Origin of the sequence: Natrialba magadii ATCC 43099 (genome assembly GCF_000025625.1) — an archaeon.
In the GTDB taxonomy this organism is placed as follows: Archaea; Halobacteriota; Halobacteria; order Halobacteriales; family Natrialbaceae; genus Natrialba; species Natrialba magadii.
The window spans coordinates 115344-340600 of the sequence record NC_013922.1; the positions used below are offsets into that span (position 1 = coordinate 115344).

A 225257-nucleotide genomic window follows, 5' to 3' on the forward strand; every position below is an offset into this window, starting at 1 on the left:
CGTAATCTCCGCATCGCGGTCGACCTCGTGAGCCTCCGCCCTCCAGCCGAACCACTCGAGTTCGGGCGGGTTTTCCGAGAGCCACTCGTCCTGGTCGACGACGTCCTGGATCGTCTCTTCAATCTCCGTGCGCACCTCTTCGCGCGACTCACCGGGTGGCCATCCGAGCCGACACTCCATCGTCGCTTCGGAGGGAACCGTCGACGGCCAATCGCCGGAATCGAAGATGCCGACGTTTAGGTTGGTCACGCTGCCCTCCGCCGCTGGTCGCTCGTTGACCGCGGGCTGGAAGGAAATGCGCTGTTTGCGCTCGGACTCGAGTTCTCTGAGCGCTTCGAAGATTCGGGTCGCCTTCCAGGCGGCGTTGACCCCGTTGAACGCGTGTGCGGCGTGAGCCGCTCTGCCCGGAACGGTTACTCTGAAATAGAGCACGCCCGCGCTGGCGACGCCGATGTTGGGGACCCCGTATGGTTCGGTGATGATCGCCGCGTCGGGCTGGTAGCCGCGCTCGAGCGCGGAGAGCGCCCCGCCGGTCCCGCCGGCTTCCTCGTCGATCGTCGATTCGAGGATCAGATCGCCGGCGAGTTCGACGCCGAGTTCGTCGAGCACTTTCGCGGCGTGAATCCCGGCTGCGAGCCCACCTTTCATGTCACAGGTGCCCCGTCCGTAGATGCGTCCGTTCTCGACCGTCGCGGCCCACGGCTCGTAGCTCCACCGTTCCTCATCGACGGGGACGACGTCGATGTGGCCGCTGAACCCGAGTGAGCGTCCGTCCCCTGCCCCATCAATGGTGGCAGCGACGTTTGGTCGCCCGTCGTAGCCATACTCCTCGTAGGTTTTCGTGTCAAAGTAGCCGGGGTGGTCTTCCAGTTCTGAAACGTCGGGTTCCCAGACGTCCGGCTCGAGTCCAATTCCTTCCAGTTCGTCGATGACGACTTCCTGGGCCGCCGCCTCGTTCCCTTCGTGTGTCGGCTGTTCGACGAGTGATTCGACGAGCCCTACCAGCTCGTCGCGCGTCTCTTCGATTCGCTTGACGACCGCACGCTGTTGTGCGTCGGACATGACTATGACATCAGTTGACATTGACCTAAAGATACCGGTGGCTGTCGGCGGCGGACGACAATCACTCGCTCATGCACTCAAATTACTCACCGCAGCTGTGTTTGAGACAACTTCTGATTAGCAGGTGGGATAAAATATAAATCAGGTGCTGTGATTGGTGGTAGCATGAAGTCTGAAGTATGTGAACAAATCGAAGCAAAACAGGGCCGAATGCTATCGCTGCTCGAAGAACTCGTCGCCGCCCAGTCTATCTCAGGGCAGGAACAGCCGGGACAAGAGATCATCCACGAACGGCTACAGGAGCACGACCTGGAGATAGACACATGGGAACCGTCGGTGGAGAACCTCGAGGACCATCCCGGCTTCTTCGAGACAGTTACGTACGACGAGTTCGGCTACGATGGACGACAGAATATTGTCGCAAAACGGGCTGGATCCGGGGACGGTCCGAGTCTCGCGTTCAGCGGCCACATCGACGTCGTAACACCCGAGCCAGTGGCAGATTGGGCGTACGATCCGTGGGAGCCGACGATCGAGGACGGCAAAATGTACGGCCGCGGGACGATGGACATGAAGGGCGGCATCGCTGCGTTCATTCACGCGTACGAGGTGCTCGAAGAGCTGGGTATCGATCTCCAGGGAGATCTGTTGCTCCAGACGACGATCGAGGAGGAGGCCGGCGGCGTCGGCGGCGTGCTCTCGGCGCTCGAGCGCGGCTACCAGCCCGACGCGGCGGTTATCCCGGAACCGTTCGGTATCCCTAACATCGGTATCTCGGGGGCAGGTGTTTCCTACTTCCGAGTAACTGTCTCGGGGAAGGCAGCCCACACTGCCCGCAAGTACCGCGGTGTGAACGCGATCGGGAACGCGATGGACGTCTATCACGCACTCACCGAACTCGACCGGGAACGACGAGAACGCATCTCGTACGAACCCGCCGTCGCACAGGACCCCGAGGCCGAAGGGAGTGAGACGAACCTGAGTGTCAGCGTTGCCGAGGCGGGCGACTGGGTATCGAAAGTACCCGGCGAGGCGGTGTTGACCGGACGCGTCGGCTGGCCGCCAGGCGAGCAGAGCGAGGAGGTTCGACAGGAGGTAACCGACGCGATTATGGGTGCCGCCGAGGAGAACTCCTGGCTGGCGGAACATAAGCCACAGATCGAGTGGTTCGGCTGGGACGCCGATCCACACGAAGTCGACACTGACGAGCAGATCGTCCAACTCGCAACGGAGCACGCCGAACAGATTACCGGCGGCAACACCTCATACGTTGGCGGACTCGGCGGTGTCGATGAACGATTCTACCAGCTATACTACGACATTCCAGCCATCTCCGTGGGGCCACGTGGGCACGGTGGCCACGGTGCAGACGAGTACGTCGAGATCGACTCGCTGGTCGAGACCGCCCAGACGCTCGCGCTGACGGCGATCGACTGGTGTGGAACCACGGAGTGAGTTGCAGATCGCTCCGGTCTCCGCCTCGGTCTTCGTGTCGCGGTTGACTGGATCGGTTCACTTGCCGTTGGCGCTTCGTTGCGGACATCTACATCGTCAGCGACCATCTCTTCAATACAAAGAAAAGGAACAGTACTATCCGGCGGTGACTTCGGTCCAGATCTCGTCGTACCGTTCGATGACGTCGTCCGAGCGGGGCCAGTTGTGGTGCATCCGGTCGAACTCTTCGTCGGTGATAACCAGGTCGTCGATGAAATCTTCCGCCTCGCCGTGTTTGTCCCACTCATCGTCCCACTTTTCGCGAATGGCGTCGCCGAGTTCCCCGTCGGTGAACTCTTCGTTTTCGAACGGCGGTCGGTACACCGTCGTTTCGACAAACTTCTCCCAGCCAGTATCCGTGAACAGGTGGTCGATGTACATCGTCGCCGTTACCGGGTTCGGAGCGTTTTGTGGCAGCAGGATCACGTCTGTCCCCCAGGTCGCGCCTTCTTCCGGGATGAACCAGTCGACGTCGCCGCCCTGGTTGTACATCGCCCTGAACGCTCGCCCGTCTGTGTGCGTTCCAAGGGCAGCGTCACCGCTCATCACGAGTTGCATCTGTGTCTCGTGTTCGTCGGCGTAGTTGAAGACGAGGTCGCGCTGTTGCTCGAGTACCTCCTGGATCTCTTCGAAGTCGTCCGGATCGTTCGGATCCTGGCCGGTGTACAGCGCTCCGACATCGCAGAGGAACCCGCCGTGGTGTGCCATCATCGAAATCTCATCCGCGTACTCCTCATCCCAGAGGATGTCGAGCGACTCGGGCGGGTCCTCGACCTCCTCGGTGTTGTACATCACGATCGGGCTGATCACAACTGAGTGGGGTAGTCCGTAGACGCCACCGACGCCGTCGTCGCTCCAGAACAGTTCACGGTGTGGATCGAGGTACTGATCAGCGACCTCGACGTTGGGTAACTCGTCGATCGGTATCGGTTCGATCATCTCTTCCTCACGGGCGCGGTGAACCCACTCCGTGAAGGCACCGATGTGATCGATCCCGTGATTCTCTGGGCTGGCTTGTAGATTGCTGAACCAGTCGGTTGGCGTCGAGTACGCCTCTGTGGAGTAGCTGTCGAGGTCGTACTCCTCGGCGAAATCCTCGGCTCCCCACTCGTTCCACTCGACGTACCAGTTCCAGGCGTTAAGATTGCCGCCGTACTCCTCTGGCGGCCAGTCGTCGAAATCGATCTCGACCGGTCTGATGTCCCTGCCGCCGTTGTCTCCACCGAGACACCCGGCCAGACCCGCTATGCTAGCTGCTCCCGCACCTTTGATGATGTCGCGTCGATTAACCATCGTGTAACCACACCCCAACCCATTACGCTTCCTTATTTAAATGTTTGGTCAGTGCTAACACAGGTATTGCCGGTCCCCGTGCCGATACGCACCCGAACTGAGTCGAGGCGTGGTCGCCGTCCTCGAGTGGCAGCCACTATGCTCTGACACTCACGTCGATACCCGACGTAGGCGCGGTGCGCACCCATCGAAGGGGAGTCTCTCACACTCATCCAAGGGGATGAACCGCATGGAACGTGTGTCTTGACAATGCAACTTTTCGACTGATAGTGGCTGACCGTGCTGGTGTCGAATCGGCCACGTACTACTGTGTGGATTGCCAGCAAATAGCACCTATTGGAGAACGTATAAATGGACGTTTCTCGTTTTCGGGGACTGATGTCAGCCACGAAAACAGAAGTCTGTGAGTACATCGAGTCGAATCGCGACGAGTTGGTCGCCTTTCTTTCGGAACTGGTTGCCGCCCGCTCCCTGCCTGGCGAGGAGCAACCGGCACAGCGAGTAATGCGTGAGAAGTTCGACGAACTGGACCTCGAGATCGACGCCTGGGAGCCGGATATCGAATCCTTGCGGGAGCACCCGGCATTCTTCGAGACGAATACATACACCGAGTACGGATACGAGGGACGGGAGAACATCGCGGCGACCGACTTCAGTGATGGAGATGGGCCATCGCTTACGTTTAGCGGCCACGTAGACGTCGTCTCGCCGGAACCAATCTCCGATTGGTCGTACGACCCCTGGACAGGCACTGTCGAGGACGGCCGGATATACGGCCGTGGCACGTACGACATGAAAGGTGGTGTCGCCGCAATGACAATGGCGTACCAGGCTCTTGCGGACCTCGGCGTCGAACTCGACGGTGATTTGACGCTCCAGACGACGATCGAGGAGGAGGCCGGCGGCGTCGGCGGTGTCCTCTCCGCACTCGAACGCGGTCACCAGCCCGACGCGGCGATCATCACCGAACCGTCCGGTGTTCCAACGCTCGGCGTCGCGAGCGCTGGCGTTCGGTACTTCCGGGTGACGGTTCCTGGGAAGGCTGCTCACACGGCGTTCCAATTCCGTGGTGTCGACGCCGTTGGAGAAGCGTTCAAGATCTACCAGCGGCTGATGGATCTCTACGACGAGCGAAACGAACGCATCGAAGACTACGGCCCAGCCATCAACCAGTACCCGGAGGCCGAAGGCAGAACGACGAACCTCAGCCTGACGAACATCGAGGTCCCCGGATCGTGGACATCAACCGTCCCAGGCGAGGCGATAATGGAGTACCGGATCGGCTGGCCACCCAGCGCGGAACAGACACACGAGGACATCGAAGAAGAGGTTGCGGCGGCGATTGCCGAGGTGGTCGACGAGGACGAGTGGCTCTCGGAGAACCCACCCGAACTCGAGTGGTTCGGCTGGAAGACGAACCCACACGAGGTGGACTTCGAGAGTGAGTTCTTCGAACTCGTCTGCGAGAAGACCGAAGAAACGACTGGTGGCGAGGTTGACTACCGCGGGGGCCTCGCTGGCAACGACGAACGATTCTACAACCGATACTATGACATTCCGTGCCCGAGCGTCGGTCCTCGCGGTGAGAACGCCCATGGTGCGGACGAGTTCGCCGAAATTGACTCGCTCGTCGAGACGGCCCAGATACTCGCGCTAACGGCGATGGATTGGTGTGGCGTTCGTGAGGAGTGAGTAACCGGCTGCGAGAGCTTCGTTTTACCACTAACCGACAGAGAGTACACTGGTTGGGACGGGCGGTCACCCACCAATCCACGTACCAGTATTCAACCGTGGGACTCACTACTCACTCCGAGTCGCCGTTCGGTATACGTCGGTTTTGCGAACACTGTTTGCTACCCCAAACACTTATGCAGGATTTTGTCCATGGTATGATGTAACGCACCCGACAGCGTTACAGGAGAGATGATGGCAGATTACGACAGTATCATTCGAAACGCGTACAGTACCGAACACGACCAGATACTCGACATCGGAATTACGGACGGAACGATCACCGCGCTCGACGAGGAAATCGATGCGGCTGCCGACACCGAAATCGATGCCGAGGAGAATCTCGTTGGACCGGGATTCGTCGACAGCCACATGCACATCGACAAGTCGTTTGCCGCGTGTGGCGAACGAAGACCGAAGGGGAACGAATCTGCGTTCGACTTCAGTGACATCAAGACTCGCGAAGAGGAGTATTTCGCAGATGCGTCCGTCGAAGACATTACACAGCGTGCGTTGCAGAACATCGAGATGGCTGTCGCTGCAGGAACAACCTATATTCGTAGCCACGTCGCCGTCAATCACGAGACGTTCGGACTCCAGAATATGGAGGCCGTGACTGCGGCACGAGCGGAGGCACGACAGCTTGCGGACCTTCAGCTGGTCCCCGCAGCGAGACACGTCCCTGATGCGGCGGGGAAGGAACTCCTCAGCGACGCGATCGAACTCGGGAAACGCGACGAATCTACCGGTGAAGCGGTCCTCGTCGGCGGGAGTGATCCGGCGGGCAGTAACAAGGATATCGAGAGAACCATGGAAGCGTGGTTCGACGTCGCGAGCGAACACGACGTCGGGCTGGACGTACACATCCAGGACGGCGGCACGCTTGGCGGCTATACGCTCGAACGCCTTCTCGAGTACACGAGAGAGAACGGGTATGACGGCAGGGTGACTGCGAGCCACTGTTTCTGTCTCTCCCACATTTCAGACTGGCAACTGGATGAGTTGATCGATGCGTTTACTGCGATGGATGCAAACATCGTTACCTGTTATCAGAGCACCAGGCCGTCGATGCCGGTTCGCAAACTGCTGGAAGAAGGTGTCACCCTCGCCCACGGAACCGACAATGATCGAGATTTCGTCTTCCCCCACGGCAACGCAGACTCATTGGAGGGTGCACTCGTCGAATCGACCAAGCTCCACGGCGACCGGACGTTCGCCGATGACTACCGGTGGTTCGATACGAACGAGGGGCTCGGCTGGCTCTGGCGCATGATTACTGAGCAGGGGGCAGCTGCCCTGGGGATCAGCGACCAGTACGGACTCCAGGAGGGAACGCCCGCGGATCTTGTGGTTTTCGACGAGCCATCGCCACAGTGGGCTATTATTTCACAGGCAACCAGACGATACGTCATCAAAGACGGCGTGGTCGTTGCCCGGGATGGTGAACTCGTCCCGGAGTACAAAGTAACCGAGTAGTAGCAGTCTCCGAACAGCCGTGGCGCGATATCTATACGTATTTCATCAGCAGTTGAAGCGGATTCCCGCCCTCTCGGACGGAGTTGGTGACACTACTGATCAGGCATCCGTCCGTCCGAAACTATCACTGGTTTTTCGAATATGTGGGAATGTTGTGTGGGAACAAACAACAAATGTATCGTAGCTGTCGGTCGTTTGACGAGGGCCATTTACAGGTGTACGCCAGTAATTTTATCGGTGATTTTTACTGTTGTACATGCGTAAACATCGATCGTATCGCACCGATGACTTAAAAAGATGTTACTTGGGTTATTGTACAAGATATGTCCCATTATTTGGAATCCATTTTTTCTAAGTACCGAAAATTCAGCTCCAGTTCATTGCTAATCCCGAGCAGGAGATCCGGAAGCTCGCCGGTGAACCAGTCGCCTTTCATACGGTGTGTCGGTCCCGAGACGCTCAGTGCTCCGAGCGTGTTCTCGCCAGCACCGGTAATTGGGACGGAGACGGCCTTCAACCCCTCGACGTTCTCCTGGTTGTTGACGCTGTACCCCTGTGCTCGCACCTGGTCCAATTCGTCGAAGAGTTCTGCTTCAGTTGTAATCGATTGAGACGTCAGTTTCGCAAGCCCGTACGTATCGATGAACTCGCTCACTTCGTCCCTGGACCACGTAGAGAGGATTGCTTTTCCAGCGGCGGTCGTATGGACCGGATCGGATTTTCCGATCTTGGTGTTGATTTGAACGCCGTTTTCACCGGTTGCTTGCAGGACGTAGATTGCCTGTCCGTGTTCTGCGATGATGAACTGGACGAGTTCGCCGGTTTCTTGGGCAAGTTGCTCCACCTTCTCTTCGATCAGGCCGTATCTGGGATCCCGAGTGCGCACGTGCGACGCAAAGCGAAGGAACCGGTGAGACAATTTATACTGATTTCCGTCCTGGTATAGGTATCCCATCGCCTCGAGTGTCTTCAGGTAGCGGTGTGTGGTGCTTCGTGCCAGATTGACTTCGGCTGCGGCATCTGTTAACCGGAGTCCGTTATGCTCTTCTATCGTTTCGAGTATGTGGAAGGCCCGCTCAACGCCTTTCACTGGGTTCTTGGCCTGTGTTTGTTCCGCCATCACACACCACACATATACATTCGCCCATATTATTGTTTCGAATACTCGAATTATTGACGTGGCATGAACGAGAGCGGCTCTGGGCATCTCTTTCCGGGTCTCCCTGGGGTGTGTACCTTCTGAATAGAACGAAAACCCAGTTTCACCGGTGTCGTAATCGGGGCGAGATATCGCCGTATGATTCCTCAGCAAACGTTTAAATAGCCCGACATGGATGGGGGTGTTGAATGTCACTATGACAAATAGACGCGCGATTCTCAAAACCGCAGGTGTGCTCGGGACAGGGTGTCTCGCAGGCTGTCTCGGTGGGGACAGCGACGGGGAGTCGATTCGCCCCGTTGCTATCGAGGAGTGGCCGCCAGAATCATACAACAACGAACTCAATACCTGGAACTGGTACGCCGAGTGGAACGAATGGGGGACCGAAGCGTTTGCCGAGGAGTACGATCTCGATAGCTACTCCACTGAGACATACGCGTCACCCGGTGATTGGTTTACCAATCTCCAGTCGAATCCGGAGAATCACGGAATCGATCAAATCGGTGCCTTCTCCGAATGGCAGTATCGGGCCGTTGAAGAGGACCTGTTAGAACCGATTCCTATCGATATGATGCCGAACGTAGAGATTCCCGACCAGTACCTCGACGTCCACCGGGAGCAGTTCTGGAGCGACGACGGTGCAGGTGGACTCTACGGTATCCCTCACTCAATCGTGATCAGCCCGATCGTCATGTACAACACGGAGGAATTGCAGGACCCAGGCGAATCGATCGACATCCTCTGGGACGAGGAGTTTGCCGACGAAATCTCCATGATCGCTCACCAACCAGCGATCCTCTGTGAGGCTGGTGCACTTTACACCGGTCAGGATCCGACCGATCCGGACGATTTCGAAGAGATTCAGGAGGTACTCGAACAACAGCGCGACCTCGTGTTCACCTACGCCGATGACCACCAGACACAGATGCAACTCGTGATGAGCGGTGATGCAACGCTCGGTTCACACATGGACGGCCGAGCGTTCAGGGCGATATACAACCATGGCGGTGACGTCGACTGGTTTATTCCGGAGGAGGGTGCGACCTGGGGGACGGATACGCTCGTTATCCCGAAAAACGCGCCAAACCCGGTTACGAGCACGATGTATCTGGACTACCTCTTCAGCGACGAAGGGATGGAGCAGCTGATCGACACGTCCCTGTATCGTCCACCGGTTGCCAACGACGAATTCACTGACGGTGAACTCGGAGAGATAATTCGCGAAAACTGGACCGACGAGTGGGAGAAAGAAGGCGATGCCGAGGACTTCATCGACGACCTCGTGTTGACAGAAGAAACAATGGACAATCTGTACCACAACTGGCCCCGTTCAGACGAAGTCATCGAGCGATACGACGAGATCTGGACGGCAGTTACCGCGGGATAAACATTAATGCCCCACGACAACAAATAGCAAAGAGAGCCATGTCAATTGTATCAATTCAAGACCTACGGAAGGAATTTGGCGACGTTATCGCCGTCGAGGGTGCCAACTTCGACATCGAAGAGGGTGAGTTCGTCTCTGTCCTGGGACCGAGCGGTTCAGGCAAGTCGACGATTCTTCGAATGATCGCCGGATTCGAGTCGCCGACGAGTGGTTCGATCGAGATTCTCGGAGATGATGTCGTCGGGATGGCACCGTTCGAACGTGAAGTGAACATGGTGTTCCAGGATCTGGCGCTGTTTCCCCACCTGACAGTTTCTGAGAACATCAGATACGGGCTGCAACAGCGAGGTGTCCCAAAGGACGAACAGCAGCGTCGAACCACGGAGATGCTCGAAATCGTCGACCTCGTGGGCTACGACGATCGAAATATCGACCAGTTGAGCGGCGGGGAGCAACAACGTGTTGCGCTCGCGAGGGCACTGGTCAACGAACCGAGTGTCGTGTTGTTCGACGAGCCGCTTGCCTCGCTCGACCGCAAACTCCGCCAGCGGATGCAGTTCGAACTCCAGCAGATCCAGGAGGAGACCGGCATTACGTTCCTGTACGTGACCCACGACCAGGAAGTGGCGATGTCGGTCTCCGACCGCATGGTCGTCCTGAACGAAGGACAAATCGAGCAGATCGGAACGCCCGAAGAGATCTACCGCGATCCAGAATCGCAGTTCGTTGCGCAGTTCATCGGCGACCTGAACTCGGTGTACTCAGAAGTTGTCGCAATGGACGACGATGCGGTCGAAGTGCAACTAAACGGGCGACCGATTCAGGTGCCAGTAACTGAAACGGAGGACGTCGCACCCGACGTCGAGACGGTCGACATCGGCGTTCGACCGCAGAACGTCCAGCTGCAGCAAGCCTCCTCGACTGGAGACGGAACCGCGTTCGAGGTGGGCGGGACAGTGAGAAATCGGATGTACCGTGGAGACAACATCGCATATATCGTCGACACGGAGGACGAAGAGTTCCTCGTGATTGAACAACAGGAACACGAGACAGGATCCGAGTTCAGTATCGGGGAGGATGTCTACGTGCAGTGGAAGACCGACGACTGTCTCATATTCCCTGGAAAGGAGGCTGTGTAGGATGGCAACAAAAACCGAACAGTCGACGATAAACGAATACTCGCAGTCGGTCCTCAAGTACATCCGTGACCGACCACGGCTGCGAGTGTTGTTACTGGTGGGACCGACGGTCGGGCTCCTGGTGGCGTTCGTCATCGTCCCAGTGCTAATCATGCTCTGGTATGCGTTCCTCACTGGGCTGCCGCCGGCCGACTACACACTGGAGAACTTCGCCCGGATCTTCGATCCGCTCTACCTCGGGATCATCTGGGATACGTTCCTGATCGCCACGGGGACGACAATTTTCACCGTGGCGCTCGGCTACACGCTTGCGTACAGTATGGTCCGATTCTCCACAAAGACGACGGTACTGCTGTTGCTCGTCATTCTTCCGTTCTGGACCAACTACATCGTTCGCATGTATGCCTGGATCAACATCCTGCAAGCGGATGGTGTTCTCAACTGGGCGTTGAATAGCGTCGGCATCGTCGAGGGTTCCCAGCGATTCATGTTCTCGCATGAGGCTGTGCTCGTCGGACTGATATACGTCTGGCTGCCACTGGCGGTCCTGCCGTTCTACGCGTCGATAAAGACGATGGACGAGGACCTCATCGAAGCAGCGAAAGACCTCGGTGCCGGGCCGCTAAAGGCGTTCTTCACCGTCACGCTGCCGATGACAAAGAACGGTATCTACGCTGGCCTGATTCTGGTCGCTGTGCCGGCGTTCGGTGCGTTCGTTACCCCGGCACTGCTGGGTGGAACGGGATCGGTGATGATCGGTATGGTGATCGATAACCAGTTCAACCAGGCTTTCAACTGGAACTTCGGTGCGGCACTCGGTGTGTTCCTCACGCTCGTCGTGCTCGCATCACTGCTGCTCGCCGTACTCGCTGGTGTTGAAGACAAGATCCTGAAACGCCCCGAAACTGAAGGTGAGACATAATGAATATTAACACTGTGATCGGTCCAGTCGAACGGTTCCTCGAAGACCACGGGAAGCGGGTCGGATTCCTCATCTTGCTCCCGCTGTTCCTGTTCCTGTGGCTCCCGATCATCGTCGTTGCGTTCATGTCGTTTGCAGATAGTGTGTTGGTCTTCCCACCGGAGAATTTCACGCTCGAGTTCTACCATATCTTCCTCGATAACAGCCAGGCGTGGTCGGCGATCTTCACCTCGCTACAGGTGAGTCTCGTTGCGACGCCGATCGCCGTCGCGTTGGCGATCATGTACTCGTACGCGTTCTCCAAGTACGACTTCCCGGGGAAGGGCGTGATCACAGTCCTCATCGCCTTCCCACTGGTCGTTCCGCTGATCGTCGTCGGTATCGCACTGACACTGTTGTTCGGTATGTTCGGCGGCACCGGCTCGTACTGGGAGGTCGTTATCGCACACGTCGTTCGTATCCTGCCGTTCGCGGCGCTCATTATCCTCCCGTCGTTCCTCTCGTTCGATACGACACTGGAGGAAGCATCGAAGGATCTCGGAGCGAACTCGATTACGACGTTCCGTCGGGTGACACTGCCCAATATTCTGCCGGGGGTCATCGCCGGCGGCTTGCTCGCGTTTACGATGTCGTTCAACGAGTTCGTCTACACGTACTTCGTCCGCGGTACCGGTATGGAGACGCTTCCGGTGTACCTCTGGGGTCGAATCGAACACACCATGTCACCAGAAATCAACGTCATCAGTATTGTGTTCCTGGCGGTCGCATTGCTCATGGTTGCAGTGGCAGTCCTGATTACCGACGTCGAACGGATTGCGATCCGCTAGCAGCGGTCTCCTCTTTTTTCGGCTCGACGATCCTCTTTCATCACTCCTGGTATGTACTTACGGAGTGAGTGTCATTCTCACCCGAATGCTTAACTGATGATGGGAGAAACGTAGTCATGGTTACAGCATGGTACACCGACGGAACGTACTGAAAGGAGCTGGGGCGATCAGTGTCGCGGGTATGGCCGGTTGTCTCGGGGGAGACGATGGAGAGTATACGAGACCGGTGGAGATCGATTTCGACGACTGGCCACCGGAGGAGTACGGCGACAGCCTTCACGCCTGGAACTGGTACGGTGAGTGGAACGAGTGGGGGGCAGAGAATTTCGCCGAGGAGTACGATCTCAGCAGTTACGAGACAGAGGTGTACGCAACGCCATCGGACTGGTTTACGAATATCCAGGCAAATCCTGACAATCACGGGATTGATCACGTCGGACTCAGCACCGAGTGGATTCACCGCGTGAATCAAGAAGATGCCCTCGAGCCGATCCCGGTCGACGAGTTACCGAACGTCGACGTGGCCGACCAGTATATGGATCTCCACCGGGAACACTTCGGGAGCGACGACGGCGTCGGCGGCGTGTATGCCGTCCCGCATGCCATCGTGCTCGGTCCGGTCGTGGTGTACAATACGAACGAAATCCAGGACCCGCCGGAGTCGATCGACATCCTCTGGGACGAGGAGTACGCTGATGAAATTTCGATGATGGCACACCTCAGCGGCTTCCTCTGTGAAGCCGGAGCCCTCTATACCGGCCAGGATCCGAACGATCCGGACGACTTCGAAGAGATCCGGGAGGTACTCGAGCAACAGCGCGATCTCGTCTTCAACTACGCCGACGAACACGAAACACAGATGCAGTTGCTCATGAGCGGCGACGCGTCTCTCGGCACGCATACCGATGGCCGGGCGTTCAGGGCAATGTACAACCACGGCGCCGACGTCGACTGGTTTATCCCCGAGGAAGGGACCGTTGTCGGTCCAAACGAAGTCGCGATTCCGACAGGTGGTCCGAATCCAATCACGAGCACGATGTACACGGACTACCTGTTCACAGACGAGGGCATGGAGAAACTCGTCGAGACGACCGTCTATCGGCCGCCGATGGAGAACGAAGCGTTCACCGACGGCGAGTTCGGCGATACCATTCGCGACAAGTGGGACGACGAGTGGGAGAAAGAAGGCGATGCCGAGGACTTTATCGACGACCTCGTCATCACTGAAGACGAACTCGAGCGCTCCTATGATGCCTGGCCACGGTCGGACGACGTCATCGAACGGTACGATGAAATCTGGACGGAGATCACGACGGGCTAATGAAATCCCGGGCTGGAACCACGATAAAACACCACCGCCTCACAGCAGCCACGACCGGAGAGTGTTCTCCCACCCAACGGAGCCTTCCCACTACTCCGCCAGGGGCCGACGGAATCGAACACGTGACGCTGCGTTTTCGAGCGAGTTGGTCAGACATGTCGGTTACAGCTCTTCGTGCGGTCCCTCGGGAATCGTTCGGAGGCGCTCCTCTCAGCAGTCCGTCTCGAGTGCCACCCATAGTTGACCGGCAGTAGAGTGAACTTCTGAATGGTATTCAAGCTGAATGCTTCGCTGACAACTCACAAAGTAGATGTATCGGTAGCGCGGTTCGTTCCCCCGTCTGTGTCTCGAAGTCGGATCCCGTGAATAGAGCGGGCAGCTTCGAACGATAGTGTAGCATCAGTGAAAAACACGGTCGCATCGGCGTTGGGTTTCTCTTGCAGTCCCGTACAGAGCGCCGTGAGATGTGCAGTTATTCGCGCCAAATGATGCTGATTATTCGCATTTGGATCGGTTCCAGCGTCCAACAGTAACGCCAATTGTCGAATTGGATCACGGCTTCGTCGACCACGCTGTGACTCGATCGTTTGTTCGTCATCAGTTGTGGCTCCGTTTCGCATCCAGCACTGAGTGATCGAATACGCCACTCGATGCCGAGCTTTCTATGAGAAAAACAGTATGTGGATCTGGTAGTTTGTTGGACGGAGCTGGATGACCGTCTCGGTTTGATCGACGTTGGTTCTCACTCTCCACACTTTCTTGTGCCTCTCTCCTCCCCTCCGAAAGGCGGGTACATTCGGGTATGGAAACCGTGATACTACCGCCTCGTTCCTTCAGGGTCCAGCCGAACGGCGAGGGATGAACGGCAGGTCGTCGTTTACTGGCAGATGTCAATCTATCCACGTAGTGCGGCTCCAGATGTGGGGAATTATATGGTTATTGTTACTCATACGCCACTTTAGACTGCAGTCCTATTCCCGCCGGATACGTGGTTATGACTGTCTGCTGTCGACTCGACGACGCAAGAAAGCTATTGGTTATAGCCTTCAGTGTCAGACATCCGACTATGACTGTATTCGTATTCTGTATACGACACCTTGACTTCACCCATGTACTATGGTAACATTCACCTCAATTCTAAATAGATGCACCGAAAACCACCGATGTGGATACCCATGGTACATCGACGCAACATACTCAAAGGTGCAGCAGGGGTTGGGTTAGCTAGCCTTGCCGGTTGCCTCGGCGGGGACAACGGCGGTGTAGACACTCGCCCGATCGAAATCGACTTCGACGACTGGCCGCCGGAGGAGTACGGCGACAGCCTTCACGCCTGGAACTGGTACGCCGAGTGGAACGAGTGGGGTGCCGAGGCGTTCGCCGAGGAGTACGACCTGAACAACTTCGAAACAGAGGCGTACTCGACGCCAGCGGACTGGTTCACGAACATCGAAGCGAACCCGGAGGGCCACGACATCGACAACGTCGGCCTCAGCACGAACTGGATCCACGAGGCGAACGAGCAGGATATGCTGGAACCGATTCCGGTCGACGAGATGCCGAACGTCGACGTCATCGACGACTATTTCGACCTCCACCGGGAGGAGTTCTGGAGCGACGAAGGAGTCGGCGGCGTGTACGGCGTTCCCCACTCGATCGTGCTCGGGCCGGTCGTGGTGTACAACACCAACGAAATCGAGGACCCCACGGAATCGATCGAGATCCTCTGGGATGAGGAGTATGCCGACGAGATGTCGATCTTCGCCCACCAAGCGGGGTTCTTCTGTGAACTCGGTGCCCTCTACACCGGCCAGGACCCGAACGACCCCGACGACTTCGAGGAGATACAGGAGGTACTCGAGCAACAGCGTGATCTCGTGTTCAACTACGGCGACGAACACGAAACGCAGATGCAGTTGCTCATGAGCGGCGATGCAGCCATCGGGACGCACACGGACGGTCGAGCGTTCAGGGCGATGTACGACCACGACGGCGACGTCGACTGGTTCATTCCCGAGGAGGGATCGGTTATCTCGCCGAACGAACTCGCGATTCCGAAACATGCCCCACACCCCGTCGTCAGCACCATGTTCACCGACTTCATGTTCCGAGATGAAAGTCTGGAGAAGATGGTCGAGACGACGGTGTACCGCCCACCGCTGGAAAACGAGGAGTTTACCGACGGCGAACTCGGCCAGGCGATTCGCGAGAACTGGGACGACTGGGGCAAAACCGGCGACCCGGAGGACTTCATCGATGATCTCGTGATCACCGATGACGAGATGGATCGCCTCCACCCCAACTGGCCCCGTTCGGACGAGGTTATCGAACGGTACGACGAGATCTGGACCGCGGTTACCGCGGGGTGACCCGTCACAGGGTACGCCACTTGGTTGGCCCAGGATAGGCGGTCGTGGAATAACTGTGGCTCGAACTGAACGAGCGAACACGACCGTCTCGAGTGACTGCTGCACGCGAGTACGCAGGCGCTCGAACAGACTCGCCCCACTCGGCCATCGCGCAGCGAACGATTGAGGACCGCGGGACGCCGGTCAACGGCGACGATGTGTGTCTGTGACATCACTACACTTATACGCATCTCGACGAACGTGGCGGACGAGTAATGCGCTGGCAGTATCGAACGACAGTTCTCGTTCTCTGCCTGCTCGCGTTCTTCGTGACCTATTTCGCGCGCATGGCGATCAGCCCGGTCATCCCGTTTATCGTCGAGGACTTCGACGTCTCAAACACACAGATCGGATTCGCCCTGTCCGGCATGTGGCTCGCCTACGGCCTCTCGCAGTTCCCGAGCGGCGTCCTCGGCGACCGGTACGGGGAGAAACCGGTGATCCTCCTCGCCGTTGGCGGCACGGCGATCGCGAGCCTGTTGCTGGCGTTCGCACCGGTGTTTCCCGTGTTCGTGCTCTTCGCTGTCCTCCTCGGGTTGGTCGCTGGGCTTCACTACGCCGTCGCGACGACGCTCCTGTCGCGAACGTACGACGAACTCGGACGCGCGGTGGGAATCCACTCGATCGGCGGTCCGCTCGCCGGCCTGGTCGCGCCCGTCGCGGCGGCCTGGGTCGGCGTCCGATTTGGCTGGCGGCCAGCAGTCGCGCTCGCGCTCGCCGTCGGCCTCCCTGTCTTCGCAGTGTTCGCCTGGCGGGTGCGCCAGACCGAGCCACGACGGCCCGACCAGCCGATGCGCGAGCGGTTTGAACCCGGTGCGCTTCTCGAACTCGTCTCGCGACCGGCGGTCGCCTTTACGCTCGTGATCGCCATGCTCGGCACGTTCATCGTCCAGGGTCTGCTCACGTTCCTCCCGACGTTTCTGATCGAGTACCACCGCTACTCGGCGACAGTCGCCAGCGCGGCCTTTTCGGCGTTCTTCGTCGTGCGCGCCGTCGGCCAGTTCCTGCTTGGCGAACTCTCCGATCGATACGGTCGAGACCTTGCAATCGGGACGGCGATGCTCGCGGGAACCGTCGGCCTTTTCGGACTGGTAGCCGGCTCGGAACGAGTGGCGATCGGCGTCGGACTCCTGCTGATCGGTCTCGGCTCGAGCTTTTTTGCGGCGCTCGATCCGCGATTCCTCGATCAGTTCGATGCCACCGAACAGGGCGCCGGCTTCGGGCTCGTTCGAACGTTCTACACCGTCATCGGCTCCGCCGGCTCTGTCGGCGTCGGCCTGTTAGCCGACCTGTTCGGCTGGGGACCGTCGTTTCTCGTCCTCGCCGGACTCTTCTCGATCACGTTTCTCGCGCTCGTCACGAACTGGGCGTTCGATCTCGGGTACTGATTTGTGGCACGACGTACTCGCCGAATCCCAGCATGATCTCCGACGGGTGTGAGTCTGCAGGTGCAGGCACTCGCCCGTCGTCGATGCTCTGCTCTCTCCGTCACGATGCGTTCGCCGACACCAACAAATGTTAACTATCATCATGACATGTGTTATCATAGGTGGTGGAACGTATGACTCCGTTCGAGTACGTGTTGCTAGGGCTTGCAATCACCCTCCTCATCGGGTACCTGATGGCGATCGTAACCAGCCGACTCGATCGACGGCGTGCCCACTGAGCACCGCTGGATCCAGGGCAACCGAACAGGCTCTGCTAGAATCGGTTTCGGTTGCCATCACTGACGACCGTCTCGACAGCCGCTGGTACGAATGCTCGAGCGACGATCACGAGTTCGGACGCCGCCCGGGTTGATTTCGACGCGAGTTTCACTCCGATTTGACGATGCTCTTGAGTCGCGCGAGTAGTCCACCGTCTTCCTCGGTGGACGTGGGCTGTTCCGACTCGGTAATCGCCTGCTGTTTCTTCATGGGCGCGTGTTCTCACTCCACATGGAAAAGGGTGTAGCCTCTGTGCTGCGGTGTGGGTCGGATGCGGTTGTGGGGGTTACAGAAGGTACAGGCGAAAGCCCACGGCGTTAGCTGTGCGGATGAAACCGTCACGAGCGGGTTCGGCGATCCGTGACGAACGCGGTGTGCAAATAGAGGTCGAGGACGTTGAGGACGACGATCGCGAGCGGGATCGCGAACTCGTGGAACGCGAGCGCTTCGTGTCGGAGCGAGGTGACGACGAGCGGCTCTGCGAGTCCGCCCTCGAGTAGCGCGCCGCCGCTGAGAAAGACGAGGGCAGTGGCACAGAGCAGGGCCCAGCTACAGCCCCGCGCCCACTGGCGGCGGACGCAGTGGCCAGCACCCGGCCAGCAGATGGCGAGGAGGTAGGCCGGCCACCGTTTTGCGCGCGTCCCGAGCGTCGGCAGTCGACGGGTCCTGGAGCGTGTTGCGCCCATGGATTAGCAGCTCTCGGCCGCTGGCAGTTGGGACACGGTTCCGACCGATCCGACTGTCGCGTCTCTGTGCATACCAGCGACCTCCACACAGTCCTTCAAAAAGCTCAGTCAGACGCTCGTGTGACGGGGTGTCGCGGCCGTGCGTGAACTCACAGGAATGCACGGAGGACGCCCACGACTCCAGTCGTAGGAGGAATCAGCAGCTACCTGTGTCGTCCCTCAGTGTCTGAATAGCCGTTTGAAGCTTGGTGACGCCGTCGGTGCACCCGGACGGAAGCGAACCGACGTTCATCAGTCCCGTTCTTTTCTCTCACCCAGAGTATGTCTTTTAGAGTACAGTATACGTTCCAGAAACAAACGATCACGAATAAATGTCAAATACATCATCACAATGGGAGTGGCGACAAGTGGTGTATGGTGACAGGATGGCGGTATCGGATCGTGAGCCTCTGTGGTGTCGTTCTCCTGACGATGCTCGCAGTGCTGGTGGCGAACCACGAACTCCCACAGTCGCTGTTTACGACGCACGTCCCCGTGTTCAACCGCCTCGACGTAACCGTTCTCTCGGGCAGTTCGCTCTACTGGGCGATGGGGTTGAGTGTCGCTGCCGTCGCTGGTGCGCTCATTCCGTTGTACAAACCGCAACCCCGGCGCGTGCTCGATACGATCTTTCTCGCTCAAAAGCGTATCATCGTCGGTGGCCTCGCGCTCTCGACGCTCGGGTATTTCAACTGGTCGTACCGCCTTCCGCGAGCGACACTCGTTATGACGATTGGCCTGCTACTGGTCATGATCCCGGTGTGGTTGATCTGGATCCGACACCGACCGGACGAGTCGGCCAAACGGGCGCTGATCGTGGGCGATGACCCCGGACAGATCGACCGGATCGCACCGGCCGTCACCTCGCCCATCTTTGGCTATCTCTGTCCGACCGGCGACATCGACGAATTTCGCGGGGGGTCATCGTCCACTACCGCCGCAGACGGCGGGGTCACCGACTCGTCACCTGCCACTGGCACTGATATCACGATGCTCAACCGCCTCGGCGGCCTCTCCCGCCTCGAAGACATCCTCGTCGAGTTCGATATCGACACCGTCGTGCTCGCATTTCGCCAGCCCGACCGCGCCGAGTTCTTCGGGACACTCGACGTGTGCCACGAACACGGCGTCGACGCGAAGACACATCGGGAGTACGCCGATAGCGTCCTCGTCTCCGAACGCGCCGTCGGCGATATCGTCACCGTCGACATCGAGCCGTGGGATCCGCTCGATCATCTGTTCAAACGCGGCTTCGACCTGCTGTTCGCGACTATCGGTCTCGTCCTGTTTGCACCACTAATGCTCGTCATCGCGCTGGCGATCACACTCGACAGCCCCGGGCCAGTCCTGTACAGTCAGGATCGCACCGCCGGTTTCGGCGAGACGTTTCCCGTCTACAAGTTCCGGACCATGGTCCCCGAGGGGGAATCTGCCGTTCCGTCATCCGATACGGAGAACGACCGGATTACGCGCGTGGGGCGTTTCTTGCGAAAAACACATCTCGACGAGTTGCCCCAACTGTGGTCGATTCTCTGCGGCGACATGAGCGTCGTCGGGCCACGGGCCGCCTGGACCGAAGAGGAGGTCTTGCTGGAAGAGGACGCACCCGCCTGGCGCAAGCGCTGGTTCGTCAAGCCGGGGCTGACCGGACTGGCACAGGTCAACGGCGCGAAAAGCACTGCTCCGCAGATGAAACTCCGATACGACCTCGAGTACATCCGCCGCCAGTCGTTCTGGCTGGATCTGAAGCTCGTGATCCGCCAGTGCTGGGGCGTGGTCAGGGATCTGTGGCTGGCGGTGTGGCGGTGAGTCGGTAGTCGACGAGGAAGACTGTTAGTGCGATCGGTAGTCGACAAGGAAGACTGTTATTGCGAGAAGTCCGGTAACGAGGAGGACGCTCTGGTCGGCAGAGACGTACAGATTCGGCGTCGGATGGCGATACCACGTGAACGGATAGAGCCAGGCACCGGCCTCGGCGTCCGCGTAGGCTTTGAGGCCGTCCGTGAGGAGATGGGTGAGTGCGCCTGCGAGGAGGACGCCGAAGGCGCGTCTGTGGGCTTCCGTGAGGACCAGTGCGCCGATGCCAGAGAGGAGGATAACACCGCCGAGCGTGTGGAGGGCGTCGATCCCGAAGGGAACGCCCAGGGCCGTCTCGATGGTCGCGTCGTCGACGAACATCCCGATCCGGTTGAGGTCCGGGAGGAGCGCACCGATCATCCCGATTGCAACCCAGCGTTTCGTGAGCCACTCGAGTCGCCAGCTCGCGATGGTGAATAATGCGTAGGCGATGAGGACGTGTGAGAGGAGTTCAGCCATCGTGTGTTTCCTCTTTGTTTGGTCGTGGTTCGAAGCCGAATTTGTCGAGGGAGGGGTTCCAATGGCGGAAGAAGTAGGCGATTGCGAGGAGGACGCCGGCGACGGAGGTGAGGAGCTTGTACTGCTCGGCTGTGTTGTCCTCGTTAACGACAACCAGTTCGTCGGCCGTCATTGTGCGGTCGGACTCGAGTACACCGTAGACCTGGACCAGCCCGTCGGGGTCGACCTGGTCGGTGGCGTCGTGGTCGTGGATTTCTAGTTCGGCCGCGACCTCGTCAGCCGAGTCGGTGACGTGAATCGTCATTGTGTCCTCGGAGATGGACTGCACCTCGCCGAAGACGAGCTGGTGGTCGCCGGTGAACTCGTCGTAGTCGTCCTGTAGCTGGTCGCCGGTGGAGTGGGGCCAGTTCTCGTCGTAGGTGGCTCCGTAGTGGATGCCGAGGCCGAAGAGGGCGACGACTAGGACGAGGGAGATACCGAGTCGAACTGCGAAGCGCATTCGTTTTTGTGAAATCAGATATTACTACTTGGAGATTGTGTTCGAGCCTCCGCGAGCACTGCCGTCTCGACCGCGATGAACGTCTCAACGGAGATTGAACTCCTATTCCAGCGGATTAACGGTACCTATCTCGACCCCGAGAAGAACACACGTTCATCTGAGCTGATGGGTGACAACTATCGACAGCTTTCGTGGGTGACGCCAGGAATCGACTCGAAGTGACCGTCGCCAGCACGGACTGGCTCGTCACGCTCCAGCGCAGTTGCTGCGATCGCTGCGTCGCCTTTCTCGATACCAGGTCCCACACCACACTCACCGCTGCAGCGGTGGATGAACAGACACATCGAACATTTCGAGGTCCGAGTCGAATGACATGATGTGTTCGAATCCGCGACATTCCATCTGTACGCCAATCGTGAAATCCGTAAACGAGGCAGAATTGTCGTCCCAATTCAGGAACCGCTCCCGGACACGCTCAAACGTTTCCGCATCGATGGACACGATATCGAAGAACTCGCTCGTTTCGACTGCCGAAAGAAACGACGTCACGCACGTCATATCAGCTCGTTTCTTGAGCCGAGTTGCAGCCTCATCGATACTGTGTTCGTTGACGACAAACCGACGATACGGGAGTTGTTCTTCGCGGACGAAGGTCAAAAAGGCGTACGAAACATCGTGGAACGCTTCATCGGGGTTGTACAGCGCGTACAAAAACTTCGGCCCAAGAACACACGTTCGCGGGACTGTTCCATCGACACTATCGAAATGGCTGGGTGTGACTGTCCCAATCGCTGTTTCGACCCCTGTCATTTATCAGGGTCCAGAAGCGTCACACTCTCAGCATCGCCCTCCCACTCTTCGACGAGATCAGTTTCGTCACGGAGGGTCGTCTGATTCCGACCTGCTGCCCGTTCTCGGGTCTTTTCAACAGACCGGAACAGTTCATCAGTCTCATCTACTGTTTCCTGTTGGTCGATCCACGTTGCTGTGGCTTCCCGAAGCGCCTCTCGGATCGAGAGATCTCGTTGCTCTGCAATTTGGCGAAGTCGTTCGTACTCCTCATCCGGAACCTCGGTCTGGATATAGGTCATCCGCTCTCATGAGTTCCTTCGAGGTCATGGATGAAAACTCTTTCATCACTTCTGGATTGGACATGACGTTTTCGGTCCGGTGCTGGTTCATCACACGATCGGTGACTTGTGGGTCCCGGTTCTCACGGTGGCCGATCGCTTGTTCAGTGTCCTCGACGTTAGTCATTCACGTCGAGGCGATCCCGAACGTCGTCGGCTAACACAACGCCACACAGTATGGCGATTCACCAAACTCGGCCATTGGCAAAGCCGTCAAGACCTACGCTGGTCTATAGGCGGAACAGGCCGAGAACCCCGACCCTGCGGTTGGGGTTATTGACGGTCTCATACACACTCGAGGCGACAGATGAAACTGCGCTACTACGCCGAGGCGGACGTCGAGGTCGATCACCGACGAACACTCGAGTTACTCGAGTCGATCCACGAAGAGCACGCGATTCCTGTGGAGGTCATACAAGTCGATCCACAGCGAGCACCACCAACAGATTTCGTCGGCCATGCGGAAACGCGGTCACTCGCGAACGCCTGGGACGACTTTACGTACAACAAACTACTGCAGGAAGGACTCGGCGGTGCGCCGTCCAAGCGGTATCGCGACCGGGAAGATATCGTCGGGAACGTCGGTATCGTCGTCGACGGCGATCTCGTCTGGGCAACGGAGTTCTGGGGGACCCACCACGGCTGGGGAGCTGTTGACCCGGCGGACACTGCCATCGGATTTCTCGAGGAAGTCCACCGAAGAGGGACGGCTGCAGTGGCTGACCGTGTGCCACTTGCGGACTGGTCGTGGTCGCCTCCGTCGCCCGATACTGATTCCGAATCTGAATCCGAATCCGATTTTGAGTCTGTGTCTGTGTCTGCGTCTGAGACTCACGCCACCACAAGCACCGACAGTCCGGTCGAGGAACTTCGGAAACCAACCCGCGACGCGATTCGTGAGCGCTGTACCGCACAGTCGTTCCAGCGCGGCGTCTCCTATTTCGAGGAGGGGCGTCTCCGAGCGTTGCGCCTCGAGGGCAGGACGGTGACTGCGACAGTACAGGGCAGTCGAGAGTACCGGACAACCGTCGACCTCTCGGCTGCGGACTTCGATAGCTGGTGTTCCTGTCCGTACGACTACGCCGGCGACTGCAAACACATCGTCGCGGTGTTGTTGGCCGTGCGAGACCGATACGACGAACTACTCGATACCGCTCACCCGGATTTGTCCTCGGACGAGTCGTCAAGTACGTCGAGTTCTGGGGGCCTGGAACCGTCCGCAGCGGATGACGACCTCGAGTCAGCACTCGAGACGACAGACGCCGGAACACTTCGGGAGTTTCTGCGTGATGTCCTCGCCGCCAACAACAGCCTTCGAGAGCGGTTTCTCGCCACGGCCGGCCACCCGGTCGAGAAACACGTGGCCGACTACAAGCGCGATCTCAACCGCCAGTTCGAGACGGCGACTGGCCGCCACGGAATCGTCGAGTACGATACTCGCCTCGAGTTCGACGAGTACGAGGAACTTGCAGCGACCTACCGGGAGAGTGGCGCACACGAGCGCGCACTCGATATCTATCGGGCTCTCTCGGAGGCGATTCACAAAAATCTGGAACGGATCGACGACAGCAGTGGTCACTACGGGCGGCAACTCGAGGCTACCATTGATGCCTACGCCGCCTGTGTTCGCGAGGCGGGCTTCGATCGTGAAATGGCGTGTGAACACATCGAGTACCTGTACGAACAGTTTCTGCGTGCGGAGTTTCGCTTCGTCAGGAACGCCTACGACGACGCCCTCCGCGAGGTCTGTTCGACGGCCGACGAACTCGAGTACCTGCTCTCGCTCGTGCAATCGGATCTCCCGGCGTTGGAGGGCATCGGCACTGACGAGACAATGTCGCAGACGGGAACTGAGAGCAGCGCAGCGGCCGAACCATCACAGGGAGGCGATGAGGCTGTCGAGACGGACGCAGGGCTCCCGGATCCGACCCAGTGGCGACTCGACGTCGAACTGTTCACCGGCGGCGAACTGGATATCGACCATCTGAGTGTCGGCCCGCTCGACGTGACCGACTTCATCGGCGACCAGCTCACAACGATCCTCGAGGAGACCGAATCACGGCCGGACGGGAACGCGGCGGCCAACGCTCGGGATCGCACTGTACGACAGTCGACGCTCTCTATGGACGCACAACAGCGTCTTTCGATGTATCTGTGGGTCCTCTCAGAACTCGAGGATCGCGAGCAGCGACAGGCCGTCCTCGAGGAGGTATACACCGAGCGAAGCGAGTTCTACTGCCAGTACGTCGACGTGTTGCGAGCCGACGGACAAGATCAGCGAGCACAGGCAGTTCTCGAAGCTGGGCTCGAGGAGTTTCCACACTCCGTTGCTGTCTACCAGCAGGCAGCCGAGTTCTATCACGGCCGCGACGACGAGCGCTACCGTGACGTGCTGCGGACCCTGTTCGTTCGGTTCGAGGACTGGGATGCCTACGACGACTTACGGTCGGTCTGTTCGGCCGAGGAGTGGGAGTCGATTTCGCATGGACTGCGGACGCAACTCGGGCGACTCGATCCTGATCGGCTACTCGAGTTATACGTCCGTGAGGATGCGCTGGAGAAGGGCCTCAAGAAGATCCTGGAGAGCGACGATCTCGAGACGTTTCGGGAGTATCGCGAGCCTGTCGCCGCAGTCGATCCGGAGGCGTACTTCGAGGCGTATCGAGAGTCGCTGGACGCGCAGTTAGCTGCCGATACTGGCCGTGACCACTACCGGACCATCATCGAACACCTCGAGGAACTAGACCGGCTCGAGTGTGACGAGGAGGTTGCGGTATTCGTTGAGCACCTTCGAGAAAAACACTCGAACCGGCCGGCGTTTCTGGACGAACTCGAGCGTGCTGGCTATCGGTGACATCCTCCCTGTCGTGAACAGTAGACACCGAACCTAATTTGTGGCGTTGTTGGGAGGGTAGCTATACTAGCCACTGCACGTCACTGCACACCAGATCGCACGACAGCAGCGCGGTTCGGAGCGAGCGTGGCGAGCGAGAACCGCGGAAGTGCGATCAGCGTGTCACTAGTTGCAGGTGTTACTATCTTGTCGACGATCAGTCGAACCGCTCCGCAACCTCCCTGACTTCGTCACGGTCTGCTTGCTCAGCGGCCTCGATTGCGTCTCGCATCTCGTCCACCTGGTTGTCATCGAAGACATCGCGGAGCGACCGTCCGCCGATGAGCCTGTCCACGGCGTCACTGAACGACTCGTCATCACGCTTGGTCGCTTTGAGGCGTTCGTAGACATCGTCCTCGAGACGGATCTGGTGTGACATCCCTGACAACGTTGCCGCTCTACGAGAATTACGGTTGGGGTGCGGTGGCTATCGAGATGGCTATTATGACCGTCTCGGTTGCTGTTTTGATCTCTGTCATTCGTCAGGTTCCAGACGCGTCACACTCTCAGCATCGGCCTCCCACTTTTCCCGCGGGGGCGCAGGCTCACCCACCTCAGTTTTGGAAATTACGATTTTGGAAATCGTAATTTCTGTCTACACCCCAAGAACTGTCTCACACGATGTGACTGAGTATGGTGTTCCGAGAACCGATGTGCTTACATCAGTTACATAGTGACACTGGTGGCAAGAGTACAGTTATGACTCAAAATATCTTAGTGACACGTATGCCGATCGATATCGAGACGTTCAACGAACACTCTGACACTGAACTCAGAGGAGAGACGAACGCAGAGCGGGTTATCACGTATCTGGCCCGAAACGATGACAAGGCGTTCACACCCTCCGAAATAGCTGCTGGAACAGGAGTGAAGAAGGGCTCAGTCAGTACTGTCCTGAGTCGTCTGGAGGATGCAAACCTGGTTCGGCATAAGGGGGAATACTGGGCGATTGGGGATATGGATCGCGTCCGTGATGCGTATGACTTCCACAAGACCGTTCAACGACTAAACGAGCAATATGGTGCCGAAGATCCCGAAGAATGGAAGGAGTACGCGGTTACAGGCGAATAGATGGACTACAATCGAGGCGATGTCGTCATCGGCTACGATACGTTCAGCGCAAGCTTCCATGGTCACCATTTGTGGAGAACTACGACCGGATGAAACGATTGATGGGGGCGTACGTTCCATACAGTGCCTAGATATAATACATTGGATCCCTAGCATTCACCTATGTCGATCGACATCAACCAATTCAACGAACGCTCTCCGGAGGAACTCGAGGAACTCAGCAATCCGGAGTTAGTCCTTCGATTCCTCTGGGAGAACCGAGACCGTGCCTGGAAGGCCAAAGAAATCAGCCGTCGAACAGAGATCAATGAGAACTCGATTCATCCGGTACTGTCCCGCCTCGAGGACCGCGGCCTCGTCCGGCACAAGGGGGCCTATTGGGCACTCACAGACGATCTTGAACGCCTTCGGCAGGCGTACGACGTCCACCGAGCCAATCAGCTCTTTAACGACCTCTACGGAGCGGAGAATCGTGACGAGTGGATCGAAGCGAGTGAGAACGGAACCGAATGACGCTCTCACGAGGAACAATCGTGTATGGAGACGATCCGTTTAAGGGTGACGACGCAGCCCGACCCTGGGTTGTGATTAGCACGACGGAGATGCCGTTTCATGGCGATCAATACATCGCTCTCACGCTCACAACACAGACATGGTACGACGACCGCATTCCGATCAACGAGACTGACCTGATCGACGGGGGCCTCCCAAAACAGAGTTCGATTCTTCCCTGGGCTGTCGCGTCTCTCAGTCCCGATCATATCGACCGCGAACTCGGAACACTCGATGCCTCCGCCGTCGACGACGCAGTACGTGAATTGGTATCGTATCTTGGTGTCTCTCTCTTGGAGTAGTTACAGTAGGCAGGCGAACACCCACAGTTTTGGCCGTACAGGTGAAATCGTCACGGCAAGGGTTCTCCGATCACTTCATTATGCACAGGATCATATTATCGCGTGTATACCGATCGACCGCGACGAAAAATTGCAGTAAATGCACGTCGTGTATGGCCGGGATTGTGTAGGGAACACGACGTTGGTGACTGCGGTTCTGGGTCAGGTTTGTCGCCCCAAATAGGGAAGCAGTAGAGCAGGGACGAACAGCGGCAGTTCGAGACTCGTTTCCCGATGTGCTCCCGGACCATTTACGCAGCGAGGGAACCTCGACCTTTAGATTGACCAGCGAGATCCCTCAGAGGACATATCCTTCTCATTCCCAAAACGACTGAATTCGCTCATCTAACTCGGATAACACATGTGAAATTAGTTCCCGCCAATCACCGGCAAATGTCGCATCTTCTCCAGGCGTTGGTGCATCTGGTGGCGGATGAAAATGTTCCCGGTCGTTGTGATCGTTTGGATGCCTGTCCCACCGACATTCCCATGTCTCCCCGTCACGATACTGCTCTGAATAATGGACATTGAAATCATCCGTCTCGAACCAGCGAATACGAAGATACGCACGCTCCACATCTGCCGGAAAATATCCCATATCGAAATCAGCTACCACAGCGTTCGGTGCATAAGATGGGCGAAACTCAACACTTGAGAACCGGGCGCTGCTGCGTACCCGTCGACCAATTCGTTCCAAGACATCACTATCGATGCCGCCAATGTCATCCGATTCGCCCTCAGGCATCGACTTCCCCAGCGCGTCCACCCGACAGAGTATCACGGCGTGCCGCATCTAGCAACGCTGCTCGTTTCTCGAGTGTCTTCCACGTCGATACCGCCTCCCAGATGTCCTCAATAGCATCGTCACGGCTCGCATCAACCAACGATACCTCACTCGGAGACGTCGTATCGAAGCGTTGCTGGTACTCCTCAGTTGCGTTAAGCGTGTCTTTGAGTTGCTCGACGATCTCCGCTTCCGAATACTGTTTGCGGATCTGCTCGACTCGACGCCACTTCAGATACGACTCATTTCGCTCGTACCGCACAGGTCGACCAGACAGTTCACGAACGATTCCCATCTCCGTAAACCACTCCAGATAGTCACGCGCGGTCTCCGTATCACACTCCGCACGCTCAGCAATCTTCGACACCTTCGTCGGCTCTCGCAACTGCATGACGACATCAAGCAGCCGCTCTCTCGTCGGCTTCCCCGTTAGCAACTCCTCAGGAGACTCCCAGGCATCGAAATCAGGCGGCTCTTCGTCCTCACCGGGTATCCCGTCAGGCGTATCAGTCATTTCCATATACCTACTAACGAGTTATTCTGTCATATATCTACTGCCCGCAGAATTATTTCAGCATCCGCTTCGTTCTTAACTCGGCTTGCGAGTTCACGGTTCTCCTCGCGATCGTCCAGGTGGACGGAGTAGGCACCAGTATCGACGAACAGCGGCAGTTCGAGACTCGCTTCCCGATGCACTCCCAGACCGTACGAGTCAGACGTTCGAAGACGTGTGTCGCAGGCAGTCCAGCAGGCGTCGTTTCCGGTTGACTGCTCGCGTGTCGGTCGGTGGTGGTACAAGGAAGCAGAAATCGACATCGTCGGACTCGATCCACAAACGGAGACGCTACTGCTCGGCGAGTGCAAGTGGACTACGACGCCTGTCGGACCCAGTTTGCTCGCTGCTCTCGAGGCACTCGAGGAAGACGTTCGGTGGAAGGGGGCTGATCGCACTGTTGTGTATGCGCTGTTTTCGCACTCTGGGTTCAGCGCCGAACTGAGACAGCTTGCGGACGACCGGTCGGATCTCTCTCTGTATACTCCTCCGGACCTCGCTACGATCTTTGCGTTTGCGTGATCCACACGTCGTTGGTCAGTTCGAGGCACCCACTCGAGACGCAGACTTCCTGGCTGCAGACGCAAACGTGGCTGTAGACAGTTCGGCTTACACGCTCGGCGACTTATCGGTATGGCCGATCGCTTGTTCAGTGTACTCGACGTCAGTCATTCAAGCCGAGGCGATCACGAACGTCATCAACTGATTGCGTTTCACCCTGCCCTCGCTGCTCACGGCTCTTTACAAGTTCCTCGAGCGTTTCATCGGAAAGTCTCGTTGGTGGATCAATCCAGTCGCGGAGTGCGTCGCGGACCGCCTCCGACCGCGAGGTGTCCCCCCGACGCTCGTACTCCTCGTCGATCTTCTCGAGGAGCCTGCTTGGAACCCGGACATCGATTTTGGTAGTCCCGTTGCCGTTACCGTCACCACTGGTGTCAGTGCTCATTACTGTGTGAGACGTCTGTCTCACGAATAACTGTTTTTCCTACTGTGAAGGTGCGGATATGCGCTCGCACGTATGCATCACTGCTGTCTGGGTGACCACACTCGCCGTCGGAGACTGCCTTGAGCGCTGTCCTCGCCGCGTCGCGTCTCGAGGCACCCAGTTCCTGCTCCGCATCGAGAAGGCTGGTACCGATACAGATCGTTATCCGTAGAGCACGTCGTCGATGTCGCTCTCGTCCGTTTCGACGCCTGATCGGAACCGATCACGACGCATCGCTTCTTTCTCGTCTTCCGAGAGAGGAACTGATAGCTCCCGGAACGAATCGATCACGTCACTGCGTGATTCGTACGCCTTGTCGATGAGGTGAGCCACCAGTACCTGTTGCGTGACGTTCCGTCCCGTCTGGAGTCGGATCTCCGCCTGGAGTTCCTCGAGCCGCGATTTCGCGTCCTCGGGTATCATTATTTCCGTGGTCATACGCTATCGTTTCATCTGTAACTGGATACCCGTTTCTACGCACTCTTCGCTGGTGGATATTGTTTCATACGCTCTGCACAAGCGGTCTCGAGTGCTATTCTCGTTATTTGTAGGGAATCAACATCACTCACAACGCGGCGTTTCAACCCTGCCAACCGTGGGGCGGGGAATCCGCCTCGCTACCTAGTTTGAAACCACGTTGCAACCTCCTGCTGAAACCGGTCGAACCACTCGAGATCCTCCTGCAACACATCGTACACGAGGTCGTGGTCGATATCCCCGTACCGATGGGCGAGGTGATTTCGAAAACCGACAGCTTCCGCGAGCTTCGACCCAGTTTCGGCCGCAATAATATCGGCCTCAACGAGCGCTTCGATTTCCTCACGTGAGGTTTCGGCGGTCCCGAGGTTCTCGGAAGCCCGGATATGACTCGCCAGATCGATACAGGATTGGATCGCGTTCATCAATGACCGTTCGACAGCACGCTGAAGAACGACATCTTCGAGATACTCCGTTCTGGAACCATCGCTCATCTCCTTGCATTCGTTCGTGTATTGATTGATCAACGCAAGCCGGTCTCCAACTACTTCCTCGTCGACCATTAGACATCTCCCGCAGCGAGTCGGTCGATGAACTCGCGTCGCTGTCGCGTGCGCTGTTCGTGGGAGTCCTCGACGCGCTGTGTAAGGCGTCGTTCGTCTGCCACTTTCGTTTCCTCGTCGCCGTACACCAGCCACCCATCTCGAAGCGCGTTCAGCGCGACGGTATCGGGTACCGCCTGTCTATCACTGACATCGACGAACATCTCGGCGTACGACTGGAGCTGGCTATCGATTTGATTGCGCCGCCGAAATCGTTCGTGCCGAGTACAGTCGTCTGGAAACCGAACGCAAACGTCGAGGTCCGACGCCGGTGACGCTGTTCCGCTCACGTGCGATCCGAACAGCACAGCATACTGTACGTCGGCATCAGCGAACACCGATTGAAAGCCCTCGATATCGACGCCAGTGAGGCTACCATCTGACTCCGGAGCGTCGCCTCGCATACGTTGGGGTACGTGTTGGACCGCCTTATACTGTCTGCCAAGAGAGTACTGTGTCGTCCATTCGTGATGCATTGGTCAGCACACACCCACACTCGCGGCACCTGTCGCCCGATCTGTACGTTTCGCCCGGTTGCACTCGAGTACACCCTCTCTGACTCGTTGTATTTAGAGACTCGACGTCAGTCGTTCACGCAGCGGCGGTCGCGAACGTCAGCAGCTGCTTGCGTTTTCCCTGCGTTCACTGCTCTCTACAAGTTCCTCGAGCGTTTCGTCGGACAGTCTCACTGGTGGCTCAATCCAGTCGCGGACCGCCCCCGACCGCCAGGTGCCCCCCCGACGCTCGTCCTCCTCGTCGATCTTCTCGAGGAGCCTGTGTGGAACCCGGACCTCGATTCTGGTGGTCGCGTCGCCGGTATCACTGGCTGTACTCATTACTGTGAGGGGTATCTACTCCACGACTAACCGTTTTCCTCTCTCCTGTGAGTGGGTCTGCACGCGGACGGATGCATCACTGCTGTCTGGGTGACCGTACTCGAGTACCCCGTCGATCTGGGCAACGCCATCGAGTTGCTCTCGTCGGTGGCGTGGCGGTTGCACTCGAGTTCGGCTGCGACCTTGTCTGCCGAACTGGTGACGTGATTATCGTGTCCTCGGCGATTAACTACACCTCGTTTTCGGCGAGCTGGTCGCCGGTTGCATACGTCCAGCCTCGAACTTCCAGCTTCTCGAGTGTCCCTTCAGACGCAATCTGTTGTGGGCCCGTGAACGCCCGATAATTCGTTTCGAGCGCTCGTCTCTCCCTGTAGGACTCCGTTTGTCCTCGTTTCGAACCGAATAACATAACAGGCAACTCGAGTATGCGAGTACCAATGCGGATTCTACGGGTCGCACAGAAGATCTATCCCGATGCGAAAGGCGGTGGACCGTATCACGTCCACGCGATGAGTCGAGACCAGGCCGCGATGGGACACGACGTGACGGTCGTCACGGTTCGAATGGATCCCGACCTGCCCCACATCGAGGAACGAGACGGGTATACAGTGGTTCGGTACGATCCCACGGTAAACTTGCTGGGGAACGATATCAGCCACGGGATTGCACAGTATCTCTCCCAGGCAGAGGCGTTCGATGTGATGCACGCGCACTCGCATCTGTACTTCTCGACGAACCTGGCTGCGATGAAGCGGTTTCTGGGCGATATTCCGCTTGCGATTACGAATCACGGACTGTACTCGCAGAACGCACCAGAGTGGGCCTTCGACCTGTATCTCCGGACACTCGGTCGGTGGACGTTCAATCAGGCGGACGTGGTGTTCTGTTACACGGAGACCGATAAGGAGCGGGTTCGCGAATTTGGTGTCTCGAGTCGGATTGATGTGGTTTCGAACGGGATCGATACCGAGCGGTTCACGCCCGATGGTCCGGAGAGCGAGTTGATTGATGCAGAGGGGCCCGTGGTGTTGTTTGTCGGGCGGTTGGTGGAAGGGAAGCGTCCAGAGAGGGTTCTCGACGCTGTCAACCGACTTTCGGACGACTACGATATCAACCTCTACTTCTGTGGGGACGGACCGCTTCGATCGAAGCTTGAGGCAAACGGCGGATCAGAAGCCGAATTCCTGGGTTCGGTTCCGTACGACGAGATGCCCGAGATATACCGAGCCGCAGATCTGCTCACCCTCACGAGTCGGGCAGAGGGTGTTCCGCGAACGATCATGGAAGCGCTCGCAGCGGAAGTCCCAGTAGTGAGTTCAGATCTGCCGCAGGTGCGGGCTGCCTTCGGCGATGACGTTGCATACGCTCCGCAGGAGGATGCGAATGCGTTCAGTGAACAGGTTCGTGCGATCCTGGAGTCAAAGACGAACCCACAGCTTCACGAGCAATTCAGTTGGGAACGTACTGTTACAGAGACAACAGCAGCATTGAACCAACTGGTCGAAGAGACAGACTAGGACTGTTTCTGTTTATTGAGTAATTTTCCAACTCCCTGGAACCATCATTGAGGCTGTAGTTAACTATCTATGCGTTGAATCTCGTCTGCAACGAGAGTTGTGTTCTGCTGAAGCGCTTCTCTAGTTTTGTTTTTGAGAACAATTGATCGAGGGCCATCTCTACCCGTTTGTACATGTGCTTTGAGTCGTTCGTAACCAGCGCGTCCTCGATCAAAGGTTTCTGTCCCTGGCTCGAAACGTGTGTCGCCATCGCTACGCTTGCGGAGTCGGTCAGCGATCGTTGCTTCATCAACTTCAAGGAATACAATGAGGTCGGGACTTAGCCGTTGAAGTATATTGTCGAATCGATCGAGAATCTTTGCCCACTTGTGATGTGAGCGAAATCCAGCGGACCAGATCCCCTGATAGACTCCTTGATCGAGAAGGCATGCACCACCGGCTGATCTGCGTTTGGTTATGGTCCCGGTGATATACAGCAGATTGAACAGTACGCGGATGTAGTCGGTGAGCGATTGCTGATCGGTATTGAATACAGCTCGTGATGCCGAAAGTCCAGCCGAAGGATAGCGTCCAAATCCGACCGCTGCGGTTCGTGATTTCAACGCAACCCGACGAACTGTTGAGCGCGTTTCCAGTTCATACGTCGGTTCGGTAACGTGAACTCCTCGAGTCGTGAGTTTCTTAGCGACTCCCCGAGAGAGCGTTGTCTTACCGGTTCCTGGCAGTCCGACAAATTCGACGACCGTCGTCATTATTCGACTGGCTGCAAAAGATAGACACGTTCTTGGGATAAGACCGGAAGCACCCTTTTCGACGAGATGATCTCAAACCCATCAGAGAAAATTTCTTGAGTTGTTTCTGGCGACTCATAGCAATGATCTCGTTCGTCGCCGCCGAGGACGGACTGTCTTACGTCACGGCGGAAGGAGTGGAACTGGGTTTCAATGGCGGTTGATGCGATCACGTAATCGGCAACCCTCCCGAGTTCGGTTAGGATGTTTCGCTTCACCTCTGTCGGAACTCGGTGCAGCAGTCGTAATGAGACCGCAACATCGAACGATTCGTCTATCGTTTCGGTGATCTCCTCTGCATCACAGACTTGAAAACGGGCATCCGATATTCCAGCCCGTTCGTATTCTGTCTCGGCTATTTGAAGCATATTCTCGGAGATATCGCAGGCTAGTACGTCAGAACCAGCGTCCGCAAATACAGGCGCGAGTTTTCCAGTCCCTGTCGGAATATCTAGTACGGTCTCGTGTGGGACCTTTCTGAGTAGCGTTTCAATCGCATTTCGTTCACGCTTCGCTATCAACTTGTGTCGCCAACTTCCATCGTCAGAAAACGCTTCGTGGTATTTCGTGGCCACATTGTCTGACTTATAATACTCTTTCATTTCTGAAGAATATTCAAAGCCGTTTTCGTCTTCCATTACGCGGTTAGACAGGCTATGGTCACATACTACTTGTGGTTGGTACTAATGACGATGACACTACTAAATCAATAAAATAGGAATGTCAATGGTATGCGTAAATGAGACACCACACTATTTTAGACAAGATGTTTATATAACAATCATCTATTAGTTATGTGTGGTGGAATATAATTAATAACAATATGGATTACTCATTTTTATTCTCCCTTATCACTTGATTATATATGTCTTCTACCAGGTCTGATAGTACTCCAAAGTTCCTATTATTTCTAATGTAATCTCTTCCTCTCTTCCCCATTCTATTTCTTCTCTCTTCGCTGGACAACAGTTCATCAATTGCATCAACAAATGATTTTACTTTGTAGTCAACGGCAAGTCCCGCCCTCGATGTTTTTAATACATCTTGTTGATCTGGGGTAGTTGACGCCACAACGGGTGTTCCAAGGCTCATATATTCAAGTGTCTTTATTGGTGCATTAGTGCTAAGAACACTATCTGTGGGTAGTGGTGAAAGGCCCACATCAGCTGTTGCGATCGCGCTCTGGATCTGAACCCGGTCCGAAACCCAACCTGTGAATTTGACAATATCAGAGACACCTTTTTTGTTTGCTGCCTGCTTCAGGCGTTCTCGATTCGATTTTAATCTTCCCCCGACCATTACAAGATTAACATCATAGTCTATTTCAAGCACATTTAACACATCAAACAGAAACTCTAATTTTCGAGACGGGGACATAGATCCCATATATAACAATACGTATTCCTCATCGATTCCATATTTCTCTCGTAAAATATTCTCAGTAGGTATATCTCCCACAACTTCAGCCCCAGTCGGGAGAGTTTGCATTGGGGTGGTGTAACTATTATTTTGCAAATATCGTTTCATGGCGTCGCTAATTGGTAGAACCATATCTGAGGAGTTAGCTACGTACCGGCGTAATTTTTTACCTAGATGCCCCTTAATCCAAGAAGTGCGGCCATTAAACCCTTGCTTCGCCTCTTCAATAAGTGAGTTTGCTTTCAAATGAGAAATCTGGTGGACATACGGTAACTCAAACTCATTAGCTAGATAACATGCGGCTAACCCCATTGAGAGGTCGTTTCGAACATGGACAAGATCAAACTTAGTAAAATCGATATCGGTCTTGAATAGTGGATTAGATTGAATTCGACCAGTGAAGAATCGTGCAGCATCTCGGCCAGGATTATAGGCTGAAGAGGGTAGTATGTATACCTCAGAATCGTTCCAATTCTTATACTCTATTGTTTGGTGGTTGGGGTCCTGCGGTCGCATGACCCAAGTCAGCTCGTGCCCCTTATCAATAAAATTCTTAGCATAGACTTCAGTGAGAAATTGGTGATCACAGGGATACGACCAGTCGACTAAGAGAAGCAACTTCATGCTCTACTCAAATTAATTGGTCCATCAATAAAAAACCTCATCACAACACCGAACAATTGGCAAAACATCAGTTTTGACACCCATCTATATGGATTTGCCAGAAGTATACTCAATTAATAGACCTTCCGTAACCTCTGAAAAGCGAATGTCTGATTCATAGGTTGTCTTATTTCGCAAGAATGGCTCAGCAGTATAGACATCCAAATCATAAAATGCACTTATTGTTAATAGTGCTGTACTGTTATATCCAATAACTGCATGAGCATCATATTTCGCAATTTGTCTTTCTATCGGTTCTCCTTTTTCGTTTCCAAGAATTTCCACGTCATTCCGTCCAATTAGATTTTTATACTTATTAGCATGTTCGCGTGGATGTGGCTTCAATAGGATCTGATACCCAAGGTCACCCAATTCACTAATTAGGTCTGAGACTATTCTGTACTCTTCTTCTTGTGTTATTTGTCCTGTTTCCGAGAAGGGTTGTGTTAACATAACTATAGTGTCTGGGTCATACGATATGTCAGTTGACAGATATTCTTGATGGGTCTTTGCTACGTCTTCGTCTATTAAAATATTCCCACTCTCCCATTTATATAGGTCTTTCTTAGTTATTCTTAGACTCGGAGATAGATAATGCTCTACTTTTGTCTTTGAGGTTCTGGATCTGTCATCATATTTTAAAATGGTATTCAAGGATATAAATTGTGGAGAGTATTTTTTGTTTTTGGATATGAAAAACAATGGCATGAATGCTTTGTACCAATCCCCGGTCGATATTATGTCAATTGGATATCGGTCCTGGTCTCTCCGTAGTGCACAACCAGCGGCCGCTATTGGCTTAGCTATTTGTGTAATAGATGGCCACTTGAACCCAAATTTGCTTTGGTCTTTGTTCCCACCGCCATTTTGCGTATATTTAACCATCTCAACATTACAGTCTTTTGTTGCTTGAAAATCATCTTCTCCAATCAAGAATTCTCCACCTTTGTCCCTTAGGACAATTATTCCATTGTTGTATTCTCTGCGGGAACTCAATTCGGCATCAATTGATAGGGCATTCAACGGCATTCTGCCGCTAGCAATAAAATCAATATCTCTAGTGGCGATAAGTTTATCACAGTGACTTAACAAGCCCTTTAGGGACGAGAATTCTGCGTGCATTCTCAGCTAGGATAAGCAATCATTTGTGAGTTGGCTATTTATTAGTACCGCTACAATCAGGAATGATGGTACTGTTCAGTTCAGCGACCTCTCAGCTGGCGTTCGTCCTTTCAATGCCTGATTCGGTTGCTTATGGTTGTAGTGTTGTCTGAAACATTTGAGCCAGCGGCGTGCGTTGGCTGGGTTGCTCCGCCAACAGTAGTGAAAGTGCGGACTTATATCGGGATAGTCTGGGACAATTTTTGATGGCGTTTCGTGCGTTACAGTCAAGACAATCGATCAACTCGTGGAGGTCTTTTCATAGAGATTGGCGACTATCTAACTGCCCAAGCTTTGCCTCGTCGATACCGTGTTTCCTAGGGAGTCAGTGCACACCGTTGGGGAGTCGATCACGTGGTGGCTGAAGATATCAACTTCAAGCAGCAACTTCGATTTCAATCTGTTTCTCAAGCACTGCGATGCCCTCTCAAACTGCTAATCCTATTGAATAAAGTTGGCACCCGGCACTGTTTAGTAGCCTAGTCTGAGAAGCGAGCATGGGTCGTAGAGCTAATTTGGCTATGTCACTTGTAGACCTGCTCAGCGAGTCCTACGCGGCGGAATTTGATGAAGCTTGGGAGAGTGAACGGACGGCGACGCCCATTGGGTGTTCGCTTTGAGAGATACAAGTAATTCTTCGCTTGGTCGGCGGTCGAACGCTCTCATCAAGCAATCTGTCACTGGGTACATTGGTTGGCTGATAGCGTTCCGGACCCACCGATGGCAAAGCCATCGCGGGTCGCAGTTGATGAGACCCTCAGCAGACAAACACCAACCGAGGTTCTAAACTAGACAGTGCCTCCCTGAGAAAGTTGACGAGTTGATGGGAACTCCTCACCACCGCGTTCTTATCCCTCAACACTCATTCAGACAGTTTTCTAAGCTTGGAAGATTAAGATCATGAGAGCACAAATTCGTGTATGCTGATATGCAGCACGTCGTTAATTCGATGATTTTCTTGCAGTTCCACTGCCATAGTATCCGTCTGAAGATTGACCTTTAAACCACCCCGGCCATTATTTCAACTTGTATGGGGTAATTAAATGGCACCAACGCTCTACTGGAAACAATTCTTTTATTGATTGGTCTGTTAAAAGGCAGGTATGGAAGATCGTTTGCCTGATGTTCATATTTCTAACCATAATGATTGGACCCAAAAAAATGGGGTCTCATTCAGTGGAACAATAGTTTATAACGGTGATATCATATCTGGGGTAGATGCGTGTGAGTTATTTGGGGGTGTGCAGACATCAGATGACCTCAAAAAGATAGTGGGGAATTCAACTGGCTTTTTTGCGACTATTATAGAGTCAAGTAACGAGTTGATGTTAACCGTTGATCAAGCCGGGAGCCGGCAAATTTTTTACACAAATTTTGGAAATAGGCTACATATTTCTGATGAGTATAAGAAATTACAACATAACTTGGAGAATGAAGAACCTCCATCAGGAGTTAAAAAGGAGTTGTTAAAATCGGGTTATATTTCCCAGAATGACACCCTGCACCCAAAGATCAAGAAAACCCAAGCAGGGGAAATACATGCCTTCAATCAGATAGGTAATACGACCGAGGTTAAAATATCAAGCCATTATAAATACGAAGTGGGGGGTGAAATCAAAAACAACGAAAATGCGTTAGAAGAATTAGAGAATAAGCTGGATATTATCACAAAACGCCTAATATCATTTGCTGATGAATCCCCAATTATACTTTTTCTAAGTGGTGGATACGACTCCAGGTTATTGGCTTATATGTTACATAAGCATGAGGCTGACAATGTGTATGCAGTTACGGGGGATCAGCAGAACGACGAATTCAACCATGCGGGAAGAATTTCAAAAGAACTGGGGTTCAATTGGACAAAATTGAGGGTATCTCATGATGATCTGACCCGAATTTACCAATCTAATCACTGGGAACCAGTGGAAAAGCATGTCGAAGGCCATCGAGCACCAATGCCAGAATTAAACACCATTGCTTATTTGCAAAAAATAAAAAACGATAAGACGTTACCAGACAGCGGCGTCATCGTTAAGGGTCATACAATTGCTGAAGCAGGAAAACGTATCCCTACCAATTTTTTAAATAAGGCTGAAATAAACTCTGAAGAAGTGGTCTTCGACATTCTTTCACGTCATTATACAGGAACGGATCGCTATTCAAATCAAATTCCGAATGGTGAACTCCATGATAGAGTTTCATCTTGGCTGGAAGAAGATAATAAAATTTCTCAAACAACTGCCATCCAAAAGTGTGAAAGTTGGTACTGGAGTCACCGCATTCCGCATTATCTAATGTGTGACTCGTCAGTTTACAACAACTTTGGATACGATTATTGGCACCCTTTCCTTGATAGGGAATATTTGGAATTTTACACCCATCTACCGGTTGAACACCGCTATAAACGGAAATTACTAGAATCATACACAGATAGGCTAGACGAAAGGAGAGGTGTTTCAGTAGAAGATTCCGACAAGATACAATCAGTCTTAAAGGATATCCTTTCTGGTGGTGAAATTGAATCGTTAGCACTCAAAATAAAAGACACAGTAGAACAGTCAATCGAGAGTCCGATCAATGTATATGAAGGTGATAAAAGGTATGGGTATATGGGGAAAGAGGAATTTCTTAATCGATACTCCGGTTCAGAACGCTATAATTACTTTTTAGCCGAAGACACTCTCCAGAACGCTATTACCCATAATGAATAACAATTGGATTCCAATACATTAGTTTTTGCCAACTCCTATAATTCCATTTTCGCTCTTCTGTAGGAGATTGTTGATACTGCTCAGCTGTCGCTGTGGAATCGAAGAGAGCAAGGACACCGCGTCAGCGGTGTCCGTTAGGCATGATTCCGCTAGATGTGTTTGGGTCGGAATCGGTCGCAGCGGACCTGTTAAAGCAGGTTCGCTGGCGTAACGGTGTTACTTGCCCTCGCTGCCGTTCTGACCTGACGGTCAAGAACGGCAGCTATGGCCACTTTCAGCACTATCTCTGTAAGAATTGCGACCGCACGTTCAACGACAAGACCGGCACGATCTTCGCCCATTCGAAAGTCGCGCTCAGGAAGTGGCTGTTCTCGATTTACGCGTTTCTCCGGTTTAACACGAGTCTTCACCAACTTCAGCTAGAGATTGACCAGTACAAAACGATCTACCAGCACATCGAACGTTTCACGAAGGCGCTCAACGCGCCTTCGCTCAACCTCGTTGGTCCCGTCGAAATCGACGAAGTCTACGTTTCTGCAGAGTTGAAAGGCCGCGAGCGCGACCAAGAGTCGCGCTCGCGTGGCCTGTCCACGCGTGGGCGAGGATCATACGACCAGGATAAACCGCCGGTGTTCACGATCGTCGATCGCGGCACCGGCGAGCGATACGTGATTGCCGCGAAATCAGCCGACGAAGACGTTCACGTCAATACCTGCGAGAGCCACGGATCGCTGCTGCGACCGTGGCTCTCGCCTCATCGAGGCATCTCAAAAGATAAACTCACACAGTATCTCCGAACGTTCCAACTTCGAGGAAAGTTACTGCGAAAACCAGGGAGAAAAGCGCTCAAACACGCTGTCAAAGCTACGCTGTGAAATCAACAAAGTGCTATACAAGGGCGTCTTCAATTGTCCCTCTAATATTCCATGAAAACCCATAGCTACTTCCTCAATTAGGTCTATCTGCCTTATATGCGCACCATTGAAATAATTGGACCGTCTGGGGCTGGGAAAACAACATATGCAATGAAAACATCAGAAAGGGAGAATTTCCATCGGAACTTAATGGATTTATTAGATTCAAAGACGCCAATTAGGTCTCCTTTCAGACGAATTCCAAAAAGAGATGAAATTAACCACATATTTTTTTCTATTATGGGGCATTATTATGGTAAAAAATTCACTACTCAATATCCTGGTGTTCTTGAGACGACTGCAGAAATCATACGTAATTACAACGACAAACATAATGTATTAGATTTTGTATTCCGCGAAGCAGCTCAGTTCGAGTTCTTTTCATGTAAACTGGGCCACGATGATATCTATCTATGTGATGATGGACTGTATCAATTCCATCTTCGGTTATTAGTTCTTGATAAATGGGGTGCGAAAGATATTATGGACAGACTCCCGATTCCTGACAAACTGATTTTTGTGGATGCCCCCCCAATTCAATGTCTTGAACGTCAAGAAACTCGGCCGAGGGGACGGACTTCTCGATTAGAAAATGTGGATGAATCAACAGCAATAACTGAACTTGATAAAATGCGTTCTGCTTCTCTAGACTTTATTTCTGAAGCTAAAAGAAGAAATGTCAATGTGGAAATTATTGATAATGGGGAGGGAAGCTTCATTTGACCTTCACTATAAGATTAAAGACATAAGGACACCACATCAGCGGTATCCGTAGGCATAACACCTTCCGTGCGATTGGTGTGTAAACAGTTTTAGTTGTTACTATAGTTCAGTACCTCCTCAGTTGGCGTTCGGCCATTGAGCGCTTGATTCGGTCGATCGTGGTTATATTGGTGACTGAACCGTTTAAGCCAGCGTCTTGTGCTGGCCAGACTGCCCTGACAGAACGAGTGAAACGGTCGATTCGCATTGAGACAGTCTGAAACCACTCTTCGACGTGGTTTCGCCCGCTGTAGTCGAGCTGACCGCTTAATTCATGGTGCGTGAGGGCAGTCAGATAGCCGCTAGCATCGACGAGAAACTCTGTCTCGTCGGTTTCGTGTTTCTCGGAGAGTCGGTGCAGGAACGCCGCCGCGGGACCAGTCCCGCGACGGCTGAACACGTCGATCCCGGGCAGTAGCTTCGATTCTGTGTCGATTGCAGCGTACAACCATTTTTATCGCCGTTGACCTCGATCTGTTTCTCGTCGACCGCGACCCGCGACGGCTGCGCCGTCGGAGGGTCGCTCTGAGCCTCTGATAATTTGTGCGCCCAGTTCCAAATTACGCTGTGAGAACAGTCAATATCGAATAATTCGAGGGCTGCAACGACCTCCCGAACTGACAATCCCATCGAATGCAGTCGTACCCCGAACACCCTGACGGGTGTTTGGGTGCGCTCGTTCTCCCAACCTCATCACAATCCACGTCTAAGGTCTCTCTGAGCAGATTAGCGAGTTGCATTGGACACTTCTCGCCACCACCTGTTCTTTCCTCAAGCTCTCATCTAGCCAGTGCCGTGATTAGTGATATATTTAATTGCAAGACCGATATGATCTTCGATCATTCGAAAGTCTCACTCAGAAAGTGGCTGTTCTCAATCTACACGTTCTCCAATCACGAGTTTTGTCAATCTAAGTGTGAATTCGTGTCTACGTCCCATTCGATGGGGACGTCGCATTTGACCGCGAATACGTCGCCCACATCGACGGGGAATTCGCTGACGAAGACGTTCACGTGCACACTTGTAAGAGCGTGCGAGTCGCTGTTGCGACCGTGGCTCTCGCCCCATCGAGGCACTTCAATTGATATGCTCACTTAGTATCTCCAAGGGTGGACCTGGTGGCGGTTAGTCAGTAGTTTTCTGCTTGATGATTATTCTATTACTAATTTCACTCTCCTTAATCAAGTACCCAAAACACATAGATAAGATTATTGTACTGAAGCCGGTTCCAATGATCATAACATCTTCTACAAAAGATTCGGTTAGGATTGAGATGGAAACAGACATCATTAGGACGTTTGACTCATCTCTAGCAATGGACAGAAGTAAAACCTGGTATATAATGGAGAGGTATGAAATGAGTCCAATTATACCAGAATACAGTAAAATTGATAAATACCCATTATGTGGATTCACCCCCATTATTTCTGGTGTATAAAGATATGGGGCTATCAATTCGCTCCGGGGTACTAATCCGTTTCCTAAAATGATATTATTTGAAGAGGCGTTCAGGGTAGCATCCCATATCTCAAATCTATGACTGAAATCAATGCTTTTGATTGTATTTGGCCAAGGTATTAGTCCAAAAAAGAAAAGAAGTGCTGACGAGTATCCAAAGAGAACTATTGCATACACTTTCTTATAAATCTCCTTATTGTAAAAATAGTATATTAAGTAAATAGAGAAACCTATAGAAAAGGCAGCAAGACTTCCTCTGCTACCAGTCAAATATAACCCAAATATGTTTATAGCTACTACTCCCCCCCAAAGTGTATTGCTTGTGTTATGATACTCTGAGAAGGCGAATATTGAACCAATCATTAAAAACCTGCCTAGTGAATTTTGACTACCTTCGAAGATTGATCTCAACCGGGTTACAGAACTATATTCAACTGCCTGGACTTGAAACCAAAATAAATCATATGTTCCGATTATGAGTGCTGGCAACCCAATGATTACGACCACTGACGAAAACACTGCGATAGCCTTTGATATCACTCTGTAATTTATGTAATTGGGGAAGATAAACATGAATATAACTGGGTAAAGAACGCCATAGATTGGATAAAATGCATTGTGCGCGAGGTTGTAACGCCCATTATGTATGTGATACAGCAACACAAGAAATATTATGAAAAAAGCAATTCCGATGGACTTAACATACTCAACAGCCACTCCACCATATATTGAATATATTATTATTAGGAACAAAAAGGTTAGAATTATAGATGATGCGTTCCCTATTGTTGTATTAACAACTACCGTACTAGGTAATAATATAATAATCAATAGAAATACAAACAAGATATTTACTATATATCCTTTCCAGTCATTTTGATCCATGATTTTGGATGGCCCTCTTAGGGTGCTACGGAAAGTAATAAGTTAAATAGTCTGGATCAAGCCAGACACGGTATAAATGACTATTGTCGGTTTACGTGTCCGACTGATCTAACACAAGCCTTCTCCAACTTTAGTGATGAATCGGCACTCAGTACAAAAGGTGTCGTCTATAGTATGGATTAGAAAAATAATACTCTTCGAATCAAACGAAAAAGCGATAACCATCTTGGGTAATCACACCCAAGAGACACATCCAGTCACGTTGACCAGATAATTTGACAGACGACCCCATCCTGCGGGAAAACCACGCGGCACGCGACTCGGCTTGGACGGATTTCTTGGTTTGGTCAATACAGACTACTGTGGCGTCCATTTCCTTCTATTTTAACCTTTGCGGAACGTTTCTTGCTCGTCGGCATCGGATTCGGCAGCTGTACGGCGTGGTTTTTGATAGCTCAATCCCACTTTTTGAGTAACCGCTGGCAACTTGGGATTGAATATTTGACATCGTACGTCTCGCCAAGATACTGCTGGACGAGGGCTGGCGTCCATGCCGGCGCGTCAAGCCCAACCTTCTCAGGTGGTTCGTGGACAGTTGCTTCGAACTGTTCTTGTTCTTTTCTCTAAATTTTCTGAGTTTTCCCAGATCGATAAGATCAGAAACAGCCTGCTCAAGCGACACATTAGTATCAAGTCGCTTGAGCCAACTATAGATCGTCCGTCGCTCTACGCTGAACCACTTGGCTAGTTCTGTCTTCTAAACACCGCTTTGTGAGAGATTGCGGCTCAGAGCCGTTGTGTCGGCTTCTTTCTACCGACCTTGTCAAGAGCATTTTGTAACTCTCCCATCGAAAACCCGTTGAGGTAGTCACTGTCTCTTGCAACACCCTACGAGCAAATAATTATGACAATCGATACAGATGGTAGAATAAAACATATGTGGGATTTTGGATTTATTATATGGGTTCTTCAAATTCCAACCCGGAGATACTCATCTATATCCCAATCACTATTATAGTGCTCAATCTAATAACGATATGACCTTAGAAGCTAATCCAATTCCGTTGTTTAAAATTGACTGGGATCAGTCTGACATATCAAATGCAATTGAGTCGATAACTCGCGGTAGCTATTGGGCAAAGGGTCCGTTTGTCTCTGAATTCGAATCTAATCTTGAGAACGTTCTTAACGTGAAGCACGCGCTTGTCGTCAACTCTGGAACAACAGCACTCGTAGCTGCCCTCAAGGCGCTCGAGATTGGTCGTGGCGACGAAGTGATTGTGCCATCGTTCACATTCATCGCAACGGCAAATGCCGTCAGGCTTGTTGGAGCTGAACCGGTGTTTGCAGATATTGAAGCAGACACCTATGGCTTGGACCCGGATCATGTCCGGTCACAAATTACCGACAAAACTGCAGCGATTCTTCCGGTCCACTGTTACGGAACTAGCTGTCGGATAGACAAGCTCTGCGAAATCGCCGACAAACATAACCTCTACCTGTTAGAGGACGCTGCTGAAGCACTCGGTGCAGAATACCGTGGGCAGAAACTGGGGACATTTGGTGATATAGGAGTTCTGAGCTTCTGCCAAAACAAGATTGTCGCGACCGGCGAAGGAGGTGCGGTGATTACTGATGACGATGATATCGCTCAACGTATCCGTCTATACCGGTCTCATGGTCGTGTCTCCGAGAACTACTTTGAGAGTGCATCATCAGGTCAGTATGCCGATGTAGGAACGAATATTCGAATGGGTGATTTGCCTGCGGCAATTGGATGTTCACAACTGGATCGCCTTCCTGACCTGATCACTGGCCGTCAACGGGTTGCATCTCAGTACACTGAGAAATTCGAAAATCTTGAGGGGGTGCATCCCCACACACCAATGAGAGAAGCAACACATGTTCATCAACTATATACAATTGAACTTGGAAATACAGTCAATAGATCAAACGTAATAGAGACCCTCGCTGACCGTAATATTTCCTCTAAGGTTTATTGGGATCCTGCCGTTCATGGGACTTCGTATTACAAAGAATCGAAAGAGACGATCCCCAACCTACCAGTCACCGAAGAAACATCTCAACAGGTACTCAGCTTACCAATGCATCCAAATTTATCATCTTGTGAAATTACCAGAGTCGTTAATGCAGTTAAGGACGCAATCCAGTAGCTTGTAGAACGATACTCCGAAAACTGTTTTACTCCTTTAGTATAGCTAGATATCAATGACCTCTCTCACTGGAAAGCGGGTTCTTGTTACTGGCGGGTGTGGATCCATCGGATCTCATCTTGTGCATGAAGTACTCTCTGAGGATCCCGAAATAATCCGGGTACTTGACACAGACGAAGAGGGACTATTCAAACTTCAGAAATCTCTTGGAGATGATGCCCCAGTACGATACCTACTAGGGGATATCCGTGATAAAAATCGGCTGGAGTTAGCGATGGAAAATATTGATGTAGTCTTTCATGCTGCCGCATTGAAACACGTCACATTAAATGAGTATAACCCCTTCGAGACGGTACAGACGAACGTTGAGGGTACCCAGAACGTTATTCAGGTTGCTCTTGATGAAGAGGTTGAATCGTTTGTCGCCGTAAGTACCGATAAAGCATCAAACCCGACATCGGTTATGGGAGCTACAAAGTTATTGTCGGAACGGCTCGTTATCGCTGCAAACACCTATAAAGGTGATCGCGAAACCCGATTCGGGTGTGTTCGATTCGGAAATGTGCTAGCTTCCAGTGGGTCAGTAGTCCCACTGTTTATGGAACAGATACGATCTGGCGGTCCGGTAACAGTGACTGATCCAGAGATGACGCGGTTCATTATGCCGATCAGCGAAGCAGCGGAACTGGTTCTTGATGCTCATGAGCGGATGACGAGCGGGGAGGTATTTGTTTTGAAGATGCCAGCACTCCAGATTGGAACACTCGCTGAAACAATGGTTGAGGAGTACGCGCCTACATACGGTCATAGCGTCTCAAGTATTGAAATTGACATAATCGGTGCCCGGCCGGGCGAACGTGTCCATGAGAAGCTAATCTCTGCCGACGAGTGTTCGGCAGCTCGAGAACTGGAGGACATGTTCGTACTCCTTCCTCAGATAGACGCACCTGGATACGAGGCTGTTAATTACACCAACGCTGAGCATGTAAATGGAGAATATACCTCGGTGGACGCACATTTACTCTCTGAGAACGAAATTATCGAACTTATTGGATCGATAGATGGGCTCCCTAAATAGCGATTCAGATGACTTGTGAAACACTCGCCATAATTCCTGCTCGCGGTGGATCGAAACGAGTCCCACGTAAAAACGTTCGTGAAGTGGCAGGAAAGCCACTCATTGCCCACACGATAGAACATGCTACGTCCGCAAATCGAATTGACCGTACTATTGTTTCGACTGATGACAAGGAGATAGCGGAAGTGGCCAAGGAGTACGGTGCTGACGTTCCGTTCATGCGACCTGAAAAGCTTGCAACTGACACGGCGGCATTACCAGATACAGTCACTCATGCAGTCAGTAACTTACAGAGTGAAGAAACCAACTACGATTATATCTGCATACTGCAAGCAACCTCTCCTCTCCGTACTTCGGCAGACATCGATGGAGCACTCGCTAAGCTTGATGACACAGAGGCTGATTCGTGTCTTACTGTTTCCAAGTACGTTACTCCTCCACAATGGGCTGTGACAAGAGATGAGAACGGGTCCTTGTACGAGTTCTTCGACTTCGAAACACTTTGGACTGACGAACCAGACCGAAGCCAAGATATACCAGAACTCTACCATCCGAATGGTGCTGTGTTCGTAACCTCTATCGAGGCTTGGCGTAAGCACGAGTCATTCTACACACCACATACGGTTGGTTATGAGATGCCGCCAGAGCGATCCTTTGATGTCGACGAACCCTGGGAACTCAAACTCGTCCGCAGTCTTCTCGAGTAGCAAACCAACTCCTAAGTAACGGCATTAATGTCGATGTGCACTGTTCCTTCTGTATGAGCAGTACTCGACGGAAAATTCTCGTCCTGACAGGAACCAGAGCCGAATATGGCCTTTTGAGGTCTTCAATGGAAGCAATACAGAATCATGACGACCTCACCCTTTCCATCGTTGCGACAGGGATGCATCTTTCCCCTCAACACGGTATGACTGTAGAGAAAATCCGCGAAGACGGATTTTCGATCGATCGCGAGGTACTGATGCAACTCTCTGGGGATTCTGAAACTGCTATGGCAAAATCCCTAGGAATCGGTACTGCAAGCCTTGCAGATGCCTTTGAAAGCCTCGATCCAGATGTTGTGCTCCTGCTAGGTGACCGTGACGAAGCGCTTGCAGGGGCACTTGCTGCATCACATATGAACATTCCAGTCGCCCACGTTCATGGTGGCGATTCAGCTCACGGCGCGATGATTGATGAAAGCATTCGGCACGCAATCACAAAATTCTCCCATATTCACTTTCCAGCATCCGAGCGTAGCGCAGAACGGATCAAAAAGTTGGGCGAAGAATCGTGGCGAATAACGATCGCTGGTGCACCTGGTCTCGATGACATTCTGGCTGGGGAGTACGAAGATCCAGAATCGGTACTACAGAAGTACGACCTGGACCCGGATCGCCGATTGCTCATGGTCCTCCAGCATCCGGTGACGACGCAACCGGACGCGGCAGGCGAACAGATGGCAGCCACATTGGATGCTGTCGAGTCAACTGAAGCACAGGCCGTTATTATCTATCCTAATTCGGACGCAGGGAGCAATCAGATGATCGATGAGATCGAGTCGCGGTCATTCGGAGCTGATGTCCGAACGTTCAGGAACATGCCCCGAAAAGAATATCTCGGTCTAATGGCAGCAACAGACGTGATGGTCGGAAATTCCTCGAGCGGAATTATCGAGGCACCTTCGTTCGATTTGCCAGTAGTCGACATCGGTCCGCGCCAGCGAGGTCGAGAGCGGACACAAAATACATTTTCTGCTGAACACGAGTCCGAACAGATACGTGAGAAGATATACCAATGTCTCAACGAAGGGGTATTGGACGAAAATCAAGACAACCCGTACGATTATGGAGGTGCTGGATCCCGTATTTGTGAACGAATACGGACTATAAACATCGATGAGAACATCCTTCGAAAGAAGTTAACATTCGGAAGGTGGTTCTAAACGCTGAGTAGCATGGACTCGCTGGCTATTAGGGGATGCAATTAAAAGGGGCCTCAAGGAATAAAGACCGATATGACCGAAGATCCGCGTGATCGATTTGACGAATGGGAACAACCGGAGATCCGGGACGGCGAACTGACCGAGTATAATTGGGTTGTTCACAAGCCTGAGGGCTTGGAATTAGCTAAATACGTTGATATCGGTGCTTTCACTGTTATCAACGCACACGCAGGCATCCTCATCGAATCGGGGGTGCAAATAGGGCCTCACTGCGATATACACAGCAATTCTACAATCGATGGTGAGGAGGGCCCCATTGTAATTCGTGACGGAGCACGAATCGGATCTCATACCACTATTTTGCCTAATGTTGAAATTGGCGAGAACGCCTTAGTCGGATCGCACAGTCTTGTCTGCGAAGATGTACCACCAGGTGAGTTTGTAACAGGTGTTCCAGCGACTTTAAAAGAGTGAAACCGAACAAACTACCTATCTTGTATGGAATCACTCATCAAAGGAAATTGACGACTCCTGTATTGGACTCCCTTGCTCTATATCAATGAGGGTTTTGGCACCAATGACTGATTCAAATTTCCTAGGAGAGATTCCATCTGATGGCCGAATTACCTTTAGATCCGATTCCGACAAAGTTGTGCCAGCGTTAACATCTACGGCAGCATGAATACTTTTCCTTGCTGTTGAGCGATTTTCCATTTCGGCGGCAAGTGGCCGCTTCTCACCATCTCCAAGAGCAGTGGTTGCGACATCGACTTTGTCAATAGCCTCCTCTAACTCATCCGGCTCAAGGGATGTCTCATGGTCAGGGCCTGGTAGGGTGGAGTCAAGTGTGAAGTGCTTTTCAAGGATACAGGCACCAGCAGCTGTCGCTAATGCAGGTAGTTCAGTCAGCGTTGTGTGATCCGAATAGCCAACAGACACTTCCAATTCGTCTGACATTGATTGCATCGCACGAAGGTTCACGTCGCTTACTTCTGTGGGATATGATGAAGTGCAGTGAAGAAATACAATGTCTGCGCTCGGATTTTCGGCCTGAATTACAGTCTTAGCTGCCTTAATCTCCTCGAGCGTACCCATTCCAGTGCTTACGATCATTGGCAAACCGTGTCCCGCAACATGAGTAAGCAGCGGGTGATTATCTAGGTCACCAGAACCGATTTTGAACGCACTGACGCCGAGATCAGCCAGCATATCTGCACTCTGAATATCAAACGGTGTTGAAAGAAACGTGATGTTCTTTTTTGAACAGTAGTCGAGTAGCGTTCTATGTTCGTCCCTATTCAGCTCGTATCGGGTCAACATTTCATATTGATCTGTTTCACCGGTGGCTGATTCCTGATACGCTGCAGTTGACGTATCTTGAGCCACCAGCCGATCTGTGCTGAACGTCTGGAACTTCACCGCATCTGCACCAGCATCGGCCGCGACATCGATCAATTTCTTGGCTCTATCTAACGAGCCATTATGATTGACCCCCGCTTCAGCTATGAAAAACGGACTACGATTGGGACCGATAACAGTTCCATCAATTTCCATAGCTTATCTGAATTCCGAAGGTGCTTAGAGTTGACTCCCAGTTATTCCCTACAGGAAAGAACCAGTAACTTACTCTACTTGTGACTGGATTGTGTACAGTTCGGCGTATTCCCCGTCATTAGCAATAAGCTCTTCATGTTTGCCTGACTCAATGATCTCGCCTGCCTCTACTGTGTATATCCGATCTGCGTTTTTCACTGTTGATAGACGATGTGCGATACCTACCATTGCGTACTCTCGATCCATGTTCTCGATTGCTTCCTGTACTTGCTGTTCTAGATTCGAGTCGAGATCACTCGTTGCTTCATCTAATACGAGCAGATCGGCGTCTTTGAGCAACGCCCGTGCCAGTGCCACTCGCTGTTTTTGTCCACCGGACAATCGTACGCCATCGTCACCGAGTTGCGTTTCGTAGCCGTCTGGCATTTCGCCGAGGTATTCGTCAACCTTTGCGGTCTCACAGACTCGGTCCAGCTCCGCATCGGTCACGTCACGGTTTCCGATCGTCAGGTTGTACCGTAGCGTGTCATTGAAGATAAACGGATTCTGCCGCACGACTGCGATTTTTGAGCGCCACTTGTCGACATCCATCTCGTGTATCGACCGACCGTTCGCCCGGATTTCCCCCGAGTCGGGTTCGTACATCCGCGCAAGCAGCGAAATGATCGTTGATTTTCCCGCCCCAGATTGGCCGACGAAGCCGATAAACTCGCCTTTCTCGAGCTCAAACGAAATGCCCGAGAGAGCCTCGTCGTCTTGACCCTGGTACGAGAAGTGAAGATCGTCGACCTCGACGTGATCAATTTCGTCCGGCACAGGTTCGCTCGCCGTCTGGGGCTCTCGACTCGCCTCGAGTTCATCAATGAACCGCTGCGTCCGAACTAGATGCGGAAGGTTGTTCTCAACCTTATAGAGCAACTTGTTTACTTGGCTGGCCTTCGGTCCGAGGCGGAACATCGCAAAGAGGAACACACCAAGTGCGCTGAGTGACATGTCTGCAAACGCGATTGCGAGATAGATCAACAAGAAGACCGATACTGCAGTCAAGAGGTTGTAGAAGCTGTTGATTCCCTGTTCATTGCGTCGAAGCCTAATGCTTGACTGGGCGAAGTTGTTCACCGAAGTATAGAAATCATTATATAACTCTGATTTCAATCCAAAGAGTTTGGTATCTCGGATTCCTTGCGTTCCAGCCTGGGCGGCTTCTTGCAGATGTTCGTTTGCCTCTGCAACTTGATCCCCGAGTTCGTATCCGGGCTCAAGGACGTACCGAAAGAGGACCGAAAAACCACCGAGGAATACGCCCGCAAACAGCGTGAGAAATGGGGCAAGAACGAGTGCAACGATCAAGTACATTAGAGCCAAGAGCGCTTGTTCAAGCAATTGCACGACGTACGTAATCGTTCGCCCGGCGTACTCTGCTTGCGTTACAATCGCGTTCAGAATATCATCGGATCCTTCGCGATCAAAGTACTCAATCCGTGCGTCGAGCGCGTTATCGAAGGCCTGCTTCTGGATCTCGCGCGTATAGTCGATCACTAGCGCCTCTCGCATCCAGCGAACGAAAAACGTCATTGTCCAACGGATGGCTAACACAACGCTCACACCGGTGACCACGAGACCGAGAGTGAATGGAATCCCGAGGAAGTTGTAGGCCATCACGAACAGCTCCATCACTCCATCGGCCTCCGCGGCTGGATCACCGGGAGACTGGACGATCTCCACGATGGGCATGATGAAGCCCAGTCCGACACCTTCTAACAACGCAGCAAAGACGCCACCAAAAATAATTGCAATTACGAGCTTGGGGCGGTATTGCGCGACACGAACGAGTGCACGCAACTGCTCACGTCGACTTATCGTCTCCCCGTCAGTCATCGTATATGTGGTTCACGTAGCTGGTGTTATATCCGTTGGTCTCCAGGTATTGAGCAGAGCAGCCACTGGTGGATTGTGATCGTGTGCTGTTTTTGACGTCGAGGCGTATTTAAAATTCCACTTGTTGCTAACTGTCTGGCTCTTCAAGAGTACCAGTTTCCAACTCACCCTCGAGATACGAGCTACCGATCTCTGAAAGTGTGTAGAGGCCAGTTCCAACTGTTTTGAGAAGACCAGCGTTGGCAAGAGCTGAACACCGTTTCCCGACGTATTGTCGATCGTAGTCAATGTTCGCGGCAATCACTTTTGGGGTGGCCTGGATGGGATGATCCTCAAAGAAGAGCATAATTTCGTAGTCGACAGGAGCCATCCATGAGACCCGTTCAACCATCTGTTCACGATATCCTGTGAAGAGAGGAGAAAAAGACGCAGTATCCGGGCACAACTAAACACCATTTGAAGTTGTATAAAAACACCATTTGTAGTCAAGACTTATGTCAATGGAGTATATGATTTCTAGTACGGAAGCTACACGCAACTCTCTAGTGCTTTGGGTTGCAAAATTGCGGACCGGTGTTTGCCCCACCAGTCCGCGAACAGCCTCCGTAACCTCCCTACGGAAGCCATGTCAAACGACGAGACACGGGGTAATCAAAGCCCCGACAGACAGGACGCACCGATCGACCCGAACCAGCCCCTCCAGACGCACCTCGAGTACATCGACTCGATCACGCGCGCACTGCTCGCCAGGACGACCCCGCCGAACGCGAGCGCGGTCGACCACCTAGAGCCCGACCAGCGCCGTGAACTCCGCCGGCACCTCCGACAGATCAGAGCGGAGGCGAGCCGCGTCGGCCTGCTCGCGATCGGCCCCGAGGCGTCGATGCCCTACCGACCCGACACAGCGAACGTTCTCACGTACTCCGGGCCGGAAGCACTGCCTGACATCCCTGACGACCATTCGGCACCTGATCAGAGCATTGCAGAGGATCAGCCGAGCCACGACACTGCCGACGACCAGCCCAGTAACGCATCCGACGACACCCAACCCAGCAACACCTCCGACGACGACCACGACACCCGAGGTGAGCCCGATGAGTGACAACCCCACACTCGAGTCCCTCCACGAACGAATCGCAGCGTTGGAGTCTGAACTCGAGTGCAAGTCCAACCAAATCGCCGAACTGAAGCGTGACTGTGATCGGCTCGAAGCGCGTCTTGAATCGGCGAGTGAGGTAGAGTCAGGCGGTGAGTCCGATACTAGAACTGAGTCCGACACCGAACCCAAGTCCAAGCCCAAGCCAGCGTGCAACTGCACGTGCCAGTGCGACCCCCACACCGCGAAACTCGAGGCGGCCCTGAAGAAGGCCGCCACCAACAAGGCCCGCATCGAAGAACTCCAGGCGCGCGAACTCGAGAAGGGTGCCCATCTCGCCGCCGACCATATCGACCCACACGAGCTCGACGTCCCCGGCAACCAGCTCGAACAGATCACCAAGGACGACGGCCGGACCTACGTCCGCCTGCCCGAGAGCGCGGACCCGTTAGACGATGGTCACACGACACTCGCCTTCGGCGACCTGCTGCCGATCCAGCAACTCGCTAGAATGGACGCGGACAGACGCCGGGCAACGGCAAACGCTCTCCCCACCCGACTCGCCGCGCGACTCTGGCAGGCTCGCACCGACCCGCAGTTCGGCGACGACCCCTGGCAGGCCGGCTGTAAGGATGTCCGCGAGTACGTCACGGCAAGCGACCTGAAACACTGGATCCGCAGACAGGAACCTGGCACGAGCGAGAGCTACGCGAAGAAGCTCGTCTCCAGAACGATCGACGCCCTCCTCGACCTGTCGAAGCACCGGCTTGCAGTCCACCGGACCACCCAGCGCAAGAACGGACTCGAGTACACCGAGCGTCGGCTGGTGCTCCCGGCGGATGCGGACCTCCCCGGCGAGACCGTCAGCAGCGAGCCACCGGAGACAGCTGGCGTCCACGGCTAGGGCTGTCCACTCGGTGAAAGCCACTCCCAGAACACAGAGCGTACACCCAACGCACCAGACGCGCCCCTAGCGTACCAGACACTACCCACACGCCCCGAAGACCCAACACGCTACGCACACGCCCCAAAGCCCCCAACACGCCACGCACACGCCCCTAAACCACTACCACGTCACACACCCCCGACACACCACCACCAACCGCCCCACCGACTCGAGTCCAACCACGAACTAACTCGAGTCCAGCCAGCCACCAGGGTCGAGGAGCCGTGGGTCTCGTTACTCGAGTAGCTCGGTAGCTGAGCCAGGAGACACCCACCACAGCCACCACCGGTGACGACAGGTGTCCACGGAACGTCCGCTCACCAAACGAATTCACAGCCGGCCTCGAGTGTGGGCTACAGCGACCACGTCAGAAACGGTCACTCAGACCGATAGCCCGCGGTGAAGTGTGATGGATGGAGCAACGTCGAAACGGACTGTGGAGGGGCGAAGTACACGTCGAAATCGTAGTAGCCATAGCTGGGAACGACGGCGGCTGCTGCCTGCTGTAGCGGCAGGTCGGTTGTAAACAGATTCACGTGAATGTTTTCCGCGCGTTCGAACAGTTGCATCGTGACGCCGATGAGTGAGTGATCTTCCGCAAACACTGCGGTCTTCCCGTGCGTGATCGCCGATTCCATGACGTGTCGTGCGTCCTGAACCGTAGCATCGACGGGTTCAGAGTCAGCAACCGGCGCAGCAATATCGATCCATCCGTCACGGATTGCCTGGTCGACGTAGTCGCTTCCGGACGGCTGCTGATCGGCGGTTGGATCACCTCCGAGTTCGGCATAAATCGGGCGCGGAAGTTGAATTTCGACGGTGTGCTCTGTGATGATCGTCTCCAGGTCGTCGTACGCAGCACTCGGTGGCTTGCCAATTCCGTGGAAAATACCGGTATCGAGGACGTTGACGACTCTCATTCAGTATCGGCCGACTCGTCCGGCGTCGCGTCGTGAACAGTTGCGGCAGCAGTTTCGTCAACATCGCCGCCGTGGATGTGATTCGACTCGGGAGTGAGCTCCAGAATGTCGAGAATTTCGCCGAGCATCTCGAAGGCTGCAGCACGAGAGATGTCGAGGCTGTCAGCGATCGCTCGGTGGGTCGTCGACCCGGTAGCGTACGCCCGAGCCAGCGGGAGAAACTCGGCGAGCGTCTCGATACCGTACTGATCGATGAACCGATCGACTTCCGGGTTCTCGTCGCGCTCGGCAAGAACACGGGCGAGTTCGGGTGTCACGGTGATCTGCTCGCCATCGATCTCGATGGTCAACTCGAAGTCACGTGTTTCGTACACCGTGCTCCCGTTTTCGCGCCCCGCCTCAGCGAGCAAGCCTGCTGCTTTGAGCAGTTCACAGTAGTCGTACGCTGCTGTTTTCCCAATGCTAACCTGCGGAAGGACAGCCGGAATCGTCGTCGGCCCGTTGCGAAGCACGGCGTAGAACTCCGCTAACTTTGGCTTTTGGAGGAGGTCGAGGACAGGACGCAGGTCCGTCACCTCAATCTCTGTCGTGTTTTGTTGTGTCGCCATCACACTCACTAGTTCGCACTCCGCGAACTAAAAACTACCTGCGCAACGAGAGGAGTGATGCGATTATCGGTCGAGTATTGGCACTACTCGAGTCCAGTCGATCGGCAGATCGGGAATAGCACAGTGTGACGCGAGCCTTTGGCTCACACCCCGACGGCAAACACCGCGCCAGCAGTGACGAGAGGTGCCCACGGAACGCTGATAGGTTCGACCGAGAGTGATGGGGTGATCGGCTGAATACGGAACTGAACCGAGGACTGTTGTAGCTGTCCCGCCAATCATCCCATATGCGGACGATCGATGTTCCCTCGGACGTCTACGATTCCATACCCGTCCCGGAAGACGAGCGGGAAGACGTACTCCGACGAGAGTTAGCTGTGTCACTGTATCGGGAGGGGATGCTCTCGTTCGGAACGGCGCGTGAGCTCGCCGACCTCTCTCGCAAGGAGTTCCACCAACTGCTCGGCGACCGAAACGTCGAGCGCCACTACACGACCGAGGAACTCGCAGACGATCTCGAGTATGGTCAACGGTGACGGCGGCGGTGACAGTGACCTCGTCGTCGCTGACACGTCTCCGAACTCACCCTTCATTGATCGACCGGCTTGACCTCGTCCGCAAGCACTCTCGCTCTCACCTTGTGGTCCGCTTTTAGCGACCAACCGTACTCGAGTGCACGGAACGTCGAGGACTGCACCTGCCGGAAGCGTGCTGGCCACGCGAGAACCCGAGCGGAACTCGTACGCTGCGGGAATCTGGTGGGCAGGTTCTACACTCATCTGTCCTGTAGCGTACCTGTACCCAACGTCTAAGTCGTGTCAACGCATACGTTGACGTATCGATGTCGACCGCTGACGAACAGATTCGAGTTAGCGACCGGGTGAAACGGCACCTCGATCGCCGGAGACGCGAAGGGGAGAGCTGTAACGATGTTCTCGAGCGACTCTTCGAAAAGGACGGTGAGCACGATCTCCTCGCTGGGTTCGGACGGTGGTCGGACGACCACGCTGATCGCGTTCGTGAGGCGCGCAAGAAGGAGAAAGAGAAGTCGAAAGCGAGGAACCGCCGTCTGTCGGAGGAGAGATGAAAGTACTCGATGCGAATTTTCTCATCGATTATCTGAACGGTGTTGACGCGACTGCCGAGTACTTACTCGCAAACGAGAACGAACAATTTGTATTTCCGGCACCAGCCTATGCTGAGGTGTTGGTCGGGGAAGGAAACGCTCCGAATGGTGACGTGACTGCGGCAGCGGTCGATCTCTCGTGGGGAGAGGTCTACGAGATTACCGAACAAACCACTGTTCTCGCCGGCGACATCGCAGATGAGGTCGGCCCACAGGGACCGTTCCTGACCGGAATGGACGCGCTCATCGCAGCAGTTGGCCGAGAGGTAGACGCGCCAGTCGTTTTAGCGGACGGTGACCTTACGCACGAAGCGGTCAAGGCGGTCATTGCTGTTGAGGAATACCGGAACTGATCGACCGACAACTGGTACAATCGGAGTTCTGCTACAGCGACAGAAGACGAAAGTCCACCGGCTTCACAGTAGGTACCAGTTCAGACCTCAGGAAAACCGTTAGAGCGGATGGAAGTCACCATCCAGTATCCGACCGAATACAAGATGGGACGTGATGTAACCAGAGCCCCGACTCTGGAAGATGGTGTTACTCGTCGCCAGGGGAGGGGCGCGGCATTGCTTCGATATCTCGAATTCGCGGCGTTTTCTCTACGGATTGCCATTGACGCGTCCACGCTTCTTCAGGAAATAACCCGTTTTGATCGAATAACGCACGAGCCTCCGCAGACAGCTCGAAAAACTGGTAGGGGAAGCCACCAGTGCGCTCTCCTGGCTCGAACTCCAGCAACTGCACAACGCCCACGTCTGCTAACGTCTTGAGGTGGCGACGAATGGCGTCATCACTCAGTCGAGGATTCATGTACGTCAGTTCCTCAACGCTGGGCGCTCCCTTGGGGTGGCCAACGATATCAGCGATGATATCTGCCCGCTTCTTGTCAGTCGCCTTCTGGAGGGCTTTCCACGCGTCGAATCCATTACTCGGACCGACCGTCTCCCCCCTGCTGGACACCGTCTCCGTGTCGGGTCTCATACGTCCTTCTTCGGGCGCTTCCGCAATAAGCATTCGCACCTGAGTGATGGTCGCTCCACAACTCGAATGAATATACTGTCATAACCATATCGACGGCAATCGCACAGTTGATATGCTTCCAGCATGTATAACCACAAAATGAATGCTGACGGTTGTGACGATGAACCGCATGACGGTGGCGGTTCAACCGCACCCTCGCAGGACGAGTTGCTCGACAAGTTGGAGAACGTCAGTCTCTCACCGACAGAACACCAGCGGATCAAGGACCTGGTGAATCGAGATTTAACCGAGATCAAGGGATATGACCGGCGGTATCTAAGCGTCGGAGCGGGTGGGACAACTGGAGCAGCGACACGCCGAAAGATCGTCTACGAGCTGTTGGATGGTCGAACGGACCCGCCCGCCGTCGCCTTTCGATTAGAGGACTACGGCCTGACGCCCGACGAAATCAGACTCTGGGCTCGCGCCTTCGATATCCTCTGTGGCCGAGCCACACATATCGTTGCCGTGATCGAGGACTTTGATGGCGGGTACGTGTGGGAAATGGGGCTACTGTTCGCTCCGCCGTACCGGGAAAAAGCGTGGATCCTGAAACGAAAGTACGATGATCCACAGACCGAGAGAGAAAAGTACGAAAACGGGATGGCGGCGTCACACGTCGAACTGCTCCTCACTGGTCCTCGCTGTTTTGGATGGGCAGACACGGACGACCTTCGAGACTCTGTTAGCGAGATCCCGTGAGGAGGGGTGGCTTCGTGGCGGGGCGACGCCCATGGACGAGCGCTTGACGGCAAACACCGCGCCAGTAGTGACGAGAGGTACCCATGAAACGCTGATAGGTCCGACCGAAAATGACGGGACGATCGGCTGAATACGGAACTGATCTGGGGACCGTTGGGGATGAGCTGACGGTCGGTACGTATCGGTTCGAATCGAGTAACAGAACACAAATCTCTAACTGTGCGAAAGAGATAATGGTCCGAATAGAGACTATAGAGGTGAGAAGATGGTCCTGAAGGATATTCCCACTGTCGATGAACTGGCCGAAACAACCGGCCAGTCCAAGGAACAACTTCTGAAGGACCGTGAGGCTGCGGCGAAAATGTCGAGCGCTGCTGACGACGAGTAGCAGTACATCTATTTCGATCTGTCGTCGGACTCATCACTCACGTCGAGGATTTCTGCCGCTACGTCTTTCACATGCTGCTGGTGAGAAGCAGACGTCTGGACGTCTTGGGCCGCTTCGAGTTGGTCATTGACGACGGCGTTTTGCTGTGGTCCCCACGTCTCCGGTGGGTGGGACTCGATATATTCGACCCAGCGCTTGATGCCCTCGATGCGCTGCTCGCGGTTGCGTTCGTGCTTTTCCTCGAGGTGTTCACGCACGTTTGAGTCGCTCATACTCACTCCACGTCCAGCCGTGTTACCCATTCTTCAAGCTGAGCCACACTAAAACCATCTCCTGGGCTGCCCCCTTCTGGTCATCGCCGATCTTCGAGATCATCAATCGCGCGGTGAAACTGCTCGCTGTTCGGTGGATGTGCCGCCCTCGCCTGTTCTTCTAGCACACCGATGTACGTCTCGAACTCGTCTTGCTCAAGCGTAGCCGCGAGCACGCACTCGACGTAACCGTCGAGGGCAGACTGCAAGGCGCTGGCGTAGTGGTCGTATGCGGCGTCGATTCGATGCTCGTTGGCGTCGATCTCTTCGAACAGCGCGCGATAGACGGTCGCGGCTTCCAGGTAGCGCTCGCGCTCGCGATAGTGCGTAGCCACCTCGAAGAACTGCGAGAAGTCGATGGCGTCGGTGACGACCGGATACTCCTGTGTGTGCCGGTCGAACAGTTGCTCGATTTCGGCGCGGTAGTCGTCGACAGACTTTCCGGCACTGCCGAAACGCGAAACGAACTGCTCACGGAGGTCTGGCTGTTCTGCGAGGACATCGCGGAGAAACGCTCGGAGGTCGTCGGCCGAGACGGTTTGGAGTAGCGACTCCACCTGTTCGCTCTCGTCCCGGGGCGGATCGGCGGCGACAGTCAACAATACTGCAACAACGTGTTTGCACTCCCCAGCGCCGTCGTAGGGACACGTACATCGGGCGTCGATGGTGTCCGCTCCCCATTCGACGACTACGTCGTAGTGAGACGACCCGCGTACGACGGCGGTGACGATGTCGTCGAACCGTTCGATTCGCTGGATACGCCCCTCGTTGTGATACCGTTGCCCCCGTTCGAACACGGCATCAGTGCACAGACTTCGGATGGTCGACTCGTCGATGATCATCTATTGATCAGCACTCCCGCCATACTGTTGTTTTGTTCCCTCGCCGTGTAGATGCCCTGTCTCACAGCCACTCGTGCCCACCCACGAGAGACGCACTCGAGTGCAGACGATTGAGAGGGACGACTCTCGCTTCTCGAGCAACAACCCGGCGTACCGCGGCTACCCGTGAGTAGTCCACCAAGGTCGACCGTTTTCCACGCCGTCGTACAACACAACTCATCGGAGCACAGAACTATAGTAACAACTGCAACTAGTTACACACTGATCGCCGAGCAGGCTGGCGATCAGGTGTGCAGTGACTTGCAGTGGCTACTATAACGGACGTTACCCTTCTTTCAGCAATAACTCTCACCCATGATGACCTATTGACGAACATACAATCCCGTCTCCACACAGCAGGCTGTCGATTGGTCGCTTCGATGATGCAGTGCAACTGAACGGACGAGTCGATACCAATCTGTGTCGTGATTCAGGGGGAGGCCCTCCACACTTCACCGCTCGACGCAGTTCTCAGAGTGGGGCTCAAACAGCTGTACGCAACAGTTGTGGGTCACAGCCACCGTATAGCCGTAATACCGAAAGGTTACACGGACGGGTGACCCGTGACGATTTGCGTGGTCGACAAGCGAACCCAGTGCTGCCGGATCTATCCGGTCGTGCAGCGGCGGGAGGTCGGCCACCGGAGTATTGGTTCTGGCGGCAACCGCCCGCGTAATCGCTGCTGTGAGTGAATCGGACCCCTGGACGTTGACACGGAGAAGGAGGTCCTCACTCTCCGGATTGGAGTCGCTGTTGGGGTTGGTCATAGTAGAGAGTGTGACTATCGTCCAAAGAGACTGGTTCCAATACAGTTGGGTACCGTAACCTCTCTAAAATCACACGGTTTACACGATGGCGGCCAGTAGATTAATACACGCCCCATACCACTGCATAGATAGCGAAGCAGGCGGCGTTGCCGATACAACCACCGTACGAGTCGACAACACCGTCCTCTTCGCGTCGCTACCGTCGTCAGACGGTAGCCCACTGCCGCTGTCCGATCCACCATCCCTGTGAATCGGACACAGGTCCGACTGCAGGGTGTACGCGTGTCCCACAACTCGCGTTGTACCCCGCAGTCGGCCTACTCATGTCTCTGTGCGCCACCCAACTGTCGTCACACCTGCACTGAGTTAGCGGTGCAGACACCGTGGCCTCTGCCTCTAATCAACGACTACGCGACCGGTGTGCAGGAGCCACGCTTCTCTCAGCAGTGATAGCAATCCACTTTTCTTCATACACGTGTTCGTTCGGATATGGACATTTTCGTCACGGGCGGTGCCGGCTTCATCGGCGGTCACCTCGCCGAGTCGTTCGCCGCGGCCGGCCACGACGTCACGGTGCTCGATAACTACGAACCGTACTACGACCTCGGGATCAAGGAGCACAACGTCGAAGCGGTCGAAGCAGCCGCCACCGACTCCGATGGCTCCTGCGAGATCGTCGACGGCTCGGTCACCGACGCCGACCTCCTCACCTCACTCACCAACCAAACCGACGTCATCTACCACCAGGCCGCCCAGGCCGGCGTCCGCAAGAGCGTCGAGGAACCGGACAAGGTCAACGAGTTCAACGTCACGGGCACCGTCAACGTCCTCGAGGCGGCCCGCACCAACGACGTCGACCGGGTCGTCTACGCCTCCTCCTCGAGTGTCTACGGGAAACCGGAGTACCTCCCCTACGACGAGGCCCACCCGAACGAACCCGTCTCTCCCTACGGCGTCTCCAAGCTCTCGGCCGAACACTACATGCGCGTCTACAACGAGGTGTACGGCCTCCCGACGGTCTCCCTGCGCTATTTCACCGTCTACGGGCCGCGAATGCGTCCCAACATGGCCATCTCGAACTTCGTCTCGCGCTGTATGCGCGGCGAGCCGCCGGTCATCTACGGCGACGGCGAACAGACGCGGGACTTCACCTACATCGCGGACGTCGTCGACGCCAACCACCGCCTGCTCACCGACGACAGCGCCGACGGCGAAGTGATGAACATCGGGTCGACGGACAACATCGACATCGAAACGCTCGCGGAGGTCGTCCGCGACGAGATCGATCCCGACCTCCCACTCGAGTACACCGAGGCACGGGATGGCGATGCCGAACACACGCACGCGGACATCTCGAAGGCGAACGAGTTGATCGGCTACGAGCCGAGTCGGGATATCCGCGAGGGTGTCGGCGAGTTCATCGACTGGTACGAAACGAACCGCGAATGGTACGAGCCACTCGTTGTGAACTCTTAATCGAGAGTCGCCGCTTGCTGGAAACCTGCCACTACCGCGAACACGGCCTCACTTTCAATTGCAGCCACTCCACTGCCCAATAACAGATACTAATAGCTAATAACAACCCAATCAGAGACAAATAGCCTAAATAACCGTTCAGTCGTCGACTACAAACATGTGAGGCTGAACGTTTATACGGGAGGAATAGCTAGCCCTGATGAATGCCCGATTCCGACACTGCCGACGCACCGCCTATTTCTCCGTCGGCAGTTCCCAACGCCGACGTCGACTTTTTCCAGACGCTCGTCGAGAATACGTCGGACGGGCTTCTCACCATCGACCGGGACAGCCAGATCGTGTTTGCGAACCCGGCGATCGAAGACATTCTCGGCTATCCGCCGGAGGAACTGGTCGGCAGTTCGAAACTCGAGATCATTCCCGAACGGTTGCGGCCGGTTCACGAGCGACAACTCGAGGCCTACATCGAAACGGGCGACCGAAACATCGACTGGGACGGGATGGAACTGCCCGCACTCCACAAAGACGGCCACGAGGTCCCGGTTTCGATCAGCCTCCGAGAACACGACTACAGGGGGACGACACTGTTCACCGGGGTCTTTCGGGACATCTCCGAACGAAAGGAACGAGAGGAACGCCTGCAGGAGCAGAACGAGCGCCTTACGGAGTTTGCAAGCGTTCTCTCCCACGATCTGCAGAGTTTAGTAAACGTTGCACAGGGGTACACCATGGAGCTGAGCGAGGGGTCCGACCACGACCAGGACGAACTCGAGGAGATCCAGGACGCACTGACTCGCATCCAGGAACTCCACGACGATATGCTCACACTGACCCACTACGATGAGCCCCGGTCCGTCGAGACCGTCTCACTGGAGACGATTGCAGCCGAGTCCTGGCGCTGGGTCAACACGAAAAACGCACAGCTAGTGGTTACAGACGACGTCCAGCCGATCCAGGCCGACGGAGCCCAGTTCAAATCGCTGCTCGAGAATCTGTTCAACAACGCAGTCGAACACGGTGGACCCGACACGACTGTCGAAATCGGCTGGCTGGAGTCAGGAGCCGGCTTTTACGTTGCAGACGACGGCGCGGGGATCCCCGAGGAAGAGCAGGACGCCATTTTCGAGCACGGATACACGACTCACCTTGACGGGACCGGGCTTGGCCTCTCGATCGTCGAACAGGTCGCCGCCGCTCACGACTGGGACCTCACACTCGGCGATTGTCGAGACGGGGCGCGGTTCGAGTTCCGACTCGAGTAGTCCATCCAATTTCGTCCTTTCGTCCCTCCGCACCACTCGCTCTCTGCGATCAGTGCAGTTCGAACGCATCAGTTTGATATCCTGCAGAGCGACGCGAAAATGTGGTCAGAAACCCTGATCAGGAATCGTCAGTCCGCTCCTCAGTCGCCGAGTCCGCCGGCTCATCTCGCTGTGCCGGTGGCTCCGGCGGCTCGAACGCTGCAACCAGCCACCGACCAACGCGTGTCTCTAGTACCTCGTCGAGACTGTGCCGTGCCCGAGTCCCCACCGCTGCAATCCCCGCGCCAACGATGTGGAGCGCGATCAGTAGCTCGGACACTGCGGATTCGAGCACGACCGAGACGAGCAACGAGAGAAGGACGAGCGGCAACAGAACGAGACTCGCCAGGCGAATCGGCTGGTCACGAACCGCCGCCCCCAGCTGTCGACCCCGCGCTGCAATGCCGGAGGACTCGAGTGCCACCTCGAGGCGTTCGATGACCCAATCGAGCAGGCGGATCACCGGCCCGACCGTCCACGTTTCGCGCAGGTCGATAACGATGACGTCGGGATCCGGTTCGGCGGTCAGCCAGCGATAGCAGTACGACTGCTCGACGTAGTGTTTCCAGGTGCCGGCGATGGATGCGAGCCGCGACTGTCGCGCGATCTCGGTCGCTCGTGATTCGGCACGCGACAGCGCCGCGCCGGCGTCGCCCAGGCGGGAGTTCGTCACGGATTTGCGAAGCTTGTTCAGTGCCTCAACACTCCGTGACGTTCCATCATCCGCACCGTCGCTGTCGGTGTTCCCGGTATCCGAACCCGGCGCATCTGCGTTTCGCGTCTCTGGATCCGTCGCATCTCCGTCCCCTGTATCCGTCCCTCCCGTCTCTGTGTCTCCAGTTCCCGCATCCGCGGTGCTGGAATCGCGAGTCCCATCGCTCTCAATGTGATCGACCGTTGTCTTGGTGGACTCTGCAGGCCGATCGGCATCAATATCGGTCATCGCTGTCTCACCGCCGCGAACGACCGCCGCTGTGTCGCTTGAGCACCCGAGAGCACCGCCGCTCGCTCGACAACCAAGGGCCCGAAGTGACTGGAGATCATATCGAGAGCGAACATAGGACGACAGGCGGCAACCGGTGTTACTCGAGTTCGATTACGGTGCCGCTAACAGTCGTCGACTCAAGGTCGAGTGCAATAGTGCTTCCGGCCGTGAGCCGGTCACCTCGGAACTGGACGCCGGGCTCGCCATCCCGTTCGGTGGTCGCCAGGTCGACTGTGAGCGTCACGTCCTCGTTCTGTGGGTGTTCGGTCTCGAACAGCTCGCCGTCTTCGGTCTCGGCGATGACGGTTGCCGGTTCGCGCTCGACGGCGGTGACCGTCGCAATCGTCTCGCCGTGTGCGGTTTCGGTCATGTTCTCGGCGAGTTCGTCCGCGACGCTGGGGGCGACGCTCGAGAGTTCGACTTCGGCAGTTGTCGTCGTCGACTCGATATCGAGCGTGTCGTGGTCAGTGCTAACTGCGGAGACGGTGCCGTTCGTCGCGTACCAGCCCAGATCGAGTCGCAGGCTCTCACCGAGGTGGAGCGGTCCGTCACCGACGCGGAAGACGTCTCGGTCGTACTCATCTGGCGTGGCAACCCCGTCGATCTCCGCGCGAACGAGTGCCTCCTGTGCGCCGTTCGGCGAGGATGGTGTCACGTGGACGTCAGTGACGGTTACCTGTTCGCCACTTCCCGCAATCGTCGCGACCGTTCCGTTGTCCAGCCGCTCGGTAACGTACTCGGGCTGCTCACCCAGTTCGAGCGTGACATAGCGCGTCTCCGATTCGCCTTCCGGTTCGGACTCGGACGCGCCCTCGTCCGTTGGCTCGTCGCCGGATCCCATAACGAGCGCTGCGCCAGCGACGACGACGGCGAGCACCATGAGGATGACGAGCGCGTCGACGACGTTGACAACGCCGAAGATGTTGCCGTCCTCGTCGATCACTGCCATTGGTCGAGTCGGTGTCTGTCCTGTCGCCGGCGACACCGTGCCGGCGTTCTCACTTTCGGCTCGATCGGACGCACACCGGTGGCCGCCTGGGCGATCCCCGATCGCCAGCCGGTGTCGCTGCTCCGCTCACTCCCGTTCATGCCACAGTTCTGCAGACACGATGCTAAATAGATTCTCCTTCGGGAATAAGTGATCCCAACTGGCGAGTTTTTGCCGGCGACAGTCGCCCTGGTTGACAATCTTACCATTCCAGTTCGGCCAATTCGTTTATCTACTCCACCATTCGAACTCCTTCGTCCGGCGAGCGGGGCCACAACTCGGCTGCAAACCCGCGTCTTCCGTTCGCAGGTGGCCTCAACAGGATATCGACACAGCTGTGCTACTTCCACCAGTTCCGACCGTCAGTTCCGTCACTCCCGTCTCACAGTCCTCCGGCTCCCAGTCGATGGCGCTCTCGGTCGTCCCATCTGCTGTCTCGACCGAAAGCTCGTACTCTCCAGCCGCGACGAACTCGAGTACCACGTCGCCGCGCGCGGGCAGTTCCAGGTTTCGACTCAGCAGCCCATCGCCGTCGTGTACTAGCTCCACCGTTGTGTCCACCGGTTCGTCGGTCGTGTTCGCGATCCGGACGCCGTAGACCCCGTCCGTCCCGTCCCACGGCTCGCTCTCGTCTGCGGGTCGAATTGCCGCGCGCTCGAGTACATCGTTGTCGATGGACTCGAGTTCAGTTGTGTCCGTCTCGTCTGCTTCCGCATGATCGCTGTTTGTGCCGTTTGTGCTCTCTGCCCCCTCCGTGTCTCCCGCGTTCGTCGGCGTCCGATCCGTCGACGAACTGGTATCGAGACAGCCGGCGAGGAAGGCGAGCACGCCGCCGGCGAGTGCGGCGAACGCGCGTCTGGAGAGTGCTGTTGTAACTGACAGCGTCGCGGCCAGCGCGACGACTGGACGAAGTGCTTGAATCATACTGAAGGGCCACACGAGCACCGTAATGGTCATTTTTCACGACCCGGTGACTGTCCCCGTACTGAGGCCGTCGACAAGCTTCGTTCAGCGTCCGGCGCTCCGGTAGGTCCGTCCTACCAGTCAGTGGCCAGTACTCGAGTTCGGCGCTGTCAGTCGACGAGAACACAAATACTCACTTGGAGCGACGGAAGTGGCTGGTTGTCGTGAAACGGGAACCGGGTGCTATAGTTAGGAGCCACGAGCCATCGATGCCCGCTGGGCACCGATCCATGACATCCCGACTACGGTCAGATTCGATCCGACGTACAGTGACGCTCGTTGTCGTTGCCAGCCTACTTGCGATGGCGATTTCGACGGGTGCGATGGCGAGTGAAGATGAAGAGGCCTCCGTCAACATCACCGAGACAACTGTTGAGGAGAGCCTGACGGAGGTCAGCGAGGAGTCTGTTGTCGAGGAGACAGTCGAGACGAGCTCCGACGGTGAGCCTGGCTTCGAGGTGTCGACGACCCCGACTGAGTCAGACGAATCGCCGTTCGGTAGCTGGCTCCCGTTCTGACCTGCTCGGTCAGTGACGACTCGGTCTTTCGCCAGCTTTCACCAGGTTCAGGGTGACGATCCGGCGTGCAGTAACTCGGAAGTGACCGTTTCTTCGAATCAGGACCAGAAGCAGACACCGTCACGTGGTCAGAACACTGTAGCGTAGCCCGAACACGTAACGTCACTGTCGCGTCGGTGTTCACAGTACTCGCGGCGAAGAAACAAGAAAGAGTCGAATAACGGAATACGGGCGAACGTGTGCGCTGAAGCGGGAATTAGGCTCCGGCCCAGACGTTCGTTGCGGAGACCGCTCCGAACTGAACGTTTTCGTTCTCCTGCATCGTCACCTGTGCGGAGTCAGCGCTGCCGTTGTCGTCGGCGACGGCGATTGCGGCCTGCTGCTCGTTGACGTTCTCCTGGGTGACGAACTGGATCTGTTCGATCTGAGCGGTTGCGTCCTGCTCAACGTCGTTGGTCTGCTGTGCGTCGGCGTCGAACGCGATGCCTGGCGCACCCGCGACATCACCGCCACCGAGCGTCATGCTGGTGGTCTCGGAGTGGATGGTGCTGTCGTGGACGTAGCCGGGTCCGGCGTAGACGTTCAGCGCGTCAGCGAAGCCGATCTGTGCGTTGAGGTTCTGCTGGTGGGCAAGCTGGACTGCGGTGGCGTCGCTACCGTTCGTGGCCATTGCGATCGCGGAACTCTGGAGGTTGACGTTCATCTGCTCGACCTCCTGGGCCTGGGTGACGCCAGAGGTGGCAGCCTGTCGGTCACCGTCGTCCTTCTTGTGCTTCTTGTCCTTCTTATCCTTCTTGTCCTTCTTGTCCTTCTTGTCGTCGTGCTTCTTATCGTACTTCTTATCCTTCTTGTCGTACTTCTTGTCCTTCTTATCGTCGTCCGCCTTCTCATCCATCGCGCTCACTGCCTGTGCAGTGTCTTTCATCGCATCAGTGTCATCGACACCGCTCGTCGCGATGTTCATGCCGGCGAGTGAGGCGAAGACGCTCGAGGCGTCTGCGGAGCCGATCTGCTCGTTGAAGTTCGACTGTTCGGTGAACTGGATCGCCGTTGCGGTACTGTTCTCACCGACGGCGATCGCGACTGCGGCATCCTGCTGGTTGACGTTCTCCTGGGAGGCCGCCTGCTCCTGGTTGACCGTCGCGTCAGCGGACTGGTCCATGAAGTCACCGCCACCAGCGTAGACGTTCGTTGCGTTCGCGACTCCCTGCTGGAGGTTCTGGTTCGTCTGGTGGGACTGCTGGATTGCGAGCGCCTCGCTCTCGTTGTCCGCGAGGGCGAAGGCGGTGCTCTGCTCGTTGTAGTTCAGCTGGCCGACGAGCTGGCTCTGGGTTACCTCAGCTTCAGCAGCCTGGTCGGCATCAGCGTCGACCTTATCCTTGTGGTCCTTCTTGTCGGCGATACCCCAGCCGTCGAAGTGCTTGCCGTCACCGTTTCCGAGGACGACGTTGACGGTGCCAACGTCCTCGAAGGACGTCGTCTCACCGGGGATCGTCTCTGCGAGCGCTTCACCGAACTGCTCGTTGTCGTTGTACTGGTTCGCTTCCTGCACCGCGGTCGCTTCACCGCCGTCGATCGCGATCGAGGTTGCGTTCGACTGCTGGTTGATGTTTACCTGATCAACATCCTGGTACTGGTTCACCGTCGCGTCAGCTTCGCCGGACGCGTGGGATTCGATGTACTCATCGAGTGTCATCCCGTCGAGTTCGGCACCGAAGACCAGATACAGTTCTTCGCCGTTCTCGAGCGCATGGACGTCTCCGTTCGATTTTACATCTTCGCCGGCCGCTGCTGCGGGGGCGCCCATTGCGATCATCGATAGGGCGACGATACACGCCATCAGGACGGTCGTATACTGTGACCGTCTCGTCGTTGTGTTACTCATGTTTCGTTTGATCTGAGCCGTGAGAGTCTTTTGTTTCTGCATCTCCACGGCGCAAACCTTCGTATCCCGATGATAGACTTTGTTATCTGGCTGTTGTCGAACTGATGGAAGGGCCTACTGAACGGAAGACACCGACTTCTCCGGCCGAATGGAGTGCTTTCGACGGTGGTACCCGCCGGAACAATTGGCCGCCTGCATCCGGTTAGAGCGGTATCTGGGGACGCACACCCGGCTCGTTCGAATTCGTCGCACCTGGACGGTCACTGATGGATGATTGTTACAGCGACCAAAGCAGGGCGTTACCGTTCTCAAAACAGTCAATCAGCAGTCAACCAGTTCCTGTGTCTGGCTCCACCTGTCTGTTGCAAGCCTTCAATAGCTGTTCAACGACGGATCGGGGAGATCGCTGGCATCGTCCCAGGGAAACACGCGTTTCAGCGATCTGTAGGATGGCTCACAGAGCGATAGTTTCGGCTTCAATCACGCTAATCGGAGTATTCGCCGTGAAACCGTTGTTCGGGTTGAAGTAGTCCTCACTGTTGTGTTGTGACCGGGCAACGCGCCACAGCAATCGGGGTCACCAGTGGCTTGACCACTGAACTCGTCGTCACGAGCGGCCCCGGTTCTGCCGTGGAGCGTGCCTCAGGATTACAACACATGAAGCGAACACTCGCAATTACACTGACGGTAGCGCTCTTTGGCAGCCTCATGTTCATGGGGTTTGCCGGCACGGCAGCAGCACAGAATCAGGGCGACGCAAACGTCGATATCAACATCGACCAGGAAAACAACAATGAACAGGTAGGCATCGCTGAGTCGTACTCCAGTGCGACTGCCCTCGGAGCGTCGGCCTCTGACAGCAAGTGGGGCACCTCGACTGGCGCCTCTGCCTTCAGTGCATCCAACGCTGAAGTGAACCAGAACCAGATCAGCGTCCAGACCAACGCTGCAAACGTTGAGGGTGTGACGGCCACGAGTGGTGATAACATCAACGTCGGCGACATCGATGTCGACAACGGTAACGTCGTCAACATCGGCTAAACAACTGCACCCAACCTGATCGCGGAATATTCACTACTTAATTTTGAGACGTGCAGATTCACTGTTGCCGATATTAGGTGCTGCTAGTTCTGGTTCCACTTCTCGGAAGCGATCTGCTCAGCTCGTTCTACGATCGTTCGAATAGATGTACTCGCTTCAGATGCAACAGCCACAGCATTGTCGTACTCTGCACTCACGTCGTACACCGCACCGTCGCTATCGCGGGCGATTTTGACCGTCACTTCGTAGCGCTCGCCACCGAGGTCTACCGCCACCGTCTCGAACTCGCGGTCGGCGATCCAGCGATGGGTCACACCCGCATCACGAACCCCCAACGTGCCGGTCTCCTCGGCAAGCCGCCGGGCAACCCGCGTTCGATCCTCGGGCTTGCAGATCACTTTCACCAGATGGCCTGGTCGCGACTTCTTCATCGTCGCCGGGAGAATCGAGACATCTCGCGCGCCCACCTCGGCCAGGGTTTCCTGCAGACTGCCCAGTATCTCCGGGGTTGCGTCGTCGAGGTTCGTCTCGAGTACCGCGATGTTATCCTTGTACAATCCGCCGGCTCCCTCACCGACCAGCACTCGGAGGACGTTCGGGTGGGGATCGAGGTCGTAGCCGCCCGCGCCGTACCCGGCGGCCGTTACGTCGAGTTCGGGGAGTGAGTCGACGCCGTCGGCGAAGTGCGCGAGGATCGCCGCCCCGGTGGGAGTGAGTAGTTCGGCCTCGACAGGCCCACCGCGAAGCGCCCAGTCGGCCTCTTGGGCAATTTCGACGACCGCAGGTGCGGGAATCGGGTACTCGCCGTGGGCCATCGTGGCCGTCCCGCCGCCGGTCGACAGCGGCGTGGTGACGATGCGATCCGGCGCGAGATCGTGCACCAGCGCCGCCGCCCCGACGATATCCGCGATGGCGTCGTCCGCCCCGACCTCGTGAAAGTGAATGGACTCGAGTGCCTTGCCGTGGACGCTGGCCTCGGCTTCACCGAGGCGTTTGAAGATGGCGAGTGCGTCGCGCTCGACGGGGTCGGGGAGGGCCATGGTTTCGACGATGGTGCGGACGTCGGTGTAGCTGCGGTGGGGGCCGTGTCCTTCGGCGGGGGTGTGGGTGTGAGTGTGAGTGTGGGTGTGTTCGTGGTCGTCGTGCGTGTGCTCGTGTGCGTGGTCGTGGCTGTCAGTGTGGGAATGGGTATGCTCGTGACCGTCCTCGTCGTGGCTGTGAGTGTGATCAGCGTGACTGTGACTGTGATCAGCGTGACTGTGACTGTGACCGTGGTCGTGGTCGTGATCGTGTCCATGCCCATGCCCATCGTCACACTCACCATGACCATCGTGTTCCTCAGTCAGCACCACATCCACTGACGTCCCCGAAATCCCGCACGTAACCGTCTCCTCGATCTGGTACGCAACGTCGAGTTCGTCCGTGATGGACTCGAGTACGTCCGGGTCGGCACCAGCATCCAGCAAGGTGGCGAGGATCATGTCGCCGCTTGCGCCCATGCGGCCGTCGAAGGCGAGAACGTTCATACCTAGAGGAGGGATAGCGTGCGCAAAAAGCCATGCTTCTCTGGTGTCTGTGGTGTGTTCGTGGTAAGTCTGTGCTGCGTTCGTGGTGTGTCTGTGGTGTGTTCGTGGTAGGTCTGTGCTGTGTTCGTGGTGTGTCTGTGCTGTGTTCGTGGTGTGTCTGTGCTGTGTTCGTGGTAGGTCTGTGCTGTGTTCGTGGTGTGTCTGTGTTGGTTCGTGCTGTGTTCGTGTTGCGTCTGCGGTCTGTCTGCCGCCGTTCACCGACGTGCTGCCCGGATAATAAGTTGAATCGGATGCGCCCGCGAACCCTACTCCAGGTACGTGAGTGTCACGCAAGTTCTCTCAAATCACACCGCCGTCGACACTTCTATGTATCTACCTACCAAACATAGCTTTGGTAGCACCTAGCAAACTTTGACGAGCAAAAAACCTATCCGATCCGGAATCGGAGTCACAGACATTGCCGTGCATCCTGAATCATGAATGAAGTTCAACTGGAGGTTGCGAAGGCGTACCCGAACGACTCGGGTCGTGGTATCGCCCGACTCGACCCGGACACGCTGTTGCATTTGAAGCTCAGTCCGGGCGACATCATCGAGATCGAAGGTGCAGACACGACTGCCGCGAAGGTGTGGCGTGCAGACCGGCAGGACTGGAACACGGACACCGTCAGAATCGACGGCTTCACCCGGCAGAACGCCGACGTGGGCATCGGCGAGCGAGTCACCATTCGGAAAGCCGAAGCCACGAAGGCGGACAAGCTCACGCTTGCGCCGCCGGAGGAGGCCTCGGTACAGTTCGGCTCCGACGCGGCGGGCATGGTCAAACGCCAGATTCTGAAACGACCGGTCGTCGGCCGTGATATCGTGCCCGTGATGAGCTCGACGAACCACCCGTTCATGCGCTCGCCGGGCCAGGCGATCCCGCTGATCGCCGTCGAAACCGAGCCGGAGGGCGTCGTCCTCATCACCGAGGACACTGACGTCGAACTCCGGGAGGAGCCAATTTCGGGCTTCGAGAAGACCGGCGGCGGGATCACTTACGAGGATATCGGCGGACTCCAGGGCGAGATCCAGCGGGTCCGGGAGATGGTCGAACTCCCGATGAAGCACCCACAGATCTTCAAGAAACTGGGGATCGAGCCGCCACAGGGTGTCCTCCTGCACGGCCCACCCGGTACCGGGAAGACCCTGCTCGCGAAGGCCGTGGCCAACGAGACCTCCGCGAGTTTCTTCTCGATTGCCGGCCCGGAGATCATCTCGAAGTACTACGGCGAATCCGAGCAACAGCTCAGAGAGATCTTCGAGGACGCAAGCGAGGAGTCGCCCGCGATCATCTTCATCGACGAACTCGACTCCATCGCGCCCAAACGCGAAGACGTCACCGGCGAGGTCGAACGCCGCGTCGTCGCCCAGCTTCTGACGATGATGGACGGGCTCGAGGCCCGCGGACAGGTCATCGTCATCGCGGCGACGAACCGCGTCGACAGCGTCGACCCCGCCCTTCGCCGACCGGGCCGTTTCGACCGCGAAATCGAGATCGGCGTGCCGGACGAGGTCGGCCGCGAGGAAATCCTGCAGATCCACACCCGCGGAATGCCGCTCTCGGACGATGTCGCGCTCTCACACTTGGCCGACGAAACCCACGGCTTCGTCGGTGCTGACATCGAGAGCCTGACCAAGGAGGCCGCGATGAAGGCACTGCGGCGCTACCTCCCCGAGATCGATCTGGACGAGGAGGACATCCCGCCGAGCCTGATCGACCGGATGATCGTCAAGCGCGAGGACTTCCGCGGCGCACTCGGCGAGGTCGAACCCTCGGCGATGCGGGAAGTCCTCGTCGAACTCCCCAAGATTTCCTGGGACGACGTCGGCGGCCTGCACGACGCCAAAGAGCAGGTCCAGGAGTCCGTCGAGTGGCCGCTCAACAATCCCGGTCGGTTCAGTCGGCTGGGGATCGATCCACCGGCGGGCGTCCTGCTATACGGCCCGCCCGGCACCGGGAAGACGCTCATGGCGAAAGCGGTCGCCAACGAGACCAACGCGAACTTTATCTCCGTTCGCGGCCCACAGCTGCTCTCGAAGTGGGTCGGCGAATCGGAGAAGGCCATCCGTCAGACCTTCCGCAAGGCGCGGCAGGTCTCCCCGACGGTGATCTTCTTCGACGAACTCGACGCGCTGGCCCCGGGCCGCGGTGGCGAAACCGGATCGAACGTCTCCGAACGCGTCGTCAACCAGCTCCTGACGGAACTGGATGGCTTAGAAGAAATGGAGGACGTGATGGTCATCGGCGCGACCAACCGGCCGGACATGATCGACCCCGCACTGCTTCGCTCGGGTCGATTCGACCGCCTCGTCATGATCGGCGAGCCCGACGTCGACGGCCGCGAACGGATCCTCGACATCCACACGCAGGAGACGCCGCTGGCCGCAGACGTCACCCTCCGTGAGATTGCAGAGATCACGGACGGCTACGTCGGCAGCGACCTCGAGTCAATCGCCCGCGAGGCAGCTATCGAGGCCCTGCGCGAGGATCACGAGGCCGACATCGTCGAGATGCGCCACTTCCGACAGGCGATGGAGAACGTCCGGCCGACGATCACGGACGACATCCTCGACTACTACGAGCGCATCGAAGAGGAATTCAAGGGCGGCTCGAGTGGCCCCGACCCGACCGGCCGTCGTGGCAGTCGTATCGGCTTCCAGTAACGCCGTTTCGACGGCCACAGCGGCACGAATTGGCCGGCTGCTTGCTGTTTCGCCGGATTGGCTGCCGGCTGCTATTCGGTCGGTGCCGTTCAGTCGGCAAGCGTGACACGGGATGCATTCAGCAGTTGTGGTGTGAGTGACGGTGTGGTTCTGCTGTCTTTCGTTCGGTTCGGTGATTGTGCTTTGCCGATAGCGTACTCGAGTAGCGATGCCGTGACCGTTTCCGTCCTCCGCCACCCATCCCTGGCTTGCCAACCCACTGGTAAGCCATGCTTACCACGGTCTAAGCACTGACTAGCGCCGCTGTGTGAAGCGAGGTGTACTCGAGGATACTCGTCCATACTGTGATCGGAGCCGAACAACGCCGATATCACAGAATAGGCAGGTACACGACCTCCTCCCTCCGATTTGTGTCAGTTCTGCAGGTCTGTCTCTGTGGGCTGCTGTGCGCATTCGGTTGAATTCTCTCGAATGGGTTCGAATGGATCGAAACGGTCGCCGTTCTATATGTCGCCGCCAGCCGACATGACCGACCACAGAACGCGATGTCAGAGCCCTCTGTTGCCACTGATCAGGCCGCTGGATCGTCGTCATCGTCGTCATCGTCATCATCGTCGTCGTCGGCGTCGTCGTCGTCGACGTCGTCAGCAGAGTCACGACCGGAGCATCACGAATCGGCATCGTCACCGACCCAACCCGATGTCGCAGCTGATCCGGCCGACGACGACCCACCTCGAGCGACTGCTGTGCAGCGCCAACCGCTTTCGCTCCGGGTCCGGGCAGTCGGCTTCTGGGGCGCGATCATCTTGCCGTTCATTCACGTCCCGCTCTTGCTCACTGGTCTCTCGACCAGGTTCCAGACGATGGTTTTTCTGTTCCTGCTCGGCAGTAACCTGCTCGCACTCTACGTCGGTCACGAACACTGCCAGTCGAACGGCTGACGGTCCCGAGTACCTCGTCGGCTCCCAGTGGTCCGGGCACACAACCTCGCGTCGGTGTCCTAGTCGCTATCAGCGTCAGTACTCGACCTCGCGTCGCTCGCTCGACTCCGACCGAGCGTCTCGCGGATGGCACGCCGCTTGACGAGAACGAACCCGAGTGCGATGAGGAGGAAGCCGACCAGCGTGGCGGCGTCGATCACCTCGTCGAGGTAGAGCCAGCCGGCGATCACGGTGAAGATCGGTGCGACGTAGGAGACCATGTTGATTTCGACGGCACCGAGGCGTTCGAGGAGGTCGAAGTACAGCAGGAAGCCGAGTGCGCTCGCGACGACGGCGAGGTAGGCGAGTGCGCCGAGTGCTTGCGGGTCGGTCCAGGTCGCCGGTTCGATCGGTTCCCGAAGGACGAGACTGATGAGGTGCATCAGGAGTGCCCCGCCGAGCATCGACCAGGCTTCCATCGTCTCGATGGGTAACGCGGCGTCGATTCGGCGCGTGAGGACGCTGCCGAGTGCGAACGCAGCGGCGGCACAGAAGACGAGCAACTTGCCGACCACGTCCGGGGCGAGCAGTTCACCGGTCTCCGGCTGTGAGATAATGGCAACGCCGACGAGTCCGAGACCGACGCCGACGACACCGAGCAGGGAGAGTGCGTCCGACGGCATCAGCAGGCGGGCGAAGCCGGTCGTCAGGACGGGCGAGAGGCTCACCAGAATCGCGGCCGCCGCAGCCGTCGTGTGCTGCTGGCCGACGAACAGGAACGCGTGATAGGCCGCGATCAAGAGTGTCGCGCCGACGGCGACGACGGCCCACTCTGCACGCCCGGTCGGATACCAGTCGTCGACGGCGTAGGCCGCGTACGCGAGCATCAGGATGCCGGCGATGTCGTATCGGAAGGCGGCAAACAACACTGGCGGGAAGTGGTCGAGTCCGGCGCTGATGGCGACGAACGCGGTTCCCCAGGCGGCAGCGAGGACGAGGAAGAGTCCGGTGTTTCGAGCGCGGCTCACAGCAGTGCTCGCCCGTCTGTGACACTATCGGTTACGATTTGCTGACCGTCGCCGTTCGCTGAGACACGGCTTGCCCAACGGATCGCTCGAAACGGCACTCATCGAGGAGAACACGAAGCAAAACACAACTATCCGCGAAACGAGCCCTCTCGGAGATGTCGTCGGTCGCTTTGGTCGCTATTCCAGATTCCAGTCGCGAGCGCGGGTCGGTACACTGGGTGCTCGACTCGCACCGTATTTCACAGTCACGCCCGTTCCCAGCAGGGAGCGGAAGTCCGGCTAGTGACGCGCTACAGCGTCGCCCGCGTTCGCAGTTCCGGATGTTCCTCCGTCTGCCGGAACTGCTCGAGCAGCGGCTTGATGTCCTCGAAGCCCTCATCGAGGACGACGTCGCCGCTCCGAAGGTCGTAGTCGATAATCTCGTAGTCCGCCAGTCGTGGCAGGTGGTTGTGAATCAGCGAAATGTACACCTGCTGGCGCGTGTCCTCGTCGACGGCGTTGTGGTCTTCCTGTCGGTCTTCGTCGAGTTCCCAGGCGGCAATCTGGTCGATGAGGTTGTCGATGTTTGCCCGGTCGCCGTCCGACAGCTGATACAGTAAGTAGCGACGTTCCGATTTTGACAGCAGCGAACATGCCGCTTCCATCCGAGAGGCGCTAGTGCGGTTCATACCTGTGCCAGGCTAGTGACGGTATTACACCTACTGCCAATACAGATAGGTTCCGTTCGTTCACGGTATCGGACGTGTGTCGCAATTCCGGCCCTATAGGGCGTCTCCGTCAAGATATCTGGGCCGGATGTGTATGATTGTCACGATCCGATTCAGAAGCGTTGAACACTCCGAACTGGAAGAATATCGCAGCGTGAGTCTCTCAGGACCAGGAATCTGGATCGGCCGCGTTTGCACTGTCGCCTGCCTCACCGTAGAGGTGACACGCCACCGGGTGTCCTCCCTCGCCGAGACCCGGATTAACACGCTCACAGACGGTCTCGTACTCCGTTCGAAGCGTGGACTCTGCTGCTTCCCAGTTGGTGTCGGCCAGTTCGGCAAACGCCTCGTCTACCCGCTCGCGATGGCGCTGCGGTAGTGGCTCGTCGAACAACCGCTCGTGGAGCAGATCGACGAACGCCGGGACGTCCTCCGACGGCACCGAACCGTCCTCGAGTTCGATCTGATCGCCGCCAACCGTCTCGAGTGAGATGTCTCGATTCTCGATGCGCTCTCGAGCGGTCATAATCTCGCGGAAGGTCTCCTGCTCGATTTGCATCCCTTCCGGCGGAATCACCATCGGACACCGGGTCCGGAACCGACAGCCACTCGGTGGATTGCGCGGCGACGGCACGTCACCCGCGAGCGTTTCCCGGTCGCGCTCTCGTTCGTCCGTGGTCGCCCGCGGGACGCTCTCGAGTAGGGCCTTCGTGTAGGGATGTTTCGGGTTGTCGAACAGCTCTTCGACGGGGCCGATTTCGACGATTTCGCCGAGGTACATCACCGCGACTCGGTCACAGATGTGGCGAATCACCGAGAGGTCGTGGCTGATGAGCAGGTAGGTGAGGTCGAACTCGTTTTGTAAGTCTTCGAGTAGGTTCAGGACCTGCGCCTGCACCGAGACGTCGAGTGCGCTCGTCGGCTCGTCGAGGACGAGAAACTCCGGCTCGAGTGCGAGTGCGCGCGCGATGCCGATGCGCTGGCGCTGGCCGCCGGAGAACTCGTGGGGATAGCGGTCGAGTTGGTCGGTCGAGAGTCCGACGCGCTCGAGGAGATCCCGAACGCGAGCACGGCGTTCGTCCGTGGTGCCGACGTCGTGGATATCGAGTGGTTGCTGGACGATGTCGCCGATCGTCATCCGCGGATCGAGACTCGAGAAGGGGTCCTGGAAGACGACCTGTGCGTTCTGGCGGAAGTCTGTGAGTGCTCCGCTATCCATCTCGTAGACGTTCTCGCCCTCGAACTCGACGCGACCGCCAGTCGACTCCTGGAGTCGCAGCAGGGTTTCGCCGGTCGTCGACTTTCCACAGCCGGATTCGCCGACGAGTCCGAGCGTCTCACCCTCGTAGATGTCGAAGCTTACGCCGTCGACAGCGCGGACGGCGACCGGGTCCTCTCCGACGAGGCGGTCGAGCAGCGAGTCGTTCTCCCAGAAGTACTTTTCGAGGTTCTGGACGCTGACGAGTGGTTCGCCGGCACTCGTCGTGGCGGCTGCGGTGGCGTGCGTTTCACTGTCGTCTGCCACGCCAGCCTCGGTTCCAGACAGGTCCGTCCCTGTCTCTGTGCTCGCTGTGTTCGTCGCTTGCTCGTCGGAACTCATCGTGACTCACCTCCTGATTCGTCGACCGTCGTCTGTGGCTGCGTCGGTTCCTCCGGCGGTTCGCCCGCCGATCGCTCTGGGTCCTCGTGTTTGTCTCCCGCCGGTCGTTCGGTTTCGTCGAAGTAGCCCGCCGGAATCGCGTCGCTCTCGTCGTAGGACCGCTCTGCGAGCACACACCGAACAGTGTGGTCGTCACTGCCCGATGCAGCGTACTCGGGTGGATGTTCGAGACACTGATCCATCGCCTTCGGACACCGGTCGGCGAAGTGGCACCGATCCTCCATCTCGTGGTCGAGCAAACTCGGCACGTTTCCACCGATCGGCTGGAGCCGCCCGGCCGCCCCTTCGAGATCCGGGATCGATCCGAGCAGCCCCTTCGTGTAGGGATGGACGTGATCGTCGAAGACGTCCTCGAGTGTCCCTCGCTCGACGATCTCGCCGGCGTACATCACACCGACCCGATCGCACATTCGGGCGACGACACCCAGGTTGTGCGTGATCAGCAGGATCGTCATCCCCGTCTCCGCTTGCAACTCGTCGAGCAGGTCGAGGATTTGGGCCTGAATCGTCACGTCCAGCGCGGTCGTCGGCTCGTCGGCGACGAGCACGTCCGGCTCACCCGCAAGCGCCTGGGCGATCATCGCCCGCTGGAGCATGCCACCCGAGTACTCGTGTGGATACTCGTCGGCCCGTTCGACCGGGTCCGGGATGCCGACTAACTCGAGTAGCTCGATCGCTCGCTCTCGACTCTCCTCGGTGACGAATCGCTGGGAGGGAAGCATCGTCGAGAGCAGGTAGTTGCCAAAGGAGTAGTCCGAGGTTTGTGTCTTGGCTTTCGTCGAGCGTGGGTTCGCACTGGCTCGTTGCTGGACCTCGACGGCCTCGGCGAGTTGTTCGCCGACGGTGAGACTCGGGTTGAAACTGCTCTCGGGGTCCTGGAAGATCATGCTGAAGGAGGTTCCCCGGAGCGCCGTTCGTTGCTGTTCGGTGATCGAGAGCAGGTCGACGAAGTCGCCGTCGACGGCCTCCTCGTTGTCTTCGGCAACGCTTTCGGCGAGTTCGGCGTCGTTGAACCAGATTTGCCCGTCGGTGATCCGACCGGGTGACTCGATGAGATCCATGAGCGAGCGAGCGGTCACGCTCTTTCCGCTGCCACTCTCGCCGACGATGCCGAAGACCTCGCCGCGTTCGATCCGGAAGTCGAGGTCGTCGACTGCGTTTACCTGTCCCTGTTCCGTGAAGAAGCGAGTCGAGAGTCCTTCGACGCGAATAATATCCTCAGTCATACTCATGTTAGACACCTCCCTCTCCCTCGATGTTCGGGTCGAGGGCGTCCCGGAGCCAGTCGCCGAGCAAGTTGATACTGATCACGGCGAGGACGATTGCGATGCCGGGAATCGTCGAGATCCACCAGGCAGTTCGCAGGTAGTCCTGGCCCTGGCTGATCTCGTACCCCCACGAGAGCGTCGTCCCGGAGAACCCGAGGTACGACAGCGAACTCTCGAGGAGGATGATCGCGGCGACCTGGATCGTCGCGAGCACGATGATCGGCGTGAGACTGTTCGGCAGGACGTGCTTGCGAAGCACGGTCCAGTTGCTCGCGCCGAGACTCCGTGCGGCTTTCACGTACTCTTCGTTGCGTATCGCAAGCGCCTCACCGCGGGCGACGCGGGCGAACCACACCCAGTTGACGAGTGCAACGACGAGGGTGACGGTCCCGGGTAACACCGCGTATTCGGGCATTCCGTCGGCGAACCCGGCCATGACGATCGGGTCCGGGATGTACTGGACGCTTCTGCCGAACACCCCGATGAGTGCGATTGCGAGGACGAGCGACGGGAACGCGAGCATGATGTCGGCGACCCGCATCATGGAGTCGTCCGTTCGCCCGCCGAAGTAGCCTGCAACCAGACCGAACGGCACGCCAAAGGCAGCCGCCAGCCCGGTTCCGATCAACCCGACGAGCAGTGACGTTCGCGCACCGAACAGCATTCGCGAGTAGACGTCCTGTCCGAGGTTGTTCGTCCCGAGTACGTGCTCAGACGTTGGCTCGACCGTGTGCGGGACGCGTTCACGGCCGTCGTCGCCGTCCTCCCAGGCGTGTGTCTCGTAGTCGAATCCGATCGGTGGATAGGAGCTTCCCTCCTCGTCGAAGTGTCCGGTCTGGCCCGGATGATGTGTTGCGAGTATCGGTGCAAAGGTCGCGACCAGAATGATAACGAGCGCGATCGCGAGTCCGATCTTTGCCATCAGGCTCTGGTCGAACTCCCGCTTCAGGCTCGATTTGAGGCGATCTGAAATCATTCGTCAACCACCCGCGGGTTGAGGTAGGCGTACAGCGAGTCGACCACGATGTTGATCACGACGAACCCGATTCCGATGAAGATGAGCACACCCTGAATAACCGGCCAGTCACCGGCATAGAGGGCGTTTATCAGTCTCGTTCCGAGCCCAGGCCAGTCGAAAACCCACTCGGTGATGACCGCGCCACCGATGAGCGTCCCGAGCTGGAGGCCGAGCACCGTGATGATCGGGATCATCGTATTTCGCAGGACGTGTTTGTATCTGATCAGCACGCTCGGCAGCCCCTTTGCTTCGGTCGCCGTTACGTACGGCTTTCCGAGTTCGTCGACCATCCCACTGCGAGTGAGTCGCGTAATAAGGGCGGTAAAGTACGTTCCGAGCGTGAGTGCGGGCAGCGTCATATGGCGGAACCAGGTGATCAGGTCGTTGAAGTAGCCGGTCGTCACGAGCGCGGTCACGGCTTCGACGAAGCCGACCGGGCGCTCGCTCACCGGGAACAGGCCGAACTGGACCGACATGACGAGAATCAACATGATCCCCAGCCAGAAGTTCGGCGTACTGATCCCGACCAACGAGAACATCGTCGCGCCGTAATCGGACGGCTCGTGGCGTCTGGTTGCGCTGATGACGCCAAGCGGAATCGCGATGACGACCGCGACGATCGTTGCGGCGATTGCTAACTCGAGTGTCGCCGGCACCCGCTCGAGGACCATCACGGTCACGTCGCGGCGGGACTGATACGAGAATCCGAGGTCGCCAACGAGAATGCCCTGCAGGTAGTCTATGTACTGGACGTATATCGGCTCGTCCAGTCCCATATCCTGGCGGACCTGTTCCCGTATTTCGGGCGACGTCGCCGGATCGACGACCAGATCGACGGGATCACCCGGTGCGACGGCCCGGAGGCCGAATGTTATCGTGACGACTCCCCAGATAACGAAAATGCCCTGTAAGGTTCGTTTAATAAGGAATTTGGCAAGAGACATCGACTATGTGTGCGTACGAGTCGTTTAAAGATAGCTCGTCTGTTATGTGTTGTGTATTCGAAATCGGTAACGCAGTTGGATGGTCCCCGGCAGTTACCGACTCATTTCGTCGAGGAAGATGCTCTCGTCGGCGCGTGGCTCCCAGTCGACGTCAGAGCGAATACCGTAGATGCTCTCTTCGCGGTGGAGGTAGACCCACGGTGCTGCCTCGTGCAGCTCTTCGTTGACCTCCTGCAGGTGCTCTTCGCGCTCGTCGGGGTCATCGATGCTCTGGCTCTCGAGGATCATTTCCTCGATATCCTCGTCGATGAAGTTGTACGACGCCTGTCCTTCGACGAACCACGGCGTGAGTCCGTAGTCCGAGTCGTAGGTCGGGTTCCCCCAACCGATGAGGAAGAAGTTCGGCGACGTCGACGGGTCACCGTCGAGCGAAACCTCGGTGAGGCTCTCGAAGTCGATGATCTGGAAGTCACAGGAGACGTTATCCAGCTGGTCGATCTGCTGGGCTGCCGTCTCCGCGACCTCGGTGTCGTTGAGGTAGCGTCCCTCGGGTGACTCGAGTGTGATCTCGACGTCCTCGTAGCCGCTCTCCTCGACGAGTGCCTCGGCCTCCTCGGGGTCGTGCGGGTACGGGTCCAGCTCGTCGTTGTAGCCGAAGACACCCTCCGGGACGGGCTGGGAGCTTGGCGCACCGAAGCCGTCGAGCACGTTGTCGATGATAGAATCGACGTCGACAGCGTAGTTCATTGCCTGGCGGAACTCCTGGCTGTCGAACGGTTCGTCGTCGTTCGGCATGACCAGGAAGATGTTCCGGAGGCTGGTGACCGTCCGAATTTCGGCGTCGTCGATCTCGTCGATCCCTGCAGTGTCCGTCGGCGGGACGTTGACGATCAGGTCGCTTTCGCCCGTCTCGAGTTCGGAGACTCGCGTGCTCGCCTCGCTTGCTGCACGGTAGCGGACGCGGTCGATATCGGGGACATCGCCCCAGTAGTCGTCGAACGCCGTGTAAATGATGTCCTGATCCGGCGTGTACTCTTCAACCTGGTACGGCCCGGTTCCGTTCAGTTCCTCGTTTGCGGGCTGGTCCTGGTCTTCCATCCACTCCTCGCTGACGACGGTCGCGACGGTGGCGAGGTTGAACTCGACCAGCGACGCCACCGACTCGTGCTCGACGAGCACGGTCGTGTCGTCTTCGGCTTCAGCGCCGGTGACGCCGGGGTAGCGGTCGGCCTGTTCGCTGACGATGCCGACGTCCTCGTCGACGGCACGATTGATCGTGTACGCGACGTCCGAGGCGGTCATCTCCTGGCCCTCGTGGAAGGTCACGTCGTCTCGAACCGTCAGCTCCATCGTGTTGTCGTCGGGATGATCCCACTCATCGACGATTCGTGGCTCGAGTTCACCGTCGTGTGTGATGTCCCAGAGCGGTTCGTACACCTGATCTAAGACGTTGTACGTCGGTGAGTCGTTGTGGTCGTTCGGGTCGACCGTCGTCGCGAACTCCCCCTGCGTGACGACGAACTCGTCGTCGTCATCGCCGTTCGAGTCGTCGATACACCCTGCAATTGCCGCAAGACCAGCAATACTCGTCGCTGCGCCGGTTCGTTGTAGTAGCGTCCGGCGGTCGAGTGAATAATTGGCACCCTGCATACGTTGACTCATGGAAGGGCTGTTATTTATATATACTGGTACGACATCACATAACTCGTGTGGAAGTGTCTCATTTCCCGTGTTATTGCGGACAAACACACATTTTCAGAACACATTCTGGAAGGGGCCACCGACCTCGATTCAGCCCCTGAGGCGTGCCATAAGTTTAAGTGCGACACAGCCCGTACCACGAGTATGGCCGCTCACGGCCGGTCCGCACTGCGGGACCTGTTCGACGAGTCGCCGACGCCTCACATCGCCCACCCCCCGCGGACCCATCACCGAGACTTCTACGTCGCTACCGATGGGTCTTTCCGCCAGTCGGGTGGCGGGCTCGGCGCCGTCATCGAAACGCGCGACGGCACCCGTGTCGCCAGAGTTGCGACCGCGGATACGCCGCCGGACAACAACGTCGCCGAGTACCGAGCACTTCACCTCGGACTTGACGTACTCGCCGCACGCGCGCCGCGAGACGCATCTGTCGGTGTCCTCATCGACCACGACGCGCTGGCGAGCAACGTCAACAACACCATTCTGGCGACGCGCCACCCGGATGGAGAACCCCCACAGCCGGTCTCGATTCCGGCTGCAACGCGCTATCACTGGCGTGGCATCCAGGCACGACTCACCGGCTTCGGCGAGGTTCGTGCCGCCCGGATCGATAGCGACCAGAACCCGGCGCATCCGCTCGCGAACGCGCCCGGACGGTACCAGCACGTCAACAGCGAACCTGACCGCTGTGTCCTCCCGGAGCCGCCACAGTCGGAGCCGTCCCCGACCCAGTTCCCGCCACCGTCCCGTGCAAGCAGAAACAGCGGTGGCGGCGGCAGTCAGGCCTCTGACTGACGACACCGCTGTTACTATCGACTCGCGTGCAAGCCGAACGCATCCGTTCAGACCGCGCACAACCGAACCGCCATCGTTATTTCGACGCTCCAGAGAGTCGTCTCCGATGAGCCTTCGCGTCGCCGTCGCCGCCCCGTTCGTCCAGAACGGCACGAACCGACTCGAGGAGAACGAGTTCGTCGTCGCGCTCTCGCTCGACCGTGACTGGTTCTCGCCTGACCAGTCGAAGCGCCTGATCGACGTGGCGACGCAGGACGGCCTCCTCGAACCCGATGGCAACGAACTCGTCGCCGGGTTCGACCCCACCGAGGTGACGATTCCGGAAGCGTTCGTTCCGGACGAAGATATTCTCACGGAGCGCTCTGCGTTCGAACGCGTCCTCGACGCGCTCGTCGCCGAAGGCATGGCCAAACACGAGGCCGTCGGGGCGATCAACACACTCCAGGGCGAACTCGGCGTCACGATCGAGACGGCAGCAGTGATCTACGCCCGCCGCGAGGGACTCGACGTCGACGACCTGGTTCCGGTTGCACGTTCGGCGCTCGTCCCTGACGCAGACGGAGTGTGAGCTACTCAACAGACAGAAGTCAAGTTGAAAGCCAAACTCAAAGCCAGAAGCCAAAGAGCGTTAACCCCCACACCCAGAACAGCAACCAGAGACTCACTCATGGTCGAGGACCGGATCACCGACGGCACCCGAATCGCACAACTGCTCTCCTCCGAACTCGACGGCCGAGAAGACGGCGGACTCGAGTCCCTCGCCGTCACGAACGCGGACAAGGATGCCGAGCCGACGGCGGATGGAACGCGTGCGTACGATGTGACGATGACTAGAGCTGTGGATACTGCTGCAGACGAGAGCAGTGATGACACCACACAACTCGCCCAGGTGTTCGTCCAGCCGGATCGCGCCCGACTCGAGTTCACCGCTGGACAGGACGGTGCGGCTGAGGCGGCCGCCGATGCCGACCTTCGCGTTCGACCGAAGGCGACGCAGCCGCCGCGAACGCTGGTGTTCGTCGAGAGCGGTGCGGAGGTCAAGCAAGCGACGGATGTCGTGCAGGCAGTTCTCAGCGCTGTCCAGACGACAGACTAGCTGGACAGTGTGCCGGTGATGGCTGCGGTTCGCCGATCGTGAGCTGGACGGCGGGGATCAACTGGACGAACGAGGTTGTATTGGGGGAATTCCCGCCTAGAGCAACCGCTAGTGTCAGTTGCTCGAACCCAACGGGTGCGGATCACTGCTGGTGTTTCCCACCCGAAATCGCCAACCAGGGTATCGCCTTTCGACATTATTACTTTCCTACGCTCGTATCGTTCGAACAGAATGGCTACTGAGGTTGCGCTGACCGTCGATCTCGCTATTATTCTCTTCAGTGCGACACTCGCCGGATTCGTCGCCAAACAGACGGGCCAACCGACGATCATCGCCTACATTCTCGCTGGGGTCGTGATCGGACCCGCGGCACTCGGGATCGTCGAGGTCAGCGAACTGACTGAATTGCTCTCCGAGCTCGGACTGGCGTTCTTGCTGTTCTTGCTCGGGATCAAGATGCGACTCGAGGAGATCCGTCACGTCCTCTCGCCGATCGTCAAGATTTCGATCCCGCAGATGATCGCGGTCTTTCTCGTGGGCGCAGGGCTCGCGTTCGCGCTCAACTTTGGTCCCATCGAGTCGGTGTTGATCGGTCTGGCGGTGATGTACAGTTCGACCGCGGTCGTCATCAAGATGCTCACGGACAAGGACGAGGCGACCTCGCTCCACGGAAAGCTCGATGTCGGTGTCTTGCTCGTGCAGGACGTCGTTGTCGTCATTATCCTGGCCGTCCTCGCGGCTGGACAGCCGGACAGCCTCGCCGAGGTTGCGACGACGCTCGCCGTCGTGCTCGTCCTCGTTGCGCTCGTGACGATTGCGGCGCTCGTCTCCTCGCGAACGGTCTTACCGGTCGTCTTCCGACGGATTGCAGACAACGAGGAAATCTTCTTCCTCGTCGCCATCGCGTGGGCGTTCCTGTTCGTGTTCGTCTCCGATAACATCAACCTGTTTCTCGAGCCCCTGTTCGGGATCACGGCGTACCTTTCGATCGAGATGGGTGCGTTCATGGCCGGCGTGGCCATTGCACAGCTTCCGTACAGCAAGGAGTTACAGGACCGGGTCAACCCGCTGACGGACCTGTTCGTCATGGTGTTCTTCGTCTCGGTCGCGATCGACCTCGAGGCGGCACAGCTCTTTGAGTACGCCCCGGAGGCCATCATCGCTGCTCTGGTGTTGATGCCCGTGAAGTTCCTCATCTTCTTCTCACTACTCGACTGGCAGGGCTTTGGCTCCGAGACGACGTTCCTCGGCAGCATCAACATGATCCAGGTCAGCGAGTTCGGGATCATCGTCACCGCTGTCGCTGTCGAGGGTGGCTTCATCGAGCCCGAAATCCTCGGCTTCATGACGCTGCTTGCGATCTTCACGATGGCCGTCTCCGTATACCTCATCGAGTTCAGCCACCAGCTATTCGAGCGCTTCGAGCCGACGATCACGCGGTTTACGAGCGAGGGCGACTTCGAAGGCGGCAAACAGGAGTATCGTGATCACGCGGTCGTCATCGGCTACGACAAGGTGACCCGAAACGCCCTCCCGTTGATTGCGGCCCACTACGACGACGTCGTCGTCATCGATCGAACGGTCGAACACATCAAGACGCTCGAGGCGAAAGGATACGACGCCGTCTACGGCGACTTCCGCAACGCGACGATTCGGAAGGATGTCGCCGTCTCGAAGGCCGACTTCGTCCTCTCGTCGTCGGTCGACCCGGCGGTAAACTCGGTGTTACTCGAGTCGGTCGACGAGAAGGCGACGGTTCTTGTCGAAGCAGAGCGCCTCGAAGACGCGCGTCTGCTCTACGAAAGCGGTGTTCACTGTGTGCTCATGACTCCATATCTCGCGGCCGACAAACTTGGAGAGTATCTGGAGACGTACCTCGAAGAGGGTAGCGACGACGAACTCGAGGCGGCACTCGAGTCGGATTTCGAGCTGTTAGAGAGTGCTGAGCCGTTCCCGGGGGTTGGTGGTGTTGGAACTGGAACCGGAACTGGAACTGGAACTGGAACTGGAACTGGTTCTGGTTCTGGTTCTGGTTCTGGTTCTGGTACTGGTCCTGGAACTGACGATTGCAATGACAGTGGCAGCGGAGGTGGTCTCGATGAGTGATCTGCTCACCGCCGTCTCGATCATGTTCATCGTCGCCGGCCCGTTCTTGCTCGTGGCCAATCGGTACAACCTGCCGACGGTGCCATTTTTCCTCCTCGCAGGCATCGCCGCCGGCTTCGGGCTGGATGCGTTCGGTATCCCTGACGAGCTCACTCTCGAAATCGCCCAGTACGGTATCGCGTTGCTCGTCTTTTCCTTCGGTGTCGGTATCGATATCTCCGCCGTTCGCTCGGTAATCTGGGACAGTGAACTCGCCGCGCTTGCCCAGATCCTCGTCGTCGGTTCAGTCGGGTACGCACTGAGCGTTGCACTCGGTGTTGCACCCAGTGAGGCGATCTACGTCGGCATTGCGGCGGCGCTCTCGTCGACGATCGTCGGACGTGGGCTGGTACAAACGGGCATCCAGTCGCGCCTCGTCCGCGGTCGGCTTTCGAACTCGATCCAGTTCGTTCAGGATCTGTTCGCGATCCTGCTCGTGCTCGTCCTCGGAACCGGACTCGGCACAGGAACGGCCGAGGCCGGTCCGGTCGTGATGGCCGTCGGATACGGGTTCGCGCTGATCGCGGCCGCCTTCCTCGTCAATCGGTATCTGTTCGACGCCATCGGCCGACTCGCTGGCGACTCGGACGAACTCATGATTCTCGGCGTGGTCTCGCTGCTCGCGGCGTTCGTCGGCGCAGCCCAGTCTGCCAACATCTCGATTATCGTCGGTGCGTTCGCCGCCGGCCTCGCGGTCCGACACGATCCAATCGAGTATCTCGGCCTGTTCAACGGACTCGAGTCGGTTCGGGATTTCTTCGTCGCGATTTTCTTCGTGACGGTCGGTGCCCTCATTACGTTCCCGTTCGTCGAAGCCGGCTGGGACGAATCCGTCGGCAAACTCCTCATCGCGGGTGGGCTCGTCGTGTTGACGGCGGTCGTGAAGCCGGCAATCACGACGGCAGTCTTGCTCTTCAGAGGCTACGAGCGACGAACGGCGACGCTTACCGCCCTCAGCATCGATCAGGTCAGTGAGTTCGCGCTGATCATCGCAATCCAGGCGCTGTTGCTGGAGCAAATCTCTGAGACGCTGTTCGACGCGATTATCCTCGCCGCTGCGGTGACGATGGTCACCTCGAGTCTGAGCCAGCGCTACGACGAACAGATCTACCGTGCGCTCGTAAAGCGGGGACTCCTTCCGAGTGCACACGGCAAAATCGACGCGTGGAGCAACGTCCCAGATGAGCTCTCCGATCACGTCATCATCGTTGGCTACGGTCGCCAGGGCAAGCGGCTGGCCCAGACCTGTGACGACCTCGACCAGCCATATGTCGTCGTGGAGAACGATCCGGCCCGCCGGGAGACGGTCGCGGCGGAGTCTGACGCCGTGGTCGTCGGCGATGCGATGGAAGACTACACCTGGGAGAAAGCGAACGTCGACGATGCCCGAATCATCCTCTCGACGGTCGCGTCAGCGCCAGTCTCCAGACGATTGCTTTCCTACAATTTCGACGCCGACATCGTGTTGCGAGCAAGTGACCAGTCGGAGGCACGGGCCCTGCTTGAGGCGGGTGCCCTCTACGTCAGCGTCTCGGAACTGCTCGCTGGCCAGCAACTCGCCGAACACGTCGAGGCGCTCCTCGAGGGCGACCTGACCGCCGCGGACCTTCGCGAGGAACGGCAGGCGGATCTGGCGTTGCGTGCAGACGTGATTCAGCACCACCTCCAGTAGCGGTAACGGGACTGTATCGATAGCGACATTCCTTCTATCAAAACCACAGCAAGGTTCAGATGTCGGACCTGCCGTCGGATTCGGATTCTGTCTTCGTCTGCTCAGATGCGCTCGTTGCGACTCGCGAATCCGTAGCGCTCGAGTGTCTCGAACATCTCGAGGTGCTGTTGTCTGATTGCATCGGCGTCAATGTCGTCTGCTTCGACGGCGTCGACAATTTCGTCCAGTTGGTCGCCGGCGAGGACGTTGGGGACGCTCACGTAGGTCGCGCCGTCGTCGAGCAATTCACGCGCTTCAGCGGAGGTGCCAGCGCGGAGGATCACGTCGGCGTCGGTGTCGATATCGAGGACTGCCTCGGAGACGAGGCTGTGATCGATAGTCGAGACCACGAGCGAGGCGTCTTCGACGGCGGCCTTCTCCCAGGGATAGACAGACAGCGCGTCGCCGAAGACGTAGTTGCGACACTCCGTTTGCATATCGTCCCAGAGGACGGGATCGTTCTCGATGACGACATAGTCGATGTCGCGTCGTTCGCAGGTTTCGACGAGTCGGCGTCCCTGTCGGCCGTAGCCGACGATGACGATGTGGTTGGTTAGCCCCTCGGAGACGTCGCTTCGGTCGTCGATCTTTCTGGTCTGGCGGCCCGCGACGACCCGTTCGACGATCGACCGATAGACCGGCTCCTCGTACCGTCTGACGACCGACGTAAGGATCATCGTCGCCGCCGCAGCGAGGATGATTCCCTCGAACAGCGTCTCAGAGATGGCCCCGAGTAACAGCGCCTCGATCACGATGACGAGCGAGAGTTCACTCACCTGATTGAGACTCGAACTCGAGAGGAACGCGGTTCGGACGTCGTACCCCTCGAAGACGAACGCGAGCGTCATCACGAGCGGATTGACGAAGAGGACGAGCGCGGTGAGCGTGGCCCCGATGACGAACACGTCGAAGCTCGGAATCGTGACGAGCGAGCCGAGCGTGACGAAGAAGATGGCGACGAAGAAGTCACGGATGGAGGCAATACCGTTGCGGACACCGAGCGAGGAGACGTCGTCGCTGCGGATCGCGATGCCGGCGGCGAACGCGCCAACGACGGCCGAGAGACCGGCGAGTTCGGCACCGGCGAGGAAGGCGATGAGGATGGAGATACTCCCCATCATGACGAGTTCGTCGGAGTCACCGGCAAGGCGAACGAGCCACGGGAAGCCGTGACGATAGACGAGCATCGAGGCGAGCAACAGGAGGACGGCGAAGCCGATCTGCGAGGTGACGAGCGTCGTCGTGTACTGGTCTGCAGAGAGGATAACGATCAGTCCGATCGCGAGCAGGTCGTCGAAGAAGTGCACCGACGAGGCGAGTCGGCCGTGGACGAGGTTGTTCCGAATTTCCTGTTCGAGCACCTCGGAGCCGACCATCGTCGAACTGAGCGTCGCCGCAATCGCGAAGTAGACGGCGTTCTCGGTGCCGAATCCGAACAGCGTGGCGACGACGAACGCGATCGGCCCCACGACGATCAGCTGCGTACCAGCAGCCGTTTCTGCGTCCCGAAGCACCCCCTGCACCGAGCTGAAATCGAACCGGTACCCGAACGTGAACACGAGGAACGCGATTCCCCACTGTGCGAGATCGAGTAACTGGTCCTGGGCGACGAGTTCGCCGGCCCCGATGACGAACCCCGCGAGCAGGTAGAACGGTACCGGCGACAGCGACAGCTGATTCGCAATCAACAAGAACAAGCCGGCCGCGATGAACACGATCGCAAGCGAGGTGATCAGATCAGTCATCGTCATCACCTCCCTGCTGGCGAGACGGGTCCGACGGTGCAGACTGTGCCCCGTCTCCGCGTTCGATACGGACGATGTCGTCCGCGATCGACCGCTCGAACGCCTCCCGGTCAGTGACGTACTGTTCGATGTACTCGCTCAGCCGTTCTGCAGTCAGGTACGTACTCATGATGACGTATGCTGCACCCCGGTCGTAGAGTTCGCGCGCGTCGTCGATTCGCTCCGCCTCGACGAAGACCGTCGCGTCGTCCGGTGCCTCCTCGAGTAGCGCCTTGTTCACTTCGGGTTGCACAGTCGAACTCAAGACGAAGGCAGCGTCCTTGAGGTTCGCCTCCTTGCGGATCTCGCCGTGGCGGAAGTCGCCGTAGATGTAGTCGTACTGGCCCTCCGCTTCCAGCGCTTCGATGTGATCCGTCTGCCGGTCGATGATGACGACATCGCCGTACTCGTCTTCGAGTCTCGGCAGCACGCGCTCAGTGATTTCGTCGTAGCCGATCGCGATGACGTGATCCGAGTGGGACTCGAGTTCGACGTCGTCCTTGTCTTCGGATTCGAACCGTTCGAACCAGGGCTGAACGCGGTCGTAGATGGTGTGGTTGTAGCTGATGATGTACGTCGAGAGGCTCATCGTCAGCAGTGCCATCAGGCTGAGGTAGCCGAGCACGTCGGTTTCGATGAACTCCTGTTGTACTGCGAGCGCACCGACGACCAGCGAGAACTCGCTGACCTGGACCATGTTGATCGAGCCGAGGAACGACGTTTCGACGCTGAATCCCTCGCGGTCGATCAGGTAGAACATGATCCAGAAGTTGCCGACCATCAGGATTGCGGAGGCAATGATCGCTTCGAGCCAGTAGGCGGTCAGGTCGTCCGCCGCGAGCTGCAGGCCGATACTCGCGAAGAAGACGAGGATGAAGAAGTCCGTGATCGGCGTGATCCGGTCCTCGAGTTCCTTGCTGTACGGCAACTGAGCGATACTGATCCCGGCGAGGAACGCGCCGACCTCGAGCGAGAGATCGAACTGCTCGGAGATCGCAATGAAGAAGAACGCCCACGCGATGGCGACGATGAGGAAGACGTCCTTGTTGTCCGCAATGCGTCGGAACAGCCGCGGAAGCAAATAACGCGAGGAGGCGATGGAGAAGATCCCGATGAAGGTCATCATGACGGCGATAACACCGAGTGTGGTTGCGATTTCGCTCGCGCTACCGAGTTCGTCAGCGCCGAGCAGTGCGAGCACGACGACGAGGTAGATGTCCTGGACGATGAGCACCCCGACGTCAATCTTCCCCGGGAGCGAGGTGATCTCGTCCTTGTCGGTGAGGATCTTGACGATGATCGGCGTCGCGCCGAAGACGGTCGCCAGTGCGATGATGACGATTTCGGTCGGATCGAAGCCGAGCGCCCAGGCGACGCCGAGTGCGAGCGCCGTCTGGAGGATCGTTTGCCAGACGGCAATGTTGACGATCGGGCGTAAGATTTCCCGAATGTCGTCGAATCGCATCTTCATCCCGAGCAAGAACAGCAGGAAGCCAAGCCCGAGTTCGGCCATGAGTTCGACGAGTCCCTCCTCGGTGACGATGTCGAACATCACGGGGCCGAGAATGAGCCCGGTTAGAATGTACGCGATGATCGTCGGTTGCCCAAACTGCCGGGCGATGACGCCGATCGTTGTCGCCGTCACTACAATAATTGCAAAGTCGGCAGCGAGGGCGATTTCACTCATCAAAAATCCAGCTCGGATACTCTTTCGTGTATCCGACCTTTATGCGTTTTCGTCCGTTGTCACTGGCCCTTCCGCCATTCTTGGCAAATATTGCAGTCGGACGTGTCCTCCCACTCCGACAGCGTCCCACGTGTCCCCTACCCCGACCCTCTCTCAGCCCGATCTCGACCGCGTCCCCGCTCTACCAATTCCTCGCGCGAAATCTCCCCCTCGAGAACCGCCACAAGGTCGTCACCGACCCGTTCGGCCGCGAGCACGTCCGGATAGATGACGCCGCTCGCCCCACGCTCGCTACACTCAGCCGCCTGTTCAGTCGTGTCGACACGGACGATGCGCGGCACGTCCGTCTCGAGTCCGGCCACCGCTTCGGCCCGTGCCCGCCGCGGTGTGAGCGCAACGACGAGCGCAGCCTCCTCGAGCCGAGCCTGTTTCCAGACCTGTTCGTTCAACACGTCGCCGTAGACGTAGTTCTCGCAGGCCGCCTGGATCTCGTCGTACAGCGCCGGATTGTCCTCGATGATGAGCAGTGGTCGCTCTCGCTCGCGGGCCGTACTCGAGTCCACCAGTTCGCGCCCGCCGTGTTCGAAGTCGACGACGATGATGTGATCCGAGAGGTCGTCGGCGACCGACGTTCGGGTCCCGACCGATTCGCCGAGCGCGCTGATGACGCCGCGCTCGCGGAGCCAGCGGTTGATCGACTCGGCGTGTCGACCGGTGTACGTTGCCAGCAGCATCGAGAGCGTGGCTGCGAGGACGATCGCCTCGAAGACGGGGGCGGCGATCTGCTCCGCTGCCAGCGCCTCGATCGCGATGAAGAGGCTGAAGATGCTCACCTGGTCGAGCGTGAGGCCGGTCAGCACGGCCGTGCGGCCGTCGAAGCCGGCCCGAAGAAGCAACGCGGCCGCAAGCAGCGGGTTAAGAACGACGATGGCGACCAGGAGGACGAGCGTGTAGCCGATCGACTCGAGTCCCGGCAGTGTCAGCAACGCGCCGAGCGTGACGAAGAAGATCGGCGAGAAGAAGTCCTCGAGATCGTCGACGGTGTCGACGAGTTCGAGTGAGTGTGGGTAGTCGTCGGCGACGGCGATACCGGCGGCGAACGCGCCGACGACGATCGAGAGGTTCGCCGCCTCGGCGAGGGCGATGAAGCCGACGACGAAGGCGATGCCGACGAGCATCATCACTTCTGAGTCGCCCCGAAGGCGGGCCGTCAGCCGGTGGAAGACGGCGTACCGGATGATGAGTGCGAGCGCGAGAATGCCGCCAGCGACGGCGAACTGTTCGATGGCGGGCGTTGCCGCGTAGACGAACGCGCTCAGCGAGAGGACGATGAGCACGCCAAGTACGTCCTCCGTGAAGTGGATCGACTCGGCGAGTCTGGCGTACGTCGGCCGGGTGTCGGCCGCGCTGTCGAGATAGCTGGTCGCGACGAGCGACGAACTCAGTGCGGCGGCGACGCCGAGGTAGACGGCGTTGATCGCGTCGAGGCCGAACACGAGTCCCGCGCCGACAGCCAGACCGCCGACGACCGCGACCTGGAGGATACTGACGGCGACGCTGATTCGACCCGTCGAACGGACGGCCTCGAGATCGACGTGGATCCCGAACAGGAACACGAGGAAGGCGACGCCCCACTGAGCGAGGTCGAGCAACTGCGTCTCATCGATGACGACGCCGACGAGGATGCCGGCGAGCAGGTAGAACGGAATCACCGGCAACGATCGCTGTGCGGCGACGACCAGGAGCACTGCCGCGATACCGAAGATGAGCGTCAGCGCGAACAGGACGTCATACATCGGTCTCACCCCCGTTTTCGTCGTTTCGCCGATCCCGGTCGTCGTCGCGGTGGCGGGTTCGATCCCGGCCGCCGTCGCGACTGGCAGCAGTCGGCTCGACCGACTCGTTCGCCCGTAGGGTTTCGCTTCGCGCTCGCTCCGACAGTTCTGCCAGCCGCTGGTCGAACGCTTCGCGGTCGTCGAACGTTGCGAGCAACTCGGCGAGTTCAGTGCCGACGAGCCCAGCGGTCTCGACGACGTAGTCCGCACCGTCGTCGCGAAGCCGTTGTGCTGACTCCTCGGTGGTCGCTCGCACGATCGAGATCGTCTCGGGCGTCTCCTCGACCAGCCGCCGGTTGACGTCGTCCCGCGTAGCGACGCTTACGAGCACGTCCGCCTCGGCGACGTTCGCCTCCTGTCTGATCTCGCCGTGTCTGGCGTTCCCGAAGATGAACTCGTGGTCGCCTTCGGCAAGTTCCTCGACGTACTCCGCGCCGTCCTCGACGACGACCACGTCTTCGACGGTATCCTCGAGTAGCGTCGCGAGTTCTGCGGTGAATCGGTTGTAGCCGACGATGACGGCGTGGTCCTCGTACTCCACGGGAGCAGCTTCGATGGTGTCCTCACGCTCGAACCGCGAAAGGTACGGCTCGACTCGCGCGAAGATCTCTCGGTTGTAGCGAACGTAATACGTCGAAATCGGCATCGTCACCAGCGCCATCAGGCTGAGAAAGCCGAGGATCCCCTCCTCGACGAATCCCTCGTTGACCGCGAGCGCCCCGAGGACGACGGAGAACTCGCTCACCTGCAACATCGAGATGGTGCCGAGGAACGACGTTTCCATGTCGAAGCGCTGGCTGTAGAACAGCCCGAAGACGATGGCGAAGTTGATCACGAGCAGCGCCGCACACGCGAGCAGTGCCTCCTGCCAGTAGGCGAGCAACTGGCCGCGCTCCATCTGTAACGCGATGCTCGCGAAGAAGACGGCGATGAAGAAGTTCGTCGCCGGTCGCATCCGCTCTTTGAGTTCCGTGCTGTAGGGAAGCTGTGCCAGCGAGAGGCCCGCGATGAACGCGCCCAGTTCGACTGACAACTCGAGTGCCTCCGCGGCGAAGATGAAGACGAACGCCCAGGCGATGCCGACGGTGAACAGCGTGCTCTTGTTTGCGGCACTCGCCCGCAGTAATGACGGAAGGACGTACTTGCTGGCGGCATAGGCGACGAGGCCGATGAGGGCCATCAGGATGAGCACCCGGCCGATGCTCGTAGCGATTTCGGCGGTATCGTCGACGGTGCCGACGGCGAGAATCGCGAGCGCCAGCACGAGGTAGATGTCCTGGAAGATGAGGATGCCGACGTCTGCCTTGCCGTACAGCGTCTTGAGGTCGCCCTTGTCGCCGAGCACCTTGACGATGATCGGCGTCGCGCCGAACGTCGTGGCGAGTGCGAGCATCAGCGATTGAAAGAGTGTGAACTCGAGGGCGAGTGCGACTGCGGTCGAGGCGATTGCCTGCAACACCGCCTGGCCGACAGCGATTACGCCGACGGGGCGCATGATCTCCTTGATGTCGTCGAATCGCATCTCGATCCCAAGCAAGAACAGCAGGAAGCCAAGCCCGAGTTCGGAGAGGATCTCGATCAGCTGGTCCTCCCCGACGATGCCGAGCCCGATCGGTCCGACGACGACACCGGTCAGGATGTACGCGACGATCGTGGGCTGGCCGGTCAGCCTGGCGACGTAGCTGAGAACGGCGGCGGCGACGATGAGCAACGCGAAGTCCGTTGCGAGTGCGATTCCTCCGAGCGACATGATCGGTATCGAGAGCTGGTGTCAGTGTGTGGCCGGTGGCTGGTGGCCGGTAGTCGGTGGCCGGTAGCCAGGACCTCGTGCAACCGACCGAGGCAATTCCACCCGACTCGAGTCGACCCAACTCGATCTGACCACTTCGTCCCGGTCTGAACGCACCGACACCGGTACCTGCACACACCTGGTCACTGTCCATACCACACGACCGGAACGGCCGAATTGACGGTCCAGGATACCTCGTCCCACCAGAAAAGGGTTCGCGCTGCACACCAGCTGTAGGCCGTGATTTACTCCGCCAGTCTGCCTGTCAGCCGTCCAATTGAATGTTAGTGTTACTCGAGTAACCCCTCGACTAGCAACTCCGCCGACGCGAGGTTGGTCGCGAGGGCAACGTCGTGGACGTCACAGATGCGCAGCAGTGCCGAGATGTCGGGTTCGTGGGGCTGGGCGCGAAGCGGGTCGCGCAGGAAGACGATGCCGTCGAGTTCGTCCGCGGCGACTTCGGCACCGATCATCAGGTCGCCGCCGTAGGGGCCGGACTCCTTGCGTTCGACCTCGAGGTCAGTCTCCTCCTGCAGCCGCTTGCCCGTCGTGCCGGTCGCGACGAGGTCGCAGTCGGTGAGCGTCGACTCGTGACGCGTCGCGAACTCGATCAGTGCGGGTTTCTTTTCGTCGTGCGCGATTAGTGCAATGCGGCCCATACGGCGTGGTCGACGGCCCAACGGGTAAGTCGTCGACTCGCATGTGAGCGGTCCGGGCAGGTGTGACTGGCTCGGCGTGATGTGGGAGAGCCGCGTGCGTCGAACGCGGGGACGGCAACGATGGAGGCGAACGTTTTTCCGCACGGGCTGTCCGGCTTTCGCTATGCCAGCGCCATCACCACCATCATCCTCGCCATCGACGCCAGCTGATGCGCCGTCCTCCCAGCCCGAAGCCCACCACGTCGGCATCACCGTCGACGACCTCGACACCGTCCTCCCGTTCTACCGCGATGTTCTCGGTCTCTCGGTCGTCGACGAGTTCAGTGTCGCCGGCGACGAACTCGCCACCGCCATCGACGTCGCGGACGCGAGCGGCACGTTCGTCCACCTCGAAGGCCAAGATGGGAACGGCTCCCGCATCGAACTCGTCTCGTTCGAACCCGCCGCTCGAGACGCACCGGCAGCAGGGCTCAACCAGCCCGGCGCGACCCACATCGGCCTTCAGGTCGGCGATCTCGACTCGTTCTACGCAAATCTGGACGACGAGGTCACGACACTGAGCGAGCCCCGAACGACCGACAGCGGAACGACGATTCTCTTCTTGCGCGATCCGGAGGGGAATCTCGTCGAAGTACTCGAGTCCTGAGCAACAATGACCGTGGCCGGTAGCCGAGTCTCGATCACCAAACACAGAGACAGCCACTGGGACCCAGGAGAGAGCCTAAGCAGACAGCGCGTTACTCACGTTCGAACGTCGACCGGACCTGTTCGACGTCGGTCTCACAGGAGGGACAGGTTTCCTTCTCCTCGGCGATGTAGACCGACTTGCACGTCGAACACTGGAACAGATTGCCGCTCGCGCCGGTTCTCGAGTTGGCGGCCGACTCTGCTTCCGGCGACGGCGTCTCGGCGGCGTCGGTGCCGCCGAACAATGACCTGAGTCCGAGGCTGGCCCCGCTGTCAGTGTCGGACTGCGTCGTCCCGCCTGCACGCGCCGAGAGTTGCGTGCTGGTACTGGGGCTCGTTCTGCGCCGAAGTGTCGACTGTACGTGGTCACGAACGCGGCCGAACTGCAACAGTGGCTTCATCTTCCGACGAATGTCCATACACGGTGTATGTAGCATCACGCGGAAGTAGATGCTGTCTAAAATATTTGGTGGCCACCTATGTTGGGTGTTCACCCCTTTCACAGAGATTCGCTGTCGGTCGTCGTGCGCGCTCACCGCGCTCCGGCCGGATAGGAAGCTTTTCGACCCTCGCGGCGGGAGTCGCCTGCATGAACTTCTTCGACCGCCTGCACGACCGCATCCGCACGGTCGACAGCGTCGTCAGCGTCGGCCTCGATCCAGACCTGTCTCGCATTCCCGATCACCTCGCCGAGTACGACCTCCCGCGATGGGCGTTCAATCGCCGGATCATCGACGCGACCCACGAACACGCCGCGGTCTACAAACCGAACGCCGCCTTCTACGAGGACCCCGACGGCTGGGCCGCACTCGAGGAGACCGTCGCCTACGCCCATGGCAAGGGCGTGCCCGTTCTGCTCGACGCCAAGCGCGCGGATATCGGGAATACGACCCGCCAGTACGCTCAGATTCTCGAGAAGGTCGACGCGATCACGGTCAACCCCTACATGGGCCGGGACTCCCTGCAGCCGTTCCTCGCCGACGAGGAGTCGGGTGTCTTCATCCTCTGTCGCACGTCGAATCCCGGCGGCGCGGACATCCAGGATCTCGAACTCGAGTCCGGCGAGCCAGTGTACGAACGCGTCGCCGCGCTGGCGGATCTCTGGAACGAGAACGACAACGTCGGCCTCGTCGTCGGCGCGACGAAACCCGAGGAACTCGAAGAGCTCCGCGAGCAGGTGCCCGACCTGCCGTTCCTCGTCCCCGGCGTGGGCGCGCAGGGCGGCGACGCCGAGGCGGCCGTCGAGTTCGGACTGGCGAACGGCGTCGGGCTGGTGAACTCCTCGCGCGGTATCATTTTTGCGGGTGAAAATAGCGAGGCGCAAAGCGCCTCGAACAGTCGAGCGGCGGAGCCGCGAGACAACGATGGCGAGGAGTTCGCCACGGCGAGCGGTCAGGCGGCAAAGCGACTCAAGAAGCGGCTCAATCAGTACCGGGACTGAGCGACGACCTATTCAGTACAGCGGTCTTTCTACACCTCTCCACTCCAACCCAACTGTAGCGCTCACTCGTTCTGAGTCGTACTCGAGTTCGAGTCCGGGTTCGAGTCTGCGTCCGATTCCACGCCACCACAGTCTGACTCGACGACTCGACCGATCACACGCCCGTCGCGTACTCGATCCGTAATCTCGACCACAACGTCGACCTCGACCGGAACAGTGCCCGCCTCCGACTCCGCAGGCAGTTTCTCAGCACCGATCTCGTCACGCGAAACGACGATCGGAAGCGGGCTGGACTCGAGTGGATGGGGAGCGACGAACTCTCCGTCGCGCTCCTCGAGGGTGACGCAGAATCGCTTGCCGACGCCGACGGCGGACTCGAGTTGGTTTCGGATTGAGGTCACGGATGCGAGTCCTCAGAAGCGGTGAACATCGACATCGTCCGAGTTTGGGTCCTTGCCTGGCTGGGCCTGTGCGGCACAGTCAGCACAGAGGCTCAGGCGTCGCTCGTAGTGCTGTTCGCAGGCGAGCGTTCCACAGTTGTCACAGCGCTCCTGGGCCGGGCGCGATTCGCAGATCTGACAGAGGCCGCTGACGCTCATACGGACAGTAGGGGTTCGAGCATCTTGAAACTGGAGCCGGCGTCATCCCTCTATGTGTGGCAATTGGTAACCAGGGACGAGAAAGCTTTTGGCGTGTGGCCCGCTACCGGTTGGTATGAGCCGTGACCGGGCTCTTCTCGAGCGAGCCCTGGACCGTGGCGAACAGGACGGTGGCAGCGTCGAATTCAAGGAACGGCTTTCACGTGACGTTCATCTCGAGAGTGGGCGACGCGAGAGCCTGGCGGCCCAGCTTCGACACCGATTGCTCTCCGGTGACGGAGAGGCGACGTACGTCGTCGGCGTGACGGACGATGGCGGACTCGCCGGGGTCAATCCCACTACCTTCTCCGAGACGATGGATGTTCTCTCGTTGCTCGCCGAGGAGGCTGACGCTCACATCGACGATGTCCAGACCTGGGGCATTAATCAGGGACTCGTCGGCGTCGCGACGATCAACGAAGGCAGCGTCCTCGAGACGGACGACGAACACGTCGTCGTCGGTACGGCGGGGCACGTCGACCACGGCAAAAGTACGCTCGTGGGCTCACTCGTCACCGGAAACCCGGACGACGGTGACGGGGCGACGCGATCGTATCTCGACGTCCAGCCCCACGAAGTCGAGCGTGGGCTCTCGGCGGACCTCTCCTACGCAGTCTACGGCTTCGACGAGGACGGTCCCGTCCGCGTTCGCAACCCGAACCGGAAGGCAGACCGCGCAGGCGTGGTCGAAGAGGCGGATCGGCTGGTCTCGTTCGTCGACACCGTCGGCCACGAGCCGTGGCTCCGAACGACGATTCGCGGCCTCGTCGGGCAGAAACTCGACTACGGACTGCTGGTCGTCGCCGCCGATGACGGACCGACCCGAACGACTCGAGAGCATCTTGGCGTCCTGCTCGCGACCGAACTCCCGACGATCGTCGCAATTACGAAAACTGACGCGGTCAGCGACGAACGCGTCGAGGACGTCGAACGCGAAGTCGAGAGACTCCTTCGGGAGGTCGAAAAGTCACCGCTTCGCGTCGCCCGCCACGGCGTCGACACCGCACTCGAGGAGATCGGCGAACGCGTCGTTCCGATCGTCGAGACCAGCGCGATCACGATGGACGGCCTCGACACGCTCGACGAACTCTTCGACCATCTCCCCAAGACCTCACAGGACACCGGCGAGTTCCGGATGTACGTCGACCGCAGCTACTCGGTGACCGGCGTCGGCGCGGTCGCCTCGGGAACTGTCAAGTCCGGCGAGGTCGAGGCCGGCGACGAACTCCTGATCGGGCCGATGCCGGACGGCCGCTTCCAGGAGGTCGAAGTCCGTTCGATCGAGATGCACTACCACCGGGTCGACCAGGCACAGGCCGGCCGCATCGTCGGCATCGCGCTCAAGGGTATCAAAGAGAGCGCAATCGAACGCGGCATGGTCCTCCTTCCGCGAGACGCCGACCCGGATCCGGTCCGCGAGTTCGAGGCCGAAGTCATGGTGCTCAACCACCCGACCCGGATCGGCGACGGCTACGAACCCGTCGTCCACCTCGAGACGATCGGCGAGGCGGCCGCGTTCCACCCCGACGAAGGCCGACTCCTGCCGGGCGATACGGGCGAAACCACTGTCCGATTCAAGTTCCGCCCGTACCTCGTCGAGGAGGGCCAGAAGTTCGTCTTCCGCGAGGGCCGGAGCAAGGGCGTTGGAACGGTCACTGACGTCCAGCCACTCGAGTAGCACCGCTCGCACACCGCCGGAGCACGCCACTCGCACATACCACCCGCATACACCGCCGGAGCACGCCACTCGCACATACCACCCGCATACACCGCCGGAACACGGTCACCACGGTCCCATCGTTCTGTTCCGACACACTTTTCGACTAGCTGCCACCTCGTTCGGCCATGCTCCCTGACTCCCCGTCGGATCGCCTGTGGTGGGCGATCAGTGAATCGTTCGTCCTCTTTGGTATCTTCCTGTTCTGGGTCGCCGTTACAACTGTCATGACGATCGCGATCAGGATCTTCTTTCTCCCGTTCGAACTGCTCGGATTCGTCGCGTCTCCTGCACCCGCGTTTGTCCAACCGATAACCGGTTTCTGGAGTCTTGTCGTTCCGCTGGCGGTGCTCACGTCGTTGCTCTACATCATCGTTCGCGGCGGGACGCTGCTCATCGATTACTACCACGACCATGGCGGCCGACACGACCGTCAGGATCCGCACGACACCCACGATCAGCAACCTCACCAGTCGAAATGAACTACTCGTCCGCGATCCGACCTACTCCCACCGGGTGATCACCGATCACCGACCCACCCAGCGTCACCGCATCCGGGTGCATGAAGAGAATCACATCCTCCGGCATCGAGACATCTGTCCAGAGTTGGCGTTCGAGAAACGGCATTGACTCGACCGCGAGCTCATCAGCCAGTAGCCGGCGCTCGAGTACCCGCCGATTGTTCGGGTGGAGGTAGAACTCACAGGTGGTTGGATCGGTCCGGGACTCGAGTGCGTCGAACAACTGTCGGCAGACGTCGATTACGTCGGGTGCGTCGACGGTGACGAGCGACGGTTCAGGGCCGCCAGTCTCACCGGTCTCGCGGATTTCGTCGACGACGGACTGAAAGTTGATCGCGTGGTTGGTCATCCACTATGACGTGCGTGCCAATCGAGTAAAGTCGGCCGGTCCGAAGTCGAGAGCGATCGCAGACTCACCACGGCGGCGTCGCTAACTCCTCGAGCGATCCCAGCGTATGCGACGGTTCGGGAGTTGGCTGCGGCGGCACGTCGCCGGTCGCTGGTATCCACACCGACCGAAGTCCAGCCGTCCGAGCGCCCGCGACGTCTGACGAGAGCGAGTTCCCGATGTAGACCGCGCGTTCTGGGCTGGACTCGAGTTGTTCCAGTGCGAGGTCGAACGGTTCGGCCGCGGGTTTCGGCGCTGTGTCGTAGCCGGCGCAGACGACGGTCTCGAATCGGTCGTCGAGACCGATCGCCTCGAGTTTCGTCCGCTGCATCTCGGGTGGACCGTTGGTGATCAGGCCGAGTCGGTACTCCGTGGCGAGTTGGTCGACAACCTGCCGTGCCCCTGGCAAGGGTTCGATGCGTTCCTGGTCGCGAAGTTCTTCGAACGCATCCGCGACTGCCTCGCCTGCTGCACGGTCGTGGCCCGCGGCGACGGTCAGGTCGCCGAAACACTGCCGACGAAGGTCGAGAATGTCCGTACTGTCTGCCAGGTAGTCGCGGTAGTGGTCGTAGTACGCGTCGATGTCCCAACACTGCGAGACACCGGCGCGCTCGAACGCCGCCGAGAGCACCTCGTCGCCATCCTGGCTGTAGGTACATAGCGTGTCGTCGAGATCGAAACAGACGACGTCGGTGTCGTACGTCTCAGTCACGGCTGCTGGATTGTCGTTCCACTCGATAAAACGTACTGTCTCCGATCGACTCCACGCTCGACCTCACCGCTACGGCCCAACGGCAGTCGCCCGGTACCTGTGTTCGTCCTCGCTTGCAACCTGCTCTGCGAGTTCGAGTCGCACAGCCCACTCGAGTACCCTCCCCACGCGCTCCCGTTCCACTGGTCGGCGCGAGGCTGCATCGACGCGTTCTGCGACGGTCGCCGCCGACAGCGGTTTGGCAGCAGCGTCGAGCACGTCGAGCACTGTCTGCGCGCCGTGGACACGCTCGCGGAACGCCATCTGGATCGCGGCTAACTCGAGTTTCTGTTCTGTCCGGCGATAGCCTTCCGTTCCGTCAACGGCGAGTTCGAGCGCGCGAAGGAAGGTGAGCCAGGTTGCGGCGTCGTCACGGTCTCGAATCTGCGCGCCTTCCACCCCGTCGGTTCGATCCAGCACCCGTGCACAACAATCCGGCGTGTCTGCCGCCTCGGCCTCCGTGGCCGGAAGGGTGGCGCGGACTGTGGCGATGGACTCGAGTGCGTCCGCAGAACCGTGGGGTGGCTCTGGAATCGGTTTGAATGTGAGGGGCATGTGCTGTGTCGTGTTGCTGTCTCAGTGAGTGAGGTATCAGTGAGTGGGCTGTGTTCGCGCGCGCAGTTGCTCAGAGATCGAACGACTCCGCAACGAGTTCCTCGTCGCGCTCGCCGTGAACGTAGGTTGGGCCCCCGAGCACGTCGATGGTCACCGTCGCGGGCGCGAACAGATCCGAGGGGACCTCCTCGAAGTCCCAGTCGAGGTCGTCGAAGATTTCGCCAAACGGCCGGCCATGCTCGTCAGCGGCCGTCGACGGCACCGAGTCGAAGATGTCCGCGTCCTCGCGAACGGTGATGTGTGCCGAGCCACCGTAGGCGATCGCGTCGTTTGTGCGCGCGATTGCCGTCCGTTCCTCGCCCGGCACGGGGGCGACCGGCGCGCGGCCCGTCGCCGAGACGATATCACGCAGATCGTAGCCCAGTTCGGCGAGCCGGAACGTCGCGAGCTCGGCCGCACGCGCAGCGTTCGTGATACTGCCGGCGAGGCTCGCTGTCGGATAGGCAAGCAGGAAGACGCTGCTCGTCTCGACTTCAGCGAGTTCAGCGACCTGTTCAGACGCCGATTCGGTCGGGTCTTCTTCCGTCTCAACGGCGAGCGCCGTCAGATCGAACGCGTCCGTATAGCCGACGCGGCGGAATTCCTCTTCTTCGGCGACGAGCGCCCGTGCAGGCCCGCTCCCGAGCCCCTCGAAGTCCTCTGTGATGAGCTCCCAGCCGGCCTTCTGCGAACAGAGCAACGAAAGCGCCGGCTGATCGGTCGCGAGCTCGACGTACGGCATCGTCGCCCCACCGAGTTCGCCCAGTTCGTAACTCGGCGTCGCCAGCCCCGCCGTCTGGATCTCCGTCAGCAACAGTCCTGCCTCGATACCGCCGTCGAACTCGAGTCCGAAGTCGAGCACAGTCGACTCGTTGTCGAGATCGTACCCACCGATGTTGAGTTCCTCGGCGTACTCGAGGGCCTCGTCGACCAACTCGATCGCCATTCGGTTGAGACTCTCCATAGGCTACGCTTCAGCGTCCGGCATAAAACAGTTTGCCAGTTTCAGTCTGACTCACGTCAGACAATCGGTGCGAACGGACCCTGTCGTCGCCGACGAGCTGGTGATCAGACCGCCGGCTCGTAGCCAGCGTCGGCGATCGTGTCTGCGATCGTCGACTCGTCGATAGCCGCCTCGTCGTGTTCGACGCGAACCTCGTCTGCCTCGTGGTTCGCCGTCACCGACGAGACGCCTTCGAGTGCCTCGACGGCGTCGATGACGTTCGATTCACAGCCACCGCAGGACATGCCGGTTACCTCGAGTGTCGTCTGTTCCATACGCGCCGTTTGTGCCAGTTCTGGTTGAACCTTGTGCTCACAGCGGTGGTGCAGTTCCGCCGTGCCGTTCGATCCTACTCGCTCTTGCTCGTCGGCTCCCGTCCCAGCTCGGCTGCGACGGTGTCGACCTTTTCGGCGGCGGAAACCTCGCGCGTGCGCTTGTCGTCTATTTTGAGGACAGTACTCACTCGGTCACCGTCGACAGCATCGTGCGCGGCTTGCGCCGCCGCAAAGAGTTCGTCCGTACTCTCGGCTTCGATCACGGTTCCCATCGGATTCGTCTCGTACTCGACATCGTATCCCTCCAGGGCGTCGACTGCCTTCGCGACTTCCGCGGACATGCTGTCTTCGATCACCGGTGCGACGCTCAGGAGTGCGATTACGGTCATTGTCGTCGTGTCGACCCCACGTCCGGTGTCATCCTAAAACCGTTCCCTTGACACCGTGTGAGCACTCACGAGTCTGACTGGAAAGAACGCACCAGAACACCGCCGACGTCTGGACGTCTGGTTTAGTGTCGCGAGTGGGGACGTGGTCGGCCTGCGCTCGCCTCGGACGGCGGGTAGATGATGACGTCACCGTTTGCGTACACGTAGATCTCGTGTTCGAGTGCCGTGAACGCGACGTGGCCGCCGGACCGCTCGGTCCCGTCCGCCTTCGACGCGAAGAGTCGATTGAGCGCGTCGGGATCGACGCTATCGTACAGGGAGAACTCGCCCTGGGAGACGTCGGTGTCCGCAATCGACGAGAGCGCGTGAACAATCGTCGTCGTGATTAACGCGGTGCCGTCGGGGTCGTGCTGGAAGACGTACCGGTCGTTCGTCTGGTCGTACTGGAGATCGGCCGCGCCGTCTGCGGGTGAACATTCCGTTTGCATAGGAGAACTGGTGCGGTCGTCTACTCCCTCGTATCCTGTTCTGGCATAAAACTCGCTCGGTCGTGATATTGGTTGTCATCCCTGACGAAGTGCGCGCCTGACTGGTTTGTCTTCGTGGCCCTCTCGGCGATGCGTGTTGCTGGCTTTGCCGTACCGTACTCGAGTCGGTTCCGGACTGAGCAGAGGGTAGAAACGGAACCCACAGCCGGTTTAGATGGCGTACGTTCCGACAGTTGGACGAGCGGATTCCGTCAGCATACTGCGCTGGCTGGGATTTGAACCACGGATAGACGGTCGTCTCACTCCGTTCGACGCTGCGACTATCCTGATTCAACTCCAAGAACGATTTCTCCGAACACGAGTACTCGCACTGCTACGCAGTGCTCGTGATGTTGTGTTCGGAGAAATGCGCTGGCTGGGATTTGAACAACGCGAAGACAGTCCTGCTCGCTCACTCCGTTCGCTATGCGGGCTGTGACTTCTCTCGTTCAAATCCAGAGCGACCTCACGGCTCACGGGTGACGAGCACACGCTACGCGGTGCTCGTCGAAATTGTTCGTCGTAGAAGTGCGCTGGCTGGGATTTGAACCCAGGTTGTGACCATGGCAAGGTCACGTGATACCACTACACTACCAGCGCCCTGCTGCACTTACACCTACTGCCGGAGGGATGTATAAGGGTTGCGAATCGATCCACCATCGGCATGCCTGCCCATGCCAGGATTTTTTGGCCCAGTTCGCCAGGTAGCAGAAATATTTTCCTGGATGCATACTCGAGGCGACTATTCACCGAAACCAAGTGTGTGGCTGTCCGGCACGAATTCACGAGTGTGAGCCGTTCACAGCCGTAATCGAATCCGCTATTCTTTTAAGACCTTGAACGCAACGTATCGCTACAGTCTAGTGACGCGGCGCCGAAGCGTCACGGCATGACCGTCAGCGTACTCGTGCCGTCGTCGCTCACTCGGGAGGCCGAGGACAAACGCGAGGCAACTCGCAAGCTTGGATACGTCGCCCGCGCGGCGACAATCTTCCGTGTTGACCGCCTCATCGTCTACCCAGATCGGGACGGCGATACGGGGCGATTCGGCGACGAATTCGTAAGCACCGTCTTGCGATACGCCGCAACGCCCCCCTACCTCCGCAACGAGGCATGGGGGATGCGCGACGAACTGGAGTATGTGGGCGTCCTGCCCCCACTCCGCGCCACGTCACAGACCGGCTCCGAATCAGACGGTTCGGGGTCGTTAAGACAAGGGATCGTGACCGAGGTCGGACCTGATCAACGCGTGCGGGTCAATTGCGGCTTGCAACACCCGATCTCCCTCAATGTACCGCCGAAAATGGCGGTCTCCGTGGGAGAGCGCGTGACTATCAGGATCTCTTCGCGACGACCGGTCCGGGCGAAACTCGTCGACGAGCCCCTCCCGGGGCTTACCGTCGAGCGGACGGACCTTCAGGCGGCTCTCAGCCGTGAGGACGCCGGCGTTCGAATTGCGGCTTCCCGATTCGGTGCAGAACTCACCGTCGGGCGGCTCGGAACGCTGGCCGGACACACAGAACGCGATACTACCCGCGACGGATTCACAATCGCGTTCGGTGCGCCCGAGAGAGGGCTGCCTGCCATCCTCGAACTCGAGGATACCACCGTCGAGTCGTTGTCGGCATGGCCATCGTGGCTGGCCGAGGACGAAGACGGAGTCGAACCCACATCGGCAGTCGGCGACGACGATACTGTCGCTGCAGAGACCGATGCAGATGCAGCCGATCCAGGAGGGTTCGACCTCTGGCTGAACACGGTTCCGGACCAGGGAAGCGACGTCGTGCGAACGGAAGAAGCTCTGTTCGCGACGCTCGCTCCCCTCTCACTCAGAGAGTGATAGAATGCCACAACCAAACGCACCACGCAAAGGCTCACTCGGGTTCGGCCCACGACAGCGCGCCTCTTCGGAGGTTCCGCGCTTTAACTCGTGGCCGGACGACGACGGACAGCCGACGCTCCAGGGCTTCGCGGGCTACAAGGCCGGCATGACCCACGTTGTGATGGTCGACGACAAGTCGAACTCGCCGACCGAGGGAATGGAACAGACCGTTCCCGTCACGATCGTGGAGACGCCGCCAATGCGCGCCGTCGCCCTGCGTGCGTACGAAGACACGCCATACGGTAAGCAACCGGTCACCGAAGTCTGGACCGACGAGTTCGTTCCTGAACTCGACCGCGTCCTTGACCTTCCCGGTGACGACTATGACACCGACGCTGCCGCGGACGAGCTCCGCGGACTCCTCGAGGAGGGACGCGTCGACGACGTTCGCGTCATCACGCACACGGTTCCGGGGGACGTTCCCTCGATGCCGAAGAAGAAACCGGACGTGATGGAGACGCGCGTCGGCGGCGGCTCTGTTGAGGAGCGCGTCGACTACGCCCTCGAACTGGTCGAGGAAGACGGCGGCGAGCACGTCATGAACGACGTGTTCCGCGCCGGCGAGTACGTCGACGCCAGCGGTGTCACCAAAGGAAAGGGGACCCAGGGTCCCGTCAAACGCTGGGGCGTCCAGAAGCGCAAGGGCAAGCACGCCCGGCAGGGATGGCGCCGCCGCATTGGCAACCTTGGCCCCTGGAACCCGTCCCGCGTCCGGTCGACGGTCCCACAGCAGGGACAGACCGGCTACCACCAGCGGACGGAACTGAACAAGCGCCTCGTCGACATCGGCGACGGTGCTGACGCGACGGTCGACGGCGGCTTCGTCAACTACGGCGAAGTCGACGGACCGCACGTGCTGATCAAGGGCTCGCTCCCCGGGCCGAACAAGCGCCTCGTGCGCTTCCGCCCGGCGATCCGACCTGGAGACCAGCCACGCCTCGATCCCGAGGTTCGCTACGTCTCCACCGCATCTAACCAGGGATAACACATGGAAGCAACAGTACGAGACCTGGACGGCTCCGACGCGGGTTCGGTCGACCTCCCGGCGGTCTTCGACACGCAGTACCGCCCGGACCTGATCGCCCGCGCCGTTCGCGTCGCCCAGGCAAACCGCAAACAGGACTACGGTGCCGACGAGTTCGCCGGCAAGCGAACGCCGGCCGAATCGTTCGGTAGCGGCCGCGGCATGGCCCACGTCCCACGACAGGACGGACGCGCACGACGCGTCCCGCAGGCTGTCAAGGGTCGTAAGGCACACCCGCCAAAGGCCGAGAAGGACTGGTCTGAATCGATCAACACGAAAGAGAAGAAACTGGCCGTTCGCAGCGCTATCGCTGCGACGACCGACGCCGAAATCGTCGCCGAGCGCGGTCACGCGTTCGACGACGACGCCGAGATTCCGGTCGTCGTCTCCGACGAGTTCGAAGACCTCCACAAGACGCAGGAGGTTGTCGAGTTCCTCGAGGCAGCAGGCCTCGAAGACGACATCAAGCGCGCAGACGAGGGTCGAAGCGTCCGCGCCGGACAGGGGAAAGCCCGTGGCCGGAAGTACAAGACGCCGACGTCGATCCTCTTCGTCACGTCGAGCGAGACCGGCCCATCCCGTGCGGCCCGGAACCTCGCCGGCGCAGACGTTGCGACGGCCGCCGAGGTCAACGCAGAAGACCTCGCCCCTGGCGCACAGCCAGGTCGACTGACCGTCTGGACCGAAAGCGCACTCGAGGAGGTGGCTGACCGATGAGCACACTGATCGAACACCCGCTCGTGACGGAGAAGGCGATGAACGACATGGACTTCGAGAACAAGCTCCAGTTCGTCGTCAACCCCGACGCCACCAAGCCCGAGATTCGCGACGAAGTCGAAGAGCGCTTCGAGGTCTCGGTCACGGACATTAACACACAGGTAACGATGAAGGGCAAGAAAAAGGCAATCGTCAAACTCGCCGAGGATGACGACGCCCAGGAAGTCGCCTCGCGAATTGGGGTGTTCTAACAATGGGACGCCGCATTCTCGGACAACGACGTGGTCGCGGTACCCCGACGTTCCGTGCCCCGTCGCACCGATACAAGGCGAAGCTCGATCACAAGAAAGAAGAAGACGACGACGTGATCCGCGGGACTGTCGTGGACATCGAACACGACCCCGCCCGCTCTGCACCCGTCGCCGCCGTCGAGTTCGAAGACGGCGACCAGCGGCTCGTGCTCGCCCCCGAGGGTATCTCGGTTGGCGAGGAGCTGCAGGTTGGTGTCTCGGCCGAGATCAAGGCCGGCAACACGCTCCCACTCGCAGAGATTCCGGAGGGTGTCCCGGTCTGTAACGTCGAGGCCAACCCGGGCGACGGCGGTAAGTTCGCCCGTTCGTCGGGTGTCAACGCGGACCTGATCACCCACGACCGCAACGCTGCGGTCATCCAGCTCCCAAGCGGCGAGGTCAAGCGCCTCGATCCGCAGTGTCGTGCAACCATCGGCGTCGTCGCCGGTGGCGGTCGCACGGAGAAGCCGATGGTCAAGGCAGGGAACAAGTACCACAAGATGAAGGCCCGAGGCACGAAGTGGCCTCGCGTCCGCGGTGTTGCGATGAACGCCGTCGACCACCCATTCGGTGGTGGCGGCCGCCAGCACCCCGGCAAACCGAAGTCCGTCTCGCGGAACGCCCCGCCAGGACGGAAGGTCGGTGACATCTCCTCGCGCCGTACCGGACGAGGTGGAAACAAATGAGTCAGGAGTACCGAACCGGCCGTGAGGGTGAGGAGTTCACCTACCGCGGTCACACGCTCGACGAGCTGCAGGATCTGGAGCTCGAAGAGGTTGCCGAACTGCTGCCCGCACGCAAGCGGCGAAGTATCACGCGCGGTCTCTCCGTCGAGAAGCAGAAGCTGCTGGAGAAGACCCGCGGCAAAGACGAGCAGGAGACGGCAAACGCGCCGATCCGCACGCACCTGCGCGACATGCCGGTGCTGCCGGAGTTCGTCGGACTGACCTTCGAGGTCTACAACGGCCAGTCCTTCGAGCGCGTTCGCGTCGAGCCCGAGATGATCGGACACTATCTCGGCGAGTTCCAGCTGACCCGAAACTCCGTCGAGCACGGACAGGCAGGGATCGGTGCAACTCGCTCGTCGAAGTTCGTCCCACTGAAGTGATCCACGCATGGGAATCAACTACTCAGTCGACGCGGACCCGAACACAACCGCGAAAGCGATGCTTCGGGAGCGTCACATGAGCCACAAGCACAGCAAGGAGATCGCCCGCGAACTCAAGGGCCGAACCGTCGGCAACGCGCAGGCGTACCTCCAGGACGTCATCGACGAGAAGCAGTCGGTACCGTTCAAGTCGCACAACACCGGTGCCGGCCACCGATCTGACATCGAGGGCTGGGACGCGGGCAAGTACCCAGAGAAGGCCTCCGAGGCCTTCCTCGACCTGCTCGAGAACGTCGCAGCCAACGCCGACAGCCAGGGATTCGACGGCGAATCCATGGAGATCGCACACGTCGCCGCCCACAAGGTCGGCGAATCGGTCGGTCGCAAGCCCCGTGCCATGGGGCGTGCCTCGGCGTGGAACACGCCGCAGGTCGACGTCGAGATCGTCGTCGAAGATGTCGACGAGACTGCCGACGATACTGAGGACGCGGAGGGTGACAACTAATGGCTGACGAACACCAGTTCATCGAAAACGGCCTGCAGCGGTCCCAGATTGACGAGTTCTTCCAGGAAGAACTCGGCCGCGCTGGCTACGGTGGCATGGACGTCGCCAAGACGCCGATGGGAACCCAGATCGTCCTCAAGGCAGAGAAGCCCGGGATGGTCATCGGCAAAGGTGGCGAGAACATCCGGAAAGTGACGACCGCACTCGAGGAGAAGTTCAACCTCGAGGATCCACAGATCGACGTGCAGGAGGTCGACGAACCTGACCTGAACGCACGCATCGTTGCGGACCGTCTCGCGAACGCACTCGAGCGCGGCTGGTACTTCCGAAAGGCCGGTCACACGACGATTGACCGGATCATGGAAGCCGGTGCGCTCGGCGCAGAGATTGTCCTCTCCGGAAAGGTCACGGGTGCACGCTCGCGCGTGGAGAAGTTCAACCGTGGCTACATCAAGCACAACGGCGAGCCTGCAGAGGAAATCGTCGATGAGGGCCAGGGAACGGCCGTCATGAAGCTTGGCACGATCGGGGTTACTGTGAAGATTATCCCGCCGAACGCCGAGCTGCCAGACGACTTCCAGATTCACGAGGACATGGATCCGGAAGAGCTCGTCCCCGAAGCCGTCGAGGCCAACGAGGCCGAAGGTGTCGAGGAACTTCTCGAGGGCGAACCCGAGGAGGCCGAGGCAGCCGACGAGGGCGTCGAAGCTGCAGCCGACGAGACTGTCGAGACCGCAGCGGACGACGAAGCGGAGCTCGACGAGGAAGTCGTCGAAGAAGTCATCGAAGAGGAAGTTGCGGCTGACGATGATGAAGACGACTCCGATGCAGATGCAGATGCAGATGCCGACGCCGATGCTGACGCTGACGCAGACGACGAAGACCTCGAGGAACTCGAGGAGGACGTCGAAGCAGAAGCGGAGGAACTTGTCGAGGAGATGGAAGCGGACGCTGACGCTGACGCCGACGCCGACGCTGACGCTGACGACGAGGGAGGTGACGCCTGATGGCAATTCTCCACGTCGAAGAAATCCGCGACATGACGCCAGCCGAACGCGAGGAGGAACTCGAGGAACTCGAGACGGAACTGCTGAACCAGAAGTCCGTTCTCGCCGCTGGTGGTGCGCCGGAGAATCCTGGCCGAATCGGTGAACTCGGTCGGACGATCGCGCGGATCAAGACGGTCCAGCGTGAGGAAGGCGACCTCGACGACGAATAATAGAGAGAGATTACAATGGCACTGACACCCGAGACACTGCCGCGACACGAACTCAACGGACTGCCGGTCCGCGTCGTCGAGAGTGACGACGACGCCCGCGAGGGACTCGAGGGGCGGGTCGTCATCGAGACGACCAACACCCTCTCGATCGAAGTTCGACGCAACGGCGAGTCTCGGGTCGTCATGGTGCCAAAGTCGGGCTCGGTATTCGAGTTCGCGATCACAGATGAAGCCGCCGACTCCGCGAAGGAGTCGGGGACCGCGTCCAAACTGGCCGACACTCAACCTGGCGAGACCGAGCAATCGGAGACGCCGGACTGTGCTGGCGAGGGCGTGGCCTACGTTACGGTCGATGGATCGCGGCTGCTCTCACGACCCGCCCGACGCACGGAAACAAGTGGTGACTCACCATGGCAATAGGACTAGACGTTGAAACCCCTCCGGAACCAGCAAACCCGGAGGAATACGACTACGAGAAGTGTCCGTTCTACGGCGAGCTCTCCGTTCGAGGTCAGATCCTCGAAGGACAGGTCGTCTCGACGGACATGGACAAGACCGTAGTCGTCGAACGAGAGTACGATGTAGCGGTTCCGAAGTACGACCGCTACATGAAGCGACGCTCGCGCATTCCGGCACACGTGCCGGGCGTGCTCGAGCCGCTCTCGGTCGGTGACACGGTCAAGATCGCAGAGACCCGACCACTGTCGAAGACGAAATCGCACGTGGTCGTCGAAGTAACTCAGGAAGCGACTGCCGAGGACGTGGCAGCGCTGACCGGCGAGAGCGAGCCGGACCCACAGCTGTCCGCCGATGATCTCGGCGGCGAGGACGCTGAAGACGAAGGTGATGCCTGATGGAGGCAATGAAAGCCGACGTCACCCAGGGACTCAAGAAGGGCTCGCTCGTGACGTGTGCCGACAACACTGGCGCACGTGAGCTCAAGGTCATTAGCGTCTCGGGCTACCACGGCACCAAGAACCGCCAGCCGAAGGCGGGACTCGGTGACAAGGTCACGGTCTCCGTGACCAAGGGTACCCCAGAGATGCGCCGCCAGGTTCTCGAGGCCGTCATCGTCCGCCAGCGGAAGTCGATCCGCCGGCCGGACGGGACGCGCCTGAAGTTCGAGGACAACGCGGCGGTCATCATCGACGAGAACGAAGAGCCCCGCGGCACGGAGATCAAGGGGCCGATCGCCCGCGAAGTCGCAGAGCGCTTCGGAGCAATCGCATCTACCGCGACGATGATCGTCTAAGGATAGTTATGAGCAAACAACCACACAAACAGCGAACCCAGACGGAGCGTGCGCCGCTGCACAAGCGACAGAAGCAGCTTCACGCGACGCTCTCGGACGAACTCCGCGAGGAGTACGACACTCGTCGAACCCGCGTCAACGCGGGGGACATGGTCGAGGTTATGCGCGGTGACCACGCTGGCGAGGAAGGTGAAGTGCTTCGAGCGATCCTCGAAGACGGCACCATCCACGTCGAGGAGGTCACGGTCGAGACGGCAGACGGCGAAGAGGTGCCACGGCCGCTCGACCCATCGAACGTTCGCATCACCGAACTCGACCTCGAAGACGAGCGTCGTGAAGCACGCCTCGAAGGCGATGCAGACGACGCAGAAGGTGATAGTGAATGACGAAACACCAGAAACGACTGTCAGTACCGAAGTCCTGGCCGGTCGAGCGCAAGACTGACGTCTTCACGGTCAAGGCCGGCGCTGGTCCCCACGGCGAAGAGGGTGTCCCCCTCGTCGTCCTCCTGCGGGACGTGCTCGGCTACGTGGACTCGAAGAAGGAAGCTCGATACGCGCTGTCTCAGGACTCGATCCTGGTCAACGGCGAACCGATCAACGACGAGCAGCGTCCGATCGGTATCTTCGACATCATCGCGTTCCCTGGTCGCGAGGAGTACTACCGCGTCTTCCCCGACGAGGGAGGCCGCCTCGCTCTGACCGAGATCGACGCCGGATCGGCAGACAGCCGCCTCGGCAAGATCGACGGCAAGCAGCAGATTTCGGGTGGCGACACCCAGCTGACGCTGCACGACGGAACGAACGTCCTCATCGACGAGGACGACTACAACGCCAAGGACTCGATCGTCGTCGACAACGACGACAAGTCGATCGTCGCCCACTTCCCGTACGAAGAGGGCGCGCTCGTGACGGCCATCCGTGGCAACCACGGCGGCAAGATCGGCGAGATCGTCGATATCGAGGTTACCCAGAGCAGCGGATCGAACATCGTCACCGTGGAAACGGACGACGGTGCGTTCGAAACCGTCGAGGAGTACGTCGTCGTTATCGACGAGAACTTCACGGGCGACGCAGGTGATGACGAATGAGTGAAGCCGACAGCGGATTCCACGAGATGCGCGAACCGCGCGTCGAGAAGGTCGTCGTCCACATGGGCGTCGGTCAGGGTGGTCGCGAACTCGGCAAGGCAGAAGACATCATCGAAGAAGTCACCGAACAGCAGAGTGTCCGTACGCAGGCAAAGCGGACCGAGCCTGACTTCGGTATCCGCCAGGGCGACCCGATCGGGACGAAGGTCACCCTTCGCGGAACGGACGCCTACGACTTCCTCGAGAAGGCACTGCCGCTCGCGACGCTGTCCGCGACGCAGTTCGACAACACGGGCAACTTCAGCTTCGGCGTCGAGGAACACACCGAGTTCCCGAGCCAGGAGTACGACCCGAACGTCGGGATCTACGGCATGGACGTCACCGTCAACCTGGTCCGCCCAGGCTACCGCGTCGCCAAGCGCGACAAGGCAAGCCGTTCGATCCCGTCGGGTCACCGACTCACCCCCGAGGACGCGATCACGTTCCTCGAGGCGAACTTCGACGTAGACGTCTCCACGGAGGACGACGATGAGTGAAAGCGAACAGGGACCGGAAACGGAATCGGAAGCGACTGACGCAGGCGACCGCACCGGAGAGCACGCCGCAAAGCGCACCGGACAGGAAGCGGCCTGTCAGCGCTGTGGCCGCAAACAGGGGCTTGTCGGCAAGTACGACATCAACCTCTGTCGCCAGTGCTTCCGCGAGATTGCCCGCGACATGGGATTCAAGAAGTATCGATAATATGACTGGGAACGATCCACTCAGCAACGCGCTCTCGGGACTCGACAACGCCGAGAGCGTGGGGCATCTCACCCACGAGGTAACACCCGCCTCGAACGAGATCGGCAGCGTACTCGAGGTCTTCTACGACCGCGGGTACATCGACGGCTTCGAGTACGTCGACGACGGCAAAGCCGGTCAGTTCGAGGTCGAATTGAAAGGAGCGATCAACGAGTGTGGCCCCGTCAAGCCCCGCTACAGCGCCGGTGCTGAAGACTTCGAGAAGTGGGAGAAGCGATTCCTCCCGGCTCGAGACTTCGGCGCGCTGGTCGTCACGACGAGTGACGGCATCATGAGCCACTACGAGGCTCGTGAGAAGGGGATTGGTGGCCAGGTGATCGCATACGTCTACTAACCATGCGAGTTGAACTGGACATCCCCGACAACGTAACCGTCGAGATCGACCACCTCGACGTGACCGTCGACGGACCAGAAGGCAGCGTCACCCGCCGCCTCTGGTACCCCGACGTGACCGTCGACGTGGAGGACGACACCGTGGTCATCGAAAGCGACGCCGAGGACGCGAAGACGAACGCGACCGTCGGCACTTTCGAGAGCCACATTCAGAACGCCTTCCACGGCGTGACCACCGGCTGGGAGTACAAGATGGAAGTCTTCTACTCTCACTTCCCGATGCAGGTCCGCGCCGAAGGCGACGAGGTCGTCATCGAGAACTTCCTCGGCGAAAAGGCAGCGCGACGTACGACTATCCACGGTGACACCAACGTCTCCGTCGACGACGAACGCCTCGTCCTCTCCGGTCCGAACAAGGAGGACGTCGGCCAGACGGCGGCAGACATCGAGCAATTGACGAAAGTCAAGGGCAAGGACACCCGCGTCTTCCAGGACGGGGTCTACATCACCGAGAAACCCGCCACCGAAACCGGAGGTGCCTGATAGATGGCAGACGAAGACGACAGTCCACAGGAACTTGAGGACATCAGCGGCGTCGGTGCCAGCAAGGCAGATGCCCTTCGTGAGGCCGGCTTCGAGTCCATCGAGGACGTCAAGGAAGCCGACCAGGACGAACTGGCAGAAGCCGACGGCGTCGGCAACGCGCTCGCAGCGCGTATCAAGGCTGACGTCGGCGATCTCGAGGTCTCCGAGGAGACCGAGGCCGAGATCGAAGACGAAGGCGTCGACGAAGCTGATGAGGAAGTCGACGACGACGTCGAAACCGAACTGCAGGCCCGCGGCCTGACCGAGAAGACGCCGGAGCTCTCCGAGGAGGAAGCACGGCTCCTTCAGCGCCGCAAGAGCGAAGGCAAGCCGCAGTTCAACCGACAGGACTACCACAAGAAAAAGCGCACGCCGGAATCCTGGCGTCGCCCACGCGGTCAGCTCTCGAAGCAGCGCAAGGGCGTCAAGGGCAAGGGCCCGAAAGTCCAGGCCGGCTACCGCACCCCAGAACCCGTTCGGGGCAAGCACCCGAGCGGCTTCGAGGAAGTCTACGTCGAGAACGTCGACGACCTCGAAGGAGTCGACGGCGATACGGAAGCAGCCCGTATCTCCTCCTCCGTTGGCGCACGAAAGCGCGAGCGCATCGAGGAAGTCGCCGAAGACCAGGGCGTTCGCGTCCTGAACCCAACGTACGAAGAGGTCGAGGTGGAATCCGATGACTGATCTGTCCGCACAGAAACGACTCGCAGCCGACGTCTTAGACGTCGGTAAGAATCGTGTCTGGTTCGACCCTGAGTCTCAGGCTGACATCGCCGAAGCGATCACCCGCGACGAGATCCGCGAACTCGTCCAGGACGGTCGCATTCAGGCAAAAGACGCCAAGGGCAACTCCCGCGGTCGTGCACGCGAGCGTAACGCAAAGCGTGCCTACGGCCACAAGAAGGGGCCCGGCAAGCGCCGCGGCAAGAAGGGCGCACGCCAGAACGAGAAAGACGACTGGCAGAACAAGATCCGCGCACAGCGACGGAAGCTGCGCGAACTCCGCGACAAGGGCGAACTGACGCCCACGCAGTACCGCGAGCTCTACAAGAAGGCTGGCGGTGGGGAGTTCCGTAGCGTCCGGTACCTGTTGAACTACATCGACGACAACTACGGTGACCAATAATGGCGACAGGACCACGATACAAAGTGCCGATGCGGCGTCGCCGTGAGGTCCGGACGGACTACCACCAGAGGTTGCGCCTGCTGAAATCGGGTAAGCCCCGCCTCGTTGCCCGCAAGAGCAACAAGCACACTACGGCGCAGCTGATCGTTCCCGGACCTCAGGGGGACGAGACGCTCGCAAGCGCACACTCGAGTGATCTCGAGGAGTACGGCTGGGACGCACCCACGAGTAACATTTCCGCGGCGTACCTGACCGGCCTGCTGGCCGGCCAGCGTGCCGTCGAGGAAGGTCTCGAGGAGGCAGTCCTCGACATCGGCCTCAACACGGCAACGCCCGGTAACAAGGTGTTCGCAGTGCAGGAAGGTGCGATCGACGCCGGTCTCGAGATCCCGCACAACGATAGCGTGCTCGCAGACTGGTCGCGTACCCGCGGCGAACACATCGCCGAGTACGCAGAACAGCTCGATGAGCCGCTGTACAGCGGTGACTTCGACGCAACAGAACTGCCAGAACACTTCGACGAGGTACGAGAGGCGATTCTCGAATGAGCAACTACAACGACAGCGGATGGGAACCCGTTACCCGTCTCGGTCGGATGGTTCAGGAGGGCGAAATCGACACGATGGAGGCCGCCCTCAACTCTGGACTCCCACTCAAGGAGCCCGAACTCGTTGACCAGCTCCTCCCCGGACTGGACGACGAAGTGCTGGACATCAACATGGTCCAGCGCATGACCGACTCCGGACGACGCGTGAAGTTCCGCTGTGTCGTCGCCGTCGGCAACCGCGATGGCTACGTCGGCTACGCGGAAGGCCGAGACGACCAGGTCGGGTCTGCCATCCAGAAGGCAATCGGTATCGCAAAGCTGAACATCATCAAGGTCCCGCGTGGCTCCGGTTCGTGGGAGGACCGTTCGGACCGTCCACACTCGCTGACCCGCCAGACGACCGGCAAGGCCGGCTCCGTCGAGGTCGAGGTTATTCCAGCCCCTGAGGGGCTCGGACTCGCCGCGAGTGATACGGTTCACGCCGTCCTCGATCTCGCCGGCATCGAAAACGCCTGGACCAAGAGTCACGGCAACACCCGCACGACGGTGAACCTCGCGAAGGCGACGTTCAACGCACTCGAGAACGCCTCGCAGTCGCGCCAGCCACAGATGCGTGGTGCCGCTGACAGTGACAGCGACGAAGCCGAGGTGGCTGACCAATGAAGGCCGTCGTTCAGGTTCGCGGTGAGGTAAACCGCAACCAGGATATCCAGGACACCCTGGAGATGCTCAACATCCACGAAAACAACCACTGCGCGCTCGTTCCCGAGACCGACGCCTACATCGGCATGGTCAACAAGGTCAACGACTTCGTTGCCCACGGGGAGCCTGACGCCGAGGTACTCGAGACGCTGCTCGCCAAGCGAGCGGAGCCACTCGAGGGGCGCCAGTCTGACGTGGACGAGGAGTGGCTCGCCGAGAACACCGACTACGACGAGTTCGGTGCGCTCGCCGAGGCACTGCTCGACGAGGAGACGACCCTTCGCGAGCAGGGACTGTCGCCAACGCTGCGACTGCACCCACCGCGTGGCGGTCACGACGGGATCAAGAAGCCGACCGCGGAGGGCGGCCAACTCGGAAAGCATACAACCGAGGAAATTAACGTCCTGTTAGAATCGATGCGATAACAATGACGAGCAAAAAACGACGCCAGCGTGGATCGCGTACCCACAGCGGTGGCTCCCACAAGAATCGACGTGGAGCCGGTCATCGTGGTGGGCGCGGACGCGCCGGGCGAAGCAAACACGAGTTCCACAACTACGAACCGAAGGGCAAACACGGCTTCAAGCGACCCCAGGGGATCCGCGAGAACGTCGCGGAGATCGACATCCAGAAGCTAGATGAAGATGCGATCCTCTACGTCGCCGAGGACGAAGCCGAAGAGACTGACGACGGCTACCAACTCGACGCACGCGATATCGTCGAGGATGGCTACGAGGCCGACGTCGTCAAGGTGCTTGGCTCCGGACAGGTCCGGAACGCACTCGAGGTGACGGCCGATGCTTTCTCCGATGCAGCCCGCGAGAAGATTGAGGCTGCAGGCGGCGAGGCCGTCCTTTCCGAGCGTGCGCAGGAAGCGGCTGAAGCGGAGGCGGAAGCCGACGCTGACGCTGAAGACGCCGACGACGAACAGGACGAGGAGTAACATATGGGATGGAAGGAAGCCGCTGAACCGGTCTTAACGCGGATGCCCGCAGTGCGCCGTCCAGAGGGGCACGTCCCCTTCAAGCGCAAGCTAGCGTGGACGGCCGGCATCCTGATGTTGTACTTCTTCCTGACGAACATCACACTGCTCGGTATCGAAGCCGGGCAGGCAGACGACCTCTTCGGGGAGTTCCGTGCTATTCTCGCGGGCGAGCACATGTCCCTGCTGCAGGTCGGTATCGGACCAATCGTCACGGCAAGCATCGTCTTGCAGTTGCTCGGTGGAGCGAACCTGCTGGGTCTCGATACGGATGACCCGCGTGATCAGGTCCTCTACCAGGGACTGCAGAAACTGCTCGTCATCGTGATGACGGCGCTGACTGCGCTTCCGATGGTGTTCGCCGGCGGCTTCCTGCCAGCTCAGCAGTCGCTAACGCTAGGCGGATTCACCTTCGACCACACCCAGATCCAGCTGCTGATGTTCACCCAGATCTTCATTGGCGGCGTCCTCATCCTCTACATGGACGAGGTCGTCAGTAAATGGGGAATCGGCAGCGGGATTGGGCTGTTCATCGTTGCCGGTGTGAGCCAGCGCCTCGTGACCGGGTTCATCCAGCCCGCCGAAGGTGGGTTCTTCTACAACTGGTACCTGATACTCACGGGTCAGATGGAGATCGGTTCCCTGGTCTCCGGTGACGGGTTGTACACCCTACTGATGGGTGACGGCGGACAGATCATCGCGCTACTGACGACGATCCTGATCTTCGCGATCGTCGTCTACGCGGAGTCCGTGCGAGTGGAGATCCCGCTCAGCCACGCCCGCGTGAAGGGTGCTCGTGGTCGCTTCCCAGTGAAGCTCATCTACGCGAGCGTCCTGCCAATGATCCTCGTTCGGGCGCTGCAGGCCAACATCCAGTTCATGGGCCAGATCATGTACTCCCAGCTGGGAGACGACATGCCGTCCGTGCTTGGAACCTTCGGCCCCGACGGGCAGCCCGTCGGTGGGTTCTTCTACTACACGGCACCGATCTACTCGCCCGAAGACTGGATGTGGTGGACCGGTGAAGTCGCCCAGCAAGCCTGGATGGTGATGATCCGCATCGGCGTCGACCTGACGTTCATGGTCATCGGCGGTGCCATCTTCGCTATCTTCTGGGTCGAAACCACCAACATGGGCCCCGAAGCGACCGCCCAGCAGATCCAGAACTCCGGCATGCAGATCCCCGGCTTCCGACAGAACGTCGGCGTCATCGAGAAGGTCATGGAGCGGTACATCCCGCAGGTGACCGTCATCGGTGGTGCACTCGTCGGCCTGCTCGCCGTCTGGGCGAACATGCTCGGGACGATCGGTGCGGTTACCGGGACCGGCCTGCTGCTGGCTGTCTCCATCACCTACAAGCTCTACGAGGAGATCGCCGAAGAGCAGATGATGGAGATGCACCCGATGATGCGCCAGATGTTTGGCAAGGAGTGAACAAGATTTAACAAAGCGGAGATAATCTCCGCATTGTTGTCTTTCTGTTGTATAACAAACGGGAGTTACAACTAAACTTATTAACCCCTTTCTCGTCTCGCGGCTTATGGCAGATGGACCGACGATAAGTCCCGACGATGTGAGCCCTCACGTCCACGTTAAGATTAGCAAAGAGAAAAAAATCGAGTGGCTCAACTACGCCTTCGAACACTACAGAGGTAATCTATCTACGCTCGTCGTCGAGGCAGTCGATAACACCATCAACGACGAATGGGTTCTTGCTGGCGAAGACACGGGGGAAGAGGTGAACGTGGACTTTTCCGGGGTGGACGACGACCTCGATGAAATCAAGGGACAGATGTCAGCCCTCGCGGAACAGGTAGACGCACTCACGCTTGCACAAACCGAACCCGAAGGCTACGAGGAATTGGATAGAGACGAACTCCTAACACTGGCTAACCGAGTGCGCGATGTACTGCCCGAGGTGCCGAACGAGTGGGTTCTCACACACATACTTCAGGAGACTGTGGCTGACGATGTCGACCACCCGGAGACATCGGGCTCGGCCGAAGACATCGCTGAGTACCTCGGGGAACACAGGCACCACGTACACGATGCGGCAGTCCTGCTGGAGCAGGAACCGGAGGTTGAGAGTGTCCTCGATGGCAGCGTGCGGAGATGGTACGTGCGGAACCCTACCCTATCGGTTGACGATTATGTTGGAGACCCCGAAGACCTCCCAGATGGGAGCTTCGCCACAGGGGATACGGTTGACCGCGAAGGGCAGAAAGAACTCTACGAGCAGAGCCAGGAGGAGAAATGACGACACGGAACGATGAGGGTCAGTTTGGGACTAAGTACGAGCTGACGGAGTACGAGGAGCTGTACGACCAGTACTCGACATGGGTTGGCATCAACGCGGAAAAAGAAACGACCGAAACACGCCTGAAGGCTGGTGTCCGAGCATGGCTTCACTGGTGCGAGGAGAACGGGGTGGACCCGGTAACTGCGGAAGAAAACGACGTACGAGCCTACATCCAATATCTCCAAGTGGAGGATGCCGCGGATACGACAATAACGCGTCGGGTCGCCAGCGTCAGTAAGTACTACCACGGACTCAAACACGATGTGACTGCGCCATGGGAACTTGAGCGGAACCCCACGGCCGACATCAACCTCCGAAAGGACTACAAAATCAAGAATACAGCCGACTACGTCTCTGTCCTACATCAAGAAGAGCGTAAAGACATCATAGCCCTCCCACCGGAGCAAATCGAGCCGCTCGTCGAACACGTCCCCGGAAAGAGACCCGCTACCCGAACACGTAATTCTCTAATTGTAAGACTTCTCTGGCAGACAGCGTGCCGCGCGGACGAATTGAGCCGCATCAAGCTCAGTAAGCTCGATTGGGACAACCGGACCATCGAAATTCGCTCGTCCAAACTCAACGAGGAAGACCATCCCGAACTCATTGAGCGCGAAATCTGGTGGGAGCCAAACCTCGACCTCCTACTACGTCGATGGGTTGACTCCCACCGGGAGCGGTTGAACAGTGAGGCCTCTGACCGGTACCTCTTCATCGGGACCAACAACACGAAGAAAGAAGACAGAGAGGACGACCACTTCCAGATGGCACCAGGCACCATCAGTCGCATCGTCAAAGATGCTGCTCACAACGCGGGGCTGCAGGAACCGCTCGTCGCAGACGGGGACGAAGTCCAGCAATGGTTATACACTGCGCACAGGCTACGACACAGCCGTATAACCTACCTCGCCAACGACGCGAACGGAGGTGAAGGGATGGACCTGAACGCGCTCCGAATGATGGCTGGTCACGCCAAGTTCGACACCACCTTGTCTTACGTCCAAAACGACTGGAATACAGCACGGGAACGGTACAGAAACGCCCTCAAAGGACACAAAACCTTTTGACGAGCCGTTGAACGATGACCGGGGGGTAACCGCCCCACGTGAACTGACTGGAACTTTCACCCCTCCCAGCATTGGGGGAGGGGAAGGGAACTGTTGATGGTCGCAAGTGGTACGACGACCCGCAGTAACCCCAACCGCAAAAACCTATCGGGAAAACGACAATATGGCAGGGGCGACTGGGGAGGGGATGGCTGTAACTCACGAGAATGAAGTTCTCGCCGCCCCAGGTCGGGACGGCGGTGCTTGGATGTAGGTCAGTTATTGACCATGTTATTCTAGCACGTATGACACCATATAGATAACGGTGAACGAGAAGGAAATCCATCTGGTCGAGGTATTACTTTGGTAAGGTACCGAATCGCAGCACCAGTACGAGGAGGGAATTGCAAAGACGAGGAATTTACCCGATACAGGCGATACCGTGGAGGGTTTCCCGTACGGAGACGAGTGATGAGGTCAACGAGGAACCTTCAATAACAGTACCCTTTCCAGAAAACATAGTATTTCATTTCTTTCAAGTATTTCATTTCCTCTTATCCTGTCTAGTCACCACCTCCTGAAAACGTTCCCTATAAAAAGGCTTTGCTTACACATCAGAATTGGCGGTAATTATATGGTCTCCCGCTACTCAGTTGCTGTCATCATGCTTGGGTGTATGACCTTTGACACGTTAGGTGTCGCCGCAGGGTCGCGTGATGGTGGTCCTCATGGCGACTAAGAAGCAGTGTAACTTCTCGCACAAAGACGACGAAGTCGTTGATGAGGCTGTTAGAGCCCTTATCGAGTACGAGATAGGCGAGACCCCGTCTGAATGGATTCGCCGGAAGAAGCGTGAGGAACTCCTCGCCCGCGACGAACTCCCGCTGGTGTTGGCTGAGCGTCTCGCCAGCGAACTCGAATCAGAGGCTTCCTCAGCATTAGACGAGGCAGAATCTCTCCGCAAGCGTGCGGATGAACTCGAAACCGAAGCGGAGGACAAGCGCCAGCGGGCCGAAGAACTCCTTGACCTCGGTGATGAGGAGGTATCTCTTGAATCTGAGGATGACTCTCCTAAGCAGTCGTACCGCGACCGAATGGTTGAGCAACTCGCTGACTTGGCTGCGGATGGGGATGCACTCACCCTCAGGAACGACGACATCGTCCGGGAGATTCGGGAAGCATCGGACGACCCTCGTACGTCTGAGACTATCACTCCAACCGAGTGGTACGATGAGCTTCGGCACGAAATTGAACAGGCAGCTGATGTCCCTGCTACCGAGCTGGACATTGCTATCGACCAGACTGAGCGACTTCGATAACCATGAGTACAACAGCCAATTCGGACGAATCCGGTGGAGCAAAGAACGGAGGTGAGAACGACGAAGAGTTCGACCTATCCACGATGTATGAGGACGTGAGTCCTAACGAGCTTGAGCCAACTGATGTGATGATGAATGCATGGCTCGATGCTTTCGATGTCTTGGAAATCGAATCTTCTTGGGATGGGGAGAAGAGCGTTGAAATCTCGTATGATGAGTTACAGCTCGTCGATGAACAGTTGGCTGGAGAGTACCCCAGTTTGCTCGACTTAGTAGTGATGTCTCCCCTTGAGGGACTTGTTAACGGGACCGCCGCTCTGCGGCAGCTCTTGCAGACCAATGATGTCTGTGTACGTCCTGTTGGAGAATCTCCGACTCACAAACGACTTGAGGACATCCGGACGAGCGATGTCAACACCCTCATCTCTGTAGATGCGAGAGTAACCGACTCGTCCGAAATCAAACCGACAGTAGTCCTGTCCGTGTTTAAGTGTATGAGTTGCGGCACTCGGCAGAAAATTGAACAGAAGTACAGGACATCGTCGAAGTTGATATATCCGTATGAGTGTACCCACGAAGAGTGTGGATGTTCAGCGCCTCGTAACTTCCAGTTCCTCGCTGAGCGTAGCTCTTGGGTTGACGGTCGAGAAATCATCGTGCAAGACCTGCACGAGACATCTGATAAAGACAATCCGAGTGAGATGGTCGCTATCCTCCACAAAGACCTATGTGGGCAGGTAGACCCCGGAGACCATGTCCGTCTCAACTGTATCGTAAAGACGTACGAAGGGGATGATAAGTTCGCACAACCGTTCCTTCGTGTAGTTGGATTGGAACATGATGAAGAGGATTACGAGTCCATCGACATATCTGACGAGGAGAAAGAGAAAATCCGCAATATAGGGTCACGACCAGATGTCTTCGATACGCTCGTGTCTGGAGTCGCTCCTAATATCGAGGGGGATGACTACTATGCAGCCAAAATGGCCATCTTGATGCAACTCGCTACATCGGGTCGCATCCCGACTCGGGATGGAGACATGCGTGGGTCCTCCCACATGCTGTTCCTTGGCGAACCAGGGACTGGTAAGTCCCAGCTGATGAAGTTCGCTCGGGGCATCGAAGGTAAATCAGAGTGGGCTACCGGAGAGGGCATCTCTGGAGTAGGACTGTTAGCTGCCCTTGACCGCGAGGATAGGTTCTCGTCCACCGATAAATGGACTATCCGAGCCGGAACACTTGTGCGGGCTAACCGGGGGCTGGCGTGCATTGACGAGCTCGATAAAGCCTCTGATTCAGAGCTTAACCAGTTGTATACGGCTCTTGAGTCACAAGTCGCTAAAATCGACAAAGCCGTCTCTGCAGAACTACCGGCAGTGACCCGTGTACTGGCGACCTCAAACCCCAAGCACGACGTATGGAGAGACGATGAGCCGCTAGACTCACAGCTTAAGTTCCCTAAGGCAATTCTGGACCGCTTTGACCTCATCTTCAGATTCGAAGATAGGCAGGATGATGACAGAGACCGGGAGATTGCCGGGTCAATCTTTAGTCAGGTAGCTGAGGCAGATATGGAGGACGAGGACAAGGACTACCCGTCTAAGGACTTCTTGAGGAAGTACCTTGCGTACTGTCGACGGTACAACCCATCTATCCCCACAGACATAGTTGACCAGGCGGAGGACATGTATGTGGAGATGCGGGGCACCAATGAGGATGATGACCCAGATAGCCCGCTCGGGGCTAAACCCCGTCAAGCAGAAGGTCTCCTACGGCTCTCCCTTGCCTCGGCTCGCCTCCGGCTATCAGAGACTGTCGAGGAGGAGGATTTGGAGCGTGCGAGATGGCTCATTGACTCGTCGATGCGCCAGACTGCAACGGACGAGAACGGGGACATCGATGCATCAATCTGGGTCAATGGGCGGTCACAGTCCCAGGCAGAGCGCATGAAGACTGCTGAGGAGACTGTGGACATCCTCACTGAGGAAGGGTCTGAACCTGTGTCCCGTGAAGCTCTCATAGCGTCGTTGGTTGATGATGGTATTTCCCAAGACAAAGCTCAGAGGTCAATCAAAAAGCTCTGTGACCGGGGTTACATCTACGAGCATAAGGACGGGTTGTACCGCAAGGCCTGAACCCCTCTCTTTCGCGTTGGCCTTCTGGACCTTCTTTCTTCCTTCGCGCCCTCCAATAGTGAACCCCTCCCCAGCGCAGCTCACAGGGGAACATCCCTCGTTGAACGTTGCCCTATCCATAGGGGTGTCGTTCCTTCCAGATTGTCCTAAGTGTCTATACCCAGTGATACGGTCAAATTGAATGGTCCAAAATACAGTACAAGCATCATCCAAACACCAATAGGGAGATGGAATAATCTCATTTTATGTCAGAAGTCAACCCTACAGAATACGGGCTGAGCGATACCCATGTCCCGTTCTTACGGGCGTGCTTGAAGCGTGGTCATCTGGCGTTCCGCGACCGAGAACATCTCGATTACTCCCGTCGGCAGATGGACTACCGTTTTCGCGTCCTCGAACGGGAGGGTCTCATCACTGTCGAGAAGGAAGACCCAGCCCAGTCACAGCACGGAGGCCATCCACAGCGCGTTGCCGAGCTAACTCCCACCGGGGAAGCAGTCATCACACGCTGGTTGGAGACCAACCCGGTCGACGTTGAGACTATCCAGGCTGCGGGCGAAGAAGCGGTCACTCGTGACCATCTCGAACACGAACTTTCCGAGCAGGGAATTCTCATTGACCAAGCGCGCCGTCGTGCAACAGAAGCGGGAGAGACAGCAGAGATGGTTGATGAGAAGGCGGAGCTGCATGAGAGGTACATCATGGTCATTGCCCGCGAGTTAGACCTTGTTGACGAGTTGGTCAAAGTTAAGCGCCAGTACGACTACGAGTGACCCTTCTCCCCACCCCTCGTACCGAGTGAGGTCTTGTTGATTTTCATCCCTCCCGTCTACTACTACGTAGTAGGCGACCACCAGTTGACACTGGTTATAGAAGAGGGGGCAGCCGCTCACATGAAGTCTGCTGCGTCGTTCATCGCCTGTACCTTCTCTGAATCCGTCACAGTATCGTCCCCAACCTCGTCAAGCAATTCCTGAGCATCTCCGAGCGGGATATACCAGCACTTCTCCTCCTCATCGAACCTGGCTGCATCGATTTTATCGAAGAACTCTCGATACACCCCGAATTCGTCGGAATCCATTTGTCCAAGCGAGTAAAACCGTACTCTGGGAGCCATCGTGCGGCCGTGAGCTGCATTGTGGCACTGCCGACAGAGGGTAATCAGATTACCGAGCCTGTGTGAACCTCCGTGACTGCGAGGGACGATGTGGTGCGTATCCAAGGCCGCCACTTCGTCCTCCTCACGGTAGCAGTTCATACACTGGCAGCGGTCTCGCTCACGGACTGCGGCGACGATGTCTCCCGTCTTGCTTCCTATCATGATTGGATGGTTGTCATTTTGAGCTCAGGAGAGATGTGTCTCATCACTGTGACCCTCAACCGCTCGAATCACACTTCAGACCGTCTCTATCCTGCGTTTCTCCCGAACTGCGTTTAGGCCGATGGGAGATTTTTACTTAAACCTCCCGCCAACAACCTCGATTTAGCGACGAAATCCCACGATTAGGTGTCGATTTGAGATTGCTGCTTATAGAGGTTCTCGAAGGATTCTACAGAGGCAGGTATAGTCAGATACTAGGAATGGGTCGATTTTCAAAATCGTCTTTGTATAAAGGGTTCTTCCACCATCTTCTCAAACTTGATGGGAATTAGAAAATTGCACTTAGAGGTTCTGTGATGGGGGATTACGCAGAGTACTTGAATACCAACGAGGTGCTATATACGATTTGTATACAAGGGTTTGAGAAAGGTAAGAATACAGATAGAAACAAATGGGGTGCGTGAGTGGTCTGATTCAAGGCATGGTTCGTGTTTCTATCGTCCCGCGTAAGTGTGAGTGGGGACGAGTCGTCCGGGTGGAAACGGATGATGGTCAAGTCCACAATATCGAGGCCATCGGTCGAGATGACGAGGAGAGTCTACACAAAGCGCGAGTCTTCCGTGCGCTCTACGAAGGTCTCGGTGGGTTTGAGCTGGAAGAACGACGAGGTGCGGTCCCGACTGGAGTTGCTTGTGCTGGGAAAGCAGCAATTGCAGCGTATCTCTACACCGTCCAGCAAATGCGTCCACGAGATATTGCCGAGGACATAGGGGTGTCTAAGCGGACGGTCAGCCAATACATCTCCGATGTGAAAGCCGGTAGGCGCTTGTAATCTCACGAATCATAGTTCGATGGTCGTCCCTTCACCATCTACGTCGTCAATCGAGACCTCCGCATCTTCAGTGTAGGTCCACTCGTGAGTCTCCTCATCCTCACCCTCCATGAGGAACTCGTTATTCCAGGTGACTCGGAGTTCGAGCTGCTCGGCGTCGAAATTAGCAGCTATCTCATGAGCTACCCAACCCTCTACTTCGACCCCGGGGAACACGCCACCAGTTGCACCCTCCTCACGCAGGGCCGTATCGTAGGATGTCAGCGACTCTCCCTCGACAATAAACGCTTGCGCCACATCATCCATCATGCTCTCGCTTATTCGCTCGTCATCGTAGTACAGGTTGATGTCGTTCGTTCTCATCCCGTCTGTTGGCAACTCTATCTCTGAATCTCCATCGTGAACGACTGAGATGTGAGTCAGGATGTACGTAGCTCCTGAGTCGGCTTCAACTTCCTCGCTATGCATGTCGTACTCCCGGGTCATGGTATCCGCCAAGAGGTACCCTGTTGGAGTCAACGCCACTCCCTCGTACGTTTGAGTATCACTGACCTGGTATCCTCCCATGACGCCATCCGCCGCTGCCTGGAGTTCCTCTACGCACCCAGCCGTTGCAGTGAGTCCTACAGCCCCAATCGCCCCCAGATAGCCTCTGCGATTCATGTACGTGTCTCAGACACTCAAGATTAGTTAACCTTCCTGCCTGCACCCTTTCAATACATAACATATATTATATCTCTTTACACTACCCGCTGAACAGTAGTTGTGTAGACATGACTGGAACAACCAGCGACAAGACAGTAGACGACTACATTGCAGAGTTTGGGGATGCAGAACTATCTCGTAGCGACCTATCCATCGCTCAGGAGATGGCTATCTCCCCAAGGGACGACGCAGCGTTCGAGGCAACCAAATTACTCCTGCAGGAGGGTGGCACGTGATGGATTCGGAGGCGCAGAGAACCCACAGGGACTATGGACTAACTTTGTATCTGCTCAAAACAGAGGAGACGACCGCGCCGCGGAACACTGGTCGATGCAACTCGACCGGTTCCAAGCCGACGCCGAGGCGTATACTCGTGGCGTTCGGAGAACTGAATCCGCTGCCGAGGAGGCAGCCTACCTGTTCTAATCCTATTCTTGCGGTTTGAGGCAGGTGTCGAGGGGACGCCAGGAGTTATGTATGTCGTCTATCGTTCACTTTATTGAATCAAATATGACTAAATTAAAGACTAAGCGAGACAAAGTGTGGAACGCTACTTTGGAACTTCTCGTCGCACAAGGTAAGTTCAAGGCGTCAGACATCATGGAGGAACTGGACCTGACCGAGAGTCAGCGCCAGACGGTACGACGTGTCCTCCGGGCCCAAGAAGAGTATGGATGGGTTGAGCGAGAGAGTCGCCAATCTGGTATCTGGAGGCTCGGTTGGAAAGGTCGAATGCTCCTCAACGTCTCCGAGAAGACCATTGAGCAGTCACGTACGTAGCCACGTACACAGTCACGTCCACAGTCACGTACGTAGCCACGTACACAGTCACGTCCACAGTCACGTACGTAGCCACGTACGCACAGACATAATACAAATAATATTAATATCGGAATTTATATCATGTTCGCTTTCGATGATGTGGTATGGCGAATACGAGCTTGGAGTGCGATTGTGGAGGTACGTACGACGAGATAGTGCGCTGGGAGGGGTTTGTGTGCAGTGACTGCGGAGACCTCTGGGACTCAGATGATACGGGAGATGGGCTGCTTCCCCATGGGCGAGACCCTGGCTACGGAGACTTAGACGGGTAGTCTGCTATCCGCGGGACAACCTTATCAGACTTTGTGACGTACATCGAATATGTCCCCGAAACAGTGGCTTGCAACATTCATACTGTTTCTATTCACCCTCTGGATACTCTCTGAGGTCTCCTCCATAGTCTTGCCACTCCTCGACTCATCATCTCCTTTTGGACAAGTCGGGTTTGCTGCTCTGTCTGCCGGGCAGGTTGCGTTTCTTCTATTGATTCTCGGTCTCGGCGGCTGGGGACTCTACCAGTGGGCTGTCGGGGGAGGTTTCGGCAGTCGATGAACGGGAGAGCACTTGTCGGAGTCATCATCTTAGGCACGATTACCGCCATTCTATTCCTTGTACTCGCACAGGTCTACGATTTGCTTCTCTTACATGCACCGGACACCACTCCTATAGATGAAGAAGAGTGGGCGGATACTGTACTGTCACTCCCCGGAGTAATGCTTGTCGGCCTGATTGTCGCTACCCTCGGTGTACTTGCTCGGATGCGCGAGTGACCGCGGGTAACACCAATACTATTATAAATAATCTGACGATTGGACTTGGAATCTACGAGTATGAAGAGTACGACGGTGCAGCATCTCCGGTGCAGTAACCCAAGCAGTGCGTACAGGAATACCTGTCCGCATCTACGCATACCGACCCGAATCGGTGTCGCCAGACCTCGAAGCACTCGCTGAGGAAGTTATGCAGTACCGACCAGGACAGCGACCCGATGTTGAGCCCGACGGTGGTGGTCAAAAAGGAGGACATAGCAGTGAAAGCTCACAAATACATTGATATTGCTGCCGTCGGAACCTCGGCGTATGCCCGAGGAAGCAACCGATGAACGATTAGACCAATTCCTTCGACTCGTCGAGGAAGAGACCGGAGAAGAACCGCTCCCTGACCCCTACATCGGTGACATCTGCTGGTTCATGATTCATTACCCAATTGAGTTTCAGGGCGAGACTTTCACCGCTGAATTCGATATGAACCTCTCTGAAGACGATGTAACTCCGCAATGGGGCGAAATCCTAATCGACATCCCCGATGAAGAACAGGAAGCTATACTGGATGCTGAAGCAGACAAAATTGAGTACAGCGAAGGTGACGAGGCGCTATACGAGTTCCCCGCATCTGAAGACCAAATCCCTGAATTGATGGAAGACCTGCGTAAGGTCCACGCCGAAGTCTACGGGTAGCCAGCCACGAATCCACTTCTCGCCGCTGACTCTCATTGACGTTGTACGACGAACTGCCGTTATCCGGACGAACGTGTTCGAGAAATCGGTAGTTCTTGCTCCCCGGTCGTTGCACTACGTGTCTGCCTGAGCGTAGTACTATCACGGCGCGAAGGAAGTGTTGAAGGGAAAGTAGTTTTGAAATGCCAACATGGTTGACGCTATTCAATCAGATGAAGAACTACCAGATGACATTCGCTCTAAGATGAGCAGCACCTTCGATTTTAACTTCATCCGAAAGCTCCTCATCAATACCTACTACAAAGGTCCGATACCCGAAGGAGAAGGTGGTACCGGGGGCCATGGTCTTCGAAAAAGAGGACATGCATTGATGGGGATGCCTGACTCTCACCGAAAGAGTGTCTTGAGGAAAGCGAAGGAGGTAGACCTCGTTAAGGAACTCCCCAACGGGTTCGCAACGACACCCCGTGGAGCAGAACTGCTGCCTGGACTCACTATCTGTGATGACTGTGGCGAACAGGAGGAGCCAGCACTCCTCCCAACAGGTTCAAAAAGAAACCCACGTGTTGCTTTCATAACGTACTGTTCTTCCTGTAATGATTTTAGAGAAAGGAGCGATGGCGATGCGCTTCGATACGGCAAAGTCCATCGATTCCATCGGGATGAGGATAGCTTACAAGAGGCGGTAGAAGCGGTGGAAAGCCATGAGGTAGAGTTGTGGTTGAACGATATGTCGCTGAATGAAGCGAAGGATGAACTTAGTACCTGAGTGTTGTCCAACTCCCAGTTGATTCTTGGACATTTCACCTCTCGAACACCACCATTACCTCGCTCCTTGACGAGTCAACCGCCCGAATTCGACAGAAATTCTCTTTCTCCGATAAATATTTGTCCGTAAACATTGGAACATAGACTATGAAGCTCGAACCATACGAGAACCAAGATGGGTACCGAGTCAGTCTGACGGACGAAGAGCGCGACAAACTCTACAAACACATCGACAGCACAACCTCCTCACTTGGGTGGGGGCTCGCAGCGTACTCCGGTCTCAGACGCTGGGAAATAGAGCATGTACGATACAAAGACCTACGAGAGCGAGACAATGGGGACTACTTCCTGAGAGTATGGGAGGAGGGGGCGAAAGGGGGCAAGTACCGCGAGACTCCCGTTCCCGAGTCTTTGGCTATCAAAATTGAGACCATCGAAGAAACAGCGGATGTGAATCCAGACGACGAGGTTATCGACCACCACATGCGAACCGTAATCCGGCATGTCCAGCAGGCCGCAAAAGACCTTGGGAGTGATACCGGAGACGAGGGATGGGACTACCTCGGTCTCCACGATGGCCGGAGGACGTTTGCAAACTCGCTCCTTGACGCGGACGTGTCCCCGCTGCAGGTGATGGAGTGGGGCGGCTGGGATGACTGGCGCACCTTCCGTGACCATTACCTCACGTCTTTCAGCGAGCAGCACCAGCACGAAGAGCTCCAGAAGGTCTCATGGATGTGAACTCATCTACTCGTTGAATATAAGTTATAATCCAGCCACTGTTACGAGCGTATAACATCAGCAATAAATAAAATGCTTTGTGTTTGGGGTATAGAATGTACTATATGTCTGATGTGGATGTTGGAATCCCTCTCTGGGTGAGAATTACGCTTGAGAGGTATGCTATAGAGCGAATACTCCGGTGGGAGGGGCGCTTCAACTTAGAAGGCGACCCCGAAAGAGATGCCTACGACGATATGATGGACGAATTACGTGAACAGTTTGAGGCGGTTGATGGAGGTTCGGGGAGGTTCGTCGTCGAAATCACGGAATTCATTGACTCAGACGAACGTATGGTTGCGAAAATTGTTGCTGGGAGCCGAAACAAGCACGAGAACATTCCCGTTAGTGGCGGCTTCCTGCAAAACTGGCGTGAAATTCTCCTGTCTCGACATCCGCCTGTAGAGGACATCGTGCTACCAGTGGTCGCATCGAGTCCGACGGGATTGTGGCTAGTCATGCCCCACGCAGAGCAATATGGAATTGAATGGGACCGTGACAGAATCGATGCGAAAGCCGACCGTCTGCAGAGTCTCGATGGTGTCGAACCAGTAATGCGTGGCAGCTTCGGTGGTGGGCTAGATGTCTACTGGACTGAAAACTGGGGAGCCTATCGAGGAGAATATCGCCTATTAGACTACGGTGGTGTAGTTCTCCACGGCGAGTCATATCTTCGACCAGAGGAGTATCCGTTCGAAGACCCTGCGTGGGATAGTAAGGAGACTTGAGCCTGTGCAACCGGTGCATCATGGATGTATTGCGACCAAACACCGAATACGACCCATAGTACTTTCCGATGGCCACGTGACACAACTCACTTATACTGGTTCTCTCGTCGTCTGGTCTGATGCCCACAGAACCCAAATACGACTTAGATACGGTCCTTACTCCCGATTCAGATAGTGACACCCGGCACCGAATCGACCAGCGGCTACAAAACGTAGACACTGACGAGGTCTGGTATACTATCGTAATCAACGACTCAGAGCCCCGTCTCGTCCCAGAATCTCATTACGAAGAGTGGACTACGGTTTAAATACCATACCGCGGCCAACACGGCCATGCATCCACGACTAGGTGAACGAGTCCGAATCGACATCCCCGACGAACTGGACCCAGACTTCCGCTGGCATGGGGAACACGGGTTGGTCATCAGCCTCAACGAGGACGAGCTGGGTCCCATCTACGCAGTGGGCCTCGAAGACCATCACATCGTCATTGACGCCCGACCACGCGACATCCGACCGCCACTCTCTCCACAGGGCTTTGGTGACCATCCGTCTAACGTATAAGCGACCGCTCTTTCTGACCATCTACAATATTTTACTTGCTTTGTTACCACCGCGCGCCAGTCTCGGCTCACCAATCTGATACATATTCCGCGCGCATAATGCGTGTGAGAAGCACCGTTTAGACCCGTTTTGAAGCCACACTTAACGAGAACATAGTAGTCTTTATATACATCTCCTGATAGAAGTGTCGGTTTCCCGATATACCTATAAGAGTATAGAATCATAGGGGTACGTATGGCGCAAACAACCAACGCCGACAACGTACAGACCGAGACCATCCCTACGCTCTACGACGCACTCGACGACGTTATCGAGAACGAGGAGTGGGTATACAAGGGCGAACCGATGGTCACGGTTAGCGACGAGGAGTACGACGCCCTGCTTGATGCACTCGACGCTGCACAAGCCGATACAGGCGACGAGTGGGCCGCAGACGAGTGTCTCTACCGAGATGAGACGTGGAGCATCGTGAACTCTGACGCAGACGATGTCTGGGGAAGGTATACTGACGGCAATCTCGATGAGGAAGTAGTTGACCTCCTTCAGTACGCGCACAACAAGGCAGCCCGAGACATCTCTGATGGCACCCAAATCGACTCGACTGTCGATGTCTTCGTCTACCGACGGTAATCCACTACCCGCACCGGTGTAATCGCGGTTCGAATCCGCGAGCGGGCTTCCCCAGCGAACTCCGCACGCTGGGTTATCAACAAACGGAGGTGAAACACATGATGCAACCAGAAACCCTACACTTGGGAGGAGATGACAGTCCACGGAACAGCAAGTTACGTGCAATCGCACGCCTTGACGACCGCTATAATGAGGAGTGGACACCTGCTGGAGACATCATCGACGACCTGCTCGACGACCGCCTCGCAGAACTCGATGGTGACTCCGGTGACCGCACATGAAGCTCGACGGACTCGTATGGGCCCGCTGCGCCGAGTGCTGGCGCGAGACCTATATTCCAGAAGCGAACCGGGCAATCCATATAGAGCGTGGGGAGGTCAGGTTGTGCAATCGATGCATCCTCGATGTGATGGTCCCTGACACAGAGTACGAGCCCTGACTGACTCAGGGGAAGAGTCTTAAGCAAAATCATCACATCTCATCGTATGGACGAAAGCAACTCCGGAGAGGACGAGGAGTCTGAGTTAGAGGCAGCTATCCGACGCAATCGGGAGCGATGCGAACATATGGACCATTCCGAGTTCGGCTCAGACTACTTCGCTGGTACTGACACATCTCGTACCGAGTGAGGGATTTAACCTACTCTGTTCGTCAGCGCATCATCTCATCAAGTTGTCGTCTTGCTTCAATCATCTCCTGGGGGTTCCGATGGTAATAGGCAAGAGCTTCATATACATCCGCTATTGTGATATTCGGCGACCATTCCGCAATCTGATTCGGGTCTACTCCCTGTTCGGTCGCATCGTACACCTCAATGACCGACACTTCACTCCCCTCAATCCGAGGAACACCGTTCATTTGAGAGTCCGAAACAATCGCCATCACCTGAGTTGACGTAATACCTCTTGATATAGTTGGATGTCCGACTCAAGGGCAGCCAATGATGAGCGCATGTTTGTTTCCTCCCGGTCATCATCCACGTCATTGATTTCCTCGCGCAGGGACTCCCTCTCGTTCTGCATCTCCTGCAGGTCGTCTTTTAGGTCTTCGTAGTCATGGGTTTCAATGAGGTGCCGAACCTCCTCATCTCGCAGTTGGTCGCGGTCGAGGACCCACTTCCCATCTCCTGCACTCTCTGCCACATCCAGCCGTTCCAGTTCACGGACAGCTACATCTGGAGACACATTAGCTCGGCCCGCGATGACATCGGCAGATGTGGGCTCCTCCAGTAATTCGACAACAGCGCGGACTCGCTCCCTCGCGGTCATCGTCTCCACCCACGCCTCCGAGTCTGGCTTGCTCATATCTTTATATCCCACCGCGAGATTCATAATGATATGTCCGATTGGACGCCAACCGAGGCAGATTTGGACCCTGACGATTTCCGTGATGGGCTGATTAGCGCAGAAGACCTCCGGAACGGGAATATCCACACCCACGAAGACGTACTGCACGAGTTGGACGACGAGTAATCCCTCCTCGGGAGGGTTCATACCATAAGGAGAAACGAAATAGGTCGTCAACACGCCAGTGGAGGATGATATTTAAGTTGTTCATAGTCGATGTTTCAGTTGAGAGAATGATAACACCTGGGGTGGACGTGACCGACAAAGTGGGTGGGAAATAAGTAGATGTCGGCAATAACACCCTTGAACAACAGTAATTGTTGTTATCTGACTGATGATGCGCGAGATGTTCGGTAAAGAGTAGACTGGTTCCACACAGTCTCTCACCCCGAATTCGCTTCTCTATCGCGGTTCTGTGGTCTTTCTTTCTCGCTGCCTCGCATTGTGAGGTGCGGCGCAGTCGATTACGTCAAACCGATGCCGTTGGGGCCGTCGTGGTCTTGCAGACAGCGCCAGCACAGTGGGAGCGACAGTGACAGCAGTCGTAACAGCACCCACAGTCACAACCACAACCACAATCACAATCACAACCACAGTCACAACCACAACCACAACCACAACAGCAACAGGACCGCCAGCCTCTCCAGCAACAACACTGCACTCGAATAGGTGAATCGCTGTGGTCCAGCAGAGCAACTCCGGTTCTCGGCGGCGGTGATCACAGACAGCAGTCGCTACACGCGCTCGTGTGGACTGAGTACTCGTTGACGATTCACGCCGGACCAGACACGGCTGCGATTGCTATCGACCACACAGTGGTTAGACATCGCCACTGTTCCGTAGGGATATCCCAGCGGTGTGTCATCGCTGTCATCGCTGTCGGCGCTGTCGACACACAGAAGTCCCCTTACTCACCAGAACTGCAAGCAGGTAGCTCGCGAAACAGAGCAAGCTATAGATCGGCCTACGGCTCTGCGGTGGTTTCCGTTTCGGCCTCACTCTCACTTTCACTCTCGTCCGCAACAGCAAGCCCATCACGGTCCCATACACCAACCCCGTGGAGTTCCGTCTCCGCGTCGACGACCGGAAGCGACTCGAGTTCCTGCCCGGGCGACTCCCGATCAACTGTAGGAGGAAGGTCGAGATCGGCGACGTGAACGTAGGTTTGACTTGGTTGGTCTTCGACCGCCGTTCCGCCCGGAACGAGTTCGGCAGGACCAACCTGGTCGACCAATGTACCGAGGTCTGCAACCGTTGCGCCACTACTGATTCGGACAGTGTCCTCGCCTAACTCGATGCTCGTGCGGGTAAGGTCGAGGTTCCACTCCTCGAGGAGCGACGTGAACTGCGATCCAGCCGGGCCACTGAGCGGATCAGGGCCGAGCGACTCGGTGATGAAACCGAGAGTTCGGTCGGCAACCGTCGACTGCGGGAGTTCGAACTCGCCGTGCAGGTCGAGTTCCCCATCCACATCCGTAGCAGCGAGCGAGAACGAAACCGCTGCAGGCTCTTCGAAGCCGCGGTCCGTACGCTCCTCGACGTACTCGCTCCAGTTGTCGGTCATCCCGGTCACTGTCGCGTCGACTGTCGCCTGCGGGGCGGCTGCCGTCTGCTCGTGATTACCGTCTCCTTCCTCGTCGACATCGACGACATCGATCGACGCGTTCCACTCGGTCGTTGTCCGGAGGTTCGCTGTCGCCTGTGCAGCCAGCGTCTCCGCTACGCGTTCGTCGGTGGTCAGATTTGCTGCTGGCGTGTCCTCCGTCGTGTTGGCAGTCGTCTCGTTTTTGTCTCCTGAAACAGCCACACCCGCCAGCGCCCGCGCCGTTTCCTGATAGTTCCCGACCGCGACATCCCAATCGACCACTGTTCGCGTCTCCGTTTCCGTCTGTGTCGTCGTTCGCGACACCGCCACCGTCTCAAGGTCGAGCGCCGTCACCCCGCTCGCGATCTCGGCTGCCTCCTGTGTAGAAACCTGGGAGTGGTCAGCCAGTTCGGTTGCCAGCATCGTCTCGATTCCGTCGTCGATTCCCGTGTACGTCACGGTGTACTCGAGTTCGAGTTGTGCCGTTTCGCCCTCATCCTCACCCTCACCCTCACCCTCACCCTCATCCTCATCCTCACCCTCACCCTCGCCCTCGTCTCCGGCACCTCCCATCCCCACGGTCTCGTACTCGTGGTGATGGAGTTCGACCCGGCTTTCGCCGTCGAACGCTGCAGCGATGGTGTCGTACTCCGCTTCGAGCGCGTTCGAGATTGCAGTTCGATCGGAGAGGAAGTCCTCATCCACGTCTTCGTCGGTCGTGTCGACGTACTCGAGTTGGCTGACGGAGAGCCGGTACCCGTCGGAGAGTCCGCCATCGGCGAGCGTGAGATCGGTGGTGGCAGTCGGTGTCGTGTTTCCGTCCAACTTTGTGTCCGGAACTGCTTCCTCCGGCGCTCGTTCGTGCACGACGGCCCACTGCCCGCTCGTGGTAACAGTTTCGGGCGTTAGTTCCATCGTCCCGCTCGTCTCCGCGGACATTGGCGGCTCTGAAACGGACTGTACCGGTGTTCTGTCCTCTGTTCGCGTCATCTCCGTCGACCCCGCGCCCACCGGTCCCGGTACGTCGGTGATCGGCATCGTACTCGAGAGCGAGGCGTCGAACTCGTTCGCATCCGGAGAGTATTCGCCATCGACGTCGAGTGTCAGTTCGGTATTGCTGGTGGGCTGGGCGAACAGTTGGTCGAGACTCTGCTCGAGGTCGAACGAGCCCAGTGCGGTCGTCTCCGTCGGCTCATCACCGCCAGAGGTATCGGTGTTCTCGCCCGCTGGGTCGAGTTCACTTGCGGTCCCACCTGACAGGCCCAGCAATAGCTCCGTAAGCTGTTGTGTGACGTCCGCGCCGAGTTGGGTTGCCCCGGCCCCGGCTGACGAATCGGATTCGTAGACGAGCACGGCGCTATCATCGGCCAGGAGATAGAGTGCGTCCGCCTGGCCCATATCGTCGGCAGCTGCTTCCGGGGAGTCATACTCGGTCATGTTCGGCGGCGTGTCTGCGGTGAGCAACGATTCTGCCGGATCTTCGCCGTAGGTGTAGGTGAACCCGAGGCTCAGGACGGCGACGCCAGCGAGCACGACGAGGCTGACGGTGAGAAGGAGCTCACGCCGGCTCACCGAGCCGCGATTGGTGCGCTGGAATCGCCGTCGTGTCATATGCTGCAGTTCTGACCCGGACGTTATAAAAATACGATATTACGCGTGACAGTTCGTGGGTGGTGACTATCACACTCCATATTGGACTGGGTTGGGTGCGCGTGAGTACGCTGGCGCGGTCACAGTCCAAGCAGCGCAACTGGATGAACGAACGGCAAGAGAAGAACGCAAGAGTGAGAACCGAGAAGTGAGAACCGAGAAGCGAGAACCGAACCGTCTAGTTGTCAGCCGATACTGTGCTGGGACGCCGGTTACTGAATGGAGTATCCCGCTGCGATCGTGAGCAGGAACACCATGAACACGGCGGTTGCCATCATGTACGTAATCGAACGCGGTTCTTCGATCAGGTGCTGGTAGTAGGCAGCAATCAGTCCAATCTTGGCTACCGCGAGTAACATTGTTGCACCGATTGCGATCGAGTACGCGAAGTCGAACTCGAAGAAGACGAACTTCCCCGTACCCAGTACCAACAGCAGGACGTAAATGATGGTGTACGTTCGAAGGTCAGCCATTAGCGTAGAATTGTGAGCGTCGGTTACTTATACCTTCCTCATGCGGCCCGTCACACCGGTGTGGTGGCGATTATGTTCGCGTACAGCCGGCGTCGTCGCCCACTGGTTACTGGAAACGAACCAAAACGTAAAATTAGAAACCTGTGTAACGAAACGGCGCTACATCAGGTAGAACAGTGGGAACAGCAGGACCCACACGATGTCGACGAAGTGCCAGTAGAGTCCGAAGAACTCCACCGGGCGGTGGTCCTCGAGGTACGCATCGACGCTGATGATCCGGTAGATCATGAACACGGCGATGAACAGGCCGAGGATCACGTGGAGTGCGTGCAGGCCAGTCGTGACGTAGTAGATCGAGTACTCGAGGCCGTACCACCAGTACTCGCCCTCAGCGAACTTCACGCTGTACTCGTAGGCCTTCACGCCCATGAACGTCAGGCCAAGCAGGAGCGTCGCCGTCATGGCGCCGAGAAGCCCCTTCTTGTTCTTCCGTTCGGCCATTACGAGCGCGAGGATGACCGTAAAGCTCGAGGTGAGCAACACATAGGTGTTGAGCAGCCCTGGCCAGGAAGCAAAGGGCACAGTCGTCCACTCGTGCCAGCCCATGTGGATGCGCATGAAGACGTACGCACCGATGACGGCACCGAAGACGACAACGTCAGACGCCAGGAACACCCAGACACCGAACTTGGTGTTGCCGACACCGCCGAACGGCCACCGCTCTGCAATGTTCATCTCCGGCACTTCGAAGTTCTCCATGCCGAATTTGTACAGCGTCACGCCCATGATACCGATCCCGACCAGCGTCAGAATCGGATACATGATGTTTGGCTCAGCAGCGATGCCAGTCATCCCTTCGGGTGGGTTCGGCGTTCCCTCGGCGAAGTCGATGATGTACGGCGTCAGCCCCGACAGACCGAGGAAGAACACGAACGTCCCGACACCGATACCGAACGGCCAGATGCTGGCGTGGTCGGCGTGTTCTTCTTCGTGCTCGATCGTCGCTTCGGCTGTGTTGCCCTGTCCGTGTGCGACCCCGCCGTCCGTCGCGGCTGGCGAGTTCTCGACGAACTCGAGTCGGCCGCTGGCGTAGCTTGGGCGCCCGTCCCAGTTCTCGAGCGGCGGTGGGGATGGAATTGCCCACTCGGCCGTTCGGGAGAACTCCCACGGGTTGTCGGGAGCGTCGGGACCGGAGATCCAGCTCTTTGCGAACGTCAGGATCATGATCAGGAACGACGCGCCGAGGATGAACGCCCCGACGGTCGCGATCCGGTGGTAGATCAGCGCACCCTCGGCGAAGTGGAAGACACGTCGTGGCGTCTCCCAGGCGAGGAACATCGGGAAGTACAGCATGTTGAACCCGATGAAGTAGACTGCGAAGTTGAGTTTGCCCAGCGTTTCGGAGTACATCTTTCCGGTGATCTTTGGCCACCAGTAGTAGAGGCCGGCGACCAGTGCGGTCACACCGGAGACCATCACGTAGTGGAAGTGGGCAACGACCCAGTAGGTGCCACGGAACTCATAGTCCAGCACGACGGCACCGAGGAAGACCCCGGTAATACCGCCGAGGATGAACAGCACGAGCGCACCGAGGCTGAACAGGAACGGGGTCGTGAATCGCACGCGTCCCTTGACCATCGTGTAGATCAGCGCGAAGACCATCAGGTCGAACGGCAACGAGATCCCGATGGTCGTCGCCATCATCAGCGTCTTGATCTCCAGGTTGATGGTCGTCAGGAACATGTGGTGCATCCAGACGAGGAACGACTGGACGGCCACGAGGACCATCGCGATGATGACCCACTTGCGGCCGACGAGGCGTCGTCCGGTGAACGTCTGGAACGTCTCGAACATAATCCCCAGTGCGGGGAAGAAGACGATGTACACCTCTGGGTGACCGAAGAACCAGAACAGGTGTGCCCACAGCAGGCCCGACCCCTGGTCCGTCGCGAAGTACTGCGTCAGTAAGACGCGGTCGGCCGTCAACAGCAACAGCGCGGCGAGTAGTGCCGCGAAGGCGAACAGCATCATCCAGACGGTCAGGAGCCACGACCACGTGAACATCGGCATGTTCCAGAGGCCGAGCCCCTCAGCACGGGAGCGATGAATCGTCACGAGGAAGTTCACCGTCCCGATCGTGATCGAAATCACGAACAGCATGAGCCCGAGGATGACGGCGTTGCCACCCGTTGTCGCCTCCATTGCGGGTGTGTACGTCGGCACGTTCAGTGGCGCGTACATCGTCCATCCACCAGCGAAGGTTCCTTGCTGGAAGAACGAGATGACCACCATCACGCCCGAGAACAGGTAGAACCAGTAACTCAGGGCGTTCATCCGCGGGAACGCGAGGTCCTTCGCACCGATCTGCAGCGGCACGAGATAATTCGCGAATCCGGAGGCGATCGGTGAGAGGAACCAGAACACCATCAACAGCCCGTGTGTGGTGACTGCCTGGTTGAACTCGTTCCCGGACAGGATGCCGACCCCGCCCGGTTCCCACATCTGCACGCGGAAGATAAGCGCCATCGCTCCGCCCAGCAGGAGGAAGAAGATGGCGGTGGCGATATAGAGGATTCCGACGTCCTTGTGATTCGTCGTGACAAGCCAGCGCTTGACCGACGTCATTGGTGGGAGATCAGCCATTATTCGTCACCTCCCTCGTTGTCGTCATCGGTTTCCTCGTCCTCTCCCTCGTCAGCTTCGTCGTTCGTTTCCGCTTCATCCTCTTCTTCATCATCGGTTTCGTCGTCTTCAGCTCCCAACTCGAGCGTGTAGGTCTCGTCAGTTGGACCGGTGAAGTCGACGGTCTCCTCGACCGTCTCGAACTCGTCGTCAGTCGAGGTGATGGTCAGTTCGTACGGCCCACCCTGTTCGATCTCACCGATCGTGATGGAGCCGTTCTCGAACTCGTCGTCAGCGTACGTGAAGCTGAGGTCCTCCTCGAACTGGTCGTTCTCCTCGTGGACGAGTTCGAGTTCGAAGCCATCAGTCACGCGTTCTTCAGCCTCGTCCTCGAGTGTGATATCCATCGTGAGCTGTTCGTCAACCCACTGTTCGAACTCCTCTTCGGAGCGAACGTCGACGTCAGCAGTCATGCCGGAGTGGCCAAAGCCACACAGTTCGAAGCACTCGATCAGGTACTCACCGTCTTCTTCGGCGACGAACCAGGTTTCGTCAGTCTCTCCCGGGATCGCGTCAGCCTTTACGCGAAGCTCTGAGATCCCGAACGTGTGCCAGACGTCCCGTGATGTCACCTCTGTCCAGATCGGTGTATCAGCGGGAACGACGAGTTCACCGCCAGTCTCGATACCGTTCTCGTATGCGAAGTCCCAGCCGAAGGACCAGCCTTCGACCTCGACCTCGAGTGCTTCCTCGTCAGGGGTGTCCGGTCCGTCCTCGACGACGAGGAGCATTCCGTAGGACCAAACCACCAGCGAAATGACGATGATGGCACTCAGTCCGAACGAGAGGAATAGCTTCTTACCGCCCTGTCCGCCTGTCGGAAGTTCTCCGAGCGTCGGCAGATCCTCGTCGGCTTTCGAGTCGCCGTTATCACGATACTTGTACGCGTTGTACAGGGTATACGCGATCACGACGACACCGACGAGCGTCCCGAGGCCGAGGAACACGAGGAAAATTTCCTCGAAGATCTCGACCCGGGTCTGCACCTGCATCGGAGTCGTGTATGCGTTGAAGATCGTATTCACCTCTATTGGAGCCGCCTATATGTCGGACGGTGGTTTCCGGGACCACTTATCTATTTGGAAACGGGCCGACGCGTTCAGAGTCGCCAAATGCTGTCTGTCGGTGGCTCGCGTCAGCATAGTGTGCCCGTCGACATGGTCCTCGGATGGTCTGTAGGGACCTTCCCTCTTCTTTCTATCGTTGCCGGAGTACGGGTGCCGTTAGCAAACCGGTGCATCGGCGGCTAGCAGCGATCCCAACGCGAACAGGTTCGGTCATACCCGAACAGTGACCAGGGCATCGATCGTAGGACACGTCATTCATCATCTGTTCTCGCTCGCGCGCGGGTCACCATTATTTCGAGCAGACAACGGCCAATAGTAGCGACAGATCTGTCATCCGAATGGAATAGATATCGGACAGACACCACAGCAGAACGACACTGCTGCCACAGACACCGATCACACTCTTCGTTTATCGCTTTCACCGCTCTCAGATCGGTGTTCGGAGCGCAATCCTCTATACCCTTGCTCTCCAAGACAGGGTATGCCAGAAGATGTCCTCTTCAAATTCGAACAGGAACTGAGCCGCGACGAGATTGCCGCGTACCTCCGTGCCGCAGCCGACAACTTAGAACAGGGCGACGATATCACCCTCTCCGCAGGGTCGGATTCGGTCACGATGTCCCCACCAGCCAATCCCACCTTCGAGATCAAAGCCGAACACGAGTACTCGGACGAATCCGATCCCGGCGAATTCAGCATCGAGTTCGAACTCGAGTGGAAGAAGGGAGCAGACACCGACGACTCGGCAGACGGTTCGTTGCAGATCGAGTGATCGGTCTCGGTGCGGAGACAGGGGTCGGGAGGCGAGACACGTCCGACAAATCAGTCACTCGACTCAGAGTTTGACGACCCACACCCGAAACGACGACGGCAATCCGTACACTGTCTGGAAAACGGCGTCGATGAACTGTCCGATTCGGTTCGGATCCGCCTTTGCGCTGACGTGAACGTTGACGCCGTCGGCGTTTTCGGGGCGGGCAATTTCCTCGATTTTGAACACTGGAAAGTCGTTCAACAGTTGCTTCAGCCGGTCGAGTTCGTCGTCCGTACAGTCGAGGTTGATCGTGCCGTCTCCGAACTGGAGCCACGGGATGCCGAGTGATGGATCCAGGTCGTGTTCAGCCTGGGTTTCAGTGGTTGATCCGTCGTCATGACTGCCCCCGTCACCGCCTCTTTCTCCATTTCTACTGCCTACTCCACTGCCATCTTCACCCTCACCTTCACATTCACTTTCTGCACCGTCGGCACCATCACGCTCGAGTGCCGTCTCAGATTCAGCTGTACGTGCGTCGAATACACTCTCGTCCGCTTCGAACGTGACGAACCCGCTCGCACGCGTTCGGTGTGCTGTAATGGCGTCGACGTACAGCTTCCGGCGTGCTGCGGGTTCCGCGGCATCGAATCTGGTCATACAGCAGTAGATGTCCCCGTTTCTTTAAGCCTTTATGCGCTGGCGCTGAACGAGTAGCTATGGCACAGCCACGAATCTTGATTCTCGGGGCTCCCGGGGCAGGCAAAGGGACACAGAGTGCAAACATCTCCGACGAGTTCGACGTCGAACACGTCACGACCGGTGACGCACTCCGCTCGAACAAGCAGATGGATATCTCGGATATGGATACGGAGTACGATACGCCTGGTGAGTACATGGATCAGGGCGAACTCGTCCCCGACGAGGTCGTCAACGCTATCGTCGACGAGGCGCTTTCCCAGGCTGACGGCTTCGTCCTCGACGGCTACCCGCGGAACCTAGAGCAGGCGGAGGAACTCGAGGACATGACCGATCTCGACGTCGTGCTCTACCTCGACGTCAGCGAGGAGGAACTCGTTCACCGCCTCACCGGACGTCGGATGGACCCCGAAACCGGTGAGATCTACCACGTCGAGTACAACCCGCCGGAGGACCCCGAAGTCGAGGACCGTCTCGAACAGCGCGAGGACGATACCGAGGAGACCGTCCGAGAGCGACTTCGCGTCTACCGAGAGAACACGGAACCAGTCGTGGAGTACTACGACGACCAGGGGACACTCGAGCGTGTCGACGGCGAGCAGGCACCCGACGACGTCTGGGAGTCAGTAAAAGAGACGATCGAAGACGCAGCGTAACGGCTTCTAGTTGTTTTCGATATCGATCTCGTACTCAGCGATATTGAGGTAGGTGAGCTGTGGTGCTGGTTCGAATCCTTCGGGGATAACCTCAATTTCGCCATTCTCGATAGCCGTCGGTGTCAGTGCATTTGTTGGCGTATCAAAGTAGATAGAGTTCGCAATGATCGCTCCTTCGAATGAAAATCCACCACCACCAGTGAATTGGACTTGGTACTCATGTTGGTTACTACTTTCTGTGTTAAATTCATCACTAGCAACGTAGATAAGTCCCTGAAAGTCATTCCCCGAATTATGGAAGTTGACGGTTGATGAGGATGTTCCGTAGAGCTGGATTGCCTCTACAGTATCACAGCTACCGATGGTCCTCACGTCTCCGTCGCCGAGAGTAAAGTCATCCTTTGCGTATATTTTCAGACTGTGTTCCCCGCCGCCACACTGTGAAACCGTTATATTCTCGCCACTGTCTACACTTCCGTTAACAACGACAACTGCATCTCCGTCTTCCAGGCTGAAGTCGTAGTGTTCATCTCCGTCAAGGCTCTCTTCGTAGTATGCTCCACTGGGATTAGATTCACTGTCATCCAGTCGCGGTTCGTCGTCTTCGAACTCGTCTATCAGTTGTTGAATGGTATCGTCCAGATCGGGGAAATCTGCCTCATTGACTTCTTCGAGGTTATTTCCTGACGCATGTCCCGAGCCAACGTAATCGTCATTTGGGAGTGAGACACTGTCTGAGAACGCGTTCTCAACATCCTCATGGCCCAGTTTGATTTTCAGCACTCCCTCGTCGTTCTCGTCACCATAGCACTCCTTCTGTATTGCTGTATCACCCGCCTGATTGGAAAAGTGCTGTTCCCATCCCAGACAGTACTCACTCTCAATCTCGATGAAGATGTGGTCGTCCCTGATGTAGTTCATCTCGTTGGGTTCTGCGTCAATCTGATCGACTGTGATCTCTCCCGAATCGATCGTTTTGTTTTCCGCAAGTTCGACCACCGGGAACGACAGCGTGTTCGTCTGGTGGTTGTAGTAAACTGGCGGCACCGACAGAACTCTGGTCTGCTCACCGGTTTCTCGGAAAACGGCACCGCCCTCGTAGGCAACCCGCGTCCCGTCGTCGCTCTCGTACTCGATTGTTCCAATCGTTCCGTTGGCGATATCTGTTCTGTTTTCACCACTGTATTCTTCCGCCCAAATTTCGTACGTCGCAGAATCGTGGTGTGCAATCGCACCGTGTTCGCCCGCGTTTAGATCAGAGGTTTGAACCACATCACTAGTCGTCGTCGTTGAGGAAATTTGTTGCCCTAACTCAACGAACGCCTGTTCGATCTGCTCCTGCTCGGATTGCTGTTCCGTACCAGTGATGACATCCCCTGCGACAAGCAGGACGCCAACACTGCCTGCCGCGACCATGCCAATCAGCAAGACGATACCCAGCAGGGACGACTGGGCACGCTCCGACGGCCACGCGGAATCCACCCCACGTTGGACACTCATACGCGCTTAACAATCTCTCATGGTTATAATACAATCGGTCGATCAAACACTTCACCACTGTTTATCTATTCTCTATTTTGGTGAAGTTTACCGCTACCGAGCTGTTACACTCACTATGATGCGGGTCGGTCCTCGTACCGCGACAAGTCGGCAGCCGACCTCCGAAGATAAACACTTGTATACCGAACCTGCCCTAGCCCTAGGATAACCAGATGACACGTACAGCCGAAAAGATCAATTCGCTCGTTCGGGAGGACTCCTCGATGACCGAGGCACTCGAGTCCATCCGGACGAAAGCCGACGAAAACGGCGGCGAAGTCCAGTGGGGCGACGTCAACGATGACCTGACGAGCGGACAGTGGGGTCGGCTGATCGAGAAGGGTATATTGGTCGATGGCGACGAGGGATTCGAAATCGCCGACCGTGACGCCTACGACGAGGCGCTCGATGGTGATGGGTCCGGTTCGTCGTTCGCCGACGCAGACGTCGACATCGACGCGGAAGCATCCAAGTGGTCCCAGTGGGACAAACTCGCTGGTGTCGGGTCGCTCCTGTTGATGTTCGGGTACTGGCTCGACCCCGTTCGTGACACGGTTGGTGGGACGCTCAACCTCGCGCTCGGTCCACTCGATGCCGCGCTGCCGTTCTACGCCGTTATCCTCTCCGTTGCGCTCCTGACGGGGCTCTATTCGACGCTGCTGCAGGCGAACTTGATGAACCCCGAGGTGCTCGGCAAGTACCAGAAGCGGATGAAAGCGATGCAGGACAAACAGCAAGACGTCCGCGACCGCAAGAAGGAAGCCGAGGAACGCGGCGCGAGCGAGGCCGAACTCGAACGTCTCGAGAACGAACTCGAGGAGGTCCGCGAGGAGCAGATGGAGGCCATGGCCGAGAACATGGGGATGTTCAAAGAGCAGATCCGCCCGATGGTCTGGATTATGCTGTTTACCATCCCAATCTTCCTGTGGATGTACTGGAAGATCCACGATGGGAACGTCGCCAGTACTGAGTGGACCGTCGTGATGCCGATTGTCGGCGTCGTTGACTGGACTGACGGTATCATCGGCCCGATGCCGGCCTGGATCCTCTGGTACTTCCTGTGCTCGATGGGCTTCACCCAGCTGCTCCGGAAGTCGCTCAACATCGATATGACGCCGTCGACCACCTGAACAGTATCGCTTCGAGGACTCCGAGTTGCGAGTGACGACGGGTTTCAGGCGCGGAGCAGAAACCCAGTATCCAGTAGATAGCCCGACCGTCTTTTCGGCCCCGTTCGATTTTCTCGATTGCTGGCACGGTCATCGCTCGCTGCTGTTTGCGGCGTTGGCACCCACAAGTTTGCTACACCTCATGTACGACACAGAAACACGATGTCGCTGAATCGTGGTGTCACATCCGACACCAGCCGTTTCTGATTCAAAACCCCTTTTACCCGGCACGTCGCAGATTGGATATGTTACTCACCGTCTCTGGCCCGCCAGGTAGCGGGAAGAGCACCACCGCAGGATTGCTCGCTGACGCGTTCGATCTCGACCACGTCAGCGGCGGCGACATCTTCCGCGAGCTCGCAGACGAGCGCGGCTACACCCCACTCGAGTTCAACAAACTCGCCGAGGAGAACGACCAGATCGACCGCGATCTCGACCGACGACTCTGCGAAATCGCCGTCGAAGAGGACGACCTAGTACTCGAGTCCCGGCTGGCCGGCTGGCTCGCCGGCGATCAGGCGGACTTTCGTTTCTGGCTCGATGCGCCGCCGGCGGTTCGTGGCGAGCGAATCGGCGAGCGCGAGGAGAAGGATCCAGACCGTGCGACCGAGGAAACCCAGGCTCGCGAGGCGAGCGAGGCCCAGCGCTACGAGGAGTACTACGGCATCGACATTCGCGACCTGACCATCTACGACCTCTCGGTCAACACAGCTCGCTGGGAGCCCGATGCCGTCCTCGATATGCTCGTCACGGCTGTCGAGGAGTACGACGCCACGGGCGACGAAGGCCAGGCAACCGTCCCTCTCGAGTACGATATCTAGCATGAGTCAGCGCCAGCGTCTCCGCCCTGCTCCGGGTGATCGTACACCGGCCGAACTCCTGCAGTTCGGCGTCGTCAACCTCGATAAGCCACCCGGTCCCTCCTCACACCAGGTCAGTGGCTGGCTTCGCGATGCCGTCGCAGATGCGCTGGCCGAGGCCGACCAGAGTGAGGACAGCGACACCAGCCCGACCATCGACCAGGCCGCCCACGCCGGCACGCTCGATCCCAAAGTCACCGGCTGCCTGCCGACTATGCTTGGCGACGCAACCCGACTCGCGCAGGTATTCCTCGAGGGACACAAGGAGTACGTGGCGGTACTCGAGTGCCACGGCTCGATTCCGGCTGACGTCGAATCGACCGTCGCCGAGTTCGAGGGGCCGATTTACCAGAAGCCGCCGCGAAAGAGTGCGGTGTCGCGTCGACTCCGCGTGCGCGAGATTTACGAGTTGGACGTCCTCGAACAGGGCGACCGGCAGCTACTGTTGCGGATTCGCTGTGAGAGTGGCACCTACGTTCGAAAGCTCTGTCACGACCTCGGACTGGCACTTGGCACTGGTGGGCACATGGGGCATCTGCGGCGCACGGCGACGTCACCGTTCGACGATACGGACCTCTACACTGCGACGGAGTTCCTCGATGCGCTCGCGTTCTGGCTCGAGGACGACGATCCGAGTCTGCTGTACGACATCGTCGATCCTGCCGAGCGGATCCTGGAAGAGATTCCGCATCTCGTTATCGACTCGACGGCTGCGCGAGAGGTCGCAGAGGGTGCACCGGTCTACGCGCCAGGGGTGCGGAAGGTAGTAGCCGACACCGCACTCGAGCGCGGTGATCTCGTTGCTTGTTATACGCAGGTGGGATCGGCGGTCTGTCTCGGCAAGATGGTCGGCGATCCTGACGCAGAATCTGGTGTGGTCGTCGATCTAGAGCGGGTTCTCGTCTGAGGCGCAGTGTCCATGACAATCTGAAACGACACGCTTAAACAGCAGACACTCATCGTATCACGTGCGGGACCGTGGGGTAGTGGTATCCTCTGCGGATGGGGTCCGTAGGACCCGAGTTCAATTCTCGGCGGTCCCACTCGAAATTATCTAAGTGTTCAACTCTTAGACTCTCAACCACTCGAGAGTACCGAAAATCCAATTCTCGCTTTCGGTATATTACCACATAGCCGACAGCATTGTAGGGGGTGGTCTGCATGACGGTCGCACCGTGGCCGTCAGTCGACCATTCGACTTGCGAACACTGCGGTGCCCACGTCACCGATCGGTTCCGGCGCGTCTTCGGTGACGATCGGGACCGAGCCCACCGCTGCGGCGAGTGTGATTCGTACGCTCGACTGAGCCGCGGCTCCGCTGCTGGCGTCGATGTGCCGGTACCAGATCCGGAAACGTCCGCCGGCCGCCACGGAGGTGAGTCCGATGCCTGAACGAGTCGACCCGCGAAACCTCCCGTCTGGCTACTCGCCGGCTTTCATCCAGCTCTCTGACGGCCTGGTGTGCGTAGCGGACGCCACTGTCCGTGACTCGGGCTGGCTTGAGTTCACCGAGTGGTCCGGCACGACCGGTCTGGTGCCACCACGAGACTGCGGCCGGGTGAAGTTCATCGCGACGGAACTCGTCGAAGACGCGCTACGGCGACGTATCGCGGACGCCGATATTCGAGCGGAGTACGGCCCGGAAGGCGAGGTGAGCCGATGAGCGACCAATCTGCGAACGGTACTGTTCATCGGGAAGAGCCCACTGAGACGGTTTCGAACGGTGGTCGAAATAGCGACGGAACCGCGCGGATGCTTTCGAGATGGACTTTCGAATACGAACCCGCGCGGTTGATCGTCAGAGAGTATATGAGCGGGCGGACGCTGAACGCCTGCGCTGGCAAGACCAAACTCCAGCACGACGGTGAGATAGTCCGGAACGATCTGAACCCCGATCGTGACGCCGACACGAATCACGACGTTGCGGAGATTGCCGACTACTTCGAGCCGTGTTCATTCGATACGGTAATCTTTGATCCACCGTTCGACGAGAAGCAAGCTGAGACGAAGTACGATGGCCTGCACGCAATGGACGTGTACGCCGCCCTTGAGGACTTCAACGAACTGGTCCGACCTGGCGGCCATGTCATCACGTTCGGCTGGAATTCGTGGGGAATGCGGTCGTTCTCTGCCTTTGAGCGCGTCGAGACGGTCCTGCTCCAGCGCGGACCGATTCACCGCGACGTGATCGTGACGGTCGACCGTCGAACTACGCACTCGCTCACGAGCAACAACGGATGTACACTACAGACGGATGCTGACCGAAAGGGCGGTGGTTCGCGATGAGCCGTCTCGTCGAATCCGACGAGTGCGAACGATGCGGCGACCGGATTAGCGGTCTTCGTCGGCTCTGCTCGGACTGCACGCGTGACGTTCGCGACGCACGGGAGGGTCCGCTGTGAGTTCTCGCACGTCGGCCCTCGAGAGTTCGAAGGCCAGCGGTGACGCGCTCGAGGCGGAGTTGGTGCAGACGATCGACGCCCTGGAGTACGTCGGTGATCGGACCGCAACCTGGCACGACGCACGAACGACGACGCTCCTCGAGCCGGCCCACTCACTGCCGTTCTACGGCGTTGTGCTGGTCGAACCGGAGACGCCGGTCGAGATCAAAGGCTGCCAGATAGAGACGAGCAACGGAGACAGCACGACTCGCGGGCGGTTCTACGTTAAGCGCGACGCCCACGAGCAGTTGCTCGAGGCTGCCGGGATGTACCTGCTCGTCGTCTACATTCCGCGACCGGGATTGCCCCAGGTCGCCCGCGCGATTGTGCCGGCGACGATCGTCGACGAGCTGCTGGCCGGCCGGTGGTACGAGGTTGGCGGGTCGCGTTCGGAATCCGAGGTTGCGAAGCTCGCCTGGTCGCACGTCATCGATCCCGCTGGCGTTGATCCGTCGACGACGGTCGGTGATCCACGATGAGTTCCGACCTCGAGCACGGTGAGCGAGATCTCGCCGCTGAACTCCAGAGTCCAGCAGCGGGCCAGGTCGGCATTCCCGTTGACGCGATCTGCGTGGGCTGTGGGCAGACGCGAGTTAAGCGCGCTCCGCTCGCTGAAGTGAGTAAAGACCTGAGCAAGGACCCGACCGAACTCGAGGCAGAAGACCTCACGTCGCTCAAGCACGTCTGTCACCGCTGTGGGTCCGCGACGTGGTGGAACGTCGTGGCGGTCCTCTCGGGCCTCCTCGAGCAGGAACGGGGTGAGGAGGCGTGAGTCAGGTCGAGACGACGCCGCACGAGTGCGAAGGCCGCTGGAAGTGGGCCGACTGGGGCCGCGGCCCCTACGACGCACTTTCGTCGATCATACTCGGTCCGCCGTTCGAAGGCCACCTTGAGTTAGACACGGAGATCGACGGCGAACCGTGGCACCTCGTAGTGAAGTACAGCAAGTCGGGCTTCGCGCCGCGACTCTCCGACGGGATCAACGCTGAACGGCTCTACGAGTGGGACATCATCGGTCGTGGGCGCGGCGAGAGCAAGGCGACGTTCAACATCTCGCCCCGGTTCCCGAATATGCGCCACTGGGAAACCGGCGAGCCGCTGAATCTGCCGTGGGAGAATCAGGTCGGCGAGGTCGACGGTGTCGACGTCGAGTACCACATGAGCAACATCGAACCCGGACATGGGCTCGAGTTGCTGCCGGAGTTCTTCGCGGCGATCTTCGAGAAGGCGAACGAACGGGTACACTCGGAGTATTTCCGCACGGCGCCGCACGAGTCGAGTCGCATGTGGGCGTACGAGCGATACGTACGCATTCGTCGTGAATGGGCTGCCAAGCTCTCGTCGGCGGGAGTCCTGCAGAAAATTGCGCTCCACCTGTCCGACCTGGAGGGAGTCAAAGCAGAACTGCACATCGACAACGAGGAAGTGATCAACCACCAGAACCGGTTGAAACTGAACCCTGCCTCAGCGAAGGAACTCTTTCCGGACCACACCTACGGCCGCAAGTTCGAGATCTACCAGCTGGCCGATCCGGACGCAGTCTCGAAAGACCACCCCTCGTACCACCCGAAAGTGGAGGTCTTAGTCAACAAGAAGATGAACGACAACACGGCGTGGGCGTGGGCCGATCGGCACGAGGTCACCGAACAGATTGAGGAGACGCTGCTAAACGCGCTCCACTGGGAAGACATCCCGCTCGGACCGGACGGTAACGGTGTCTACGTCGAAGACGATCACTTCGACGCGGTTGCTCGAGACGATCTTGTCGAACTCTACGACGATCCGACGCCGCGCCTCGAGGCGAAGAGCGAACACCTGTTGATGACGACGCTGCAGGATCTGGGCGAGACGCCGCGGGAAGTGACTGAAGAGGTCGCGACCGACGGCGGGTCGACCGTCGACGAACTCGCCGACCAGCTCGGGAAGCACCCCGCGACGATCTACCGAGCGATTCAGGATCTGGACGATATTCTTGAGCTGGACCAGGGCGAGGTATCGTTCCGAGTCCGGAAGTACCGCGAGGAGTTGCGTGCGCTCGTCGAGTCAGCGGAGTACGCGATCGAGAGCTTCGCCGATCGGATTCAGCACGTGATGGGCCTCGCCGATCACGTCGCCGAGTCCTCGCCGTTCCAGCAGTGGCTTGCGGAGAACGGTGCCGAGATCGAATACGACGAGGCCGGGAACCCGAAGAAGCTCCGCATCGATGCGATTCTCTCGCTGCTGAAGGGCGATAGCTTCGAGAACGCCCGCGAGATCGCACAGGAAGCGATCGACGCCTGGCGACACTCAGGGAACGACGTAGTGCAGTTCAGCAAGGTGTCGATGGTCTGGCGGACACCTGGAGGCGGACGAGACAGCCACCGCGTAGGTTCGATCGCCGACTGGTAGAACGGCCCTCGTGAGTGGCAACACTGTTGTGGCACTTGTTTTCAGCAACTCAGATTGTATTCTATCGGTGACTGTCCAGTTTTGGTTGTAGTCCTCGGCTCGAGGCTGGGGTCGGCACCGCGATCGCGCCGCACCGCATGCGGGGTCGTTTCGCGCTTCGCGCGAAAACCCCCTTGGAGGGTGTCCCCAAGGGGACAGAGCCAAAAAATTACTCCGCCCCGCCCCCAGCTCCGCACGATCTCCAGTTGATCCATACGAAACACTCCCTTCCACTCAGGATTTAGGACCACTTGAGTTTGGGCCTCAGGAGTGCAGTATTAGTTGGCTCAATCTCTTCACCCTACACCATGCCATTTATTGTCACTCCTGCGTACTTGGTAGTATAAATGGATTCTAATGAGAATTCTGACGAATCGGATATTGCGATGGATGGGTTCGAGGATCTTGCTGCTGCATCGGCCGGCCTCGGTGATCTTGCTGCCATGACGACTGGACTGGAGGATCTTGTCGAGACGGCAGATGGGTTCGAAGATCTTGCTGCCGCATCGGCCGGTATCGGTGACCTTGCTGCCATGACGACTGGACTGGAGGATCTTGTCGAGACGGCAGATGGGTTCGAAGATCTTGCTGCCGCATCGGCCGGTCTCGGTGACCTTGCTGCCATGACGACTGGACTGGAAGATCTCGTCGAGACGGCAGATGGGTTCGAGGATCTTGCTGCTGCATCGGCCGGTCTCGGTGATCTTGCCGCCATGACGACTGGACTGGAGGATCTCGTCGAGACGGCAGATGGGTTCGAAGATCTTGCTGCCGCATCGGCCGGTCTCGGTGATCTTGCTGCCATGACGACTGGACTGGAAGATCTCGTCGAGACGGCAGATGGGTTTGAAGATCTTGCTGCTGCATCGGCTGGTCTCGGTGATCTTGCTGCCATGACGACTGGACTGGAGAATCTCGTTGGCAGGACGGACGGGTTCGATGGTCTTGCCGCGGTATCACATGATATTGATGTGTTTGCCACTCCGACAAAAAATTTCGATGACTCTTCAAAAACCCTGTTTAGAGAACATCCTATTGAGACTCTAGCTTCTCGAACGTGGTTATGGAAGAATGTACAAGATCCCTCGGTTAATATTTTCAAAAATACTGTTGACCCATACGGCCCATTCAGAGAAGAGGTCTACAAGACAAAAACCCTGACAATCAGGGTGATTACCGCGTCTGCGTTCGATGAAGGACAACTCGCAAAAAGTATGTCGGAAGAAGAGAAGAAAGGTATTCGGTTGGGAATTGCTATGGCGATAGGAGCATCTATTGCAGCATCAGTCATTCCTGTCTTCGGTGTGACTGCTGCACTTACACTTGCGATAGCCTCAGCAGCGTTCATTTCAAGAGAGTTGGAAAGCTTCTATGATATAAAACGCCGTCAGAGACTGCCACAGGAGCAAGATTAACCGAATCACCTTACTGGAACCCCCGATACTCACCCTTGGGGTTGCACGTCGACAGAATCGATTTCCGCAATATGAACACGAACGAGTAGCACACTGTGTTCATATTGAGCCCATCGCCGTTGAGATCGGGCCGTCCGGCATGCCGATCACGTCCGGGGCCGAGCCCTTCTTTATAAACTAAGGCCGTTCGAGTGAACCGAAAAAACTAGGAATAGCGGGTTGTGTTCACGGCTATGTCTCACAACGAGACGCCCGGATCGGTTCGTATCCGGACTGACGACGGGAACGAATGGCGATTCGCATCTATCCAGAAAGCTGCCCGGTTCTACGACTGCAACCGGAGCAACGCCGTCGCTTTCGCCTGCGAAGACGTTGATCAACTCGTCTCCGCAGCCAGGCGTGTCCTCGAGCGCGACGACCTCACCCGCGAGCAGCGCCAGGAGATCGCCGAAACGCTCTCGACTCGAGCCGTCAGCTTCGATGTGGAGACCGAGGTCTCGGTGACGACGAAAGGTGAGATGTGACGATGACTGTCGACGATCTACTCAGAGAAGCCGAGCGAGAGAGTCGTCGCGAACTCGAGCAGGAAGCGAGAAAGGCGATCGAACTGCGCGCACGACTACCAGAGATCGTTCGAAACTCGATAGAGCAACTACTCGAGGAAGCCGACGATCTCCAGCACGCCCGAGAACTTGCTGGGCTCGACGAGTCCGGTGCCAAGGAGGAACCGAACGCATGAGCGACTTAGAGAACGTAGAGCCCGACCGCTGGGGAACGTTCGACTGCCCCGACTGCGGAGCGCCATGTCATGTCTCGTGGGTCGAATGCGGGAGTTGTGACCGGCCACTCGTCGGACACAAGGAGGAATCAAGCCCATGAGCGCGGAGTTTCCCGACGACATTCCCGGACCAGAGTCGATAGACTGTCCCGACTGTGGCGAAGAAATCGAAGCGTTTCCGGTCAAATGCTCGGCGTGTGGCTGTCCGTTGTGGGCCGGAGTGGTCGCCGGAGCGGTACAGATGATGTCCGACTCCGAGGGTACCCCGGAAAGTCGTTAGAAAACGTCTGGGATAGCTATTTTCGCCTGTTTCGTGTCCCGATGGTCACCACCACCATGCCACTTGAGCAGAGGGAGATTCGACGCTTTGCACATCTTGTCCTTGACGATCGTGCAGCCGCTCCTGCCGTGGGGCCGGTAGACGACGAAACAATACCATCCGTCGTGTCGGCGTAACTTGTCGTGATAGGCCTTGTAGACCTTGAAGTTACCCGGCTGACCGTCTGAATGCTCGAGCATCGTCGATTTGATTTCGATCGGCGTTCCGTTCTGAAACCGCGCGTCGTGCCAGCTGGCTCGCTCGAGAGCAAAGCGCCGCTTCTTCGCCATTCGTTTCTCGCACGCCGTACCGAAGTGATTCGCACGTTTCGATCGGTTCATCTCTCACCTATCGATACTTCGACTATTCACGCGTCGCGCTCGTCGCGCGTCTTTATTTATTCCTCCTCTTTCTGTCGGGAACGAACAGCGGGCGATGGGCTGCGGTACGCGGCCCTGTCGGGCCGCGCCCATAGATACAGTAAAGGGGTGGCTGTTGCCGCTGCCACGTTGCCAACTGTACGCCGTCACGCGATTACCTCCTCGACCTTGCCAAGCGTATCAGCGTGCAGTCCGTCTTCCCGATATTCGTTCCAGCGAGTTCGGACCCATTCGCGGCTGTACGGCACGAATTTTTCGACTTCGCGGTTTGCCATGCCCTCCTCTTTGCATCTGATAACGGTCCAGATCGCCGTCTGTCGGGCTGCCTCTCCCGCTTCCATTTCCTCGGTTTCGTCGCCGTATCTCGACCACGACCAGTCTGACGCCTCTTTCGTATTGTACCGGAAGTCCGTCGGTGGCACACCTTCGATCTCTCCCTCAATGTCGGCCAGCTGTGCGTTCCGAATCGAGTCGGCGATGACGGCCTTCTTCTTGCTCACCTTCTTCACGATCGTCCCGACCCGCCAGAGCATCGGATGAATCGATCGCTCGCCGTGGGCGATGTAGATGAGCGCGCCGCCGTACTTCCGGATCTTGTAGACCAGCGGAGCCATCTTCTTCCGGGTTTCGTGCCCCTGCTTGCCGGTCCCGCTGGCCGCGCTCGAGAACTCGTCGCCAATGAACAGTTTGTCTCGTTGGCTGTGCTCGAGCGGGTCGCCGTCCTGCTCGACCCACTCCATGAGGGTTCCGTAGTCTCCGATCCAGCCGTCCTGTACGTCGCCGTCGTCGTCGACCCAGCGGTCTTTCTCCTCGAGCGACTGGATGTTCGTCCCGAGTAGCGAGTTCGACTGATGGAGCGCACGCCACCGCTGTGCGAGCAGGCACGCGAAGTCGGTCTTGCCCGCGCCCATCTCGCCCAAGACGACGATGACCGGGGCCGGGCCGTTGATGAGTTCGTCCACCGTCCCGATCGCTTTCAGTCCGCTCACGTCCGCTCGCTTCGATGTGTCGCCAACGATGTGCTTGATGGTCGGCATATCGCCGTTCTCCATGGCTTTTCGGAAGGTTTCAGTACCCTCTACCAGCCGGATTTGGCGATGCTTCTCGAGGTCTTTGCATTGGCCGGGCATCTTGTCGGGCCGATCGGCATCGGTTGGATCGTAGTGGATCGACCGGATAGACATCGCTCGGGAGATGCTTTCGTCTCGAACGATGCCACCGTGATCGGCTATCTCTCGGTTCTCTCGCTGGCCGTAGCCTTCCTGGTACTCCCGCGCTTCGCCGGTGACGTGGAGTGCATTGTCGTCAGTCATGTGCTGTCCCTCCGTCTGCTACCGCTTCCTGAACGTCCTCGTCAGTCGCTCCCTCCGGCTGGTCTCGAAGCCGGGTGTAGCTGTACCACGCCGCTGCTGTCGGGGCCAGAACGGTGATCGCGAAGAAGACTCTGGGGACCGGCAGATACGCCGCGCGCTCAGTCGTCCCGGTTGCAGTCTCCCGTTCCTCAGTCGGCACGTCCAGTGCCTCGGCCGGGAGTAGATGCAGTCCCGCCCATAAGCCCATAACGAGACCGATTGCAAGGGCACACGCGAGTATCGACTTCTCTCGGTCGGTGAGTTCGATCGTCACTTAGACCACCTCCATTCGTTCCGCTCGTGTCCGATACACAACGGCGGATTCTCCACTCGTCGGAGTTTGGTGAGCATCGACGCCATGAGTGCTGCCGTGTCTGTTCTCCCTCGAGCCGCCGTAACTGGCTCGCTGGGAACGAGCTTCTTCGGTGGTTCAACCGTCCGATTCCGTAGCTTCCCGTCGTGGATGTACCTCATGGGTCGTTTCCTCCGTCCGCTGCGGCTGGCTGCTGGCCGTTCTGATCGAACGTGATAGGGGCTGGCTCGGTTGGATCGAACTCCTGCTCGTACTCGCCAAGGTCGCTGATCTCGTCGCTGCTCCACTCGTTAGCGTCTTTCTCGGCTGCCTCGAACCGGTCTTTCACACTCGTTTTCTGTGTCATCAACCCACGTTCGTCCGCTTCCGCGTGCGCGTTGATCGTGTCGCGTTCGATCTCGATACCCATTCGACTGATCCGACCGCGCAACTTGTTGTAGGCGATCGCCGTCTCGACGAGCTCACCGTGGATGTCCTCGAGCATGGCCTTCACCGTAACCAGTTTCGAGTCCGAAAGCTGCGAGAAGTAGCAGCCGGTGACGATGAGCGTGCCGTCCTCGCCCTGGTCCGGGTGCCAGTCGAGCTCGCGCACCTCGTACGCGGATTCGTCGTTACAGAGATACGGAGACGGCCCCTCGACCGTCTTTTCATCCCATACGCCGGGTTCGACGTACAGTTTCCGCCGGACGTCGTCGACTGCGTTGATGTGGTACACTTCGACCATGTTTCGGTTCCGAAGCCAGCGTGCGCCTGTAACGAACAACCCGAGCAGCGGCGGCCCAAGGAGCAGCATCGCCGCGAAAATTCCTCGAGCGACCGGCGGCATGCCTGGAATCTCCGGCCGAATCCAGATGAGAGCCGCGCCGATCGAGACGGCGGCACCCGCAACGAGCAGCTGGCCTTCCGCGAGGAGATAGGTGAGCCGGTCCGACCAGCTGCCGAACGTGGCGCTGGTGTCTCCGCTCATGCTTCGATCACTCCGCTATCTTCGCTGCGGATCACGTAGGCCGTCCCAAGCCCCGCCAGTCCGGTTGTCATGATGACGCCGGTGAAGAGCCCGGACTCACCGCCGAACGTCTCAAACGGGTTCTCTTCCTGTGCTTGCATCTCGGTGCCGAGCCTGACGGTCGTTCCCTGGACCGCGACGCCGACCGTCGACGCGCCGTTCACTTCGCGTACGCTCGTCGCGATCGTGGTCTCGCCGGTGTCGATCTCGAACTCTTCTTGTGGGACTTCGACCGCGCCCTCCTGGTCGACGCCAGCGAGCGCGTCGGAGACGACGACGGTGAACGACCGGTCGGCGTCGAAGGTGATCGTGGCGGTGCCGTCCTCGAGCTGGTACTCCAGAATCCGAAGGTCGTCGCCGAACTCAACTTCGTACTCTGGCGTGGTGCTTTCGTTGCCGGGCTCCTCGGCGATCGCGGTGCCGCCCATCAAGCCCACGCCCATCGCGAGCGCCAGGGCTGCGACGACGGAAAACGTTAGAATCCGCATCGTTAGTCACCCAGGATTGGGACAATGTCGGTCACGATACTGACGACGACCATAATCACGCCTGCGATGACCGCGAGGCCGACGAGAGCTGAACCCCTTCCAAAGTCGCCTATATCGCCAAGTCCGGGAAGACTCACGTCGATGTTGTCGCCTTCCTCTGTCCAGTACTCCTCTATCTGGTAGTTCTCGGTCTTCTCGACCTGCTCGACGAACTCCTGGCTGTCGTAGCTGTCGTACTCTGGGCGGCCCCAGTTCTCGCCGTCGTAGTCCTCAATCACGTTGCCGTCCGAGTCCGTCATCTCATCGATAGTCACAGACCCGTGGTGCATCGGCACTTCCTCGCCTTCGGGAGCGTCATAGATCAGCGGCATATCAACCAAGCCGTCGACCGGAGTGTCCGGCAGCAGGGGAACGCCCGCACCGAAGCTGTCGCCAGCGTCGAGTGTGCTCGTCCGGGAGCCGCTATCGAGGTCGAGGTAGAACGCCTCATCATCGTCCCAGTCGAAGCAAATCACAGCATCAGAGTCCGCTGTTCGAACAGCGTGGCGGGTGCTGCTCGACGGGGAAGCAGTCCACAACTCGTCCCCGTCGGACCTGTCAAGGTACCGGACATCGTCGCCTTCGAGAACTAAGACGCCCCCGTCAGTGAGAGTCAGTCGTCGGAAATCCGATGACGAGTCAACAGACCAGTCCGGGTCAAAATCGTCATCGTCAGACTCCGCGAGGTAGATTTTGTCCCTTGTTCCGACAGCGATGTAGCCATCATAACAGTCGATGAACATGGGGGAGTTCTCAGTCTCGAAAGTCCACAGTTCGTTACCAGACTCTGGATCAATCGCAGCAACAAGGTCCTCTGTGACATCCCCGAGAACCAGCATGTCATCGTAGTAAACCAGTTCTTCAGGAGATCCGTGACTGTACGGAATCGTCTCCAGTTCGTCGCCAGTCTCTATGCTGAGCTTCCGGAGATCGCCATCCGTGAGTACTACCTCCGTTTCGGAGATTTCAGCAGCCGCATAGGGACGGCTACCAGTGCTGTCAGTCCATAGCTCCTCGCCAGTCCATAAGTCGATTGCGTAGGTGTTGTCAGTGGACGCATAAGCGCCGAACGAAACGCCAGACCGAAGGCCGACTTCGAAGCCTTCGAGGCTGCCGCCGTGGTTGGGGTCGTACTCCCAGATAATCTCGTCATTGACCGGGTCGAGCAAGCACATGTAGCCAGAATCGTAGACGACCACATGGGACGTGGTGCCAGCAGCGTACGTCTGGTCAGTCGAGAGGCCAGAATCGGGCAGTTCGCGAGCTTGGAAGAAGCCTTCCATAGTGCGGTCTTGCACCCAGTCAGACGGGGCGCGGTAGATCTCGTCATCGGCCTCCCGAGTCTCCTGGGCCGTGTATCCCGAGTATGTGATCGTCATACTGGCGACCTCAGAGAGATCAGCTTGTTCCATGTTGAGTTGCTGGAGCAGGGCCATCCGAAGCGCGTCACTCGATGCGTCGTCAGTTCCGGCGAGGAAACGGGCATTCCCCTCTGCGCCGCGAATATCAGACGGTTCAATGTTGCCGTCGTCCAGTTCGGCGTACAGGTCCTCGACGAAATCCTCGGAGTAGTTGCCCGTCACCCGGTCGCTCTGGTCCTCGATCTCCTCCAGGAGCCCAGCAAACTCGGCTCCCCAGAAGACGGTTTCACTCTCCAGCCCACCGTCTTCAGGATCACCGACCGACATAACGGTGAAGTTCAGGCTCGTTTCCCACGTTTCGCCGTCGTCGGCTTCGAGTTCGAACGTTTCTTCCTCGGAATCCCACGAGTCGATAATCTCGGCCGACAGCGGTCCGCGGAACTCTCCGTCACCGCTCTCGGTCTGAACGTACAGCTCCGGCGACTCCATGGTGATCGTGTCGCCGTTGTGCAGTTCGAACTCGGTTTCCACGCGCTCGTTCGTGAGCGTCGCCATCGCTAGTTCCTCGTCGGGATGCGAGGAATTGTCGACGAAGAACGCAATGAAATCGTCTTCTACGTCGTCGTCTGCCTGAGCAGTGTGTGCCAGGTGTGAGAGTTGGGTGAGTGCCTTGTTCGTCAGTTCGTAATGGTTCTTCTCGTGCGGTTCCGCGTAGTAGTCCCGAATCCGCGAGAGAGTGTTGCTGTATCCGCTCGTCTGGCTCTCGTTGTCCTCCCACGAGTTGGCGATCTCGTTGCGCGCCTCGAGCGACGCGATCGTGCTCATGTCCTCGATGTGATTCCCGAGCGTCGTGAGATGCGCATCGTAGCTCTCCCGTTCGGAAACTGCCGTCGAGTGCAGAATAGTCTCGTCGGCTTCCGGTTCGGCAATGTCGTCGTCAACCCAGTACGCTTGCCCCGCCGTCGTCATCGCCGTCGGTGCGTCTCCCTCTGGATCGTAGTGCCAGTCTGGTGTTTCGTGGTCGTCGTCTTCGGTGTCGCCGTCCTCCTCGGCGGCCGCGCCCGTCGCCCCGATCGCCGAGCCGCCGACCGTTGCTGTCCCAGCTGCACCGAGTCCGCGAAGAACATCGCGACGCGACGCGTCGGCCTCGAGGAACCTCCCGATCGGAAGGCCGTCTTCGGCGAGTCCGTTTTTGTCGAGGTCGACGTGCTCTAACTCGTGGGCCGTGGGCTGTGGGCTGTCTGTACTCCGGGTTTCGTCGGTGGAAATATCGGTAGTCATTGGTCTCTGAACCTCGGTTACTTGTAGGCGATCAGGTAGAACGCGGCACCGTTGAGGAACACCGTGAACCAGCCGACGTACCACATCGTCTCCAGCGTGTGCGAGACGGCCGGCACGAGTGCGCCGAGCACGTTCAGAATCACCGCCAAGAGCATCACGACCGTCTCCACGTCGGTGTAGTCTTCCGGCGTGGTCTCGTTGGTCAGCCAGCCGATCACGAGCACACCCACGGAGATGATGAACGCGTACGTGATCTCCGTGCCGTGGGCCGCATAGAGTGCGTCCGTCAGCGCAAAGTTCAGCGGCTCGCTGAACTCGAGCGTCCCGACCGCGCCGATCGAGAACGACGCCAGGACGAAGATCGGTGCGAGAATGCTGTCTGTGAGGTCGATACCGTCTTCCCGTCGAATTGAGTTGGGAACGTACTTCTGCGGTAGGCTAAGTGCCATACCTCCGCGGGTCAAACCCGCTCCCTCGAAAAACTCCGCAAAACCGTGGCATGGCCTTGGTGACACCTTGGCGGAACCGATAGTCACCAACCTTTATACCAAGGCGGGTTGCCGCCAGGTGCATGGCGCTGAATAAGCTTCGTCAGCTGGACCAGAATTCGCTCGGCGTTACACTGCCCAAAGACGATCTCCGTATTGATGGTCTGCTTAATGAGAGCGGTGAATTGCGGGGCGAACATTATGTCCATATTCGCCATATAGAAGAGGGAGAATGGAAGATAGAACTACTTGACGAGCGATATTCATAGTGATGTCTGTGTAGACGGATTGCGAACGACACTGTTGAGGACGTGGCGTGGTACTTGTTCGAGCGAATACGTTGACGTGGTCACGACTCGCGGTGAGATGTGTTGTGCGCGTGGTGAGCTGGCCGACGGCACACACCGCTCGTGCTGGTTGGTCCGTGGGACGCTCGCGGCGGCCGTCGACGCCCGCGGTCGCTCGGAAGTGATCGTTTCTGGGGCGGCCGTGGTCGACCGGGCCGAATAGAAGAATAAGGACTTCTGTTACCCTAAAAGGGTTCTATCAGTCTTTCTCTTCAACGAAATCTTCGTAGAAGTCGAAGTCTTCGCTCGTGACGGTCGTTTCTGTGTCGTCACCGTCGATGATTGCGACAGCAGTCACAGTTCCGTTGAAGACAACACCGCCGTCTTCGTAACTATCTGCACCATCTGGGTCATCCTCCTCTGGGTCGTCACCGACCTCGAAAGTATAACCATCCTCATGATATTCTTGCTCTGAATAATCCAAGGTAATCACGTCACCAGACTGCTCAGCGGTGAGGACGTCTGCATCTGGTGTGACATCGCTCCGAAGCTCAATTCGGTCAGCATTCCCCATTGAGGTGGCTGACATTTGGACTGTGTAATCCGTTTCGTCTACCTCAAGGTCGACACCCGCCTGAGCTTCTTCTCCAACTGAACCACCGAGGTCGAGAACGAACGCGGCGATCACGGCTGCCAGAATCACGGTAATCGCAACCATGAGTATGACGCCTATAACGGGCGATACTGCACGTTCCTCCTCAGATCCGATGAGTGACTTCTTGATGTTCATTAGTCGTGTGCTCCTTCAAATTCGAAGTCAGCAGATGCTACGGTCGTTTCAGTGTCCGAGTCGTCAATAATCGCGACAACCGTTACGGTCCCAACTGCGTCATCGCCGTCTTCTGCAAGCTCATCACCTTCGATGGTTAGGGTATCTCCTGCACCACTAAACTCATCTCCAGTTCCGAGAGCAGAATCATCATATAAGTCTCCGCGAATTTCGAAGTCGTCAGCATTCCCGGCCGACGTGACTTGGGCACTGATTGTCTGCGAGTCGTTGTCCACATCCAGATCGACACCGGCCTGAGCCTCTTCGCCGATCGACCCACCAAGGTCAAGCACGAACGCTGCGATCACGGCTGCCAGAATCACGGTAATCGCAACCATGAGTATGACGCCTATAACTGGTGATACGGCTCGCTCTTCCTCTGAGCCAACGAGTTTTGCTGTGTATTTGTCGAACATTGTTGGTTATCCACACCACACAGCAGAAAGGTTATACGCGGTGGCATGGTAGCCAGTCACGTACGGATGGGGGCTCCACACTGGCCCACCGTGCATCCTTCCTTACTGCGATTCGGTGCTGATTGTTCCACGAAATTACCATACCTTAAACCCCACTGACGCTCAAATTCTAACGGTTTCAGATCTGATAATCAGTGGGTCGCAGAAACCCTACAGCACCCCCTTGAACCCGCGTCGTATTGCGGTTTCCAAAACAGGCGGGAAAACGACACTCCCAAAGCCGGTTCCTACGAATGACTCTTTCATGACTGGGACTGCGTTCGTGACCGAGCGTGACCTCGCGCGCACCTACGATGGCGGGGCCTACGAGAACACGTGGGAAGCCGTCGAGCAGTACCGAGCAGCCACCCGCTATGCGAACACGAACGATGTTGGCTCGGGGGCCACGGCGTCGGCGCTTGATCTCCCGCGGAGTCGCATCCGAACGTGGGTCGACCAGGGTGGGGAACCCGATGCTGTCCGCGCAATCGACACTGCTCGCGGGTATGGCTGGCTCGAGTGCACGCCTGATGATGATATTTTCGCCGGGCTGAACGCGCTGGTTGCGAACGTGTTTTCCGGCGGCTCAATTGCAGACAGCCACTACCGGCCGTCGTTCGCGCTGAATCACCGCGGCGAAGACTCACACGTGATCGATGCGCTCGAACTGGTCGGCGTCGACTACCAGATTGTCGACGATCGCGACGGCCGTGCCGACGAAGCCCGCCCGACGGAAGACGGCACCGTCCTCGGTCGGGTACTCGCCGTCCTTGGCGCACCCGTCGGGCCGAAAGCCGACCAACTCCTCTCGCTGCCGGACTACCTCGTGGTTGGCTCTGTGGACGTTCGCGAGACGTTCGTCTACGCATACTTGGAGAATCGCGCTGTCCATCACGAGGGCAAAGACACCATGACGATTACCGAAGAACGCAATGACTCGTACCTCTCGAGTCTGGCGGTGCTCATTAACGATATCGCGGGCGGTGGCGTCACGCGAAATTCAGAGTCGATCACGATTTCGGCCGACGCAGCTCGATCGCTCGGCACAGTTCGGTGACTACGGTTCCGGCTCGAGTTCGTCTGCCTCGAGTTCCCCGTTCAGATATGCGCGCCCGCGGTCGGTGATCTGATAGAGTCCACGGTCCTCGTCATAGTACTCTACCAGTCCAGCAGAGTCTAATTTCCGTAGTCGAGTTCGGACGTGTGATATCTTATAATCGATATTAGCCTCAATGACTGCGGGTGTCGAGACGATTGAATGGTTCCCCTCGTTTAGAAGGAACTCAAGAATCGCGTCATCAGCTCGAGTCATCCAGTCCACCCGAGGCCGTCGCATTCAGTTTGTTCAACTCTTATCTCCATGTTATGTTGATTGGTTTCAAGTTGTAAGTGACTTCTGACGTGTTCCCGAGTGTATTGTACAATACGCTAGAATTAAGTTCCCTCCGTGTCTGGGTGAGCGCAACGGAAGCCAGACGGACCCGCCGCTACTCGGTCGGGTCCTCGTCAGAAACGCGGACCCGGTGTAGTAGCACCGGCCCGCCTGGCCTCCGTATCCAATCTACGGAAGCATGCAATCGCTCGACGCAACGGGGGATAAACTCCCCGATCGACAGTATCGATTAGATTCCGGCCCACAGCCCACGGCCTGGTCGATCCGGCTCGGAACGACTATCGGAAACGGAATCGGAAATTATCGGAAATCGTCAGACGTACGCGAGAGACTTCAACAGCTACGAATTTCACAAAACCCTGATTTATCGGAAGAATCGGAAACGGCCCTGCAACGGCTAAGTATCAGCAGTCCTTTCGATCAGATCTACCGACGGACAGCGACCGTGCGCGCCCCCAGGTTCCAACTAACGGCGCGCACGGTGAGTCCGCGGTCCCACAGACGTGAGACCATGACAAACCAAACGCGCAATCACGGTAAGCGTATCGCATTTTCAGATCACCGCTGCAGCTGCACGCTCGAGGTGCATCGATGAGAGGTGACGGCCTCGAGCCGATCACGCCGCGCGAGGCGGTCGACATGTGGCTCGATCGCCTGCAGTCCACGCGGGCCGATGAAACGCTGAAGAGCTACCGGTACCGGTTGAAGCCGTTCCTCGAGTGGTGCGAGAAAGAGGGCATCGACAACCTGAACGACCTCACCAGTCGCGACGTGTTCCGGTTCGATTCGGATCGGCGCGCTGATGGGCTAAAGGTGTCGACGCTGAACAACCAGCTGGGGACGCTCAAGCAGTTCATCCAGTTCTGCGAGCGGATTGACGCGGTTCCCCAGGGGCTTCCAGCGAAGGTCGAGGTCCCGTCGGTTGACCTGGCTGACCGCGTCAACGACGAACCCCTCTCCGCCAACCGTGCCGAGACGATTCGCGGGAATCTGAACCGATATGCGCGAGAATCGCGCCGGCAGGTAATGCTCGAACTGCTGTGGCACACCGGCTGTCGACTCGGTGGGCTTCGCGCGCTCGATCTCCGTGACTGCTTCTTCGAGGAGTCCGACCTGGAGCGACTGCGCCACCAAGACGACATTAATCAGGCCGCACTCGAGGCGGTCGAGCTCCCGTTCGTCTACTTCCGTCACCGGTCAGAGACGCCACTGAAGAACAAACGCGAGGGCGAGCGCCCGGTTGCACTCTCACAGGACGTTGCAGACCGCGTTCGGGAGTACATCGACGTGAATCGCGTCGAGCGAACGGACTCGGACGAACGCCGACCGCTGCTGACGACCGAGAAGGGGAAACACGCCCGCGTTTCGAAGTCGAGCATTCGGCGGGAGATCTACATCATGACCCAGCCTTGCCGCTGGGGTTCGTGTCCGCACAACCGGGATACGACGACCTGCGAAGCCCTGGAGCACACGCTTGAGGCGCGGTGTCCCTCGAGTCGGTCGCCCCACCCGATCCGTTCGGGTTCGATCACGCACATGCGTGACGAGGGTTGGCCACCGGAAGTCGTTGCGGAGCGAGTGAACGCTACCCCTGAGAGTTCGTCGAGGACGTACTCGACCAACACGGAGTCGTGACGGTTCGCAGATTGCTCGCAGGCGAGCAAAATCTCCACGTCGAAGCGGTCGGGACGGGAACGCAGGATCTCTCCCAGATTGCAAACTCGCTGCAGGAGTGTGGACTCGATATCGTTCGTTCGGAGGTACTCGAGGAGACTGTTCGCCAGCCGTTCAATCACTTCGGGCAAAAGTTTGCGACAGGGAACTAACGAGCGGTAACGACTAACGGGTCAAAAGTGTCGAGTAGCGAGTAGCGAGTCGCACGTCGCAAATGCTGAGCGATACGTGTTGGATGATCAGCATCTATATTCGCTTCGAAAACCGCAGAAATAACGCTTCCAGTACAGGTCGAACTGAATACTTGGCGCACGCTTATCACTCCACATCACTGTATTCGACTAATGGCTCCCCGTCTTGAATCACAGTCCTCACTCCACACCGACGAACTCTGTCGGCGTGTCGTCGAGACAGTCGCGGAGAGCGAACAATGTGACGTCACCGAGCTCCCGCCGCTGTACAACGCCGTCGAACCGGACGCTATCTGCGCGCTTTTCACCTCCACATCGACGCACGACCGCGACACCGGGCAGGTGACGTTTCTGTACTGTGGGTATCGTGTCACCGTCGATGCAAGCGGGTCGATTTCAGTTGCGGCGGCGAACTGAACTCGTCACTCCGAGATATCGCCTTCGTTCATCGCCGCTGTTTCCGAGACGACGAATCGCGCCAGTTTGCGCTTGGTATGGTCGTCGACGAGGTGTTCCTCGAGTCGCGTGTCCTGCGGTGGTGGTTCTCGACAGAGGGGACATTCGATCGGTGCTCTGGACGCCATACGTGTTGCACGACAGTGACGTGCAAAAGGCTTCGGCGCCAGTCAGCATCGTGATGGTCAACAACCCCGAGGCTTGATCGCGGCCTCCTCGCCCTGCATCACCTCTCGATGACGACGGAGTCCGCAAATTGATAGGCGTTCCTCTCAGTGCCAGTGTGCCCTGCCCGATGTGCATTCGATACCGACCGAGTGGTTTAACTCGCCACTCTCGAACCACCAGAACGAACCGATGACAGTCGTTCTCGCCGGCGTGGGTGCCGACAGCACAAACCTCGGGACGCTCGGGCCGCTCTACGACGATGGCCGTTTCGAATACATTCCGATTCCGGAGAAAACAAGCGAAACGAGTGAACGTGAAACCCTCGGTTCGTGGACGCTGCAACACGACGACCGCGTCGCCGCTGATCTGACGACCCGAATCGAGCCCCAGCCTGTCCGCGGTGGCGTCGAAACCGTCACCGGCGACGCACTCGAGAACTGGCCACTTCACCACGATCCGAACTTTGCTGCACTGACCTACGGCGAACACCGGACCAGCGGCTACCTGTCGCGACTCAGTGCACTCGAGTCCGGTGATGTCGTTGGCTTCTATGCCGGCCTCCGTCGACCAGACGGCGAGCGCGCGCACCGCTACCTAATTGGCTATTTCACGGTCGACCGGGTCGATGTACTCTCCCCCGACACCCCTGCAGCCGAGCGCGCGAACGTTCTTGCAGCCCACTCGGACAACGCCCACGCAAAACGAGCACGCGGTGGTGAACTCTACCTCGCGGACAAGTCTGTCGTGTTCATCGATGGCCGAGAGCCGGGTGGCCTCTTTGACCGGCATCCGATTCGACTCAGTGAGTACGAGGTCAAGCCAGGGAACGAGCGCGCACAGTACTACCTTCGGGACGAGATTGCAGCGGCGTGGACGATTACCGAGGGTGGCGAGAACATGATGTACAAACCGGCCTACCGGTGTGACTGCACGGGTGAGGCGTTCCGGCGACTGGTCGGACCGCTCGAGAATCGAACTGCAGACGATGCAGCGATTGGGTGCTCGACTGCTCCCTGATACGCTGCTTGCGGTCACCTTCTGTGCTTCCTGAACCCGCACATCCGCTGAGAGAATCGATCAGTTTCTTGTAGCGAACTCCCGAAGAGCACGCAAGTGACCGCAGATAACGCCGACCGCTCGGGACCGTCCCGCCACGACCGCATTCGCCGTCATCCCACACCGGGCGCACGGAACTCGCTCGCTCACTGGACGTCGGCGAAACACCCGCTTCGTGTTGCGATCAACTACATTTTCGTCTGGCTCGCCCGCATCTCGCCGAGTCTCCGGCTTCGCCGCTGGTGTCTGCGCCGCATCGGTGTTACTGTCGGAGCTGGCGTCTCCTGGGGACTCGAGGCGACCCCAGATACCTTCTGGCCAGAACTGATCACACTCGAGGACCACGTGATCGTCGGCTACGATGCGACGCTCCTCTGTCACGAGTTTCTTCAGGACGAGTATCGCACGGGTGAGGTCGTCGTCGGTGAACGGGCGATGATTGGTGCGGGTGCGATCGTTCTTCCCGGTGTCGAGATTGGTGCCGATGCGAGTGTCGCGGCGAACTCGCTGGTGACCCAGGACGTCCCCCCGGGGACCACCGTCGCGGGTGTACCTGCACGGCCGATGGGAAGTGGCGGGGCGAACGAGCACGTGACGGATGCTGGGGCGACTGACGGGCCGGACGAAGACCTTGGCGAGCCGGACGAGTGAGGTGCTGTTTTTGCGAGCATGGGGTTCGTCGGTGTTGAAGTCGCGGTGCGGTTGCAGTGAAGTTGTGGTGCGGTTGCAGTGAAGTTGTGGTGCGGTTACAGTGAAGTCGCAGTACGGTTACAGTGAAGTCGTGGTAAACTCGTACAACGACGGTCTGCGTGACTGACTGTGACTGTCGCTGCGATTGATCCTGCGCTAAAAAGACGGTGTCGAGGTCGTGCTCTGTGCTCGATTCCAGTTGGATTCGAGTTGTCCTCGTCTTACAGCGACGACCAGGACTTGCGGGCCTCGTTCCAGGAGGTGACACTGGCGATCCACTTGGCGGCGATCATCTTCTTCAGGTTCTTCGCCGGGAAGCCACCGAAGGTGCCGACGGGCAGCGAGAGACCGAAGGCTGGCTTGACCTCGTGGGCGACAGCCTTGTCACCGACGGAGACGACGGTACCTCTGTCCTCGTGCTCCCACGTCTTGAGCGGGCGGTTTTCGATCGCACGCGAAATGTTCTCACCGACGACCTCGGCCGCCTGCCAGGCAGCCTGTGCGGTCGGTGGTGCAGGGCGGTCACCCTGGTCGATCAGGGCCGAGTCACCGATAGCGAACACGTTCTCCTCGGTGGTCTGGAAGTTCGCCTCAACGTTGACGCGGTTGTGTTCCTTCTCGAGGTCCGCATCGTCGAGTGCGTCACGGCCCGTAATGCCGCCGGTCCAGATGAGCACGTCGTGCTCGAGTGGGTCGCCCTCGTCGAACTCGATGACGTCGGCTTTGGCCTCCGTGATCGGATCGTCCGTGTGGATGTGGACGCCAGCGTTCTCGAGGAGGTCACGCAGGGCCTGCTGGATTTCGGGGTCGTTACCGGGGAAGATTTCGTCGAGTGCTTCGACGAGGTGGATCTCGATTGGGGCGCGGTGGTTGTCGCGGAACTCCGCGATTTCACCGGCGGTCTGGATGCCGGAGAGGCCGGCACCGCCGACGACGACCTGTGCGGGCTCGCCGCGGGTCGCGTCCTGGCTGGCCTGGGAAATCTCGTCGTGGATCTCCATGGCATCGTCGAGGCTCTTCAGCGTGAGCGAGTGCTCCTCGAGGCCAGGGATGCCATAGTAGGCGGTCTGGCTGCCCAGTGCAACGAGCACGTAGTCGTAGTCGACGTCGTCGCCCTCGGCGAGTTCGACGACCTGTTCGTCGACGTCGAGGCCGACGACTTCGTCCTGAATGAACCGGGTCGACGGATCGGCAATCTGGTCGACCGGGAACGTGATGTCCGAGCGAACGTCCGGGTCACGGACGACGCGGTGAGCCTCGTGGAGAACGAGGTGGTAGTCCACGTCAGCAATCCAGGTTAGTCGTGCGTTGCCCCCGAGTTCCGACTGGAGCTTGGTGATCGCACCGGTACCGGCGTATCCAGCACCGAGCACGACGACGTTCTCAGTCATACGACACACTCTGAAACACTACGATACAAAGGTGTTGGAACTCGTGTCTGTGTGGGTTGTGCTGCCATACCATCTTCTACGTCCGATACAGCTATACAGCCACATTCAGTGCAGGTCACACACCAGTCCTGCGGCGTCGACAGGTTTAGGGTTAGACGGCTCTAAACCCGAGTAGGATGATGCTGAGCGACGTGATGGAGGACTACCTCAAGGCGATCTATCAGCTCCAGCGCGACCACGACGAACGGGTTAAAACGTCCGAAATCGCAGAGGCGCTCGACGTCACGTCGCCAACCGTCACCAGCATGCTCGAAAAACTCGGGGATCGAGGGCTGGTCGACCGCGAGAAGTATCGCGGCGTGACGCTCACCGACGAAGGCGAGACGGTCGCACTCGAGGTCGTCCGCCACCATCGACTGCTCGAAGCGTACCTCACCGAGCATCTCGATTACGACTGGTCCGAGGTCCACGCCGAGGCCGACCGCCTCGAACACCACATCAGCGAGGATTTCGAACAGCGCGTTGCGGACGCCCTGGGCGAACCGACGGTTGACCCCCACGGGTCCCCGATTCCAAGTGCGGACCTCGAGCCACCGGAGCGACCCGACGGCAAATCCGTCACTGAATTCTCGGAAGGCGATGTCGTCGTGGTCGAGGAGGTCGCCGACCGTGATCCAGAGGTTCTCTCGTACCTCGCAGACCACGGCGTCGAACCCGGCGTCGAACTCGAGATTCGCGAGGTCGCACCCTTCGGTATGGTGACCGCGCGCTCGAGTGCAAGCGAGGAGGACGTCTCGCTTCCGGAGGGTGTCGCCCACCACGTTCGGGTAAGCCCGCCCGCCGAAGTCGAGTCGTAATTCCTGCACGCGGTCCTTGCCGTCCCGATCAGCAGGGCGTTGCTCTCGCGACTGTTCCATCACTGTCTTGGCCGATCGGGCTCGCACTCGAGTTGGTCCATTTCTGCGGATTAGATTGTATCTAACGGCATATTCCGTGAGTAAACTATAAGTTTAGAGGTGTCTAAACCTCTGGCAATGAGAAGCCAATCGATGATGTGGAGGCGGATCGATCGTGAGTGACGATATTTACGATCGCGTCCCACGGTGGGTCCTCGCTATTGGTCCCGTTGCTATCCTCATCGCGGTTTTCGGAGTACTGTATCTGACATCGCCGTTCGGTGACCTCTCTGGGGTCGAGGAAGCGAGCACACTCGAGATCCTCTGGATGCTGACGATCATCGGTGCGATCGCGGGGATTATCCCTGTTGCCATCGGGATGCTCTGGTTCCCGTTCATCCGCGACCTCGATCCACGATATCTGCACGCCTTTCTGGCGCTCGCTGGTGGTGTGCTCGCGTTCATCGCCGTCGAGATGACGGAAGACCTGATCTTCGACTACGGCGTCGAAGTCTCCGATGTGACGCTGGCCGGCGTTGCTGTCGGCGGTTCGACCCTCGCTGCAGTAACCGCAGTTGTCGGCGTCGGCGGAACGTTCGCCGTTATGTACGCCGCGAGCGAGTGGCGCCAGCGCAAGGCAGCAGCAAGCGAAAAAAGCGGACTCGAAATCGCCTATCTCGTCGCGCTCGCACTCGGACTGCACAGCATTGGCGAAGGGCTGGCCATTGGCGTTGCCTACATCCATGGCGATGCGTCGCTGCTCATGCTGCTCGTGCTGGCATTCGTCATGCACAACGTGATGGAAGGGCCGACTGTTGTCGCTGCAGTCGCCCGGGACAGAGCGACGCCACCGCTGCGACACTTCGCCGCAATGGGTATCATCGCCGGCGGACCAGTCATCCTCGGTGGCTGGCTCGGTAGCTTCGCCCAGTCGAACATCCTCGCCGTCCTCTGTTTCGCGATCGCAATCGGCGCGATCCTCCAGGTGCTCATCGAGGTTGCAGACCTCATCCGATTCGACGCCGAGGACGTCTTTACCCGAACCAACACGGCGACGTTCTGTATCGGATTCGCCCTCATGTTCCTCCTCGAGGATGTCCTCGTCGACGTGCTCCTCGAGGGCTGGCTGATTCCAGTCTGAGTCGGTTTCGTTTCTGCGCTCTTTCGCCTACCCGACTCTCGTACCGACTGTAGTTGCTACTGACAGTGGCCCCTCGCGACGCCGTGTCATTGTCGTTCGATCCCACGTCAAAACGCTGCCACTGCCCGACCGTACCCGTCGGGTTTAAGGAATCCAATTACGAATAATTCGGTATGTCATCAATTGAACTGACCCCCAGTCAGAAGAAAATCCTTCGTGCGCTCACAAACCTCCACAAAGAGTCCGAAGACGCCATCAAAGGTGAAGACATCGCAGAACAGGTAGACCGCAACCCCGGCACCATCCGCAACCAGATGCAGAGTCTCAAAGCCCTCCAGCTGGTAGAGGGCGTCCCCGGCCCGAAAGGCGGCTACAAGCCAACCGCTGCCGCCTTCGAGGCGCTCGAGATCCAGCAGATGGACGACCCCGCCTCGGTCCCACTCGAGCACGAGGGCGAACCGATTACCGACGTTATCGTCGAAGAGATCGACCTCTCGAGTGTCCACCATCCAGAACTCTGCCGTGCGGAGATCCACATGCAGGGTGCGATCAGCGGGATTCACGAGGACGACGAGGTAACCGTCGGCCCGACGCCGCTTTCGAAGCTCGTTATCGACGGCCGCGTTGACGGGAAGGACGATACGAACAATATCCTCATCCTGCGCATCGAGGATATGATTGCGCCGGCCGAAGAACCCGAGCACTGAGGGGTCACAGCCGCATCTGTTCTCTCATCTGCTGTTTTCTCCTTCCAGCTAGCAGTGCCACTGTTTTGCTTGCAGGCACTGCCAGACGACGGCCCGTTTTGCAGTAAACTGCGCCGTTGGTGACTGGAAACGAACTGCTATCGTCTCACTGTGGCCTCACTGTGACCTCACTGTGGTTTCACTTTCCCGCTGCCGTCACACTGTCGTCCTACTGCCGTCCCACGATTATCTTATTGTATCCTCACTGTCGTCACTAGGCGGCTTTGTCGTTTGACCTGTCCAAAAGCAGCGAGCAAGTTAGTTTGTGGGTTGGCAGTGGGTAAGGCCTGAACGCGGCCGATTCCGCTAGTTCAGCCGCCTTGCCTGAACGCAGCCCGAATTAGTTCGCCGCGTCCGCTTCGACCGTCTCAGTGTCTTCGTTCTGGCCTTCGTCTTCGTCTTCGTCTTCACCGTCGTCATCCGCCTCGCTCACCGCAGCCGGAACGACATCGACACTGGCGACTGCATCGCCGTCGTCGACGTCCATCACGATCACGCCCATGGTGTTGCGCCCGACCGTCGAAATCTCGTCGACGCGGGTGCGAACGATCTGACCGCGCTCGCTCATCATCACCAACTGGTCGTCCGCCGAAACCGCCTTCGCGGTCGTGACGGGACCGTTTCGCTCGCCCGTCTTGATGTCGATCAGCCCTTTGCCGTAGCGAGACTGGGTGCGGTACTCAGAGAGCGGCGTCCGCTTGCCGTAGCCGTTCTGCGTCACGGTGAGCAGGTCCTGTTCGTCGCCTTCGTCGGTGGCGACCAGCCCGGCCACAGCGTCGTCGCCCTGGAGGTCGATCCCGTTGACCCCGCGGGCGTTGCGGCCCATAGCCCTGACTTCGTCCTCGTCGAATCGAATGGTCATGCCGTTCTCGCTGGCGATGACGAGGTCTTTGGTGCCGTCGGTGACCTCGACGTCAACGAGTTCGTCGCCTTCCTGTAGGTCGGCGGCGATAATGCCGGTCGAGCGAATGTTATCGAACTCCGACCCGGCAGTTCGCTTCACGTAGCCGTGCCGGGTCGCCATCGTGACGAATTCGTCGTCGCCGAAGGCGTCGGTGTCGACGATCGCCGTGATATCCTCGCCGGGGTCGAGGTCAAGAATGTTGACCGCCGACTTCCCGCGGGCTGTCCGGCCCATCTCGGGAATTTCGTAGGTCTTGAGCTGATAGACTTTGCCCTGGTTCGTAAAGCAGAGCAGATAGTCGTGCGTGTTCGCCCGGAAGACCGTCGCGACACGGTCGTCTTCCTTGACGTCTGCGCCGATGATCCCCTTGCCACCCCGCCCCTGGGGGTCGAACTGGCTGATCGGCATCCGCTTGACGTAGTCGTCTTCGGTCATGACGACGAACACCTCTTCCTCCGGGATGAGGTCCTCGTGGGTAACCGTCCCCTGGTCCTCGATGATGGAGGTCCGGCGGTCGTCGTCGTACTCGTCTTTGATCTCACTGAGTTCGTCCTTGATGACCGCGAGCAGTTCCTGCTCGCTCTCGAGGATCGACGTCAGGCGTTCGATTTCGGCCTGAACGTCCTCGTACTCGTCCTCGATTTCGGCGGCTTCCATCGAGGTGAGGCTACCGAGTTGCATCCGGACGATGTGGGTCGCCTGCTCTGCGGAGAAGTCGTAGGCTTCCTGCAGCGCCGCCTTCGCGTCGTCGCGTGTCTCGCTGTTGCGGATCAGGTCGACGACATCCTCCGCGTTCTCGACGGCTTTCAGTCGGCCTTCGAGGATGTGCGCTCGGTCCTCGGCCTCCGCAAGGTCGTACTCGCTGCGCCGGCGAACGACCTCGCGGCGGTGGGCGATGTACTCCTCTAACGTCTCCTTCAGCGAGAGCACCTGCGGCTGGCCGTCGACCAGCGCGAGGTTGATGACGCCGAAGGTCTTCTCGAGATGGTTCTCGAGTAGCTTGTTCTTCACGACCTCGACGTTCGCACCGCGCTTGCACTCGACGACGATGCGGACGCCGTCGCGGTCGGACTCGTCGCGCAGGTCAGAGATGCCTTCGATATCGCCCTCGTTAACGTCCTCGGCGATGCGCTCGACGAGACGGGCCTTGTTCTCCTGGTAGGGAAGCTCGGTGATGACGATGCGCTCGCGCCCGTTCTTCCACTCCTCGACCTCGAACTCGGCGCGGACACGAATGCGCCCGCGGCCGGTCTTGTACGCCGAGTAGATGGCGTCACGGCCGACGATGTTCGCACCGGTGGGGAAGTCCGGTCCCTTGACGTGTTCCATCAAATCTTCGACCGTCGCGTCGGGGTCGTCGATCAGTTCGATGGTGGCGTCGATGACCTCTCCGAGATTGTGCGGAGGGATGTTGGTCGACATCCCGACGGCAATCCCCGAGGAGCCGTTGACGAGCAGGTTCGGGAACGCCGACGGCAGGACGTCCGGTTCCTGCAGGCGGTCGTCGTAGTTCGACGAGAAGTCGACCGTGTCCTTGTCGATGTCCTCGAGTAGCTCTTCGGAGACAGCGGCCATTCGGGCCTCAGTGTACCGGGGCGCCGCGGCCGGGTCGCCGTCCATGGAGCCGAAGTTCCCCTGCCCGTCCACGAGCGGGTAGCGCATCGAGAAGTCCTGGGCCATGCGGACCAGGGTGTCGTAGATCGCGCTGTCGCCGTGGGGGTGGTAGTCACCCATCGTCTCCCCGACGATCGAGGAGGACTTGCGGTGGGACGAGCGCGAGGTGACACCCATCTCGTGCATCGCATACAGGATGCGCCGGTGGACGGGTTTCAGGCCGTCCCGGACGTCCGGGAGGGCACGACCCGCGATGACGGACATCGCGTAGTCGATGTAGCTCTGTTCCATCTCGTCCTCGATTCGGACGTTCTCTACCGCTCGAGCCTCTACGTCTGTCGGATCGGGTACGTCTGAACTCATGTCTTCATTTGGCTTCGTGATATCGGTTGGTTGATTGACGAGCACTACATCCGTGAGAGCGTCCGCTCTGCGGACGCTCGAGCGGGCCGACGACCGACCCGGAGCGCGGCTTGCCGCGCGGAGGGGAGGGAGGAGTGCTTTTCATCGAAGTTTTTCCGAGGGTGCGCCTTTGGCGCACCCGCAGCGGAAAAGTTCGTGTCTTAGATGTCGATCCACTCTGCCTCCGGCGCGTTCTCCTTGATAAACTGCTTGCGCGGCTCGACGGCATCGCCCATCAACACCGAGAACATCTTGTCCGCGGCGGCCGCATCCTCGACCGTGATCTGCTTGAGGATACGGTTCTCCGGGTTCATCGTCGTCTCCCAGAGCTGTTCGGGGTTCATCTCGCCGAGGCCCTTGAACCGCTGGACCTGCGAGGGGTTGCCGTCGCACTTCTCTTCGACGATTTCGTCTCGCTCCACGTCCGTCATCGCGTCGTAGGTCTCGCCACGATAGCGGATACGGTACAGCGGCGGCTGGGTTGCATAGACGTAGCCACCCTCGAGTAGCGGCCGCATGTGCCGGTAGAAGAACGTGAGCATGAGTGTCCGGATGTGCGCCCCGTCGACGTCAGCGTCCGTCGCCATGATGATCTTCTTGTATCGGACGTCCTCGACGTCGAACTCGTCGCCGATCCCTGCGCCGATCGCAGTGATCATGTTCCGGATCTCGTCGTTCTCCAGAATGCGGTCGAGGCGGTGTTTCTCGACGTTCAGAATCTTCCCCTTGATCGGCAACACGGCCTGGAACTCCGGATTCCGGGCCTGCTTTGCGCTGCCACCTGCGGAGTCACCCTCCGCGATGAACAGCTCTGCCTCCTCGGGATCCTTGGTCTGACAGTCCGCGAGCTTGCCTGGCAGCGAGGTGGACTCGAGTGCCGACTTGCGGCGGGTCAGCTCTTCTGCCTTCTGGGCGGCTTTGCGTGCCTTTGCCGCCTCGACGGCTTTCATGACGATGGCCTGGGCGGTGTCAGGGTGTTCCTCGAAGTACGTGCCGAGGCAGTCGTGCATGGCACCCTCGACGATTCCACGGACCTCCGAGTTGCCGAGTTTGGTCTTCGTCTGGCCCTCGAACTGCGGGTCGGGGTGTTTGACGGAGACGACGGCGGTGAGACCCTCGCGAATGTCCTCGCCTTTGAGGTTTTCCTCGATATCCGAGAGCAGATTGTTCTCGTTGCCGTAGTCGTTGACGACGCGCGTCAGTGCCGTCTTGAATCCGGTGAGGTGGGTCCCACCCTCGCGGGTGTTGATGTTGTTCGCGAAGGCGTGGATCGAGCCCTGGAGCTCCTGGGTGGCCTGCATCGCCACCTCGACGCGGACGTTCTGGTCCTCGTCTTCGAAGTAGATGATGTCCTCGTGCATCGCCGAGCGCGTCTCGTTCAGGTACTCGACGAACTCGCGGATGCCACCTTCGTACTCGTAGGTCTCTGCGACGGCCTCGCCGTCCTCGGTGCGCTCGCGCTCGTCACGGAGTGTGATACGGACGCCCGAGTTCAGGAAGGCCAGTTCCCGAAGCCGGTTCGACAGCGTCGAGAACGACATATCGGTCGTCTCGAAGATATCGTCGTCCGGCCAGAACTGAATCTCGGTGCCGGTCTCCTCGTCCGGCTCCATGTCGCGGACGCGCTCCATGTCGCCGATGGGTTCGCCGATTTCGAAGGCGTGCTCGTAGACACCCCCGTCGCGCTTGACGGTCGTCTCGAGTCGACTCGAGAGGGCGTTGACGACGCTCACACCCACACCGTGGAGGCCGCCAGAGACCTGGTAGGACTTGTTGTCGAACTTGCCACCCGCGTGGAGGACGGTCAGAATGACCTCGAGTGCGGGGCGGTCGTACTCTTCGTGTGTGTCGACGGGGATTCCCCGGCCGTCGTCTGCGACGCTGATCGAGTCGTCTTCGTTGATGGAGACGGTGATCTCGTCGCAGTGTCCGGCCAGTGCCTCGTCGATCGAGTTGTCCACCACTTCGTAGACGAGATGGTGGAGGCCTCGAGAGTCGGTAGAACCGATGTACATCGCCGGCCGTTTGCGCACGGCTTCCAGGCCTTCCAAGACCTGAATCTGACCGGCTCCGTACTCGCTTTCCTGGGACATATAACTCTAAAACCTGTTTTCGGTTAGTGGTCGACCCCTAATAAAACTCACGTACGCGCGCGAGCGCGAAACAGCGGCGACGCCCTGTCTTCCATCCGCTCATTGCGGTTCTCAGACGTATATGTATGCTGTTCTCACTGCCCTTCCGCTCTCGTTTCGAGAGTAAGGCTGTACAATGTTCCGTCCCACGTATACAGCTATAGTAACAACTGCAACTAGTTACACACTGATCGCCGAGCAGGCTGGCGATCAGGTGTGTATTGACTTGCAGTGGCTACTATAGTCGAACTCACGCTGTCCCTGCAGGGGTGAGCACCAGACTCTTTTCACCCGGCGGTCGAGCGCCGTGTATCCAATGACCAGACCGACCTGGGACGCAGACGACCACGAACCGAGCGCGAAACACGACGAGCGCGGGCGTTCCGAGGGCGGCGCAACTGCACGGGACGTTATCGCGCACAACCCGAACCCGGATCGCCACGGACGGTGGCTGTCGGCGAGCATCGTCGTCCTCGGTGCTGTCGCAATCGTTCAAGCGGCCGCCTTCGATATCGTCGCAGGACTACTCTGGAACGCGCTTCTCGTCGGCGCAGCACTGATCGCAACTGGAGCGTACAACTACGCCAGGAGAGCGGACGCGGAGTTCGGGAGTGTGGGTGTGGCGATGCTCACTTCGGTTCTCGGTCTCTGGCTCGTCGCATCACCGTTCGTCATCGGTCCCGAGACCGGCACCGTCGCAGCGGCGAACGAACTCAGCGCGACGATTACGGTCGTCGTCGGTCTCCTGGTGGTCGGGATCGGAAGCTACAGCGCCGTCACAGCACGAGCACGCCGAGGAGATGCTGACGCTCGTGCAACTGCGGTGTACGATCGACGTGGGCAGTGATCTGTGAGGCGTGATTCGTTACAGTCGTCGACACACCCAATCCTCCCAATTCTCCTAATCCTCCTAATCCTCCTAATCCTCCTAATCCACCCAACCCGTCACCCATTATCTGTCACGCATGTCCCGTCACACGAGTCGGTCATCGATCAGCGGGAGCAGCGTCAAAAAAGTCTGTGAGTGCTGAATCGCAACCGCGAGCGAACGGTGTTAGCCGTGGATTCCCATCGCTTCGATCTGTTCCTGGTACCGGTTCCGGATGGTGACTTCGGTCACCTGGGCCACGTCTGCAACCTCGCGCTGAGTCTTCTTCTCGTTGCAGAGAAGCGACGCAGCGTAGATCGCAGCGGCGGCGTATCCGGTCGGAGACTTTCCGGAGAGGAGTCCTTCCTCGGCCGTCTTCTCGATGATTTCGTTGGCCTTGGTCTGGACTTCTTCGGAAAGCTCGAGTTCAGAACAGAAGCGGGGAACGTACTTTTTCGGGTCGACGGGGCGCATCTCGAGGCCGAGTTCCTGCGAGATATACCGATACGTTCGACCGATTTCCTTGCGTTCGACGCGTGAGACTTCCGAGATTTCTTCGAGACTGCGTGGAATGCCTTCCTTGCGGCAGGCAGCGTACAGTGCAGACGTTGCGACACCCTCGATCGAACGGCCGCGAATGAGGTCTTCTTTGAGCGCGCGGCGGTAGATCACCGACGCGACTTCGCGGACCGATCGCGGGACACCGAGTGCCGATGCCATCCGGTCGATTTCGCTGAGTGCGAACTGCAGGTTGCGTTCGCCGGCGTCTTTCGTTCGAATTCGCTCTTGCCACTTGCGCAGTCGGTGCATCTGACTGCGCTTTTTCGAGGAAATAGAGCGTCCGTAGGCGTCCTTGTCCTTCCAGTCGATCGTCGTCGTCAGCCCCTTGTCGTGCATCGTCTGTGTCGTTGGGGCACCGACACGGGACTTCTCCTGCCGTTCCTGGTGGTTAAACGCCCGCCACTCAGGTCCTGGGTCGATTTTTTCTTCCTCCACGACGAGCCCACAGTCCTCACAGATGAGCTCACCCCGGTCGGAGTCCTTTACGAGATTGTCCGATTCACACTCGGGGCAGGCACGTACCCCCTCCTGATCTTCGGTCTCGTCCTTCTCACGCGTTCGCTCCCGCTGGCGGGTGGACCGTGTCATCGCACTTTTATAGTAGTATCACCAGCATACATAAACCTTTGGTAACCTGTTTCGACTATTGACGGAAGACGCCCGAAATCGAGGGATATGAGGGCTCAGATCCGAAGTTTTCGATTTGAAACCGGAAAACCTTTATTTGAAACTGGCCGACCACAGCACCGAATGCCGGTCATCGAGTGTGATGTCGACGACGCGCGTGAACGCCTCACAGACGCTGGTGTCGCCGTCGAATCCGGAAACACGGACCACGAACGCTGGCGTGCGAGCCGCGGCGACGCAACTGCTGTCGCCTACGACGACAAGGTCGTTATCCAGGGCGGCGAGCCCCGGGTACTCGAGTCCATCCTTCGCGAGGGCGGCGGTCGTGCGCACGTCTACTTCGACGGTGGCGCGCGCGGGAACCCCGGCCCGGCGGGGATCGGCTGGGTGATCGTCACGAGCGAGGGGATTGTCGCGGAAGGCAGCAAACGAATCGGGCGCGCGACGAACAACCAGGCGGAGTACGAGGCGCTGATCGCTGCACTCGAGGCCGCGCGCGACTACGATTACGACGAGATTCACGTCCGCGGGGATTCGGAACTCATCGTCAAACAGGTGCGCGGGGAGTACAACACGAACAACCCGGAGCTTCGGGAGCGGCGCGTGACGGTTCACGAACTGTTGCGCGCGTTCGACGAGTGGACGCTGGAGCATGTTCCCCGCGAGGTCAACAGTCGGGCGGACGAGCTTGCGAACGAAGCGCTGGATGGAGCGTAAGCACGTCGGTCAGGACCACCGATTGACCGCCCGAACGCCGGATCAGCAAGCCACAAACCCTCGCGCACGAACACTCTTGTATGACCGTCGACCTCCCTGCTGACGTCATCGAGGACGCCGAACGCCTCACTCGCCTCGTGCGTAAGACGCCCGACGAGAACGAGGCCGCAGCCTACGAGGACCGCCGTGACGACCTGCTTGCCACCCACGAATACCGCGCGCGCATCCGCAACGACGACGACGGCGACGCGGTCCTCGTACTCCACCCCGCCGAGTGGCACGACAGCGAGGCAGGCGTCATCAGAACTGACCAGATCGACGACCTCTCGCGCGCAGTCGAGATCCAACTCGAGGGCACCGCCGATCCGGACGACTGGGAGACCGTCGACGCCACCAACCGAGAACTCGTCGAAGCGGTTCGTGAGGAACACGACAACGTTCACGGCGAGAACGCGCGTCTGCTCGCGGACTTCGCGGGCAACCACTACGCGAAGCCGATCACATCGCTGACCCCTGCGGAACTCGCGGAGTTTCTCTCTGAGTACGTCGTTCGAAACGCGTGGCCGACTGAAGCACAGACGGCTGTGCTCGAGGAGTCACTCGAGTTAGTATTCGACGTAGCCGACGAACCGTACCCGGGGATCGAGAGAGAGACAGCACAGCCGGCACTGGATGACGCCGTTGGTGAGGATAGCGAGTAGGGCGTTGGTGCGAACGTGAATGTGGTTGCGAACGAGTCTGAGGATGGGAGTCGGCCGTTCGTACTGGAGCGTAACTGGAGTGCTGTTGCGCTGTCGCGGTGTTTGCTATCGTCCCGTTGGACTGTTCGCTATCCTCTCTTATACCGACGCGCGGACCGCAAAACGAAGTACCGAACTGCCCGACAGTTCAGTAGCTGTTCTCGATGATCTCGGTGATCTCGTCGGCGCGGTCGTCGCCCGTGACGACCTTCGAGAGGGTCCAGCTGAGGCCGTCGAGGACGGCGTCGTAGCCGTCATCGGTCAGCGAGTACTGGTTGGTTCGCTTGTCGAGTTCGCTCTTTTCGACCAGCCCGAGGTCGACGAGCTCGTCGAGGTTGGGGTAAAGACGCCCGTGGTTGACTTCGGTTCCGTAGTAGTCCTCGAGTTCACGCTTGATCGCCAGGCCGTACATCGGTTCCTTGGCGAGGATGACGAGGATGTTGTTCTGGAACGCTGTAAGTTCTCGTGCAATACTCTGTTCGCCGGTGATTGATTGTGCCTCTGACATACCTGTGCAAATGTCACCAGACTATTTAAGACTTGCCAACCATTCGGTAATATCGTCGGGTTAGATCGCATCTAACCGCTGACGATGAGTACAGGCGGGTCTGTACTCGGTGCCCGTGTGTGTCGGCTGTCTGGCAACCGTCACGTAGAATGTGAAACGTGATTAGGAAAGTACTTTTTGATCCACCGTGGAGAATTCGGTGCATGGTTAATCTCTGGGAAGATATCGAGACCGGACCGAATCCACCCGAAGAGATCTACGCTGTCGTCGAGTGTCTCAAGGGCGAACGGAACAAGTACGAGTACGACAAGGACGTGCCAGGCGTCGTCCTCGATCGCGTTCTCCACAGTAACGTCCACTACCCGTCTGACTACGGCTTTATCCCGCAGTCGTACTACGACGACGAGGACCCCTTCGACGTGCTTGTCCTCGTCGAGGATCAGACGTTCCCCGGCTGTATCATCGAAGCCCGCCCTGTCGCCCTGATGAAGATGGACGACGACGGTGAGCAGGACGACAAGGTCATCGCTGTCCCGTCGGAGGACCCACGGTACGACCACATCGAGGATCTGGAGGATATCCCACAGCAACAGCGCGACGAGATTGACGAGTTCTTCGCGACCTACAAGAACTTAGAGGAAGGCAAGGAAGTCGAGACGCTGGGCTGGGAGGACAAGCAGGCCGCCTACGACGCGATTGAGCACGCTCAGGACCTCTACGAAGAGAACTTCGAATAACGACGCCGCTCTCTTTGCGTCGTTTCTCACCGTTCCTTGCTGTTTCTGCGTCGACCGACGTGATCAGTCTCGACACCGCTCGGCGAGTCGATTCACCGTGGTTATCCAGTCACGGGTGGCTCATGCATTATGAGCATGGGTAATTTTAACCCGGTGTAGGTGGTACACTGATCCGTCATGGCAGTAACCAACCCGTCCTCGCGTGAATCGGTACCGGCTGACAAACAGGCAGCCGGTGTCGGGATGCGCCACATGACTGTCGTTCCGACCAACTTCGAAGCCGTCGTCGAGGAAGACTCCGATTCCGTCGCCAGTGGCGACGCCGACGGTCAGGACGACTGAGTCGGGTTCCGCGTTCGTGTGTCGCACTTCTCATACTGTCCCCACAGTGAACAGATTGTCCTTCACAACACTGACGAGATCCACAATACGGACCCGCTGGCCCGCTGGCCCGCCGAACCGGCGAACCACCGAACCACCGAACCACCGAACCACCGAACCACCGAACCACCGAACCACCGAACCACCGAACCACCGGACCACCGAACCACCGAACCACTGAACCACCGAACCGGCGAACCACTGAACCACCGAACCACCGAACCACCGAACCACTGGTCGCACCGCCGGCCATCCCCGACCGAACTGCCAACAGTTTCGTCCTTCTCAAAAGAGTGTCTCGAAACGAACCTTCTTGTATACGGTTGAACTACGTCCGTCCATGGGTCTATTCGACCGGTTGCGGGGCGATGATGCCCCCCGCGTCGCATTTATCGGGGTCGACGGCGTGCCGTATAGTCTGCTCTCAGCAAACGAAGACCTGTTCCCAAACTTCGCAGCACTCGCCGACGAGGGGACGGCGAGCGAAATTTCGAGCATCGTCCCTCCGGAATCGAGCGCCTGCTGGCCGTCACTGACGACCGGCGTCAACCCCGGCGAGACCGGCGTCTATGGCTTCCAGGACCGTGAAGTCGGAACGTACGACACCTACGTTCCAATGGGCAACGAGGTCCAGGCCGACCGCGTCTGGGACCGCGTCCAGGAAGAAGGCCGCCGGGCCACCGTAATGAACGTCCCCGTCACCTTCCCACCCCAGCGCAACGTCCAGCGGATGGTCTCCGGATTCCTCTCACCGGGCCTCGACAAGGCCGCCCATCCGGACGATGTTCGCGAGTACCTCGACACGCTCGACTACCGGATCGACGTCAACCCGAAACTGGGCCACGAAAAGAACAAGGAAGAATTCATCGAGGACGCCCACGAGACCATCGACGCCCGATTCGAGGCGTTCGAACACTACATCGAGGAGGATGACTGGGACCTCTTCTTCGGCGTCTTCATGACGACCGACCGGGTCAACCACTTCCTGTTCAAGGACTACGAACAGGACGGCGAGTACAAAGACGAGTTCCTCGAGTTCTACCAGAAGGTCGACGACTACATCGGCCGCCTGCGCGAGGCGCTTCCCGACGACGTAACCATGATCGTCGCCTCCGACCACGGTTTTACCAGCCTGGACTACGAGGTGCACTTCAACGAGTGGCTCCGCGAGGAGGGCTGGCTCTCCTTCCAGGACGACAGCCCCGACGAACTGGGCGACATCGCGACAGAGACGAAAGCTTACTCGTTCATCCCTGGTCGCTTCTACATCAATCTCGAGGGCCGCGAACCCCGCGGCTCCGTTCCCGAGGACGAGTACGACGACGTCCGGGACGAACTCAAGGCAGATCTCGAGGCACTCGAGGGCCCGGACGGAAACCAGGTCGTCGAACGCGTGGTGGAAAAGGAAGACGCGTTCCGTGGCGATCACGACGACATCGCGCCCGATCTGGTCGCGATTCCGAGCAACGGGTTCGACCTCAAGTCCGGTTTCAAGGGCGACTCCGACATCTTCACGACGGGTCCGCGAAACGGGATGCACAGCTTTGACGACACCTCGCTGTACATCGACGAGCCGAGTGCGTCGATCACCGATGCCGACCTCCTCGATATCACGCCGACGATTCTCGACCTGCTGGACATCGAGTACAGCCGCGGCGAGTTCGACGGTGCGAGCCTGGTCTGATCGCAGGTAGCTGTACCTCGTTCCCGGGTGAACCCGATCTTCCTCCCCTCTGGCCCGACTGTCCGCTCCTACCGGTGGCGTTGCCCTGCTGGTCGGCCTGAAACTGTACTTCGATTTCGAGGCACACCGACGAGAACACGAACGGGCACAGCGCCCGACGCCAGCGTCTTCGACTGGCTGAATCGGACCGACCCAATTCGCACCCGTTTTCCGCCCGGCGACGTACCGCCTACCAGAGACCACATGCAAGAAGTCATCAACGCCCAGGGCCACGAGCACGTCAGCGCCGAGCACGCCAGCACGTTCGAAGTAACCACCGACGACTATCTCACACCCGCAGGCGACTGTATCCTCGCCATCAACGCCGACCGCGCACCCGCAGACTTCGACCCCGACTTCATCGACGCCTGCCAGGACGCCGACGCCACGATCACCGTCACCATCGAAGCCGACGGCCACACCGAGACGGTGACCGGTCGTGGGGACCCAGCACTCGAGTACACCAACGATCGAAGTGCGGTTGGCCGGACGAGCGAGTATGTCGACGATCGGACGATTATGGTGGATGCGGAGTTCGCTGCGGAGGGGTTCGACCGCGACCTGGTCGAGGCGCTTGCGGCGGGTGCAGATGTGACGGTGACGTTCAGGGTCGAATAGGCGTTGTAGTCACGGTGCAGGAGGTGGCGACAGTTCGTGTCGTTGTTGCCACGAGAACCTGAACGGCCACAACACAAATGGCAGAGATCGAGAATCGGTCAGTATGTCACAACGCGTTATCTGTCCGCACTGTTCGACGAAGACCGCTGTCGAGATCACCCGAACAGTGCTCAGGACGCGTGAACGAACCGGATCACTCCGGGACGGGTATGATCGGTCGGCGACGTGCGACGAGTGTGAGGAGACGTTTGCGTGTAAGGTCGAGGACCCGCTGCGTCACTGATTCACTGTTGGCAACCCAGTCCCAGTGACCCGCAGAGAAAAACCGATACGCCTGTCTCCCCGAGAAGGCCATATGAGCGACGAGTCGGACCAACCGGCGGATCCCGAACCCGACCGTAACATCAGCGGTGGGACGACGGGCGGCGGTACTGCAGCCACGTTCGATCCGGCAACCGCCGACACGCGGGCCGAACGCGTTGTCGACCGCCTCGGAGAGCGCTACTGGCAGAAGACCTACGGCGGACAGGACGCCTTCACCTGTCTCGTCCGCACGATTCTGAGCCAGAACACGAGCGACAAGGCGAGCCAGCCGGCACACGATGCGCTGATCGACCGCTACGGGCACTCGAGTTCGCGTGCGGATCTCGCGGCCGCCCTCGCACACGCCGAGCAGTCACAACTCGCAGAGACCATCAGTTCCGCGGGGCTCTACAATCAGAAGTCTGCAATGCTCATCGACGCGGCCGAGTGGGTCTGTGACGAGTTCGGCTCCGCGGACGAATTCGACCGATTCGTCACGGACGAGACCCCCGACACCGTTCGCGAGACGCTCCTTGATGTGCGCGGCGTCGGCCCGAAAACGGCAGACTGCGTCCTCCTCTTCGCTGGCGGCCGCGGCGGCGTTTTTCCGGTCGATACGCACGTCCACCGAATCTACCGGCGCATGGGTATCGCACCCCCCGAGGCGGACCACGAAGAAGTCCGCACGGTGCTCGAAGCCGAGGTGCCGGCCGCGAAGTGTGGCTTTGGACATACGGCCACAATCCAGTTCGGGCGGGAGTTCTGTACTGCACGAAAGCCGGCCTGTCTCGAGGACCCCGAGGCGTGCCCGATGGCCGATATCTGCGAGCAGGTCGGTGTCTATCCCGAGACGGGCGAGGTCGTCGACCCGGCTGACGCGCCGACGTAAGCGCTCTCTGGGGGCCAGTCGGCCACTGCACGTCACGATACACGACACATCCGACCGACACACTCGTTTGACCGCACAGCACTCTCACAATCAGTGTACAGCGTTGTAGCCGTTACTAGAGTATATCCGTACTGAAGTACCACACGCTCTATGGCGCATCCGCTGGTACTCCTGAAAACTGCTGTCTTCACCGTCATCGTTCCCGGCACCGTCGCTGGACTCGTCCCCTGGCTGCTCGGACGAACCGATCTCGAGTACGACGTACTCGAGTCGCCGGTGATTCAGCGACTCGGCCAGTTCTCTCTGCTCAGTGGCGTCCTCCTGTACCTGCACACTGCGTTCCAGTTTGCAGACAGTGACGGAACACCCTTACCGAGGGACGAACCGGACGAACTCGTCACGGACGGCGTCTATGCTTACAGCCGGAACCCGATGTATATCGGGGTCGTACTGGTCGTTGTTGGACAGGCAGTCCGGTACCGGTCGGTGCTCGTCGGCTGGTGGGCGGTCGGTTGCCTGCTCGGCTTCCATCGACGCGTTGTGAGTTACGAAGAGCCGCATCTGGCGGCCGAACACGGTGGGGCGTTCGACGCGTACGTAGAGCACGTGCCACGCTGGCTTCCTCTGCCGCGGGCTTTCCGCCGAGTCATCGACTGAGCAGCGCGTTCGGTTCTGTGTCGCCTGTTCGTGGCTGTGGGTGACAATCCAAGAGACAGTTCAATTTTATTTGGTCTGGGAGGGAGGGTGATGGGACAGACGACTCAGCGTCAGCATTGACGGGCAATAGTGAATGGGTGTTGTTCCTATGGAGTGCATGGTCACGAGTCACAAACTGTAGTTCGGACATCACAACGGTTTTATGTCGTAATCCAGGTAGAACCGGGGCACCAATGGCTGCAGGCCCAGAACGGGATGCAGAGGTTGACGAGACGAAGTCCGCGATCGATACTGCAACTACGACGTCCGCCGGATCGACCTCGAGACGGCGGTTACTCTCCGCGACTGCGGTCGGTTCCGTCACTGCACTCGCCGGCTGTGCCGACCTGCTCGGCAGTGAGAACCCGCTGCGCGTGAGTATCTGGAGCGGGAACTACGCCGATCGCTTCGAGGAAGGTGTCGTCGAACGGTACGAGGCCGACCACGACACTGAGATCGAAATCCACCGCGGGTGGGACGAGATCCTGGCCGACATCCAGTCGGCACCCGAGGACAACCCGCCGTTCGACGTCACCGTTGCCGAGGGGAACTTCTACTACTACGGCCACCAGCAGGACCTCTTCGAGCCGATTCGCGAGGAGAACGTTCCGAACGCCGACGGCATCATCGACTTCTACAGCGAGATGCGCGACACAGAGTATGGGCTTCCCGTCGACGGCGCGCCGTGTACCATCATCCATCGCGAGGACGCAGACGTCGACCCCGAATCCTGGGGCGACCTCTCCTCGTCGGCCGTCGCCGACAGCACAGGCATCGGCGTCGACACCGGCTTCTGGTGGTACCCGCTCTACGCCGCTGCGATCGGGATGGACGAGGAAGACGGTGCTGGCGAAATGCACGACGAAGCCTACCACGACGACGTCCTCGAACAGGTCGAGAACTGGAACGTCCAGAGTTGGGCAAGCTCCGGCGAGGACATCTGGAACGCCTTCGAGAACGGCGTCATCGACGTCGCCCAGTGGTACTACGACCAGACGGCCTACGACATCGACGACTACGACGGACTGACCCACACGATGCCGGAACAGACGACGGGCTGGCTCAACAACTGGTGTGTCGTCCGTGGCACCGACAAGCGCGACGAGGCAGAGGAGTTCATCAACTTCCTGCTCGACGCCGACGTGCAGTCCGAGTGGTCCGAACACGCACCGATGGTGTTCAGCAACGAAGACATCGAGTACGCCGAGGGACTCGAGGACGACCTCCCGACGACGACCGAGGAAGCGCAAGATATCGCGTTCCCCGACTGGGAGTACCTCGCGAGTCACGACGACCACCTTTCGGACGAGTTCTCGACGATCCAACAGCAGTCCTGAGCAGCGCCACCGACGATCACTACTACCACTCCACAGTTTCACCCACCTGTCACTGAGCGCACTCCATACCAACTCCAGATCAATGTCAGAAATCACACTGAACGACTTAGAAAAGCAATACGGCGAGACGACCGCTGTTGAAGATGTCTCCGTCGAGATCGAAGACGGCGAGTTGCTGTGTCTGCTCGGCCCGAGCGGCAGCGGCAAGTCGACGACCCTGCGAATGATCGCCGGACTCGAGACGCCCACGAGCGGCGAGATCTCGATCAATGGCGACGACGTAACCGACGATCCGGCGTACGAACGAACCACCTCGACGGTGTTCCAGGACTGGGCGCTGTTCCCGCACAAGACCGTCCGCGAGAACGTCGAGTTCGGCCTCAAGATGCGCGGCGTCCCGGCCGACGAGCGCGAGCACCGGGCCGAGTCAATGCTCGAGCGCGTCCAGATGGAGGGGTACGGCGACGACGATCCGACGAACCTGAGCGGCGGCCAGAAACAGCGCGTCGCACTCGCCCGCTCGCTCGCGGTCAACCCGGACGTCCTCCTGCTTGACGAGCCGCTGTCGAACCTCGACAAGCGCCTGCGTGAGGACATGCAGATCGAACTGCGTGAGATCCACGAGGATTTAGACGAGACCTTCGTCCACGTCACCCACGACCAGGACGAGGCGTTCACGCTCGCCGACCGCATCGGCATCATGGATCAGGGCGAACTCATCCAGGTCGGTGACCCTGACGAGGTCTACGAGAACCCGACAAACCAGTTCATCGAGTCGTTCCTCGGCGACACCAACTTCGTCGACGCCCGCGTCACGCGAACGACCGGCGACGCCGTCTACGTCGACACCGACCTCGGCACCGAACTCGTGTTACCGACGGACGACGACCCGGCCGTCGACGAGGGGACGGCGCTGACGCTCTCGCTGCGCCCCGAAATCCTCTCGATCGACCACCCATCTGCTGGCGGCGACACGGCCGCTGATGACGCCAGCGAGCACCAACTCGCCACCGACGGTAGCTCACGAACCGCCGTCACCGGCACCGTCGAGAACGTCATCTACCGCGGCTCGACCGTCCGCTACTCCGCCGACATCAACGGGACGTCCATGTTCGCCGAGCGAACCGACGCGAGCACCGGCGCACTGTCGGCCGGCGAGCAGATCCGACTCGAGTGGAACGGCGCAGACGTACTGGCCTTCCGCGAGGATGGAACGCGGGTCTCCCTCTAAGAATGTCTGAGACGACATCACTGCCGCAGATTCCGACCTCACTCGACTCGCTCCGGGAGTCGTTCGCCGGGCAGTCGAGTTCGACGCGGGCGCTGCTGTTGATGGCCCCGTTGATCGCGTTCGAACTGCTGGTGTTCGTGATTCCGTTCCTGATCCTGTTGCGGATCAGCTTCGCGGAACCGTCGAGCGACCTGGTCTACGAACCCGGGACGTGGTCGGTCGAGGCCTACGCCGGCGTCATCGACAACATACTGGCGTTCGACCTCTTCTGGAGCATCGTCAGCTACTCGTTTCTGTTAGGGGTCGTGGTGACCCTCGTGACGGTTGTGCTCGCCCTGTTCTATGCGTACGCCATCTGGCGTGCGACCGGACTCCTCAAGACGCTCTTGCTGTTCTCGGTCGTCTTGCCGCTGCTCACGACGCTGGTGATTCGAACGTACGCGTTCACGCCGCTGTTGTCGCCGTCGGGAACGGTCAACGAGCTACTGCTCTCGGTTGGCCTCCTCTCGGAGCCGATCCAGTTCGTTCCCAGCACGGTCGGTGCCGTGATCGGACAGGTTTACATCGTCCTGCCGTACGCCGTGCTGGCGATCTACAGCGTGCTGGCGACGATGGACTGGCACGTCGTCGAGGCGGCCCGCGACCTCGGCGCGAGTCGACCGCGCTCTGTTGCGGAAGTGGTCGTCCCGCAGGCGATGCCCGGCATCATCGTCGCGGCGGTCATTTCCTTCGCCTGGAGCGTCGGCGCGTACGCCGCGCCGGGACTGCTCTCAGAGAACCTCACGTTCGCGCTCGAGGTTGAGCGTCTCTTGCTCGGTGGGCAGCGCTACCCGACCGCCGCCGCACTGTCAGTCATCATGCTCGTCCTGATGCTCGTCACGATTTCGATCATGTTCGCCGTTCTCAACCGCTTCGGAGGTGACTTCGACCTTGCATAGAGAGCGACTCGAGAACGCCGCCTTCCGCGCCGGGTACGGCGCGTTGCTGGTGTTCATGCTGTTGCCGCTGCTCGTCGTCGTTGTGACCTCGTTCTCGGCGTCGGGACGGGTCGCGTTCCCACCGGACAGTTACTCGCTCGTCTGGTACGCCGACTTCTTCGAGAGTACGCGCTGGTTAGACGCCTTCACGAACAGCATCGTCATTGGCGTCGGGACGGCGCTGCTCGCAACCGTGCTTGGCGTACTGGGCGCGTTCGGGCAGGAACTCGAAACTGACAGTGTGGTTGGCTCGGTCGTCGCACCGGTCGTGCTGATCCCGCTGTTGATCCCGCCGGTGATCCTCGGTATCACGCTGTTGCTGTACTTCAACGAGGTCGGCCTGCGGGGATCCTACGCGAGCATCATTCTGGCGCATACGCTGTGGGCGACCCCTCTCGTCTACTTCGTGATGCGCTCGGTGTTCAGCCGGTTCGACTGGCAACAGCTCGATGCGGCCCACGACCTCGGCGCGGGGCCGGTTCGATCGTTCGTCCACGTCGTCCTGCCGAACGTGAAACACGGCATCTTCGTGGGCGCGCTGCTGGCGTTCATCATCAGCCTGCAGGAGTTCGTGATGGCGCTGTTCCTCTCGACGCCGGGTACCGAGACGATTCCGGTGCTCGCCTGGACGGAAATCCGCCAGGCGCTCGACCCGATGGTGAGCGTCGTCTCGACGTTCCTCATCCTGATCTCGGTCGGCACGATCGTCGTCGCCGCGATCGCGACGAATCTCGAGTGGGTGTCAAAGCAACTCTCCTGACTCGCCGTCGCCGAGGCAGGGGTTCTCCGGTTTCCGTCTCTGCTACTCTTCGTGCCGTCTCTGCTACTCTTCGTGCGGAGGGTGGTTGGCAGAAGAGCAACAAGCGGGACAGGCAGCCGAAGTCGCTACGATATGCTGTGTATGGCTCACCCTGTCTGGTGCAGATCGAGAGTCAGAAACTCACGTCTCGCCACCGCTTGCAGCAGGGAGCGTAAACGAGAACGTCGCACCCTCTCCCGGATCAGACTCGACCCAGATGTCGCCACCGTGGCGCTCGATGATGCGCTTACAGATCGCGAGTCCGATCCCCGTTCCCGCGTACTCGTCCTGGGCGTGCAAGCTCTGGAATATCTCGAAGACACGCTCGCCGTCGTCCGGGTCAATGCCGATTCCCTCGTCGGCGACTGAGACGACCACTTTTGGACCGTTTCGCACAGCCGATATCTCTACCCGTGGCGTGTCGTCGCTGTACTCGATTGCGTTCGACAGCAAGTTCTGGAACACCTGCCGTAACTGCCCTGGATCACCCTCGACGCGAGGCAACGACTCGGCCGTAATCTCGGCACCGCTCTCTTCGATACACATCTGGAGGTCCTGACGAACGTCCGCGAGAACGGTATCCAGATCAATCGGCTCGAACGGATCACCGCGCGTTTCGATCCGCGAGTACTCGAGTAATCCTTCGATCATGTTGCGCATTCGGTCGGCACCATCGATGGCGAACTCGATGAACTCCTCACCGTCCTTATCGAGTTCGTCCGTGTAGCGACGATCGATCAACTGGAGGTAACTCGTGACCATTCGCAGGGGCTCTTGTAAGTCGTGTGAGGCGGCGTAGGCGAACTGTTCGAGGCGCTTGTTGGATTCCTCGAGTCGCTGCTCGAACTGCTTGCGCTCGGTGATATCGGACAGTGCACCGGGGAACGTTACTGGATTCCCGTCATCGTCGTATTCGACGTGACCGCGCGCAACGACCCACCGGAGTTCGTTGTTACTGTCCCAGACGCGGTACTCTTCTTCGTACTCCTCTCCCGATTCGATGGTGTCCTCGAGCCTCCGTTTGACTCGCTCGCGATCGTCGTCATGGATGGCCGAGATGAACTGGTCGAGCGAGACGCCCTCGGTGGCGGCGTCGGGATCGATCCCGAACTTCTTGGCGAACGACGCACCCGTGACCATCTGGTCCTCGGGAATGTGCCACTCCCAGGTCCCGACAGCGCCGGCTTCTGTCGCTGCTTCAAGCCGCTCTTTTGCATCCTCGAGATAGCGCTCGCGTTCGACCCGTTCGGTCACGTCGTTTGCCGCACCCAACCACTGAGTGATTTCGCCGTTCTCATCCAGCAGCGGTGTGGCACGTGAGACGATCCAGGCGACTGTCCCGTCTTCACGAACGATCTGGTGTTCCAACTCGACGCTACTTTTCGTGCGGATGGCTTCGTCAATAGCGTCCTGAACGCGAGGCTGGTCTGCGGGCGGAACGTGCTTTTCAACCCACGACGTCTCTTGCTCGCCGGTGTCCGCGAAGAAATCCGCCCCCTCTAAACTACGCATTTCGCTCCAGTCTGCGTTCGTACTGAACACCACGTCTGACGTGGTTGTGACCAACGCACGAAAGCGCTCTTCGCTCTCGCGCAGTTGTTTGTACGCTTCTTGTTTTGCCTGTCGGAGCAGTTCCTGTCCGCGCAGCACGACGTCCGATGCGAGCTGTGTATCCACCGTGTCTGTCTCCTGTAGCAGCTCCTGCTCGCCGTCTGCCTGGAGTTCCTTGACGATCGGCGTGATATCCTCGACACTATGGACGATGTAGTCGAGTTCGCCAGCCGTATCAAACACCGGTGAGTTAATCGGATTCCACCAGCGCTCTTCGAACTCGTCACCACCGGACTCGCGGTTGGGGATCGGATAGTGTGTCACCGGCATGGTGTCTGCTTTCCCGGTCTTCGCTACTCTATCGAGCGATTCGCGTAAGTTTTCGGCACCCTCGGCCGGATCGTCAGGGTTGTCCGGAAAGATTTCGAACAACGTTTTGCCCAGAATCTCTGCCCGCTCAGTCATCGTCGCGTCCAGATATGCATCGCTCACGGCCACGATTTCGTAGTCCCCTGGCTGGACGATGAGATAGTTGCCGGGCACGTTCTCGAACAGTCGCCGAAAGGTCGCTTCGGTGGCTTCCGGCTCCGCCTGTTTGCGTTCATCAATTACGCGAACGGTTCCGACCGCTCCTTGCACGGCATCGCCCACGTCGAGCGCGTTCATCCGCATTTCACAGCGAATCTGTCCCCCCTCGGCGGTCTCCATCGCAAGATCGAGTAGCTCGCTTTGATCGGAGGCGTTCGCTCGGAGGCGTTCAATCTCGTGTTCGATTGACACACTGTCGCCGCCGAAGAGCACCGAGACGTGCTCGCCGAGCAGTTCCTCACGCGTGTACCCGGTTATCTCGACGAGAGCGTCGTTGACCGAGACGAGGCGGCTGTCGCCGTCGAGTCGATAGATCCCATCGTCGATCGTATTATTGACATCCTCCTCCGCGTGAACGCGGAGGAATCCCACGGCACCGCACCGCTGGATTGGGATATTATGGTTTAGAGTCTACCACCTCTGTCCGAGGTTGGAATCCTCGGGAGAGGTCATGAAGGTAGACTCCTGGCTGTGCCAACCAGCCGGTACTCCTATCCCCACCCAAACTGGGTGCAGACTCGGAGTTACTTTCGTTGATGTCCAGACGGATGTTCTCCGCCCCGTTCACATCAGCGTTGAACGCCACGTCACACGACTCACAGACGTACAGGCCACGTTCAACACGCTGACTATCGTCTTCTCTCCCGCAGACACAACACGTCTTGCTCGTGTCACGTTCTGAAACCTCTACGACTTCGATTCCCTCAACCTTCGCCTTGTATTCGAGAATCAAGCTGAAGCGATCGAACGCCCATCCGTGCAGGTCAAGGTTACCGTGCCGACCCCAGTTTTTCGACTCACCATCTTCGTCTTCACGGACTCCTTCCAAGTCCCCGACGTTGATGCGGCCAACTCCTTTCTCGACACACCGTTCGACGATGTGCTTCGCTACGGAGTGGAAGAAGTGAGTCCGGCGCTCCGACCACTTGTGGTGGAGTCGCGTGGCTTCGTCGCCACCAGAATTGCCGCAGTTGGCGATTTCCTTCGGGAAGTAGTAGCCGTCCTGTTTCAAGCGGTTGCCGGGGTAGAGATCGGCGTCTTCGGTGCTGTAGGCGACGGCGGCAAAGTTGCTGATGCCGAGGTCGATACCCGCTGTCTCAGTGCCGGGAGCGTCGGGAGTCTCGATTTCGTCTTTGCAGACGAGGTGCAGCTCCCAGCGTTCCGTTGCACTGTCGTAGACGGCCCTGACTTGTTGTAGGTTTTCGATCGTGACACCGGGGCGTGTCTCGTATTCGACAAGGATGTATTCCCACGCTTTCGGGTGTTCTTTGTGATTCGCGCCCTTGGAGAGCCTGACGCGGTTGTTCTTGGTGTCGTGTTTGATGCCGTTTTGCTTCCACGTCACGGTGGAGCGCGGATGTTCTTCGTGGACGCGGCGGCCCTGGTCGTCATAGTAGTTTTCTTTGCGGTAGCCGGGCGGATTGTCCCTGTCATCGTCACTAGAGTACCACGAGTTGAAGGCTTCAGCGAGTTCCTCCAGAACCCGCTGACTGGACTGCGAATGGAGTCCCTTGTACTTTGGATGGGTCTTCAACTCGTCTTTCAGCTCCTCGTGGTCAGGAATCTCGCCCGTTTCCTCCCAGACGTCTCGGGAGTGGTAGTTGGCGACGTTCCAGAGCTTGCTGGCACTCCACCCGTGCCGGTCAAGCGAGTCTGCGACCTGTGAATGGTTGCAGATTTTCGCTTTGTGTGTTCGGTGAATGTCCAGCATTGTGGAACGTCTCTATAAGTACTTATACTCTATTGAAATGTAAAGATTGTGGTCAGCGTGGAATATCCAGCCGTGGTGTAACCGGTGGATTGTTGCTCACCGTGTCGGCTTCATCACCCGCCTGTTCGTCACTCGGTTCCGACAGTCGTCGGAACATCCCCACCTCACGGGAAGGCGGGTGTATTCGCCTTGAAATTCTATAAGGGTGCGATAGTGCTTGAGGGCCTCAGTGTCATCTGTCTCTCCCCAGAACGTCACTTCAGAAGACCCGGCCCGTTCACTCATATACACGTAGAGGCCCTCGACTCTGATAAGCTCCCTGCCAGACCGCTCGCTGTATTATAGTAACAACTGCACTATTTACACACTGATCGCCGAGCCGCCTAGCGATCAGGTGTGCAGTGACTTGCAGTGGCTACTATATAGCTGTGGGTCGAGGCGGAAAACTCGGCTGCCGGCGTGCGTTACACGATCGCGACCGGAGGCGCGGTCGGAGTCACAATCAAGGAGCAGGCAAGAGCCGGCCCGCGCCGGCGAGCACTACAGAGAAACGCAGCCTCAGTCGACGACGCCTACAGGAACCGGAACGTCTCCAGGTTCTTCGGCGCGAACGTGCGCATGTTGTAGTCGTGATAGAGCGCACTCGAGAGATCCTGCGTCGAGCGCTCGTCGCCGTGGACACAGAGCACCTTCTCGGGGCGCGGGTTCATCGTCTTCACGAAGTTCTCGAGTCCCGCGCGGTCGGCGTGGCCGGAGAAGCCGTCGACGGTTTCGACGTCCAGATTCAACGCGAGGGTGCCGCGGCCGTTGCCACTGCCCATCGCGCCGACTTCGCTCGTCGGGATCTCGTCCCAGCCGTTCTGGATCCGGCGGCCGAGGGTTCCCTGCGCCTGGTAGCCGACGAACACCATCGTCGACTCTGGATCCGGACCGATGTGGCCGAGCCAGGACATGATCGGACCGCCGGTGACCATCCCCGAGGTCGAGAGGATGATACACTGATCGCCGTCGGCGACCTCCTGTCGCTCCTCTTCGCCGCCGTCGATGTGGTTGAACTCCTCGGCGAGGAACGGATTCTCGTCCTCGTGGAAGATGCGGTCACGGAGTTCGTCACGCAGATACTCCGGATACGTCGTGTGGATCGCCGTCGCCTCCCAGATCATGCCGTCCAGATGGACCGGCATCGACGGAATGTCGCCGTTGCGCATCGCCTCCTCGATGACGAGCATAATCTCCTGGGAGCGACCGACGGCGAACGCCGGGATGACGACCTTCCCCCCCTTCTCGTAGGTCTCGTTGATGACTTCCTTGAGTTTCTCCTCGGAGTCTTCCTGATCCGTCTGGTAGTCGTTGCGACCACCGTAGGTAGACTCGAGGACGAGCGTTTCGACGCGCGGGAAGTCGTTAACCGCGCCGTTGAACAGGCGCGTATCGTCGTAGTGAATGTCCCCGGAGAAACAAACGTTGTAGAGGCCGTCGCCGATGTGGAAGTGCGAGACGGCCGAGCCGAGAATGTGCCCCGCGTTGTGGAAGGTGAGTTTCACGTCCGGCGCGATGTCCGTCACGTCGCCGTACTCGAGTGGGATACAATGTTTGATCGCCTCGCGGACCATCTCGGAGTCGTACGGTGGGGTGCGTCCCTCCTTGGCGGCGACGTCGAGGTAGTCGAGGGTGAGCAGGCCCATCAGGTCCCGCGTGGGTTCGGTACAGTAAATCGGGCCGTCGTAGCCGTACTTGAACAGGAGCGGGATAAAGGCGGAGTGGTCGAGGTGGGCGTGGGTGAGGACGACGGCGTCGATCGTTTCCGGACCGGCACCGAACGCCTCGGGGGCGTGGAGGTATGGAACCTCACCTTCGGCACCGGGCTTGTCACCACAGTCGACGAGGATGCGCGTTTCGGGTGTCGAGAGGATAAAGGAGGCGCGCCCGACTTCGCGACAGCAGCCAAGCGTCGAGATGCGGACGTACTCGTCGTCGGACATCTCCTCGCGGTGGATCTGTCGGCCGACCTTCTCCAGGATGTCCCGACGTTCGTCGCGCTCTTGCTTGAGGAAGCTCCGGACGTTCGAGACAGTCGAGGACTCGATCGGTGGCGTGCGGACGACTTCGGGTGTCCAGCCGACGCTCTTCGTGATGTCACGAAGCGTCGAGCCGTGGCGACCGATGACCATGCCCGGCTTTTCGGCCTCGATGACGACCTCGCCGGTGTCGGCGTGGAAGTCGAGGTCCGTGACGCCGGCCTCGTCGGGGATGACGTTCATGATCTCCTCGCGAGCCTCGTTCGGCCGGGAGAGGACGCTCGGGTCCGGCCGGACGGTGATGCGCTTTCGAAGCTTGCTCGCGAGCTTCCGGATGAGGTCGCCCTGCTGGGCGAACTCCTTTGGATCGCGCGTGTAGACGACCAGCTCTGGTCCTTCGTACTTCACCGAGGAGACCGAGATATCACTCGGTAACTCGCTCGTGATCTCTGCTTGCAAATCGTCGAGTTGCTGCTCTACAGTGCTCATAATCGCCAGATGTGGCTTGCGTGAACTCGCCGCCGGAGAGTACGTCCGTGGACGCTATCGCGAGAGAGATATCGACGCTGTGGTCGATTTCGATGCCGAGAGTGGTTCCGACAGAGCTGCCTGCCGTGATACGGTTCGTTGTAGTTCGGTACCAGTGATCGCCGTTTCGTCGGGGCGATCACCGGAACATTGCTACAACGATCCGTCTGAAACAACGCAGACTGCGTCGTATCTCGGATCATTCTGTGTGACATCGTCCCATACGAACATACTCCCAGGTCGGTTATCCTGGTCACTGCGGGAAGATTCCAGGGAGAACCCGCTTACCCGAGGCTATTCTTTGCGTGGTATAAAAGCCTTCGCAAAATCCAGGATGATGGCCCGCGAAGCCGTCCTATGGACCTCACACCGGCCCGCGTCGCCGCCGAACGAGACTGGGTTCGCGAGCGCGCCGACACCATCGTCCCGTTAATCAACAACGTTCGCGACGATCTTGGCGAACGGTTCGAGACAGACGTCGATTCCGTCACCGAACAGCAGTACCGCGAGGAGGTAGACGTCGTCTTCGCCGACGGTGATCTCGCCGTCAACGTCGCCGCGATGGTCGCACTGCTTCGCGAACTGGACGTCGAGGGCGACTACCCTGGCTTCGTCGTCGACGAACTCCTCGGGCGCGAACTCGCCGCCACGATTTCCGGCACGCAGCCGCTCCGAACGCTCGGCGAGGCGACCTTCCACTACACGGACGTTCATGTCCACGGCGATGCGGACGAGAACGCGGGTGTCGACGACCTCGAGGCTGCCCTCGCCGCTGGCTTTCAGGAACGAATTCCTGGCTGGGACTGGACCGAACGCGAGAGTCCGTTCAGCGTCCCTCCCGTCGACGACACCGATTCGTAGCTATCGCCAAGCCTGTCGGAAGCACCGGTCCCGAACCAGCGCTATCACCCGTACCTGTACCATGGTCGAAACCAAAGAGAGCAGTCAGTTACTCTCGTCGTCGGAGTCCGAGTCGGCGCTCTCGTCGTCTGTTCCTTCTTCGTCGTCACCGGCTGCCTCGTCGTCATCGGTATCTCCACCGTCGTCGCCGTCAGCGTCGCCGTCATCACCCTCATCCTCCTCATCCGCTTCTTGCTCGTCTTCCGGTTCCGGCTCGGGCTCCGGCGCAGGTTCCTGTCCCTCTCCCTCTACCTGCTGCAACACGATCTCGTAATCCTCACCCGGCAACAACGCTGCGACCTCTCCGTTTCGAAGCAGATCAACCAGTCGCTCGTCTGGTCCATCGAGCAGGAACGCCCCCTGTTCGGCGATGGCACCCTCGAGTGAAATGTCGTCCTCATCGAGCATTGCGGATTCGAACTCGACGGCCTCCGTTCGGAACAGCTCCGTCTCTCGCTGCTCGATTTCCGCCATCAGCTCTTCCTGACTGGCGTCCTCACCGGCTTCGGCCATGACTTCCTGTTGGATCTGGGCCCGCTCCGCTTGGCTCGGCTGGACCGACGCCGTGATGCCGTCGGTAGGCTCGATCCCTGGCTCCTGGTCCGTCTCGAGTTCGGGCGCGCTGTCGTCCGAACCGATGCCGGGGATGTCGAACTGGGTACAGCCGGCGAGCGACGCTGTCGCACCGACACCGGTCAACTGGAGGACGCGGCGTCGAGTGGGGAAATCAGTCATTACGCATTTGCTGTCGGCGACCGGCAGGAATAAACCCTCGTTCTCGGAGCGCAAACACGTTCGGTTCGTTGTCGGATACGACACAATTAGTCCGCGTGCAGCCGTGTTCAGGATCGTCGCTTCTGGCGAGTCGGTCGGCCTTTCACGTGTATCGACGCCGGTCGCGTCCCTTTTATCCGCCGCGTCGGTATCACTCGACAGTGACCACCAGCCGCAGTACGCAGTCCGTTCGCGCCGTGACACTCGAGCGCCCCACCTCGACAGCGGCTCGAGATGCGATCGCGGACGGCCTCGAACGCGAGGCGCTCGTCACCGTCTTCGGCCGCTGCACCGTCGATTACGAGGGCCGGGCCTCGAGTCAACTCGCCGCCGGCGACCGTCACGTGATGCTCAAACCCGATGGGGCGGCACTCGTCCACACTGACGAGGGCCAACAGCCGGTCAACTGGCAGCCGCCGGGCTGTGCGCACGATGTGTTCTGCGAACCCACACGCAGCGAGGCGGAATCCGATGACTTCGATAAATCTGAGAAAGCCAAGGACGCCGCGGAAGCTGACGCAGACGGCGGTGGCAGTGTTGCCGATCCGAACGCAGACGCCGCACTACTCGTCCTCGAAAGTACTCGCTCTACCCCCGAAGAACGCCTCCTCGTCCGCTTTCAGGACGTTCTACAGGTCTCGACGTTCGCCGGCACCGACGAGGGCGAACTCACCCTCTCGGGCACCGAAGCCGACCTCCGCGAGCGCATCCTCGAGAACCCCGACCTTCTGGAATCTGGCTTCACCCCGCTGGCCACCGAGCGTGACACGCCGGCGGGTGCGATCGACATCTACGGCGAGGACGACGCCGGCAACACCGTCGTCGTCGAACTCAAACGCCGCCGCGTCGGCCCCGACGCAGTCAGCCAACTCCGTCGCTACGTCGACGCACTCGAGCGCGACCTCCACGCGGACGCAACCTTGCGCGGGATTCTCGTCGCTCCGTCGGTGACCGAGCGCGCACAGCGGCTGCTGGGAGAGCACGGACTCGAGTTCGTCTCGCTGGAGCCGACCGGCGAGTAGGGTCAGGGTCGCGGTCAGGCTGGATACGTCCCCTCGTCCCCTCGATCGTCGCCGTTGCGAGGACGTGGCCGTCCATCGCGGACTCGAGGTCGGCGGCGGTGGCTTCTGTATCGAGGTCGGTTCCGAGTTCCGTCTCGAGTGCGAACAGTCGGAACCGATAGGTGTGTTCCCGATCTGATGGGCTCGGACCGCCATAGCCGCGCTCGCCGAAATCGTTGGTTCCTGCGCGGGCACCTGCCGTCTCGGGGTCCCAGCCTTCGGGGATCGGTTGCTGCTCCGGCGGGATATTCCAGACGATCCAGTGGTCCCAGATCTTTCCGGCTGGTTCGACCGCGTCCAGGTCGTCCACGACGAGTGCGAGCGAGGCGGCTCCGTCTGGAACGCCGTCGAACTCGAGTGGTGGGTTGACGTTTGCGTTGCGGTAGCCGTACTGGTCGGGAATGCGGTCGCCGTCGGCGAACGCGGAACTCCTGATCGTGTGTGTTCGCGAGTGTGTTGGCATTTGGTTGGCCTCCGTTCTCCGTTCTCCGTTTTCTGCCTACGATCCGTTGTGGGCGACAAACTGCATGCTGCAGGCAACGAGCGACACGAAATCGTTCGACGAGACACTGGGAGAAGGTTTCAGTGCCAGCGGCGGAGTCTGTGCTCTGTCACTGCCGTGTAGAGTTCTCCCGCCCACAGTCCTCGGTTCGAAACATGGGTTGGACGAGTGGCGCACCTCCGCGAAGGCAACGGACACACTGCTACTCACGTTCCCGGCCCCGGCGGCGAGCGGTGGTCTGCTGCTCGGCTACGACTCCTCCTCGAGGAGTCGTTGCAGTCGGTCGAGTTCGGTGAGCGCCTCGACGGGAGTCATGTGCCCGACGTTGAGGTCGCGGAGTGCAGCGGCGACGCTGTCGGGGACTGGGTCTGACTCCGTCGACTCGAGTTCGCTGGTGCCGCCGTCGGCTGTCGGCTCCGTTTCGGCTGTGGTCTCCGCGGCAGCGTTGGCGTCGACCAGTTCTCGCGACCGGTCGACGACAGCCTCGGGAACGCCTGCTGCGGTCGCGACTTCGACACCGTAGGAGCCGGTGGCTGCGCCGGGTTCGATCTCGTGGTGGAAGACGACCTCGCCGTCCGTCTGTTCCACCTCGAAGTGGAGCGTGAACGCGTTCGGGAGTTCCTCGGCGAGTTCAGTCAGCGGATGGTGGTGGGTCGCAAAGAGCGTCGTCGCGCCGACCGCGTCGTGGAGGTGTTCGGTAATGGCCTGCGCGATGGCGAGGCCGTCCGCGGTCGACGTTCCTCGACCGACCTCGTCCAGCAGGACGAGCGAGCGCTCGTCAGCGTCCCGAAGGATGGTCGCGAGTTCGTCCATCTCGACCATGAACGTCGAGCGCCCGCCGGCGATATCGTCGCTCGCGCCGACGCGGGTAAAGACCCGCTCGACGGGCGTGAGCCGTGCCGACTCCGCAGGGACGAAGCTACCGACCTGTGCGAGCAGGACGAGCTGGGCGACCTGACGCATGTAGGTCGACTTTCCGGACATGTTGGGGCCCGTGATCACCGCCAGGCGCTGCTCCGAATCGAACTGTGCGCCGTTCGGGACGAACGACTCCTGGGTGCGCTCGACGACAGGGTGGCGGCCACCCGTGATGTCGATCTGCACTCCGCCGTCGATGTGGTCTGCGTCTGGGTCGAGAATCTCGGGCCGGCAGTAGTCGTACTGGGCTGCGACGGTCGCAAGCGAGACGAGCGCGTCGAGCGTCGCGAGCGCGTCGGCCAGCCCCTGCACACGTTCGACTTCGTCGCCGATGTCACTGCGAACCGCACAGAAGAGTTCGTACTCGCGTTCGTCCGCGCGCTCTTCCGCGCCGACGATTTCGTCCTCGCGTTCCTTGAGTTCCGGCGTGACGAACCGCTCCGAGTTCTTCAGCGTCTGGCGGCGCTGGTAGTTCTCCGGTACGGCGTCGAGATTGGGGTTCGTCACCTCGATATAGTAGCCGTGGACGGAGTTGTAGCCGACCTTCAGCGAATCGATACCGGTTCGCTCGCGCTCCCGGGCTTCCAGATCGTCGATCCACTGCTTGCCGTCCCGCGCAGTTCCGCGGAGGTCGTCCAGATCGGAATCGTACCCCTCGGCGATGATACCGCCCTCGGTAATCTCGATCGGCGGATCCGTGACGACGGCGTCGTCGATCAGCTCCCGCACGTCGGCGAGCGGGTCGAGATCCTCGTGGAGGTCGCGCAGGCGGTCGCAGTCCGCGTCAGCCAGTTGGGATCGTATCTCGGGCACGACAGCGAGCGTGTCCCGAAGCGAGCGCAGATCCCGCGCGTTCGCTCGCTCACGGGAGATGCGCCCAATCAGACGCTCCAGATCGTACACGTCGCGCAACAACTCGTGGCAGTGCTCGCGCGTCTGAACTGACCCCGTGAGCTCTTCTACCGCGTCGAGGCGCGCCTCGATTCGGTGGGACTCGAGTAGCGGCCGGCGAAGCCAGTCACGAAGCGTCCGACCGCCCAGGGCACAGGCGGTCTCGTCGAGGACGCCGACGAGCGTCGCGTCGTCGCGGCCGTTGACGGCGCGGGGCTCGAACAGTTCGAGACTGCGCAGCGCGACGGCGTCGAGCAGGAGGTACTCCCGGGGATCGTAGCGGGTGAGATGCGTGAGGTACTCGAGTCGGTCGGTCTCGCCGATCTTGTGGGAACGCCCGGCTTTGCTGGTGTCGTCGCTCTCGCCATCCCTCTCCTCATCCCCATTCCCATCCCCTTTCTCGCCCTCGTGCTCGCCGCCGCGAGCGTACTCGGCGTAGGCGAGCAACGCGCCGCAGGCTCGAATTTCGGCGTCGCTCGCGAGCAGCGCGTCTGGCTCACCGAAGTATTCGGAAAGGATCGATGCGGAGCGCTCGCGGTCGAAAACGTGCTCGTCGAACGGCGTCACCATGCAGTCGTCTGGGAGTACGTCAGCGGGTGCGTTCGGGCCGACGACGGCTTCGGCGGGTGCGAAGCGACTCACTTCGTCCGCGACCGCCTCGTTGGCGGCGGAACTCGTCGCCAGAAAGTCGCCCGTCGAGACGTCGAGGAGAGCGAGGGCGAGTTCGTCATCTGCGGGTCGCGTGTCGATGCCGCGGCCGCGAGCGACGGCCGCGACGAAGTTGTTGTCGTCGCTCGCGAGGAGTTCGTCCTCGGTGAGTGTGCCGGGTGTGATGACGCGAGTGACGGCGCGTTCGACGACCCCCGAGGTTTCGCCGGGCTCTTCGACCTGGTCCGCGACGGCGACGCGGTAGCCGGCCTCCAGCAGGTCCTCGATGTATGATTCGGCGTTGTCGATCGGAATGCCGGCCATCGGATACTCGCCGGTGCTGTCCTCGCGGCTAGTCAGGGCGATCTCGAGGAGGCGAGCGCTGCGCTCGGCGGCACCGCAGAAGGTCTCGTAGAAGTCACCGACCTGAAAGAGGACGATCGCGTCGTCGTAGCGGGCACAGAGGTCGTGGTACTGACGCATCATTGGCGTCAGCTCGTCGCGTTTCTCGGCCATCGCGTCAGGCGGGCCAAGCGCCGGGTCCATACAGTGTGGTCGGCCGCCGGACGCTGAAATAGCTTGCTGGACGGGGCGACGGTAGGTTGGGTTGGGGTGGAGGTGGAGTGGAGTGGAGTGGGGCGGGGTAGAGTGGAGTAAAGGTTGGGTAGGTGTGGGGTAGGTGTGGGGTCGGGTGAGAACGAACAGTCACTCGCCGTCCGTCTCGAAGTAGAGCTCCGCGTGCGCCGCACAGCCCGGGTTGAACGGCGCGTCGCAGTTCGGACACTCGTACGCACAGTCGAGGTAGTCGGGAACCGTCAACGTGGTATCGCAGACGCCACAGCGGACGGACGGTTCGTCGAACTGGTGTTCGGGCCAGGGAACTGCTTCGTGGTCTGTCACGGCGTCGTGGCACTGAAAACAGGGGTAGTAGGCGTCACAGCAGGCAAAGCGAAACGCGACGACGTCCAGTTCGCTGTCGTAGTGGTCACACCGCGTGTCGGGGCCGACATCGACGCCGCGGATGGGGCGGAGAGACACGACTCTAGCCGAGCGAATGCGTGAGTCCCACTTCGAGATTTCGGATCGTGGATCCCGGGTTTTGGTTACGGTTGCGAGTTCTGATCTTGAGGTTCCGATCTGCGATCTCCGAACTCTGATCTACTCGAACGCGGTCGTATCGCCGCGGCGATACCTGTCGAGCCGTCGGTACCCCTGGACGACGCCGTCCGTGTCGAGATCGATCTCGTACCGGCCGAGCACGTCCTGTGTGTCCGGGATCGACGAGCGCTCGACGACCTCGACGACGGCACACCAGCCCTCGTCGGTTGGCGAGATTTCGCTGACGCCGTCGAACTCGTGGCCGATGAGTTCGCCGGCCGTCGAGACGACGGTTCGGCGGATCGCGAGTACGCCTTCGATCTGGTCGGAATCGACCTCTGATTCAATCTCGATGTCGACGTCGTCGGTGTCGACGTCGCCGGGGTCCGTCGTTTCGTTGCTTGCCATGTGGGTTTCTTCGTCTGTCTGGTCGGTGTCTGATTGGTCGGCTTCTTGCTCTTGGTCCGCTTCCTGCTCCTCGCCTTGCTCTTGGTCCGCTTCTTGTTCCTCCCCTTGCTCCTGTGCTTCCCCATCTCCATCCCCGTTTTCACCATCCTGTTCCTCGGACTCGTCCGTCTCGTCGTCGGACTCACTCACTGTTTGATCATCCTCGTCGTGTTGAAAACAAAAGCCGTCTTCCTGGGCAGGCCGCGAGCAGCGCTCGCCGTCGGCGGTGAGCGCCTTACACTGTGTCGTCGCATCCGCTGTGTCTGCGTTTGCCATACTCTCAGTCCCGAAGTACCTCGCTAATCTGACTGTGCAGGGCGGCCATCCCATCGATTTCCGTCTCTGCTCCAGCGACTTTCGGGCCGAGCACATCCGTCAACACGTCTGCGAGCAGGTCGTCATCGCCGTCGACCTGTACCCGACCGCCGTCTGCCCGCTCGGGTGCAGCCTCGTCACCATTCCAGTCGTCGAACACCGAGATCCCCTTCGCGGCCGTAATCGCTGTCCGCGTCCCGACGACGACCGGGAGTTCCTCGCGCAGCGTCCGGGTCGCGTCGACGACCGTTTCGATCGCTTCGTCGGAAACGGCCACGTGCGACCGCACGATTTCGCGCTCGGTCTCTGCGTCGTAGTAGTCGACGTGCACGCCGACCATCCGGTCGAGCAGTGCATCCTGTTGCTGGTGGACACCCGCGTACTCCACGTCGTTCGACGTGAAGATCACGCGGAACTCCGGATGCACGTCGATCGACCTATTGGCCCCGTGCTTGCCCGGCCGCTCGAGTACACCTTCCTCGAGGACGGAGAGCAAGACGTTGTGGGCGGCGGGGTCGCTCCGGGAGAACTCGTTGTAGACGAGCGTTGCGCCCTCTCGGACCGCGACGGAGAGCGGGTTGTCGACCCAGCGGTCGCGGACGATCTGTGTCTTCTTGCTGACGCCGCTGACGTACTCGTCGCGCTCCTCGTAGCGTTCGCCGCCGCTGTAGCCGCCGACGAGCGCGCTCGTGTCGACCGCCTCGTCGCCGTTGCAGAGGACGACCGGGCGGCCGCGCGTTGCAGCCGCTGCCAGTGCGAGTGCCGTCTTACCAGCGCCGGTCGGGCCGATCAGGTGAACCGGCTGATCGGCAGCGAGCCACCCGGTGATCCGGTCGCGAACGGCAGCGACGGCGTCGGTTTCGACGAAGGGGTCCGGTGCAGCGTCGGCGGGGTCTATGAGGTGGTCATCTCCGCTCTCGGTTGCGATGTGAGAGCCCCTCGATTTGCTGGCTGTTTCGCTCTTTGTCTTCGTCTGCGATGCCGATCGAGCCAGCTTCTTTCGGGCCTTGAGGCGCTTCTTCGCCTCCCGGTCACCGCGAATCTTTCTGCCACGGACTTTGCGCTTGCGCGAGGTGTCCTCGGCCATCGTGAGTTATTCGGTGGCCGATTTCGGTGAGGATTCGGGCCGCGGCTCGACCTCGAGTTCTTCCAGATCTTCGAGGTCGCCCTCCGCGGTCGCTTGCTCAATTTTTGCGATCTCCTCCGCATAGTGGAGGAACGTGTCGACGGAGGCGACGACGACGCGAGCCTCGACGGTGAGGAGTTCGATCCCAACGACTGAGACGCGCGCCCAGATGTCGATGACGACACCTTTGTCAAGTACGCGGTCCAGTACCTCCGCGAGACTCGATGAGTCGGGCCGTCGTTGTGGTTGTGCCATTGCGAGTCGCGATTCACTCCGGTTTCGTAACACGACTTCCGTTGCGACTGCAAGCCGGTCGCCGCCAACGAGCGGTCGCAAATCGGTATTGCTGGTCGGGCTGCGTCTGCAAGCAGTACGATAAGGCACGGGGCTGTGGAACACCTCGTGACGATTGCGTTTCACGACTGTGGGACAGGATCACTGCGGGTAGACGCCGAGGGGTCGACCTGTCGTGACCGTGCCCCTGGCCAGATGCGCCCCCTCTCATGACCGATACACGATTCAGCCGTTTCAGTTGCACGCGGGCCGTGTCCGTGTCCGTGTCCGTGCTCGCAGTGGTGGAGAACGCCGACTGTACCCGGACCCGGATTCGGACCCAGACACAGACCCTGGCACAAAATCTGACCCAGACTCTGGCACAAACCCTGACCCAGACCCTGGCACAGACCCTGGCCCACACACAGACCTCCCGTTCGTCCCACTCCCCTCGTCCACTACGGAGCGTGACTACCAAATGAGCAACAGTAACCGATACGTCTACGGTATCGTCAACAGCGGCGACATCGAGTTCGAAACCGACGCCGTCGCCGGCGCAGACCGCGTCTACACCGTCTCCCATCGCCGGCTCGGTGCCGTCGTCTCGAACATCGACACCACCGACCCCGAGGAGACCGATGAGGACGCCAAACGCCACGACGACGTGCTGCGCGAGATCATGGACTACGACGGCGGCCGAACCATCGTTCCGATGCAGTTCGGGATGGCCTTCGAAAGCGACCGCGCCCTCAAGAACGTCCTTCGCGGCGCACGGCCTGCCTTCCGTCGCGCTATGAACGACATCGAAGGGCGCGTCGAACTCGGCCTCAAACTCGTCACGCAGGAAGACGCCTCGGTCGACCCCGACGAAATCGAGGCCGCCGTCGAAGACGAACTCGGCCCGCTCGCCGCACAGACTGTTCCAAACGGCCAGTTCAGTGACCGCCTCGTCCTGAACAAGTCTTACCTCGTCGACGAGGACGACCGACCAGCGTTCGACGACGGCGTCGCCCGCCTCGAGGACACCTACGGCGACGACCTGCTGGTCCAGTACACCGGCCCCTTCGCGCCGTACAGCTTCGTCGACGTGGAAATCGGGGCCCAATCTCGGTGACCACCATGTTCATTCTCGACGACCTTCTGTTCCGGCCGTTCGTGGGCATCATCGACGCGCTACACTCGCTCGCACTCGAGGAACTCTACGACGTGGAGGCACTCGAGGACGAGCGCAAGGAGAACCAGTTGCTGTACGAGCTCGGCGAACGCTCGGAGGAGGAGTATCTCGAGCGAAAGGAAGTGATCGAGGAGGAACTCGAGATTGCCCGCGAGGTTCACGAGCAACTCGGGAGCGGTCGTGTCGAGGTGAAGCGCTGATGGGTCGTGATGGTGGCCGTGACGGCGGTAGCAGTGGTGGGCGTGGGCGTGATAGTGATCGACGAGACGGGCGAAACGGACGTGACGAACGAGATGAGCGAGACGAGCGAGACGAGTGGGACAAGCGGGACGAGCGCCGAGGGCACGAAAGAGGCGACGCCCGCGACTCGGACGGCTGGCTCGCCACGCTTCGAGCATTGCTCGATCGGCTGGAGAGTGACGCGACATCCAACACACTCTCGAGTCGCAGTCGACAGGGCCGTGACCGCTCGATATTCGATTACAACATCTCGATCCGGACGGGTGATGACCTGCTCGACGACTCCCGGTTCAGTGACTCGATCGCCGACGAGTGGTTCGAACGGTTTCGGAAGCGAGACGGTACGGAAGATGGGGACGACGATCGGACACGGACACGGAACCGGGACCGGGACCGGGACCGAGACCGAGACCGAGACCGAGACCGAGGCAACACGTACCGACCGTGGACGTCTCGTCACCACGCGTCGCGTTCGCCGTCGAGTCGCTCCTCGCGCGTCCGCGACGCCTCATCGACGGGACCGTCACCCCCGTCGACGGGACGCGACTCGGAGCCCGACCACCGTGTCACCACACGAACACACGAGGACGAACTCCTCGTCATCGCCGATGTCTCCGGCGTCGACCGCGAGGACGTCACGGTCGGGTTCAGCGACACCGAACTGATCGTCCTGGTCGCTGGCACTGAACTCGAGCGTGTCGACGTTCCCTGGTCCGATCGAACGGGTCAGGCGGCGATTAACAACGGTATCTTGACCGTCCAGGTGCGTCCTGATCACTCGGGCACTGCTGACGGTGAGCCGAGCAGTTCGAGTTCGAGTACGAGTTCGAGTGCGAATTCGAACACCGACTCGAACGCCGGGAGGGAAACAGAGTCAGGGGGGGAGCCATGAGCGACGATTCGGCAGCCGAGTCGGGCGATGCCAACCTCGGTGACCTCGTCACTGATGCGGAGGGAGCACTCGAGTCACTCGAGACGTTTAGCGAGCAGGACGACTTCGACCTCGCTGCCCTCGACGACGACACGCTCTCCGACCTCTCACAGAATCTCGATACGCTCGCCGAACTGGCGACCGAACTCGAGTCCGTCCTCGAGATGATCGACCTGTCGGAGCTCCCGGAGGCAGTCGACGCGGACGAGGTCGTCGGGGCAATCGAAGCGGAGGAGGTTCCGTCCGCGATAGCCGAGGATGAGACGGGTGTGTCCGACGTGATCGATTTCGGCGACCTCTTTCGGGCGATCGACTTGCTCGACGCCTGGGATGCAACCGACCTCGGTAGTCTCTGGGAGGCGAAACGCGATATCGAGGAGACGACGGAGAAGCTGACGGGTGACGACGGAGGCGAGGATGGGGATGGGGGCGGAATCACAGAGACCCTCATCGGCGATGACGATGGTGATGACGACGACCTCATCGAAACGGACCTCGACGGCGACATGCTCGAGACCGACGCCGACCCCACCGAACTGCTCGGCGACATCGACGTGATGGAGGATCCCGAGGCCTACCAGGTGGCGATCCAGCAGACGGCGATGGAGGGGATCGACAGCTTTCGCGCGGCGTTACTCGAGACGCACGCCAAATTCTCCCGGGTTCACGAGTTCAACCGGGAGAAGATGCGCCGCCAGGATACGAGTGCCAACTCGCGCAATCCGACGGCGGCGTCGACGATGCCGACGGAGCGAGCGGACGTTGCGAGCGGCGTCAAGCACTCGACAGTGCCACAGCAGGTCAAGCTCTCGACGGCCCCGAGCCGGAAGCGAATCTACGGCAAGCGCTTCGAGCGCGAACGGAAGAAGCGCCGCAACGATGTCGCTCCCGACGAGGCCGAGGACGAACAGGCGGCCGAACAGCCGGAGGAGCGGCGCGCGAGTGCCGATGCCGGAAACGGAAACGCCGACGGAGGTGCGAACTGATGGCTGTTCGAGCGCAACGATCGGTCTTCTGGACGCGCCGTGTCGCCACTGCCGCTACAGTACCAGTATCCAGTATGAGTTACACCAGTCCTGAATCAGCGACGACGCGCCGCCGCAGCCGAACCGCTCGCCAGACACCACGGACGTGCCAGACGTGCCAGACGAAGCACCAACGGAACAGGGACTCGAGTACGCCGTCCAACTCGAACTCGAACTCGAACTCCAATTTCAATTCCAACTCCAACTCGAGTGCCACTCCGTTGCCGATGCCAAGCACACACCCAGCACGAGGTGGTCCCAATGCCGGATAGTTTCCAGCCGAGTCGCCAGCAGAGCGACCTCGCAGATATCGTCGAGATGCTGCTGGACAAGGGCATCGTCATCAACGCCGATATCGCCGTCTCGATCGGCGACACGCAGTTACTCGGCATCCAGCTTCGGGCTGCTATCGCCTCCTTCGAGACGGCGGCGAAGTACGGACTCGAGTTCCCCGAAGGGACGGACATGCAGCGGGTCGCCGAAGCGGCGGGCGATCCAGAGCTCGCCGAGATGGAGCGACCGAAGCCGGCGATCGATCCGACGCGAGGGGTGAACGTGACGGCGGCTGACGACGGTGACGAGGACAGTGATGATGACGACGATAGCGAGGCCGGTGGGAATGGTGACGACGATGATGGTCACGATGATGAAAGCGACGAAGAGACAGCACAGAACGCCACTAACAACGAGACCGCGGCCAACACGGAGGGTAAAGAATGACCACGATCGACGTCGGCGACGGCGACGACGCCCGCAAGGGACTGATCACCCTCGTCATCACCGTTGTCGAACTCCTGATCGACGCACTCGAGCGCGAGGCCGTCCGACGCATGGAGTCTGGCAACCTCTCGGACGAGGAGATCGACCGTCTCGGCCGCCAACTCGCCACAATCGAGGCCGAGATCGAGCAGCTCAAAGCAGACGAAGGGATCGAAGACGGCGTCGACGACCTGCGCGGTGATCTGGACGGTCTCGTCACGGACGCGATCGAACAGTTCAACGCCGACGCACCGTCCCATCGCAAACCCGGCTACTCGGTTCTTGGAGGTGACGAGCAGTGACAACGGACGAGGGGACCCCTGGCGTAGACACAGCGGACATTCCGGAGATCAACGACGGGCGCTACCTCTACTGCGTCGTCCAGGCTGAGTCCGACGCCCAACTCGAGACGACCGGGATCGACGGCGAGTCAGTCTCGGTGGTCGCGGAGAACGGGATCGGTGCCGTCGTCCACGCCTGTGACGGGCTCTACGATACGGACGACCTCGCACAGATCCAGCGCTGGCTGATTCGCCACCAGACGGTGGTCGACGCGGCCGGGGAGTCGTTCGGGACGCCGGTTCCGTTCCAGTTCGACACGATCCTCCGCGGCGGTGAGGCCGGCCTTCGCGAGTGGCTTCGTGAGGAAACGGACACGCTGCAGCCGGTGCTCTCGGAACTCGCCGATCACTGGGAGTACCGCGTCGAAGTCGTCGAGTACGATTCGCCGGACGACGAGACGCTCGTCGAACAGGACGAGCGCCTGTCCGACCTCGAAGCGCAGATTGACGAGGCGAGCGAGGGTCAGGCGTTCTTGCTCGAAAAGCAGTTCGACCAGCGCCTGACAGAGCTTCGGACCGCTCGCCGCGAGACGATGACAGCCGAACTGGAGGACGAATTGGCCGAGGCGGCACGCGAGGTGCATACACTCGAGCGATCGCCGGCGTCGGAGATTTCGAAGGTTGCGGGTCGTGATAGCGGCGGGAGCAGTAGGGAGAGCGATGGCGATGATGTTACCGATAGCTCCAGCGGTGACGGCGACAGCGAGGCCGAGACCAACGCGACCGCAACTGAGTCGGAGACTATCTGCCGGCTCACACTTCTTGCACACGAAGACAACGAGGGAGAGATCGGTTCGATCCTCGACGGCGTAGCGGCCGAGGACGGAATCGAAGTCCGATTCACGGGCCCGTGGCCGCCCTACACGTTTGCGCCAGCGATCGGCGACGACGAGACCGCTGGCGATGGTGATGGGGATAGAGATAGAGATAGAGATAGAGATAGAGATAGAGATAGAGATAGAGATAGAGATAGAGATAGCGATGGGGATGGCGATAGCAGTGGCGGAGACACGGGCGACCCAGCCCGCGTGGGGAGGTGACCAGCCGTGGAACCGCGCAAAGACGACGACGCGCTGGTCGACTTACTCGACGTAATCCTCCGGGATGGCGTGATCCTCCGGGCCGACGTCATCATCTCCGTCGCCGAAATCCCGCTCGTCGGCCTCAAGCTCACGGCCGCACTTGCCGGCATGGAGACGATGACCGAGTACGGCCTCTTCGAGGAGTGGGACGAGAGACACAGACTTCGCGGCACGGAGAAGCAGGACGCACTCGAGCAGACAACGGGGTCGGGCACGAAGACGGGAGATGCACAGCGGACTGCAGTTCCCGGTCCGCGTCCGAGCGGCGAGTTAGACGGCCGTATCGGCACGTCGAGTCCGACTGGCGGCAGGAAAACAGGGAGCAGACACGATCCTGATCGATGACGCGGTGGTCGCTGAACGTACCGGTGCCCCGTTTGGGAACACCAGTCGCTACCTGTCAGGCGAACTTCGGCCGCTCGGTCGTCAACTCGACGTCGCCCGACACTGTCTCCTCGTCGCTGTCCTCGTCGTAGACGTACTGACCGGTCGACCCACAGAGGGTACACTCGTAGCTCTCGGACAGTTCGTTGATGACCTCACCATCTTCGAAATAGACGCGGCTCTGGGTGATCTGCAGGAACTGTGGGGTCTCACAGTTTGTACAGGTGATCATATCCGACGGGTCGCTTGCACCGGTTGTAGTTATCCGGCTTGTAACCGAATCGAACGACGGGCTATCGGAATCTTACCAGCTGGAACGTGCTCGATCACGTGCGTGCTATTGGCTCCCGTTCGACGCGCTCGGCCGGTAGTGACGAACACCGCGTAAACACAACATAACCGCCCGACTGAACCGCCACTCCCCGCCGGGTCACCGTCCCGAGTAGCCGCTGGAAAACGAGCTGTTATCACCTCGTATCGAATCGTTATCCACCTCCTTCTCCTGTCCGAAATGCCACCGATTCACGGCGTCTCACTGGACGGGGGACTCGAGTGCAACCGAGACTCGCTCACCGGTTCGGGCAGCCTCGTAGGCTGCCTCGGTCAAAGCGGTCACCCGAAGGGCATCGCGGGCAGTTGCCGGCGGTTCGTGCCCGGGTCCGTTGCGGATGCTCTCGACGAAGGCGTCGGCGCGAGTCTGTTCACGCCGGTGGTCGATGTAAGGGACGCGTTCGCTCGCGTCGGTCTCGATTTCGAAGACATCGCGCGAGCCCCATTGCGTCCCCTCGATGTAGAGTGCGCCATCGTCGTCCCAGCAGTGGATGTGTTCGCGGGTCGTGGGAAGATCGCCGTGGAGCGAGACTGTTCCCGTTGCGCCGTTCTCGAATTCGATGTCCAGGTGTGCACGACTATCCACTCGCTGCTCGTCGTCGTGAAAGTCCATGCTCGCGGCGACGGAGGCCGGCTCGAGTCCGGTTGTCCAGAGGATGCCATCGAGGACGTGACTCCCCGTATCGTAGAGAAAGCCACCGCCCGACAGGTCTGGATCCAGCCGCCACGTTCCCTGCGAGTCCGCGATCCAATCCTGCGTAATCGAGGCCGTTACCCACCGCGGCGACTCCGAGCCGAAGCGATTCCGTGCCAGCTGAAACGCAGTCTGGAGGTGGCGCTGATAGCCGACCATCACGGTTAGTTCGGTCTGCGCCGCTCGCTCGGCAAGCTCACGAGCGTGATCGAGGTCCGTCGTCAGCGGCTTGTCGCAGTAGACGTGCAGGCCGGACTCGAGTGCGGCGACGACTTGCTCGTAGTGGAGCGTGTGGGGTGTGGCGATGAGGACGGCGTCGAGGCCTGTATCTGGGCTTGAGCCGGAGTTTGAGTGCGAGCCAGAGCCTGAGTCTGAGTCTGAGTCCGAGTCTGAGTCTGAGTCCGAGTTTGAGCCTGAGTCCGAGTTTGAGCCTGAGCCGGAGTCTGCGTTCGAGTTCAACCTCGTGTCGCTGTTGGCATTTGCATCAGCGAGCATCGACTCGTACTCGGTGTACTGCCGCTCGGGCGGAACCTCGAACTCGTCGCCGACGGACTCGAGCTGGTCGGGATCGAGATCGCAGACAGCCGCGATAGTGGCCTCGTCGTGTTGGTGGAGTTGCCCGCCGACCGTGGTACCGATGTAGCCGAGACCGACGATGCCGACGCGGATCGGTGTCGAGGGCGCTTCGGGTGGGGATGGGCTGGCGCACATGAATCGAGCCACACGGTCCACAGGTATCGGTCTGGCGGGGGTTTCGGCGACTCTCGTGGCGGTAGGGGGTGAGATACGCGCGACAGGCAGCCCGTACCGCTCCGTTGCGCACTGGATACATCCCTGTGTTCGGTTTTGGACTCATCTCACGGAGTGCGAATTTCAGACGGACGCGTGGAGAACTGACGGCGAATTCGACCGTAGTGGGGTGATACGTCTGCCGTATTCTCATCCTGTCGCTGGTTTGAACACACTACGATACGCCAACTCTGTCCATAACAAAGGGGTGTACCGCCCTTTGAACCACGTGCGGGGATAACACGCCCCGCCGGGTACGCGCTTGGCCCAGACACGACGCGCTGAAAGCCGATTGCGTGCGTTCGTGCCCGGATCGCTCGGAAGTGGACTCGCCCCCGCTTCGAGTTAGCTCATGTCTCTCACGCCCGAGCGGGCTCCCGCCCCCGTTCGGGTATACGTGCTGTCTGTCAGTCGCCCCTCGCCGTTCCGACGGCGGCGATGGCGGCGACTTTCACGCCAGTAGTGTCGCAGTGTACTAGTCCACCAGTGTCCCGTCCCAGCTCTGCCGTTCACTTCTCAGAACAGTCACACACTGTGGAACAACCGAACCGAAAGATCGGGACGAGTCAGAACGAGACCGAATAGACCCTCCGGGACCTCAAAACTCGGTGATGACCGGAATCCCGACCGTCTCGTAGCTATCCATCGAGGACAGCGTTTCGGGGGCCTCCTCGAGTGACAGCGTCTCGCCGATGATCTTGCTCGGCTCGAGTGTGCCCTCGCCGATCAGCCTGAACAGTTCCTCGTAGCGGACGAGCGGCATGCCGAACGAGCCGTGGAAGTCGAGTTCCCGCATCGTCATCACGTCGACGGGAACCTCGATCTGCCCTTCCTCTTCGTCGGTAGTCAGGCCGACCTGGACGTGCGTACCACGGGTTCCGAGACTGCCGATCGAGTTCTGGCAGGTCTCAGCGATACCGAGCGCGTCGATCGAGACGTCTGCGCCGCCGCCGGCGAGCGCTTTGACCTCCTGTGCCGTGTTGTCGGCCTCGGCTGCGTTGACCGTCGCGGACGCGCCGAGTTCGCGGGCGCGATCGAGTTTGTCCTCGCGAACGTCGACTGCGATCGGGTGTGCACCCAGCGCGTCGGCGATGTGGATTGCCGAAAGGCCGACACCGCCACAGCCGTGGACGGCGACCCAGTCGCCGGGCCGAAGGCCTGCGCGGTCTGCGAGCGCGTGGTAGGCGGTCATGAACCGGCAGCCGAGGCCGGCCATCTCGGTGAAGTCGACGTCGTCGGGGAGCTTCACGCAGTTGTAGTCTGCCTCGCGGACCGGGAAGGCCTCGGCGAACGCACCCGGCGCGATACTCGACAGACCGAGCGGGATGACGGTCTCGCAGTTATTCGCTCTTCCCTCGCGACAGTGTGAGCAGGTGCCATCGCCGAGGTGGAACGGCACCGCAACGCGGTCGCCCTCCTGGAGTGTCTCGACATCTTCGCCGACCGCGGAAACGACCCCTGCTGGCTCGTGGCCGAGAATCTGCCCCTCCGGCACCGAAGCGCCGATCCAGCTCCAGTCGCCCTGCCAGGCGTGCCAGTCGCTCCGACAGATCCCGCAGGCTTTCGTCTCGACGATAACCTGATCCGGTTCCGGATCGGGGTAGTCGACCTCTTTGACCGCAAGCGGTGCACCGTGTTCTTCGAGTACTGCTGCTCGCATACCCTACTGGTTCCTGACCAGCATATAAAAATATGATAGTTGGTCACAGGTGACACGGCCGTCGATACACCCATCCCGCTTCGGTCCGAACGAGACCTGTGACGCATCCGGACGAAGAGTTTACACGTCAGTCACCAGACGCTGCAGGTGCACTGCAACCCCCACCGGAGACACAGACGGCAACGTTCGGCATGGGCTGCTTCTGGGGTCCTGACGCCAGATTCGGCGCGATGGAGGGCGTCGTCCGAACGCGAGTGGGCTACGCTGGCGGCACCGAACCGAATCCGAGCTACTACTCGCTGGGCGACCACACCGAAGTCGTCCAACTCGAGTACGACCCGGAAACGCTCTCGTACGAGGACTTGCTCGAGGTCTTCTGGGCGAACCACAGCTGGCAACCCCCGTCCCGAAAGCGCCAGTACCGCGGCGTCGTCCTCGCACACGATGACGAGCAGTACGAGGCTGCACACCGTACGAAAGACGACCTCGCAGAGCGCACCGGGACGACCGTGGAGTCTGAGATCGAGGTACTCGAGTCCATCACGCTCGCAGAGGACTATCACCAGAAGTACGAACTCCGGTCGACGCCTGTGGCGGGTGACGAGCTTGTCGACCAGTACGGTGACGAGTTTGTCGACTCGACCGTCGTTGCCCGACTCAACGGGTTCGTCGCTGGTCACGGGACCGAGGAGCAGCGCCGTTGCGTACTCGCTGAACTGGACGTGCCGGCGACGGTTGTCGCTGAGCTTCGGCGACGGTTCTGATCGGCGAGGAGGCCCCGTCACCTGACCGCGCTGTCAGGCGAGCAATTATACAACGTCCGGGTGTAGATGGGTGACGAGTCAGGCCATGTCCACACTCTGTGCGAACTGCGGCGACGATAGTCTGCCGGTACAGTGGCGTCACGTATACCTCTCGACGGACGAGGTCGTCGAAGTGGAACTCTGTGAGGGGTGCCGATACAGATTCGTTACTGCAGAGTGGGTCGAGGCCGTCGTCTAAGCCGATGACCGCCTCACGCTACAAACTGTTCGGCGTCTACGTCTCACAGCCCGTGTTCGACGCGCTCGCAGCCCACCTCCACGAGGAGGCCGGCGTCGTCGATCTCGAGTCGTACTTCGACCCGGCTACTGATTCTGTCCCGCAGGGTGATCCCGGTGCCGACGCAACTGCCGACCTCGTGATGGAGGTCGTGGGAGGGTTCACGTCGCTCTACGACGACGCGCCGTTCGAGACGGTCAGCGACGTCGACCCGAACTCGTTCGTTCTCACGCACCTGGCCGCGCCGCCGAAGACGGTTGCCAACGCTCGCGAGCGGTTCGAGGCCGCCGCAACGATCCAAGAGACAGACCACCGGGAGGTTCATACAGCGATCCTGGCCGCATACTTCGACGTGGGTCCGTGAGAATAAGTGCCAAAGCCAGGTCCAGAACCAGTTCCAGATCCAGAACCATTGTGACTATCGTCTCCCTCTCTACTCGGCGTTTTCATCCGAGTTCCGTCGCTCGATCATCCCCAGTCCGATCCACGAGATGACGACCTCGCCGTGCTGGTTGAGCCCCTCCAGTCGGCTGTCGACGTACCCCCGCTTGGGATCGCTCTCGGACACTCGCTTATCGATCACTTCCGTTCGAATCGAGAGCGTATCGCCCGGTTTGACAGGGCGCTTCCAGCGCAGTTCGTCGACACCGCGGGCACCCATACTCGCCCGGTCGTCGATCGGTCCGTCGGCGAGCAGCCGCATACACATCGACGCCGTGTGCCAGCCCGAGGCGACTAGCTCGCCGAACGCCGACTCCGTCGCTGCCTCCTTGTCGATGTGAAACGGCTGTGGATCGTAGGACTCGGCGAAGTCGACGATCTCCGCTTCGGTCACGTGATACTCGCCGAACTCCATCGTGTCGCCGATCTCGATGTCCTCGTAGTACTTCATCTTCTGCCACTGGGTCGTAGACGGCAAAGAGCGTACGGGGTGTGGAACGTACCACGACGTTCGGACAGCCGATTCCTCGAACAGCGTGAGGATCGCGATATGCCCTTGCTACCGGCCGAGAGGCGCGTGAGGGATCTGCAGGTGAGTCTTCACCGAGCTACTGCACGAGCACCGTCGACCGACAAAGAAGTGTTTCACTGACCGGTTTCACCGACCGGATGACTGTGTCACGACCCTGCTGGCTGTCTCGCTGGCGGCTCAGGCTATCTGCAGGTCGTGGATACTCACCCAGTGACTGCCGTACTCCGCTTCGTGCTTTCGTGCAGCGCTGCTGGCTTCGACCCAGCCGGCGAGCTCCTGGTCGAAATCACAGCTGTCACAGCGGACCTGGTATGACATGGCTTATCACCCAACACGAAACTCCTTAAGCGTTCCTCGGGCAGTGTCCAGGGACCGATTCCAAACCACACTATTGGAGGCTCGTGGCGACTGACGGCGGCTGTCCGCTCACTGTTCGTCTGTTCGTATTCGTCGCTGACTGCCAGTGGGACACTCTGCCCGTTCCGTCTGTACGGCCCGCAGATCGGTCGTTCCCCCTGAAAAAGTGTTATTCACTCACCGAGCGTCTCTAGTACCGGTGATTCCCATGGCAGTTGACGCATCCACAGCGCCGAGCGCGGTCGTCCGGCGAGAAATCGAGACCGTCTGGAACGACGACAATCTCGACATGATCGACGACCTCGTTACGGACGAGTTCACCTACCACAACCCGATGATCGACGAGTCGATCCACGGCCCCGCTGACTACCGCACGCTCGTCGAGAACTTCCGCGGTGCCGTTCCCGACTACGAGATGACGGTCGAGGAGATGATTAGCGATGGCGAGATCGTCGCGACCCGATTCCGCGCAACTGGAACGCAGGAACGGCCGCTGCTCGACATCGAACCGACCGGTGCCAAAATCGACATCACCGGAATGCTGTTCGACCGCATCGAGAACGGCAAACTCGTCGAGCGCCGGGTCAACGACGACGCGTTCGGACTCCTCCGACAACTCGGCGTCGTCGAGCGCCAGCCGTTCTGATCGGCTGTTCTACGCGCCGCTCACAATCTCGACTTTTTCGACCAAACAACTGTCCCACAAACCGCGTCCGGCTGGTCACATTCTCGCGTCACTGTCCACTGCAGCCCTCCTCCGGTTACTATCGTGATCGTCGGTCTCACTGACTGTACTACTGCTTTGAACACTTCTTGCTGTACAGTGGTCCGCTGTTCTCGATCCAGTTTTGGGAAGGTCCCCCCAGCAGACCCGATTCCGTTTCACGGCATCGACTCGAGTCCCTCCCGAGTCGCATCCCGTTCGAACACCTGGGGGATATCCAAACGCACGTTTCCGGCTTCGGTGACGGAGAGGACGGCCTGTGCAGCCGTTTCGACGTCCGGGAATTCGCTGATCGTGATGGTATCGTACTGCCCCATCAGCATGTCGAAGGACTCGAGTTCCCCGCCGAGGTCTTCGAACTGCTCTTCGATGCGGTCGATACGGTCAGGGCTGTCCCGAATCGATGCCGCGCCTTGCTCTGTGAACTGCCATAGGGTGATGTATGGTGGCATTGCAGCGCAATCGCCACCGGCTGGTGTAATAAATTTCACAGGTGGTCGTAGTCTGTGTGCGAGCTGTTGCGATGCGTTGGGACAGTCGACCCGGTAGTTGGACTGTGGGGCTGTTCAACGGGTCAGCGTTGAAAATCGGTGGCTGCAGTGAGACAGGGTACTCGAGTGCACCACTCAATACGTGGGTTCGCTGGTGAACAAGCGGGCAGATTTGAACCACGCCCGAGAACCTGCGCCTGGGGCGCAGAACCTCGGTCTAGTTTAAATCAGCCGTAACAATTTTTCCCGACGCGGACTCCTCGTTTCGCTCGTCGGTATTACGTCGTGAAAAATGGGTTGGGGCAGATTTGAACTGTCAATAGGATTACATGCTCGACGCTTCGCGTCTGCGCGTGTAATCCATTGGAGTTCGTCTCGCTTCGCTCGACGAACTGCCGACTTCCATGCGTTCCGCCCTCGGGTCCTGCCTGCTCGCTTCGCTGCGCGGGCTGGCCTTCCGACTACAGGTGAAGGCAATTTAGAAATAATTGCTGAGATCACCGGCGATTCGCTCGCACTCCCAGGCACGGAGCAACAACGCATGCCACCAATTGACGAAGCTATCGAGGCGTACTTCACGGAAAGAGAGACCGAACTCAGCGACTCATCGCTGCAGAATCACCACTATCAGCTCAAAATGTTCCGCAAGTGGGCTTGGGGTGCAGGAGACGTTAGCAACGTTGAAGAACTCGAACCTCTTGACCTGTCCCGGTTTCGACGATACCGAAGCAAGTCGATCAACACCAACACAATGTACAACCAACTCTGTGTGGTGCGACTCTTCCTCCGGTTTTGCTTCCGAATGGGATGGGTTGATGAGTCACTCCCGGAGTCGATCGTACTGCCAACAAGAGATGGAGCGGCACGTGATAGTAAGATCGATCCAGATCGTGTTGCAGGACTCCTTGATGACTTAGAACGCTACCAGTATGCGTCAACCGACCACGTAATCCTCTCGCTCTTATGGTCCTGTTCGCTCCGCATTGGTGGTCTGCGGGCACTTGATCTGAACGACGTGGACTTAGATAACCGTTGGGCAGATCTAGCATATCGCCCTGAGAGTGAGACTCCGCTCAAAAACAAACGCGGCTCGGAACGCGAGATCAACTTACACGGATGGGTCTGCGATTTGCTTCGTGCTTGGATCAACGACCGTCGTCCCTCAGTAACTGATGAATTCGGGAGAAAACCTCTCCTGGCGACTAAGCAAGGACGTATGTCTCGATCAGCAATTCGTGTTCGGGTATACAAACTGACTGCGTGTGGTAACTTAGGACAGGGGTGTGCCTGCGGATCAACGTATCCAGCAGAGTGTGATGACTCAGTCGCTCCACACGATATCCGCCGTAGCAGTATCTCTGCGTGGCTTGATGAGGGCCACGATCCAAATCTACTATCTGGGAGGGTAGATACAAGCACTCGTACGATGGAAAAGCACTACGACGTGAGATCTGAGCGTGAAAAGAGGGAACTCAGAAAGGACGCATTCAATATTTGAATATTATATATTATTAATTTCCAGCCTGCACGTCAAAAGTGCGCTGCGCGGACATGCAACTCGTCTGCCTCTGATCGTCCATCACACACTCCCCTAAGTCGCGCACCGGGCGGGGGACTTCTGGAGAATACGGTCATATTATAACTCGGACACTTTATATTCGTTCCTAATTCTATCAATTTTTGTTTCTCGCAGCTCATCAACTGATTCCTCTTCACCTACGATCCTTTCATCATATTCAAGGCGATACAATGGTTCTTCTAGATTAATAACAATATCGCTTTCTTCAAATTCAAAACCTGCTTCTTCATATTCACCACAATAAGAAACCTGATTAGCGGCAAATATATCGTTCACTTTACCAATATACTGTATGTGATCTGCAGGCCCATGTTCATAAACTGCAATATAATCTGGAGTGGTAGAGTTTGAGATAAATGAGAGATCTAAAAACCCCCAATCTAAATATTTCCTGATAAATTCAACACCTCGTCCAATTCCTGGCTTGTTTTCGGTATAGACAAAAACATCATCTGATTGATGTCCAGGAACGTCTTTTCTTGGTATTTTTTCAATACGATATCGAGATATCTCCTCCCAGATCTCTGAACCCCCAAGAACACGAATTACATAAGTCACAGCATATCCAAAAATTGGTGTTAGTACATACACTGGACTAACAGAAATTGCAAAAAGAGGCATTATTATAGATATTGAAAGCGATATAAT

General features: G+C 58.6%; 245 protein-coding genes, 2 tRNA genes and 7 pseudogenes (2 of these 254 cut by a window edge). 146 read left to right on the forward strand and 108 right to left on the reverse strand.

Annotated elements, in window-relative coordinates; genetic code table 11:
• Positions 1-1062, reverse strand: partial view of an ArgE/DapE family deacylase gene (locus NMAG_RS00485; RefSeq protein WP_004267084.1) — the 5' portion only. 240 nt of this gene lie to the left of the window's left edge; only the first 1062 of its 1302 coding nucleotides appear in the window; it begins with the start codon at positions 1060-1062; its stop codon lies off the left edge, out of view.
• 165 nt (positions 1063-1227) lie between these two features.
• Between NMAG_RS00485 and NMAG_RS00490 the strand changes: the two genes are divergently transcribed.
• Positions 1228-2517 carry an ArgE/DapE family deacylase gene (locus NMAG_RS00490; protein ID WP_012996302.1) on the forward strand — a complete coding sequence of 430 codons (1290 nt, stop codon included), beginning with the start codon at positions 1228-1230 and terminating at the stop codon, positions 2515-2517.
• A 135-nt stretch (positions 2518-2652) separates the two neighbouring features.
• Here NMAG_RS00490 and NMAG_RS00495 read toward each other — a convergent pair whose 3' ends face one another.
• Positions 2653-3849 (reverse strand): ABC transporter substrate-binding protein, encoded by a 1197-nt coding sequence (locus tag NMAG_RS00495; protein WP_004267086.1) that lies wholly within the window; start codon positions 3847-3849, stop codon positions 2653-2655.
• Between the two features lie 378 nt (positions 3850-4227).
• Here NMAG_RS00495 and NMAG_RS00500 point away from each other — a divergent pair, with 378 nt between their 5' ends.
• On the forward strand, positions 4228-5541 hold the full coding sequence (locus tag NMAG_RS00500; protein WP_012996303.1) for an ArgE/DapE family deacylase: 1314 nt from the start codon (positions 4228-4230) through the stop codon (positions 5539-5541).
• Between the two features lie 234 nt (positions 5542-5775).
• Positions 5776-7056: an amidohydrolase family protein gene (locus NMAG_RS00505; RefSeq protein WP_004267088.1), complete on the forward strand. Its 1281-nt coding sequence runs from the start codon at positions 5776-5778 to the stop codon at positions 7054-7056.
• Between the two features lie 331 nt (positions 7057-7387).
• On the opposite strand, the gene NMAG_RS00510 is transcribed toward NMAG_RS00505, so the two are convergent.
• Positions 7388-8410 carry an IclR family transcriptional regulator gene (locus tag NMAG_RS00510; protein ID WP_237076795.1) on the reverse strand — a complete coding sequence of 341 codons (1023 nt, stop codon included), beginning with the start codon at positions 8408-8410 and terminating at the stop codon, positions 7388-7390.
• A 1-nt stretch (position 8411) separates the two neighbouring features.
• Between NMAG_RS00510 and NMAG_RS00515 the strand changes: the two genes are divergently transcribed.
• The 7 genes from NMAG_RS00515 to NMAG_RS00545 all read left to right on the forward strand — a co-directional run bounded on the left by NMAG_RS00515 (position 8412) and on the right by NMAG_RS00545 (position 17607).
• Positions 8412-9602, forward strand: coding sequence for an ABC transporter substrate-binding protein (locus NMAG_RS00515; RefSeq protein ID WP_004267090.1), 1191 nt, complete (start codon positions 8412-8414; stop codon positions 9600-9602).
• A 38-nt stretch (positions 9603-9640) separates the two neighbouring features.
• Positions 9641-10741: an ABC transporter ATP-binding protein gene (locus NMAG_RS00520; protein ID WP_004267091.1), complete on the forward strand. Its 1101-nt coding sequence runs from the start codon at positions 9641-9643 to the stop codon at positions 10739-10741.
• A gap of 1 nt (position 10742) precedes the next feature.
• A complete protein-coding gene (locus NMAG_RS00525; protein ID WP_004267092.1) occupies positions 10743-11663 on the forward strand; it encodes an ABC transporter permease in 921 nt (306 codons plus the stop codon).
• Positions 11663-12490: an ABC transporter permease gene (locus NMAG_RS00530; RefSeq protein WP_004267093.1), complete on the forward strand. Its 828-nt coding sequence runs from the start codon at positions 11663-11665 to the stop codon at positions 12488-12490. The genes NMAG_RS00525 and NMAG_RS00530 overlap by 1 nt, the downstream gene beginning before the upstream one ends.
• A gap of 127 nt (positions 12491-12617) precedes the next feature.
• Positions 12618-13811, forward strand: coding sequence for an ABC transporter substrate-binding protein (locus tag NMAG_RS00535; RefSeq protein WP_049916066.1), 1194 nt, complete (start codon positions 12618-12620; stop codon positions 13809-13811).
• A gap of 1175 nt (positions 13812-14986) precedes the next feature.
• Complete coding sequence (locus NMAG_RS00540) at positions 14987-16180, forward strand: ABC transporter substrate-binding protein (RefSeq protein WP_004267095.1); 1194 nt, start codon at positions 14987-14989, stop codon at positions 16178-16180.
• A gap of 254 nt (positions 16181-16434) precedes the next feature.
• Entirely contained in the window at positions 16435-17607 is a 1173-nt protein-coding gene (locus tag NMAG_RS00545; RefSeq protein WP_004267096.1) for an MFS transporter, read from the forward strand.
• A gap of 656 nt (positions 17608-18263) precedes the next feature.
• On the opposite strand, the gene NMAG_RS00550 is transcribed toward NMAG_RS00545, so the two are convergent.
• Positions 18264-18611 (reverse strand): hypothetical protein, encoded by a 348-nt coding sequence (locus NMAG_RS00550; protein WP_004213487.1) that lies wholly within the window; start codon positions 18609-18611, stop codon positions 18264-18266.
• 414 nt (positions 18612-19025) lie between these two features.
• On the opposite strand from NMAG_RS00550, the gene NMAG_RS00555 reads away from it, so the two are divergent.
• Positions 19026-20459: a sugar transferase gene (locus NMAG_RS00555; RefSeq protein ID WP_004213488.1), complete on the forward strand. Its 1434-nt coding sequence runs from the start codon at positions 19026-19028 to the stop codon at positions 20457-20459.
• A 24-nt stretch (positions 20460-20483) separates the two neighbouring features.
• Here the strand turns inward: NMAG_RS00555 and NMAG_RS00560 are convergent, their stop codons facing one another.
• The 5 genes from NMAG_RS00560 to NMAG_RS00575 form a co-directional block, all read right to left on the reverse strand.
• A complete protein-coding gene (locus NMAG_RS00560; RefSeq protein WP_004213489.1) occupies positions 20484-20966 on the reverse strand; it encodes a metal-dependent hydrolase in 483 nt (160 codons plus the stop codon).
• A complete protein-coding gene (locus NMAG_RS00565) occupies positions 20959-21465 on the reverse strand; it encodes a hypothetical protein (protein ID WP_004213491.1) in 507 nt (168 codons plus the stop codon). Before NMAG_RS00565 ends, NMAG_RS00560 begins: the two co-directional genes overlap by 8 nt.
• A 176-nt stretch (positions 21466-21641) precedes the next feature.
• A complete protein-coding gene (locus NMAG_RS22575; RefSeq protein ID WP_004213492.1) occupies positions 21642-21770 on the reverse strand; it encodes a PIN domain-containing protein in 129 nt (42 codons plus the stop codon).
• A gap of 7 nt (positions 21771-21777) precedes the next feature.
• A complete protein-coding gene (locus tag NMAG_RS00570) occupies positions 21778-22275 on the reverse strand; it encodes a type II toxin-antitoxin system VapC family toxin (RefSeq protein WP_004213493.1) in 498 nt (165 codons plus the stop codon).
• The gene (locus NMAG_RS00575; protein WP_004213495.1) at positions 22272-22556 is read right to left on the reverse strand and encodes a ribbon-helix-helix protein, CopG family; all 285 of its coding nucleotides are present in this window, start codon (positions 22554-22556) and stop codon (positions 22272-22274) included. The genes NMAG_RS00570 and NMAG_RS00575 overlap by 4 nt, the downstream gene beginning before the upstream one ends.
• 346 nt (positions 22557-22902) lie before the next feature.
• Between NMAG_RS00575 and NMAG_RS00580 the strand changes: the two genes are divergently transcribed.
• Entirely contained in the window at positions 22903-25449 is a 2547-nt protein-coding gene (locus tag NMAG_RS00580; protein ID WP_004213497.1) for an SWIM zinc finger family protein, read from the forward strand.
• A gap of 196 nt (positions 25450-25645) precedes the next feature.
• Here the strand turns inward: NMAG_RS00580 and NMAG_RS00585 are convergent, their stop codons facing one another.
• Entirely contained in the window at positions 25646-25867 is a 222-nt protein-coding gene (locus tag NMAG_RS00585; RefSeq protein WP_004213498.1) for an antitoxin VapB family protein, read from the reverse strand.
• A gap of 347 nt (positions 25868-26214) precedes the next feature.
• Here NMAG_RS00585 and NMAG_RS00590 point away from each other — a divergent pair, with 347 nt between their 5' ends.
• From NMAG_RS00590 to NMAG_RS00600, 3 genes are all read left to right on the forward strand, one after another.
• Positions 26215-26559, forward strand: coding sequence for a MarR family transcriptional regulator (locus NMAG_RS00590; protein WP_004213499.1), 345 nt, complete (start codon positions 26215-26217; stop codon positions 26557-26559).
• Between the two features lie 162 nt (positions 26560-26721).
• Positions 26722-27072: a helix-turn-helix domain-containing protein gene (locus NMAG_RS00595; RefSeq protein ID WP_004213500.1), complete on the forward strand. Its 351-nt coding sequence runs from the start codon at positions 26722-26724 to the stop codon at positions 27070-27072.
• Complete coding sequence (locus NMAG_RS00600; protein ID WP_004213501.1) at positions 27069-27413, forward strand: type II toxin-antitoxin system PemK/MazF family toxin; 345 nt, start codon at positions 27069-27071, stop codon at positions 27411-27413. The genes NMAG_RS00595 and NMAG_RS00600 overlap by 4 nt, the downstream gene beginning before the upstream one ends.
• Before the next feature lie 355 nt (positions 27414-27768).
• On the opposite strand, the gene NMAG_RS20680 is transcribed toward NMAG_RS00600, so the two are convergent.
• Both NMAG_RS20680 and NMAG_RS00610 read right to left on the reverse strand, forming a co-directional pair.
• A complete protein-coding gene (locus NMAG_RS20680) occupies positions 27769-28197 on the reverse strand; it encodes a hypothetical protein (RefSeq protein ID WP_081446711.1) in 429 nt (142 codons plus the stop codon).
• Positions 28190-28756: a DUF7342 family protein gene (locus NMAG_RS00610; RefSeq protein WP_004213502.1), complete on the reverse strand. Its 567-nt coding sequence runs from the start codon at positions 28754-28756 to the stop codon at positions 28190-28192. Before NMAG_RS00610 ends, NMAG_RS20680 begins: the two co-directional genes overlap by 8 nt.
• A gap of 210 nt (positions 28757-28966) precedes the next feature.
• Between NMAG_RS00610 and NMAG_RS00615 the strand changes: the two genes are divergently transcribed.
• The gene (locus NMAG_RS00615; RefSeq protein ID WP_004213504.1) at positions 28967-29311 is read left to right on the forward strand and encodes an ATPase; all 345 of its coding nucleotides are present in this window, start codon (positions 28967-28969) and stop codon (positions 29309-29311) included.
• Between the two features lie 142 nt (positions 29312-29453).
• Here the strand turns inward: NMAG_RS00615 and NMAG_RS00620 are convergent, their stop codons facing one another.
• The 6 genes from NMAG_RS00620 to NMAG_RS21865 all read right to left on the reverse strand — a co-directional run bounded on the left by NMAG_RS00620 (position 29454) and on the right by NMAG_RS21865 (position 31854).
• On the reverse strand, positions 29454-29735 hold the full coding sequence (locus tag NMAG_RS00620; protein ID WP_004213505.1) for a ribbon-helix-helix domain-containing protein: 282 nt from the start codon (positions 29733-29735) through the stop codon (positions 29454-29456).
• Between the two features lie 201 nt (positions 29736-29936).
• Positions 29937-30212, reverse strand: coding sequence for a hypothetical protein (locus tag NMAG_RS00625; RefSeq protein ID WP_012996311.1), 276 nt, complete (start codon positions 30210-30212; stop codon positions 29937-29939).
• A gap of 179 nt (positions 30213-30391) precedes the next feature.
• Positions 30392-30814 (reverse strand): type VII toxin-antitoxin system HepT family RNase toxin, encoded by a 423-nt coding sequence (gene hepT / locus NMAG_RS00630; RefSeq protein WP_004213510.1) that lies wholly within the window; start codon positions 30812-30814, stop codon positions 30392-30394.
• Complete coding sequence (gene mntA / locus NMAG_RS00635) at positions 30814-31257, reverse strand: type VII toxin-antitoxin system MntA family adenylyltransferase antitoxin (protein ID WP_004213511.1); 444 nt, start codon at positions 31255-31257, stop codon at positions 30814-30816. The genes hepT and mntA overlap by 1 nt, the downstream gene beginning before the upstream one ends.
• Positions 31258-31467: 210 nt before the next feature.
• Positions 31468-31689 (reverse strand): hypothetical protein, encoded by a 222-nt coding sequence (locus NMAG_RS00640; RefSeq protein ID WP_004213512.1) that lies wholly within the window; start codon positions 31687-31689, stop codon positions 31468-31470.
• Positions 31690-31704: 15 nt separating this feature from the next.
• Positions 31705-31854: a hypothetical protein gene (locus tag NMAG_RS21865; protein WP_160165654.1), complete on the reverse strand. Its 150-nt coding sequence runs from the start codon at positions 31852-31854 to the stop codon at positions 31705-31707.
• A gap of 272 nt (positions 31855-32126) precedes the next feature.
• On the opposite strand from NMAG_RS21865, the gene NMAG_RS00650 reads away from it, so the two are divergent.
• Positions 32127-33206, forward strand: a complete 1080-nt coding sequence (locus tag NMAG_RS00650) for a glycosyltransferase family 4 protein (protein WP_004213514.1) — start codon at positions 32127-32129, stop codon at positions 33204-33206.
• Positions 33207-33265: 59 nt separating this feature from the next.
• Here NMAG_RS00650 and NMAG_RS20685 read toward each other — a convergent pair whose 3' ends face one another.
• The 5 genes and pseudogenes from NMAG_RS20685 to NMAG_RS22340 form a co-directional block, all read right to left on the reverse strand.
• Positions 33266-33958, reverse strand: a complete 693-nt coding sequence (locus NMAG_RS20685; RefSeq protein WP_004213516.1) for an AAA family ATPase — start codon at positions 33956-33958, stop codon at positions 33266-33268.
• The gene (locus NMAG_RS00660; protein WP_004213517.1) at positions 33958-34635 is read right to left on the reverse strand and encodes a class I SAM-dependent methyltransferase; all 678 of its coding nucleotides are present in this window, start codon (positions 34633-34635) and stop codon (positions 33958-33960) included. The genes NMAG_RS20685 and NMAG_RS00660 overlap by 1 nt, the downstream gene beginning before the upstream one ends.
• Before the next feature lie 190 nt (positions 34636-34825).
• The gene (locus NMAG_RS00665) at positions 34826-36040 is read right to left on the reverse strand and encodes a glycosyltransferase family 4 protein (protein ID WP_004213521.1); all 1215 of its coding nucleotides are present in this window, start codon (positions 36038-36040) and stop codon (positions 34826-34828) included.
• 84 nt (positions 36041-36124) lie between these two features.
• Entirely contained in the window at positions 36125-37201 is a 1077-nt protein-coding gene (locus NMAG_RS00670) for a polysialyltransferase family glycosyltransferase (RefSeq protein ID WP_004213523.1), read from the reverse strand.
• A 75-nt stretch (positions 37202-37276) separates the two neighbouring features.
• Positions 37277-37408: pseudogene (locus tag NMAG_RS22340) on the reverse strand (IS6 family transposase); the annotation flags it as partial.
• A gap of 353 nt (positions 37409-37761) precedes the next feature.
• On the opposite strand from NMAG_RS22340, the pseudogene NMAG_RS00675 reads away from it, so the two are divergent.
• The 4 genes and pseudogenes from NMAG_RS00675 to NMAG_RS20690 form a co-directional block, all read left to right on the forward strand.
• Positions 37762-37996: pseudogene (locus NMAG_RS00675) on the forward strand (IS6 family transposase); the annotation flags it as partial.
• A gap of 347 nt (positions 37997-38343) precedes the next feature.
• Positions 38344-39951 (forward strand): asparagine synthase C-terminal domain-containing protein, encoded by a 1608-nt coding sequence (locus NMAG_RS00680; RefSeq protein ID WP_004213525.1) that lies wholly within the window; start codon positions 38344-38346, stop codon positions 39949-39951.
• A 140-nt stretch (positions 39952-40091) separates the two neighbouring features.
• The gene (locus tag NMAG_RS00685; protein ID WP_012996312.1) at positions 40092-40826 is read left to right on the forward strand and encodes an IS1/IS1595 family N-terminal zinc-binding domain-containing protein; all 735 of its coding nucleotides are present in this window, start codon (positions 40092-40094) and stop codon (positions 40824-40826) included.
• Positions 40827-40922: 96 nt separating this feature from the next.
• Positions 40923-41588 (forward strand): hypothetical protein, encoded by a 666-nt coding sequence (locus NMAG_RS20690; RefSeq protein WP_004213528.1) that lies wholly within the window; start codon positions 40923-40925, stop codon positions 41586-41588.
• An 89-nt stretch (positions 41589-41677) separates the two neighbouring features.
• Here the strand turns inward: NMAG_RS20690 and NMAG_RS20695 are convergent.
• Positions 41678-42367: pseudogene (locus NMAG_RS20695) on the reverse strand (IS6 family transposase).
• A 183-nt stretch (positions 42368-42550) separates the two neighbouring features.
• Between NMAG_RS20695 and NMAG_RS20700 the strand changes: the two are divergent.
• Positions 42551-42722: pseudogene (locus NMAG_RS20700) on the forward strand (IS1595 family transposase); the annotation flags it as partial.
• Positions 42723-42752: 30 nt separating this feature from the next.
• Here NMAG_RS20700 and NMAG_RS20705 read toward each other — a convergent pair.
• Positions 42753-43970, reverse strand: coding sequence for an O-antigen ligase family protein (locus NMAG_RS20705; protein ID WP_012996313.1), 1218 nt, complete (start codon positions 43968-43970; stop codon positions 42753-42755).
• Between the two features lie 208 nt (positions 43971-44178).
• Positions 44179-44819, reverse strand: a pseudogene (locus NMAG_RS20710) (IS630 family transposase); the annotation flags it as partial.
• Positions 44820-45007: 188 nt separating this feature from the next.
• Between NMAG_RS20710 and NMAG_RS20715 the strand changes: the two are divergent.
• The 5 genes from NMAG_RS20715 (at position 45008) to NMAG_RS20720 (ending at position 49623) form a co-directional block, all read left to right on the forward strand.
• Positions 45008-46144, forward strand: coding sequence for a DegT/DnrJ/EryC1/StrS family aminotransferase (locus NMAG_RS20715; protein WP_004213533.1), 1137 nt, complete (start codon positions 45008-45010; stop codon positions 46142-46144).
• A 55-nt stretch (positions 46145-46199) separates the two neighbouring features.
• Positions 46200-47222: an SDR family NAD(P)-dependent oxidoreductase gene (locus NMAG_RS00700; protein ID WP_012996314.1), complete on the forward strand. Its 1023-nt coding sequence runs from the start codon at positions 46200-46202 to the stop codon at positions 47220-47222.
• Positions 47223-47230: 8 nt separating this feature from the next.
• On the forward strand, positions 47231-47929 hold the full coding sequence (locus NMAG_RS00705; RefSeq protein WP_012996315.1) for an acylneuraminate cytidylyltransferase family protein: 699 nt from the start codon (positions 47231-47233) through the stop codon (positions 47927-47929).
• 53 nt (positions 47930-47982) lie between these two features.
• Entirely contained in the window at positions 47983-49149 is a 1167-nt protein-coding gene (neuC, locus tag NMAG_RS00710; RefSeq protein WP_012996316.1) for a UDP-N-acetylglucosamine 2-epimerase, read from the forward strand.
• A 72-nt stretch (positions 49150-49221) separates the two neighbouring features.
• The gene (locus NMAG_RS20720) at positions 49222-49623 is read left to right on the forward strand and encodes an acyltransferase (RefSeq protein ID WP_004213544.1); all 402 of its coding nucleotides are present in this window, start codon (positions 49222-49224) and stop codon (positions 49621-49623) included.
• A gap of 30 nt (positions 49624-49653) precedes the next feature.
• Here the strand turns inward: NMAG_RS20720 and neuB are convergent, their stop codons facing one another.
• The 3 genes from neuB to NMAG_RS00725 all read right to left on the reverse strand — a co-directional run bounded on the left by neuB (position 49654) and on the right by NMAG_RS00725 (position 52972).
• Positions 49654-50703, reverse strand: a complete 1050-nt coding sequence (neuB, locus tag NMAG_RS00715; protein ID WP_004213545.1) for an N-acetylneuraminate synthase — start codon at positions 50701-50703, stop codon at positions 49654-49656.
• A 69-nt stretch (positions 50704-50772) separates the two neighbouring features.
• The gene (locus tag NMAG_RS00720) at positions 50773-52581 is read right to left on the reverse strand and encodes an ABC transporter ATP-binding protein (protein ID WP_004213547.1); all 1809 of its coding nucleotides are present in this window, start codon (positions 52579-52581) and stop codon (positions 50773-50775) included.
• A 127-nt stretch (positions 52582-52708) separates the two neighbouring features.
• A complete protein-coding gene (locus NMAG_RS00725) occupies positions 52709-52972 on the reverse strand; it encodes a MarR family transcriptional regulator (RefSeq protein WP_191219365.1) in 264 nt (87 codons plus the stop codon).
• Between the two features lie 234 nt (positions 52973-53206).
• Here NMAG_RS00725 and NMAG_RS00730 point away from each other — a divergent pair, with 234 nt between their 5' ends.
• Both NMAG_RS00730 and NMAG_RS00735 read left to right on the forward strand, forming a co-directional pair.
• Positions 53207-53683 carry a hypothetical protein gene (locus tag NMAG_RS00730; RefSeq protein ID WP_004213550.1) on the forward strand — a complete coding sequence of 159 codons (477 nt, stop codon included), beginning with the start codon at positions 53207-53209 and terminating at the stop codon, positions 53681-53683.
• Positions 53676-54581 carry a hypothetical protein gene (locus tag NMAG_RS00735; protein ID WP_004213552.1) on the forward strand — a complete coding sequence of 302 codons (906 nt, stop codon included), beginning with the start codon at positions 53676-53678 and terminating at the stop codon, positions 54579-54581. The genes NMAG_RS00730 and NMAG_RS00735 overlap by 8 nt, the downstream gene beginning before the upstream one ends.
• Before the next feature lie 419 nt (positions 54582-55000).
• Here the strand turns inward: NMAG_RS00735 and NMAG_RS00740 are convergent, their stop codons facing one another.
• Both NMAG_RS00740 and NMAG_RS00745 read right to left on the reverse strand, forming a co-directional pair.
• Positions 55001-55543, reverse strand: a complete 543-nt coding sequence (locus NMAG_RS00740; RefSeq protein ID WP_004213554.1) for a hypothetical protein — start codon at positions 55541-55543, stop codon at positions 55001-55003.
• Positions 55540-56151 carry a DUF7437 domain-containing protein gene (locus NMAG_RS00745; protein WP_004213555.1) on the reverse strand — a complete coding sequence of 204 codons (612 nt, stop codon included), beginning with the start codon at positions 56149-56151 and terminating at the stop codon, positions 55540-55542. The genes NMAG_RS00740 and NMAG_RS00745 overlap by 4 nt, the downstream gene beginning before the upstream one ends.
• A 287-nt stretch (positions 56152-56438) precedes the next feature.
• On the opposite strand from NMAG_RS00745, the gene NMAG_RS00750 reads away from it, so the two are divergent.
• From NMAG_RS00750 to NMAG_RS00760, 3 genes are all read left to right on the forward strand, one after another.
• Positions 56439-56687, forward strand: coding sequence for a UPF0175 family protein (locus NMAG_RS00750; RefSeq protein WP_004213556.1), 249 nt, complete (start codon positions 56439-56441; stop codon positions 56685-56687).
• Positions 56688-56992: 305 nt separating this feature from the next.
• Positions 56993-57238, forward strand: a complete 246-nt coding sequence (locus tag NMAG_RS00755) for an antitoxin VapB family protein (RefSeq protein WP_004213557.1) — start codon at positions 56993-56995, stop codon at positions 57236-57238.
• Positions 57235-57630, forward strand: a complete 396-nt coding sequence (locus NMAG_RS00760; RefSeq protein ID WP_004213559.1) for a PIN domain-containing protein — start codon at positions 57235-57237, stop codon at positions 57628-57630. The genes NMAG_RS00755 and NMAG_RS00760 overlap by 4 nt, the downstream gene beginning before the upstream one ends.
• A 187-nt stretch (positions 57631-57817) precedes the next feature.
• On the opposite strand, the gene NMAG_RS00765 is transcribed toward NMAG_RS00760, so the two are convergent.
• Complete coding sequence (locus tag NMAG_RS00765) at positions 57818-58261, reverse strand: helix-turn-helix domain-containing protein (RefSeq protein ID WP_049916085.1); 444 nt, start codon at positions 58259-58261, stop codon at positions 57818-57820.
• A gap of 138 nt (positions 58262-58399) precedes the next feature.
• On the opposite strand from NMAG_RS00765, the gene NMAG_RS00770 reads away from it, so the two are divergent.
• Both NMAG_RS00770 and NMAG_RS22580 read left to right on the forward strand, forming a co-directional pair.
• Positions 58400-59002 carry a hypothetical protein gene (locus tag NMAG_RS00770; RefSeq protein ID WP_004213563.1) on the forward strand — a complete coding sequence of 201 codons (603 nt, stop codon included), beginning with the start codon at positions 58400-58402 and terminating at the stop codon, positions 59000-59002.
• Positions 59003-59267: 265 nt separating this feature from the next.
• Positions 59268-59390, forward strand: a complete 123-nt coding sequence (locus tag NMAG_RS22580; RefSeq protein ID WP_004213566.1) for a hypothetical protein — start codon at positions 59268-59270, stop codon at positions 59388-59390.
• Positions 59391-59398: 8 nt separating this feature from the next.
• Here the strand turns inward: NMAG_RS22580 and NMAG_RS00775 are convergent, their stop codons facing one another.
• From NMAG_RS00775 to NMAG_RS22730, 3 genes are all read right to left on the reverse strand, one after another.
• Positions 59399-59662 (reverse strand): hypothetical protein, encoded by a 264-nt coding sequence (locus NMAG_RS00775; RefSeq protein WP_004213568.1) that lies wholly within the window; start codon positions 59660-59662, stop codon positions 59399-59401.
• A gap of 80 nt (positions 59663-59742) precedes the next feature.
• Entirely contained in the window at positions 59743-60543 is an 801-nt protein-coding gene (locus NMAG_RS00780; protein ID WP_004213570.1) for an SWIM zinc finger family protein, read from the reverse strand.
• 491 nt (positions 60544-61034) lie between these two features.
• On the reverse strand, positions 61035-61349 hold the full coding sequence (locus NMAG_RS22730; protein ID WP_012996318.1) for a HalOD1 output domain-containing protein: 315 nt from the start codon (positions 61347-61349) through the stop codon (positions 61035-61037).
• A 489-nt stretch (positions 61350-61838) separates the two neighbouring features.
• On the opposite strand from NMAG_RS22730, the gene NMAG_RS00785 reads away from it, so the two are divergent.
• Together NMAG_RS00785 and NMAG_RS00790 are read left to right on the forward strand one after the other, a co-directional pair.
• Entirely contained in the window at positions 61839-62825 is a 987-nt protein-coding gene (locus tag NMAG_RS00785; protein WP_004213572.1) for an NAD-dependent epimerase/dehydratase family protein, read from the forward strand.
• Between the two features lie 203 nt (positions 62826-63028).
• Positions 63029-64087: a PAS domain S-box protein gene (locus tag NMAG_RS00790; protein WP_004213573.1), complete on the forward strand. Its 1059-nt coding sequence runs from the start codon at positions 63029-63031 to the stop codon at positions 64085-64087.
• Between the two features lie 118 nt (positions 64088-64205).
• On the opposite strand, the gene NMAG_RS00795 is transcribed toward NMAG_RS00790, so the two are convergent.
• The 3 genes from NMAG_RS00795 to NMAG_RS00805 form a co-directional block, all read right to left on the reverse strand.
• Positions 64206-65069, reverse strand: a complete 864-nt coding sequence (locus NMAG_RS00795) for a hypothetical protein (protein WP_004213575.1) — start codon at positions 65067-65069, stop codon at positions 64206-64208.
• Positions 65070-65208: 139 nt separating this feature from the next.
• The gene (locus tag NMAG_RS00800) at positions 65209-66060 is read right to left on the reverse strand and encodes a DUF4330 family protein (RefSeq protein WP_004213582.1); all 852 of its coding nucleotides are present in this window, start codon (positions 66058-66060) and stop codon (positions 65209-65211) included.
• A gap of 354 nt (positions 66061-66414) precedes the next feature.
• Positions 66415-67023, reverse strand: a complete 609-nt coding sequence (locus NMAG_RS00805) for a hypothetical protein (RefSeq protein WP_237076797.1) — start codon at positions 67021-67023, stop codon at positions 66415-66417.
• 269 nt (positions 67024-67292) lie between these two features.
• Between NMAG_RS00805 and NMAG_RS00810 the strand changes: the two genes are divergently transcribed.
• Positions 67293-67580: a hypothetical protein gene (locus tag NMAG_RS00810; protein WP_237076798.1), complete on the forward strand. Its 288-nt coding sequence runs from the start codon at positions 67293-67295 to the stop codon at positions 67578-67580.
• A gap of 256 nt (positions 67581-67836) precedes the next feature.
• On the opposite strand, the gene NMAG_RS00815 is transcribed toward NMAG_RS00810, so the two are convergent.
• The gene (locus tag NMAG_RS00815; protein ID WP_004213587.1) at positions 67837-69420 is read right to left on the reverse strand and encodes a hypothetical protein; all 1584 of its coding nucleotides are present in this window, start codon (positions 69418-69420) and stop codon (positions 67837-67839) included.
• 702 nt (positions 69421-70122) lie between these two features.
• Here NMAG_RS00815 and NMAG_RS00820 point away from each other — a divergent pair.
• The gene (locus NMAG_RS00820; protein WP_191219366.1) at positions 70123-70506 is read left to right on the forward strand and encodes a hypothetical protein; all 384 of its coding nucleotides are present in this window, start codon (positions 70123-70125) and stop codon (positions 70504-70506) included.
• Between the two features lie 83 nt (positions 70507-70589).
• Here the strand turns inward: NMAG_RS00820 and larC are convergent, their stop codons facing one another.
• Positions 70590-72032 carry a nickel pincer cofactor biosynthesis protein LarC gene (gene larC / locus NMAG_RS00825; RefSeq protein ID WP_004213589.1) on the reverse strand — a complete coding sequence of 481 codons (1443 nt, stop codon included), beginning with the start codon at positions 72030-72032 and terminating at the stop codon, positions 70590-70592.
• 476 nt (positions 72033-72508) lie between these two features.
• On the opposite strand from larC, the gene NMAG_RS00830 reads away from it, so the two are divergent.
• Both NMAG_RS00830 and NMAG_RS21875 read left to right on the forward strand, forming a co-directional pair.
• Positions 72509-74737 (forward strand): CDC48 family AAA ATPase, encoded by a 2229-nt coding sequence (locus NMAG_RS00830; protein ID WP_004213591.1) that lies wholly within the window; start codon positions 72509-72511, stop codon positions 74735-74737.
• A gap of 545 nt (positions 74738-75282) precedes the next feature.
• The gene (locus tag NMAG_RS21875; protein WP_004213593.1) at positions 75283-75678 is read left to right on the forward strand and encodes a hypothetical protein; all 396 of its coding nucleotides are present in this window, start codon (positions 75283-75285) and stop codon (positions 75676-75678) included.
• A gap of 59 nt (positions 75679-75737) precedes the next feature.
• Here the strand turns inward: NMAG_RS21875 and NMAG_RS00840 are convergent, their stop codons facing one another.
• The 7 genes from NMAG_RS00840 to NMAG_RS00870 all read right to left on the reverse strand — a co-directional run bounded on the left by NMAG_RS00840 (position 75738) and on the right by NMAG_RS00870 (position 83932).
• Positions 75738-76685 carry a DMT family transporter gene (locus NMAG_RS00840; RefSeq protein WP_004213595.1) on the reverse strand — a complete coding sequence of 316 codons (948 nt, stop codon included), beginning with the start codon at positions 76683-76685 and terminating at the stop codon, positions 75738-75740.
• Between the two features lie 290 nt (positions 76686-76975).
• Complete coding sequence (locus NMAG_RS00845; protein ID WP_012996321.1) at positions 76976-77353, reverse strand: DUF7344 domain-containing protein; 378 nt, start codon at positions 77351-77353, stop codon at positions 76976-76978.
• 202 nt (positions 77354-77555) lie between these two features.
• A complete protein-coding gene (locus NMAG_RS00850) occupies positions 77556-78992 on the reverse strand; it encodes an ABC transporter ATP-binding protein (protein ID WP_004213600.1) in 1437 nt (478 codons plus the stop codon).
• Positions 78989-80278: an ABC transporter ATP-binding protein gene (locus tag NMAG_RS00855; RefSeq protein ID WP_004213602.1), complete on the reverse strand. Its 1290-nt coding sequence runs from the start codon at positions 80276-80278 to the stop codon at positions 78989-78991. The genes NMAG_RS00850 and NMAG_RS00855 overlap by 4 nt, the downstream gene beginning before the upstream one ends.
• Before the next feature lie 7 nt (positions 80279-80285).
• Complete coding sequence (locus NMAG_RS00860; RefSeq protein WP_004213603.1) at positions 80286-81296, reverse strand: ABC transporter permease; 1011 nt, start codon at positions 81294-81296, stop codon at positions 80286-80288.
• On the reverse strand, positions 81293-82282 hold the full coding sequence (locus NMAG_RS00865) for an ABC transporter permease (protein WP_004213604.1): 990 nt from the start codon (positions 82280-82282) through the stop codon (positions 81293-81295). The genes NMAG_RS00860 and NMAG_RS00865 overlap by 4 nt, the downstream gene beginning before the upstream one ends.
• A gap of 93 nt (positions 82283-82375) precedes the next feature.
• Positions 82376-83932: an ABC transporter substrate-binding protein gene (locus tag NMAG_RS00870; RefSeq protein ID WP_004213605.1), complete on the reverse strand. Its 1557-nt coding sequence runs from the start codon at positions 83930-83932 to the stop codon at positions 82376-82378.
• Between the two features lie 195 nt (positions 83933-84127).
• Between NMAG_RS00870 and NMAG_RS00875 the strand changes: the two genes are divergently transcribed.
• The 5 genes from NMAG_RS00875 to NMAG_RS00895 all read left to right on the forward strand — a co-directional run bounded on the left by NMAG_RS00875 (position 84128) and on the right by NMAG_RS00895 (position 89691).
• Complete coding sequence (locus tag NMAG_RS00875; protein WP_004213608.1) at positions 84128-84778, forward strand: ribonuclease H family protein; 651 nt, start codon at positions 84128-84130, stop codon at positions 84776-84778.
• A gap of 106 nt (positions 84779-84884) precedes the next feature.
• Positions 84885-85346 (forward strand): DUF2240 family protein, encoded by a 462-nt coding sequence (locus NMAG_RS00880; RefSeq protein ID WP_004213610.1) that lies wholly within the window; start codon positions 84885-84887, stop codon positions 85344-85346.
• A gap of 99 nt (positions 85347-85445) precedes the next feature.
• Entirely contained in the window at positions 85446-85874 is a 429-nt protein-coding gene (locus NMAG_RS00885; RefSeq protein ID WP_004213612.1) for a hypothetical protein, read from the forward strand.
• 231 nt (positions 85875-86105) lie between these two features.
• Entirely contained in the window at positions 86106-87980 is a 1875-nt protein-coding gene (locus tag NMAG_RS00890; RefSeq protein WP_004213614.1) for a cation:proton antiporter, read from the forward strand.
• Positions 87973-89691 carry a cation:proton antiporter gene (locus tag NMAG_RS00895; RefSeq protein WP_004213616.1) on the forward strand — a complete coding sequence of 573 codons (1719 nt, stop codon included), beginning with the start codon at positions 87973-87975 and terminating at the stop codon, positions 89689-89691. Before NMAG_RS00890 ends, NMAG_RS00895 begins: the two co-directional genes overlap by 8 nt.
• 101 nt (positions 89692-89792) lie before the next feature.
• On the opposite strand, the gene NMAG_RS00900 is transcribed toward NMAG_RS00895, so the two are convergent.
• The 5 genes from NMAG_RS00900 to NMAG_RS00920 form a co-directional block, all read right to left on the reverse strand.
• Positions 89793-91481: a cation:proton antiporter gene (locus NMAG_RS00900; RefSeq protein ID WP_004213618.1), complete on the reverse strand. Its 1689-nt coding sequence runs from the start codon at positions 91479-91481 to the stop codon at positions 89793-89795.
• Positions 91468-93201, reverse strand: a complete 1734-nt coding sequence (locus tag NMAG_RS00905) for a cation:proton antiporter (protein WP_004213620.1) — start codon at positions 93199-93201, stop codon at positions 91468-91470. The genes NMAG_RS00900 and NMAG_RS00905 overlap by 14 nt, the downstream gene beginning before the upstream one ends.
• 137 nt (positions 93202-93338) lie before the next feature.
• Entirely contained in the window at positions 93339-94997 is a 1659-nt protein-coding gene (locus NMAG_RS00910; RefSeq protein ID WP_004213622.1) for a cation:proton antiporter, read from the reverse strand.
• On the reverse strand, positions 94990-96786 hold the full coding sequence (locus NMAG_RS00915; RefSeq protein ID WP_004213624.1) for a cation:proton antiporter: 1797 nt from the start codon (positions 96784-96786) through the stop codon (positions 94990-94992). Before NMAG_RS00915 ends, NMAG_RS00910 begins: the two co-directional genes overlap by 8 nt.
• A gap of 329 nt (positions 96787-97115) precedes the next feature.
• A complete protein-coding gene (locus tag NMAG_RS00920) occupies positions 97116-97484 on the reverse strand; it encodes a methylglyoxal synthase (protein WP_004213625.1) in 369 nt (122 codons plus the stop codon).
• A gap of 81 nt (positions 97485-97565) precedes the next feature.
• On the opposite strand from NMAG_RS00920, the gene NMAG_RS22585 reads away from it, so the two are divergent.
• Both NMAG_RS22585 and NMAG_RS00925 read left to right on the forward strand, forming a co-directional pair.
• Positions 97566-97694: a hypothetical protein gene (locus NMAG_RS22585; RefSeq protein ID WP_257719840.1), complete on the forward strand. Its 129-nt coding sequence runs from the start codon at positions 97566-97568 to the stop codon at positions 97692-97694.
• Entirely contained in the window at positions 97648-98130 is a 483-nt protein-coding gene (locus tag NMAG_RS00925) for a VOC family protein (RefSeq protein WP_004213627.1), read from the forward strand. Before NMAG_RS22585 ends, NMAG_RS00925 begins: the two co-directional genes overlap by 47 nt.
• 91 nt (positions 98131-98221) lie before the next feature.
• Here NMAG_RS00925 and NMAG_RS00930 read toward each other — a convergent pair whose 3' ends face one another.
• Complete coding sequence (locus NMAG_RS00930) at positions 98222-98590, reverse strand: hypothetical protein (RefSeq protein WP_004213629.1); 369 nt, start codon at positions 98588-98590, stop codon at positions 98222-98224.
• Between the two features lie 170 nt (positions 98591-98760).
• Here NMAG_RS00930 and pyrF point away from each other — a divergent pair, with 170 nt between their 5' ends.
• Positions 98761-99612, forward strand: a complete 852-nt coding sequence (gene pyrF / locus NMAG_RS00935) for an orotidine-5'-phosphate decarboxylase (protein ID WP_004213631.1) — start codon at positions 98761-98763, stop codon at positions 99610-99612.
• Positions 99613-99674: 62 nt separating this feature from the next.
• Here the strand turns inward: pyrF and NMAG_RS00940 are convergent, their stop codons facing one another.
• Positions 99675-100013, reverse strand: a complete 339-nt coding sequence (locus NMAG_RS00940) for a hypothetical protein (protein ID WP_004213633.1) — start codon at positions 100011-100013, stop codon at positions 99675-99677.
• A gap of 12 nt (positions 100014-100025) precedes the next feature.
• Positions 100026-100211 (reverse strand): hypothetical protein, encoded by a 186-nt coding sequence (locus tag NMAG_RS00945; protein WP_004213634.1) that lies wholly within the window; start codon positions 100209-100211, stop codon positions 100026-100028.
• A 115-nt stretch (positions 100212-100326) separates the two neighbouring features.
• Here NMAG_RS00945 and NMAG_RS00950 point away from each other — a divergent pair, with 115 nt between their 5' ends.
• Together NMAG_RS00950 and NMAG_RS00955 are read left to right on the forward strand one after the other, a co-directional pair.
• A complete protein-coding gene (locus NMAG_RS00950) occupies positions 100327-101928 on the forward strand; it encodes a GTPBP1 family GTP-binding protein (RefSeq protein WP_012996322.1) in 1602 nt (533 codons plus the stop codon).
• Positions 101929-102095: 167 nt separating this feature from the next.
• Positions 102096-102449 carry a hypothetical protein gene (locus NMAG_RS00955; protein ID WP_004213636.1) on the forward strand — a complete coding sequence of 118 codons (354 nt, stop codon included), beginning with the start codon at positions 102096-102098 and terminating at the stop codon, positions 102447-102449.
• 1 nt (position 102450) lies between these two features.
• Here the strand turns inward: NMAG_RS00955 and NMAG_RS00960 are convergent, their stop codons facing one another.
• From NMAG_RS00960 to NMAG_RS00995, 8 genes are all read right to left on the reverse strand, one after another.
• Entirely contained in the window at positions 102451-102837 is a 387-nt protein-coding gene (locus NMAG_RS00960; RefSeq protein WP_004213638.1) for a hypothetical protein, read from the reverse strand.
• A gap of 64 nt (positions 102838-102901) precedes the next feature.
• Complete coding sequence (locus NMAG_RS00965) at positions 102902-103588, reverse strand: HAD family hydrolase (protein ID WP_004213639.1); 687 nt, start codon at positions 103586-103588, stop codon at positions 102902-102904.
• 69 nt (positions 103589-103657) lie between these two features.
• A complete protein-coding gene (locus tag NMAG_RS00970) occupies positions 103658-104182 on the reverse strand; it encodes a hypothetical protein (RefSeq protein WP_004213641.1) in 525 nt (174 codons plus the stop codon).
• A gap of 70 nt (positions 104183-104252) precedes the next feature.
• Positions 104253-105185: a methenyltetrahydromethanopterin cyclohydrolase gene (gene mch, locus NMAG_RS00975; protein ID WP_004213646.1), complete on the reverse strand. Its 933-nt coding sequence runs from the start codon at positions 105183-105185 to the stop codon at positions 104253-104255.
• Between the two features lie 104 nt (positions 105186-105289).
• On the reverse strand, positions 105290-105499 hold the full coding sequence (locus NMAG_RS00980; protein ID WP_004213647.1) for a heavy-metal-associated domain-containing protein: 210 nt from the start codon (positions 105497-105499) through the stop codon (positions 105290-105292).
• A gap of 74 nt (positions 105500-105573) precedes the next feature.
• Positions 105574-105888: an MTH1187 family thiamine-binding protein gene (locus tag NMAG_RS00985; RefSeq protein ID WP_004213648.1), complete on the reverse strand. Its 315-nt coding sequence runs from the start codon at positions 105886-105888 to the stop codon at positions 105574-105576.
• A 122-nt stretch (positions 105889-106010) separates the two neighbouring features.
• Positions 106011-106376, reverse strand: coding sequence for a HalOD1 output domain-containing protein (locus tag NMAG_RS00990; RefSeq protein ID WP_004213649.1), 366 nt, complete (start codon positions 106374-106376; stop codon positions 106011-106013).
• A 568-nt stretch (positions 106377-106944) separates the two neighbouring features.
• Positions 106945-107015 (reverse strand) — tRNA-Gly (locus NMAG_RS00995).
• A gap of 289 nt (positions 107016-107304) precedes the next feature.
• Between NMAG_RS00995 and NMAG_RS01000 the strand changes: the two genes are divergently transcribed.
• The 30 genes from NMAG_RS01000 to NMAG_RS01145 all read left to right on the forward strand — a co-directional run bounded on the left by NMAG_RS01000 (position 107305) and on the right by NMAG_RS01145 (position 128150).
• Positions 107305-108255 (forward strand): putative RNA uridine N3 methyltransferase, encoded by a 951-nt coding sequence (locus NMAG_RS01000; RefSeq protein ID WP_004213650.1) that lies wholly within the window; start codon positions 107305-107307, stop codon positions 108253-108255.
• A 4-nt stretch (positions 108256-108259) separates the two neighbouring features.
• Positions 108260-109282: a 50S ribosomal protein L3 gene (locus NMAG_RS01005; RefSeq protein WP_004213651.1), complete on the forward strand. Its 1023-nt coding sequence runs from the start codon at positions 108260-108262 to the stop codon at positions 109280-109282.
• Positions 109283-109285: 3 nt separating this feature from the next.
• Complete coding sequence (rpl4p, locus tag NMAG_RS01010) at positions 109286-110038, forward strand: 50S ribosomal protein L4 (RefSeq protein WP_004213652.1); 753 nt, start codon at positions 109286-109288, stop codon at positions 110036-110038.
• On the forward strand, positions 110035-110289 hold the full coding sequence (locus tag NMAG_RS01015; RefSeq protein WP_004213654.1) for a 50S ribosomal protein L23: 255 nt from the start codon (positions 110035-110037) through the stop codon (positions 110287-110289). The genes rpl4p and NMAG_RS01015 overlap by 4 nt, the downstream gene beginning before the upstream one ends.
• A gap of 2 nt (positions 110290-110291) precedes the next feature.
• Positions 110292-111014, forward strand: a complete 723-nt coding sequence (locus tag NMAG_RS01020) for a 50S ribosomal protein L2 (RefSeq protein ID WP_004213656.1) — start codon at positions 110292-110294, stop codon at positions 111012-111014.
• Positions 111011-111436, forward strand: coding sequence for a 30S ribosomal protein S19 (locus tag NMAG_RS01025; protein WP_004213658.1), 426 nt, complete (start codon positions 111011-111013; stop codon positions 111434-111436). Before NMAG_RS01020 ends, NMAG_RS01025 begins: the two co-directional genes overlap by 4 nt.
• 7 nt (positions 111437-111443) lie before the next feature.
• A complete protein-coding gene (locus NMAG_RS01030; RefSeq protein WP_004213660.1) occupies positions 111444-111941 on the forward strand; it encodes a 50S ribosomal protein L22 in 498 nt (165 codons plus the stop codon).
• A complete protein-coding gene (locus tag NMAG_RS01035) occupies positions 111941-112948 on the forward strand; it encodes a 30S ribosomal protein S3 (protein WP_004213662.1) in 1008 nt (335 codons plus the stop codon). Before NMAG_RS01030 ends, NMAG_RS01035 begins: the two co-directional genes overlap by 1 nt.
• A complete protein-coding gene (gene rpmC, locus NMAG_RS01040; protein WP_004213664.1) occupies positions 112948-113160 on the forward strand; it encodes a 50S ribosomal protein L29 in 213 nt (70 codons plus the stop codon). The genes NMAG_RS01035 and rpmC overlap by 1 nt, the downstream gene beginning before the upstream one ends.
• Positions 113161-113175: 15 nt before the next feature.
• Positions 113176-113580: a ribonuclease P protein component 1 gene (locus NMAG_RS01045; protein ID WP_004213666.1), complete on the forward strand. Its 405-nt coding sequence runs from the start codon at positions 113176-113178 to the stop codon at positions 113578-113580.
• The gene (locus tag NMAG_RS01050; protein WP_004213667.1) at positions 113571-114014 is read left to right on the forward strand and encodes a 30S ribosomal protein S17; all 444 of its coding nucleotides are present in this window, start codon (positions 113571-113573) and stop codon (positions 114012-114014) included. Before NMAG_RS01045 ends, NMAG_RS01050 begins: the two co-directional genes overlap by 10 nt.
• Positions 114014-114412 carry a 50S ribosomal protein L14 gene (locus NMAG_RS01055; protein ID WP_004213668.1) on the forward strand — a complete coding sequence of 133 codons (399 nt, stop codon included), beginning with the start codon at positions 114014-114016 and terminating at the stop codon, positions 114410-114412. Before NMAG_RS01050 ends, NMAG_RS01055 begins: the two co-directional genes overlap by 1 nt.
• 8 nt (positions 114413-114420) lie before the next feature.
• Complete coding sequence (gene rplX / locus NMAG_RS01060; RefSeq protein WP_004213670.1) at positions 114421-114798, forward strand: 50S ribosomal protein L24; 378 nt, start codon at positions 114421-114423, stop codon at positions 114796-114798.
• Entirely contained in the window at positions 114795-115502 is a 708-nt protein-coding gene (locus NMAG_RS01065) for a 30S ribosomal protein S4e (protein WP_012996323.1), read from the forward strand. Before rplX ends, NMAG_RS01065 begins: the two co-directional genes overlap by 4 nt.
• On the forward strand, positions 115499-116038 hold the full coding sequence (locus NMAG_RS01070) for a 50S ribosomal protein L5 (RefSeq protein ID WP_004213680.1): 540 nt from the start codon (positions 115499-115501) through the stop codon (positions 116036-116038). The genes NMAG_RS01065 and NMAG_RS01070 overlap by 4 nt, the downstream gene beginning before the upstream one ends.
• Entirely contained in the window at positions 116031-116243 is a 213-nt protein-coding gene (locus NMAG_RS01075; protein ID WP_004213682.1) for a 30S ribosomal protein S14, read from the forward strand. Before NMAG_RS01070 ends, NMAG_RS01075 begins: the two co-directional genes overlap by 8 nt.
• A gap of 1 nt (position 116244) precedes the next feature.
• Complete coding sequence (locus NMAG_RS01080; protein WP_004213683.1) at positions 116245-116637, forward strand: 30S ribosomal protein S8; 393 nt, start codon at positions 116245-116247, stop codon at positions 116635-116637.
• 2 nt (positions 116638-116639) lie between these two features.
• Entirely contained in the window at positions 116640-117179 is a 540-nt protein-coding gene (locus NMAG_RS01085) for a 50S ribosomal protein L6 (RefSeq protein ID WP_004213684.1), read from the forward strand.
• Positions 117180-117182: 3 nt separating this feature from the next.
• The gene (locus NMAG_RS01090; RefSeq protein ID WP_004213685.1) at positions 117183-117905 is read left to right on the forward strand and encodes a 50S ribosomal protein L32e; all 723 of its coding nucleotides are present in this window, start codon (positions 117183-117185) and stop codon (positions 117903-117905) included.
• Entirely contained in the window at positions 117898-118347 is a 450-nt protein-coding gene (locus NMAG_RS01095) for a 50S ribosomal protein L19e (protein ID WP_004213686.1), read from the forward strand. Before NMAG_RS01090 ends, NMAG_RS01095 begins: the two co-directional genes overlap by 8 nt.
• On the forward strand, positions 118347-118895 hold the full coding sequence (locus NMAG_RS01100) for a 50S ribosomal protein L18 (RefSeq protein WP_004213687.1): 549 nt from the start codon (positions 118347-118349) through the stop codon (positions 118893-118895). The genes NMAG_RS01095 and NMAG_RS01100 overlap by 1 nt, the downstream gene beginning before the upstream one ends.
• The gene (locus NMAG_RS01105; RefSeq protein WP_004213688.1) at positions 118892-119557 is read left to right on the forward strand and encodes a 30S ribosomal protein S5; all 666 of its coding nucleotides are present in this window, start codon (positions 118892-118894) and stop codon (positions 119555-119557) included. The genes NMAG_RS01100 and NMAG_RS01105 overlap by 4 nt, the downstream gene beginning before the upstream one ends.
• Positions 119554-120021, forward strand: a complete 468-nt coding sequence (locus tag NMAG_RS01110; protein ID WP_004213689.1) for a 50S ribosomal protein L30 — start codon at positions 119554-119556, stop codon at positions 120019-120021. The genes NMAG_RS01105 and NMAG_RS01110 overlap by 4 nt, the downstream gene beginning before the upstream one ends.
• A 2-nt stretch (positions 120022-120023) precedes the next feature.
• Entirely contained in the window at positions 120024-120539 is a 516-nt protein-coding gene (locus NMAG_RS01115) for an uL15m family ribosomal protein (protein ID WP_004213690.1), read from the forward strand.
• Positions 120540-120542: 3 nt separating this feature from the next.
• Positions 120543-122012: a preprotein translocase subunit SecY gene (secY, locus tag NMAG_RS01120; RefSeq protein ID WP_004213691.1), complete on the forward strand. Its 1470-nt coding sequence runs from the start codon at positions 120543-120545 to the stop codon at positions 122010-122012.
• Positions 122013-122118: 106 nt separating this feature from the next.
• Positions 122119-122835: a hypothetical protein gene (locus NMAG_RS01125; RefSeq protein WP_004213692.1), complete on the forward strand. Its 717-nt coding sequence runs from the start codon at positions 122119-122121 to the stop codon at positions 122833-122835.
• Positions 122832-123944, forward strand: coding sequence for a tyrosine-type recombinase/integrase (locus NMAG_RS01130; protein ID WP_004213693.1), 1113 nt, complete (start codon positions 122832-122834; stop codon positions 123942-123944). The genes NMAG_RS01125 and NMAG_RS01130 overlap by 4 nt, the downstream gene beginning before the upstream one ends.
• A 707-nt stretch (positions 123945-124651) precedes the next feature.
• Positions 124652-125242 (forward strand): hypothetical protein, encoded by a 591-nt coding sequence (locus tag NMAG_RS01135; protein WP_237076799.1) that lies wholly within the window; start codon positions 124652-124654, stop codon positions 125240-125242.
• Between the two features lie 2 nt (positions 125243-125244).
• Positions 125245-127377, forward strand: a complete 2133-nt coding sequence (locus NMAG_RS01140) for an AAA family ATPase (protein ID WP_004213695.1) — start codon at positions 125245-125247, stop codon at positions 127375-127377.
• 245 nt (positions 127378-127622) lie between these two features.
• Positions 127623-128150: a hypothetical protein gene (locus NMAG_RS01145; RefSeq protein WP_004213696.1), complete on the forward strand. Its 528-nt coding sequence runs from the start codon at positions 127623-127625 to the stop codon at positions 128148-128150.
• 116 nt (positions 128151-128266) lie between these two features.
• Here the strand turns inward: NMAG_RS01145 and NMAG_RS22345 are convergent, their stop codons facing one another.
• The 3 genes and pseudogenes from NMAG_RS22345 to NMAG_RS01160 all read right to left on the reverse strand — a co-directional run bounded on the left by NMAG_RS22345 (position 128267) and on the right by NMAG_RS01160 (position 130193).
• Positions 128267-128458 (reverse strand): hypothetical protein, encoded by a 192-nt coding sequence (locus NMAG_RS22345; RefSeq protein ID WP_237076851.1) that lies wholly within the window; start codon positions 128456-128458, stop codon positions 128267-128269.
• A 54-nt stretch (positions 128459-128512) separates the two neighbouring features.
• Positions 128513-128698, reverse strand: a pseudogene (locus NMAG_RS22690) (HNH endonuclease); the annotation flags it as partial.
• Between the two features lie 841 nt (positions 128699-129539).
• Positions 129540-130193, reverse strand: coding sequence for a hypothetical protein (locus NMAG_RS01160; protein ID WP_004213699.1), 654 nt, complete (start codon positions 130191-130193; stop codon positions 129540-129542).
• A 110-nt stretch (positions 130194-130303) separates the two neighbouring features.
• On the opposite strand from NMAG_RS01160, the gene NMAG_RS21880 reads away from it, so the two are divergent.
• The 9 genes from NMAG_RS21880 (at position 130304) to NMAG_RS01210 (ending at position 136265) form a co-directional block, all read left to right on the forward strand.
• Positions 130304-130471 carry a hypothetical protein gene (locus tag NMAG_RS21880; protein WP_004213700.1) on the forward strand — a complete coding sequence of 56 codons (168 nt, stop codon included), beginning with the start codon at positions 130304-130306 and terminating at the stop codon, positions 130469-130471.
• 907 nt (positions 130472-131378) lie between these two features.
• Positions 131379-131609 (forward strand): hypothetical protein, encoded by a 231-nt coding sequence (locus NMAG_RS01170; protein WP_012996327.1) that lies wholly within the window; start codon positions 131379-131381, stop codon positions 131607-131609.
• Between the two features lie 527 nt (positions 131610-132136).
• On the forward strand, positions 132137-132514 hold the full coding sequence (locus NMAG_RS01180; RefSeq protein WP_004213704.1) for a hypothetical protein: 378 nt from the start codon (positions 132137-132139) through the stop codon (positions 132512-132514).
• Between the two features lie 190 nt (positions 132515-132704).
• Positions 132705-133283 carry a hypothetical protein gene (locus NMAG_RS20725; protein WP_004213705.1) on the forward strand — a complete coding sequence of 193 codons (579 nt, stop codon included), beginning with the start codon at positions 132705-132707 and terminating at the stop codon, positions 133281-133283.
• Between the two features lie 146 nt (positions 133284-133429).
• The gene (locus tag NMAG_RS01185; RefSeq protein ID WP_004213706.1) at positions 133430-134023 is read left to right on the forward strand and encodes a site-specific integrase; all 594 of its coding nucleotides are present in this window, start codon (positions 133430-133432) and stop codon (positions 134021-134023) included.
• Positions 134024-134127: 104 nt separating this feature from the next.
• Positions 134128-134790, forward strand: a complete 663-nt coding sequence (locus NMAG_RS01190; protein ID WP_237076800.1) for a hypothetical protein — start codon at positions 134128-134130, stop codon at positions 134788-134790.
• Positions 134791-135123: 333 nt separating this feature from the next.
• Positions 135124-135354, forward strand: coding sequence for a hypothetical protein (locus tag NMAG_RS20730; RefSeq protein ID WP_012996329.1), 231 nt, complete (start codon positions 135124-135126; stop codon positions 135352-135354).
• Between the two features lie 234 nt (positions 135355-135588).
• On the forward strand, positions 135589-135984 hold the full coding sequence (locus NMAG_RS01205) for a hypothetical protein (RefSeq protein WP_004213709.1): 396 nt from the start codon (positions 135589-135591) through the stop codon (positions 135982-135984).
• Between the two features lie 101 nt (positions 135985-136085).
• Positions 136086-136265, forward strand: a complete 180-nt coding sequence (locus NMAG_RS01210) for a hypothetical protein (protein ID WP_237076801.1) — start codon at positions 136086-136088, stop codon at positions 136263-136265.
• A 370-nt stretch (positions 136266-136635) separates the two neighbouring features.
• Here the strand turns inward: NMAG_RS01210 and NMAG_RS01215 are convergent, their stop codons facing one another.
• Both NMAG_RS01215 and NMAG_RS01220 read right to left on the reverse strand, forming a co-directional pair.
• Positions 136636-136866 (reverse strand): DUF433 domain-containing protein, encoded by a 231-nt coding sequence (locus NMAG_RS01215; protein ID WP_004213713.1) that lies wholly within the window; start codon positions 136864-136866, stop codon positions 136636-136638.
• Positions 136866-137288, reverse strand: coding sequence for a DUF7342 family protein (locus NMAG_RS01220; protein WP_237076802.1), 423 nt, complete (start codon positions 137286-137288; stop codon positions 136866-136868). The genes NMAG_RS01215 and NMAG_RS01220 overlap by 1 nt, the downstream gene beginning before the upstream one ends.
• A gap of 33 nt (positions 137289-137321) precedes the next feature.
• Here NMAG_RS01220 and NMAG_RS22595 point away from each other — a divergent pair, with 33 nt between their 5' ends.
• Positions 137322-137456, forward strand: a complete 135-nt coding sequence (locus NMAG_RS22595) for a hypothetical protein (RefSeq protein WP_257719841.1) — start codon at positions 137322-137324, stop codon at positions 137454-137456.
• 838 nt (positions 137457-138294) lie between these two features.
• Here NMAG_RS22595 and NMAG_RS01225 read toward each other — a convergent pair.
• From NMAG_RS01225 to coxB, 4 genes are all read right to left on the reverse strand, one after another.
• Positions 138295-140526, reverse strand: coding sequence for a hypothetical protein (locus NMAG_RS01225; RefSeq protein ID WP_004213715.1), 2232 nt, complete (start codon positions 140524-140526; stop codon positions 138295-138297).
• Positions 140527-140777: 251 nt separating this feature from the next.
• Positions 140778-141038 (reverse strand): cytochrome C oxidase subunit IV family protein, encoded by a 261-nt coding sequence (locus NMAG_RS01230; protein ID WP_004213716.1) that lies wholly within the window; start codon positions 141036-141038, stop codon positions 140778-140780.
• Between the two features lie 159 nt (positions 141039-141197).
• Positions 141198-143681, reverse strand: a complete 2484-nt coding sequence (locus tag NMAG_RS01235) for a cbb3-type cytochrome c oxidase subunit I (RefSeq protein WP_004213717.1) — start codon at positions 143679-143681, stop codon at positions 141198-141200.
• Positions 143681-144712, reverse strand: a complete 1032-nt coding sequence (gene coxB / locus NMAG_RS01240) for a cytochrome c oxidase subunit II (protein ID WP_004213718.1) — start codon at positions 144710-144712, stop codon at positions 143681-143683. The genes NMAG_RS01235 and coxB overlap by 1 nt, the downstream gene beginning before the upstream one ends.
• A gap of 556 nt (positions 144713-145268) precedes the next feature.
• On the opposite strand from coxB, the gene NMAG_RS01245 reads away from it, so the two are divergent.
• Complete coding sequence (locus NMAG_RS01245; RefSeq protein WP_004213719.1) at positions 145269-145559, forward strand: amphi-Trp domain-containing protein; 291 nt, start codon at positions 145269-145271, stop codon at positions 145557-145559.
• A 63-nt stretch (positions 145560-145622) separates the two neighbouring features.
• Here NMAG_RS01245 and NMAG_RS01250 read toward each other — a convergent pair whose 3' ends face one another.
• A complete protein-coding gene (locus NMAG_RS01250; protein WP_004213720.1) occupies positions 145623-146198 on the reverse strand; it encodes a hypothetical protein in 576 nt (191 codons plus the stop codon).
• Positions 146199-146257: 59 nt separating this feature from the next.
• Between NMAG_RS01250 and NMAG_RS01255 the strand changes: the two genes are divergently transcribed.
• Positions 146258-146893, forward strand: coding sequence for an adenylate kinase (locus tag NMAG_RS01255; protein ID WP_004213721.1), 636 nt, complete (start codon positions 146258-146260; stop codon positions 146891-146893).
• Between the two features lie 6 nt (positions 146894-146899).
• Here NMAG_RS01255 and NMAG_RS01260 read toward each other — a convergent pair whose 3' ends face one another.
• Complete coding sequence (locus tag NMAG_RS01260) at positions 146900-148393, reverse strand: DUF7289 family protein (protein WP_012996330.1); 1494 nt, start codon at positions 148391-148393, stop codon at positions 146900-146902.
• Positions 148394-148605: 212 nt separating this feature from the next.
• Between NMAG_RS01260 and NMAG_RS01265 the strand changes: the two genes are divergently transcribed.
• The 13 genes from NMAG_RS01265 to NMAG_RS01325 all read left to right on the forward strand — a co-directional run bounded on the left by NMAG_RS01265 (position 148606) and on the right by NMAG_RS01325 (position 157483).
• Positions 148606-149562 (forward strand): DUF106 domain-containing protein, encoded by a 957-nt coding sequence (locus tag NMAG_RS01265; RefSeq protein ID WP_004213723.1) that lies wholly within the window; start codon positions 148606-148608, stop codon positions 149560-149562.
• Positions 149563-149846: 284 nt separating this feature from the next.
• Positions 149847-150422, forward strand: a complete 576-nt coding sequence (gene cmk, locus NMAG_RS01270; RefSeq protein ID WP_004213724.1) for a (d)CMP kinase — start codon at positions 149847-149849, stop codon at positions 150420-150422.
• A gap of 1 nt (position 150423) precedes the next feature.
• The gene (locus NMAG_RS01275) at positions 150424-151368 is read left to right on the forward strand and encodes an RNA-guided pseudouridylation complex pseudouridine synthase subunit Cbf5 (RefSeq protein ID WP_004213725.1); all 945 of its coding nucleotides are present in this window, start codon (positions 150424-150426) and stop codon (positions 151366-151368) included.
• Between the two features lie 65 nt (positions 151369-151433).
• A tRNA-Pro gene (locus tag NMAG_RS01280) sits at positions 151434-151504 on the forward strand.
• A gap of 109 nt (positions 151505-151613) precedes the next feature.
• Positions 151614-151853, forward strand: a complete 240-nt coding sequence (locus NMAG_RS20740; protein WP_081446712.1) for a DUF7563 family protein — start codon at positions 151614-151616, stop codon at positions 151851-151853.
• Complete coding sequence (locus NMAG_RS01290; protein ID WP_004213730.1) at positions 151846-152124, forward strand: hypothetical protein; 279 nt, start codon at positions 151846-151848, stop codon at positions 152122-152124. The genes NMAG_RS20740 and NMAG_RS01290 overlap by 8 nt, the downstream gene beginning before the upstream one ends.
• A complete protein-coding gene (locus NMAG_RS01295; RefSeq protein ID WP_004213731.1) occupies positions 152121-152747 on the forward strand; it encodes a hypothetical protein in 627 nt (208 codons plus the stop codon). Before NMAG_RS01290 ends, NMAG_RS01295 begins: the two co-directional genes overlap by 4 nt.
• A gap of 112 nt (positions 152748-152859) precedes the next feature.
• Positions 152860-153381 (forward strand): hypothetical protein, encoded by a 522-nt coding sequence (locus tag NMAG_RS01300; protein ID WP_004213733.1) that lies wholly within the window; start codon positions 152860-152862, stop codon positions 153379-153381.
• Positions 153378-153674, forward strand: coding sequence for a hypothetical protein (locus tag NMAG_RS01305; protein ID WP_004213735.1), 297 nt, complete (start codon positions 153378-153380; stop codon positions 153672-153674). The genes NMAG_RS01300 and NMAG_RS01305 overlap by 4 nt, the downstream gene beginning before the upstream one ends.
• Positions 153671-155290: a DUF7845 domain-containing protein gene (locus NMAG_RS01310; protein ID WP_004213737.1), complete on the forward strand. Its 1620-nt coding sequence runs from the start codon at positions 153671-153673 to the stop codon at positions 155288-155290. The genes NMAG_RS01305 and NMAG_RS01310 overlap by 4 nt, the downstream gene beginning before the upstream one ends.
• A 386-nt stretch (positions 155291-155676) precedes the next feature.
• Positions 155677-156744, forward strand: a complete 1068-nt coding sequence (locus NMAG_RS01315) for a hypothetical protein (RefSeq protein ID WP_004213739.1) — start codon at positions 155677-155679, stop codon at positions 156742-156744.
• A 233-nt stretch (positions 156745-156977) separates the two neighbouring features.
• A complete protein-coding gene (locus tag NMAG_RS01320) occupies positions 156978-157268 on the forward strand; it encodes a DUF7692 domain-containing protein (RefSeq protein ID WP_004213741.1) in 291 nt (96 codons plus the stop codon).
• Positions 157269-157270: 2 nt separating this feature from the next.
• Positions 157271-157483 (forward strand): hypothetical protein, encoded by a 213-nt coding sequence (locus NMAG_RS01325; protein ID WP_012996331.1) that lies wholly within the window; start codon positions 157271-157273, stop codon positions 157481-157483.
• 315 nt (positions 157484-157798) lie between these two features.
• Here NMAG_RS01325 and NMAG_RS01335 read toward each other — a convergent pair whose 3' ends face one another.
• From NMAG_RS01335 to NMAG_RS01365, 7 genes are all read right to left on the reverse strand, one after another.
• On the reverse strand, positions 157799-158182 hold the full coding sequence (locus NMAG_RS01335) for a hypothetical protein (RefSeq protein ID WP_004213746.1): 384 nt from the start codon (positions 158180-158182) through the stop codon (positions 157799-157801).
• Positions 158183-158367: 185 nt separating this feature from the next.
• Positions 158368-159534 carry a hypothetical protein gene (locus NMAG_RS01340; protein WP_004213748.1) on the reverse strand — a complete coding sequence of 389 codons (1167 nt, stop codon included), beginning with the start codon at positions 159532-159534 and terminating at the stop codon, positions 158368-158370.
• Positions 159527-159847, reverse strand: a complete 321-nt coding sequence (locus NMAG_RS01345; protein ID WP_004213749.1) for a hypothetical protein — start codon at positions 159845-159847, stop codon at positions 159527-159529. The genes NMAG_RS01340 and NMAG_RS01345 overlap by 8 nt, the downstream gene beginning before the upstream one ends.
• Positions 159848-160043: 196 nt before the next feature.
• Positions 160044-160853: a hypothetical protein gene (locus tag NMAG_RS01350; RefSeq protein WP_004213750.1), complete on the reverse strand. Its 810-nt coding sequence runs from the start codon at positions 160851-160853 to the stop codon at positions 160044-160046.
• Positions 160850-161380, reverse strand: a complete 531-nt coding sequence (locus NMAG_RS01355) for a hypothetical protein (protein WP_004213751.1) — start codon at positions 161378-161380, stop codon at positions 160850-160852. The genes NMAG_RS01350 and NMAG_RS01355 overlap by 4 nt, the downstream gene beginning before the upstream one ends.
• A gap of 2 nt (positions 161381-161382) precedes the next feature.
• Positions 161383-164061, reverse strand: coding sequence for an outer membrane protein assembly factor BamB family protein (locus NMAG_RS01360; RefSeq protein WP_004213752.1), 2679 nt, complete (start codon positions 164059-164061; stop codon positions 161383-161385).
• A gap of 17 nt (positions 164062-164078) precedes the next feature.
• Positions 164079-164510, reverse strand: coding sequence for a hypothetical protein (locus NMAG_RS01365; protein WP_004213756.1), 432 nt, complete (start codon positions 164508-164510; stop codon positions 164079-164081).
• A 122-nt stretch (positions 164511-164632) separates the two neighbouring features.
• Here NMAG_RS01365 and NMAG_RS20750 point away from each other — a divergent pair, with 122 nt between their 5' ends.
• Both NMAG_RS20750 and NMAG_RS21885 read left to right on the forward strand, forming a co-directional pair.
• Complete coding sequence (locus tag NMAG_RS20750) at positions 164633-164818, forward strand: hypothetical protein (RefSeq protein WP_012996334.1); 186 nt, start codon at positions 164633-164635, stop codon at positions 164816-164818.
• Positions 164819-164915: 97 nt separating this feature from the next.
• A complete protein-coding gene (locus tag NMAG_RS21885) occupies positions 164916-165059 on the forward strand; it encodes a hypothetical protein (RefSeq protein ID WP_004213758.1) in 144 nt (47 codons plus the stop codon).
• A gap of 36 nt (positions 165060-165095) precedes the next feature.
• Here NMAG_RS21885 and NMAG_RS01370 read toward each other — a convergent pair whose 3' ends face one another.
• Together NMAG_RS01370 and NMAG_RS01375 are read right to left on the reverse strand one after the other, a co-directional pair.
• The gene (locus tag NMAG_RS01370) at positions 165096-165626 is read right to left on the reverse strand and encodes a type IV pilin (RefSeq protein ID WP_004213759.1); all 531 of its coding nucleotides are present in this window, start codon (positions 165624-165626) and stop codon (positions 165096-165098) included.
• On the reverse strand, positions 165626-166081 hold the full coding sequence (locus NMAG_RS01375; RefSeq protein WP_004213760.1) for a type IV pilin: 456 nt from the start codon (positions 166079-166081) through the stop codon (positions 165626-165628). Before NMAG_RS01375 ends, NMAG_RS01370 begins: the two co-directional genes overlap by 1 nt.
• A gap of 304 nt (positions 166082-166385) precedes the next feature.
• Here NMAG_RS01375 and NMAG_RS01380 point away from each other — a divergent pair, with 304 nt between their 5' ends.
• A complete protein-coding gene (locus tag NMAG_RS01380; protein ID WP_004213761.1) occupies positions 166386-167177 on the forward strand; it encodes a hypothetical protein in 792 nt (263 codons plus the stop codon).
• Here NMAG_RS01380 and NMAG_RS01385 read toward each other — a convergent pair whose 3' ends face one another.
• Positions 167178-167432, reverse strand: a complete 255-nt coding sequence (locus NMAG_RS01385) for a hypothetical protein (RefSeq protein ID WP_004213762.1) — start codon at positions 167430-167432, stop codon at positions 167178-167180. It lies immediately after the preceding gene.
• A 672-nt stretch (positions 167433-168104) separates the two neighbouring features.
• Here NMAG_RS01385 and NMAG_RS01390 point away from each other — a divergent pair.
• From NMAG_RS01390 to NMAG_RS01400, 3 genes are all read left to right on the forward strand, one after another.
• On the forward strand, positions 168105-169148 hold the full coding sequence (locus NMAG_RS01390) for a tyrosine-type recombinase/integrase (RefSeq protein ID WP_004213763.1): 1044 nt from the start codon (positions 168105-168107) through the stop codon (positions 169146-169148).
• Positions 169145-169339 carry a hypothetical protein gene (locus NMAG_RS01395; RefSeq protein WP_004213764.1) on the forward strand — a complete coding sequence of 65 codons (195 nt, stop codon included), beginning with the start codon at positions 169145-169147 and terminating at the stop codon, positions 169337-169339. The genes NMAG_RS01390 and NMAG_RS01395 overlap by 4 nt, the downstream gene beginning before the upstream one ends.
• A 192-nt stretch (positions 169340-169531) precedes the next feature.
• Positions 169532-169795, forward strand: a complete 264-nt coding sequence (locus NMAG_RS01400) for a HalOD1 output domain-containing protein (protein WP_004213765.1) — start codon at positions 169532-169534, stop codon at positions 169793-169795.
• A 5-nt stretch (positions 169796-169800) separates the two neighbouring features.
• Here NMAG_RS01400 and NMAG_RS21890 read toward each other — a convergent pair whose 3' ends face one another.
• Complete coding sequence (locus NMAG_RS21890; RefSeq protein WP_004213766.1) at positions 169801-169962, reverse strand: hypothetical protein; 162 nt, start codon at positions 169960-169962, stop codon at positions 169801-169803.
• Positions 169963-170191: 229 nt separating this feature from the next.
• Between NMAG_RS21890 and NMAG_RS01405 the strand changes: the two genes are divergently transcribed.
• Together NMAG_RS01405 and NMAG_RS01410 are read left to right on the forward strand one after the other, a co-directional pair.
• Positions 170192-171019 (forward strand): Nmad3 family putative nucleotide modification protein, encoded by an 828-nt coding sequence (locus NMAG_RS01405; RefSeq protein WP_012996335.1) that lies wholly within the window; start codon positions 170192-170194, stop codon positions 171017-171019.
• Positions 171020-171115: 96 nt separating this feature from the next.
• Positions 171116-171709, forward strand: coding sequence for an acyltransferase (locus NMAG_RS01410; RefSeq protein ID WP_004213771.1), 594 nt, complete (start codon positions 171116-171118; stop codon positions 171707-171709).
• A gap of 260 nt (positions 171710-171969) precedes the next feature.
• Here NMAG_RS01410 and NMAG_RS01415 read toward each other — a convergent pair whose 3' ends face one another.
• On the reverse strand, positions 171970-173139 hold the full coding sequence (locus NMAG_RS01415) for an NAD(P)/FAD-dependent oxidoreductase (protein WP_004213775.1): 1170 nt from the start codon (positions 173137-173139) through the stop codon (positions 171970-171972).
• A gap of 176 nt (positions 173140-173315) precedes the next feature.
• Here NMAG_RS01415 and NMAG_RS01420 point away from each other — a divergent pair, with 176 nt between their 5' ends.
• The 3 genes from NMAG_RS01420 to NMAG_RS01430 all read left to right on the forward strand — a co-directional run bounded on the left by NMAG_RS01420 (position 173316) and on the right by NMAG_RS01430 (position 175883).
• The gene (locus tag NMAG_RS01420) at positions 173316-173996 is read left to right on the forward strand and encodes a metal-dependent transcriptional regulator (protein WP_004213777.1); all 681 of its coding nucleotides are present in this window, start codon (positions 173316-173318) and stop codon (positions 173994-173996) included.
• A gap of 214 nt (positions 173997-174210) precedes the next feature.
• A complete protein-coding gene (locus tag NMAG_RS01425) occupies positions 174211-175176 on the forward strand; it encodes a ZIP family metal transporter (protein ID WP_004213779.1) in 966 nt (321 codons plus the stop codon).
• 173 nt (positions 175177-175349) lie between these two features.
• Positions 175350-175883: an Rrf2 family transcriptional regulator gene (locus NMAG_RS01430; RefSeq protein WP_004213780.1), complete on the forward strand. Its 534-nt coding sequence runs from the start codon at positions 175350-175352 to the stop codon at positions 175881-175883.
• Positions 175884-176262: 379 nt separating this feature from the next.
• Here the strand turns inward: NMAG_RS01430 and gyrA are convergent, their stop codons facing one another.
• Together gyrA and gyrB are read right to left on the reverse strand one after the other, a co-directional pair.
• Positions 176263-178803, reverse strand: coding sequence for a DNA gyrase subunit A (gene gyrA, locus NMAG_RS01435; RefSeq protein WP_012996337.1), 2541 nt, complete (start codon positions 178801-178803; stop codon positions 176263-176265).
• Between the two features lie 200 nt (positions 178804-179003).
• On the reverse strand, positions 179004-180935 hold the full coding sequence (gene gyrB, locus NMAG_RS01440) for a DNA topoisomerase (ATP-hydrolyzing) subunit B (protein WP_004213782.1): 1932 nt from the start codon (positions 180933-180935) through the stop codon (positions 179004-179006).
• Between the two features lie 355 nt (positions 180936-181290).
• Here gyrB and NMAG_RS01445 point away from each other — a divergent pair, with 355 nt between their 5' ends.
• On the forward strand, positions 181291-181821 hold the full coding sequence (locus NMAG_RS01445) for an SPW repeat domain-containing protein (protein WP_004213784.1): 531 nt from the start codon (positions 181291-181293) through the stop codon (positions 181819-181821).
• Between the two features lie 207 nt (positions 181822-182028).
• Here the strand turns inward: NMAG_RS01445 and NMAG_RS01450 are convergent, their stop codons facing one another.
• Positions 182029-182991 carry a transcription initiation factor IIB gene (locus NMAG_RS01450; protein WP_004213785.1) on the reverse strand — a complete coding sequence of 321 codons (963 nt, stop codon included), beginning with the start codon at positions 182989-182991 and terminating at the stop codon, positions 182029-182031.
• A 162-nt stretch (positions 182992-183153) separates the two neighbouring features.
• On the opposite strand from NMAG_RS01450, the gene rnhA reads away from it, so the two are divergent.
• Positions 183154-183747 carry a ribonuclease HI gene (gene rnhA / locus NMAG_RS01455; protein WP_004213787.1) on the forward strand — a complete coding sequence of 198 codons (594 nt, stop codon included), beginning with the start codon at positions 183154-183156 and terminating at the stop codon, positions 183745-183747.
• An 80-nt stretch (positions 183748-183827) separates the two neighbouring features.
• On the forward strand, positions 183828-184448 hold the full coding sequence (locus tag NMAG_RS01460; RefSeq protein WP_004213788.1) for a DUF7108 family protein: 621 nt from the start codon (positions 183828-183830) through the stop codon (positions 184446-184448).
• Between the two features lie 187 nt (positions 184449-184635).
• On the opposite strand, the gene NMAG_RS01465 is transcribed toward NMAG_RS01460, so the two are convergent.
• Positions 184636-184995 carry a PadR family transcriptional regulator gene (locus NMAG_RS01465; protein ID WP_004213790.1) on the reverse strand — a complete coding sequence of 120 codons (360 nt, stop codon included), beginning with the start codon at positions 184993-184995 and terminating at the stop codon, positions 184636-184638.
• Between the two features lie 203 nt (positions 184996-185198).
• On the opposite strand from NMAG_RS01465, the gene NMAG_RS01470 reads away from it, so the two are divergent.
• The 12 genes from NMAG_RS01470 (at position 185199) to NMAG_RS01520 (ending at position 194647) form a co-directional block, all read left to right on the forward strand.
• Complete coding sequence (locus NMAG_RS01470) at positions 185199-185732, forward strand: inorganic diphosphatase (protein WP_004213792.1); 534 nt, start codon at positions 185199-185201, stop codon at positions 185730-185732.
• A gap of 177 nt (positions 185733-185909) precedes the next feature.
• A complete protein-coding gene (locus NMAG_RS01475; RefSeq protein ID WP_004213793.1) occupies positions 185910-186074 on the forward strand; it encodes a hypothetical protein in 165 nt (54 codons plus the stop codon).
• A gap of 379 nt (positions 186075-186453) precedes the next feature.
• Complete coding sequence (locus NMAG_RS01480; protein WP_004213796.1) at positions 186454-187797, forward strand: alkaline phosphatase family protein; 1344 nt, start codon at positions 186454-186456, stop codon at positions 187795-187797.
• Positions 187798-187855: 58 nt separating this feature from the next.
• Positions 187856-187978 carry a DUF6498-containing protein gene (locus tag NMAG_RS22600; protein WP_257719845.1) on the forward strand — a complete coding sequence of 41 codons (123 nt, stop codon included), beginning with the start codon at positions 187856-187858 and terminating at the stop codon, positions 187976-187978.
• Positions 187979-188040: 62 nt separating this feature from the next.
• Positions 188041-188454, forward strand: a complete 414-nt coding sequence (locus tag NMAG_RS01485) for a DUF371 domain-containing protein (protein ID WP_004213797.1) — start codon at positions 188041-188043, stop codon at positions 188452-188454.
• A gap of 103 nt (positions 188455-188557) precedes the next feature.
• On the forward strand, positions 188558-188737 hold the full coding sequence (locus NMAG_RS01490; protein ID WP_004213798.1) for a hypothetical protein: 180 nt from the start codon (positions 188558-188560) through the stop codon (positions 188735-188737).
• 72 nt (positions 188738-188809) lie between these two features.
• Positions 188810-189646, forward strand: coding sequence for an endonuclease III domain-containing protein (locus NMAG_RS01495; protein WP_004213799.1), 837 nt, complete (start codon positions 188810-188812; stop codon positions 189644-189646).
• A gap of 150 nt (positions 189647-189796) precedes the next feature.
• Positions 189797-190303 carry a methyltransferase family protein gene (locus NMAG_RS01500; RefSeq protein WP_004213800.1) on the forward strand — a complete coding sequence of 169 codons (507 nt, stop codon included), beginning with the start codon at positions 189797-189799 and terminating at the stop codon, positions 190301-190303.
• Between the two features lie 233 nt (positions 190304-190536).
• Positions 190537-191679, forward strand: a complete 1143-nt coding sequence (locus NMAG_RS01505; RefSeq protein WP_004213801.1) for an ABC transporter substrate-binding protein — start codon at positions 190537-190539, stop codon at positions 191677-191679.
• Positions 191680-191761: 82 nt separating this feature from the next.
• Positions 191762-192910, forward strand: a complete 1149-nt coding sequence (locus NMAG_RS01510) for an ABC transporter ATP-binding protein (protein WP_004213802.1) — start codon at positions 191762-191764, stop codon at positions 192908-192910.
• Positions 192911-192912: 2 nt separating this feature from the next.
• The gene (locus NMAG_RS01515) at positions 192913-193848 is read left to right on the forward strand and encodes an ABC transporter permease (protein WP_004213804.1); all 936 of its coding nucleotides are present in this window, start codon (positions 192913-192915) and stop codon (positions 193846-193848) included.
• Positions 193841-194647: an ABC transporter permease gene (locus NMAG_RS01520; protein WP_004213805.1), complete on the forward strand. Its 807-nt coding sequence runs from the start codon at positions 193841-193843 to the stop codon at positions 194645-194647. Before NMAG_RS01515 ends, NMAG_RS01520 begins: the two co-directional genes overlap by 8 nt.
• Positions 194648-194827: 180 nt before the next feature.
• Here the strand turns inward: NMAG_RS01520 and NMAG_RS01525 are convergent, their stop codons facing one another.
• From NMAG_RS01525 to NMAG_RS01535, 3 genes are all read right to left on the reverse strand, one after another.
• Complete coding sequence (locus NMAG_RS01525) at positions 194828-197197, reverse strand: PAS domain-containing sensor histidine kinase (protein WP_004213806.1); 2370 nt, start codon at positions 197195-197197, stop codon at positions 194828-194830.
• A gap of 25 nt (positions 197198-197222) precedes the next feature.
• A complete protein-coding gene (locus NMAG_RS01530; protein WP_004213808.1) occupies positions 197223-198536 on the reverse strand; it encodes an RNA-guided endonuclease InsQ/TnpB family protein in 1314 nt (437 codons plus the stop codon).
• 572 nt (positions 198537-199108) lie between these two features.
• The gene (locus NMAG_RS01535) at positions 199109-201043 is read right to left on the reverse strand and encodes a beta-CASP ribonuclease aCPSF1 (RefSeq protein WP_004213809.1); all 1935 of its coding nucleotides are present in this window, start codon (positions 201041-201043) and stop codon (positions 199109-199111) included.
• Between the two features lie 396 nt (positions 201044-201439).
• Between NMAG_RS01535 and NMAG_RS01540 the strand changes: the two genes are divergently transcribed.
• On the forward strand, positions 201440-201943 hold the full coding sequence (locus NMAG_RS01540) for a hypothetical protein (protein ID WP_004213810.1): 504 nt from the start codon (positions 201440-201442) through the stop codon (positions 201941-201943).
• 84 nt (positions 201944-202027) lie between these two features.
• Here the strand turns inward: NMAG_RS01540 and NMAG_RS01545 are convergent, their stop codons facing one another.
• Positions 202028-202717 carry a hypothetical protein gene (locus NMAG_RS01545; RefSeq protein WP_004213812.1) on the reverse strand — a complete coding sequence of 230 codons (690 nt, stop codon included), beginning with the start codon at positions 202715-202717 and terminating at the stop codon, positions 202028-202030.
• Between the two features lie 200 nt (positions 202718-202917).
• Between NMAG_RS01545 and nucS the strand changes: the two genes are divergently transcribed.
• The gene (gene nucS / locus NMAG_RS01550) at positions 202918-203778 is read left to right on the forward strand and encodes an endonuclease NucS (protein ID WP_012996339.1); all 861 of its coding nucleotides are present in this window, start codon (positions 202918-202920) and stop codon (positions 203776-203778) included.
• A 34-nt stretch (positions 203779-203812) separates the two neighbouring features.
• Here the strand turns inward: nucS and NMAG_RS20755 are convergent.
• The 6 genes and pseudogenes from NMAG_RS20755 to gvpA all read right to left on the reverse strand — a co-directional run.
• Positions 203813-204280 (reverse strand): annotated as a pseudogene (locus tag NMAG_RS20755) (YbhB/YbcL family Raf kinase inhibitor-like protein); the annotation flags it as partial.
• A 288-nt stretch (positions 204281-204568) separates the two neighbouring features.
• A complete protein-coding gene (mutS, locus tag NMAG_RS01555) occupies positions 204569-207322 on the reverse strand; it encodes a DNA mismatch repair protein MutS (RefSeq protein WP_004213816.1) in 2754 nt (917 codons plus the stop codon).
• 159 nt (positions 207323-207481) lie between these two features.
• Positions 207482-207814, reverse strand: a complete 333-nt coding sequence (locus tag NMAG_RS01560; RefSeq protein ID WP_004213817.1) for a CHY zinc finger protein — start codon at positions 207812-207814, stop codon at positions 207482-207484.
• Between the two features lie 120 nt (positions 207815-207934).
• The gene (gene gvpO, locus NMAG_RS01565) at positions 207935-208597 is read right to left on the reverse strand and encodes a gas vesicle protein GvpO, halophile-type (RefSeq protein ID WP_004213818.1); all 663 of its coding nucleotides are present in this window, start codon (positions 208595-208597) and stop codon (positions 207935-207937) included.
• A gap of 4 nt (positions 208598-208601) precedes the next feature.
• Positions 208602-209723, reverse strand: a complete 1122-nt coding sequence (gvpN, locus tag NMAG_RS01570) for a gas vesicle protein GvpN (RefSeq protein ID WP_004213819.1) — start codon at positions 209721-209723, stop codon at positions 208602-208604.
• Between the two features lie 6 nt (positions 209724-209729).
• Complete coding sequence (gvpA, locus tag NMAG_RS01575; protein ID WP_012996341.1) at positions 209730-210017, reverse strand: gas vesicle protein GvpA; 288 nt, start codon at positions 210015-210017, stop codon at positions 209730-209732.
• 496 nt (positions 210018-210513) lie between these two features.
• Here gvpA and NMAG_RS01580 point away from each other — a divergent pair, with 496 nt between their 5' ends.
• Genes NMAG_RS01580 through NMAG_RS01595 form a run of 4 tightly spaced genes read left to right on the forward strand, consistent with a single transcriptional unit; the run spans position 210514 to position 213366 of the window.
• Positions 210514-211149, forward strand: a complete 636-nt coding sequence (locus NMAG_RS01580) for a GvpL/GvpF family gas vesicle protein (protein ID WP_004213822.1) — start codon at positions 210514-210516, stop codon at positions 211147-211149.
• Between the two features lie 5 nt (positions 211150-211154).
• The gene (gene gvpF, locus NMAG_RS01585) at positions 211155-211409 is read left to right on the forward strand and encodes a gas vesicle protein GvpF (protein ID WP_004213823.1); all 255 of its coding nucleotides are present in this window, start codon (positions 211155-211157) and stop codon (positions 211407-211409) included.
• Positions 211409-212341 carry a hypothetical protein gene (locus NMAG_RS01590; RefSeq protein ID WP_004213824.1) on the forward strand — a complete coding sequence of 311 codons (933 nt, stop codon included), beginning with the start codon at positions 211409-211411 and terminating at the stop codon, positions 212339-212341. The genes gvpF and NMAG_RS01590 overlap by 1 nt, the downstream gene beginning before the upstream one ends.
• Positions 212338-213366 carry a hypothetical protein gene (locus NMAG_RS01595; protein ID WP_004213826.1) on the forward strand — a complete coding sequence of 343 codons (1029 nt, stop codon included), beginning with the start codon at positions 212338-212340 and terminating at the stop codon, positions 213364-213366. Before NMAG_RS01590 ends, NMAG_RS01595 begins: the two co-directional genes overlap by 4 nt.
• A 79-nt stretch (positions 213367-213445) precedes the next feature.
• On the opposite strand, the gene NMAG_RS01600 is transcribed toward NMAG_RS01595, so the two are convergent.
• Positions 213446-213643 carry a hypothetical protein gene (locus NMAG_RS01600; protein ID WP_004213827.1) on the reverse strand — a complete coding sequence of 66 codons (198 nt, stop codon included), beginning with the start codon at positions 213641-213643 and terminating at the stop codon, positions 213446-213448.
• A gap of 23 nt (positions 213644-213666) precedes the next feature.
• Between NMAG_RS01600 and gvpJ the strand changes: the two genes are divergently transcribed.
• The 4 genes from gvpJ to gvpM are packed head-to-tail and all read left to right on the forward strand — an operon-like array spanning position 213667 to position 215932.
• The gene (gene gvpJ / locus NMAG_RS01605; RefSeq protein WP_004213828.1) at positions 213667-214125 is read left to right on the forward strand and encodes a gas vesicle protein GvpJ; all 459 of its coding nucleotides are present in this window, start codon (positions 213667-213669) and stop codon (positions 214123-214125) included.
• Entirely contained in the window at positions 214122-214466 is a 345-nt protein-coding gene (locus tag NMAG_RS01610; protein ID WP_004213830.1) for a gas vesicle protein K, read from the forward strand. The genes gvpJ and NMAG_RS01610 overlap by 4 nt, the downstream gene beginning before the upstream one ends.
• Positions 214463-215545 (forward strand): gas vesicle protein GvpL, encoded by a 1083-nt coding sequence (gene gvpL, locus NMAG_RS01615; protein ID WP_004213831.1) that lies wholly within the window; start codon positions 214463-214465, stop codon positions 215543-215545. Before NMAG_RS01610 ends, gvpL begins: the two co-directional genes overlap by 4 nt.
• Positions 215546-215551: 6 nt before the next feature.
• Positions 215552-215932: a gas vesicle protein GvpM gene (gene gvpM, locus NMAG_RS01620; RefSeq protein WP_004213832.1), complete on the forward strand. Its 381-nt coding sequence runs from the start codon at positions 215552-215554 to the stop codon at positions 215930-215932.
• Positions 215933-215987: 55 nt separating this feature from the next.
• Here gvpM and NMAG_RS01625 read toward each other — a convergent pair whose 3' ends face one another.
• From NMAG_RS01625 to NMAG_RS01635, 3 genes are all read right to left on the reverse strand, one after another.
• Positions 215988-216203: a hypothetical protein gene (locus tag NMAG_RS01625; protein ID WP_004213834.1), complete on the reverse strand. Its 216-nt coding sequence runs from the start codon at positions 216201-216203 to the stop codon at positions 215988-215990.
• A gap of 300 nt (positions 216204-216503) precedes the next feature.
• The gene (locus NMAG_RS01630) at positions 216504-217706 is read right to left on the reverse strand and encodes a Gfo/Idh/MocA family protein (RefSeq protein WP_004213835.1); all 1203 of its coding nucleotides are present in this window, start codon (positions 217704-217706) and stop codon (positions 216504-216506) included.
• A gap of 676 nt (positions 217707-218382) precedes the next feature.
• Complete coding sequence (locus NMAG_RS01635; protein ID WP_004213837.1) at positions 218383-219444, reverse strand: zinc-dependent alcohol dehydrogenase family protein; 1062 nt, start codon at positions 219442-219444, stop codon at positions 218383-218385.
• Between the two features lie 98 nt (positions 219445-219542).
• Here NMAG_RS01635 and NMAG_RS01640 point away from each other — a divergent pair, with 98 nt between their 5' ends.
• The 3 genes from NMAG_RS01640 (at position 219543) to NMAG_RS01645 (ending at position 220849) form a co-directional block, all read left to right on the forward strand.
• Entirely contained in the window at positions 219543-220208 is a 666-nt protein-coding gene (locus NMAG_RS01640) for a peptide-methionine (S)-S-oxide reductase MsrA (RefSeq protein ID WP_004213838.1), read from the forward strand.
• Between the two features lie 85 nt (positions 220209-220293).
• Positions 220294-220446, forward strand: coding sequence for a hypothetical protein (locus NMAG_RS21895; protein WP_004213839.1), 153 nt, complete (start codon positions 220294-220296; stop codon positions 220444-220446).
• Positions 220447-220450: 4 nt separating this feature from the next.
• Positions 220451-220849, forward strand: coding sequence for a hypothetical protein (locus NMAG_RS01645; RefSeq protein ID WP_004213841.1), 399 nt, complete (start codon positions 220451-220453; stop codon positions 220847-220849).
• A 69-nt stretch (positions 220850-220918) separates the two neighbouring features.
• Here the strand turns inward: NMAG_RS01645 and NMAG_RS01650 are convergent, their stop codons facing one another.
• On the reverse strand, positions 220919-221377 hold the full coding sequence (locus tag NMAG_RS01650; protein ID WP_004213842.1) for a MaoC family dehydratase: 459 nt from the start codon (positions 221375-221377) through the stop codon (positions 220919-220921).
• A gap of 258 nt (positions 221378-221635) precedes the next feature.
• Complete coding sequence (locus tag NMAG_RS21900; protein ID WP_004213843.1) at positions 221636-221776, reverse strand: hypothetical protein; 141 nt, start codon at positions 221774-221776, stop codon at positions 221636-221638.
• Positions 221777-222023: 247 nt separating this feature from the next.
• On the opposite strand from NMAG_RS21900, the gene NMAG_RS01655 reads away from it, so the two are divergent.
• Positions 222024-222461: an ester cyclase gene (locus NMAG_RS01655; RefSeq protein WP_004213844.1), complete on the forward strand. Its 438-nt coding sequence runs from the start codon at positions 222024-222026 to the stop codon at positions 222459-222461.
• A 236-nt stretch (positions 222462-222697) separates the two neighbouring features.
• Here NMAG_RS01655 and NMAG_RS01660 read toward each other — a convergent pair whose 3' ends face one another.
• A complete protein-coding gene (locus NMAG_RS01660) occupies positions 222698-222991 on the reverse strand; it encodes a GYD domain-containing protein (RefSeq protein ID WP_004213845.1) in 294 nt (97 codons plus the stop codon).
• A 580-nt stretch (positions 222992-223571) separates the two neighbouring features.
• Here NMAG_RS01660 and NMAG_RS20760 point away from each other — a divergent pair.
• Positions 223572-224528 carry a tyrosine-type recombinase/integrase gene (locus tag NMAG_RS20760; RefSeq protein WP_237076803.1) on the forward strand — a complete coding sequence of 319 codons (957 nt, stop codon included), beginning with the start codon at positions 223572-223574 and terminating at the stop codon, positions 224526-224528.
• Between the two features lie 138 nt (positions 224529-224666).
• Here the strand turns inward: NMAG_RS20760 and NMAG_RS20765 are convergent, their stop codons facing one another.
• A protein-coding gene (locus tag NMAG_RS20765) for a hypothetical protein (protein ID WP_004213847.1) crosses the window boundary here: on the reverse strand, positions 224667-225257 show its final stretch. The gene runs 654 nt beyond the window's last position; 591 of the gene's 1245 nt are visible here — the last part of the coding sequence; its start codon lies beyond the right edge, outside the window; the stop codon is at positions 224667-224669.

Coding starts and splice junctions, on each gene's coding strand:
- NMAG_RS00490 (WP_012996302.1), top strand. CDS start 1,228: ATGAAGTCTGAAGTATGTGAACAAATCGAAGCAAAACAGGGCCGAATG.
- NMAG_RS00495 (WP_004267086.1), bottom strand. CDS start 3,849: ATGGTTAATCGACGCGACATCATCAAAGGTGCGGGAGCAGCTAGCATA.
- NMAG_RS00500 (WP_012996303.1), top strand. CDS start 4,228: ATGTCAGCCACGAAAACAGAAGTCTGTGAGTACATCGAGTCGAATCGC.
- NMAG_RS00505 (WP_004267088.1), top strand. CDS start 5,776: ATGGCAGATTACGACAGTATCATTCGAAACGCGTACAGTACCGAACAC.
- NMAG_RS00515 (WP_004267090.1), top strand. CDS start 8,412: ATGACAAATAGACGCGCGATTCTCAAAACCGCAGGTGTGCTCGGGACA.
- NMAG_RS00520 (WP_004267091.1), top strand. CDS start 9,641: ATGTCAATTGTATCAATTCAAGACCTACGGAAGGAATTTGGCGACGTT.
- NMAG_RS00525 (WP_004267092.1), top strand. CDS start 10,743: ATGGCAACAAAAACCGAACAGTCGACGATAAACGAATACTCGCAGTCG.
- NMAG_RS00530 (WP_004267093.1), top strand. CDS start 11,663: ATGAATATTAACACTGTGATCGGTCCAGTCGAACGGTTCCTCGAAGAC.
- NMAG_RS00535 (WP_049916066.1), top strand. CDS start 12,618: ATGGTACACCGACGGAACGTACTGAAAGGAGCTGGGGCGATCAGTGTC.
- NMAG_RS00540 (WP_004267095.1), top strand. CDS start 14,987: ATGGTACATCGACGCAACATACTCAAAGGTGCAGCAGGGGTTGGGTTA.
- NMAG_RS00545 (WP_004267096.1), top strand. CDS start 16,435: ATGCGCTGGCAGTATCGAACGACAGTTCTCGTTCTCTGCCTGCTCGCG.
- NMAG_RS00550 (WP_004213487.1), bottom strand. CDS start 18,611: ATGGGCGCAACACGCTCCAGGACCCGTCGACTGCCGACGCTCGGGACG.
- NMAG_RS00555 (WP_004213488.1), top strand. CDS start 19,026: ATGGTGACAGGATGGCGGTATCGGATCGTGAGCCTCTGTGGTGTCGTT.
- NMAG_RS00560 (WP_004213489.1), bottom strand. CDS start 20,966: ATGGCTGAACTCCTCTCACACGTCCTCATCGCCTACGCATTATTCACC.
- NMAG_RS00565 (WP_004213491.1), bottom strand. CDS start 21,465: ATGCGCTTCGCAGTTCGACTCGGTATCTCCCTCGTCCTAGTCGTCGCC.
- NMAG_RS00570 (WP_004213493.1), bottom strand. CDS start 22,275: ATGACAGGGGTCGAAACAGCGATTGGGACAGTCACACCCAGCCATTTC.
- NMAG_RS00575 (WP_004213495.1), bottom strand. CDS start 22,556: ATGACCTATATCCAGACCGAGGTTCCGGATGAGGAGTACGAACGACTT.
- NMAG_RS00580 (WP_004213497.1), top strand. CDS start 22,903: ATGAAACTGCGCTACTACGCCGAGGCGGACGTCGAGGTCGATCACCGA.
- NMAG_RS00585 (WP_004213498.1), bottom strand. CDS start 25,867: ATGTCACACCAGATCCGTCTCGAGGACGATGTCTACGAACGCCTCAAA.
- NMAG_RS00590 (WP_004213499.1), top strand. CDS start 26,215: ATGCCGATCGATATCGAGACGTTCAACGAACACTCTGACACTGAACTC.
- NMAG_RS00595 (WP_004213500.1), top strand. CDS start 26,722: ATGTCGATCGACATCAACCAATTCAACGAACGCTCTCCGGAGGAACTC.
- NMAG_RS00600 (WP_004213501.1), top strand. CDS start 27,069: ATGACGCTCTCACGAGGAACAATCGTGTATGGAGACGATCCGTTTAAG.
- NMAG_RS20680 (WP_081446711.1), bottom strand. CDS start 28,197: ATGCCTGAGGGCGAATCGGATGACATTGGCGGCATCGATAGTGATGTC.
- NMAG_RS00610 (WP_004213502.1), bottom strand. CDS start 28,756: ATGGAAATGACTGATACGCCTGACGGGATACCCGGTGAGGACGAAGAG.
- NMAG_RS00620 (WP_004213505.1), bottom strand. CDS start 29,735: ATGAGCACTGACACCAGTGGTGACGGTAACGGCAACGGGACTACCAAA.
- NMAG_RS00625 (WP_012996311.1), bottom strand. CDS start 30,212: ATGACCACGGAAATAATGATACCCGAGGACGCGAAATCGCGGCTCGAG.
- hepT (WP_004213510.1), bottom strand. CDS start 30,814: ATGGTCGACGAGGAAGTAGTTGGAGACCGGCTTGCGTTGATCAATCAA.
- mntA (WP_004213511.1), bottom strand. CDS start 31,257: ATGCGAGGCGACGCTCCGGAGTCAGATGGTAGCCTCACTGGCGTCGAT.
- NMAG_RS00640 (WP_004213512.1), bottom strand. CDS start 31,689: ATGAGTACAGCCAGTGATACCGGCGACGCGACCACCAGAATCGAGGTC.
- NMAG_RS00650 (WP_004213514.1), top strand. CDS start 32,127: ATGCGGATTCTACGGGTCGCACAGAAGATCTATCCCGATGCGAAAGGC.
- NMAG_RS20685 (WP_004213516.1), bottom strand. CDS start 33,958: ATGACGACGGTCGTCGAATTTGTCGGACTGCCAGGAACCGGTAAGACA.
- NMAG_RS00660 (WP_004213517.1), bottom strand. CDS start 34,635: ATGGAAGACGAAAACGGCTTTGAATATTCTTCAGAAATGAAAGAGTAT.
- NMAG_RS00665 (WP_004213521.1), bottom strand. CDS start 36,040: ATGAAGTTGCTTCTCTTAGTCGACTGGTCGTATCCCTGTGATCACCAA.
- NMAG_RS00670 (WP_004213523.1), bottom strand. CDS start 37,201: ATGCACGCAGAATTCTCGTCCCTAAAGGGCTTGTTAAGTCACTGTGAT.
- NMAG_RS00680 (WP_004213525.1), top strand. CDS start 38,344: ATGGAAGATCGTTTGCCTGATGTTCATATTTCTAACCATAATGATTGG.
- NMAG_RS00685 (WP_012996312.1), top strand. CDS start 40,092: ATGATTCCGCTAGATGTGTTTGGGTCGGAATCGGTCGCAGCGGACCTG.
- NMAG_RS20690 (WP_004213528.1), top strand. CDS start 40,923: ATGCGCACCATTGAAATAATTGGACCGTCTGGGGCTGGGAAAACAACA.
- NMAG_RS20705 (WP_012996313.1), bottom strand. CDS start 43,970: ATGGATCAAAATGACTGGAAAGGATATATAGTAAATATCTTGTTTGTA.
- NMAG_RS20715 (WP_004213533.1), top strand. CDS start 45,008: ATGACCTTAGAAGCTAATCCAATTCCGTTGTTTAAAATTGACTGGGAT.
- NMAG_RS00700 (WP_012996314.1), top strand. CDS start 46,200: ATGACCTCTCTCACTGGAAAGCGGGTTCTTGTTACTGGCGGGTGTGGA.
- NMAG_RS00705 (WP_012996315.1), top strand. CDS start 47,231: ATGACTTGTGAAACACTCGCCATAATTCCTGCTCGCGGTGGATCGAAA.
- neuC (WP_012996316.1), top strand. CDS start 47,983: ATGAGCAGTACTCGACGGAAAATTCTCGTCCTGACAGGAACCAGAGCC.
- NMAG_RS20720 (WP_004213544.1), top strand. CDS start 49,222: ATGACCGAAGATCCGCGTGATCGATTTGACGAATGGGAACAACCGGAG.
- neuB (WP_004213545.1), bottom strand. CDS start 50,703: ATGGAAATTGATGGAACTGTTATCGGTCCCAATCGTAGTCCGTTTTTC.
- NMAG_RS00720 (WP_004213547.1), bottom strand. CDS start 52,581: ATGACTGACGGGGAGACGATAAGTCGACGTGAGCAGTTGCGTGCACTC.
- NMAG_RS00725 (WP_191219365.1), bottom strand. CDS start 52,972: ATGGTTGAACGGGTCTCATGGATGGCTCCTGTCGACTACGAAATTATG.
- NMAG_RS00730 (WP_004213550.1), top strand. CDS start 53,207: ATGTCAAACGACGAGACACGGGGTAATCAAAGCCCCGACAGACAGGAC.
- NMAG_RS00735 (WP_004213552.1), top strand. CDS start 53,676: ATGAGTGACAACCCCACACTCGAGTCCCTCCACGAACGAATCGCAGCG.
- NMAG_RS00740 (WP_004213554.1), bottom strand. CDS start 55,543: ATGAGAGTCGTCAACGTCCTCGATACCGGTATTTTCCACGGAATTGGC.
- NMAG_RS00745 (WP_004213555.1), bottom strand. CDS start 56,151: ATGGCGACACAACAAAACACGACAGAGATTGAGGTGACGGACCTGCGT.
- NMAG_RS00750 (WP_004213556.1), top strand. CDS start 56,439: ATGCGGACGATCGATGTTCCCTCGGACGTCTACGATTCCATACCCGTC.
- NMAG_RS00755 (WP_004213557.1), top strand. CDS start 56,993: ATGTCGACCGCTGACGAACAGATTCGAGTTAGCGACCGGGTGAAACGG.
- NMAG_RS00760 (WP_004213559.1), top strand. CDS start 57,235: ATGAAAGTACTCGATGCGAATTTTCTCATCGATTATCTGAACGGTGTT.
- NMAG_RS00765 (WP_049916085.1), bottom strand. CDS start 58,261: ATGAGACCCGACACGGAGACGGTGTCCAGCAGGGGGGAGACGGTCGGT.
- NMAG_RS00770 (WP_004213563.1), top strand. CDS start 58,400: ATGAATGCTGACGGTTGTGACGATGAACCGCATGACGGTGGCGGTTCA.
- NMAG_RS22580 (WP_004213566.1), top strand. CDS start 59,268: ATGGTCCTGAAGGATATTCCCACTGTCGATGAACTGGCCGAAACAACC.
- NMAG_RS00775 (WP_004213568.1), bottom strand. CDS start 59,662: ATGAGCGACTCAAACGTGCGTGAACACCTCGAGGAAAAGCACGAACGC.
- NMAG_RS00780 (WP_004213570.1), bottom strand. CDS start 60,543: ATGATCATCGACGAGTCGACCATCCGAAGTCTGTGCACTGATGCCGTG.
- NMAG_RS22730 (WP_012996318.1), bottom strand. CDS start 61,349: ATGACCAACCCCAACAGCGACTCCAATCCGGAGAGTGAGGACCTCCTT.
- NMAG_RS00785 (WP_004213572.1), top strand. CDS start 61,839: ATGGACATTTTCGTCACGGGCGGTGCCGGCTTCATCGGCGGTCACCTC.
- NMAG_RS00790 (WP_004213573.1), top strand. CDS start 63,029: ATGCCCGATTCCGACACTGCCGACGCACCGCCTATTTCTCCGTCGGCA.
- NMAG_RS00795 (WP_004213575.1), bottom strand. CDS start 65,069: ATGACCGATATTGATGCCGATCGGCCTGCAGAGTCCACCAAGACAACG.
- NMAG_RS00800 (WP_004213582.1), bottom strand. CDS start 66,060: ATGGCAGTGATCGACGAGGACGGCAACATCTTCGGCGTTGTCAACGTC.
- NMAG_RS00805 (WP_237076797.1), bottom strand. CDS start 67,023: ATGATTCAAGCACTTCGTCCAGTCGTCGCGCTGGCCGCGACGCTGTCA.
- NMAG_RS00810 (WP_237076798.1), top strand. CDS start 67,293: ATGACATCCCGACTACGGTCAGATTCGATCCGACGTACAGTGACGCTC.
- NMAG_RS00815 (WP_004213587.1), bottom strand. CDS start 69,420: ATGGCGTGTATCGTCGCCCTATCGATGATCGCAATGGGCGCCCCCGCA.
- NMAG_RS00820 (WP_191219366.1), top strand. CDS start 70,123: ATGAAGCGAACACTCGCAATTACACTGACGGTAGCGCTCTTTGGCAGC.
- larC (WP_004213589.1), bottom strand. CDS start 72,032: ATGAACGTTCTCGCCTTCGACGGCCGCATGGGCGCAAGCGGCGACATG.
- NMAG_RS00830 (WP_004213591.1), top strand. CDS start 72,509: ATGAATGAAGTTCAACTGGAGGTTGCGAAGGCGTACCCGAACGACTCG.
- NMAG_RS21875 (WP_004213593.1), top strand. CDS start 75,283: ATGTCAGAGCCCTCTGTTGCCACTGATCAGGCCGCTGGATCGTCGTCA.
- NMAG_RS00845 (WP_012996321.1), bottom strand. CDS start 77,353: ATGAACCGCACTAGCGCCTCTCGGATGGAAGCGGCATGTTCGCTGCTG.
- NMAG_RS00850 (WP_004213600.1), bottom strand. CDS start 78,992: ATGAGTTCCGACGAGCAAGCGACGAACACAGCGAGCACAGAGACAGGG.
- NMAG_RS00855 (WP_004213602.1), bottom strand. CDS start 80,278: ATGACTGAGGATATTATTCGCGTCGAAGGACTCTCGACTCGCTTCTTC.
- NMAG_RS00860 (WP_004213603.1), bottom strand. CDS start 81,296: ATGATTTCAGATCGCCTCAAATCGAGCCTGAAGCGGGAGTTCGACCAG.
- NMAG_RS00865 (WP_004213604.1), bottom strand. CDS start 82,282: ATGTCTCTTGCCAAATTCCTTATTAAACGAACCTTACAGGGCATTTTC.
- NMAG_RS00870 (WP_004213605.1), bottom strand. CDS start 83,932: ATGCAGGGTGCCAATTATTCACTCGACCGCCGGACGCTACTACAACGA.
- NMAG_RS00875 (WP_004213608.1), top strand. CDS start 84,128: ATGGCCGCTCACGGCCGGTCCGCACTGCGGGACCTGTTCGACGAGTCG.
- NMAG_RS00880 (WP_004213610.1), top strand. CDS start 84,885: ATGAGCCTTCGCGTCGCCGTCGCCGCCCCGTTCGTCCAGAACGGCACG.
- NMAG_RS00885 (WP_004213612.1), top strand. CDS start 85,446: ATGGTCGAGGACCGGATCACCGACGGCACCCGAATCGCACAACTGCTC.
- NMAG_RS00890 (WP_004213614.1), top strand. CDS start 86,106: ATGGCTACTGAGGTTGCGCTGACCGTCGATCTCGCTATTATTCTCTTC.
- NMAG_RS00895 (WP_004213616.1), top strand. CDS start 87,973: ATGAGTGATCTGCTCACCGCCGTCTCGATCATGTTCATCGTCGCCGGC.
- NMAG_RS00900 (WP_004213618.1), bottom strand. CDS start 91,481: ATGACGATGACTGATCTGATCACCTCGCTTGCGATCGTGTTCATCGCG.
- NMAG_RS00905 (WP_004213620.1), bottom strand. CDS start 93,201: ATGAGTGAAATCGCCCTCGCTGCCGACTTTGCAATTATTGTAGTGACG.
- NMAG_RS00910 (WP_004213622.1), bottom strand. CDS start 94,997: ATGTATGACGTCCTGTTCGCGCTGACGCTCATCTTCGGTATCGCGGCA.
- NMAG_RS00915 (WP_004213624.1), bottom strand. CDS start 96,786: ATGTCGCTCGGAGGAATCGCACTCGCAACGGACTTCGCGTTGCTCATC.
- NMAG_RS00920 (WP_004213625.1), bottom strand. CDS start 97,484: ATGGGCCGCATTGCACTAATCGCGCACGACGAAAAGAAACCCGCACTG.
- NMAG_RS00925 (WP_004213627.1), top strand. CDS start 97,648: ATGCCAGCGCCATCACCACCATCATCCTCGCCATCGACGCCAGCTGAT.
- NMAG_RS00930 (WP_004213629.1), bottom strand. CDS start 98,590: ATGGACATTCGTCGGAAGATGAAGCCACTGTTGCAGTTCGGCCGCGTT.
- pyrF (WP_004213631.1), top strand. CDS start 98,761: ATGAACTTCTTCGACCGCCTGCACGACCGCATCCGCACGGTCGACAGC.
- NMAG_RS00945 (WP_004213634.1), bottom strand. CDS start 100,211: ATGAGCGTCAGCGGCCTCTGTCAGATCTGCGAATCGCGCCCGGCCCAG.
- NMAG_RS00950 (WP_012996322.1), top strand. CDS start 100,327: ATGAGCCGTGACCGGGCTCTTCTCGAGCGAGCCCTGGACCGTGGCGAA.
- NMAG_RS00955 (WP_004213636.1), top strand. CDS start 102,096: ATGCTCCCTGACTCCCCGTCGGATCGCCTGTGGTGGGCGATCAGTGAA.
- NMAG_RS00960 (WP_004213638.1), bottom strand. CDS start 102,837: ATGACCAACCACGCGATCAACTTTCAGTCCGTCGTCGACGAAATCCGC.
- NMAG_RS00970 (WP_004213641.1), bottom strand. CDS start 104,182: ATGCCCCTCACATTCAAACCGATTCCAGAGCCACCCCACGGTTCTGCG.
- mch (WP_004213646.1), bottom strand. CDS start 105,185: ATGGAGAGTCTCAACCGAATGGCGATCGAGTTGGTCGACGAGGCCCTC.
- NMAG_RS00980 (WP_004213647.1), bottom strand. CDS start 105,499: ATGGAACAGACGACACTCGAGGTAACCGGCATGTCCTGCGGTGGCTGT.
- NMAG_RS00985 (WP_004213648.1), bottom strand. CDS start 105,888: ATGACCGTAATCGCACTCCTGAGCGTCGCACCGGTGATCGAAGACAGC.
- NMAG_RS00990 (WP_004213649.1), bottom strand. CDS start 106,376: ATGCAAACGGAATGTTCACCCGCAGACGGCGCGGCCGATCTCCAGTAC.
- NMAG_RS01000 (WP_004213650.1), top strand. CDS start 107,305: ATGACCGTCAGCGTACTCGTGCCGTCGTCGCTCACTCGGGAGGCCGAG.
- NMAG_RS01005 (WP_004213651.1), top strand. CDS start 108,260: ATGCCACAACCAAACGCACCACGCAAAGGCTCACTCGGGTTCGGCCCA.
- rpl4p (WP_004213652.1), top strand. CDS start 109,286: ATGGAAGCAACAGTACGAGACCTGGACGGCTCCGACGCGGGTTCGGTC.
- NMAG_RS01015 (WP_004213654.1), top strand. CDS start 110,035: ATGAGCACACTGATCGAACACCCGCTCGTGACGGAGAAGGCGATGAAC.
- NMAG_RS01020 (WP_004213656.1), top strand. CDS start 110,292: ATGGGACGCCGCATTCTCGGACAACGACGTGGTCGCGGTACCCCGACG.
- NMAG_RS01025 (WP_004213658.1), top strand. CDS start 111,011: ATGAGTCAGGAGTACCGAACCGGCCGTGAGGGTGAGGAGTTCACCTAC.
- NMAG_RS01030 (WP_004213660.1), top strand. CDS start 111,444: ATGGGAATCAACTACTCAGTCGACGCGGACCCGAACACAACCGCGAAA.
- NMAG_RS01035 (WP_004213662.1), top strand. CDS start 111,941: ATGGCTGACGAACACCAGTTCATCGAAAACGGCCTGCAGCGGTCCCAG.
- rpmC (WP_004213664.1), top strand. CDS start 112,948: ATGGCAATTCTCCACGTCGAAGAAATCCGCGACATGACGCCAGCCGAA.
- NMAG_RS01045 (WP_004213666.1), top strand. CDS start 113,176: ATGGCACTGACACCCGAGACACTGCCGCGACACGAACTCAACGGACTG.
- NMAG_RS01050 (WP_004213667.1), top strand. CDS start 113,571: ATGGCAATAGGACTAGACGTTGAAACCCCTCCGGAACCAGCAAACCCG.
- NMAG_RS01055 (WP_004213668.1), top strand. CDS start 114,014: ATGGAGGCAATGAAAGCCGACGTCACCCAGGGACTCAAGAAGGGCTCG.
- rplX (WP_004213670.1), top strand. CDS start 114,421: ATGAGCAAACAACCACACAAACAGCGAACCCAGACGGAGCGTGCGCCG.
- NMAG_RS01065 (WP_012996323.1), top strand. CDS start 114,795: ATGACGAAACACCAGAAACGACTGTCAGTACCGAAGTCCTGGCCGGTC.
- NMAG_RS01070 (WP_004213680.1), top strand. CDS start 115,499: ATGAGTGAAGCCGACAGCGGATTCCACGAGATGCGCGAACCGCGCGTC.
- NMAG_RS01075 (WP_004213682.1), top strand. CDS start 116,031: ATGAGTGAAAGCGAACAGGGACCGGAAACGGAATCGGAAGCGACTGAC.
- NMAG_RS01080 (WP_004213683.1), top strand. CDS start 116,245: ATGACTGGGAACGATCCACTCAGCAACGCGCTCTCGGGACTCGACAAC.
- NMAG_RS01085 (WP_004213684.1), top strand. CDS start 116,640: ATGCGAGTTGAACTGGACATCCCCGACAACGTAACCGTCGAGATCGAC.
- NMAG_RS01090 (WP_004213685.1), top strand. CDS start 117,183: ATGGCAGACGAAGACGACAGTCCACAGGAACTTGAGGACATCAGCGGC.
- NMAG_RS01095 (WP_004213686.1), top strand. CDS start 117,898: ATGACTGATCTGTCCGCACAGAAACGACTCGCAGCCGACGTCTTAGAC.
- NMAG_RS01100 (WP_004213687.1), top strand. CDS start 118,347: ATGGCGACAGGACCACGATACAAAGTGCCGATGCGGCGTCGCCGTGAG.
- NMAG_RS01105 (WP_004213688.1), top strand. CDS start 118,892: ATGAGCAACTACAACGACAGCGGATGGGAACCCGTTACCCGTCTCGGT.
- NMAG_RS01110 (WP_004213689.1), top strand. CDS start 119,554: ATGAAGGCCGTCGTTCAGGTTCGCGGTGAGGTAAACCGCAACCAGGAT.
- NMAG_RS01115 (WP_004213690.1), top strand. CDS start 120,024: ATGACGAGCAAAAAACGACGCCAGCGTGGATCGCGTACCCACAGCGGT.
- secY (WP_004213691.1), top strand. CDS start 120,543: ATGGGATGGAAGGAAGCCGCTGAACCGGTCTTAACGCGGATGCCCGCA.
- NMAG_RS01125 (WP_004213692.1), top strand. CDS start 122,119: ATGGCAGATGGACCGACGATAAGTCCCGACGATGTGAGCCCTCACGTC.
- NMAG_RS01130 (WP_004213693.1), top strand. CDS start 122,832: ATGACGACACGGAACGATGAGGGTCAGTTTGGGACTAAGTACGAGCTG.
- NMAG_RS01135 (WP_237076799.1), top strand. CDS start 124,652: ATGGCGACTAAGAAGCAGTGTAACTTCTCGCACAAAGACGACGAAGTC.
- NMAG_RS01140 (WP_004213695.1), top strand. CDS start 125,245: ATGAGTACAACAGCCAATTCGGACGAATCCGGTGGAGCAAAGAACGGA.
- NMAG_RS01145 (WP_004213696.1), top strand. CDS start 127,623: ATGTCAGAAGTCAACCCTACAGAATACGGGCTGAGCGATACCCATGTC.
- NMAG_RS22345 (WP_237076851.1), bottom strand. CDS start 128,458: ATGGATTCCGACGAATTCGGGGTGTATCGAGAGTTCTTCGATAAAATC.
- NMAG_RS01160 (WP_004213699.1), bottom strand. CDS start 130,193: ATGAATCGCAGAGGCTATCTGGGGGCGATTGGGGCTGTAGGACTCACT.
- NMAG_RS21880 (WP_004213700.1), top strand. CDS start 130,304: ATGACTGGAACAACCAGCGACAAGACAGTAGACGACTACATTGCAGAG.
- NMAG_RS01170 (WP_012996327.1), top strand. CDS start 131,379: ATGTCCCCGAAACAGTGGCTTGCAACATTCATACTGTTTCTATTCACC.
- NMAG_RS01180 (WP_004213704.1), top strand. CDS start 132,137: ATGCCCGAGGAAGCAACCGATGAACGATTAGACCAATTCCTTCGACTC.
- NMAG_RS20725 (WP_004213705.1), top strand. CDS start 132,705: ATGGTTGACGCTATTCAATCAGATGAAGAACTACCAGATGACATTCGC.
- NMAG_RS01185 (WP_004213706.1), top strand. CDS start 133,430: ATGAAGCTCGAACCATACGAGAACCAAGATGGGTACCGAGTCAGTCTG.
- NMAG_RS01190 (WP_237076800.1), top strand. CDS start 134,128: ATGTCTGATGTGGATGTTGGAATCCCTCTCTGGGTGAGAATTACGCTT.
- NMAG_RS20730 (WP_012996329.1), top strand. CDS start 135,124: ATGCATCCACGACTAGGTGAACGAGTCCGAATCGACATCCCCGACGAA.
- NMAG_RS01205 (WP_004213709.1), top strand. CDS start 135,589: ATGGCGCAAACAACCAACGCCGACAACGTACAGACCGAGACCATCCCT.
- NMAG_RS01210 (WP_237076801.1), top strand. CDS start 136,086: ATGCAACCAGAAACCCTACACTTGGGAGGAGATGACAGTCCACGGAAC.
- NMAG_RS01215 (WP_004213713.1), bottom strand. CDS start 136,866: ATGGCGATTGTTTCGGACTCTCAAATGAACGGTGTTCCTCGGATTGAG.
- NMAG_RS01220 (WP_237076802.1), bottom strand. CDS start 137,288: ATGAGCAAGCCAGACTCGGAGGCGTGGGTGGAGACGATGACCGCGAGG.
- NMAG_RS22595 (WP_257719841.1), top strand. CDS start 137,322: ATGTCCGATTGGACGCCAACCGAGGCAGATTTGGACCCTGACGATTTC.
- NMAG_RS01225 (WP_004213715.1), bottom strand. CDS start 140,526: ATGACACGACGGCGATTCCAGCGCACCAATCGCGGCTCGGTGAGCCGG.
- NMAG_RS01230 (WP_004213716.1), bottom strand. CDS start 141,038: ATGGCTGACCTTCGAACGTACACCATCATTTACGTCCTGCTGTTGGTA.
- NMAG_RS01235 (WP_004213717.1), bottom strand. CDS start 143,681: ATGGCTGATCTCCCACCAATGACGTCGGTCAAGCGCTGGCTTGTCACG.
- coxB (WP_004213718.1), bottom strand. CDS start 144,712: ATGCAGGTGCAGACCCGGGTCGAGATCTTCGAGGAAATTTTCCTCGTG.
- NMAG_RS01245 (WP_004213719.1), top strand. CDS start 145,269: ATGCCAGAAGATGTCCTCTTCAAATTCGAACAGGAACTGAGCCGCGAC.
- NMAG_RS01250 (WP_004213720.1), bottom strand. CDS start 146,198: ATGACCAGATTCGATGCCGCGGAACCCGCAGCACGCCGGAAGCTGTAC.
- NMAG_RS01255 (WP_004213721.1), top strand. CDS start 146,258: ATGGCACAGCCACGAATCTTGATTCTCGGGGCTCCCGGGGCAGGCAAA.
- NMAG_RS01260 (WP_012996330.1), bottom strand. CDS start 148,393: ATGAGTGTCCAACGTGGGGTGGATTCCGCGTGGCCGTCGGAGCGTGCC.
- NMAG_RS01265 (WP_004213723.1), top strand. CDS start 148,606: ATGACACGTACAGCCGAAAAGATCAATTCGCTCGTTCGGGAGGACTCC.
- cmk (WP_004213724.1), top strand. CDS start 149,847: ATGTTACTCACCGTCTCTGGCCCGCCAGGTAGCGGGAAGAGCACCACC.
- NMAG_RS01275 (WP_004213725.1), top strand. CDS start 150,424: ATGAGTCAGCGCCAGCGTCTCCGCCCTGCTCCGGGTGATCGTACACCG.
- NMAG_RS01290 (WP_004213730.1), top strand. CDS start 151,846: ATGCCTGAACGAGTCGACCCGCGAAACCTCCCGTCTGGCTACTCGCCG.
- NMAG_RS01295 (WP_004213731.1), top strand. CDS start 152,121: ATGAGCGACCAATCTGCGAACGGTACTGTTCATCGGGAAGAGCCCACT.
- NMAG_RS01305 (WP_004213735.1), top strand. CDS start 153,378: ATGAGTTCCGACCTCGAGCACGGTGAGCGAGATCTCGCCGCTGAACTC.
- NMAG_RS01315 (WP_004213739.1), top strand. CDS start 155,677: ATGGATTCTAATGAGAATTCTGACGAATCGGATATTGCGATGGATGGG.
- NMAG_RS01320 (WP_004213741.1), top strand. CDS start 156,978: ATGTCTCACAACGAGACGCCCGGATCGGTTCGTATCCGGACTGACGAC.
- NMAG_RS01325 (WP_012996331.1), top strand. CDS start 157,271: ATGACTGTCGACGATCTACTCAGAGAAGCCGAGCGAGAGAGTCGTCGC.
- NMAG_RS01335 (WP_004213746.1), bottom strand. CDS start 158,182: ATGAACCGATCGAAACGTGCGAATCACTTCGGTACGGCGTGCGAGAAA.
- NMAG_RS01340 (WP_004213748.1), bottom strand. CDS start 159,534: ATGACTGACGACAATGCACTCCACGTCACCGGCGAAGCGCGGGAGTAC.
- NMAG_RS01350 (WP_004213750.1), bottom strand. CDS start 160,853: ATGAGCGGAGACACCAGCGCCACGTTCGGCAGCTGGTCGGACCGGCTC.
- NMAG_RS01355 (WP_004213751.1), bottom strand. CDS start 161,380: ATGCGGATTCTAACGTTTTCCGTCGTCGCAGCCCTGGCGCTCGCGATG.
- NMAG_RS01360 (WP_004213752.1), bottom strand. CDS start 164,061: ATGACTACCGATATTTCCACCGACGAAACCCGGAGTACAGACAGCCCA.
- NMAG_RS01365 (WP_004213756.1), bottom strand. CDS start 164,510: ATGGCACTTAGCCTACCGCAGAAGTACGTTCCCAACTCAATTCGACGG.
- NMAG_RS20750 (WP_012996334.1), top strand. CDS start 164,633: ATGGCGCTGAATAAGCTTCGTCAGCTGGACCAGAATTCGCTCGGCGTT.
- NMAG_RS21885 (WP_004213758.1), top strand. CDS start 164,916: ATGTGTTGTGCGCGTGGTGAGCTGGCCGACGGCACACACCGCTCGTGC.
- NMAG_RS01370 (WP_004213759.1), bottom strand. CDS start 165,626: ATGAACATCAAGAAGTCACTCATCGGATCTGAGGAGGAACGTGCAGTA.
- NMAG_RS01375 (WP_004213760.1), bottom strand. CDS start 166,081: ATGTTCGACAAATACACAGCAAAACTCGTTGGCTCAGAGGAAGAGCGA.
- NMAG_RS01380 (WP_004213761.1), top strand. CDS start 166,386: ATGACTGGGACTGCGTTCGTGACCGAGCGTGACCTCGCGCGCACCTAC.
- NMAG_RS01385 (WP_004213762.1), bottom strand. CDS start 167,432: ATGACTCGAGCTGATGACGCGATTCTTGAGTTCCTTCTAAACGAGGGG.
- NMAG_RS01390 (WP_004213763.1), top strand. CDS start 168,105: ATGAGAGGTGACGGCCTCGAGCCGATCACGCCGCGCGAGGCGGTCGAC.
- NMAG_RS01400 (WP_004213765.1), top strand. CDS start 169,532: ATGGCTCCCCGTCTTGAATCACAGTCCTCACTCCACACCGACGAACTC.
- NMAG_RS21890 (WP_004213766.1), bottom strand. CDS start 169,962: ATGGCGTCCAGAGCACCGATCGAATGTCCCCTCTGTCGAGAACCACCA.
- NMAG_RS01405 (WP_012996335.1), top strand. CDS start 170,192: ATGACAGTCGTTCTCGCCGGCGTGGGTGCCGACAGCACAAACCTCGGG.
- NMAG_RS01415 (WP_004213775.1), bottom strand. CDS start 173,139: ATGACTGAGAACGTCGTCGTGCTCGGTGCTGGATACGCCGGTACCGGT.
- NMAG_RS01420 (WP_004213777.1), top strand. CDS start 173,316: ATGATGCTGAGCGACGTGATGGAGGACTACCTCAAGGCGATCTATCAG.
- NMAG_RS01430 (WP_004213780.1), top strand. CDS start 175,350: ATGTCATCAATTGAACTGACCCCCAGTCAGAAGAAAATCCTTCGTGCG.
- gyrA (WP_012996337.1), bottom strand. CDS start 178,803: ATGAGTTCAGACGTACCCGATCCGACAGACGTAGAGGCTCGAGCGGTA.
- gyrB (WP_004213782.1), bottom strand. CDS start 180,935: ATGTCCCAGGAAAGCGAGTACGGAGCCGGTCAGATTCAGGTCTTGGAA.
- NMAG_RS01445 (WP_004213784.1), top strand. CDS start 181,291: ATGACCAGACCGACCTGGGACGCAGACGACCACGAACCGAGCGCGAAA.
- NMAG_RS01450 (WP_004213785.1), bottom strand. CDS start 182,991: ATGACACGGTCCACCCGCCAGCGGGAGCGAACGCGTGAGAAGGACGAG.
- rnhA (WP_004213787.1), top strand. CDS start 183,154: ATGCCGGTCATCGAGTGTGATGTCGACGACGCGCGTGAACGCCTCACA.
- NMAG_RS01460 (WP_004213788.1), top strand. CDS start 183,828: ATGACCGTCGACCTCCCTGCTGACGTCATCGAGGACGCCGAACGCCTC.
- NMAG_RS01465 (WP_004213790.1), bottom strand. CDS start 184,995: ATGTCAGAGGCACAATCAATCACCGGCGAACAGAGTATTGCACGAGAA.
- NMAG_RS01470 (WP_004213792.1), top strand. CDS start 185,199: ATGGTTAATCTCTGGGAAGATATCGAGACCGGACCGAATCCACCCGAA.
- NMAG_RS01475 (WP_004213793.1), top strand. CDS start 185,910: ATGGCAGTAACCAACCCGTCCTCGCGTGAATCGGTACCGGCTGACAAA.
- NMAG_RS01480 (WP_004213796.1), top strand. CDS start 186,454: ATGGGTCTATTCGACCGGTTGCGGGGCGATGATGCCCCCCGCGTCGCA.
- NMAG_RS01485 (WP_004213797.1), top strand. CDS start 188,041: ATGCAAGAAGTCATCAACGCCCAGGGCCACGAGCACGTCAGCGCCGAG.
- NMAG_RS01490 (WP_004213798.1), top strand. CDS start 188,558: ATGTCACAACGCGTTATCTGTCCGCACTGTTCGACGAAGACCGCTGTC.
- NMAG_RS01495 (WP_004213799.1), top strand. CDS start 188,810: ATGAGCGACGAGTCGGACCAACCGGCGGATCCCGAACCCGACCGTAAC.
- NMAG_RS01500 (WP_004213800.1), top strand. CDS start 189,797: ATGGCGCATCCGCTGGTACTCCTGAAAACTGCTGTCTTCACCGTCATC.
- NMAG_RS01505 (WP_004213801.1), top strand. CDS start 190,537: ATGGCTGCAGGCCCAGAACGGGATGCAGAGGTTGACGAGACGAAGTCC.
- NMAG_RS01510 (WP_004213802.1), top strand. CDS start 191,762: ATGTCAGAAATCACACTGAACGACTTAGAAAAGCAATACGGCGAGACG.
- NMAG_RS01515 (WP_004213804.1), top strand. CDS start 192,913: ATGTCTGAGACGACATCACTGCCGCAGATTCCGACCTCACTCGACTCG.
- NMAG_RS01530 (WP_004213808.1), bottom strand. CDS start 198,536: ATGCTGGACATTCACCGAACACACAAAGCGAAAATCTGCAACCATTCA.
- NMAG_RS01535 (WP_004213809.1), bottom strand. CDS start 201,043: ATGAGCACTGTAGAGCAGCAACTCGACGATTTGCAAGCAGAGATCACG.
- NMAG_RS01540 (WP_004213810.1), top strand. CDS start 201,440: ATGGACCTCACACCGGCCCGCGTCGCCGCCGAACGAGACTGGGTTCGC.
- NMAG_RS01545 (WP_004213812.1), bottom strand. CDS start 202,717: ATGACTGATTTCCCCACTCGACGCCGCGTCCTCCAGTTGACCGGTGTC.
- mutS (WP_004213816.1), bottom strand. CDS start 207,322: ATGGACCCGGCGCTTGGCCCGCCTGACGCGATGGCCGAGAAACGCGAC.
- gvpO (WP_004213818.1), bottom strand. CDS start 208,597: ATGGCAAACGCAGACACAGCGGATGCGACGACACAGTGTAAGGCGCTC.
- gvpN (WP_004213819.1), bottom strand. CDS start 209,723: ATGGCCGAGGACACCTCGCGCAAGCGCAAAGTCCGTGGCAGAAAGATT.
- gvpA (WP_012996341.1), bottom strand. CDS start 210,017: ATGGCACAACCACAACGACGGCCCGACTCATCGAGTCTCGCGGAGGTA.
- NMAG_RS01580 (WP_004213822.1), top strand. CDS start 210,514: ATGAGCAACAGTAACCGATACGTCTACGGTATCGTCAACAGCGGCGAC.
- gvpF (WP_004213823.1), top strand. CDS start 211,155: ATGTTCATTCTCGACGACCTTCTGTTCCGGCCGTTCGTGGGCATCATC.
- NMAG_RS01590 (WP_004213824.1), top strand. CDS start 211,409: ATGGGTCGTGATGGTGGCCGTGACGGCGGTAGCAGTGGTGGGCGTGGG.
- NMAG_RS01595 (WP_004213826.1), top strand. CDS start 212,338: ATGAGCGACGATTCGGCAGCCGAGTCGGGCGATGCCAACCTCGGTGAC.
- gvpJ (WP_004213828.1), top strand. CDS start 213,667: ATGCCGGATAGTTTCCAGCCGAGTCGCCAGCAGAGCGACCTCGCAGAT.
- NMAG_RS01610 (WP_004213830.1), top strand. CDS start 214,122: ATGACCACGATCGACGTCGGCGACGGCGACGACGCCCGCAAGGGACTG.
- NMAG_RS01625 (WP_004213834.1), bottom strand. CDS start 216,203: ATGATCACCTGTACAAACTGTGAGACCCCACAGTTCCTGCAGATCACC.
- NMAG_RS01630 (WP_004213835.1), bottom strand. CDS start 217,706: ATGTGCGCCAGCCCATCCCCACCCGAAGCGCCCTCGACACCGATCCGC.
- NMAG_RS01635 (WP_004213837.1), bottom strand. CDS start 219,444: ATGCGAGCAGCAGTACTCGAAGAACACGGTGCACCGCTTGCGGTCAAA.
- NMAG_RS21895 (WP_004213839.1), top strand. CDS start 220,294: ATGTCCACACTCTGTGCGAACTGCGGCGACGATAGTCTGCCGGTACAG.
- NMAG_RS01645 (WP_004213841.1), top strand. CDS start 220,451: ATGACCGCCTCACGCTACAAACTGTTCGGCGTCTACGTCTCACAGCCC.
- NMAG_RS01650 (WP_004213842.1), bottom strand. CDS start 221,377: ATGAAGTACTACGAGGACATCGAGATCGGCGACACGATGGAGTTCGGC.
- NMAG_RS21900 (WP_004213843.1), bottom strand. CDS start 221,776: ATGTCATACCAGGTCCGCTGTGACAGCTGTGATTTCGACCAGGAGCTC.
- NMAG_RS01655 (WP_004213844.1), top strand. CDS start 222,024: ATGGCAGTTGACGCATCCACAGCGCCGAGCGCGGTCGTCCGGCGAGAA.
- NMAG_RS01660 (WP_004213845.1), bottom strand. CDS start 222,991: ATGCCACCATACATCACCCTATGGCAGTTCACAGAGCAAGGCGCGGCA.
- NMAG_RS20760 (WP_237076803.1), top strand. CDS start 223,572: ATGCCACCAATTGACGAAGCTATCGAGGCGTACTTCACGGAAAGAGAG.